This is a genomic window from Escherichia fergusonii ATCC 35469, from assembly GCF_000026225.1.
GTDB classification, from domain to species: Bacteria; Pseudomonadota; Gammaproteobacteria; order Enterobacterales; family Enterobacteriaceae; genus Escherichia; species Escherichia fergusonii.
In genome coordinates, this window is the sequence record NC_011740.1 from 517,991 (window position 1) to 748,676 (window position 230,686).

The following is a 230,686-nucleotide window of genomic DNA, read 5'->3' on the forward strand; positions in this document are numbered from 1 at the left end:
CGCAGCGTAACCGGCATGGTGGCGCGCGATCAGATGGTGGGGCCGTGGCAGGTGCCGGTCGCTAACTGCGCAGTCACTACCGCCAGCCTCGACAGCTACTACGGTGAAGCGATGGCGATTGGCGAACGTGCGCCGGTTGCGCTGCTGGATTTCGCTGCCTCTGCTCGTCTGGCGGTTGGTGAAGCGTTAACTAACATTGCCGCAACGCAGATTGGCGATATCAAACGCATCAAACTTTCCGCCAACTGGATGGCAGCAGCAGGTCATCCAGGTGAAGACGCGGGCCTGTATGAAGCCGTTAAAGCGGTGGGCGAAGAGCTTTGCCCGGCGCTGGGCCTGACTATCCCGGTGGGTAAAGACTCTATGTCGATGAAAACCCGCTGGCAGGAAGGTAGCGAAGAGCGCGAAATGACCTCGCCGCTTTCGCTGGTGATTTCTGCATTTGCCCGCGTGGAAGATGTGCGTCACACCATCACGCCGCAGCTTTCTACCGAAGATAACGCACTGCTGCTGATTGATCTGGGCAAAGGCAATAACGCGCTGGGTGCAACGGCGCTGGCGCAGGTTTATCGTCAGCTTGGCGACAAACCGGCAGATGTACGCGATGTCGCGCAACTGAAAGGCTTCTATGACGCGATTCAGGCGCTGGTTGCACAGCGTAAGCTGCTCGCGTATCACGACCGCTCTGATGGCGGGCTGGTGGTAACGCTGGCGGAAATGGCCTTTGCTGGTCATTGCGGCATTGACGCGGATATCGCCACTCTGGGTGACGATCGCCTGGCGGCGTTGTTTAACGAAGAACTGGGGGCGGTGATTCAGGTGCGCGCTGCTGACCGTGAAGCGGTCGAAGCGGTACTGGCACAGCATGGCCTTGCTGATTGCGTCCATTATGTTGGTCAGGCGGTTTCCGGTGACCGTTTTGTAATTACCGCCAACGGGCAGACTGTATTCAACGAAAGCCGCACCACGTTGCGTGTCTGGTGGGCAGAAACTACCTGGCAGATGCAGCGCCTGCGTGACAACCCGGAGTGTGCCGATCAGGAACATCAGGCGAAATCTAACGACGCCGATCCGGGCCTGAATGTGAAACTGTCGTTCGATATCAACGAAGATGTGGCAGCACCGTATATTGCCACCGGTGCGCGTCCGAAAGTTGCCGTGCTGCGTGAGCAGGGTGTGAACTCGCATGTTGAAATGGCGGCAGCTTTCCACCGTGCAGGCTTCGATGCAATCGATGTGCATATGAGCGACCTGCTGGCTGGACGCACGGGCCTGGAGGATTTCCACGCTCTGGTAGCGTGCGGCGGTTTCTCCTACGGTGATGTGCTGGGTGCTGGTGAAGGTTGGGCGAAGTCTATCCTGTTCAATGACCGTGTACGCGATGAGTTTGCAACCTTCTTCCACCGTCCGCAAACGCTGGCGCTGGGGGTATGTAACGGTTGCCAGATGATGTCTAATCTGCGTGAACTGATCCCGGGTAGCGAGTTGTGGCCACGTTTCGTGCGTAACACCTCCGATCGCTTTGAAGCGCGTTTCAGCCTGGTAGAAGTGACACAAAGCCCGTCGCTGCTGTTGCAAGGGATGGTGGGTTCGCAGATGCCGATTGCTGTCTCTCACGGCGAAGGGCGCGTGGAAGTGCGCGATGCGGCGCATCTGGCGGCACTGGAAAGCAAAGGGCTGGTGGCACTGCGCTATGTCGATAACTTCGGCAAAGTCACTGAAACCTACCCGGCTAACCCGAACGGTTCTCCGAATGGTATTACGGCGGTCACGACTGAAAGTGGTCGAGTCACCATTATGATGCCGCACCCGGAACGTGTTTTCCGTACTGTCAGTAACTCCTGGCATCCGGAAAACTGGGGCGAGGATGGCCCATGGATGCGTATTTTCCGCAATGCGCGTAAGCAGTTGGGGTAAGTCGTCAAACTATTGGTTTTGCTGCCCGGATGTGGCATTCACGCCGCATCCGGCATTAAACGCCGACCACTATCATAAGCTCCCAGCTCCGGGAGCTTTTTTGTGTCTGTAAATCACGACAATGGGTGGTTTACCGTGTCGCTTTTTGGCGACATTTAATTGATTGATTTTATTTGGATCTAATAAATTTATCTTAAGGTGTCTCTTTTTAGCGACACAATGGCTGATTTGCCCCCAAATAGCTGAGAAGCCATAAACCATAAAAACAGCGTATAATCAGTACGTTACCAAACTATTTTATTTGTTGGCACAGTTACTGCATAATAGTCATCAGTGGCTCATTCACCGACTTATGTCAGCCCCTTCGGGACGTGCTACATAAAATTCGAATGACGCACAACAAGGTGCCTGCCGTCCAACTTCTGATATCAGCTTAGCTATATCAACCCTCGGGCGAAACGTCGAGTTAGGCACCGCCTTATTCCATAACAAAGCCGGGTCATTCCCGGCTTTGTTGTATCTGAACTTCCCCTCGGTTAGCATCAGGCTATTCGCGTCTGACGAGAGTAGCACCTTGAAACGCTGGCCCGTTTTTCCCCGCTCATTACGACAACTGGTAATGCTGGCATTTTTGCTGATTCTGCTGCCCCTGTTGGTGCTGGCATGGCAAGCCTGGCAAAGCCTGAATGCGCTTAGCGATCAGGCGGCGCTGGTTAACCGCACTACGCTTATTGATGCCAGACGTAGTGAAGCGATGACCAACGCGGCGCTGGAGATGGAGCGTAGCTACCGTCAGTATTGCGTGCTGGACGACCCAACTCTGGCGAAGGTTTATCAAAGCCAGCGCAAGCGTTACAGCGAAATGCTCGATGCCCACGCAGGCGTACTGCCGAACGATAAACTCTACCAGGCATTACGTCAGGATTTGAACAATCTGGCTCAACTTCAGTGTAACAACAGCGGTCCCGATGCTGCTGCCGCCGCGCGTCTTGAAGCCTTTGCCAGTGCCAATACCGAAATAGTACAGGCCACGCGCACAGTGGTGTTCTCTCGCGGACAGCAGCTTCAGCGTGAAATCGCCGAACGTGGGCAATATTTTGGTTGGCAATCGCTGGTGTTATTTCTGGTAAGTCTGGTGATGGTGCTGCTCTTCACGCGGATGATTATCGGCCCGGTGAAAAATATTGAACGGATGATCAACCGTCTGGGGGAAGGGCGTTCTCTGGGCAATAGCGTTTCGTTCAGTGGGCCGAGTGAGTTACGCTCGGTTGGGCAACGTATTCTTTGGTTAAGTGAGCGCCTGTCATGGTTGGAATCCCAGCGCCATCAATTCTTAAGACATTTATCTCATGAATTAAAAACCCCGCTGGCGAGTATGCGCGAGGGCACTGAATTACTGGCTGACCAGGTTGTCGGGCCGCTTACGCCCGAGCAAAAAGAGGTGGTGAGCATCCTTGATAGCAGCAGCCGCAATTTGCAAAAACTGATCGAACAACTGCTTGATTACAACCGTAAACAGGCGGACGGTGCAGTGGAACTGGAGAATGTTGAGTTAGCGCCACTGGTGGAGACAGTGGTTTCTGCTCATAGCCTGCCCGCACGGGCTAAAATGATGCATACCGACGTCGATCTCAAAGCAACTGCTTGCCTGGCGGAGCCAATGCTGCTGATGAGCGTACTGGATAATCTTTACTCCAATGCGGTGCACTACGGGGCTGAATCCGGTAACATTTGCCTTCGCAGCAGTTTACATGGCGCGCGGGTTTATATTGATGTCATCAATACAGGCACACCCATTCCGCAAGAGGAACGCGCCATGATCTTCGAACCCTTTTTTCAGGGAAGCCACCAGCGAAAAGGGGCGGTGAAGGGCAGCGGTCTGGGATTAAGCATTGCCAGGGATTGTATTCGCCGTATGCAGGGGGAACTGTATCTGGTCGACGAGAGCGGGCAAGAGGTTTGCTTCCGCATTGAATTACCGTCGTCGAAAAACACGAAATAATGTTAAGAGCCTATCCCATCAGGCTATTTTATTTGCCAGTTTGGCCCCGTGCAGTGCTCGAAATCATTACGTACTACGTGTACGCTCTGGTTTCTCCGCGCTGTCCATGTCCAAACTGCCTGCAACAATTACGCCCACTGGGATAGGTTTTAAGTCTGGTGAATATGCGACACATTTTTCAACGATTATTGCCCCGACGGCTATGGCTGGCAGGGCTGCCATGTCTGGCATTGCTGGGTTGCGTGCAGAGTCACAATAAGCCAGCTATTGATGCGCCAGCAGAAGAAAAAATTCCGGTTTATCAACTGGCTGACTATCTTTCTACTGAATGTAGCGACATCTGGGCACTGCAAGGTAAATCAACCGAAACCAATCCGCTTTACTGGCTGCGGGCGATGGATTGTGCTGATCGTTTAATGCCTGCGCAGTCGCGTCAGCAAGCCCGCCAATATGACGACGGCAGCTGGCAAAATACCTTCAAACAAGGGATTTTGCTCGCCGACGCCAAAATTACGCCTTATGAGCGCCGCCAGCTGGTCGCGCGCATTGATGCGTTAAGTATCGAGATCCCGGCACAGGTTCGCCCACTGTATCAACTCTGGCGCGACGGTCAGGCGCTGCAACTGCAACTGGCGGAAGAGCGCCAACGCTACAGCAAACTCCAGCAGTCCAGCGACAGCGAACTGGATACTTTGCGCCAGCAACATCACGTTCTACAGCAGCAACTGGAGCTCACCACCCGCAAGCTGGAAAATCTGACCGATATTGAACGTCAGCTCTCGAACCGCAAACCGGCTGGCAATTTCTCGCCGGATACGCAGCACGAGAGTGAAAAGCCCGCGCCATCTACCCATGAGGTCACTCCTGATGAGCCATAAACCTGCGCATTTATTACTGGTCGATGACGATCCAGGATTGCTGAAACTGCTTGGCCTGCGTCTGACCAGCGAAGGCTACAGCGTGGTCACGGCAGAAAGTGGAGCTGAAGGATTGCGGGTACTGAATCGCGAAAAAGTAGATTTAGTCATCAGCGACCTGCGGATGGATGAAATGGACGGTATGCAGTTGTTTGCCGAAATCCAGAAAGTGCAGCCGGGAATGCCGGTAATTATTCTTACCGCCCATGGTTCCATTCCCGATGCCGTTGCCGCGACACAGCAGGGCGTGTTCAGTTTCCTCACCAAGCCTGTCGATAAAGACGCGCTGTATCAGGCAATTGACGATGCTCTGGAGCAATCAGCTCCCACTACCGACGAACGCTGGCGCGAGGCGATTGTCACTCGTAGTCCGTTAATGTTGCGCTTGTTGGAACAGGCGAGGCTGGTGGCGCAGTCAGATGTTAGCGTTTTGATTAACGGTCAGAGCGGTACCGGGAAAGAGATTTTTGCCCAGGCGATCCACAACGCCAGCCCGCGCAACAGCAAGCCGTTTATTGCTATTAACTGTGGCGCATTACCCGAGCAATTACTGGAGTCCGAGCTGTTTGGTCATGCGCGCGGTGCGTTTACTGGCGCTGTCAGCAATCGCGAAGGTTTATTCCAGGCGGCGGAAGGCGGTACGCTGTTTCTCGATGAGATTGGCGACATGCCCGCACCGTTGCAGGTCAAACTGCTACGCGTGTTGCAGGAGCGCAAAGTGCGCCCGCTGGGCAGCAACCGCGATATTGATATCGACGTGCGGATTATTTCCGCCACTCACCGTGACCTGCCAAAGGCGATGGCGCGCGGGGAATTCCGTGAAGATCTCTACTATCGCCTCAACGTTGTCAGTCTGAAAATTCCGGCATTGGCGGAGCGCACAGAAGACATTCCGCTACTGGCAAATCACCTGTTGCGCCAGGCGGCAGAGCGACATAAACCATTTGTCCGCGCGTTCTCCACCGATGCAATGAAACGCCTGATGACCGCGAGCTGGCCGGGCAACGTGCGCCAGTTGGTCAACGTGATTGAACAGTGCGTGGCGCTGACATCATCTCCGGTAATTAGTGATGCGTTAGTCGAGCAGGCGCTGGAGGGCGAAAATACGGCTCTGCCAACATTTGTCGAAGCGCGTAATCAGTTTGAACTCAACTACTTGCGTAAGCTGCTGCAAATCACCAAAGGTAATGTCACCCACGCGGCGAGAATGGCGGGGCGCAACCGGACAGAATTTTATAAACTGCTTTCCCGACACGAGCTGGATGCAAACGATTTCAAGGAATGAATCGGCGTAATGTGTTACGTTTAGCAGATCAAAAGACAGGCGACCTTTTCAAGGAATAGCATGAAAAAGATTGATGCGATTATTAAACCCTTCAAGCTGGACGATGTCCGCGAAGCACTGGCTGAAGTCGGCATTACCGGCATGACGGTCACCGAGGTGAAAGGTTTTGGCCGTCAGAAAGGCCATACCGAGCTGTATCGCGGCGCGGAGTATATGGTGGATTTTCTGCCGAAGGTAAAAATTGAGATTGTCGTGCCGGACGACATTGTCGATATCTGCGTAGATACGATTATTCGCACGGCGCAAACCGGCAAAATCGGTGACGGTAAAATTTTCGTCTTTGACGTGGCACGGGTCATTCGTATCCGTACTGGTGAAGAGGACGACGCGGCAATTTAAACCGCAATTTTGTGGCGTCATTTCGGTTGTCTCTTGAGCAAATCGTTGTTCAAGAGACATCATTTACTGCCTCTCTCAACCCAACGCAAAAATCTGAGTCGCCTGATAAGACAGCGGCAAATCGTCCTTTCCATAAAAATATCTCACCTTTAACCGTTTCAGCGTCAGGGGCCTTTCTTGAGGCAAACGCCTGATGGTGGTATCGTTTAGCGCTTTTATAAAAAATTCGACACTTAAGGGGATTTTCGCAATGCGTATCATTCTGCTTGGCGCTCCGGGCGCGGGTAAAGGGACTCAGGCTCAGTTCATCATGGAGAAATATGGTATTCCGCAAATCTCCACGGGTGATATGCTGCGTGCTGCGGTCAAATCTGGCTCCGAGCTGGGTAAACAAGCAAAAGACATTATGGATGCGGGGAAACTGGTCACTGACGAACTGGTTATCGCACTGGTTAAAGAGCGTATTGCTCAGGAAGACTGCCGTAACGGTTTCCTGCTTGATGGCTTCCCGCGAACCATTCCGCAGGCTGATGCAATGAAAGAAGCGGGCATCAATGTTGATTACGTTCTGGAATTTGACGTGCCGGACGAACTGATCGTTGACCGTATTGTGGGTCGCCGTGTTCACGCGCCGTCTGGCCGTGTTTATCACGTTAAATTCAATCCGCCGAAAGTAGAAGGCAAAGACGACGTTACCGGTGAAGAACTGACTACCCGTAAAGACGACCAGGAAGAAACCGTACGTAAACGTCTGGTTGAATACCATCAGATGACTGCACCGCTGATTGGCTACTACTCAAAAGAAGCGGAAGCGGGTAACACCAAATACGCGAAAGTTGACGGCACCAAACCGGTTGCTGAAGTTCGCGCTGATCTGGAAAAAATCCTCGGCTAATCAAGCCGCAGCAGATCTGCTTTCGGGCAGGTCTGCTCATTCTCCTCAGGCAATACCTCTTGCAGCAATTAGTTCTTCTTCTTCACTTTTCCGCTACAATTATCAACAAGTTGAATCGATAAGAGGCGGTAATGCGTCAAACTAAAACCGGTATTCTGCTGGCAAACCTGGGTACACCCGATGCCCCCACTCCTGAAGCGGTAAAACGCTACCTGAAACAATTTTTAAGCGACAGACGCGTGGTTGATACCTCACGGCTGTTGTGGTGGCCGTTGCTGCGCGGCGTAATTTTGCCGCTGCGCTCGCCGCGTGTGGCGAAGTTGTATGCCTCTGTCTGGATGGAAGGTGGCTCGCCGCTGATGGTTTACAGCCGTCAGCAACAGCAGGCGCTGGCACAACGCTTACCGGATATGCCCGTGGCGCTGGGAATGAGTTATGGCTCGCCATCACTGGAAAGCGCCGTAGATGAACTACTGGCAGAACATGTAGATCATATCGTGGTGCTGCCGCTTTATCCGCAATACTCCTGTTCAACGGTCGGTGCGGTATGGGATGAGCTGGCACGCATTCTGGCGCGCAAACGTAGCATTCCGGGGATATCGTTTATTCGTGATTACGCCGATAACCACGATTACATTAATGCACTGGCGAACAGCGTACGTGCCTCTTTCGCTAAACATGGCGAACCGGATCTACTGCTGCTCTCTTATCATGGTATTCCCCAGCGTTATGCCGATGAAGGCGATGATTACCCGCAACGTTGTCGCACAACGACTCGCGAACTGGCTTCCGCGCTGGGGATGGCACCGGAAAAAGTGATGATGACCTATCAGTCACGCTTTGGTCGGGAACCCTGGTTGATGCCTTATACCGACGAAACACTGAAAATGCTCGGAGAAAAAGGTGTCGGTCATATCCAGGTGATGTGTCCGGGCTTTGCGGCGGATTGTCTGGAGACGCTGGAAGAGATTGCCGAGCAAAACCGTGAAGTCTTCCTCGGTGCGGGCGGGAAAAAATACGAATATATTCCGGCGCTTAATGCCGCACCGGAACATATCGAAATGATGGCTAGTCTTGTTGCAGCGTATCGCTAAAGAACTGAGCGCCGTCGCGAAGAGCATCGTCGGCGGTTTTCATCATCCGTGAATAATGCAAAAAGGCGTGCAGCGTGCCTGGGTAGAGTTTGAACTTACAAGGCTGCTGATGTGCCGCTAACGTCTGGTAAAGCAGACGGCTGTCATCCAGCAGAGGGTCGAACTCTGCCCCAGCGATAAAGCAGGGCGGTACTTCGCGGGTGAGATCATTATTAAACAGGCAGTAATACGGCGACTCGCGGTCTGTGTCGTGGCTTAAATACGCCTCTTCATACATCTGTAAATCCTCTTGCGTTAAGCCATCCCAAACACCGCCCAACAGACGACGAGTCACGGAATCCCGTAATCCGTAAAGCCCATACCACAGCAAAACGCCCGCAACTTCACCGCAATCTATCTGTTTATCACGCAACCACAACGCACTGGCGAGCGCCAGCATTGCGCCTGCAGAATCACCGGCAAAACCAATGCGTGACATATTGATTTGATAATCCTCTGCCTGCTGGTGGAAGTGGCAACAGGCAGCCACAATTTCCTCTATTGCCTGCGGAAAACGTGCTTCCGGCGAAAGAGTGTAAGCAATACCAATCACTGTACATTGGGTGTAACTTGCCAGCAGTCGCATAATCCGATCGTGGGTATCAAGATTGCCGAGAATAAAACCACCACCATGCAGATAAAATAGTGTCGCCGGGCTGTGACTTTTGGGTGAGTAGAGGCGAGTCTCGACCTGACCATAAGGTGTGGGAACCATGTAAGCGCTGGTTGCCATTTCTGGAGCGCCCGCATTCCAGAGTCGGCGCTCAAGCGTGTAATACTGACGTTGCTCTGCAATCGTTCCCGTTGCGGGCCAGGGCGGCAAATCCGCCTGAAAAGTATTCACAACTGCCTTCATTTCAGCAGAAATGAGCTCCAGAACGGGTAATTTGTTTTCCGGTTTCATAAAAAACTCCTTCCAAATTACGTCATTGTAATAAACCGCCACTAGCAAAATGCGATCCCGCCGTCCGATATTGAAAGCCGAGTGTGTATCGCGCGTTCAGGTGTGAATGTGCTAACATTCGCCGCTCAGTTAACCACCCGTAAAAACAACCATGAAATTTCCCGGCAAACGTAAATCCAAACATTATTTTCCCGTAAACGCACGCGATCCGCTGCTTCAGCAATTCCAGCCAGAAAACGAAACCAGCGCTGCCTGGGTAGTGGGTATCGATCAAACGCTGGTCGATATTGAAGCGAAAGTGGATGATGAGTTCATTGAGCGTTATGGATTAAGCGCCGGGCATTCACTGGTGATTGAGGATGATGTTGCCGAAGCACTTTATCAGGAGCTGAAACAGAAAAACCTGATTACTCATCAGTTTGCGGGTGGCACCATTGGTAACACCATGCACAACTACTCGGTGCTCGCGGACGACCGTTCGGTGCTGCTGGGCGTCATGTGCAGCAATATTGAAATTGGCAGCTATGCCTATCGTTACCTGTGTAACACCTCCAGCCGTACCGATCTTAACTATCTGCAAGGCGTGGACGGCCCGATTGGTCGCTGCTTTACCCTGATTGGCGAGTCTGGGGAACGTACCTTTGCTATCAGCCCTGGACATATGAATCAGCTGCGGGCAGAAAGCATCCCGGAAGATGTGATTGCCGGAGCCTCGGCGCTGGTTCTCACCTCTTATCTGGTGCGCTGCAAGCCGGGTGAACCGATGCCGGAAGCAACCATGAAAGCCATTGAGTACGCGAAGAAATATAACGTACCGGTGGTACTGACACTGGGTACCAAGTTTGTCATTGCCGAGAATCCGCAGTGGTGGCAGCAATTCCTCAAAGATCACGTCTCTATCCTTGCGATGAACGAAGATGAAGCCGAAGCGTTGACCGGAGAAAGCGATCCGTTGTTGGCATCTGACAAGGCGCTGGACTGGGTTGATCTGGTGCTATGCACTGCCGGGCCAATCGGCTTGTATATGGCGGGCTTTACTGAAGACGAAGCGAAACGCAAAACCCAGCATCCGCTGCTGCCGGGCGCTATCGCGGAATTTAACCAGTATGAGTTTAGCCGCGCCATGCGCCACAAGGATTGTCAGAATCCGTTGCGTGTCTATTCGCACATTGCGCCGTACATGGGCGGGCCGGAAAAAATCATGAACACTAACGGAGCGGGGGATGGCGCACTGGCAGCGTTGTTGCATGACATTACTGCTAACAGTTATCACCGTAGCAACGTACCAAACTCCAGCAAACATAAATTCACCTGGTTGACGTATTCGTCATTAGCGCAGGTGTGTAAATATGCTAACCGTGTGAGCTATCAGGTACTGAACCAGCATTCACCTCGTTTAACGCGCGGCTTGCCGGAGCGTGAAGACAGCCTGGAAGAGTCTTACTGGGATCGTTAAGTTATCGGACTGATGACTGTCGGATGCGGTGTAAACGCTTTATCCGACCAGCGGAAGATAGCACGCCCTTGCCGGATGCGTTAGCATCACATCCGGCTATGGTGTCAATGTCTTGACCCGTTACCACTTCAACCGCCGGTGGTGTTTCCAACATAGTGGTTTTTCCAACCAGGACAATCCAGGGAAGCAGCAAGATGAAATACATTTCTGTGCCGCTCACACAACAGGCAATGGAACGTCTTGATTATGATTGCTGCAAGCCAAGCGATCTGTTCATTACCTTGCTCAACGGCACTTTACATATCTGTATCAATGACTTTGAAGATGAGTATGTCACGGATATACGTAAGCTTAAGCACATGGCGCGCTTATTGAGCAAACGCTCATCACCCATCCTGAAAATTCATTCCTAAATATCTTGCTAATACAAACACGCCGGGCACTGGCAGCCAATACCGGCGTCTTTTTTTACTTCTGACATGGATGCATAGAATGCAAACGGTATGGTATCTGCAACATACGCATTTTGGCGAAATGAAAGGTATCGGCATTTATACCCGTTATGAACTGGCCTTGCAGGCCAAAAAGGAGGTGGAAAATAAGCCTGGTTTTGTGGATTACCCGGAAAATTTTCAGTTTATTGAATACATCCTAAACCAGGATCTCTGGGGAGATTTTCCCGTTACACAGGTAGACGATCTTGTCGAGCCGATGGTGTACAGCCTGTGGCATATTCGTGATGATGAGGCCGATGATTATGCTTTCCTCGGCATTTATACCACTGCAAAACTGGCGGAGCAGGCCCGGGAACGAGCCTGCCGCTATTTTCATGAAGATGCTGCAAATATTCAGCCTGATCAAGGGCAGCTTGATCGTACCTGGTGGGAAGAAGGATTCATTTCATGGGACGAAGCCTCAGAATTGATTGTCCCCAATGCCGGGTAATCATCCGGAAATGAAATCAATGTCTTACCCCGTCACCACTTCACCCGCCGGTGGCGTTTCCAGCAGTTCCAGCATAGTGCGGGCGATTTCACGCTCGCCCATTACCACCTGATTCGCGCCACGTTCGGTGATATACGCCACTTCATCGTCATAATGGGCGCGGGCAATAATCTCAATATCCGGATTTTTCGCGCGGGCAGACGCCACAATCTCGCCTGCTTCATAACCGTTGGGAATCGTCAGGATCAGCCATTTTGCACATTCCAGATGCGCCAGTTGCATAATTTCTTCGTTCGCCGCATTGCCCAATACTGCGCGGACCCCGCGCTCGCGCAGTTCATCGACGCGAGTACGTGACGTCTCAATCACCACTAAAGGAATATCAGAGGCGAGCAATTTCTCCCCCAGCAGGCTGCCCACACGACCATAACCTACCAGCAGCGCATGGTTGCAGATATCCACCGGAATCTGCTTCTCCTCTTCGATAGCTTCTTCCAGCGTCTGCTCTTCCAGCGTTTCGGTCTTCGCCAGATATTTCTCCAGCAGCGCGAACAGCACCGGGTTAAGCATAATCGACAGGATTGCCCCTGCCAGCACCAGGTTTTGTCCGGCCTGCGGCAACAGATCCAGCGCCATCCCCAGCCCCGCCAGGATAAAAGCGAACTCACCAATTTGCGCCAGGCTGGCGGCGATAGTTAATGCCGTACGTTGAGAGTGACCAAACAGTCGCACCAGGAAAAACGCGGCTAATGACTTACCAAACAGAATAATCGCCAGCGTCGCTAGCACCGCCAGTGGTTGCTGAATCAGAATTAACGGATCAAACAGCATTCCGACGGAGACAAAAAACAGCACCGCAAACGCGTCGCGTAATGGCAGCGTATCGTGGGCAGCACGGTGACTCAGTTCAGACTCGTTCAGTACCATCCCGGCAAAGAACGCACCGAGTGCAAAGGAGACATCAAACAGCTCCACCGCACCAAAGGCAATCCCTAACGCCAGCGCCAGCACCGACAGGGTAAACAGCTCGCGGGAACCGGTTGCCGCGCTGCGTGCCATAATCCACGGCACCAGACGGCGACCTACCAGCATCATAATGGCGATAAATGCGATCACCTTGCCAATGGTGATTCCCATATCAACGGCCAGCGTCGCAAAGCCCACATCACCCTGTTCCATCATTCCTGCTACTGCGGGCAGCAATACCAGCGTCAGAACCATGACCAGGTCTTCCACAATCAACCAACCGATGGCGATTTGCCCACGCTGGCTGTCTATTAATTGCCGTTCTTCAAGTGCGCGCAGTAACACCACGGTACTGGCGGTGGAAAGACATAAACCGAACACGATACCGGTCATTAACGACCAGCCCAGCACGGCGGAGAGCGCCATACCCAGCAGCGTCGCCACGGCTATCTGGGCGATCGCGCCGGGAATGGCGATGGCCTTTACCGCCATCAAATCCTTCAGCGAAAAGTGCAAACCGACGCCGAACATCAGCAGAATAACGCCCAGCTCCGCCAGTTCCGGCGCGAGCTTGGTATCAGCAACAAAACCTGGGGTAAAAGGGCCAGCCAGCACGCCCGCTAACAAATATCCCACCAGAGGAGAAATACGCAGTTTATTAGCAATCATGCCGAGGATAAAAGCGAGCACAAGGCCGCCAACAATGGTGGTGATAAGCGGGGTGGCGTGATGCATTCCGTCTCCTTTAGTTGTGGTGGTGATCCTTTTTTGGCGTAAAACCAAAAGTACAAGTAATAGTTTATGACAAATCTAATGATTATGTTTATGAATAATTGTTGAATTTTGCAGAAAAATGGAATTAGCCATCAAAAAAGCACGGATGGGGAACGTGTGGAGATAAAAGAAGAGGAAAGGCTTATGACTATTGGAAAGGTGGCGGCCAAAGTTTAACTTTGGCCGCAAGAAAATCACGCTTTATGCTGATTATCAGGTAAGAATATGGTGAGGATGCCCAAAAGAGGCAGGAAAGCACAGATTTTATAGACTAACTCGATACTGGTATGGTCCGCAATGAGCCCCAACACTGCGGCCCCCAGGCCTCCCATGCCGAAAGCAAAACCGAAAAACAGCCCGGAAACCATACCAATACGCCCTGGAAGTAGCTCCTGAGCATAAACGAGGATGGCAGAAAATGCAGACGCAAGGATAAAACCAATGATGACCGTTAAAATACCCGTCCAGTAAAGGGTTACGTAGGGTAAAAGCAGGGTAAAAGGTGCAACACCGAGGATAGAGCCCCAAATTACATATTTTCTTCCTATTCTGTCACCTACTGGCCCGCCAATCATAGTCCCCGCAGCCACGGCAAACAGGAATGCAAACAGATGAATCTGCGCATTTTGTACGGATAAACCAAACTTTTGCATCAAATAAAAGGTGTAATAGCTGCTGATGCTCGCCATATAGAAGTATTTTGAAAAAATCAGGATTAGCAAGATACTTACTGCCAGCACAACTTTATTGCGTGGCAAAGGACTTATCATCGTCGCTTTTGGTTTGCCTTTATTGGCTAAATGCTGCGTAGCATACCAGCGGCTGATTTGCGCCAGCACCACGATAGCTAAAAGAGCAGCCAGTACAAACCACGCAACGTTACCTTTGCCATAAGGCGCGATAATTACCGCCGCCAGCAAGGGCCCAAGTGAACTGCCAAAATTACCGCCGACCTGGAAGATAGATTGCGCCAGACCATGACGGCCACCAGACGCCATTCGGGCCACGCGTGAGGATTCCGGGTGAAAGACCGACGAACCAGTGCCGACCAACGCCGCCGCCAGCAGAACTGCACCAAAACTGCCCGCCAGCGCCAGCAGCACAAGACCGCTTAAGGTAAAGCACATGCCAATCGGCAACGACCATGGCATCGGGTATTTATCCGTCCAGTAGCCGACCACTGGTTGCAGCAGCGAAGAGGCTAGCTGGAAGGTGAGCGTAATCATACCGATCTGCATAAATGTCAGGGAGAATTCAGCTTGTAGCAGAGGGTAAATCGCCAGAATTAGCGACTGGATCATATCGTTTAGCAGGTGAGAAAGGCTGATTGCGCCTAAAATTCGAAACGATGTCCGTCCTTTGCTCGCAGGTGCTACTGGTTGAGCTTGTTCACTGATTGCCATAGAAAAGTCACTTTTGTCAGAGTTGCGATGTGAAGAAAATCTTAATTGTGATTATTACCTGACTAACATACCTGCGCAGTTCGTTTGACGGAAGCCTCAATTCTGAAAACAGATTTGTCTATTATGTGTGGTCACGGTAATTTCAAACGTTAATAACTGGTCAGGGAGAGAATTATGAAGTTTTTGCAACGGGGTGTGGCACTGGCACTGTTAGCCGCCTTTACGCTGGTGAGTGAAACCGCTCAGGCGTATGAGCAGGATAAAACCTACAAAATCACCATCCTGCATACCAATGATCATCATGGTCATTTCTGGCGTAATGAATATGGCGAATATGGTCTGGCGGCGCAAAAAACGCTGGTGGACGGTATTCGCAAAGAGGTTGCGGCTGAAGGTGGTAGCGTGCTGCTACTTTCCGGTGGCGACATTAATACTGGCGTGCCCGAGTCCGACTTACAGGATGCCGAACCTGATTTTCGCGGTATGAATCTGGTGGGCTATGATGCAATGGCGATCGGTAATCATGAATTTGATAACCCGCTCACCGTATTACGCCAGCAGGAAAAGTGGGCTAAGTTCCCGTTGCTTTCCGCCAATATCTACCAGAAAAGTACCGGCGAGCGCCTGTTTAAACCATGGGCGCTGTTTAAGCGTCAGGATCTGAAAATTGCCGTTATTGGGCTGACAACCGATGACACAGCCAAAATTGGTAATCCGGAATATTTCACTGATATCGAATTTCGTAAGCCCGCTGATGAAGCGAAGCTGGTGATTCAGGAGCTGCAACAGACAGAAAAGCCAGACATTATTATCGCGGCGACCCATATGGGGCATTACGACAATGGTGAGCACGGCTCTAATGCACCGGGCGATGTGGAGATGGCACGCGCGCTGCCTGCCGGATCGCTGGCGATGATCGTCGGAGGTCACTCGCAAGATCCAGTCTGTATGGCGGCAGAAAATAAAAAACAGGTCGATTACGTTCCTGGTACGCCATGCAAACCGGATCAACAAAATGGCATCTGGATTGTACAGGCGCATGAGTGGGGCAAGTACGTTGGTCGGGCCGACTTTGAGTTTCGCAACGGCGAAATGAAAATGGTCAACTACCAGTTGATTCCGGTAAACCTGAAGAAGAAAGTGACCTGGGAAGACGGGAAAAGCGAGCGTGTGCTTTACACCCCTGAAATCGCCGAAAACCAGCAAATGATTTCGCTGTTATCACCGTTCCAGAACAAAGGCAAAGCGCAGCTGGAAGTGAAAATAGGCGAAACCAATGGTCGTCTGGAAGGCGACCGCAGCAAAGTGCGTTTTGTACAGACCAATATGGGGCGGTTGATTCTGGCAGCACAAATGGATCGCACTGGTGCCGACTTTGCGGTGATGAGCGGAGGCGGAATTCGTGATTCTATCGAAGCAGGCGATATTAGCTATAAAAATGTGCTGAAAGTGCAGCCATTCGGCAATGTGGTGGTGTATGCCGACATGACCGGTAAAGAGGTGATTGATTACCTGACCGCTGTCGCACAAATGAAGCCTGATTCTGGTGCCTATCCGCAATTTGCTAACGTTAGCTTTGTGGCGAAAGACGGCAAACTGAACGACCTGAAAATCAAAGGCGAACCGGTCGATCCGGTGAAAACTTACCGTATGGCGACATTAAACTTCAATGCCACTGGCGGTGATGGCTATCCGCGTCTGGATAACAAACCGGGCTATGTGAATACTGGTTTTATTGATGCTGAAGTGCTGAAAGCGTATATCCAGAAAAACTCGCCGCTGGATGTGAGTGTTTATGAACCGAAAGGTGAGGTGAGCTGGCAGTAATGAACCCCGTCGCGGCGTCATGATATGACGCCGCCATTTATGAATATTGAAATCTTGCATCGTAATCGCGATGTGTCAAACCAAATGCCATCAGCATATAATTCTGCGGTTCACCAGACTGTTCTTCATCTGCTTCAAACCAAAGTGTCACGCCTGAGCGATTGACGTGGATTAATAGTGTATGGGGCGATTGACGGCGGATTTGCAGATCAGCGCCTTCGTTAACAAGCATGTTAAATACACGCGTAACGTTCAACTCAGCGACGTTATTCAATATTCCTTTATCAAATCGGATCGCTTTGCCCAAATGGATTTGGCTCAAATAATCGCACCAAATCATATATAGCTTGTTGCTTTCGAAATGAAACTCAACATTGCCAAATAGCCAGATATAAAAACCATTTCCCATATCATTTTTAGAGTCCGGCTCAACAAAGTTTTGTTCCAGCCATGCCATTGTTTGCCCCGGTTCGACAAAATCGAATTTTCCGTTAAAGACAAAATTGTGGAAGCTAACATCAACAAGATGGTCAAATTTCATCTTTCGCTCCTTTGTGAATTTTTTACACGCTTCAAAAGCCAGCGTAATTTACATCGGTGCAGGCGACTCTCCAGTGTTGAGCGAAAATTTGCGATGTCGACATTGGACCGATCTACCGCAGCAACCCCCGTGTATTGTGGGATCGGTGAAGGGATTTTTTCTAACTTTCCCAGCGCCAGCAGTTGTTGAATGATCCTGCTGCCGTCGTGGTAATCATCGTAAATAGCCACTGGCAGAGGCTGCCAGTCGGGGGTCGATTTGATAAATCCGGAAAAAAAATACGGGTCCAGATCGCCGAAATCAAAGCCGTAGGCGAGGGGAACTTCAATATTTTGCTCTGTTTTTTTATTCTCAAATGCACAATGAAAACCGTGAAAACAATACTGCCACTTTCCCATTTTGCCTTTTCGCTTACGGTTGCATTTGAAGGGGGCAAAGGTAACTAGCGGGTTATTTTCCGCCATCTCAACATTCAGTTGTTCAGCCAATGCAAATATAAGCTCTGTCGCCAGCTTACGATATTCTTTCGCGCAGTGTTCGAAAAAATCCTGATGGCGGTTAATCTCTTCAAGCGATATTAATCTGGCGATCCTGATAACCGGGTCGGCAGAATGCATGCCAACAACAAATTCATCGAGCTGTGCTTTCAGCACCAGCCCGAATTCCTCACGATACCTCTCTGCTTCGCTGGCAAAATGCAGATGTAATACCTTCTCTCTCGATGTTTGCCGAAGTAAGGCGATATCCGGTATCTCATCTGCACAAGCGATACTTAATGTCTCTGTAATCCTTTCCACATCTCATCTTCCGTGTGCATCACTTAATCGCGACGAGCGATATCAGCAAATTTGGCATCGAGGATCTTCGCCAGGTCGCTTGCCGCCAGTTCGATGTCCAGCCCGCGCTTGCCGCCAGAAACAAAAATAGTGGCAAACTCTTGCGCGGGGGCGTCGATAATCGTCGGCAGGCGTTTTTTCTGCCCCAGTGGGCTAATCCCCCCAACCAGATACCCCGTCGAACGCTGCGCGACCATCGGATCGGCCATCTCAACTTTCTTGGCACCCAGCGCTTTTGCTACTTTTTTAAGATCCAGTTGACCGGCGACCGGCGTAACGGCCACGGCAAGGTGTTTCATATCACCGTTCACTGCCACCAGCAGCGTTTTGTAGACCTGATCCGGATTCAAACCTAATTTTTTGACGACTTCATCGCCAAAATTGGTTTCAGCCGGATCGTGCTCGTAGGTATGGATCTGAAACGAAATCTTGTTTTTTTCGAGTAATTTAACTGCGGGTGTCATGGTAATTTTCCTGCCTTAAACAAAAAAACGAAGCAAGCATACGCCTGATGGCGGTCCAAAAAAAAGAGTCATCTTGCCTAAGAGTATTGGCAGGATGGTGAGATTGAGCGACAATCGAGTTACACCGTCGCTTAAAGTGACGGCATAATAATAAAAAAATGAAATTCCTCTTTGACGGGCCAATAGCGATATTGGCCATTTTTTTAGCGCAACATTTGTGGCAAATTCCCTTCTCCATACAGGTGTAGTGCACCGACCGCGACCACATAGCGCCCCGGCGGCATAGCGCGTAATTTGTCCCGCCAGGCGAGATTTCGCTGATGCATCAACACATCGTACAGCGACTGACTGAACGTATTAGGCAGCGTTATTTCATTATTTTGCGGCGGCGTATTCAGCCACCAGCTCATCATTTGTTGCAGCAACCGTGCATTGGTGTGCCAGTGGGTCAGCGTATCGTCCAGCAGCGCCAGTCCTTTGTCAGGGAGCTGGAGCAACATGGCAATCTGGTTTTCTGCCCCTTCCAGTTCAATCACGGGTTTATGTTGTTGCTTCGCCACCTGCAATAGCTGGTAATCGATACCGTATTCTGCCCGCAGCCCCAGTTTTTGCGCTTGCGTTGCCTGAAGAACCATCGCGATTTGCCACAGTGGTTGGGTGGAAAAGAGCGATGGAGAAATGCCCATCTCCTGGCTTATGTTTTGCAGATTTTGTAATTGCTCCTCGCTAATGCGCTCTTCCAGCGCCTCGCAGGCAGGCAAATTGGCAAAAGGCGTATCGCTGGTGGAAACATCCGCCTCGACGATCAGCGCATCGGCGTTTTTGAGCTTTTTGAGCAAACGGGTGGGCAGGGGAGCCATATCGTGGCTACCCATATGAATACTGCCAATCAGATGAAAATGGCAATTGCCGGGAAGAGAGATATCGATAGCAGGCCAGGTGTAATGATTACCGCGCAGCGCGGCCCAAAGCGTTTTTACCCGGTATAACAGATCCATACGACCTCCCTTTGTGAAATATCATGCTAGCGCGCAGGGAGGGATGGCGCAAATGGAGTTGATTATTGCACTTGCGCACAGTGCTTGTGTGCATTAAAATGATTAAATAATGGACAAAGAGATGACAATGGAATGGCTCAAAAGAATAATATAAGGAGTTTTCGTGATGCCTGGCTGGCTGATTTTTTTGTCCACTCAACGCCACATAGAAAGATTCCTGCTGAAATCCATACCACATTATCAAGAAAATTGGACATCATTAATGCTGCCACTTCTCATCGGGATTTACGCTCCCCTCCGGGGAACCGATACGAAGAGTTATCCGGGAAATTACAGGAATACTCCTCCATTAGAGTGAATAAACAGTACCGACTGATATTTAAATGGGTTAATGGCAAGGCCGAAGAATTGTATTTAGATCCACACAACTACTAAAACATAGCTGTCGTATTGACGAGAAAGGTAAAACCATGAAACAGGCAACAAGAAAACCGACGACACCCGGAGATATTCTTCTCTATGAATATCTGGAGCCGCTCGATTTGAAAATCAATGAGTTAGCAGAGTTGCTGCATGTTCATCGTAATAGCGTCAGTGCACTGATCAATAACAATCGTAAACTCACAACTGAAATGGCGTTTCGTCTGGCTAAAGTTTTTGATACCACAGTCGATTTTTGGCTAAACCTCCAGGCGGCGGTTGATCTTTGGGAAGTTGAAAACAACATGCGTACACAAGAAGAATTGGGACGGATTGAAACAGTGGCTGACTATTTGGCTCGCCGTGAAGAGCGTGCAAAGAATGTTGCGTAAGGCCAAAACATCGCTTCATCTCGTAGGCCGGATAAGGCGTTTACGCCGCATCCGGCAGTCATGCGTCGATGCCAAATGCGCCGCCCTAAAGCAGCGCATCCGCAATGACTTACTTATTCCTTCGGTTTAAATCGTAGCAACCGGTTGGCGTTACTCACTACGGTAATCGACGAGAGTGCCATTGCTGCACCGGCAACCACAGGATTAAGCAGGGTTCCAGTGAACGGCCACAAAATACCGGCGGCAACCGGAATACCAATGCTGTTATAGATAAACGCGCCGAGCAGGTTCTGCTTCATGTTGCGCAGCGTTGCGCGGGAAATAGCGAGCGCATCCGCAACACCCATCAGGCTATGGCGCATCAGGGTAATCGCCGCGGTTTCAATGGCAACATCGCTGCCGCCCCCCATCGCAATACCGACATCCGCCTGGGCCAGTGCTGGCGCGTCGTTAATGCCGTCACCCACCATTGCCACCTGACGTCCTTCACTTTGCAGACGTTTGATCGCTTCGGCTTTACCGTCTGGCAGCACCCCGGCTATCACCTCATCAATCCCTGCTTCTTTGGCGATCGCATTGGCGGTGGTCGGGTTATCCCCGGTTAGCATCACCAGACGATATCCCGCTTTATGCAGACGTTGTAGCGCCGTCACGCTATCACTACGCAACGGATCTCGTACTGCCAACAGGGCCACCGCTTTCCCGTCAATCGCCAGCAGCACAGGCGTTGCCCCTTGCGATGCCTGAGCTGAAATATCTGCTTCAATCGCTTTAGTATCGACTTGCTGGTCATTTAACAGCGCCTGATTACCCAGCAACAACGCATGACCTTCTGCTTCACCGCTCACGCCCAGCCCACGCAATGTACGGAAGCCGTTGACCTGCGGCAGTTGCATATCGCCTGCTTTATCGAGGATCGCCCGTGCCAGCGGATGGCTGGAACCTTTTTCCAGTGCCGCCGCCAGACGCAGCGCCTGCGCTTCGTCAACATCAGCAAATGTTTTCACTGCGACAACCTGCGGCTTCCCTTCCGTCAGTGTCCCAGTTTTATCGAACACTACGGTATCGAGCGTACTGGCGCGTTGCAACGCGTCGGCGTCCCGCACCAGCACACCAAATTCAGCCGCACGCCCGACGCCGGAAATAATCGACATTGGCGTTGCCAGCCCCAGCGCACACGGGCAGGCGATAATCAGTACCGTGGTGGCAATCACCAGGGTATAAACAATTTGCGGTGCCGGACCAAAGAAGTACCAGATTGCCGCACTGACCAGCGCAATCACCACCACCACCGGCACAAATACGGCAGAGATTTTATCCGCCAGCTGGCCGATTTCCGGTTTACTGCTCTGGGCCTGGCGCACCATGCGAATGATCCGTGACAGCGTAGTATGGCTGCCAACCGCACTGGCACGAAATAGCACGCTACCGTCCTGCACCACGGTCCCGGCATGGACGCTATCGCCTTCGCCTTTTTGCTGTGGGATAGGTTCGCCCGTCAGCATCGCTTCATCCAGCCACGCTTCGCCCTGGGTGATTTCACCATCTACCGGCACGCGGTCGCCCGTCGTCAGGCGCAGTAACATACCAGGCTGAACATCTGCCAGCGGCACGCTTTTTTCACCTTCTTCAGTGACCAGGCGTGCCGTCGGCGGGGTTAAATCGAGTAATTTCTCCAGCGCCTTTGAAGAACGCTGACGCGCGCGCGCTTCCAGCATATGGCCGAGATTAATCAGACCGATAATCATCGCGCTGGCTTCGTAATAAAGATGTCGCGCTTCCATGGGGAACCACTGCGGCCACAGGTTGACGCTCATTGAATAGAGCCACGCCACGCCAGTACCCAGCGCCACCAGCGTATCCATCGTCGCCGCGCCGTTCAGCAGGCTTTTCCATGCACTGCGGTAAAAATGCCCGCCGGCGAAAACCATTACCGCCAGCGTTATCAGGCCGATAACTAACCACAGACTGCGGTTGTCGGCGGTGACCATCATGTTATCGCCGATCATCCCCCAGACCATCACCGGGATACCCACCGCCAGTGCGACAATTGCCTGCCAGCGGAAGCGCTTCATGGTAGCGACGGCGGTTTCTTGCTGGCGCTCGCGGCGTTTAGCGTCATCTTCAATCGCTTCCGCGCCGTAGCCCGCTTTCTCCACCGCTTGCACTAAATCTTGTGGGGAGGCACTGCCCATCACCAGCGCAGTACGCTCCGCCAGGTTTACCCGTGCCTGAGTGACGCCCGGTACGCTTTGCAGGGCATTTTGTACGCGGGTGACACAGCTGGCGCAGCTCATGCCGCTCAACAGCAACTGCTGGCTGTCATCGTCATCGGCGGTCGCTGCCGGAAGCGCCTCAGAAACCGCTGTCAGTGCTTCCGACGGGATTGATGACTCCGCCAGCGGTTTAGCCTTTGGGTGGCTTACAGATGCGTCATAACCCGCTTGTTTGATGGTTTCGATCAGCTGTTCTGCACTGGCAGTACCGGTAACGTGTGCTTCAGTGATAGACACATCCGCCTGCTCAACGTCCGGGCGCTGTTCGAGACTTTCTTTCACGCGTTTAACGCAGTGACCGCAGGACAGGCCGTCCAGGGTCAGGTCGATAGTTTGTGACATAACGTACTCCTTTAAGACAGTGTTGACTGACTGTGTTAAAGGTTAAACCTTCCAGCAAGGGGAAGGTCAAGAAATTAATTTGGTAGTGGAAAAATAACGTTTCGGTATATCAATATCAGAGCAAAATATATTGCCATTAGATAATTATCTCATTGTTTTATATTATTTTATTTCATTTTTAATTTTGGTGCTAAGTTAAATCTTAATGCCTGTCACTGGCAGTACAGATAGTCGGATACTCAGGCAATTATTGGTGGCATCGGTCGCTAAACAGCCAGGTGGTAACTTGTTTAAGGACTGAAGACGATGAGCACGGAAAGAAATAACACAGGTAAAACTCTCGGTTTGTGGAATGTCGTTTCCATTGGTATTGGGGCGATGGTGGGGGCGGGGATCTTTGCGTTGTTGGGACAAGCAGCGTTGTTGATGGAAGCCTCAACATGGGTTGCGTTTGCCTTCGGCGGTATCGTGGCAATGTTTTCCGGCTACGCCTATGCCCGGCTTGGGGCGAGCTATCCCAGTAACGGCGGTATTATCGATTTTTTTCGCAGAGGATTAGGCAACGGTGTCTTTTCGCTGGCGCTCTCGTTGCTTTATCTGATGACACTGGCTGTCAGTATCGCCATGGTTGCCAGAGCATTCGGGGCTTACGCTGCGCAACTCCTGCATGAAGGAAGCCAGGATGAGCATCTGATTCTGCTTTATGCACTGGCGATTATCGCGCTGATGACGCTTTTCAACTCTTTAAGCAACCATGCGGTTGGTCGGCTGGAAGTGATCCTCGTTGGTATCAAAATGATGATCCTGCTGCTGTTGATCATTGCGGGCGTCTGGTCGCTGCAACCTGCGCATATTTCCGTTTCCGCGCCTCCCAGTTCCGGCGCGTTCTTTTCCTGTATCGGGATTACCTTCCTCGCCTATGCAGGTTTTGGCATGATGGCGAACGCGGCAGATAAAGTGAAAGATCCGGCGGTCATTATGCCGCGAGCATTTTTACTGGCGATAGGCGTTACCACCTTGCTCTATATTTCCCTGGCACTGGTACTACTTAGCGACGTTTCAGCTCTGGAACTGGAAAAATATGCTGATACTGCCGTAGCGCAAGCAGCTTCACCGCTTCTCGGACACGTGGGTTATGTGATTGTGGTCATTGGCGCCTTGTTAGCAACGGCATCCGCCATTAACGCCAACCTGTTTGCCGTGTTCAATATCATGGATAACATGGGTAGCGAGCGCGAACTGCCAAAAATTTTCAATAAATCGCTGTGGCGGCAGAGTACCTGGGGCAACATCATCGTGGTGGTGTTGATCATGCTGATGACGGCAGCGCTTAACCTGGGTTCACTGGCCAGTGTCGCCAGTGCCACCTTTTTGATCTGCTACCTCGCCGTTTTCGTTGTGGCAATCCGTCTGCGTCATGATATCCACGCCTCGTTGCCAATTCTTCTCGTTGGTATGCTGGTCATGCTGCTGGTGATTATTGGCTTTATCTACAGTTTGTGGTCTCAGGGGAGTAGCGCGCTGATGTGGATTATTGGCGCACTGTTACTGAGTATGATCGTGGCTATGGTAATGAAACGTAATAAAACAGACTGAACCCTTCCTTCGCGCAGTGTAAAATGCACTGCGCTCTACTATTTCCCTGCTTTAATTAAAAATCTCTTTCTTTATAACGTTAATAAATAAGTCACAATTAAATGATATATACCGCTTAAATCTGTGATTTTCATCACCTCCTGCCCTGGATTATTCTTAATGCGAATGATGGCAATCTAAAAGGCGTAGTGTAATCTTAAAAAACAACGTATAAATTTTCACAGCATTTCTTTTCAGGATAACGTGGTGAACAAAAGAAATGTGCAAGTTATTGGCCTTCTTTATTAAAAAGAGGTTGGTTATAAAAACCAACTAAAATAAGGACCTGGAAGGAAGTGACTTAACTATGGCGCTATTACATATTAAAAACCGTAAAAATAAAGGTCTTATTTTTTTAATGGGTTGTATTGTCATGGGGAAAAACACACTTGCTGCGCCATTACCGCAATGGGCGAATGCTCCTGCGGTTACGCCTGTTGCCAGTTTATCCTTACAGGAAAGCATATTGCGCGCCTTTGCGCGCAACCCCGACGTCACCCAACAGGCGGCGCAGATAGGTATTGGCGAAGCGCAAATCGATGAAGCCAAAAGTGCCTGGTATCCACACGTTGGATTAACCGGCAACGCGGGGCCGTCCCGGCAAACGGACTCCAGCGGCAGGCTGGATAACAACGTCTCTTATGGCATAACCCTGACGCAGCTGGTGTATGACTTCGGTAAAACAGATAACGATATCAAACTACAAACCGCCGCACGCGACAGCTACCGTTTTAAACTGATGGCAACCTTAACTGACGTAGCCGAAAAGACGGCGACGACCTATATGGAAGTGAGCCGATATCAGGCGTTGTGTGACGCTGCGCAGCGTAATATCAACTCGCTGGAAAACGTCTACAACATGGCGGCACTGCGCGCCAACGCCGGGCTTAACTCATCATCCGATGAATTACAGGCACAGACGCGTATAGCGGCAATGCGCTCGACGCTGGAGCAATACCAGGCGCAAATGGCAAGCGCCAAAGCGCAACTGGCGGTGCTCACTGGTGTACAGCCGGAGAGGATAGCCGCGCCACCTGCTGAATTAGCCGAGCAGCCAGTGTCGCTAAAAAATATTGATTACCAGTCCATACCGCTGGTGCTGGCTGCTGAAAACTTACGCCAGTCTGCCCAGTACGGCGTGGAGAAAACCAAATCGCAATACTGGCCGACGCTCAGTATTCAGGGCGGCAAAACGCGCTACCAGACCAGCGACCGCTCGTACTGGGATGACCAGTTACAACTGAACGTCAACGCGCCGTTGTATCAGGGCGGCGCGGTTTCAGCCCAGGTGCAACAGGCCGAAGGGCAACAAAAAATCTCTGCCTCGCAGGTTGAGCAGGCGAAATTAGATGTTATGCAACGGGCGTCGGTGGCGTATGCCAACTGGACTGGGGCACGGGGACGTGAAGAGGCCGGTTTAGCGCAATCCGAAAGTGCGCACAGAACGCGGGATGTTTATCAGAATGAATATAAATTGGGTAACCGAAGCCTGAACGATCTATTAACCGTCGAGCAAGATGTTTTTCAGGCGCAATCGGCTGAAATAAATGCCAATTATGATGGCTGGGTCGCCGCAGTGAATTATGCCGCTGCGGTAAATAACCTTATTCCATTAGCGGGAATTAAACAGGGCTTATACAACGACTTACCCGACTTGAAATAATCCTGCCATTATTAATATCAGGTATGCATCGTTGTTAAGTGATTACCTTTGTCTTATTTAGATAAATGGACTCGCTAAGGATTTGCGCCATTTATCAGGGATCTCATTATGAGCCTGATTATTGATGTTATTTCGCGTAAAACGTCCGTCAAACAAACGCTGATTAATCCAGGCGACGTTACGGTTGTCATTTATGAGCCCTCCGTGGTGCAGGTTCATGCTCAGGCATCTGCCGTAGCGCGTTATGTGCGCGATGGAAACGATCTGCTGATTTATATGCAGGACGGCACGGTGATCCGCTGTAATGGTTATTTCCTGCAAGCGGCAAATACCAGCGAGCAATCCGAACTGGTGTTTGCCGATGGGCAACAGCTGACTCATGTCACCTTTGCCGATACCGCGGCGGGTGGATTAGCGCCCGTGGAGCTGACCGCTCAGACTACCGCAATTGAAAGCATTGCGCCGTATCTTGATACCGTCGCTCAGACCAGTGCCTTCCCGTGGGGATGGTTAGCGGGTGCCGCGGTAGGTGGTGGCGCGCTTGGCGCTTTACTGGCAAGCGGTGGTGATGATGACTCAAAAACTGAAGTGGTTAACAACCCTCCGCCAGCCGAACCCGGCAATGCCACGCCATCGTTTTTAGTAACCGATAATCAGGGCGATCAACGCGGTATTCTTTCCGCCAACGATATCACCGATGACACTACGCCAACCTTTAGCGGCAGCGGACAGGCGGGGGCGACCATCCAGATTAAAGACAGCAATGGTGACACCATCGCCAGTACCCAGGTCGGTAGCGATGGACGCTGGAGCGTCGATTTGCCTACGCAAAGTGCGGGCGAACACACCTGGTCGGTGGTGCAAATTGTTGGGAGCACCATTACCAACGCCGGGTCGATAACGTTAACCATCGACAATAGTCAGGCCGCCGTACAGCTCGCCACCACCGCAGGCGATAACATCATTAACGCCAGCGAACAGGCCGCCGGGTTTACTCTTTCTGGCACCAGTAGCCATCTGGCACAGGGAACAGAACTCACCGTCACGCTAAACGGCAAAACCTACACCACCAGCGTAGGCGCTAACGGCGCGTGGAGCGTGCAGGTGCCGACCGCCGACGCGCAAGCGTTAGGCGAAGGGAATCAGGCGGTGCTGGTCAGTGGGAAAGATGCCACGGGCAATACGGTCACTGGCGCGCAGCTGCTAACGGTCGATACCCAACCGCCGACACTTGCCATCAACACCATCGCTCAGGACAACATTGTCAGCGCCTCAGAACATAACGCCTCGCTGGTAGTGAGCGGCACTTCGAACGCAGAAGCCGGGCAAACCGTAACACTGACCGTTAACGGGAAAAGCCACACAGCAACTGTCGGTAGTGACGGAACCTGGCAAGTGACGCTGCCTGCCGCAGAAGTGCAGGCGTTGGCAGATGGTGACTACACCATAAATGCCAGCGTCAGCGACCGGGCAGGAAACACCACCAGCAACAGCGTAAATTTCACAGTAGACACCGGTGCGCCAGTGGTCAGCGTTAACACCGTTGCGGGTGACGATATTCTTAATACCGCCGAACAGATTGTGGCGCAGATTATTTCCGGGCGGGTCAGTGGGGCTTCCCCTGGCGACACGGTCACCGTCAAGTTAGGCGCCACAGTTCTGTCCGGCGTGGTGCAGGCAGACGGTAGCTGGAATGTGGCGCTTGATCCGGCGGTAACTCGCACTTTAGCGCGTGGCCCTAACGATATTATCGTCACGGTGACCGATGCCGCCGGAAATACCGGTACAGCGACTCATAACATCACCCTGGCGGGCGTCGCGCCGCAAGTCGCGATAGATGCTATCAGCGGAGATAACGTACTGAATGCGTTGGAGTCTCAGCAGCCGCTAACGTTAAGCGGCACCAGCAATTTGCCCGATGGCGGTACAGTTAGCGTGACGTTGAATAATGTCACGTATAGCGCTCAGGTCAGCGGCGGCGTCTGGTCGCTGAACGTCCCGGTAAGCGATGTTGTCAATCTGGCGAACACCACTTACACCGTCACTGCCAGCGCCACCGATGTGACCGGCAACACCGGCACCGCGCAGAGCAATTTGCTGGTCGATACGGTGCTGCCGCAGGTGATCATCAACACCTTTGCGGGCGACAACATTGTCAACAACGCCGAAGCGGGAGCAGATCAAACCCTGAGTGGCCTCGTCGTGGGCGCCGCGCAGGGCGATACGGTCACTATTGAACTGGGCGGCAATACTTACACGGCGACGGTGGGCAGCAATCTCACCTGGAGCGTGAACGTTCCGGCGGCAGATTTACAGGCGCTGGACGATGGTGCGTTAACCATTAACGCCTCGGTTACCAACGTGCATGGCAACACAGGCAGCAGTGCGCTTGATATCACCATCAGTGCCGGGCTGCCGGGGCTGCGCATTGACACCATCGCGGGCGATGATGTGATCAATGCCGTTGAGCAGCAGCAAAACCTGATTATCACCGGTAGCAGTACTAATTTGCCCGCCGGAAGAGTGGTCACTGTTTTGCTCGGCGGCAACATCTACCAGGGGGTGACCGACAGCAACGGCAACTGGCAGGTAGGCGTGCCTGCGGCAGATCTACAGGCACTGACGCCGGGTACGATAGTGGTTAATGCCAGCGCAACGGACCCCGCCGGGAACCCGGTTACTATCGATCGCAACGTGGAGGTTAATCCGGGCGCGGTGCTTATTACCATCAATACCGTCTCCGGCGATGACATTATCAATGCCGCAGAAAAAGGCGCGCCATTGACGCTGACCGGTACTACGCAGCTGGTGGAAACCGGGCAAACCGTGGTAGTGAAATTCGCCGGGCAGACCTTTACCACTACCGTTCAGGCAGGTGGCGGCTGGAGCCTGACCGTTCCCGCCAGCGCGGTGAGTAGCCTGGCAGACGGTGCGACGGAAATCACTGCGACCGTCACTAATATCAGCGGTAACACAGGCGACACCTCCCGCACCATTACCGTCGACAGCCAGGCTCCGGCTTTAAGCATCGACTCGCTGACGGCTGATAACATCATTAACGCCGCCGAAAGTGGTCAGGATCTGCAAATCACGGGCACCACTGACGCTCAGCCGGGGCAGACGGTGACCGTCACGCTTAATGGGCAGACCTATCAGGGCGTCGTGCAGTCAGATGGCACCTGGAGCGTGACCGTTCCCGCCGCCAACGTTGACGCATTGGCTGACGGCAACGCCACGGTGACCGCCAGCGTGAACGATATCGCTGGTAACCCGACCAGCGTCTCACGGGTGGCGCTGGTCGATGCCACGCCGCCGGTGGTGACCATTAATCCGGTGGCAACCGATAACGTCATTAACACGCCGGAACATACCCAGGCGCAAATCATCAGCGGCACGGTCACCGGGGCGCAGGCGGGCGATATTGTCACCGTTACGCTGAATAATGTGGATTACACCACGGTGGTGGATGCTTCCGGCAACTGGAGTCTGGGCGTTCCGGCCTCCGTTGTCAGTGGTCTGGTTGACGGCAGTTATCCTGTCAACGTTGCAGTCACTGACCGCGCCGGAAACACGGGGAGCCAGTCACTGACCGTCACGGTTGATACCGCCGCGCCGGTGATTGGTATTAACACCATTGCTGGCGATGATGTGATTAACGCCAGCGAAAAAGGGGCCGATGTTCAAATTACCGGCACCAGCGATCAGCCTGCCAATACTGCCATCACAGTGACGCTTAACGGGCAAAATTACACCACCACGACCGACGCCTCCGGCAACTGGAGCGTCACCGTTCCGGCATCGGCGGTAACCGCACTGGGCCAGGCCAACTATACGGTAACGGCGGCGGTGACCAGCGATATCGGCAACAGCGCCACCGCCAGCCATAACGTGCTGGTCGACAGCGCGCTGCCCGGTGTGACCATTAACCCGGTGGCAACCGACGATATTATTAACGCCGCCGAAGCGGGTGCTGCGCAAACCATCAGCGGGCAGGTTACCGGAGCTGCCGTTGGCGACACGGTAACCGTTACGCTGGGCGGTAATACTTACACCGCCACCGTGCAGGCCAATTTAAGCTGGAGCGTGAGCGTTCCGGCGGCGGATATTCAGGCGCTGGGCAATGGCGATTTAACGGTAAGCGCCTCGGTCACCAATCAAAACGGCAATACCGGCAGCGGCACGCGGGATATCACCATTGACGCCAATCTGCCCGGTCTGCGGGTCGATACGGTGGCGGGTGATGATGTGGTCAATATCATCGAACACGGGCAGGCGCTGGTGGTCAGCGGCAGCAGCTCAGGGCTGGCTGAAGGCACCCCGCTTACAGTTACGATTAATAATGTGGAATACACCACTGCGGTGCAGGCCGATGGTGGCTGGAGCGTGGGCGTCACGGCGGCGCAGGTTAGCGCCTGGCCTGCGGGGACGGTGACGGTTACTGTGTCCGGGGAAAGTAGCGCCGGAAATCCGATAAGCATTACGCATCCGGTAACGGTCGATCTCACGCCAGCGGCGATCACCATCAACACCATCGCTACGGACGACGTGATTAACGCCGCAGAAAAAGGCGCTAATTTAACTCTTTCCGGCACCACCACTAATGTAGAGCCAGGACAAACCGTCACCGTCAACTTTGGCGGGAAAAATTACACCGCCAGCGTGGCGAGCGATGGTAGCTGGACTGCCACCGTTCCTGCCGCCGATCTGGCAGCATTACCTGAGGGCAGCGCCTCCGCGCAGGCCAGCGTCAGCAATATCAATGGCAATAGCGCCTCGGCGGTGCATAACTACAGCGTCGATAGCAGCGCGCCAACCATCATTATCAATACCGTCGCCAGCGACAATATCGTTAACGCCAGCGAAGCCGATACGGGCGTGACGGTGAGCGGCAGCACCACCGCTGAAGCGGGGCAGATTGTCACGGTAACGCTTAACAGCCCAACTGTGCAGACCTATCAGGCAACGGTGCAGGCCGACGGCAGCTGGAGTATTACTATTCCGGCGGCAGATCTTGAGGCATTGACGGATGGCAGCCACACTCTGACGGCAACAGTCAATGACAAAGCGGGCAACCCGGCGAGCACCACGCATAATCTGGCAGTGGATCTCACCGTTCCGGTGCTGACCATCAACACCATTGCGGGCGATGATATTATTAACGCCGCCGAACACGGGCAGGCGCTGGTGATTTCCGGTTCCAGCACCGGCGGAGAAGCGGGCGATGTCGTCACCGTCACGCTAAACAGTAAAACCTACACCACGACGCTGGATGCTTCCGGCAACTGGAGCGTCGGCGTTCCGGCTGCGGATGTCTCTGCGCTGGGCAGCGGCCCGCAAACCGTGACGGCGACCGTTACCGATGTGGCTGGCAACAGCGACAACGAGACGCACACGGTCACCGTTAACCTTACCGCGCCGACCATTGGCATCAACCCCATTGCCAGCGATGACGTGATTAATGCCACGGAAAAAGGCGCGGATCTGCAAATCTCCGGCACCAGCAATCAGCCAGCAGGCACCACAATTACGGTGACGCTGAACGGGCAAAATTACTCCGCCACGACGGACGCCGCAGGCAACTGGAGCACCACGGTGCCAGCCTCTGCCGTCGGTGCGCTGGGCGAAGCCAGTTACACGGTGACGGCGAACGTCACCGACAGCGCGGGCAACAGCAATTCCGCCAGCCATAACGTGCAGGTGAATACCGCGCTGCCGGGTGTCACCATTAATCCGGTGGCGACCGACGATATTATTAACGCGGCGGAATCGGGCGTGGCGCAGACTATCAGCGGCCAGGTGACGGGCGCGGCGGCGGGCGATACGGTTACCGTGACGATTGGCGGGAAAACCTACACCGCTACCGTGCAGGGCAATTTTAGCTGGAGCGTGGACGTTCCGGCGGCGGATATTCAGGCCATCGGTAATGGCGACCTGACAGTTAACGCCTCGGTAACCAACGGCGTGGGTAATACCGGCAGCGGTGCGCGCGATATTGTGATAGATGCCAATCTGCCAGGTCTGCGCGTTGATACCGTGGCGGGCGATGATGTGGTTAACAGCATCGAGCACGGTCAGGCACTGGTGATAACCGGTAGCAGCAGCGGGCTGGCGGCGGGCGCGGCGCTGACGGTGGTGATTAACACGGTCACTTACGCTGCGACAGTATTAGCCGATGGCACATGGAGCCTTGGCGTTCCGGCAGCAGATGTGGGCAACTGGCCTGCGGGGACGGTGGATATCACGGTTTCAGGCGCCAGTAGCGCAGGAAACCCGGTCACCATCACCCATCCGGTCACCGTCGATCTGGCGGCGGTGGCGATCTCCATTAACACCGTTTCCGGCGACGATGTGATTAACGCCGCTGAAAAAGGGGCCGATTTAACCCTTTCCGGCAGCACTTCCGGCGTGGAAGCGGGGCAAACCGTCACCGTCACCTTTGGCGGCAAAACCTATACCGCTACCGTAGCGGGCGATGGCAGCTGGACAACCACTGTACCTGCCGCCGATCTCAGCGCGTTACGTGACGGCGACGCCACGGTACAGGCCAGTGTCAGCAATATTAACGGCAACACGGCTTCGGCAACCCACGCCTACAGCGTCGACGCCACGGCACCGACGCTTGCCATTAACACTATTGCCACAGACGATATTCTTAACGCCGCTGAGGCGGGCAATCCGTTAACCATCAGCGGCACCAGCACCGCCGAAGCGGGGCAAACGGTAACCGTCACGCTTAATGGTGTGGCTTACATCGGCACCGTTCAGGCGGGCGGTAGCTGGAGCGTCAGCGTGCCGACAACAGATCTCAGCAATCTGACCGCCAGCCCGTACACGGTCAGCGCCTCGGTAAGCGACAAAGCGGGTAACCCGGCGACCGCCACTCACGGCCTGGCGGTGGATCTCACCGTGCCAGTTTTAACCATTAACACCGTCTCCGGCGATGACATCATTAATGCCGCCGAACACGGACAGGCGCTGGTGATCTCCGGTTCCAGCACTGGCGGGGAAGCGGGCGATGTCATCACCATCACGTTAAACAGTAAAACCTACACTACCACGCTGGACGCCTCCGGCAACTGGAGCGTCGGCGTTCCGGCAGCAGACGTCACTGCGCTGGGCAGCGGCCCGCAAACCATCACTGCGGCAATTACCGATACGGCAGGCAACAGCGATGATGCCAGCCGCACGGTCACCGTAAATCTCACCGCGCCAACCATTGGCATCAACACTATCGCCAGCGATGACGTGATTAACGCCACAGAAAAAGGCGCGGATCTGCAAATCACCGGCACCAGTAATCAGCCCGCAGGCACCACAATAACGGTGACGCTGAACGGGCAAAATTACACCGCTACCACTGATAGCAGTGGCAACTGGAGCGCCACGGTGCCAGCCTCGGCAGCTAGCACGTTGGGTGAAGCCAACTACACGGTAACGGCGAGCGTTACCGACACGGCAGGCAACAGTAATTCCGCCAGCCATAATGTGCTGGTCAACAGCGCCTTACCTGGCGTTACCATTAACGCAGTGGCAACCGATGACATTATTAACGCCGCCGAAGCGGGCAGTGCGCAAACCATCAGCGGGCAGGTGACGGGCGCGGCGGCGGGCGATACGGTCACCGTCACGCTGGGCGGCAACACCTACACCGCTACGGTGCAGGCTAATTTAAGCTGGAGTGTCAGCGTTCCGGCGGCGGATATTCAGGCGCTTGGTAACGGCGACCTGACAGTTAACGCCTCAGTCACCAATGGCGTTGGCAACACGGGCAGCGGCTCGCGGGATATCACTATCGATGCCAATCTGCCTGGTTTGCGGGTCGATACCGTAGCGGGCGATGATGTTATTAACAGCATTGAGCACAATCAGGCGCTGGTGATAACAGGTAGCAGCACCGGGCTGACGGCAGGAACGGCATTAACGGTCGTGATTAACAACGTCACTTACGCTGCCACGGTGTTAGCTGACGGTACATGGAACCTCGGTGTTCCGGCGGCAGACGTCAGCAACTGGCCTGCGGGTACGGTGGATATCACGGTAAGCGGTACTAACAGCGCCGGAACAACCTCCACCATTACCCATCCGGTTACCGTCGATCTGGCGACGGTCGCCATAACCATTAACACTCTCTCCGGCGATGATGTGATCAATGCCGTCGAAAAAGGCGAAACGCTGGTGGTGAGCGGCAGTACCAGCGGTGTAGAAGCCGGGCAGACGGTGACCGTCACCTTTGGCGGCAAAAATTACACCACCACTGTGGAAGCCAACGGTAGCTGGACGGTGAATGTGCCGCCTGCCGATCTCGCTGCGTTGCCGGACGGCGCGGGCAACGTGCAGGCGAGTGTCAGCAACATTAACGGCAACAGCGCCCAGGCCGATCGCGCGTACAGCGTCGATGCCACCGCGCCGCTTGTGACCATCAACACCATCGCCAGCGACGATATTCTCAACGTGAGTGAAGCGGGCGCGGGGATAACCATCAGCGGCACCACCACGGCGCAGGCCGGGCAGACGCTGACTGTCACGCTCAATAACAACACGTACCAGACTACCGTCCAGGCCGATGGCACCTGGAGTGTGAACGTTCCGGCGACAGATTTAAGCGGATTAACCGCCAGCAGTTATACCGTGACCGCCACGGTGAGCGACAAAGCGGGCAACCCGGCAAGCGCGGATCATGCACTGGCGGTGGACGTTACCGCGCCGGATCTCACCATTAACACCGTCGCGGGCGATGACATTATCAACGCCATCGAACACGGGCAGGCGCTGGTGGTGAGCGGAACCAGTACGGGCGCGGCGGCAGGCGATGTGGTGACCGTCACGCTGAACGGTAAAAACTACACCACCACGCTGGACGCCTCCGGTAACTGGAGTGTGGGTATTCCGGCGGCGGATGTCACGGCACTGGCAATCGGTAGCCAGACCATCACCGCCAGCCTGAGCGATCGCGCGGGCAACAGCGACAGCACGACTCACGATGTGACCGTTGATCTCAGTGGCCCGACGCTGACCATTAACACTGTCTCCGGTGATGACATTATTAATAATGCGGAGAAAACCCAGGATCTGATCATCAGTGGCGTCTCCAGCGGCCTGGCGGCAGGCACTACGGTCACGGTGATGTTGAACGGCCTGGCGTACAGCGCCACTACCGATAGTTCCGGTAACTGGAGCGTTACCGTGCCTGCTTCGGCGGTCGGCGCACTGGGCGAGGCGGTATACCAGATTAGCGCCAGTGCCACCGACAGCGCGGGCAACAACGGCAGCACCACCCATACGGTGAATGTCGAATCGCTCCTGCCAGGGGTAATCATTAATACTGTGGCGGGTGATGACATTATCAACGCCGCTGAAATCGCCGTTAACCAGACCCTCAGCGGACAGGTTACGGGGACGGCAGCAGCAGGAGATACGGTCACTGTCACGCTCGGCGGTAATCAATACATTACCACCGTGCAGCCAGATTTAAGCTGGAGCGTCAGCGTGCCTGCGGCAGATTTGCAGGCGCTGGGTAACGGTGAACTGACCATTAGCGCCTCGGTGACCAATTCCGCAAATAATACTGGCACCGCAACGCACGACATCGTGATAGACGCCAATCTGCCAGGCCTGCGGGTTGATACCGTGGCAGGCGATGATGTGATTAACAGCATTGAGCACACTCAGGCGCTGGTGGTCACCGGTAGCAGTAGCGGACTGGCGGCGGGCGCGGCGTTGACGGTAGTCATCAACAACGTCACCTACGGCGCAACGGTACTCGCCGATGGCACCTGGAGCGTCGGCGTTCCGTCGGCAGATGTCACAAACTGGCCTGCGGGGACGGTCAATATTGCCGTCTCTGGCACCAATACCGCAGGAACCACAACCAGCATTAGCCATCCGGTCACGGTCGATCTCGCTGCCGTGGCGATTACCATCAACACCCTTTCCACTGACGATGTGATAAACGCCGCCGAGAAAGGTACTGATTTGCAGCTTTCCGGCACCACCTCAGATGTGGAAGCGGGGCAGACTATTACCATTATTTTCGGTGGCAAAAGCTACACCACCACGGTTGCCGCGGATAATACCTGGGGGCTGACGATCCCAGCAGCCGATCTCGCAACCTTGCCGGATGGCGCAGCAGACATCCAGGCCAGCGTCAGCAACGTCGCGGGTAACAACGCCCAGGCAACGCATGTTTATAGCGTCGATGCCACCGCGCCCTCTGTTACTATCAACACCATCGCCAGCGACGATATTCTTAATGCCGCCGAAGCGGGATCGGCGCTGACCATCAGCGGCACCAGCACCGCAGAAGCCGGGCAGACAGTGACCGTGACGCTAAACGGCATCAATTACAGCGGCAACGTGCAGGCAGACGGGAGCTGGAGCGTCAGCGTACCAACTGGCGATTTAGCCGAACTTACCGCCAGCCCCTATACGGTGAGCGCGGCGGTCAGCGACAAAGCGGGCAACCCAACCTCGGCAACGCATAACCTGACGGTAGACCTTGCCGCTCCGGTCGTCACCATTAACACGGTAGCGGACGATGACGTGATTAACGCCACGGAACATGCTCAGGCGCAGATTATCAGCGGCTCGGCAACGGGCGCGACGACGGGTAACACGGTTTCCGTGACGATTGGCACGACCACCTACACCACCGTGCTGGACGCCAACGGCAACTGGAGCATCGGTGTGCCTGCCAGCGTGATTTCCGCGCTGGCCCAGGGCGATGTGACCATTACCGCCACGGTTACCGACTCCGCAGGCAACAGCGGCACGGCCTCGCACACTGTCAGCGTGGCGCTCGGTGCACCGATACTCGCCATTAACACCATCGCCGTCGATGACATCATCAACGCCACGGAGAAAGGCGCGGATCTGTCGATTTCCGGCACCAGCAACCAGCCTGCGGGCACGCAGGTAACTGTTACGCTCAACGGGCAAAATTACACCACCACTGCCGATGCTTCCGGGAACTGGAGCGTGACTGTTCCGGCGTCTGCGGTTGGTACGCTCGGTGAAGCGACTTATACGGTGACTGCCGCCGCAACCGATGTTGATGGCAATAGCGGTTCCGCCAGCCATAACGTGCAGGTTAATACCGCGCTACCGGGCGTCACCATTAACGTTGTGGCAACGGACGATATTATTAACGCCGCCGAAGCGGGGGCAACTCAAACTATCAGCGGGCAGGTCACGAGGGCCGCGGCGGGCGACACGGTGACCGTGACGCTAGGCGGGGCGACTTACACCGCTACGGTACAGGCAGACTTAAGCTGGAGTGTCGATGTTCCGGCTTCGGCGTTACAGTCGTTGGGCAACGGAGAGCTGACCATTTCGGCTTCGGTAACGAACAGCGTAGGCAATACCGGTAACGGCACGCGCGAAATCACCATAGACGCGAATCTCCCCGGTCTGCGGGTCGATACCGTGGCGGGCGATGATGTGGTCAATATCATCGAGCATGGTCAGGCGCTGGTGATTACCGGCAGCAGCTCTGGGCTGGCGGTGGGTAGCAATGTCACGCTGACCATTAACGGGCAAACCTATGTTGCGGCATTGCTGGCCGATGGCACCTGGAGCGTCGGCGTTCCGGCGGTGGATGTCAGCGCCTGGCCTGCGGGGGCGCTGACGATTACGGCGAGCGGCAGCACTACCGCCGGAAACCCGGTCAGCGTTACGCATCCGGTGACTGTCGATCTCTCGGCGGTGGCTGTCAGCGTCAACGCCATTACCGCCGATGATGTGATTAACGCCGCCGAAAAAGGCGCGGCATTAACGCTCTCCGGCAGCACCTCTGGCGTGGAGGCCGGGCAAACGGTCACCGTGACCTTTGGCGGTAAAACCTATACTGCAAGTGTCGCGGCGAATGGTTCCTGGAGCACCACGGTTCCGGCGGCGGATATGGCAGCCCTGCGTGATGGTGATGCCAGCGCGCAGGCCAGCGTCAGCAACGTTAACGGCAACAGTGCCACCACTACTCACGCTTACAGCGTCGATGCCACCGCGCCAACGGTGACCATTAACACCATTGCGGGCGACGATATTCTTAACGCCGCCGAAGCGGGTGCGGCGCTGACAATCACCGGCAGCAGCACGGCGGAAGCCGGGCAGACGGTGACCGTCACGCTCAATGGCGCAAATTATACTGGCACGGTACAAACGGACGGCAGTTGGAGTATCAGCGTACCGCCAGCCGACTTAAGCGCTCTGACCGCCAGCAACTACACCGTCAGCGCGGCGGTGAGCGACAAGGCCGGAAACCCGACCTCGGTTAACCACAACCTGACGGTGGATACTTCCGTTCCGGTCGTCACCATCAACACTGTCGCGGGTGATGATGTGATCAACGCGACGGAACACGCCCAGGCGCAGATTATCAGCGGCTCTGCCACTGGTGCGGCAACCGGTAACACCGTGACGGTGACTATCGGCACAAATACCTTCACCACGGTGCTGGATGCCAGCGGCAACTGGAGCGTCGGCGTCCCGGCAAGCGTTGTTTCGGCACTGGCAAACGGCACGGTGACCATTAACGCCAGCGTCACTGACGCCGCCGGAAACAGCGGCAACGCCAGCCATCAGGTGACGGTCAATACCGGGCTGCCGACCATTACCTTTAACGCCATCAGCAGCGATAACGTCCTGAACGCCGATGAAAAAGGCCAGCCGTTGACCATCAGCGGTAGCAGTACGGGGCTGGCGACCGGCGCACAGGTTACCGTCACGCTCAACGGTCATAACTACAGCGCCACCACCGACGCAGCAGGCAACTGGACCTTAACCGTGCCGGTGAGCGATCTGGCGGCCTTAGGTCAGGCTAACTATACCGTCAGCGCCAGCGCCACCAGTGCGGCAGGCAACACCGCCAGCAGCCAGGCGAATTTACTGGTCGACAGCGGCCTGCCAGGCGTCACCATCAATACCGTGGCGGACGACGATATTATCAACGCCGCCGAAGCCGGGGCCGATCAAACCATCAGCGGGGTGGTCACTCGTGCCGCCGCTGGCGATACGGTTACCGTCACGCTGGGCGGCAACACTTACACCACCACGGTACAGGGCAACTTAAGCTGGAGTATCAGCGTTCCGGCAGCCGATCTCCAGGCGCTGGGCAATGGCGATCTGACCATTACCGCCTCAGTCACCAACGCGAATGGCAACACTGGCAGCGGTACGCGGGATATCACCATTGACGCCAACCTGCCAGGTCTGCGCGTGGATACCGTCGCGGGCGATGATATCGTCAACAGCATCGAGCATGGTCAGGCACTGGTGATCACTGGTGGCAGTAGTGGCCTGAATGCAGGTGCTGTGCTGACGGTTACCATCAACAGTGTGGCTTATTCTGCCACGGTACAGGCAGACGGGAGCTGGAGTGTCGGCATTCCGGCGGCAAACGTCAGCGCCTGGCCTGCGGGGCCGTTAACCGTTGACGTGACAGGCCAGAGCAGCGCCGGAAATCCGGTCAGCGTCAGCCATCCGTTCACCGTCGATTTAACGGCGGTGGCAATCAGCATCAACACCGTTGCCAGCGATGACGTAATTAACGCCGCCGAAAAAGGCACCGACCTGACCCTTTCTGGCAGCACCAGCGGAATTGAAAGTGGGCAAACCGTTACCGTCACTTTTGGCGGCAAAACCTACACCGCCAGCGTCGCTGCCAATGGAAGCTGGAGCGTAAACGTTCTGGCGGCGGATTTGGCAAGCCTGCCAGACGGCGCGGCGACCGTGCAGGCCAGTGTCAGCAGTGCGAGCGGCAACAGCGCGTCGGCAACTCATGCGTACAGCATTGACGCCAGCGCGCCGACGCTCACCATAAACACCATCGCCAGCGATGACATCCTTAACGCCACGGAGGCGGGAAACCCGCTCACCATCAGCGGCACCAGCACCGCCGAAACCGGGCAGACGGTCACCGTCACCCTTAACGGCGCAACTTACACCGGTAATGTACAGGAGGACGGTAGCTGGAGCGTCAGCGTTCCCACTTCAGCCCTGGGCGCTCTGACTGCAAGCAATTACACCGTCAGCGCCACGGTCAACGACAAAGCGGGCAATCCCGGCAGCGCCAGCCATAATCTGGCGGTAGACACCACCGCGCCGGTTCTCACTATTAACACCGTGGCAGGCGATGACATCATTAACGACGCCGAACACGCACAGGCGCTGGTGATCTCCGGTACCAGCACGGGCGGGGAAGCGGGCGATGTGGTGAGCGTTGTGCTCAATGGCAAAACGTATACCACGACGCTGGATGCCTCCGGCAACTGGAGCGTTGGCGTTCCAGCAGCGGATGTTGCGGTACTCAGTAGCGGCGCACAGACCATCACCGCCAGCGTCAGCGATCGGGCGGGCAACAGCGACGACGCCAGCCGAACCGTCACCGTTAACCTCACCGCGCCAGCGATTAGCATCAACACCATCGCGGGCGATGACGTGATCAACGCGACGGAAAAAGGATCGAATCTGGCGCTTTCCGGCACCAGCGATCAGCCTGCGGGCACGGCGATCACCGTCACGCTGAATGGACAAAACTACAGCGCCACCACCGATGCCTCCGGCAACTGGAGCGTCACCGTGCCCGCCTCGGCGGTCAGTGCGCTGGGCGAAGCCACCTACAGCGTGACGGCGAGCGTCACCAACGCCCAGGGCAACAGCAGTACTGCCAGCCATAATGTGCAGGTCAATACCGCGCTGCCAGGCGTCACCATTAATCCGGTGGCGACGGACGACATTATCAATGCCGCCGAAGCGGGTAGCGCACAAACCATCAGCGGCCAGGTAACCGGGGCGGCGGCGGGCAGCACCGTCACCGTTACGCTGGGCGGTAAAACTTACACCGCCACTGTGCAGGCTGATTTAAGCTGGAATGTAAGCGTACCAGCCGCTGACTGGCAGGCGTTAGGTAACGGTGAATTAACGGTTAATGCCTCGGTGACCAACGCCGTTGGCAACACCGGCAGCGGCATGCGTGATATCACCATCGATGCCAGTCTGCCCGGTCTGCGGGTGGATACCGTCGCAGGCGATGATGTGGTCAATATCATCGAACACGGTCAGGCACAGGTGATCACCGGGAGCAGCTCCGGCTTTACGGCAGGCACGGCGCTGACCGTGGTGATAAATAACCAAACTTATGCCGCCACGGTGTTGGCGAACGGCAGCTGGAGCGTCGGCGTTCCGGCGGCGGATGTCAGCAACTGGCCTGCGGGAACGCTGAATATTACCGTTAGCGGGGCGAACAGTGCCGGAACACAAACCAGCATTACCCATCCGGTGAGCGTTGATCTCACTACCGTTGCCATCAGCATTAACGCTATTACCCCTGATGATGTGATTAACGCCGCCGAAAAAGGCGCGGCGCTAACGCTTTCCGGCAGCACGTCCGGCGTCGAAGCGGGGCAAACCGTTACTATTACCTTTGGCGGCAAAACCTACACCACCACGGTGGCGGCAAACGGTAGCTGGAGCACCACCGTTCCGACTGCGGATTTGGCGGCTCTGCGTGACGGCGATGCCAGCGCCCAGGTGCGGGTGACTAACGTCAACGGCAACAGCGCCACGACAACGCATGAATACAGCGTCGATAGCGCCGCGCCAACGGTGACCATCAACACCATTGCCAGCGATAACATCATCAACGCCAGCGAAGCGGCGGCGGGCGTAACGGTTTCCGGCACCAGCACGGCGGAAACCGGGCAAACGCTCACCGTCACGCTAAACGGCACTAACTACCAGACCACGGTGCAGGCAGACGGCAGCTGGAGCTTAACGCTGCCTGCCAGTGACTTAACCGCACTTGCCAATAACGGCTACACCCTGACTGCCACGGTCAGCGATCTGGCGGGTAACCCTGGCAGCGCCAGCAAAGGCGTCACCGTCGATACCACCGCGCCCGTCATCAGCTTCAACACCGTGGCGGGTGATGATGTGATTAATAACGTCGAACACTCTCAGGCGCAGATTATCAGCGGCACCGCCACGGGCGCGGTGGCGGGTGACCGCCTGGTGGTGACCATCGCCGGGCAGCAGTATGTCACCAGCACCGATGCCAGCGGCAACTGGAGCGTTGGCGTGCCAGCCAACGTGGTTTCCGGCCTTGCAGACGGCACGGTGACCATCAGCGCCACTATCACCGATAGCGCAGGCAACAGCAGCACCCAGACCCACAACGTGCAGGTGAACACAGCGGCAGTGTCGCTCTCAGTTAGCACCATCAGTGGCGATAATATTATTAACGCCGCCGAAGCAGGCAGTGCGCTGACCCTGAGCGGCACTGGCACTAATTTCGCGACAGGCACGGTGGTGACCGTGTTGCTTAATGGCAAGGGCTACAGCGCCACCATTCAGAACAACGGGAGCTGGAGCGTGAATGTGTCGGCGGCAGACGTCGCGGCACTTGCGGATGGCACCAGCTACACGGTTAGCGCCTCCGCCCAGGACAGCGCAGGAAACAGCGCCACGGCCTCGCGCAGCGTGGCGGTAGATCTCACCGCGCCGGTTATCAGCATCAACACCGTTTCGACGGACGATCGACTCAACGCCGCCGAACAGCAGCAGCCGTTAACTCTTAATGGCTCGACCAGCGCGGAAGTGGGGCAGACGGTCACTGTCACCTTTGGCGGCAAAACTTACACTGCCACGGTTGCCGCCAATGGCACCTGGGCGCTGAACGTGCCTGCGGCAGATCTGGCAGCGCTCGGGCAGGGCGCACAGACTATTACCGCCAGCGTGAACGATCGCGCCGGTAACCCTGGTCAAACCACGCACGCCCTGACCGTCGATACCGTTGCGCCAACGGTCACCATCGCCACCGTTGCGGGTGACGATATTATCAACAACGCCGAACAGCTTGCCGGGCAGACTATCAGCGGCACCACCACCGCCGAAGTAGGTCAGACTGTCACCGTCACCTTTAACGGACAGACCTGGACCGCAACGGTCGGCAGTGGCGGAAGCTGGTCGGTGTTTATTCCGGCGCAGCAGTTTGCCGGATTAAGCGACGGCAGCTACACCATTAGCGCGACGGTCAGCGATCAGGCCGGAAACCCTGGTAGCGCCAGCCGTGGCGTGACGTTGAATGGCGGCGTGCCAACGGTCACCATCAATACCTTTGCGGGCGATGATGTGGTGAACGCGGCGGAACACGGCGCGTCTTTGGTGATCAGCGGCACCACCACCGCCCCAGTCGGGCAGACGCTGACTCTGACCTTAAACGGTAAAACCTACACCACTACGGTGCAGACCGGTGGTAGCTGGAGCTACACCCTCGGCAGCGCCGATGTCACCGCGCTGGCGGACGGCAATGCCTATGTGATTAACGCTTCGGTGAGCAATGCCATTGGCAACATCGGTAGCAGCAATCACACCATTACCGTCGATCTCAGCGCCCCGGCGATGGGCATTAATATTGATTCCCTGCAAGCCGACACTGGCCTTAGCGCCAGCGACTTTATCACCAGCGTCAGCCCGGTGGTGGTCAACGGCTCACTCACCGCCGCGCTTGCCAGTAACGAGACGGCGCAAATCAGTATCGACGGCGGTGTAACCTGGAGCACGCTTACCGTTACTGGCACGACCTGGCGCTATAACGACAGCCGCACGCTGACCGATGGTAACTATCTCTATCAGGTGCGGGTGATTGATGCGGCGGGCAACGTCGGGGCGACTGATAGCCAGAATGTGGTGATCGACACTACTGCGCCAGATCCCGCGGTGAAAACCATCGCCATTAGCGCGATCACCACCGATACAGGTCTGATTACTAATGATTTTGTCACCAGCGACACGACGCTTGCAGTGAGTGGTACGCTCGGCGCGCCGCTCTCTGCTGGTGAGTTCGCGCAAATCAGTATCGATGGCGGCACCACCTGGCAGAATCTGGCGGTAAATGGATTAACCTGGACTTATCTTGACGGGCGCACGCTGACCGACGGTAACTACAACTATCAGGTACGGGTGATCGACACCGCCGGAAATATCGGCGCGACCGCCAGCCAGATAGTCACCGTGGATACCACCGCGCCGCTGGCGAGCAAAACCATCGTCATTGCGGGCATCAGCGATGACACCGGGTTAAGCAGCAGCGATTTTGTGACCCGTGACACTACGCTGACCGTGCGCGGGACGCTCGGCGCGGCGCTGGCGGCAGATGAACGGGCGCAAATCAGCCTTGATGGTGGCGTTACCTGGGCCACCTTAACCGTTATCGGCACCAGCTGGAGCTATGCCGATGGTCGCACGCTCACCGACGGCACATGGAATTACACGGTGCGGGTGGTGGATCTGGCGGGGAATGTCGGGCAGACCGCGACGCAAAACGTGGTGGTTGACACCATCATCCCGGAAGCGGCGAAAAGCATCACTATTACCGGTATCAGCGATGACACCGGAGCCAGCAGCAGCGATTTTATTACCAGCGACACCACGCTTACCGTGCGCGGCGTGCTGGGCGCGGCGCTCGGCGCTAATGAGTTCGCGCAAATCAGTACCGACAACGGCGCAACCTGGGTGAACGTGACCGTTGCCGCAGACGGTCTGAACTGGACATATGTGGACGGGCGTACGCTGACCAACGGCACCACCACCTGGCAGGTGCGGGTGGTTGATTTAGCGGGCAACGTTGGCGCAACCGGCAGCCAGTCGGCGCAGATTGACACCGTTAACCCGGCGCAGGTGCTCACCATCGCCAGCATCAGCACCGATACGGGGAGTTCGGCCACCGACTTTATCACCAGCGATACCACGCTCACGCTGACCGGTTCGCTGGGGGCGGGGCTTGCCAGCGGCGAAGTGGCGCAGATTAGCCTCGATGGCGGCGCGACCTGGACCACGCTCACCACCAACGGTACGCAGTGGACTTACACTGACAGCCGCACGCTGACCGACGGCAGCTACGTTTATCAGGTACGGGTGCTGGATCTGGCGGGAAATACAGGTCCGGTGGTATCGAAAACGGTGGTGGTCGATACGATTAACCCCACCGCCACGCCGACCATTGTGTCGTATACCGATGATGTCGGGCAGCGGCAGGGGACGTTTAGCAATTCGCAGGCCACTGACGACACCACGCCGTTGCTCAACGGCGTGCTCTCTGCGCCGCTTGCCAGCGGTGAAGTCGTTTACCTTTACCGTAACGGTCTGCTGTTAGGTGCGGTAACGATGGTCGGCGCGCTGAACTGGACTTACAGCGACAGTGGTCTGGTCAGCGGTGCCTATACCTACAGCGCACGAGTGGTGGATCTGGCGGGGAATATCACCTCCTCCAGCGATTTTGTTCTGACGGTCGATACCTCAATTCCGACCACGCTTGCGCAAATCACCAATCAAACTACGCGCGATACCACGCCGATTATCAGCGGCGTAATCACGGCGGCACTCGCCAGCGGGCAGTATGTTGAAGTGGTGATCAACGGCAAAACCTACACCTCGCAGCCGGGCGGTGCGGTGGTGGTCGATCCGGCGCACAACACCTGGTATGTGCAACTGCCGGATACCGACGCGCTGGCGGCGTCTGCGACCGCCTATAACGTCACCGCGCAGGTGAAAAGCTCGGCGGGCAACGGCAATACCGCTAACGTCAGCAACGGCACAGTCACTGTTAACGCGGCAATTGATTACACACCAGCCTGGACCACCACCAGCAAATCCACCGCCTGGGGGCTGACCTACGGCCTCGACACACACGGGATGTGGACGGTGCTGGCCAACCAGCAAATTATGCAATCCACCGATCCGCTCACCTGGTCGAAAACCGCCCTGACGCTGGTGCAAAGTGGCAACAACTATGCCACCAGCTCCATCGCCGATTACAACCGTAACGGTACGGGCGATCTGTTTATTACTCGCGATGACTACGGCACGGGGTATATCAACGGCTTTACTAATAACGGCGATGGTACGTTTTCCAGCGCCATCCAGGTGAACGTTGGCACCCTGACGTGGTATGGCTCGATTGTGGCGTTTGATAAAGAGGGCGACGGTTATCTTGATTTCTGGATTGGCGACGCCGGGGGGCCGGACTCCAACACTTTCCTGTGGAACAACGCCGGCACCCTGACAGGCAACTCCACCACTGCTAATAACGGGGGGAGTGCTACGGTCGGTGGGGCGGTGACAGGTTATTTGTCACTCAACGAAGGTTCCGGTGTCGATCTTAATAATGACGGCAGGATTGACCTGGTTCAGCACACTTTCAACCTGAACAACAACTTCACCCTCTCATCGTTGATAAGTCAGGGCAATGGCACCTTCGTCTGGGGACAAAACACCGTCAATACTTTCCTCAGTAGTCCCGGCTCGGGGGGGAACTCGACATCCGTTTCCATGACATGGGCCGATTTCGATGGTGACGGCGATATGGATCTCTTCCTGCCCGCCAGCCAGGGAAGAGCTAACTACGGCTCCCTGTTATTCAACACCAACGGCGTGCTGGGTAGCCCGGTGGCGGTCGGCGCGACGGCAACCACCTATGCCAGTCAATTCAGTCTGGCCGTCGACTGGGATCATGACGGGTTAATGGATATCGCCCGTATCGCCCAGACCGGGCAGTCGTATCTTTATACCAACGTCAGCAACGCCAGCAACTGGACGCAGTCGGCACTCGGCGGCAGCCAGAGCGGCACCACCAGCGGCGTGGCGGCAATGGACTACGACTGGGACGGCGCGGTGGATGTGCTGGTAACCAAACAGTCAGGCAGCGTGTTCCTGATCCGCAACACCAACACGGTGAGCTACGGCACCTCGCTGCACCTGCGTATCACCGATCCTAACGGTATTAACGTCTATTACGGCAATACCGTGAAGCTGTACAACTCGGCGGGTGTGCTGGTGGCGACACAAATCATCAACCCGCAGTCGGGAATGGGCGTTAACGACACCTCGGCGCTGGTCAACTTCTACGGACTTAACGCTGGAGAAACCTACAACGCGGTGCTGATCAAATCCACCGGCACTACCGCCAGCAATATCGACCAGACGGTGAATACCAGCTGGGGCGGCTTACAGGCCACCGATGCTACTCACGCTTACGATCTCAGCGCCGAAGTAGGCACCGCGAGCAACAACGGCAAGTTTGTCGGCACTGGCTATAACGACACCTTCTTCGCCACCGCAGGCACCGACACCTACGACGGCTCCGGCGGCTGGGTGTACAGCTCCGGCACAGGAACCTGGCTAGCGAACGGCGGCATGGACGTGGTCGATTTCCGTCTCTCAACGGTGGGCGTGACCGCTAACTTAAGCGTCACCACCGCCCAGGCCACAGGTTTTAATACCTCGACATTTACCAATATCGAGGGGATTTCCGGCTCGAATTTTAATGATACTCTGACCGGCAGCAGCGGCGATAACCAACTGGAAGGGCGCGGCGGTAACGACACCATTAATATCGGTAACGGCGGTCACGACACCTTGCTCTATAAACTGCTCAGCGCCAGTGACGCTACCGGCGGCAACGGATCGGACGTGGTGAATGGCTTTACGGTAGGCACCTGGGAAGGCACCGTCGACACCGATCGCATTGATATTCGTGAACTGTTACAGGGCAGTGGCTACACCGGAAACGGCAAAGCCAGCTATGTCAACGGCGTGGCAACGCTGGATGCCCAGGCCGGAAACATCGGTGATTTTGTCAAAGTCACCCAGAGCGGCAGCGACACCATCGTGCAGATCGACCGCGATGGCTCGGGCGGCAATTTTGCGACAGCTAACGTGGTCACGCTGACGGGCGTGCACACCGACCTCGCCACCTTACTGGCGAATCATCAGTTGATGGTGGTGTAGAGAATGAAAAAAAATGCCCAGTCCGTGGAAGCCTGGCTGGAGGCGATGATCGCCGTGGCGCGCTATTACCGCCTCGATTTTTCCCAGGAGAATGTGCGCGCGACCGTCAACTGGGAGCGCGACAGCAAACGGGAAGAGTTACTCACTGATATGGCGCGGCAGTTAGGGATGGGGCTGCGGCTGGTGGAATTTTCCGCCGACTCGCTTAACCCGTGGCGGCTGCCGCTGATCGCGGTGTTTGATAATCAACAGATTGGCGTGATCACCCGCCGCGACAATCACGACAATATCAGCGTTCAGTTCAGCGGTGACGAAGGGCTGGAAACCACATTAAACGTCACGGATATAGAAGACAAAATCGTTGAACTGGCACTACTGCGCCCGCTCAGCGCAATTCCCGATGCGCGGGTGGATGACTACATTCGCCCGTATCAGGCGAACTGGTTCTGGAATCTTTCGCTAAAAGACTGGCGGCGTTACGGCGATATTATGCTGGCCTCACTGGTGGCGAACGTGCTGGCGCTGGCGGCGATGATTTTCTCGATGCAGGTTTACGACCGCGTTGTTCCGGCGCAGTCCTACCCGACGCTATGGGTGCTGTTCGCCGGGGTGATGATGGCGATCCTGTTTGAGTTCTGTATGCGAATGGTGCGCACGCACCTTTCCGATGTGATTGGTAAGCGGGCAGATCTGCGTATTTCGGATCGCGTGTTTGGTCACGCATTACGGCTGAAAAATAACGTGCGATCGAAATCCACCGGATCGTTTATCTCACAGATCCGCGAACTGGAATCGGTGCGGGAGCTGATCACCTCCACCACCATTGGCGCGGTAGCGGATCTGCCATTCTTCCTGCTGTTTGTTTTTATTCTGTGGATGATCGGCGGCTGGCTGGTGCTGGTTGTTTTGCTGGCGCTGCCGTTGCTGGTGATCCCCGGCCTGCTGGTGCAACGCCCGCTGGCGCGGCTGGCGAACGAAGGGATGCGCGAATCGGCAGTGCGCAACGCTACGCTTGTCGAGGCCGTGCAGTCGATTGAAGATATTAAACTGCTGCGTGCTGAACAGCGTTTCCAGAATCAGTGGAATCACACCAACGACGTGGCCTCGTCCATCAGTATGAAGCAACGTTTTCTCACCGGGCTGCTGCTCACCTGGACGCAGGAAGTGCAATCCATCGTCTATGTGGTGGTGCTGTTGGTGGGCTGCTTTATGGTGATGAGCGGCGACATGACCACCGGCGCGCTGGTCGGAACGACGATTCTGGCTTCGCGCACCATCGCGCCGCTGTCGCAGATATCCGGCGTGCTCTCGCGCTGGCAGCAGGCGAAGGTGGCGCGTAATGGCCTCGATGAACTGATGAAGCGCCCAGTGGATCAGCCGGAGCACGGCAAACTGGTGCATAAAGCAGTGCTGCACGGCAATTATCAGTTCAGCAACGCGGTGTTTTATTACGACGAAGAAGAGAAGATTGCCGATGTGGCGATCGGCAAACTCAACATTCAGGCCGGAGAGAAAATCGCCATTCTCGGGCGCAACGGCGCGGGTAAATCAACGCTACTGCAAATGCTCGCCGGAATGCGTATCGCCCAGCAGGGGCAGGTGCTGCTGGATAACATCAGCATCGGGCAGCTTGATCCGGCAGATTTGCGCCGCGACATGGGGCTGCTCAGCCAGACCGGGCGACTGTTCTTCGGTTCGCTGCGGGAAAACCTCACCATGGGGATGCCGGAAGCCAGCGATGAAGATATCGAACGCGCGTTAACCCTCAGCGGGGCGCTGCCCTTTGTGCAGAAGCAGAAAAACGGCCTTAACTACATGATTCAGGAAGGGGGATTTGGTCTTTCTGGCGGCCAGCGGCAAACGCTGCTGCTGGCGCGGCTACTCATCTCTCAACCCAATATCGTGCTGCTCGATGAACCCAGCGCCTCGCTGGACGAAATGGCGGAAGCGTATTTAATTGAACAACTGAAACAGTGGATTGGGCATCGCACGCTGGTCATCGCCACTCACCGCATGGCAATGCTGCAACTGGTGGACCGCATTATCGTAATGGATCAGGGGCGGATTGTGATGGATGGCGCGAAAGAGGCCATTTTGCGTGAACAGGGCGAACCCACGGCGCGACGGGTGGTGTTGCAGGAGAAGAATAAGGGGTCTGCCGCATGAACGGACAACTGCAATACAATCGTGGCCTGACCGAACCCCGCCTGCCGCGTTCGGCGCTGGCGGTACGCGTTACCGCTGTGATGCTGCTCTGTTTTCTCGGCTGGGCGTGGTATTTCCAGCTTGATGAAGTCACTACCGGCAGCGGCACGGTAGAACCTTCCGGGCGCGAACAGGTGGTGCAGTCGCTGGAAGGCGGAATTCTGTATCATCTCGACGTCAAGGTTGGCGATATTGTTGAACAGGGCCAGCCGCTGGCGCAGCTTAACCGCACCAAAACGGAATCCGACGTCCAGGAAGCAATGTCGCGGCTGTATGCGGCGCTGGCAACCTCGGCGCGGCTGCGGGCGGAAGTGAGTAATAAACCGCTGGTCTTCCCTGATGAACTGAATAAATTCCCCGAACTTATCGAGTCGGAAACGGCGTTATATAACACTCGCCGCGATGGGCTGAACAAAGCCACCACCGGGCTGACGCAGGGGATTAGCCTGGTCAACCGCGAACTGGCGATGACCCAGCCGCTGGTGAAACAGGGGGCGGCGAGCAGCGTTGAAGTGCTGCGCCTGCAACGCCAGGCCAATGAACTGGAAAACAAACTTAGCGACGTGCGTACGCAATACTACGTACAGGCGCGCGAAGAGTTAGCGAAAGCCAATGCGGAAGTGGAAACCCAGCGTTCGGTGATCCGCGGGCGGGAAGATTCTCTCACCCGGCTCAACTTTACCGCGCCGGTGCGAGGCATTGTTCAGGACATTGACGTCACCACGGTTGGCGGCGTCATCGCCCCTGGTGGTAAACTTATGACTATCGTGCCGCTGGATGAGCAACTGTTGATCGAGGCAAAAATCTCCCCCCGCGATGTGGCGTTTATCCATCCGGGGCAAAAATCGCTGGTGAAAATAACCGCTTACGACTACTCCATCTACGGCGGCCTGCCGGGGGAAGTGGCGGTGATATCACCAGACACCGTGCAGGATGAAGTGCGACGCGATGTTTATTACTATCGGGTGTACATTCGCACTTTCAGCAACCATCTGGAAAATAAACATAAACAGCAGTTTCCGATATTTCCCGGCATGGTGGCGACGGTCGATATCCGCACCGGCAAAAAAAGCGTGCTGGATTATCTGTTGAAACCCTTTAACAAAGCACAGGAGGCGTTGCGCGAACGATGAACATTAGCGATGTGGCAAAAATTACCGGCCTGACCAGCAAAGCCATTCGCTTCTATGAAGAGAAGGGACTGGTGACACCGCCGATGCGTAGCGAAAACGGTTATCGCACATACACGCAGCAGCATCTCAACGAACTGACCTTACTGCGCCAGGCACGCCAGGTGGGCTTTAACCTGGAAGAGAGCGGCGAACTGGTGAATCTGTTTAACGATCCGCAGCGTCACAGCGCCGACGTTAAACGGCGCACGCTGGAAAAGGTGGCGGAGATCGAACGGCATATTGAGGAGCTGCAATCTATGCGCGACCAGCTGCTGGCACTGGCGAATGCCTGCCCTGGCGATGACAGCGCCGATTGCCCGATTATCGAAAATCTCTCTGGCTGCTGTCATCATCGGGCAGGGTGATTAAGACGAGACGGCTCGAATATGTAGGGTTATCCCTTCTATCGCAATCACCTCAACATGCGTACCTGCGGCTAAATCCTCGCTGGCGCTGACGGGCCAGGAACTGTCGCCGACGCGCATATGACCGCGCCCATTGACCAGCGGTGATTCCAGCACAAAACGTCGGCCAATCAGCTGCTGCCCGCGCTGGTTAAGATGACTGTCGCTGTGCTTTTGTTCGCGAACCCGTCGCGACAACCATTTCCACCACAGCCAGGCGGCGAGCAGCGTCAGGATGGCAAACATCACCCCTTGCCATTCCCAGCCCAGCGGCAGCAACCAGACCACCAGGCCAGTAATCACTGCCGCGACACCGCTCCACAACAGATAACCATTGCCGCCCAGCATCTCGGCAGCCAGCAACAAACCGCCGAGACTTAGCCAAAAAATATGCGGATGGATAGCTATCATCTCGATCATGATTTATTTCGCTCGTTCGCGCTGTCTTTCACCAGTTCAGCAATCCCGGCAATCGACCCCATCAGGCTGCTGGCCTCTAATGGCATCATTACTACTTTGCTGTTACTGGAAGAACCGATCTGCTGCAACGCTTCGGTATATTTCTGTGCTACGAAGTAGTTCACTGCCTGAATATCACCAGAGGCGATGGCTTCCGACACCATTTGGGTAGCACGGGCTTCTGCTTCAGCGGAACGTTCACGCGCTTCAGCTTGCAAAAATGCCGACTGACGTTCGCCTTCCGCTTTCAGGATTTGTGACTGTTTCTCACCTTCCGCTTTGAGAATTTCCGCCTGACGGATCCCTTCAGCTTCAAGGATGTAAGCGCGTTTAGTACGTTCCGCTTTCATCTGCGCGTTCATTGAAGAGATAAGCTCTGCGGGCGGGCGTACGTCGCGAATTTCAATACGGGTGACTTTAATCCCCCACGGGTTGGTGGCCTCATCGACAATACGTAGCAGACGTGAGTTGATGCTGTCGCGCTGGGAGAGCATTTCATCGAGTTCCATTGAACCCAGCACGGTACGGATGTTAGTCATGGTCAGGTTGATGATCGCCAGCTCCAGATTGCTGACCTCATAAGCCGCGCGCGGCGCGTCAATCACCTGAATAAAGCACACGGCGTCGATAGTAACGTTGGCGTTATCTTTCGAGATAACTTCCTGAGAAGGGATATCGAGCACTTGCTCCATCATATTGATCTTACGACCAATGCGATCCATAAACGGCACCACCAGACTGAGCCCCGGCTGTAACGTTTTGGTATAGCGACCAAAACGTTCTACTGTCCACTGATATCCCTGCGGTACGATTTTGACACCCGCGCCAACAATGACCAGCGCGACAAAAATGAGAATGGGAATAAAGATAAACATCGAAAAAACCTCCTGTTGTACCGTCCATAATAAAAGCGATTGTTGTCTGCTCAGCTAAATTATACCTGATTAATAAATGATAGTTCCCCCACAATCCTTCGGGGGATACACTATTTGTGTTAAAAATGAGAAAAAGGGAAATGTCATGCAGGAAAATAGTCCTTTGCTTCAACTGCAAAATGTTGGATATCTGGCAGGTGGGGCAAAAATTCTCAATAACATCAGTTTTTCATTGCGTGCTGGTGAATTTAAGTTAATAACCGGTCCTTCCGGTTGCGGTAAAAGTACGCTATTAAAAATTGTTGCTTCATTAATCAGTCCGACCAGTGGAACGTTGCTGTTTGCAGGCGAAGATATCTCCCTTCTGAAACCAGAAGAGTATCGCCAGCAAGTATCCTACTGTGCTCAGACCCCCGCGCTGTTTGGCGATACGGTATACGATAACCTGATTTTTCCCTGGCAGATCCGTAACCAGCAGCCTGACCCGGCCATTTTTCTCGATTTCCTCGAATGCTTCGCCTTGCCGGACACCATTTTGACAAAGAATATCGCCGAGCTATCTGGTGGTGAAAAACAACGCATCTCATTGATTCGTAACCTGCAATTTATGCCAAAGGTTTTATTGCTGGATGAAATCACCAGTGCGCTTGATGAAAGTAATAAACATAATGTTAATGAGATGATCCACCGTTATGTGCGCGAGCAAAATATTGCCGTGCTGTGGGTGACACACGATAAAGACGAAATTAATCATGCGGATAAAGTGATTACACTGCAACCGCATGCCGGAGAAATGCAGGAAGCACGCTATGAACTCGCATAATATTACTAACGAATCATTGGCACTGGCATTAATGCTGGTGGTGGTAGCAATCTTAATTAGCCATAAAGAAAAACTGGCGCTGGAGAAAGATATTCTCTGGAGCGTCGGGCGGGCGATAATTCAGCTGATTATTGTCGGCTATGTGCTGAAGTATATTTTCAGCGTGGATGATGCCAGCCTGACATTATTGATGGTGTTATTTATCTGCTTTAATGCGGCGTGGAATGCGCAAAAACGCAGTAAATATATTGCTAAAGCTTTTATCTCATCGTTTATTGCCATTACGGTCGGGGCGGGAATTACCCTGGCGGTGCTGATTCTCTCAGGGTCGATTGAGTTTATCCCGATGCAGGTGATTCCTATTGCCGGGATGATTGCTGGTAACGCGATGGTGGCGGTAGGGCTGTGTTACAACAATTTAGGGCAACGGGTCATTAGCGAACAACAACAGATTCAGGAGAAACTGAGTCTTGGCGCGACGCCGAAACAGGCTTCAGCGATATTGATTCGCGACAGTATTCGCGCGGCTTTAATTCCGACGGTCGATTCAGCAAAAACGGTTGGCTTAGTGAGTTTACCGGGAATGATGTCCGGGCTGATATTTGCCGGGATTGATCCGGTGAAGGCGATTAAATATCAGATTATGGTGACCTTTATGCTGCTCTCAACCGCCAGCTTGTCGACCATTATTGCCTGCTATTTAACCTATCGTAAGTTTTATAATTCGCGCCACCAGTTGGTGGTGACGCAATTGAAGAAGAAATAATGCGATGCCGGATGCGTCTTATCAGACCTACATGGCACCTGCAATGTATTGAATTAGCACGGTTTGGTAGGCCGGATAAGGCGTTCACGCCGCATCCGGCGGCTATGCGCGGATGCCTGATGCGACGCTGGCGCGTCTTATCAGGCCTACAAACCAGCACATCGCATTTCAACGGAAAATCAATACAACAACGCATACAGCTGGCGGCGATACTTCGACGCAAGTGCATCACCTGTACCCAGCGCAGCAAGGATCTCCTGGAACGTTTTACGTGTCTGACCGTCTGCGGCGGTGAGATCTTTACGCAGATGCCCAAACAGCAACTCCAGCGCCTCTTCATTGCGCCCAACCTGATGCAGTTGCAGTGCCAGTTGCGTCGCCAGTGCGGCATCTTCTGGATTCTCCGCTACCTGCTGTTGTAGCTGTTGAATTTCCGGTGTATCTGCCGCCTGCTTCAGCAGTTCAATTTGCGCCACCAGCCCCTGGTAGCGGGTGTCCTGATCCTGCAAAGGAATGGTTTTCAGCACGGCTTCTGCATCTTCAGAACGGTTCAGCGCAATCAGCGTTTCTGCCAGCAGCAGGCCGATCTCCCCGTTCTGATTCGACAGCTGCCAGGCGTCTTTCAGCAATGGCAGGGCGTCGGTGTAATTGCCTTCCTGCATCAGCTGCATCGCCTGCTGCGCTTTCAGTTCTTCTTCGCGCGGCAGCACTTTATCCAGCAGGGCGCGGATCGCCTCTTCCGGTTGCGGCCCCTGGAAGCCGTCTACCGGTTGCCCGTTCTGGAACAGATACACGGTCGGAATCGCGCGCAGACCAAACTGGGCGGCAATCATCTGCTCCGCGTCGCAGTCCAGCTTCGCCAGAATAAATTGCCCGTTGTACTGAGCCGCGAGGCTTTCCAGAATTGGGGTTAACTGCAAACAGTGCTGGCTACGTTCAGACCAAAAATAGAACAGCACCGGTGTGGTCATCGACTGTTCAAGAACCTGTTGCAGATTAGATTCGTTAATGTTGACAATATTTTCTACGGACATGGAGTCGCTCTCTGTTGTCGATATTTTCTTTGACATGGGGGCTTAAGCGCGCGCTTCAACTCACCCTTGCAATATTTTGTCCATCACGCGCCCCGGCAGCAGGCGCTTAAGCACCATTACTGCCCAGGTCACCAGCGTTACCGGATAGCGCATCTTCGGCTTCTCGCTAATAAAAGCATGGCGTACTTTGTCGACCACTGCTTCCGGCCCCAACGTAAAGCGAGCGGCGATGCCGGGATTTTCGACTGGTTTATCACTTTGCGTCTGGTTGACGTTGTCGGTGAAGCGAGTACGAATGGGACCGGGTTCAATCAGGCTGACTTTAATTCCGCTGTGGCGCAGCTCCATGCGCAGCGCGTCTGACCACGCCTCCAGCGCATATTTACTGGCCGCGTAAGCGCCGCGACCCGGCGTGGAGATTAATCCCATCACCGATGAGGTCATTACAATACGCCCTTCACCATGCGGCAACATAGCCGGTAACAGGCGCATGGTGAGCTGGTGTGCGCCGAAAAAGTTGGCGGAAAACTGCTGTTCCATCTGCGCACGGCTGATGGTGGAAAGGGGGCCATACATGCCGAATCCGGCATTGTTAAAGATCCCATACAGACAATTATCGGTCAGGGCGATCACTTCGTCGGCTGCGCGATCAACACTTTCTGGTGAATCCAGATCGATCAACACGCCGGTAAATCCCATGCTGTTCATGCGCTCAACATCATCCGGTTTCCGGCAACCTGCCAGCACATGAAAACCCTGGCGTTTTAATTCGAGCGCGCTTTCCAGGCCAATTCCACTGGAACATCCGGTAATTAAGACCGATTTTTGCATAACTTTACCTGTCAGGATCTCCGTTGCTTTATGAGTCATGATTTACTAAAGGCTGCAACTGCTTCGCCATCCAGTCGGCAATAAACGGCTGGGCGTCGCGGTTGGGATGAATACCGTCATCCTGCATCCATTGTGGCTTGAGGTAGACCTCTTCCATAAAAAAGGGCAGCAGCGGAACATCAAACTCTTTGGCGAGTTTGGGGTAAATGGCGCTAAAGGCTTCATTATAACGGCGACCATAGTTTGCAGGCAGACGTATTTGCATTAACAATGGTTCAGCGTTGGCGGCTTTGACATCCTGCAAAATCTGGCGCAGCGTTTGCTCGGTTTGCTGTGGCTGAAAACCACGCAAACCGTCATTGCCGCCCAGTTCTACCAGCACCCAGCGCGGCTGATGCTGTTTCAGCAGAGCCGGAAGGCGCGCCAGTCCTTGTTGCGAGGTGTCGCCGCTGATGCTGGCATTAACTACCGACGTTTTACTCTGCCACTTATCATTCAACAAGGCAGGCCAGGCCGCGCTGGCAGACATTCGATACCCGGCGCTCAGGCTATCACCCAGAATCAATAACGTGTCTGCTGCGGCGGCACGGAAGGTTAACAGGACCAGGAACAGGAAGGGCAAATGCCAGCGGAAAACATTGTTGAAGTTCATCATCTTAAGAAGTCCGTCGGTCAGGGGGAGCATGAACTCTCCATCCTCACCGGAGTTGAGCTGGTTGTCAAACGTGGCGAGACCATCGCGCTGGTGGGCGAGTCGGGATCGGGTAAGTCAACGTTGCTGGCGATCCTCGCTGGGCTGGATGACGGCAGCAGTGGCGAAGTAAATCTGGTGGGACAACCGCTACATAATATGGACGAAGAAGCGCGGGCAAAGTTGCGCGCGAAGCACGTAGGCTTTGTTTTTCAGTCATTTATGTTAATTCCTACCCTTAACGCGCTGGAAAACGTCGAGCTTCCGGCGCTGCTGCGCGGTGAAAGTAGCGTGGAAAGTCGTAACGGGGCGAAAGCCTTGCTCGAACAGTTAGGGCTGGGCAAACGTCTTGATCATCTCCCGGCACAGCTTTCCGGTGGCGAACAGCAACGGGTGGCGCTGGCGCGTGCCTTTAATGGTCGGCCAGATGTGCTGTTTGCCGACGAACCCACCGGTAACCTTGACCGCCAGACAGGCGATAAAATTGCCGACCTGCTGTTTTCCCTCAACCGTGAGCATGGCACCACGTTGATTATGGTGACTCACGACCTGCAACTGGCGGCACGTTGCGACCGCTGCTTACGACTGGTTAACGGGCAGTTGCAGGAGGAAGCATGATTGCACGTTGGTTCTGGCGCGAATGGCGCTCGCCGTCGCTGTTAATTGTCTGGCTGGCGCTAAGCCTGGCGGTGGCCTGCGTGCTGGCGCTGGGCAATATCAGCGATCGCATGGAGAAGGGCTTAAGCCAGCAAAGCCGTGAGTTTATGGCGGGCGATCGGGCGTTGCGCAGTTCGCGCGAAGTGCCGCAAGCATGGCTGGAGGAAGCGCAAAAGCGCGGCCTGAAAGTCGGCAAGCAGCTGACTTTCGCCACCATGACCTTTGCAGGCGACACGCCGCAACTGGCGAACGTCAAAGCGGTGGATGATATCTACCCGATGTATGGCGATCTGCAAACTAATCCCCCTGGCCTGAAACCGCAGGCGGGCAGCGTATTGCTGGCCCCACGCCTGATGGCACTGCTTAACCTGAAAACGGGCGACACCATTGACGTGGGCGATGCCACCTTGCGGATTGCCGGAGAAGTGATTCAGGAACCGGATTCCGGTTTTAACCCCTTCCAGATGGCCCCGCGTCTGATGATGAATCTGACGGATGTCGATAAAACCGGAGCCGTGCAACCGGGAAGTCGGGTCACCTGGCGCTATAAATTCGGCGGCAGCGAGAACCAGCTCGACGGCTATGAGAAATGGTTGTTACCCCAGCTTAAACCCGAACAACGCTGGTACGGTCTGGAACAGGACGAAGGCGCGCTGGGGCGCTCAATGGAACGCTCGCAACAGTTCCTGCTGCTTTCGGCGCTTCTGACCTTGCTGCTGGCGGTGGCGGCGGTCGCGGTGGCGATGAATCATTACTGTCGCAGTCGCTACGACTTGGTGGCGATCCTCAAAACGCTGGGAGCAGGGCGAGCGCAATTGCGTAAGTTAATTGTCGGTCAGTGGTTGATGGTGCTGGTACTTTCAGCCGTTACCGGCGGGGCTATAGGTCTGTTGTTCGAAAACGTGTTGATGGTGCTGCTCAAGCCAGTGCTACCTGCCGCTTTACCTCCTGCCAGCCTCTGGCCGTGGTTGTGGGCGTTCGGCACCATGACGGTCATCTCGCTGCTGGTGGGGCTACGACCGTACCGCTTGTTGCTGGCAACGCAGCCTTTACGCGTATTACGAAATGATGTGGTAGCGAACGTCTGGCCGCTGAAGTTTTATCTGCCGATTGTCAGTGTGGTGGTTGTGCTGCTGCTCGCCGGATTAATGGGCGGCAGTATGCTGCTCTGGGCGGTGCTGGCGGGCGCGGTAGTACTGGCTTTGCTGTGCGGTGTGCTGGGCTGGATGCTGCTGAATGTACTTCGCCGCATGACGCTGAAATCGCTACCTCTGCGCCTGGCGGTTAGCCGCCTGTTACGTCAGCCGTGGTCAACGTTAAGCCAGCTTTCGGCATTTTCGCTCTCCTTTATGCTGCTGGCACTGTTGCTGGTGTTGCGTGGCGATCTGCTCGACCGCTGGCAACAGCAGCTACCGCCAGAAAGCCCGAACTACTTTTTAATCAACATCGCCACAGAACAGGTTACGCCGCTAAAAGCGTTCCTCGCGGAACATCAAATAGTCCCGGAATCGTTTTATCCGGTGGTGCGGGCGCGGCTGACGGCGATTAACGACAAGCCGACAGAAGGCAATGAAGATGAGGCGCTTAACCGCGAACTCAATCTTACCTGGCAAAATACGCGGCCCGATCATAATCCGATTGTCGCCGGTAACTGGCCGCCAAAAGCCGATGAAGTGTCGATGGAAGAGGGGCTGGCGAAACGCTTAAACGTTGCCCTCGGCGATACTGTGACTTTTATGGGCGATACCCAGGAGTTCCGCGCTAAAGTGACCAGCCTGCGCAAAGTTGACTGGGAAAGTCTGCGGCCTAATTTCTATTTTATTTTCCCGGAAGGGGCATTAGACGGGCAGCCGCAGAGCTGGCTAACCAGTTTCCGCTGGGAGAATGGCAACGGTATGTTGACGCAACTCAACCGCCAGTTCCCGACCATTAGCCTGTTAGACATTGGTGCGATTTTAAAACAGGTCGGTCAGGTGCTGGAGCAGGTAAGTCGGGCGCTGGAAGTGATGGTGGTGCTGGTCACCGCCTGCGGCATGTTGCTGTTGCTGGCGCAGGTGCAGGTGGGAATGCGTCAGCGTCATCAGGAGCTGGTGGTGTGGCGCACACTCGGTGCGGGGAAAAAGCTGCTGCGCACGACATTGTGGTGTGAGTTCGCCATGCTCGGGTTTGTATCCGGCCTGGTGGCCGCAATCGGTGCGGAAACGGCGCTGGCGGTACTGCAATCAAAAGTGTTTGATTTCCCGTGGGAGCCAGACTGGCGATTGTGGATTGTGTTGCCGTGTAGCGGTGCGCTGCTGCTGTCGCTTTGTGGCGGCTGGCTGGGCGCGCGACTGGTTAAGGGTAAGGCGCTGTTCAGGCAGTTTGCGGGGTGATGACAGGTGTTAGATTGCCTGATGCGCTAAGTCTTATCTGGCCTACGAAGATCGTGCAATATATTGATTTTGCAAGATTGTGTAGGCCAGATAAGCGTTCAAGCCGCATCCGGCAAAAACTATCAAGAATTGAGAAATAACATTCAATGAGGCCAGGTCCTGTCTTTTATCATACTTTTATTTCAGAGTTAGAAACGATACTCTCCTTTTCTTGCGAGTATAAAAAGGAGGATTAAATGAGTGTTAATTTTAAAGAGTGGGAGTTTTTTATAGATGGTACTGATCCAGGTTGGGTTATTTCAAATGCTGGTACAGATGAGGAACCTGAGTATTTATTCATCAATGAACTTACCGGACATGTTCTAATAGTAGATATAGGGGATAAAGAGTATTATCAATTAATTAATGGTATGATTGAAAGAGGAATGAAAGTCGTTAAGGTAGAATATTAACCGCTATGCGCTGTGATGTTTGCTTTGTAGTTAAAATATATTTATTTTTTTGATGAGCATGAAATGCAAAATTTCAAATCAACTTTAGAAACGTATTATGATTGCTAATAAATCTCTGGGCGGTTTTCATTTACATTTTGAGAAAGATGATGCTCATGAGATGGTTTGTGCTCTTTATAGTTTATTGGAGACGGGAGCAAGCAAACCTATCAGACTGGAAAACATATCACCTGTAGCGTATAAAAATTTGCTACTTTTACAATCGTCCAATGAAGATGATGTCCTGATACAGGACTCACAGTAATAAAATTATACTTGTCGCTTGATTCAATAGATTTCGCCCTAAGCAAACTATCTTTATTTTTGACTGATGGTCATTTTTCTTCCCCTGAGTTTTGTGAATGTATGTTTAACAGTACAATCATCTCTTTGTATTTTATGGGAAGGGAGGTTTAGTAGAGGTTTACAAGGGGGAGATCTTGATGTGAAATAAATTAAGGTAATATAATGTCGAATTATGATTTATTGAAAGCATGGTGCGTTTGCCCTCGATGTGGAACGTCAGGACAGTGTGAAATTGAGATGTTTGTGCCATCTGGAAATTTAATACATTACAATCCTGGCGATAAACTTATTAATATAACCAGAAATAAACTTAAGGACGATTTTATCTCTGAAGGATATTGTGAATGTCTTTATTGTGGTAAGGACTTTTTTGTTGATATCTGGATAAAGGATAAGGTTATAACGTCTGTAACTGTTAACTCAAAAGGTGGATATATCTCGTGATTTATATCTCATCACATTTTTAGTAGTAGACTATTTTTGTGAGATGCATCTCGATTTTTTTTTGCAATATAGTGTCTTGGAAATGGGATTCCTGTTCGCGAAACAGATTCTGACTCAGAAGTGTATGTTGGGCATGTTATAAATTATATTGCCTTGATATTTTTTATAAGTGTATGGACTATTCAAAAGAAAAATATTCTATTGAGTCAAAGGATTTCAGACAAATATGGGAGGCTAATGATTCCTGCGACTAAAATTTTTGCTATTTGACAATATACATATGATGAGACCTGATAACAGAAGAATAGATGAAACGTGATTTATCTGAATTAACTGGGATTTATATATAAATACCATCTGCCTTATAAAGTAAACCGAGGAAAATCAGAATATGTTAAGTGACTCATTTACACAATTTAGAAATATACATAATAAATTATGATATGACATAAGAAGTTATAACGTAAAGCAAAATGCATTTAACCAGGGTTTATCTCCTGAAAATATTTCAATACTGGAGTTTTTAGTAAAGAGTAAAATATTTCATTTAAAAGCATTCGAAATTCTTTTGCATGTTGCCCCAGACAATGCAATCGATTTATTAAAAACACGCTACCTTTCCCTTGATCTTTCTAATAACGCAAAAGACCATGTGGCAGATCTTGAAATTATGCTATCTGATCCCTCGGTAAACACAAGCTTAAAGAGATATTAAACTGTGCAGAATTTTTATTAATCAATAAAAATAATCAGCGAGTAATAGATGCTATAGATTTTTCTCAGAGCAACGATTGAAATTAAACAAGAGCAGCAATTGTTTGATTTAAGAGAAAGAAAATCTTAAACCGGATGGTGACATCACACATCCGGCTAAACAACCTTTATAAAGCAGGAATTATTCCGCTCATCACTGCGCCTTAACCCACTCCGCCACTTCTGCCCACTCACCGCGAAAGACAACTTTTTCCGCTTTTTTCTCAAGCTGATAGCGATACATCGGGTCGTAATATTCTTCAAGTAACGGCACCAGCCAGGCCAGATGACCGTCGGTGCTACCGGTTGCGAGTTGCGTTGTCAGCGCCGCATCCAGCCTTGTAGCCAGTTCGTTATAGCGTTGTAGCCCCAGCCGACGCTTAATCGCCGAAAGTCCGTGATGCAGGTATTCGCAATACTCCTGCCAGCCCTGTTCGTCGCCGTACGCATGGATAAAATCATGATGCATACGCAAGAAATACTCTTCGTTCAGGCGTTCAAGACGGATCTCAAACGGATCTTCTACCACCGCAATCGCCGCCTGAGTCATTCGCTCGCGCAGGCATTCCGGCAGGTGATTCGAACCGATCATCCGGCTTTCATCTTCCAGCACCCACAGCCGTAGCTCCTGACGGGCGTCGGTTTTTAGCATTTCGGCAGCCAGCAGATTTTCAAAACTCGCCTGGCTAAGTTGCGGTTGCAACGTGCGACCAAACGCCGAACCGCGATGACGCGCCAGCCCTTCCAGATCAACACCGTTCGGCTGTTGTTGCACTAACAGCGTTTTACCGCAGCCGGTACAACCGCCAATCAGCACTATCGGTTTTTGTGCCAGTTCAATGGTCGCCTGAATCGCTGTCTGGCGCAGTGCCTTATAACCGCCTTCCACTAGCGGATAATCAATCCCCGCTTCATGCAGCCAGCGTTGCACAATATGCGAACGTTGGCCGCCACGGGCGCAGCAGAGAATACCTTGCGGATTTTGCAGGCACGCTGCCCGCCAGGCATCCATGCGCTGCTGACGAATTTCACCCGCCACCAGTTTATGCCCCAGCGCCAGCGCTGCATCTGAGCCTTGCTGTTTATAGCAGGTGCCAACTGCGGCGCGTTCATCATTATTCATTAACGGCAGATTAATAGCGGCGGGCATTGCGCCTTGCTCAAACTCGACAGGGGCGCGAACATCAATAATGGGCGTATCAGCAATCAGCAGGGCACGATAGTCCTGCTCCGTGTGTCTCTCTTGCATAGTAAAAAGTGAACCTCAAATCAGCTTGCGCGCTATTTTACGCCCCAATACGCAAGGTGACTTGATTTTTAACTGTGTGAGTTGCCGAAAATATCTAAAAATCCGCTGATCTCCGGGCAGCGCTCATCCATCCTCTGCTTGCCAGCCGTAGTGCACCAGACTATCGCCAGTCCTGGCGGTTAGCGGGCATCTGGCGGCGAGCGATTAATCTGCTGACGGAAAGTGGCGAACTGTTAACGCTACATCGTCAGGGAAGTGGTTTCGGCCCCGGAGGATGGGTGCTTCGCCGCGCGCAATTCGATGCGTTATGCGGTGGATTATGCGGCAATGAACGACCACAGGTTGTAGCTCAAGGGATTCGCCTCGGGCGTTTCACGGTTAAACAGCCACAGCGTTATTGTTTGCTACGTATTACGCCGCCTGCGCATCCTCAACCGCTTGCAGCTACATGGATGCAACGCGCGGAGGAAACCGGGCTTTTTGGGCCACTGGCGTTGGCGGCAAGCGATCCGCTGCCTGCTGAATTACGCCAGTTTCGTCACTGTTTTCAGGCCGCGCTCAATGGCATTAAGACCGACTGGCGGCACTGGCTGGGTAAAGGCCCCGGATTAACGCCGAGTCATGATGATACGCTGACCGGAATGCTGCTGGCGGCCTGGTATTATGGCGCTTTAGATGCGTGCTCCGGTCGCCCGTTTTTTGCCTGTTCCAACAATCTTCAACTCGTTACCACAGCGGTGAGCGTTAGTTATTTGCGTTACGCCGCGCACGGCTATTTCGCCTCGCCACTCCTGCACTTTATTCATGCTCTGAGTTGCCCGAAACGTACTGCTGTGGCGATTGATTCGCTGCTGGCGCTGGGGCATACGTCAGGGGCCGATACGCTGCTGGGGTTCTGGCTTGGTCAACAATTATTACAAGGAACACCATGAAAACACTGGTTGTAGCTCTTGGGGGCAATGCCTTACTCCAGCGCGGTGAGGCGCTGACGGCAGAGAATCAATATCGCAATATTGCCAGTGCTGTTCCCGCGCTGGCGCGCCTGGCGCGTGCTTATCGACTGGCGATTGTTCACGGCAACGGGCCACAGGTGGGGCTGCTGGCGTTACAGAATCTGGCGTGGAAAGAGGTAGAACCGTATCCGCTGGATGTGCTGGTGGCGGAAAGCCAGGGGATGATTGGCTATATGCTGGCGCAGAGCTTGAGCGCACAGCCGCAGATGCCGCCTGTCACGACGGTGCTGACGCGCATTGAAGTTTCGCCTGATGATCCGGCGTTTTTGCAGCCAGAGAAGTTTATCGGCCCGGTTTATCAGCCAGAAGAACAAGAGGCACTGGAAACGGCTTACGGCTGGCAAATGAAGCGTGATGGCAAATATTTACGCCGGGTGGTGGCATCTCCCCAGCCTCGTAAAATTCTCGACAGCGAAGCCATCGAGTTGTTGCTCAAAGAGGGGCATGTGGTGATTTGCAGTGGCGGCGGCGGTGTTCCGGTGACGGATGACGGAGCAGGGAGTGAAGCGGTGATTGATAAAGATCTCGCCGCGGCGTTGCTTGCCGAGCAGATTAATGCCGATGGACTGGTGATCCTCACCGATGCTGACGCGGTATATGAAAACTGGGGAACGCCGCAGCAACGTGCCATTCGCCATGCCACACCGGATGAGTTAGCGCCATTTGCCAAAGCCGATGGGGCGATGGGACCGAAGGTAACGGCGGTAAGTGGCTATGTCAGAAGCCGTGGTAAACCTGCGTGGATTGGGGCGTTATCGCGGATTGAAGAGACGCTGGCGGGCGAAGCGGGGACCTGTATTTCGCTTTAGTCGTAGGCATTCGGTATTTGTGCCTGATGCGATGCTGATTATCCGACCAGGAAATATCACTGTTTCCACAGGCCGGATAAGGCGTTCACGCCGCATCCGGCAGGAATATGAGTACCAGGTTAACTGAACTTACTCTGCGCCCACATCACGCCGCTGGCATACTCCGGTGGCAGCAGCGGGATTAATGCTTCCAGCGTTGCGGTCAGACGCGATGTGTCACTGTCGGTCAAATTCAGATGCCCCACCTTACGGCCCGGACGCACTTCTTTGTCGTACCAGTGCAGATGCACCAGCGGCAGTTTCAGCCAGTCATAATTCACATCGCTACCAATCAGGTTGATCATCACCGACGGACTATTCACTACCGGTTGCGGTAACGGCAGATCGGTAATCGCCCGCAGATGCAGCTCAAACTGGCTGATGCTGGCACCGTTTTGTGTCCAGTGACCGCTGTTATGCACACGCGGAGCCAGTTCGTTGATCAGCAGACCTTGCGGCGTGACAAAACACTCCATCGCCATCACGCCCACATAGCCCAGCTCCTGCATAATCGCCGACAGCATCTCTTCGGCCTGCGCCTGCTGCTGTGCGTTGGCCTGCGCCTGCTGCTGTGCGTTGGCCTGCGGGAAAGCGACGCTGGTGCGCAAAATACCGTCCTGATGCAGGTTATGCGTCAGCGGATAAAACACAGTGCTGCCATCAAAGCCGCGCGCGCCAACCAGCGATACTTCGCCAGAGAAGTTAATGCCCTGCTCGACAATACATTCGCCGTAGCATTCAGTCGGTAACTGTGCGGTTTCATCGGCGCGTAAACGCCATTGACCGCGACCGTCATAGCCACCAATACGACGCTTAACAATCGCCAGTTCACCTAAACGATCAAACACTGCAGGCCACTCGCTGCGATCGGCAAGTAACTGCCACGGCGCGGTCGGCAGGTGAAGCTTGTCGAAAAGCTGCTTCTGAGTCAGACGGTCGGCAATAATCGGGAACACATCGCGGTTCACAAAGGCCGGATGGCGTGCCAGCTCGCGCGTTAATGCGGTTTCCGGCCAGCGTTCGATCTCAGCGGTAATCACGCTTTGTTGAAAGGGCACCGCTGCCGGTTCAGCGTCCAGCCCGACCGGCTAGACAGCAATGCCTAACGGTTCGCCTGCCTGGCGCAACATACGGCCTAACTGCCCGTTACCGAGGACGCAAACCTGTTTCATGCCGCACCTCGCGGGTCCGGGTTTTCCAGCACTTCATCAGTTTGTGCTTTGCGCCAGTCATTCAGACGCTGGTGCAGTTCTTTATCATGAGTCGCAAGAATTTGTGCTGCCAGTAACGCCGCGTTTGCCGCGCCAGCTTTACCAATCGCCAGCGTACCCACCGGAATGCCGCGCGGCATTTGTACGATGGAGTAGAGGCTATCGACACCGCTCAGTGCGGCGCTCTGTACTGGCACACCCAGCACTGGCACCAGCGTTTTGGCGGCAATCATGCCCGGCAGGTGCGCTGCGCCGCCTGCGCCCGCAATAATCACCTGATAACCGTTCGCTTCGGCACTTTCGGCGAAGCTGAACAGTTTATCGGGGGTGCGGTGAGCAGAAACCACTTCAACGTGGTGCGGGACATTCAGGATTTCGAAGATTTCGGCGGCGAACTGCATGGTAGCCCAGTCGCTTTTGGACCCCATCACGATGGCGACACGCGCCGGATTATTGCGGGAAGACATGCGTCTTAAAACTCCTGTGGTGCACAACTCTCGGCTTTAGAGGGCACAGAGAATAGCACGGAAAGAGAGCAAGGAAAACGGTTGCGTGGGCGGAATTAACCGTCAGTAGTTGAGTTTTTAGTCTGCTCTGCTTGGTGATTATGCGCTCTGGTGGCACTGGCAAAAAAAGCCCATATCAGCACAATGCTCCACGGTAAAAAGCATATACCGACAATCAATATAAATCTTTCTACAAAGCGTTGGTTGTGAGGACGGGTGAGTACTAAATAAATGAGCCAGAAATAGACTATCCACGAAATAACAGCCGCAACGACCAGTGACAGTGCGCCAAAATAGAAACCAACAAGCCCAAACCAGCTAATACACAAAGGTGCTCCGGCCGTAAGCGCGATGCCAGAAATCAAAAATCCGTTACAGCGTTGCATAATAAATTCCTCGTCAATGCGTATGTAAGGAATTTATTACCCTACCAGGTTATTAAAAGATATACAGATAGCGTTAGCCTGGTACTTTTTCAGAATCTATAAATACGCGTTTAGAAGGGAAAATGGATTAATTCAACGTCATCCGCCGTGACTTTCACCATTGAACCTTCCGTATGCCAGGCACCCAGCACGACGCGGAAAGCAGGTTGCTGATTGGCGATAAGTTCATGCACCGCCGGGCGATGGGTATGCCCGTGAATCAACCATTGCACCTGATGTTTTTCCATCGCACTAACCACCGCGTTTTGGTTAACGTCCATGATCGCCAGCGATTTACTGCTGTTGGCTTCTTTGCTGTTCGCTCGCATTCGCGCGGCAATGCGTTTGCGCACAAACAACGGCAGGGCGAGGAATAGCGTTTGCAGCCACGGCTTGTGGACTTTGGCGCGAAATGCCTGATAACCGATGTCATCGGTGCACAGCGTGTCGCCATGCATAATCAACACCCGGCGACCATAAAGTTCGAGCACTTTTTCTTCCGGCAATAACGTCATGCCACTCTCACGGGCAAAGCGTTTGCCAAGCAGAAAATCACGGTTGCCATGAATGAAATAACAGGGAACGCCGGAATCGGATACCGCTTTGATCGCTGCGGCCATCTGGCGATGGAGTGGGTTGGGATCGTCATCGCCAATCCATGCTTCAAACAGATCGCCAAGAATATACAGCGCGTCGGCCTTGCGGGCTTCCCCCGCTAAAAAACGCAGAAAACCGGCGGTGATCGCCGGTTCTTCCACGCAGAGATGAAGATCTGCAATAAAGAGTGTCGCCACGATTACTCGCTAACGGTCACGCTTTCAATGATAACGTCTTCTTTTGGCACGTCCTGGTGCATACCGCTACGACCGGTTGCTACACCTTTGATTTTGTCAACCACGTCCATGCCTTCAACCACTTCAGCAAACACGCAGTAACCCCAACCTTGCAGGCTTTCGCCAGAGAAGTTCAGGAAGTCGTTATCAACCACGTTGATGAAGAACTGTGCAGTTGCAGAGTGCGGTGCCTGAGTACGGGCCATTGCCAGCGTACCGCGGGTGTTTTTCAGACCGTTGTTGGCTTCGTTTTTGATCGGTTCTTTGGTGGCTTTTTGCTTCATGCCTGGCTCAAAACCGCCGCCCTGAATCATAAAGCCGTTGATAACACGGTGGAAAATGGTGTTGTTGTAAAAACCTTCGCGGCAGTAGTCCAGGAAGTTTTTAACTGTTTCAGGTGCTTTATCGTCAAAAGTTTTGATGACAATATCGCCGTGATTGGTGTGGAAAGTAACCATTTTTGCATCCTGTTCCGTTTGATTGGTGCTTCAACCCGATTCGGGTCATATATAGGGTGGTGTTATAGCATAACCGCACGATCGGATCATCACGCAATGTATGCTGATTCGCGCGAGAAATATGGGTATTATACGCAACTCAATTACCCACACATGTCTAAACGGAATCTTCGATGCTAAAAATCTTCAATACTCTGACACGCCAAAAAGAGGAATTTAAGCCTATTCACGCCGGGGAAGTCGGCATGTACGTGTGTGGAATCACCGTTTACGATCTCTGTCATATCGGTCACGGGCGTACCTTTGTTGCCTTTGACGTGGTTGCACGCTATTTGCGTTTCCTCGGCTATAAGCTGAAGTATGTGCGCAACATTACCGATATCGACGACAAAATCATCAAACGCGCCAATGAAAATGGCGAAAGCTTTGTAGCGCTGGTGGATCGCATGATCGCCGAAATGCACAAAGATTTTGATGCTTTGAACATTCTGCGCCCGGATATGGAGCCGCGCGCGACGCACCATATCGCAGAAATCATTGAGCTCACTGAACAACTGATCGCCAAAGGTCACGCTTATGTGGCGGACAACGGCGACGTGATGTTCGACGTACCGACCGATCCGACCTATGGCGTGCTGTCGCGTCAGGATCTCGACCAGCTGCAGGCAGGCGCGCGCGTTGACGTGGTCGACGACAAACGCAACCCGATGGACTTCGTTCTGTGGAAGATGTCGAAAGAGGGCGAACCGAGCTGGCCGTCTCCGTGGGGCGCGGGCCGTCCTGGCTGGCACATTGAATGTTCGGCAATGAACTGCAAGCAGTTGGGTAACCACTTTGATATCCACGGCGGTGGTTCAGACCTGATGTTCCCACACCACGAAAACGAAATCGCCCAGTCCACCTGTGCCCATGATGGTCAGTATGTGAACTACTGGATGCACTCGGGGATGGTAATGGTTGACCGAGAGAAGATGTCCAAATCGCTGGGTAACTTCTTTACTGTGCGTGATGTGCTGAAATACTACGACGCGGAAACCGTGCGTTACTTCCTGATGTCGGGCCACTATCGCAGCCAGTTGAACTACAGCGAAGAGAACCTTAAGCAGGCGCGTGCGGCGCTGGAGCGCCTCTACACTGCGCTGCGCGGCACAGATAAAACCGTTGCGCCTGCCGGTGGCGAAGCGTTTGAAGCGCGCTTTATTGAAGCGATGGACGACGATTTCAACACCCCGGAAGCCTATTCCGTGCTGTTTGATATGGCGCGTGAAGTGAACCGTCTGAAAGCAGAAGATATGGTAGCAGCGAACGCAATGGCGTCTCATCTGCGTAAACTTTCTGCCGTGCTGGGCCTGCTGGAGCAAGAACCAGAAGCGTTCCTGCAAAGCGGCGCGCAGGCAGACGACAGCGAAGTGGCTGAGATTGAAGCGTTAATTCAACAGCGTCTGGATGCCCGTAAAGCCAAAGACTGGGCGGCGGCGGATGCGGCGCGTGACCGTCTTAACGAGATGGGGATCGTGCTGGAAGATGGCCCGCAAGGGACCACCTGGCGTCGTAAGTAATTGCGCTATTGCCGGATGCGAGTTTTCGCATCCGGTTATCGTCTGCGCCACCACAACATTCCCATCAGTAGCATCCCCGGCAACCACACCCACATCAATTCAGAAATAATCACCTGATGCCCGTACGGCGTGGTGTAACGAGACAATGCAAACGGCGCGACTTTAATCACCTGCCAGGGAGCGAAAAAGCGTTCATCTGACCACGGCCACAGCCAGCCAACGCCTTTACCGCCAGTGGTTACCGAATCCAGCAAGCTGTGCGATAACAAGGAGACGGTTAAAAACAGCCAGCAGCGAATCAGCCCAGCCCTGAACCATCGACGTCCAATCAGCACACATAACAGCGGGACAACAAACGCAAACACCAGCGAATGGGTAAACCCGCGATGACCAAAAACATTGCCGTAAGAAACGCCAAATTTAAACGACAATACGTCGGCATCGGGCAGCATCGCCAGGATGACTCCGGCAAATAACAGGCGCGGAGGGATGACTTTCGTACCCAACCCTAAAGCAATGCAAAGGGGAACGGCGGCGTGCGTAATAACGGTTGGCATGATGATCGCTTCGGCAAAATGTCGATGCTATCAGCATGGATGAACGGGGCGTAGAGGGCAAAAGTCTGAAAAGAGAACCGGCCTGTTGATACAGGCCGGGAAAGGGATCAGGCAACAACCTGTACGCTGTGACCTGCAAAACTCACTGTCTGACCGGCGACGATTTTGCAGCGTTTGCGCGTTTCAACCGCACCGTCGACTTTCACCTGGCCTTCGGCAATCGCGATTTTCGCCTGCGCGCCGCTTTCGCTCCAGCCTTCCAGTTTCAGCAAGTCGCACAGCTCAACGTGCGGATGTTTACCTAAAGAAAATGTCGCCATGTTACTCATCCTGTGGATCATGATATTCAACGCACGCCTGTAGCGTGTTTTCAATCAGCGTGGCAACCGTCATCGGGCCAACGCCGCCGGGAACAGGCGTAATGTATGAGGCGCGTTTAGCCGCGTCTTCAAACACGACGTCGCCCACAACTTTGCCATTTTCCAGACGGTTGATGCCGACATCAATCACAATTGCGCCTTCTTTGATCCAGTCACCGGGAATAAAGCCTGGCTTACCAACGGCAACGATCAACAGATCGGCATTTTCTACGTGATGACGCAGATTTTTAGTGAAGCGGTGAGTCACGGTGGTGGTGCAACCTGCGAGCAACAGTTCCATGCTCATTGGACGGCCGACGATATTCGATGCGCCAATCACCACGGCGTTGAGACCGAAGGTATCGATGTTGTATCGCTCAAGCAGTGTGACGATACCACGCGGGGTGCAGGGGCGCAGACGTGGCGCGCGCTGGCACAGACGACCGACGTTATAAGGATGGAAACCGTCTACGTCTTTGTCCGGGTGAATACGTTCCAGCACTTTGACGTTATCAATACCCGCCGGTAACGGCAGTTGAACCAGAATGCCATCAATGGTGTTGTCGGCATTCAGTACATCGATAAGTTCCAACAGCTCCGCTTCGCTGGTGGTTTCCGGGAGGTCATAAGAGCGGGAGACGAACCCGACTTCTTCACAAGCCTTGCGTTTGCTTGCGACATAAATTTGCGATGCTGGGTTACTACCCACCAGCACAACGGCCAGTCCGGGTGCCCGCAGTCCGGCCGCAACACGCGCCTGAACTTTTTGAGCAACTTCAGAGCGCACCTGCTGCGCAATCGTTTTACCGTCAATAATCTTTGCTGCCATCAGAGAGAGGATTCCATCTGTTACGTAGGTCGAAGGGGATGCGCCTATTTTGTCAGAAGCGGGGCGTGCTGTCAGTTTTCGTTTAAAATTTCCGAAATGTTGCTCAGCAACACCGGTTTAGTACGTGATAAAAAAATAGAAAATAAGAAAAATGAACGATTCGTACACTTAGCCAGCAAACAAATCAAAAGCCATTGACTAAGCAGGTGCTGACCGTATAATTCACGCGTTTCACCCGCACAGAAGATCATATCTTTCTATGCTCCCTTAGCTCAGCTGGATAGAGCAACGGCCTTCTAAGCCGTCGGTCGCAGGTTCGAATCCTGCAGGGGGCGCCATTTAGAATCAATCACTTAAATGCTTCCTCCCGCTTCTGCTTTTCCTTTGTGGGACAAATTTGGGACATCATCGTTAAAAATAGCGTCAATTTGCTTTGCGTGCTCGGTCAGGTGATTAGGTGCCAGGTGAGCATACCTGCGTACCATTTCGATTGATTCCCATCCTCCCATTTCCTGAAGCACAGATAACGGCACGCCAGCCTGAATAAGCCAGCTCGCCCATGTGTGTCTCAGGTCATGAAAACGGAAATCCTCAATACCTGCTCGTCTGCACGCTGCCTTCCAGGCTCTGCCGTCATCGACTCGCATCTTTCTGACTGCAGGAGTGAGAGAGCCATCAGGCCGTCTTGCTGGCTTTGTGTGTACGAACACAAATTTATGATGGTTGCCTATCTGGTCTCGCAGAACCTTACATGCAGTATCATTCAGCGCTACGCCAATAGCTCTGTTTGATTTACTGTCTTCCGGGTTGATCCACGCAACACGGCGCTGCATGTCTATCTGTTGCCACTCCAAATTGATAATGTTCGAACGCCGTAAACCTGTCGCCAGTGCAAACTTGACGACAGACTTTAATGGCTCCGGGCATTCATCAATCAGCCTTTTTGCTTCCTCCTTTTCCAGCCACCGCACACGCTTGTTGCGTACTGTCGGTATCTTGATGACCGGTGCTTTCTCCAGCCATTTCCAGTCACGTTCTGCTGCTCTCAGAATGGCTTTCATCAGTGCAAGATGCTTTGCCTTGGTGGCAGTGGTGACTGGTTTAGCGACATATTCAGGCACAGGTTTTCCTTTCTTCCTTGCCGCCTCTGCCTTTGCTTTCCATATCTCAAGGTGATTACGGTTATGCATCCTGCTGACGGCTGAGTAAATCCTTGCCTCAGTAATATCCTTTAGCCGCACACCTTCAAAATGCTCAAGCCAGAATCCCATCCGGCCTTTATCTGTATCGAGCGATTTCTTATCTGATTTCTCTTCAATCCAGCGCAAGCATGCTTCTTCAAACGTCACATCTGGAAAATCACCAAGCCTGTCTACTCGCCAGAGCTCAGCTTTTCGTTTGTCGTGCAGCTCCTGCGCTTGCCGCTTGTCCTTTGTGCCAAGAGATTCCTTAATTCGCTTCCCGCCCGGGAGCGAGTACGAGGCGTACCATATTTCACCTCTGCGGAAGAGTGACATTTTCTTTCCTCTGTTATGCCATCACCCGCGCTCACCTGGACAGTATGCAGCGGAGACTGAAGCGCCGCAATGCAGGCTTGTCGTGTTGTGAGGTAAGGGGATTTATTCTTAGTGGGATCTTTGCGTGTTGCCTGCAAACGCCCTGTGCGTATCCAGTTAATGGCAGTCGGTCTGGATATCTTGAGAAAATGACAGGCCTCATCGAGTGTGAGGCTGTATGGCTCCATTATTTCACCTCTTGTTGTGACATTGTTGAAAAATGGATACCAGCTCGTTGCTGCCAGACGATCCAACCGAGAGTCATATCCCATGCCATGTATTCTTTATCGCCGTTTTTTGCTCTCCGACGATCTACTAAGTCACCGAAACGCTTTTCCATGAATAATTCATAAGCTTCGCGTTCATCTGGTTCTACTTCCAGAGATAGGAGTGCGATTTCATAAGCACGGCGCTCAATATCGTCTCGCACGTCAAGGCTGCTGATACGCTCTTTAATTTCTTTAATCAGTTCTTTGTCGGTAAAAGTGGTCATTATGCTCCAGCCTCCGGTGCTTTTGGCATTACTGCCCAGTGAGTGATATTGACGTTTTCAAGGTCCCCGACCTGAAATGTCCACTGCCATTCTCCGGTTTCTTTTTGTCCCCAGGTGTACCAGAGAGAACGCCAGCCAATTAGCCAGCCTTCTCCGTTAGCATCGAATAACAAAACACTTTCATTTGCTGGTGGCAGTTCAGTTGACACTGGTATTACTTTGTTTTCCTGTGCTGCACATTTAGCTTCAAGCGCATCGAATTTACGCACTAGGTATTCAGCATCTGTTTCATTTACTTTCAGATCTCGCGGTACACATCTCCCACGAAGAAACCCTTCCATTTCGAAAACATTCATGCGCATTTGCGTAACTCCGATAACTCGTTAAAGCGTTCCATAAACATCCCGTAGGCATGGCCCGGAGCCAGTGGAATCACGTTGAACATCTCTGTTGCCGGGATACCTTCCAGTACAGGCCAGAAAGAGCCATCATCAAGCCCGAGATCGCGGCGTTCGGTTGCCAGCATGATGAGATCGGCATATTTCACGGGCGTACTCATAACTGGGGGTAACCCGTATTTCTCACGGATTACGGCGTCTATTTTTTCTTCCATTTGTTTATAGTCAGGAAGAAGGCGTTTCAGTGGTGCGGGAATGTCCTGGCAATACGCTTCTGTTGCATCATGCATTAACGCTTCAAAAGCAAATTCCTGCGGCACCAGCTGGCTGCAAAGAACCGCATGTTGGGCGACGCTGTAGAAGTGCGAAAGATGACCGGCAAAGCGACAGATATTTGAAAGGGAAACCGCGATATCGTTAATATCGATGTCGTCTTTATTTATCCTGTCATAATAAAAATGCTTCCCGGAAAAAGTTTTAATAAATGACATTTTGCTCTCCACGTATATGCGCTGCACCGCGCTGAATTCTGGTAAAAAGAATCCCTCACCATCCGGCGATTATTGAGTAAATTACGTTTCCATAAATGCCCCCGCAGGGGCATTTGCAGTAATGAAATCAGGCGGTGAAAGTACCAATAAAGGTTTCTACTTTGCTGTCCTTGAATTTCTCAACAAGCAGATCACGAAATTCGTTAGCCATTTCTTCCTGCACCGCCTCCAGCTGAATAATGCGCAGAACCAGTACAGGACGATCGCCAGTGATAATACTGAGGCGTAATTTAAACGGACGTTCTTTCAGACCTTCAAACGGAACGCATTTAAATTCAAATGTCACTGGCATAATGTCTTTGGTCTTCGCTTCGACAGACTCCATCAGGGAGCGTTTGCCGCTGAAGTCATTATCTTCAAAATCAGCGGTCTGGTTTGCTTCAATCGTGATTTTACGGACAGCCGCAGCCGCTTTTGTTGCCTGAATAGCGTCACCATTAGCATCAAAGCCCACAAGATAGTCGGCCCAGTCTTCAATCCATTCTGCCAGTGACTTCTGGGAGTTACGCTCGCCGTTAACAGACAACAGAGCAGAGAACGGTGCTGTCTTTTTCAGTTTGAGTGTGGCGGTGTTATCTGCGTGACCTGGTTCATCAATAGTACCCAGGTTAAGCACACTGACGGCACGCATATTATCAGCATCGATAAAGCAGCGGGTGCCTTCATCTGCAAGATCTTTAGAATAACGGGTAAAGTCATCGATGCTGGCAGTGGAAAGCGCACCACGGAAACGGAAGCGATTTAAATTAAATTTTTCCAGATCATGAATGCGGAAATTCTCAGGCAATGCCACAGCATCGGCACCAATCTTACTGATAATTTCATTAACACCCTGAGCAGAAATAAGGGCATGGATTTGATTAATTGCGGTTGCGTCTAAGTTCTGAGACATAATAAGTCCTCACTATATAAAGATATTCAGTGATGAGATAAATAATCAGTTAATTAAAAACGATATTAACGACCTGCTGCGCGGAGTTTTCCGTCAGGTTCACCGGCAAGAGTCAGTAACTGTCCCTGGTCTTCCTGCAGAATAGTCAGGCGACCACCGCGATTGACATACATCGGCGTTTCGGTGGTGTCTTCTTCGGAAATTTTCCCGCGGTTAGTCGGGCGAACATATGAGAGTTTGTGTTTGATTTTCACTCGGTTCTCATCAAACGGTTCGATTTCCAGGTTGAGCGAGACCTTACCTTTGGTTTTCGTGTTCATCACACCGGAAGCGACTTCACTGAGAACTGCGCCGATTTTGGTTTCAAATACGCCGCCGTCCAGCTCCCCGATAAATGCCTGCACATCAGTACTGCGTTCGCTAGCCATTTTGCTGCTCCTCATCATATCGACCCTGCAAGGTCGGTTAGTTTCTCCACAAAACAGAGAAGAACACCTGCGGTGACTGCCGCCCGGATGGATTGGGTTATGAGCCCGTCGTCCGGTGATGCTCTTCTCTGTTTTGTAAAAAGGACGGTACCAGCCGGAAGCAAGGGTACAAACTGGTACCGCCAGGACTACACACAGCATAAAGTTGTGGTGCCGGGTGCCTCCCGGTGCCTGGCGAAGGTTGCACACCAGACGGGTGGGTATCCACAGAAGGTCGACTGTCAGCCTCAACCTTAACCCGCGTGCGCTGAGCCGCATTCACCACAACGCTAAGAATTCTCTCTGGTTGAAAATACTTAGCTGTTATGTGCCTGCTTTTAGCCACATCAGGCGAGGTGGACCTGGTTATTCCCCAACAACAAGGATTCGGTTAATCTGGTTATCCCCAACAACGCAAAAGGAAAAGAAATGTCCGGTAATATCTATACGCTGTACAAATCCCACTGTGAAAATGTTGGAAAGTATCGGGGCATTGAAATCAGTGGGGTAGTGTCATCAGTCGAAATAAGCAAAGTTGAATCAAGGGCAACATTACTTACTCTTCTGGACCTTGTCTTACATGAGCACCGGAAGAAATTCGGCACTCCCTATAATCAGTTGAATGGGAAAAAGGCTCTGGTTCACCTTATTCTGATGAAGCATCACTGGATGCCAAAACAGATTAATGAGATGAAATTTGATGAACTTCTTCTTTCAATTCAGGATGAACTCACACTTGATAAAATAAGCGTAACCGCCCAGAAATTTTTAGATTATCGAGACTGGAGATCACAAATTCATCACTTTGATGATTTTGACGAAAATGAATGGGATCCTAATTTGTCTGCACAATATCTAAAGTAACATCCTGTGATAAAACCGTGATTTCCTGATCCAGTTTTTTTAAGGAGTCTATTGTTTCCTGTCGATAAGACAGCACTTCACGAAGCTGGTTTATAGCTGCCAGCTTCTTTGCCATCCACTCGTAAATTTCCTCATTTGTGTATCCGGGCGCGACGATTTTTGGTTCTGTTTTGTGCATTTCACACCTCCTCAAGTTATCAGTTACTTGTTGATGGGGACCAGATTGTTAAAGAGCTAAGCGTCCTGTAGGGCGCTTTTTTGTTGCTAACGAATCATCCTGGACTTCATATGCCCCAGGCGGCTACTTCGTGGGCGTCCTGCCTGTTCGTTGTTTTAACATCTTTAAGTTGTAATTCAGTTGTGGTTTTGAATGTTGTCAACAACTTTATGTGGTTTGAACGAGTAGCCAAGGAGTGCAAGGATTATCAAAAAAAGGAGGTTGTATGGAAGACGCGCTTTACGCTTTTAATTACACACAGAACCGGGACAAGTTATTTGCTAACTTGATTAGCATCATTGATGGAATCATTGCAGATGGAGTTGTCCGTGAAGAGGAGGTTCTTTACTTAGATACATGGTTACTTGAAGCAAAGCAGATTATCAATAATGGAGTTATAAAAAGTCTATCAGCACGGGTGTCGGATATTCTTGCGGATGGAATAATCACATCAGAAGAACGTGATGACCTTAAAAATAGCCTTCTCCAAATACAGAGGGAAATTCTTGATATCCCTGAAATTGATTTTTACTCCAAGGATGTAGATGTCCATTTACTTAATGGACTATGTAAAGGATTAATTGCTGATCGGAACTTAACTCAAGAAGAAATAAGATATCTTAATTGGTGGCTTGAGCAAAATGGAGCTTTGAAGAACAACTACCCAGGAAAAAAACTTTATGCACTTGTAAAGGAAATTCTTAAAGATGGGGTTATTACTGAAGATGAGAGTTTAACTCTACATAAGGCATTAGTAGACTTCACAGGATGTGACTTGGAAAGTGGGGTGGTGGATGGTTTGGCGACCAGGCTGCCTATTGATGTAGGGGCTTCGATAGAGTTAGAGGGTAAAACCTATTGTCTTACAGGCACTTTTGTTGCAGGAAAGAGAGCCGTAGTTGAAAATTTGATTAAAAATGCTGGTGGGAACATCAGTAGTGGAATTACTCAAAAGTTGGATTTTTTAGTAATTGGGACGCTTTCCTCCCGTGATTGGAAATTCTCAAGTCACGGAAGGAAGATCGAAAAAGCTATATCTTATAGGGATGATAATGGTGCAAAACTTAAAATTATTTCTGAAGAAATGCTTTTCGATGCATTACCAAGTTCGCGATGACCAGAATACCCTACCTATAACATGAATTCTGGCTCGTCTATCTTCAAAGGTGAGTATTTCATCTGGGTACTCATCTTTGTTGAAGCTTCTAAGAATCAAGCCACCGTCAGGTAAGTTGATAAGTATTTTAACCCTTAGCAATACACCATCTCGTACGGCATAAAGATCGCCATCACGAATAGGAACGGTTTGAGAAATATCAACGGCAACAAGATCTCCATTATTGAGAACCGGTAATAAACTGTTCCCCCATATTTTTACGATCTTGGCATTAGATGCACATACGCCAGATTTTCTCAAATCTGCTCTTCTTAACGGAAACCAGTCAATAGCTGATTCAACTATTTCAGCCAGACATCCGTTACCTGCCGATAACTCGACATCTAAAACAGGAATGTTTACGAAAATATCGGGGTCTAATGCGGTGCTTTCTGCTTCTTTTACAACAAGATCAGGTATGGATGCGTTGTCTTCAATACCAAGTTGTAACCACTTTTGTGATACACCTAAAACTTTTGCAATTTCTTTAATTTTGCGCGGTTGTAGAGTTTCGCCATTCTCTATTTTGGCTACAGATTGTTGTGAAAGTCCAATTTTTTCAGCTAGTTGAGCTTGGCTCATGCCAGCTATCTCTCTACCTATCTTTAATCGTTCTGCCAGTGTTTTCACAACATATCCCTCTCTTTTTTGATGAGGTTACAACTTTATGTTTTAGCTTTCCAACACCTAAAAGTTGTGATAAAAGTTGTTAATGTTGTATTCTTGCAACTCGTAACAACTTAACTACCTAAAAAGGAGAAAGCTATGACACCTGAGCAATTAGCCTTATCGGAGGCAATCGCTCTGGCTGGTGGTCAATCAGAATTGGCTCGGAAGCTCACAGCCAGCAGCGGTCATTTAGTAAAGCAACAACATGTCTGGAACTGGTTGAACAGAGAAAAGCGTCCCCCTGCAAAGCTCTCGATATTCATTGAAAAGACCACTGGCATATCAAAAGAAAAATTACGTCCAGATATTTTTCAAAAGATTAAAGATTCATCAGATGAAAAGTAACCACAGTTTTAAGGAGATAGCCGTGGGTAAGCATCACTGGAAAGTAGAAAAACAGCCTAAGTGGTACGTGAAAGCTGTCAGAAAAACTATCGCAGCGTTGCCGGGGGGTTACGCTGAAGCAGCTGACTGGCTGGATGTAACAGAGAACGCATTATTTAACCGCCTTCGTGCCGATGGCGATCAAATTTTCCCGCTGGGATGGGCAATGATTTTACAACGTGCTGGTGGCACTCACTTCATTGCTGACGCTGTGGCGCAGTCTGCAAATGGCGTCTTTGTGTCTCTTCCTGACGTCGAGGATGTGGATAACGCCGATATTAACCAGCGCCTGCTGGAAGTCATTGAACAGATTGGCAATTATTCCAAACAGATTCGTTCGGCAATCGAAGACGGTGTGGTGGAACCGCATGAGAAGACAGCAATTAACGACGAGCTGTATCTCTCAATTTCGAAACTGCAGGAGCATGCAGCACTTGTCTACAAAATTTTTTGCATTTCAGAAAGTAATGACGCCCGCGAGTGTGCAGCTCCGGGCGCCGTGGCGTGTCGTGACTGTGGAGAAACTAACGCATGAACAGTTTAACAACACACTACCGTCGCTCGCAACTGATTGCGCTTCCTGTACCGGGTGGAAAAGCGAAGGTGGAGTATTGCTATGCAGTAAATGTACCAGGTGACAGGGAAATTGTAACCCACAGCTTTGCAGAGTGGGCTGTGGGTGATTTCAACCGGCAGAAGGAGACAGTCCTTTGCGACAAGTTAACCGCTGGTTCAAAGATCACTACGGAGTGCCCGTCAGAGTCATTCGTTGGGAACCGGAAACACAACGGGTTATCTACCTCCGCGAAGGCTATGAGCATGAGTGCTTCAGTCCGCTCGAACAGTTTCGTCGTAAATTCAGGGAAATAGAGGTCGGTCATGAGCACTAAATTAACCGGCTATGTATGGGATGGTTGCGCAGCGTCAGGCATGAAATTATCCAGCGTGGCAATTATGGCCCGCCTGGCTGATTTCAGTAATGACGAAGGTGTGTGCTGGCCATCAATTGAAACCATTGCCCGTCAGATTGGCGCGGGGATGAGTACCGTCAGAACGGCTATCGCACGGCTGGAAGCAGAAGGCTGGTTAACGCGTAAGGCGCGTCGCCAGGGTAACCGCAATGCGTCGAATGTTTATCAGCTTAACGTTGCGAAGCTTCAGGCAGCGGCATTTTCTCAACTGTCAGATTCTGACCCGTCAAAATCTGACGCATCAAAATCTGACCCGTCAAAATTTGATGCGTCGAAATCTGGCAAAAAAGCGGGTTTTCACCCGTCAGAATCTGGCGGGGATCCGTCAGTAAAATCAAAACATGATCCGTCAGATAAAAAACCTTCTCGTCCGGACGCTTCGCAACCGGACACGCAGACGGCTGAACAGGATTTTTTAACTCGCCATCCTGATGCGGTTGTATTCAGCCCTAAAAAGCGCCAGTGGGGAACGCAGGATGATTTGACCTGTGCACAGTGGCTCTGGAAAAAAATCATTGCCCTGTACGAGCAGGCTGCCGAATGTGACGGCGAGGTGGTTCGTCCCAAAGAACCGAACTGGACAGCCTGGGCAAACGAAATTCGCCTGATGTGTGTGCAGGATGGTCGTACTCACAAACAAATCTGCGAGATGTACAGCCGCGTCAGCCGCGATCCGTTCTGGTGCCGTAACGTGCTCAGCCCGTCGAAGCTGCGGGAAAAATGGGATGAGCTTTCCCTGCGCTTATCGCCGTCCGTAAGCACGTACACCGAAAAACGCGAAGACCCGTACTTCAAATCCAGTTACGACAACGTGGACTACAGCCAGATCCCGGCAGGATTCAGGGGGTGATCATGAGTCTGTTAAATGACGTTCAGAAATTCATTGAAGCCCATCCGGGGTGTACTTCCGGAGACATTGCGGATGCTTTTGCTGGTTACTCACGGCAGCGCGTTCTGCAGTCAGCAAGCAAGTTACGTCAGAGTGGGCGTGTGGCTCACCGTTGTGAAGGAGATACACGCAGACATTTCCCGCGCCTGACTGAGAGAGCGCAGGAGCCGAAACCACAACCAGTTCGTGAAACCAGACCTGTGCGTAATTTCTATGTCGGCACTAACGACCCCCGGGTGATTTTGTGCCTGACCCGCCAGGCTGAAGAACTGGAGTCCAGGGGCTTATTCCGTCGAGCCGCAACGGTGTGGATGGCGGCATTCCGTGAAAGCCACTCCCAGCCAGAACGAAACAATTTTCTGGCGCATCGTGAGCGGTGCTTACGGCAAAGCAGCAAGCGCTCTGCATCGGGTGAAGAGTGGTATCTGTCAGGGAATTACGTGGGGGCTTAATGAGTAATAAATATTGCCAGGCGCTGGTGGAGCTGCGGAACAAACCAGGCCATGAACTGAAGGAAGTGGGCGATCAGTGGCGCACGCCGGACAACATTTTCTGGGGAATTAACACCCTGTTTGGCCCGTTTGTTCTGGATCTGTTCACTGATGGTGATAACGCCAAATGTGCCGCTTATTACACTGCGGAAGACAACGCGCTGGCGCATGACTGGTCAGAACGTCTTGCGGAGCTTAAAGGTGCTGCCTTTGGTAATCCCCCATACAGCCGCGCCAGTCAGCATGAGGGGCAATACATCACCGGCATGCGTTACATCATGAAACATGCCAGTGCCATGCGTGATAAGGGCGGGCGCTATGTTTTCCTGATCAAAGCTGCCACCAGCGAAGTGTGGTGGCCGGAAGGTGCGGACCATATTGCTTTTATTCGCGGGCGTATTGGTTTTGAACTGCCTGCCTGGTTTATCCCGAAGGACGAGAAGCAGGTGCCGACAGGAGCGTTCTTCGCTGGTGCTATTGCTGTTTTCGATAAGACCTGGAAGGGGCCGGCAATCAGCTACATCGGGCGCGATGAACTTGAGGCATGTGGTGAGGCGTTTCTGGCGCAGGTTCGCCAGCAGGCAGAAAAACTGGTCAGGGAGATGGCGGCATGACGACGTTAACTCAATGCCAGCAGCAGGTGCTGGATATGCTGATTTCTTACCAGAAAGAACGTGGCTTCCCGCCAACCAATCAGGAGGTGGCAACCATGCTGGGATACCGTTCGGTGAATGCAGCGGTGGAGCATCTTCGCGCACTGGAGAAAAAAGGCGTCATCACAATAAAGCGTGGCGTGGCCCGGGGGATAACGCTTCATACCGCAGTGAAGGACGACGACAGCGAGGCGGTCGGGATTATCCGCGCACTGCTTGCCGGTGAGGAATACGCCAGGCTGCGTGCAACTCACTGGTTACATGAAAGGGGCTTGAAAGTATGAAGCTTATCCTGCCTTTCCCGCCCAGCGTGAACACGTACTGGCGACACCCTAACAAAGGGGCGTTTGCAGGTAAGAGCCTGATAAGCGCGGCGGGGCGAAAATTCCAGAGCGCGGCGTGCGCTGCAATAGTTGAGCAGTTACGTCGTCTGCCGAAACCAACGTCGGCACCTGCTTCAGTGGAGATCGTGTTGTTTCCTCCTGATAACCGGATCCGCGATCTGGACAACTATAACAAGGCGCTGTTTGACGCCCTGACCCACGCGGGTGTGTGGGAAGACGACAGTCAGGTGAAAAGAATGCTGGTGGAGTGGGGACCGGTTATCCCGGAAGGGAAGGTCGAGATCACTATCAGTAAGTACGAGAAAACGGCGGGTGCAGCCGCCTGATTAAGAGGAGAAACGAAGTATGAATAATCTGATGGTTATTGATGGTATTGAAGTTCGTCGTGATGCTTATGGGCGTTACAGCCTGAACGATCTGCACAGGGCTGCTGGTTCTCTGGATAAGCATAAGCCTGCATTCTGGCTCCGCAATGAGCAAACTGAGCGTTTAATAAGCGAGTTGCAGATTTGCAACTCGGTCAATATAGAGCCAGTTAACGTTATTCGTGGCGGAAATAACCAGGGGACGTATGTCTGCAAAGAACTGGTGTATGCCTATGCAATGTGGATCAGCCCGTCATTCCATCTGAAGGTGATCCGTACTTTCGACATGGTAACCAGCGCACCGGAAAAATTATCCGGACAGGCTGCTGACAAGATGCAGGCTGGTGTGATTCTGCTGGACTTTATGCGCCGGGAATTAAACCTGTCTAACTCTTCAGTGCTTGGTGCCTGCCAGAAACTCCAGGAGGCTGTTGGCTTACCGAATCTGGCACCGCGCTATGCCATTGATGCTCCTGCTGATGCACACGATGGCTCAAGTCGCCCCACGCTGTCGCTGAGTGCACTGCTGAGGCAGTATGGTATCCGCCTGACGGCTAATCAGGCATATCACCAGATGGTGAAGCTGGGGATCGTTGAACAACGCGAACGATACAGCCGTACCGCGATTAACAACATCAAAAAATTCTGGTCGCTGACGGCGAAAGGCTGCATGTTCGGCAAGAACATCACCAGTCCTGCAAATCCGCGCGAGACGCAGCCGCATTTCTTCGAATCCCGATTCCCTGAGCTGTTAAAGCTGCTCGATACCGTTCATTGAGGTGACCGTGAGAGCACTACTGACCCCTGAAATTGCCCCGCGTATGGGGATCGTATTGTTCAGGCCAGGTTCAGAGCTGATGCCCCTGTTTATGCAGGGGCGTGTCCTGCTGGAGCCTGAGCCGGAACGTTATTCATCTTTCGCCAGTGGTGCCGTTCCGGCGGCATCACAACCGCTGGCGGATGATCCTGCCGTTCGGGCCGTGTTCCGCAATGAGGCAGTGATCCGTCGTGCTGGTGGTGTGGAATGTCTTGAAAGCTGGTTACTTCGTGAAAAGGGCTGTCAGTGGCCTCATTCCGACTGGCACAGCGAGAACATGACCACAATGCGGCACGCTCCGGGAGCAATTCGTCTGTGCTGGCACTGCGATAACCAGCTGCGTGACCAGTTCACGGAACGGCTGGAATCAATGGCAACGGATAACTGTGCCCGCTGGGTGTTGTCTGTCGTGCGTCGGGATCTCGGTTTTGATGACAGTCACGTTGTGACAATGCCGGAACTGTGCTGGTGGCTGGTTCGTAATGATTTGGCGGATGCCTTACCGGAAAGTGCAGCCCGTAAGGCACTGAGATTACCGAAGCCTGTTGTGCCATCTGTCACCCGGGAAAGTGACCTTGTGCCTTCGGTTCCTGCCACCAGCATCATCCAGGATAAAGCGAAAAAGGTGCTGGCGCTGAAAGTGGATCCGGAGTCGCCGGAGTCTTTTATGTTACGCCCCAAACGTCGCCGCTGGGTTAATGAAAAGTACACGCGCTGGGTTAAGACGCAGCCGTGCGCATGTTGTGGAAAGCCAGCTGATGATCCCCACCACCTGATAGGCCACGGTCAGGGTGGAATGGGTACAAAAGCGCATGATCTCTTTGTGTTGCCTTTGTGCAGAAAGCATCACGACGAGCTGCATGCAGATACCGTGGCATTTGAAGAGAAGTATGGCTCCCAACTGGAGCTGATATTTCGTTTTATCGATCGTGCGCTGGCAACTGGCGTGCTGGCCTGATTTTGTGGAGAAAGTTGATGCGTGATATTCAGATGGTTCTGGATCGTTGGGGAGCATGGGCGGCGAGTGATAGTTCTGGAGTAGACTATTCTCCTATAGCTGCTGGGTTTAAAGGGCTTCTTCCCTATACAAGCAAAACACGTCAGGCTTGTTCAGATAGTGATGCATTAATTATTGAAGGTTGTCTTGCTCTTCTTAAGAAGAGAAAACCGTATGAGCACTCTCTGATTGTGGCTCATTACCTGTATGGCATCTCGAAAAGGAAGATAGCAAAAGCATACAAAAAAGATGAGAAATTGATACGTATAGAGATACAGTTGGCTGAAGGGTTTATAGATGGTTGTCTCTCGATGCTGGATATTCGTTTAGAAATGGAGTAATAAAATTAAGGCAGCAACATAGAGTTTAACTTTGTTGCTGCGTAACAGATTTAATCTGGCATTATGGTAGATAATTGTGGGCTAGGTTTAACCCCGTAGGTTTCTGATATTCTTTTAACGTTGATACCTACGATTTTTCTGACAGCTCCCAACGAAAATTCTAACTCTTTAATCCCTGCGTCTTTAGAAGTGTTGTTCATATAATAACGGCATGCTTCTCGAATTGACTTGCAAACGATAAATAGAGGTGATTCATCTGGGATTTGAGAAAGCAAAGAGGTCAAACATGTTCTTAACTCTTTGAGTGATTCGGCAACAAAACAGGGGTTTTCAAGATGATATTCTACGAACAAAGCCCCTTTATCATCCAATTCATTTATAATCTTTTTTGCCAGATTTCTTTCATCATGCTGTTGAATATATTTCAAAGCATCGAAGGTAATATTAATCGAACCTTCAAGACAGGAGCTTATAAGGCTTTCATGATCTTTTTTCCATTTTCTTAATACAGGTGCCGGATAGTCTAGCCCCTGATTCTTATCTATTAATACAGAACAAGTAGCACACAGCCATATGCCATTGTTAATTGACTTCCTTTCTGTTTCTGATTGTGACATGTCATAGCGTGGGCCATCAGGAGATGCTGCACATATGTGAGCAGCAACTCCTGTCTTGATTGATTTATTGCCATCAATTGATGGGCCAATGGTCAATCTGGGGCATGAAGGGTTTGAACAAATGAATGCTGCCCGCTCTGCTAATTTTTTTATAGTGTCTTTAGAAAAATTATGTCGCATGTAGTGAACCCAATATATGAGAAAAATATTACTAACGCGGTCCGCATTTTATCATGTAATGTGTTAAGAGTGGTTACTTCGCCACACAGCTTAAACCCGCCGTCGAGCGGGTTTTGTCGTTTCTGGGGCTGGGGATTCGTTGGTCCTTGCCTATTCCGCAGTTATCCATTGGTTCGGCTTCTTTGACGTTTCCGCTTCTGATTTGCGGTACATGATGTTCCCTCAATTTGCACCTGCTGTATCAGCGAGGTGAGAGATAACTACAAATGCCTCATAACCCAAATACCTGGTTGGAGTTGGTCCAGAGCTGGTGGCGTGGAGACACACCGCTGGGCGCAGTGATTATGTCGATTGTTATGGCTGGCTTGCGCATTGCATATTTTGGCGGTGGTGGGGGCTGGAAACGAAAAACGCTCGAGATTTTGCTCTGTGGTGCTCTGACGCTGACTTTTGCATCCGCTCTTGAGTATGTCGGATGGCCTAAATCTCTTTCTGTTGCCATTGGTGGTGGCGTTGGGTTGATCGGTGTCGATGCTATTCGTGGGGCTGCAATGAGAGTAATCGGTAATAAGTTTGGTGGTTCTAAGGAGTAATTTATGCAGGTGCTAAATCCCCAGCGTAAAGCTTTCCTTGATATGGTGGCTTGGTCAGAAGGAACGGATAACGGGCGACAAGCGACACGTAATCACGGTTATGATGTTATTGTTGGCGGCGAACTGTTTACTGATTACTCTGATCACCCTCGCAAACTTGTCACGTTAAACCCCAAACTCAAATCAACAGCCGCCGGACGTTATCAGCTTCTTTCACGCTGGTGGGATGCTTACCGTAAACAGCTTGGTTTGAAAGACTTCTCCCCCAAAAGCCAGGACGCAGTGGCATTGCAGCAGATTAAAGAGCGTGGCGCTTTACCGATGATTGATCGCGGTGATATCCGTCAGGCTATCGATCGTTGCAGCAATATCTGGGCGTCGTTACCTGGTGCAGGTTACGGTCAGTATGAACATAAAATCGGTGACCTGATTTCCCGGTTTAAAGAGGCTGGTGGGGTGGTAAATGAAGTTGAGCTATAAGCTGGTTATCGCTGCATTCTTCTTTACTGTCATCGGTTCTTTCATCTGGTCTGCCAACCACTACTACAGCAAATATCAGCACGAAAAGAAACGTGCTGATGAGGCTGTACAAAATGTTGAATCTGCAACAGCCATTACCCGTAACGTCCTGCAATCACTGCAAATCGTCAATACAGTTATAGAGGTTAACCAGCATGCAAAACAGCAGATCGCACTGGAGTCACAGAGAACCCAGGAAGATATCAAAGTGGCTGTTGCGGATGATGATTGTGCTTCACGTCCTGTGCCTGCTGCCGCTGCTGACCGGTTGCGGAAATTCGCGAACGGTTTACGTGAGCGCTCCGGTGGCACCACTGCCAGCCAGCCTGACTTCTGATACTCCTGTACCGTTTATACCCAATCCGCTGACGTATGGTACCAGTCTGGAGTTGAATGTTGCTCTATTGTCAGCCTTGGGACAATGTAATTTTGATAAAACTGGAATCAGAAAGATTGAATCACGGCGCGCTATTTTGCATTCGAAAGACAAATAGCTCGAGTTATATTTTTCATTATCAGTGCGAATGCGCCTAATAAAGCTGTGTATTATGATAATTTTATAAAACTTATGGGCTTAAATTCAGACGCCAGCGTTTTTATAGTGTAATGTAGCAGCTTACATAAAATATGCATCGTGATTAACTATTAGTCCAACCTTTTGGACCAATATGAAAGTGGAAGTTTGTACAAATCGTTTGTAGATGATTAAACATGTGTCTAGTAGAGCTAGTCATGAACAGGTTTATTACGTATCATTTTGTTTAGATTATCGAGAGTACAACTAGTAGAGCAGCTAATCTTTAGATAGTGCCAGTGATGTTCACTTACGATAAACTAACCTTTTCATTCAGTGGAGGTTATGATGTGGCATACATTACTTAACTGGCCTTGGGGAACTGTGTGGTCAGCTGTATCGGCTTTAGGTTCAATTGTAACTGTTACATTAGGTTTTTGGGCAATGAATGTTTGGCGGCGACAGGAGGCTCTGAAGGCCAAAATGGCTCTGAAAATGGCAGTGGCTGATTATTCAAATGCATTATCACAGCTACCTTTATCTCTTAGTCGTAATGTTCGTATTGAAAAAAGGGCCGAGCTACGAGAGTTAAGCCATAAATTAAATGCTATTAATAATGCTTTTTTGATATGCGAACATATGTTGGAAAAATACCCACGTGTAAACAGCGGTTGTCGTTCTTTATCTGTTGCCCACAAAGAATATATTAGAATGAGAGATAATAGTATTCAGGCGAAATATATTTGTCAGAATATTCTTTCAGAACAGTTTGTATTCAAATGAAAATGAACGATTGGCATTTACTTGCCGTTTATTCATTGGATTGAAAAGTCTATTTAGCAAACCGTGTTAAAGCGGTTTCTGATTGCAGTTATGGTTAGATATTTAACGAAAACTACAGGGATAATAGATGCCTCCACGAACCCCAAAAGCCTGCCGCGTTCGCGGCTGCCGCCATACCACGACTGACCCATCAGGCTACTGCGAAAGCCACAAAAGCGAAGGCTGGAAGCAATACAAGTCTGGCCAGTCCCGTCATCAGCGCGGTTATGGTTCGAAGTGGGACGTTATCCGCGCGCGTGTGCTGAAGCGTGACAAAGGCCTGTGCCAGTTGTGCCTGCGTGCCGGTGTGGTGCGCGAGGCGAAAACCGTTGACCACATCATCCCTAAAGCGCATGGCGGCACCGATGCAGACAGTAACCTACAGAGTCTGTGCTGGCCGTGTCATAAGGCGAAGACGGCCCGTGAACGGATTAAGTAAGAACCAGTTCCCTCTGCCAGAGGGGAGGGGCGGGTCAAATCCCTGTGACCTGACGTCTTCCGGACTGCCCGCCCCATCGTTTTTTTATACCCGCGAAAAATGAAATTTAACCAGGAGTGCCGCATATGGCTGGAACGGCGGGGCGTTCCGGGCGTCGCCCCAAGCCAACGGCGCGCAAGGTGCTGGCCGGAAACCCCGGCAAGCGAGCCCTGAACAAAGATGAACCTGTTTTTACGCCCATCAAAGGTGTTGAGCCACCGGAGTGGTTCGCTGAAGAAGATCTCCCTCTCGCCACGATCATGTGGCAACTGACAACCAAAGAACTCTGCGGTCAGGGCCTGCTGTGCGTGACTGACCTCGCGGTGCTTGAGCGGTGGTGCGTGGCCTACGAGTTCTGGCGACGTGCCGTGAAAAATATTGCCAGACAGGGCAACACCATCACCGGTGCAATGGGCGGTATGGTCAAAAATCCGGAGCTGACCGCCAAAAAAGAACAGGAGTCCGAGATGAGCAGTACGGGGGCAATGCTCGGACTCGACCCCAGCAGCCGCCAGCGTCTGATTGGCCTGGCGGGGAAGAAGAAAGCCACTAACCCGTTTCTGAAAATCATCGAATCATGAGCCGGAAATCTTACCCCAACGTAAATGCTGCCAATCAGTATGCCCGGGATGTCGTGCGCGGAAAGATTGTGGCCTGCCAGTTTGTGATTCAGGCCTGCCAGCGCCATCTTGATGACCTGATGGCGGAAAAAAGTAAGTCGTTTCGTTACCGCTTCGACAAGGACTTGGCTGAACGGGCCGCCAAATTTATTCAGCTGTTGCCGCACACCAAGGGTGAGTGGGCATTCAAGAGGATGCCCATCACGCTGGAGCCGTGGCAGCTCTTTGTGATCTGCTGCGCGTTTGGCTGGGTCAATAAAGGCTCCCGGCTGCGCCGCTTCCGGGAGGTGTATACCGAAATCCCCCGTAAGAACGGCAAATCAGCAATCTCTGCCGGTGTCGCCCTGTATTGTTTTGCCTGTGATAACGAGTTCGGCGCGGAAGTGTATTCCGGTGCCACGACGGAGAAACAGGCATGGGAAGTCTTTCGTCCGGCAAGACTGATGTGTAAACGCACACCCATGCTGACGGAAGCGTTCGGGATTGAGGTTAACGCCTCAAACATGAATCGTCCGGAGGATGGCGCGCGGTTTGAACCGCTGATCGGTAACCCCGGTGATGGTTCATCACCCCACTGTGCGGTGGTGGATGAATATCACGAGCACGCCACCGATGCGCTTTACACCACGATGCTTACCGGGATGGGGGCGCGACGTCAGCCACTGATGTGGGCCATTACTACTGCCGGGTACAACATTGAGGGGCCGTGCTACGACAAGCGACGGGAAGTTATCGAGATGCTCAACGGGTCGGTACCCAACGATGAACTGTTCGGGATCATCTATACCGTTGACGAAGGCGATGACTGGACCGACCCGCAGGTGCTGGAAAAAGCTAACCCGAATATTGGCGTGTCGGTTTATCGCGAATTTTTGTTAAGTCAGCAGCAGCGTGCGAAAAATAACGCCCGTCTGGCAAACGTCTTTAAAACAAAACACCTCAATATCTGGGTGTCGGCGCGTTCGGCGTATTTCAACCTGGTGAGCTGGCAGAGCTGCGAGGATAAATCACTGACCCTTGAGCAGTTCGAGGGGCAGCCGTGCATTCTGGCCTTTGACCTGGCGCGTAAGCTGGATATGAACAGCATGGCGCGACTTTATACCCGCGAGATTGACGGTAAAACGCATTACTACAGTGTGGCCCCGCGTTTCTGGGTACCGTATGACACGGTGTACAGCGTCGAGAAAAATGAAGATCGACGGACAGCCGAACGCTTTCAGAAATGGGTGGAAATGGGCGTTCTGACCGTTACCGATGGTGCGGAGGTGGATTATCGCTACATCCTCGAGGAGGCCAAAGCGGCGAACAAAATCAGCCCGGTCAGTGAGTCACCCATCGACCCCTTCGGGGCGACCGGGTTGTCACATGACCTTGCTGATGAAGACCTGAACCCCATCACTATCATTCAGAACTACACCAACATGTCCGACCCGATGAAAGAGCTGGAAGCGGCAATTGAATCGGGGCGCTTTCATCATGATGGCAATCCCATCATGACCTGGTGTATCGGCAACGTGGTCGGCAAAACCATTCCGGGTAACGATGATGTGGTGAAGCCCGTCAAAGAGCAGGCGGAAAACAAAATCGATGGTGCAGTTGCGCTGATTATGGCGGTTGGCAGAGCCATGCTGTACGAGAAAGAAGACACGCTGTCTGACCACATTGAGTCCTATGGGATCCGCTCGCTTTAACTGAGGTAATTATGATCATGCTGATTCTCGCGCCTCTGGTGGGCGTGCTGGGGGCGCTTTTGCTGGCGTATGGTGCCTGGCTGATTTATCCCCCGGCGGGGTTTGTTGTTGCCGGGGCGTTGTGCCTGTTCTGGTCGTGGCTGGTGGCGCGATATCTCGACCGTACACAGTCGTCTGTCGGCGGAGGTAAATAGTGTTCTTTTCGGGATTATTTCAACGAAAAAGTGACGCACCGGTGACCACGCCAGCAGAGCTGGCGGATGCTATCGGGTTGTCCTACGACACCTATACCGGAAAGCAGATCAGCAGCCAGCGGGCCATGCGACTGACGGCGGTTTTTTCCTGTGTCAGGGTGCTGGCGGAGTCGGTCGGGATGTTGCCCTGCAACCTGTATCACCTGAACGGCAGCCTGAAGCAGAGAGCCACTGGCGAACGTCTGCATAAGCTGATCTCCACGCATCCCAATGGCTATATGACGCCGCAGGAGTTCTGGGAGCTGGTGGTCACCTGTCTGTGCCTGCGGGGAAACTTTTACGCCTACAAAGTGAAAGCATTTGGCGAAGTGGCTGAACTGCTGCCCGTCGATCCCGGCTGTGTGGTACCGAAGCTTAACAGTAGCTGGGAGCCGGTCTATCAGGTCACATTCCCGGATGGCTCCACGGATGTACTGAGCCAGGAGGATATCTGGCATGTGCGCACGCTGACGCTGGACGGACTGGTGGGGCTGAATCCCATCGCCTATGCCCGCGAGGCAATATCGCTGGCGGCAGCGACCGAAGAGCACGGGGCCAGACTGTTCAGCAATGGCGCGGTGACGTCGGGTGTGTTGCGTACAGAGCAGACGCTGTCAGATCAGGCTTACGAGCGCCTGAAGAAAGATTTTGAGGAGCGTCACACCGGGCTTGGTAATGCTCACCGCCCGATGATCCTTGAGATGGGGCTGGACTGGAAGTCGATGGCGCTGAACGCCGAGGACAGCCAGTTCCTGGAAACCCGCAAGTTTCAGCTTGAAGAAATCTGTCGTCTGTTCCGGGTGCCGTTGCACATGGTGCAGAACACCGATCGCGCCACCTTCAACAATATTGAAGAGCTGGGGCTGGGATTTATCAACTATTCACTGGTGCCGTATCTGACCCGCATCGAGCAGCGGATCAACACCGGACTGGTTCGAAAAAGTAAGCAGGGCGTTTATTACGCCAAATTTAACGCCGGGGCGTTACTGCGCGGGGATATGAAGTCCCGTTTTGAAGCCTACGCCACCGGGATTAACTGGGGAATTTACTCTCCCAATGACTGCCGCGACCTGGAAGATATGAATCCGCGTCCCGGTGGGGATGTCTATCTCACACCGATGAACATGACCACGAAACCCTCCGATGGCAGTAAAGCCGGTAAGCAGAAGGATAACGCCAATGCAGACGAAACAACGTCTTGATGTACCGCTGAGTCTGAAATCTGTCAGTGACTCCGGTGAGTTTGAAGGGTATGGCTCCGTCTTTGGTGTAAAGGACAGCCACGATGATGTGGTGATGTCCGGGGCATTTGCTGCTTCCCTACGGGCGTGGAGTGACAGAAAAGCGTTACCAGCGCTGCTCTGGCAGCACCGCATGGATGAGCCCATCGGTGTTTATACCGAAATGAAGGAAGACGATGTCGGGCTTTACGTCAGGGGGCGGTTGCTCATTGATGATGATCCCCTGGCAAAACGCGCACATGCACACATGAAGGCCGGTTCGTTAACCGGCCTTTCTATTGGGTACGTCCTGAAAGACTGGGAATACGACCGGAGCAAAGAAGCCTTTCTGCTGAAAGAAATTGACCTCTGGGAAGTCAGCCTGGTGACGTTCCCGTCTAACGACGAGGCGCGGATCAGCGACGTCAAGAACGCACTGGCCCGCGGGGAAATCCCCGAACAGAAAAAAATCGAAAGAGTCCTGCGTGATGTCGGACTCTCCCGTACCCAGGCCAAAGCATTCATGGCCGGGGGCTATGGCGCACTGTCCCTGCGCGACGCTGAGGATGTGGGCTCTGCACTGAATGCACTGAAAAATCTGAACTTCTAATCAGGAGAAATACGATGGCGGTTGATATTAAAGATGTCGAACAGGTCGCGCAGGAGCTGCAGCAGAAGTTTGACGACTTCAAAGCAAAGAACGACAAGCGCGTGGATGCGATTGAGCAGGAAAAAGGCAAACTTGCCGGGCAGGTGGAAACCCTGAACGGGAAACTCAGCGAGCTGGAAAACCTCAAAAGCGATCTTGAAAAAGAGCTGCTTGAGCTGAAACGTCCGGCAGGTGGTGCGCAAAATAAACTGGCCACCGAGCATAAAGAGGCGTTTGTGGGCTTCCTGCGTAAAGGCCGTGAAGACGGTCTGCGCGATCTGGAGCGTAAGGCATTGCAGGTGGGCACCGATGAAGACGGTGGCTACGCCGTGCCGGAAGCACTGGATCGCAACATTCTTAACCTGCTGAAAGATGAAGTGGTGATGCGTCAGGAAGCCACGGTGATCACCGTTGGCGGTTCCGACTACAAAAAACTGGTGAATCTAGGCGGTACGGCTTCCGGATGGGTGGGGGAAACGGATACGCGATCCCAGACTGCCACCTCCAGACTGGAGCTGATTGAACCTCTCATGGGGGAAATCTACGGCAACCCGCAGGCTACCCAGAAAATGCTGGACGATGTCTTCTTCAACGTGGAGGCCTGGATCAACAGCGAGCTGGCAACCGAATTTGCCGAACAGGAAGAAATTGCCTTTACCTCAGGCGATGGCACCAAGAAGCCGAAAGGGTTCCTGGCGTATGAATCCACTGATGAAACCGATAAGGTCCGGGCGTTCGGCAAACTTCAGCATATTGTATCCGGCGAAGCAACCGCGGTGACCGCAGACGCCATTATCAAACTGATTTACACGCTGCGTAAGGCACACCGCACTGGCGCGAAGTTCATGATGAACAACAACAGCCTGTTTGCCATCCGTCTGCTGAAAGACACCGAGGGTAACTATCTGTGGCGTCCGGGGCTGGAACTGGGGCAGCCGTCCTCTCTGGCGGGTTACGGTATCGCTGAAAACGAACAGATGCCGGATATCGCCGCTGATGCGAAAGCCATTGCATTTGGTAACTTCAAACGGGGTTACACCATCGTTGACCGTATCGGCACCCGCATTCTGCGTGACCCGTACACCAATAAACCGTTTGTCGGTTTTTATACCACCAAGCGCACCGGCGGGATGCTGGTCGATTCGCAGGCCATCAAACTGCTGAAGATTGCAGCGGCGTAATCACTCAGGGGCGCGGAACCGCGCCCCCTGTTCTGACGGGTGAAGAATCATGATCCTGAAACAAGATCTGAAATGGTCACCGGACGGTATGCGTGTTGAGGTCATTCGGGCCGGTGAGTATGGCGACGGGGCGCTTCCTGCCCGGGTGCAGGAGATTGCACTTCAGGCCGGGTTAGCAGAGCGCGGAACCCGTGCAAAAAGCAGTAAAGCGACAAAAGAGAAAAAAGCCACGACCAGTAAAGAGGGCTGAGTATGCTTCTGACAATGGAAGAGATTAAAGCCCAACTCCGGCTGGATGAGGATTTCGATGCTGATGACCGCCATCTGCAACTGCTGGCCTGTGCGGCGCAAAAGCGGACGGAAACGTATCTGAACCGGAAGCTCTATGCACCGGATGAAACCATTCCGGACAGCGATCTGGACGGGCTGCACCTGCCGGATGATATTCGTCTGGGGATGCTGATGCTTATCAGCCATTTTTACGAAAACCGCTCGTCGGTTACGGAAGTGGAGAAACTCGACATGCCGCAGAGTTTTGGCTGGCTTGTCGGCCCGTACAGGTACTTTCCGCAATGAAAATTCGTCAGGCGCAGACCAGCGCAACCTACATTCTGCCGGACCCCGGTGAACTGAATAAACTCGTCCTGATCCGCCAGCGGGTGGATATGCCCGCGGATAACTTTGGCGTGGAGCCTCAATACCCGGTTACGTTCCGGACATGGGCGAAGGTTATCCAGACCAGTGCCACCACCTGGCAGGAAACCGCGCAGACCGGAGACGCCATCACCCATTACATCACCATTCGCTACCGCCGGGGGATCACCGCTGATTATGAGGTGGTCTGCGGTGACAGTGTGTACCGGGTAAAACGTCAGCGCGATCTGAACGGGGCGCGGCGCTTTCTGCTGCTGGAGTGTACGGAGCTGGGCGAATTTACGCAGAGTCACGGAGGCAACAATGGCGACTTCCTTTTTGCACGTTGATTTTCAGCAGCCCGCGGAGATGCGCTTTAACCGCGCCCGTGTCCGGCGGGCGTTTGTCACCATTGGTCAGCGTCATATGCGTGATGCCCGTCGGCTGGTGATGCGCCGTGCGCGGTCGGCACCGGGTGAAAACCCCGGTTATCAGACCGGACGCCTGGCACGTTCGATTGGGTATATGGTACCCAGAGCCAGTAAACATCGCCCCGGTTTTATGGCACGTATAGCCCCTAACCAGCGTAATGGTGAGGGAAATCGCCGCATCACCGGTGATTTTTATCCGGCTTTTTTGTTCTATGGCGTGAGGCGAGGGGCAAAGCGTCGTCGCAGCCATCATCGTGGTGCATCCGGTGGCAGCGGCTGGCGACTGGCTCCACGTAATAACTTCATGGTGGAAACGCTTGAAAAGAACCGCAGCTGGACACGCTATTTTCTGGCGCGGGAATTACGTAAATCACTGAAGCCGGAGCGACGACGCAGATGAAACTGACTCCTGTTATTGCTGCGCTGCGTACCCGCTGCCCGTATTTTGAAAACCGGGTGGCAGGCGCGGCACAGTTCAAAAATCTGCCGGAGGTCGGAAAGCTGAGACTCCCGGCAGCGTATGTGGTACCGGGTGATGATTCTCCTGGAGAAAACAAAAGCCAGACCGACTACTGGCAGGAGCTGAAAGAGGGCTTCTCCGTGGTTGTCATACTGAGTAACGGGCGTGATGAGCGCGGTCAGTTTGCCTCGTATGATGTGGTGGACGATGTCCGGCAGATGCTCTTTAAGGCCCTGCTGGGCTGGAACCCGGAAGCGTGCGGTAACCCGATTACCTATGACGGCGGCACGCTGCTGGATCTGAATCGTCATGAGCTGATTTATCAGTTCGATTTTTCGGTCATCAGCGAGCTGACCGAAGACGATACCCGCCAGCAGGATGACCTGAACAGTCTGGATGAACTGCGAACGCTGGCGATTGATGTTGATTATCTCGATCCCGGTAACGGGCCTGACGGCGATATCGAACATCACACCGAAATAACCCTTCCTTCCTGAGAATCTTCATGTTTGTGAAACCTGTTAAAGGGCGGTCAGTGCCTGACCCTGCCCGCGGTGACCTTTTGCCCGCCGAAGGGCGAAATGTTGACGAGAACAACTACTGGCTGCGCCGTGAAGCAGCGGGTGATATCCGGCGCGTGAATAAAAAGGTGAACACCGATGACGATGAGCTTTAACACCATTCCGTCGAATACGCTGGTTCCGCTGTTTTATGCGGAAATGGATAACCAGGCGGCGAATACTGCACAGGACAGCGGGGCATCATTGCTGATTGGTCACGCCAATAACGGTGCAGAGATTGTTGCCAACAGTCTGGTGCTGATGCCGTCGGCAGACTATGCACGCCAGATTTGTGGTGCGGGAAGTCAGCTGGCGCGTATGGTCGAGGCTTATCGCCAGACCGACCCGTTTGGCGAGCTGTATGTGATTGCCGTTCCGGAAGCCACAGGCGCGGCGGCAACGGTTACGCTGACGGTGACCGGGGCGGCAACCGAAACAGGCACGGTGAATGTTTATGTGGGACGTACCCGCGTGCAGGCACCGGTGACCAACGGCGATAACGTCGCGATGATTGCCGGCAGTATCCAGGATGCCATCAATGCCGTTCCGGCCCTGCCGTTTACGGCCTCATCTTCGGCTGGCGTGGTTACACTGACCGCGCGTCATAAGGGGCTTTGCGGGAATGAAATTCCTGTCAGCCTCAATTACTACGGCTTTGGTGGGGGCGAAGTGCTGCCAGCGGGCGTACAGATTGCCGTGGCGACGGGTACCGCCGGAACGGGCGCTCCTGTTCTCACCGGTGCGGTGGCTGCAATGGCGGATGAGCCGTTTGATTATATCGGCCTGCCGTTCAACGACACGGCCTCCGTTAACACGCTGGTGACCGAGATGAACGATACCAGCGGTCGCTGGAGCTATGCGCGTCAGCTGTATGGTCATGTGTATTCGGCAAAGATCGGCACGCTGTCAGAACTGGTGACCGCAGGTGGCCAGTTTAACCAGCAGCACATTACCCTGGCGGGGTACGAAAAAGACACCCAGACGCCTGCCGACGAGCTGGCGGCAAGCCGTACCGCCCGCGCAGCGGTGTTTATCCGCAACGATCCGGCACGTCCCACGCAGACCGGTGAGCTGGTGGGTATGCTGCCTGCACCGAAGGGGAAACGGTTCACGATGACCGAACAACAGACCCTGCTGTCTCATGGCGTGGCAACGGCGTATGTCGAAAGCGGGGTACTGCGCATTCAGCGTGATGTTACCACGTACAGGAAAAACGCTTACGGGGTTGCGGATAACAGCTACCTCGACAGTGAGACACTGCATACCAGCGCGTATGTACTGCGCAAACTGAAATCCGTCATTACCAGTAAGTACGGGCGTCACAAGCTTGCCAGTGACGGTACCCGCTTTGGTCCCGGTCAGGCGATTGTCACCCCGGCGGTGATCAAAGGGGAACTGCTGGCAACCTACCGTCAGCTTGAGCGTGCGGGGATCGTGGAAAACTACGAACTGTTTAAGCAGTACCTGGTTGTGGAGCGTGATGCCAGCGATCCGAACCGCCTGAACACGCTGTTCCCGCCTGACTATGTTAACCAGTTGCGTGTCTTTGCCGTGGTTAACCAGTTCCGTCTTCAGTATTCAGAGGAGTCTGCATAATGGCCCGTATCGGGGGAACCTGTTATTTCAAAATTGACGGTCAGCAGCTATCGCTGACCGGCGGCATTGAGGTGCCCATGAACAGGACGGTCAATGATGACATCATCGGCCTGGACGGTTCAGTGGACCGCAAGGAAACTCACCGTGCGCCTTATGTTAAAGGGACCTTCAAGGTGCCGAAGAATTTTCCGGTGAGCAAAATCACCTCGTCTGATGAGATGACCATCACTGCCGAGCTGGCGAACGGTCAGGTCTATGTACTGTCGTCTGCCTGGCTGCACGGCGAAGCGAACCATAATGCCGAAGAAGGCACGGTCGATCTTGAGTTCCACGGTGAAGAAGGGGATTACCAGTAATGAAAGAGCTTGAGTTAAAGAAACCGATTACCGCTCATGGCGAGACACTCTCCGTACTGGAGTTTGATGAGCCCACCGGGAAAGATGTCCGCGAGCTGGGGTATCCCTACCAGATGAATCAGGATGAGTCCGTCAGACTTCTGGCGCATGTGGTATCGAAATATATTGTGCGGCTGGCGAAAGTGCCGCAAAACTCTGTCGACCAGATGTCTCCGGCAGACCTGAATGCAGCGGCGTGGCTTGTGGCCGGTTTTTTCCTCCAGGCCTGACGGCTGAATACCTCACTGATCGCTTCTTTGACTGCGCCAGTTACTGGCGCATTAATCCCTTCGAATTGCTGAATATGCCGATCAGTGAAATTCCCTTGCTGGTCAGTCAGGCAAACAGGATAGAGCAGGAGAAACGCACACATGGCTGAATTTGAGCTTAAGGCGTTGATCACCGGTGTCGACAGGCTTTCTCCCGCGCTGTCGAAAATGCAAAAGAAAATCCGGGGATTTAAACGCCAGGCGGAAGAAGCGTCACAGGGTGGGCTGGCGCTTGGTGGCGGACTGGCAGCGGGTCTGACGCTTTCCCTGAAATCTTATGCCGATCAGGAAAACGCCGCCACCGGGCTGAAAGTTGCCATGATGGATGCGAACGGCGAGGTCGGAAAGCGCTTTCAGGACATCAATAAACTGGCTATTGGCCTGGGTAACCAGCTACCCGGTACAACGGCTGATTTCCAGAACATGATGCAGATGCTGGTGCGTCAGGGGATCCCGGCAGAAAACATTCTTGGCGGTGTGGGTAAAGCGACAGCTTATCTTGCGGTACAACTGAAAAAAACACCGGAAGCGGCTGCCGAGTTTGCTGCAAAGATGCAGGATGCTACCGGAACGGCGTCAGAAGACATGATGGGGCTGTTCGACACTATCCAGAAGGCGTTTTATCTGGGCGTTGACGATACCAACATGTTGTCCTTCTTCACTAAAACCAGCTCTGTTCTGAAGATGGTGAACAAGGACGGTCTTCAGGCTGCACAGAGCCTTGCCCCCATCAGCGTCATGATGGATCAGATGGGGATGAACGGGGAGTCGGCAGGTAATGCCCTGCGAAAAGTTATCCAGTCCGGATTAAGTGTTAAGAAAATCAGGGACGTCAATAAAGTCATGGCCCGCCAGAAACTCGGGGTACAGCTCGATTTTACTGACGGCAAAGGAAGTTTTGGCGGTCTTGATAACATGTTTAAGCAACTGGCAAAGTTGCGAAAACTGACTGACGTTAAGCGAACTAATGTACTTAAGGCAATATTTGGTGATGATGCCGAAACCATTCAGGTGGTCAATGCGCTGATCGATAAAGGAAAGGATGGTTACGATCAGATCCAGCAGAAGATGAATAAACAGGCCAGCCTGAATAAACGTGTTCAGGCACAGCTTGGTACGCTGTCCAACCTGTGGGAGGCAATGACGGGGACCGCAACTAACGGCCTTGCAGCTATTGGCGGCGCATTTTCTGGTGACGCTAAAAATATCACGCAATGGCTGGGGGAGTTGGGGGAGAAATTCACGAAGTTTGCGGATGAAAATCCCCGGGTTATTCGCGGCGTCGTCGGGCTTGCTGCCGGTCTTGCGATTCTGAAACTGGGATTGATGGGCGTTGGCGGTGCCATCAGTATTGTCAGCAGGATCATGTCGATGACGCCGATTGGCATGATTGCGACGGCGATAGCCCTGGCTGCGGGATTAATTATCACTAACTGGGATGTTGTCGGACCTTATTTTAAGAAACTCTGGGAAACCATTGGTCCTTATTTTGAGGCTGGCTGGGAACTTCTGAAGAAAGTTTTTGCCTGGTCGCCGCTGGGGATGGTGATCAATAACTGGGGACCGGTTGTTAAGTGGTTTCAGGATATGTGGGACAAGCTGAAGCCAATTATTGAGTGGTTTACCGACAGTTCCGGTGACACGGTCGATGCCATTAACTCTGCGCAGTGGGGCGCGGGTGCTTATGATGCTTATGGGACGGGAATACCGGCGCGGGGATACACACCTTATCCGGCGGTAGATCCGGCTCAGTCAAACAACGCCTCCGATGCCACAGGCCCGAATCCCTTCATGATTAACAAAGCTTCTGCGCCAAAAGTTGATGGTGAGATCAAGGTCTCTTTTGTGAATTCGCCTCCGGGTATGCGGGTTATGGAAACGCGATCCAGCGGTATTGATGTCAGCCATGATGTTGGCTATACGCGGTTCAGGTAGTGTACAAAATGATTAATGTGTTTTTGTCTGGCATAATTTGGGTTTTCAACTTTAAGTAGTTAATATAATCACTCCTTACAAATGATTGAAGGGATGATTAAGCGTATCTTTGTGTTTTTTATATCTGCACTTTTATCTTTTAACTTGGCAGCGGAAGAGTGTAAGTTCAGCTTTAATGAGTCAGAATTAATTTCTTCTATAGGTATTGCACCAGTTAAGCAAGAGATAGTAAAGGATGAAGGAATAACTAAGCGTCAATATGAATTCAGGAGAGAATTGTCTTTTGAAGAAATGCTTGGCGATGATGCTGATGAAAAATATGAGCCGCAGTTTTATATATCTGTTTATAATCCATCATGTCCACAAAAGGTTATTATTTGGTTTTTCAAAGACAATAAAAATACACAAACTTTAAGTAATGAGGTCCTTGCTGGTAGAGCATTCAAGTATTTAACTGGTGTTAATGAAAGTATTTTTGAAAATAAAATGAAAAAGTTTTCAAAGGTACAGTCATTTGAATCCTTTGATGAAAGGACGGACTCTAAATTTATAAAGAGTGGTAATGTTTATTCCATTGATGTTCAACTCAGATAGTAATTGAAAATATTAGAACCCCGCCACATCTTCTGCGATGTAAATAACTGACAAAGCAGATTTGGCGGGTTTTTTGTATCCGGAGTTTATATGACGTGGAAAGGCAGGCTTCAGGATGCGTCATTTCGCGGCGTACCGTTTAAGGTTGAAGAAGAAAGTGCGGGAACCGGTCGCCGTGTGGAAACACATGAATACCCGAACCGCGACAAGCCCTATACCGAAGATCTGGGAAAAGTCACTTTCCGCCCGTCCATCACAGCTTATGTGGTGGGAGATGACTGCTTTGACCAGCGCGATCGCCTGATTGACGCGCTGAATAAACCCGGTCCCGGCACGCTTGTCCATCCGACATACGGTGAGATGAAAGTCTGTGTTGACGGGGAAGTTCGGGTCAGCACATCGAAAAGTGAAGGGCGTATTGTCCGCTTTGACCTGAAGTTTGTCGAAGCAGGAGAACTTTCTTACCCCACATCAGGTGCGGCGACGGCGCAGACGCTGATGTCATCCTGTTCTGCACTGGATGACTGCATCAGTGACAGCTTCAGTGGTTTCAGTATCGATGGCGTGGCGGATTTTGTGCAGAACGACGTCGTTGGTAATGCCAGCACAATGCTTGGGTATGTTTCTGATGCGATGAAAGTGGTGGATTCTGCCGTATCGGATGCTGCCAGGCTGTTGCAGGGGGATATCTCGGTACTTCTGCCGCCACCATCGTCAGGCAAAAATTTCGTTGAGCAGGTGCAGAAAATGTGGCGTACCGGGAAACGCCTTTATGGTAACGCCAGCGACCTGGTCACCATGATCAAAACGCTTTCCGGTGTCAGCCTCGGCAGCGATCTGCAACCGCGCGGCGTCTGGAAAACGGACAGTAAAACCACCGCCACGGCGACGCAGCAGCGTAACGTGGTTGCCAGCATCCTTCGTACGACCGCAATCAGCGAAGCGGCGTATGCCGTCACCCGATTGCCTGCGCCAACAACTTCCGCGGTGATGCAGAATTCCGCAGTGGGGCAGGCAACAACACCTGCGCAGAGCACTGGCTGGCCTTCCGTCACGCATCCGGCACTGAACAATGCACCGGCGGTGAAAAACACGGTTGACCTGCCGACGTGGGAAGAACTGACTGACATTCGCGACACACTGAATACGGCAATTGATAAGGAGTTGTCCCGTACAACCAGTGATGCGCTGTTTCTGGCGCTGCGCCGGGTGAAAGCAGATCTGAATGCGGATATCAACACGCGCCTTGAACAGTCTGCACGGATCATTCAGCGCACACCGGATGAGGTTTTACCCGCACTGGTGCTGGCGGCTACCTGGTTTGATAACGCGGCGCGTGATGCGGACATTATCCGGCGTAATGCCATTACGCATCCCGGCTTTGTGCCGGTGATCCCTCTGAAGGTACCAGTGCAATGAACGACAATGTCACGCTACGGGTAAATGGCCGGGAGTGGAATGGCTGGACATCGGTGCGCATCGGTGCCGGTATTGAACGGCTGGCGCGGGATTTCAGTGTGGAGATCACCCGCCAGTGGCCGGGAGATGAGGGTATCACCACGCTTCATCCGCGCATTAAAAACGGTTCAAAAGTGGAGGTGCTGATTGGTGATGAGCTGGTGATCACTGGCTGGGTGGAGGCGACGCCCGTTCGTTACGATGCCCGTTCGGTCAGCACCGGTATTGCCGGACGCAGTCTGACCGCTGACCTGATTGACTGTGCAGCCGAACCGACACAGTTTAACGGACGATCGCTGGTACAGATTGCGCAGGCGCTTGCTGCGCCTTTCGGCATTGAGGTGGTGAACAACGGTGCGCCGTCGGGTGTTATTCCTGACGTCCAGCCTGATCACGGCGAAACGGTGATTGAGGTGATCAACAAAATACTCGGTCAGCAGCAGGCACTGGCTTACGACGACCCGCACGGCAGGCTGGTGATTGGCGGTATTGGCTCAACGCGGGCACATACCGCGCTGGTACTCGGGGAAAACATCCTTTCCTGCGATACGGAGAAGAGTATCCGGGAGCGGTTTTCAGTTTACCAGGTGGCGGGGCAGCGTGCCGGAAACGACGATGATTTCGGTGAGGCCACCACCACCGCGCTGCGGGCCCGCACAGAGGACGCATTTATTGCCCGTTACCGTCCGATGTATATCAGGCAGACAGGGCAGGCTACGGGGGCAGGCTGTATTGCCCGTGCTGACTTTGAAGCCCGACAACGGGCGGCGCGGACGGACGAAACCACCTATGTGGTGCAGGGCTGGCGACAGGGTAACGGTACGCTGTGGCAGCCCAACCAGCGGGTGATTGTCTTCGATCCGGTCTGTGGTTTCGACAATACCGAACTGCTTGTCTCGGAAGTCACGTTTACTCAGGACCAGAACGGCACCCTGACGGAAATCCGTGTCGGCCCGCCTGATGCTTATCTGCCTGAACCCGAAGACCCCGGCGCGCGGAAAAAGAAAAAAGCCAGAGTACAGGAGGACCCGTTCTGATGAGGACGATTGAAGCCATGCAGCGACAACTCCTCGGTCTGATTGGGCGGGCAGTGGTGAAAAGCATCAGTGCCGCCACGAAATGTCAGACCGTGGATGTGTCCCTGATTGCTGGTGAACCCAAAGCAGGGGTTGAACATCTTGAACCCTACGGTTTTACCGCAAGGGCAAACAGCGGTGCGGAAGCGGTGGTGTTGTTTCCGGATGGCGACCGTTCTCATGCGGTGGTTGTTACGGTGTCGGACCGGCGCTACCGCCTGAAAGGGCTGCAGACGGGGGAGGTGGCTGTCTATGATGATCAAGGGCAGTCCGTGACGCTGACCCGGGCGGGGATCGTGGTGGACGGTGCAGGTAAAACGATCACGTTTCGCAATGCGCCTAAGGCTCGTTTTGAAATGGACCTGGAAGTGACCGGACAGGTGAAAGACCTGTGCGACTCCACCGGCACCACCATGTCAGCGATGCGGCTTGCCTATAACGGGCATCGTCACAGAGAGAACGGTCAGGGCAGTAACACCGACAAACCTGATAAAGCGATGGAGGCATGATGGAACTGTGGCTGACGGTGAACGGTAAACGCACCTGCGCCAGCGCACCGCTGGATCCGCTGACCCGTGCCGTGGTGATTTCCCTGTTCACCTGGCGGCGGGCTGAACCTGATGATAATGCCGACGTCCCGATGGGATGGTGGGGGGATACCTGGCCTGCGGTACAGAATGACCGTTACGGCTCCCGACTGTGGCTGCTTCAGCGCAGCAAACTGACCAATCAGCTGGTGCAGACGGTAAGGGGATATATCCGCGAATGCCTGCAATGGATGATTGATGACGGTGTGGTGTCCCGTATTGATCTGGATATCCGCCGCACCGGGATTAATGAGCTGGGTAACAGTATCACCCTCTGGCGTCGTGATGGACCGGTAATGATTTCTTTTGATGATCTGTGGAGTGCGATAACGCATGGCGGACAGTGAATTTCAGCGCCCGACGCTGGCAGAAAATATCAGTATGCTCCGTAACGATTTATTCGCCAGGCTGGACGTCAGCGACACGCTCCGGCGTATGGATGAAGACGTGCGGGCAAAGGTGTATGCGGCGGCGCTGCATACGGTTTACGGTTACATTGATTATCTGGCAATGAACATGCTGCCTGACCTGTGCGATGAGTCCTGGCTGGCACGACATGCTGCGATGAAACGGTGTCCGCGTAAGGATGCCACGGCTGCCAGCGGGTATATGCGCTGGGAAGGTGTCAGCGATGGCCTGAAGGTAACTGCCGGGAGTGTTATTCAGCGCGATGACCTGGTTCAGTACACGGCAACTGCCGATGCAACCAGCGCCGGTGGTGTCCTGCGCGTGCCGATCGCCTGCTCAAGTGCAGGTGCGGTCGGTAACGCTGACGACGGTACGTCATTAATCCTGGTCACGCCGGTGAATGGTCTGCCGTCTTCCGGTGTGGCAGATACCCTGACAGGCGGATTTGATACTGAAGAGCTGGAAACGTGGCGCGCCCGCGTCATTGAGCGGTATTACTGGACGCCGCAGGGTGGGGCGGACGGGGACTATGTCGTCTGGGCTAAAGAAGTGCCAGGCATTACCCGCGCATGGACATACCGTCACTGGATGGGAACGGGAACTGTCGGCGTGATGATTGCCGGCAGTGACCTGATTAATCCCATTCCGGAAGAATCAGCTGAAACGGCGGCAAGAGAACATATTGAACCGCTGGCTCCGGTGGCAGGTTCTGATTTGTATGTGTTCAGACCGGCGGCGCATAAAGTGGATTTTCATATCCGCGTGACGCCGGACACACCGGAAATACGGGCTGCCATCACCGCCGAGTTGCGTTCGTTCCTGCTGCGTGATGGTTATCCGCAGGGAGTACTGAAGGTATCGCGTATCAGTGAGGCGATTTCCGGTGCGAACGGGGAATACAGCCATCAGTTGCTTGCACCGGCGGACAATATCTCCATTGCAAAAAATGAACTGGCGGTACTGGGGACGATTTCATGGACGTGACAAACGATGATTACATCCGTCTGTTGTCGGCACTGCTGCCCCCCGGTCCGGCATGGTCAGCCAGCGATCCGGCGATTGTCGGTGCGGCACCTTCATTAACCCGTGTTCATCAGCGTGCGGATGCCCTGATGCGGGAGCTGGATCCGCGCACCACCACCGAACTGATAAATCGCTGGGAGCGTCTGTGCGGCCTGCCGGATGAATGTATTCCGGCGGGAACGCAGACCCTTCGCCAGCGTCAGCAACGGCTGGATGCGAAGGTTAACCTGGCGGGCGGTATCAATGAGGATTTTTACCTTGCTCAGCTTGCTGCTCTGGGCAGACCAGACGCCACCATCACGCGATACGACAAAAGCACTTTCACCTGCTCATCGGCCTGTACTGACGCGGTGAATGCGCCGGAATGGCGGTATTACTGGCAGGTCAATATGCCTGCTGCCACCAACACCACCTGGATGACATGTGGTGATCCCTGTGATTCCGCGCTGCGTATCTGGGGCGATACTGTAATCGAGTGTGTGCTTAACAAACTCTGCCCTTCACATACCTACGTAATTTTTAAATATCCGGAGTAATCCATGCATCGTATAGACACGAAAACCGCGCAGAAGGATAAGTTCGGCGCGGGTAAAAACGGTTTTACCCGTGGTAATCCCCAGACCGGCACGCCTGCCACCGATCTGGATGATGACTACTTTGACATGTTGCAGGAAGAGCTTTGTGGCGTGGTGGAGGCATCCGGTGCCAGTCTGGAGAAGGGGCGGCATGACCAGCTGCTTACTGCGCTTCGGGCGTTGCTGTTAAGCCGCAAAAATCCGTTTGGCGATATTAAATCGGATGGTGCGACTGATGTGGCACGAAAAAACCTGGATCTGGGTACTGCGGCATTAAAATCCGCTCAGACTTCAGTCAGTGACAGGACTAATGGTGCACTGATGCTTGTTGGTGCATTTGGTTTTGGTGGAGAGGGGGGAGATTCAGTAATCCGGGATATTACCAACGTTTTCACACTACCGATTGGTAATGAAGGTAATCCGGAACCCTATCAGAACTATGTACATCTGAATCTTGCCGGAAATTATTTTTATTCCGCTCGCCTGGCGATAAGTCTGAATGGTACTGATAATCCAAGATTTTTCCTTAAAAATCGTGCCGGAGATGCCGAAAGTGACTGGATGGAAATTTATACAGCAAGGAATCCTCAACGAACGGTTGCACAACTTACAACAGCGAGAAAGATTTCCCTCTCTGGTGACGCCAGAGGTTATGCCATGTTCAATGGTGGGGCTGATGCAAATATTGCAGTCACTGTCGCAGACTCAGCAAAAGGTGTTATTAAGCTACGGGAGGGGGCCGTCTCGACACTTTATGCGTCGAATAATTTTATTTCAATTGATACCGGATTAATGGTTCGTGGTATCACTTTTAGCGCTAACGCACAGAGCGTAAATGTACGTCCGCTTCAGATGCTTATTGGCACACAATGGGTAACGGTAGGTTTATCATGATGGAAATGAGAAATTTTGTTATTTCTGAGCCTGTTTCAGATGAAGAAAAGCTACTGGCAGAACTCGGTGCCATTATTCTGCGTGATGAAGAAGGCCGGGAGTGGTACACCTCTCAGCAGTTATTTAAGGACGATACATTCAAGATAATGTATGACAGTGAAGGTATTGTGAAATCAATAACCAGAGATGTTTCCACGCTGTTTCCTGTATCGTGCAGTGTGGCAGAGGTTGCCAGTATTCCTGAAGGTATTGATATTTATGGCGGGTGGGTTTATTCGGACGGTAAGGTATCTGCAAGACAGTATACCCGGAGTGAGCTTATTACCCTGGCTGAGATGGAAAAACAAACAAAAATCAGTCAGGCAAATGAATTCATGAACAGCCATCAGTGGGCAGGAAAGGCTGCCATTGGGCGGCTGAAAGGTGATGAGCTTGCGCAATATAACTTGTGGCTGGATTATCTGGATGCACTGGAAAAAGTAGATACATCCGGGGTTCCGGATATTCAGTGGCCGACAAAACCAGACACAATGTAAGCGAAAAATAAAAACCGCAGACACGCCGTATGCAGGACGTACTGCGGATTGGCTGGTGAACTTTTGATAGTGCGAGTATTGAATGATTTCCAGCCGTTACTGATTTTACGTGCTAATTAGTGAACAAACCACTCGTCAGCAGTCTCCTTGGTATCTTTCTAAGTGTCCAGAACAAAAGTTTAGCTGAATCTTTATCGGCGGCGCGCGTAACAGAAAGGCCATCGATGCTACTGGTGCCGACAAATCCGGATTGAATACGTCTAATAAGCTCTGGTTCGGCGAGAATCAGACATACAATTCGACGTTGACATGTAACTATCCTTCAATAAACAAGGCAAACACAGATGTTACACAGACTTTAAGTGTATAGTAAAAAGGCGGCATTGCCGCCTTTGTTTTATTTTATCTTGTATCTTTTTTCAATTGTATTATACAGGATAGCGGAAAGTATAATTGCTAATGTTATCGCCCCAAACTGCATCAATATAAAATATCTAGCTGATGTTTGCTCTAGGTTGATAAATTTGCTGTAAGAATTGAATGTAATGTTAAGCGATAACTGATGTACTAAATACAAACTGTAACTTATGATACCAATATTCGATATGCTTCTTTTAGAGAATATAGACGGCCTGGATGCGATAAACGCTATGAAAAATATTGATGTCGCGCAGAACATTTCGAATTCATATACTTTAAAATCACCAAAAATCGAATATAAAAAGAGTAATAGCATTACGATCCACAAAGCATATTTCAAATAATTGTTTGCAGGTTTCTTTATGTACGAAGCAATAAACCCTGTCAGGAAGTATGTCCACATTATTTGTTCGTTCTGATATCCAAGATATATAATTATCAGAGCTAAAGGTATTAAAGATATTCTTAACGGTTTAATAGCAAATGCACAAGCAAGAAATGGAACTGCTGCATAATATTTCCATTCGTAAGGTAACGTCCATGTAACAATATTAAGGCTCCAGTCCCATATTGCACCAACCCTAATCCCACCGCCCCAGAAACCAAATCCATAAACACTACGAATGACTGTCATTATATCATCAATAGTTTTTATTTCCCCGTATCTCTGGAACATGAAAATTGCAAAAACTATTGTAGAAACAACAATGTATGCAGGAAGTAATCTATAAATCCTTTTTTGGAAAAAAGAAATATCGAAAATTCCCTTTTTTATAGTGGCTGAAAATAAAAAACCTGTTAAGCAAAAGAATATGGATACTCCAAACGCGCCCATTTTTTCAAATGCGTACGCTGGCTGAATATTCATATATGGTGATTTTAATCCTATAGCAGCAATTACAGTGTATGAGTGGTTAACGAAAACTAATAGACACGCAACCCCCCTTAAGCCCTCTAAACATAAGTCATTGTGGCTTCCAATAGGGGATATATCAACTATCTTATTAATAAGAAAACAAATAAATGTTGCGAATAAAATAAAAGATGATGCATATATGGTATTGTGAACACTAAGATATGGTAATAAAGTAGCAAATGTATCCATTAAATATGCCCTGCTTACAACATTATAGTTATCAAAGAGTTTTAGGATCGCCGGATTATATCATTAACCTGCTTCATGATCGATATGATCGCACGTAGCATGTGTAGTTATTTGTGAAAGCTTAGCCACACTATGCTTTGTAATGGATGGCGAGGTGGGCTTCGAAGGCAAAAGATATGTATTTATGTTAAAAATTAGCGCAAGAAGACAGAAACATCTTGCGCCAATGTTCTGTTGCAGTTCACTGACACCACTAAGTGATTGATTCAAGTAACTGCCTATGTAGTACTTTACAGTGTGTTATTTATACAAACATTACCAAAACACATTGATGTGTTTGCTTTTTATTCGGTTTTTAATTAAGGCTGTATTTCTTAAAGTAGGCCATGACATTATCATTTGTTAATTTAGCCCTATCACTAGATATGTCATGGTCGCTGATTATAGTACTATAACCTTTTGATTTAAAAAGATTGTAGTCAAAGTTATTTGTCAACCCATATTTTGAATCAGAATGAAGACAAGTTGCAATGTATCCCATTTTCCATGGTGATTTTGCTATTATGACACTATTCTCAGGAATAATAGAGCAATCTTTTTCTCTATTTTTATTGATATAATCAACTTTTGAACCATTAAAATATAAATACGAAGAAGATATCAATATCACTATTGATGCAATAATTGGTATTATTTTTATTGACTTGTAATTGTTATATATACTGAATGCTATGTATCCGTAAAACAAGCCAAATAAAGGTAGGGATGGATATATATATCTAGCAAGGTTCTTATATGGAGATAATAATTGCACAATTATTATCCACAACATAACTGTTGAGGTAAGAATTAAAATAAAGTAATTTGTTTCATTCATTATACTTTTATTCTTAATAATAAAAATCAATGACATTGCTATAACAGATAGTGCGATTAATACCCCAGCAGGAAAGAAACCATTGATCATCGACAATGATTGTACTGAATTAATTAGGTTTTCACTAAAGCTACCAAGTTTATCTAATGCCTCACCTTGTCTGTTACCATCAACGAAAAAGTATTTCGGGTATATAATGTATGAAATAAAAGATGTTAATGTAATGTATTTTACTGCAAAGGTGATGGCGTTTTTTAAATCGTCTTTATGCTTTACAATCAAAAACGGGAATAAGAAAACAGAGATCATCGCGACATAAAATAGAGCAAAATATCCACTTAACATTGCAAGTGATGTTGAAACTGAATGGATAACCAGTAAACGTAATGATAATTTCTTTCTTATTAAAATCAGACTGGTAAGAGTGTATATTGCTACAAGCGCTTCTTGCATCTGATATGGTCTAAGGAAAATACTGTTAGATATCGATGCTGTATTTATAAAAGAAACAAAAACAGCTAATGTTGCGATTTGTTTGTTGTTAAATAACTTATTCGCAATGCTGTATATGGCAAAAAAAGAAATAACGAAAAATAACTGGTTAAGCTTAAATGCCCAGTTTGTTATAAATGAAGTATTGCCTTCAGGATTTATCCCAGTGAACCATATTCTTAATAATGAATAATACAGATTGCTATGCGGAGTGTCTCTGTTATCTTGCCACAAATGATATACATCGCGAAGCATTCCTTTTATAGAATCATCACTGAACCATATCAACTGCCTTACTTGGCTACCAGTTAATTCAGTTAAAGATCCAAAAACCTTTGTCCATCCATAATCTTTATATGCAGATAAGATAAAAGACAGAGATTCATCAATATGCAAACCCTGTCGGTTAGCGAACCAAAATTCCCTAATCAGTAAAAAAAGAATAAGTACTGATAGTAAAATATATGTTGAATAGCGTTTTTGGTTATTTAGCATCATAATCACTACCTTTCTTTAATAAATATCTCGGTCTTCCTTTGCTTTCGATGTAAATTCTTCCGATATACTCACCAAGAACGCCAATCCCAATTAGTTGCACGCCACCTAGGAAAAGTATTGAAACTAGTAGTGATGGATAACCTGGAACGTTATTACCAAATAGTAATTTATCGGCGATCATCCATGCGCCGTAAATAAAAGAAAGTCCAGCAACAAGTAGTCCAATATATGTCCACATTCGTAGAGGGAATGTTGAAAAGCTCGTAATACCTTCTAAAGCCAGGTTCCAAAGCTTCCAGCCATTAAATTTAGTGCTACCAGCAACTCTCTCTGCTCGTGCATACTCAACAACATCAGTTTTACCACCAACCCAGCTAAGCACGCCTTTCATAAATAGGTTACGTTCAGGCATAAGCTTAATATTTTCTACAACATTACGGGACATCAAGCGAAAATCACCGACGTTCTCTTCAATTTTGGGGTTACTGATTTTGTTGTGTAATTTGTAGAACCACTCAGCAGATTTGCGCTTTAATCGACTGTCAGTGGAGCGGTCAGATCGTTTTGCCAGCACCATATCAGCACCTGCCTGCCACTTTTCAATAAGATGAGGGATAACCTCAATCGGGTCTTGCAGGTCAACATCAATAGGTATCACGGCATCACCAGTTGCATGGTCTAACCCTGCAAACAATGCTGGTTCTTTACCAAAGTTGCGTGTAAATGACAGTGGAACAACTAGCGGGTCTGAAATAGCCAGATCGTTAATAATTGACTCCGTGGCATCTTTGCTTCCGTCATTTATGAAAACAATTTCCACCTCATATGGCTTCAATTCTTCGAATTCACGTACCGTTTTATAAAAAATTGGTATCGCTTCTTCTTCATTGAAGACAGGAACTACAAGAGATATCTTCATTTCGCATCCCTAAAGACAATGAACTTTGAATAGACGAAACCGCACACCAGGCTGATGGCGGAGAAGGTGATAAGAGTGATAATTGGAGGAAATGAGCACTTATCAGCAGCCCATCCAACAGTAGCACTCAGTGTTCCCATGAACCCGACATATAACATGTAGCGCATCGTTGTAGTCGATGCTTTGAATGTGAATCTTGCATTCGCGAAGAAACTAAAACTCACAGCCACAACGAAACCTGCGAAGTTTGCCAGAGCCTGATTGGTATGCGCGGCATAGATACATACACCAAAAACCACCCAGTGTATAAGTGTGTTCAGCACACCAATCGAAGTGTACTTTGCAAATAGCTTTAACATTTATGTAATCAATGAGTTCTGAAAGGCATGAAGTCTATCATCCAAGTCTCAATCGATCGATACTTGCTGTGGTTGATGAGACAAAACTGAGACACACAAAGCCTTGTAGGCCGATGCAAGGCTTTATATGTTTTGTAATGGTGGGACGTGTGAGCGCAGTGGTGATGGGGTAAGTTACTGTTATCTCAGAGAGTTCGAGGAACTTCTAAGCCGTCGGTCGCAGGTTCGAATCCTGCAGGGGGCGCCATTTAAAATCAACGCGCTACGCCTGCCAGAATTTCTCCCTGTGTCGTATTCGTGTCCTTAATAAAAAAATGGTGACCAACCTTACAAGAAAGTCGGTCACCATGAGAGGGCGCTTTAAACAGAAATTACAGCACTTTGTGTGGGCCAAAGCATTCGTAATGAATATTTTCCTGCTTCACGCCCAGATCCACTAACTGTTTCGCGGCAAACTGCATGAAACCTACCGGGCCGCAGAGGTAGAACTGCATTGCTGGATTGCTGAACGCCCCTTCCAGTTTGCTCAAATCCATCAGACCTTCGCTATCAAACTGACCTTTAGCGCGATCGGCTTCGCTCGGCTGACGATACCAGGTGTGCGCAGTAAAGCGCGGCAGTGCTTGCCCCAGTTCCTTAACTTCATCAGCAAAGGCATGAACATCACCATTATCTGCCGCATGGAACCAGTTCACTTGTGCTGTGTGACCTGCTTTTGCCAGCGTGTCGAGCATTGCCAGCATTGGCGTTTGCCCTACACCCGCAGAGATCAGTGTTACCGGCGTGTCATCCGTCACATCCATAAAGAAATCACCCGCCGGAGCGACCAGTTTCACGACATCGCCAACATTGGCGTGATTGTGCAACCAGTTGGATACCTGCCCGCCATCTTCTCGTTTCACCGCAATACGATAGCCTTTGCCATCAGGTTTACGGGTCAAAGAGTACTGACGAATTTCCTGATGCGGGAAACCTTCCGGCTTCAGCCAGACGCCAAGATATTGCCCCGGACGGTATTCCGCCACTGCGCCACCGTCGACCGGCTCCAGTTCGAAGCTGGTGATAAGTGCGCTGCGTGGTGTTTTAGCCACAATGCGGAAATCGCGAGTACCTTCCCAGCCACCGGCTTTGCTGGCGTTTTCGTTATAGATTTCCGCCTCACGATTGATAAATACATTTGCCAGTACGCCATAGGCTTTACCCCACGCGTCCAGCACTTCCTGGCCCGGGCTGAACATTTCGTCCAGCGTCGCCAACAGGTGTTCACCGACGATGTTGTACTGTTCCGGTTTGATCTGGAAGCTGGTGTGTTTCTGCGCGATTTTTTCTACCGCTGGTAACAGCGCAGGCAGGTTTTCAATATTGCTGGCGTAGGCGGCAATGGCGTTAAACAGGGCTTCACGTTGATCGCCATTACGCTGGTTACTCATGTTAAAAATTTCTTTGAGTTCTGGGTTATGAGTAAACATACGGTCGTAGAAATGGGCGGTTAACTTTGGCCCCGTTTCCACCAGTAAAGGGATGGTGGCTTTTACTGTAGCGATGGTTTGAGCGTCAAGCATAGAGTCTTCCTTTTTTTGCATCTCAATTGATGTATTTCAAATACATCTTATAAAAAATAGCCCTGCAATGTAAATGGTTCTGTGGTGTTTAATGTTGAGAATGTGACAAAGTGAATAATTTGCATCACAAACATGAAAAGAAATCCATTACCAGGCATAAGCGCTTCATTCGTCAAAGCCTTGTACTGCTTGAAGGTAATCGTTTGCGTAAATTCCTTTGTCAAGACCTGTTATCACACAATGATTCGGTTATACTGTTCGCCGTTGTCCATCAGGACCGCCTATTAAGGCCAAAAATTTTATTGTTAGCTGAGTCAGGAGATGCGGATGTTAAAGCGTGAAATGAACATTGCCGATTATGATGCCGAACTGTGGCAGGCTATGGAGCAGGAAAAAGTACGTCAGGAAGAGCACATCGAACTGATCGCCTCCGAAAACTACACCAGCCCACGTGTAATGCAGGCGCAGGGTTCTCAGCTGACCAACAAATATGCTGAAGGTTATCCGGGCAAACGCTACTACGGCGGTTGCGAGTATGTTGATATCGTTGAACAACTGGCGATCGATCGCGCAAAAGAACTGTTCGGCGCAGACTACGCTAACGTTCAGCCGCACTCCGGTTCCCAGGCTAACTTTGCGGTCTATACCGCGCTGCTGGAACCCGGTGATACCGTTCTGGGTATGAACCTGGCGCACGGCGGTCACCTGACTCACGGCTCTCCAGTTAACTTCTCCGGTAAACTGTACAACATCGTTCCTTACGGTATCGATGCTACCGGCCATATCGACTACGCTGATCTGGAAAAACAAGCCAAAGAACACAAACCGAAAATGATTATCGGTGGCTTCTCTGCATACTCCGGCGTGGTTGACTGGGCGAAAATGCGTGAAATCGCTGACAGCATCGGTGCTTACCTGTTCGTTGATATGGCGCACGTTGCGGGACTGGTTGCTGCTGGCGTCTACCCGAACCCGGTTCCTCATGCTCACGTAGTAACTACCACCACTCACAAAACCCTGGCGGGTCCGCGCGGCGGCCTGATCCTGGCGAAAGGCGGTAGCGAAGATTTGTACAAAAAACTGAACTCTGCTGTCTTCCCTGGTGGTCAGGGTGGTCCGCTGATGCACGTAATCGCTGGTAAAGCGGTTGCTCTGAAAGAAGCAATGGAGCCTGAGTTCAAAACTTACCAACAGCAGGTCGCGAAAAACGCTAAAGCGATGGTAGAAGTGTTCCTCGAGCGCGGCTACAAAGTGGTTTCCGGCGGTACTGATAACCACCTGTTCCTGGTGGATCTGGTTGATAAAAACCTGACCGGTAAAGAAGCTGACGCCGCTCTGGGCCGTGCTAACATCACCGTCAACAAAAACAGCGTACCAAACGATCCGAAGAGCCCGTTTGTGACCTCCGGTATTCGTGTAGGTACTCCGGCGATTACCCGTCGCGGCTTTAAAGAAGCAGAAGCGAAAGAACTGGCTGGCTGGATGTGTGACGTGCTGGACAGCATCAATGATGAAGCGGTTATTGAGCGCATCAAAGGTAAAGTTCTCGACATCTGCGCACGTTACCCGGTTTACGCGTAATCTCGCAGAAAGATATATTAAAGGCCGCAATTGCGGCCTTTAATGTTTCTAGCGGCGGTCGAGGGAAATTGCCCCTGGCCCGGTAATCGCCAGCAATAAAAATGCTCCGGCGATACTGATATTCTTCCAGAAGTTAATCATATTTGGCCCGACTGCATCCCCGGTCATATCCCAATAATGGTGACCAATAACTGCTGTACCCAGGGTGTAGAAGATAAAGAGCACCGCGAGGGGGCGAGTGTAAAACCCGAGAACAATTAAAATAGCAGCAGGTACCTCCATGATGACGGCAATAATGGCTGCCAGCATTGGCATGGGCGCGCCCAACGAGGCCATGTATTGCACCGTACCTTCAAACCCCATCATTTTGGGGAACCCAAAAATGATGAATATCAATATGATAGCTATACGAGCAATCAACAACAGAACGGGGCGCGAAGCTCCGAATTCAAAATAGCGCAATGTGTTCATAAAACAGTCCATTTGCATAAATGTGTGATTTAACCGTAATACACGGTTTTGCTGCTCGCCATCTCTGGGCAAAAGAGTTAATTGGCAATATTCCTGGACAGCTGATGGATACCAGCAACCACGGCGGATGGATGTTTAATCGCTCAAAATTCATTTAACATTCTGTTAATACTTCCTTGCGCCAGAGACGGTTTATCGCCAGACTATCGCCTCCATTGGGAGGGACACATGGTTTTGCAATCAACACGCTGGTTGGCACTCGGTTATTTCACTTACTTTTTTAGCTACGGTATTTTTCTGCCTTTCTGGAGCGTATGGCTTGAAGGTCTTGGGCTGACACCAGAAACTATAGGTTTATTGCTCGGTACGGGGTTAGTGGCGCGCTTTCTTGGTAGCTTACTGATTGCGCCTCGCGTCAGTGATCCCTCTCGCCTGATCCCGGCATTGCGTGTTTTGGCCCTGCTGACATTGGTCTTCGCGCTGGCATTCTGGGCGGGTACTCACGTAGCCTGGTTGATGGTGGTCATGATCGGCTTTAACCTCTTTTTCTCACCGTTGGTTCCGCTTACTGATGCACTGGCGAATACCTGGCAAAAACAGATCCCCCTGGATTACGGGAGAGTGCGGTTGTGGGGGTCAATCGCTTTTGTCATTGGCTCTGCGCTGACGGGTAAACTGGTCAGCTTGTATGATTATCGGGTGATACTGGCACTGCTAACTCTTGGCGTCGCCTCTATGCTGCTGGGAATGATGTTGCGCCCGGCGATACAGCCACAAGGCGTCAGTCGCCACCAGGAAAGTACGGGTTGGTCGTCGTGGCTTGCTCTGATTAGCCAGAACTGGCGTTTTCTGGTTTGTGTATGCCTGTTACAGGGCGCACATGCAGCGTATTACGGTTTTAGTGCAATTTACTGGCAGTCGGCAGGATATTCAGCTTCAGCGGTGGGGTATTTATGGTCGCTGGGTGTGGTAGCTGAAGTGATAATTTTTGCGCTCAGCAACAAACTATTCCGCCGCTTTAGCGCCCGTGACTTGCTGCTCCTTTCTGCTGTATGCGGCCTGATTCGTTGGGGAATGATGGGCTGGACCACGGCACTACCGTGGCTTATTGTGGCGCAGATTCTTCATTGTGGCACATTTACCGTGTGCCACCTTGCGGGGATGCGCTACATTGCCGCACGTCATGGCAGAGAAGTCATTCGCCTGCAGGCCGTTTATTCTGCTGTGGCGATGGGGGGCAGTATCGCCATCATGACCATTTTCGCGGGCTATCTCTATCAACATCTCGCGGGGGGCGTATTCTGGGTCATGGCGCTGTTGGCACTGCCTGCAATGGTGTTGCGGCCAAAAATTACACCTTCAACCTGATTCGACTATTTTGCGGATCTGCTGTTGTTGATGAGGCGTCAAGGTCTGGTCTGCATAAATTAGTGGGGGTGAAAATAGCGGTAACGTGGTGGTGTAAGGTGTAACAATCAACGCCACGTTACGTGGGGCACCTTGTACTAAAAAATTCTTTACGGGCATATGCCGGATATTGAGCGGCAGTAGTGTGAGTTCTCGCAGCTGCTGCTCAATACACGCCTCGCGCTCAGTATCGTTGTCTGTCAGCATCAGGATCTGTTTTTCGTGTAGATCATTTTCCTGCATCAACCACGCTCCAAAAATAACCGCCACCAGTCCTGTTTCTTCTTCAGAAAATTGAAGGTCGTATTCATTGGCAAATTCGGTCAACGCTTCCTGAGTCGTACGCATTAAACGGGGATAAAGATGACAAAAACCGTCAGGTAAGGTGTTATCAATACCAATAGAAAACAAGCTACGATGCAACGCCTGCGCCAGATGCACGTAAAGTTGATCGTGTAGTCCTTGCTCATCGCGAAACTGGACATTACCTTTCTGGCGAAAAATAAGCACCAGGCGAGAAATAGCATTGCGCATCTGCCAGTCCCATGGATGGTTGTCTCGTCGGGGATCGGGAACACGTAGCAGGGTAAATAGCAGGGCGATAAATAACGACTCTTCCCGTGGAACATTGCGCATCGCACGGCGGTGTAAAAAACGGCTTAATTCCAGCGCAAAGGGCCAGGCTGCACATGACTGCATCCACTGTTGCTGAAGTGGCGTGAAATCAGGAGTTTGTCCTGCATGATGATTCAACAGACAGTATTGCCAGAACAGCTGTAGAAACTGCATATCCCGATCACCAAACTGCATGTTCAGGCGACGGGCGCAGAGGTTAATCAGTGCGCGTAAATTTGTATCGTCATACAAAGTTCGTTCAATACCGCATTGTTTAAGCGCATTTTTTAATGCCGGGGTAAATTGCTCATTAATAAATGCGGGGCACAGGCGCAGCCCTCGGCGTAACCAATGTAACAGGCATAAACGCTGATTGAGCTCTGTACCTTCAATCCGAAAACCGCCGTTTTGGGCCGTTTTGATCGTCAGCTGGTGGTAACCAGCAATCTCCCGACTCGTCTCATTAAGATCTTTACTGACAATCTCTACATCGACACCATTTAACTTACTTAATGTTTCCGTGGTCGTCACCAGACCTGGTTGAAACAGCGTCAACAATATATGACAACGGCGTTGGGGAGCAGAAAGTACAGATAGTGGTGCGATGGTTGGCATCATCTGTCAGATCTCCCGTTCGTGGTTTGATAAGAATAGCTAAAGTTTATTTATAAAAATGATGATTGAAACGCTTTGCACCAGAATACGGGGGAAGGTCACAGAATTTTTAACTGGAGAGTTGGCTTTGTTAAGACGAAGCGAGCACCTTAAGGTGATTTTGTGCTGTCTTCTTTCACCTCAGAGAGAGTTGCGATGTCATCGGGTGTTTAATGCATTGAGGATAAAATTCACCATCTGGTCGCGATATACCCCGCCATGGCGTTCTGAAAAGGCGTCGATATGTTCACCATCAGGAAGGATAATTTTTTGTTTCGGTTCGCGGGTGAGATCATAAAGCCTTTCACTTTGCTCCCAGGGAATGACGCGATCAGCTTTACCATGAATGATCAGTACAGGAATGGGGCTGACTTCAGCGATGAAGCGTTCCGCATTATAACTGTCGTCCATAAAGAAACCGCTACCGGGGATCATCTGGTTAGCGATTGAGGAATAAGAAGCAAAGGTTGAGTCGAGAATTACCGCGCGAATACCTTCGCGATCACCATTCCCAAGAGCACTAACCATATTCGCGCCACCAATACTTTGGCCAAACAAGACCAGACGTTGCGGGTTAACATCACTGCGGTGGCGCACAACATTAATCGCACTTTGCGTATCATCTAATAACCCTGCCTGAGAAGGTCTTCCCTTTGATTTACCGAATCCACGATAATCAAACATAAAGACATTGAAATTCCGTTCCGGTAACCAACTGACCAATGGCCAGTGTGCGGACATATTGCCTGCATTGCCGTGAGCGTGAATGACAGTCGCAATGGCGTTTTCGGCGGGGCCAGTCGCAGAAGGAATAAACCAGCCGTGCAGGCGTGTGCCGTCTTTGGCAGTGAATTCTACTGATTCGGCAGACCAGGGATCGGGGCCATAAATTTTATCGTCCGGGTAATAGAAAAAATTGATAGCGATACGCGGTATTAAATAAACGCAGAACAGAATGACGAACAAAATAAAGACAATTTTTAGAACGCGCTTATTAACCGCAACAATCATCTCTCTTTCCCTGAAATAGACTAAAAACGGAAAGATGGTGTGAGAGCAGTGAAGGAATGTAAAGTGAAGGTGTGCAGTTTCAGAAAAGCGCCTGAAGAGTTGGCGGGTGAGTGGATATCACCCGCCTGAGTCATTAACGCTTCAGGGCGTCGCTTAACTCGTCACGCATGTTCGCCAGCATGGCTTTAACAACGCGCGGGTTACCGGCAACGATGTTACCGGTCAGCATGTAGTTATGACCACCGGTGAAGTCGCTGACGATGCCGCCCGCTTCACGAACCAGTAGCTCGCCTGCGGCGAAATCCCACGGACGCAGACCGATTTCAAAGAAACCGTCAACACGACCTGCGGCAACGTAAGCCAGATCCAGCGCCGCAGAACCAGTACGACGGAAGTCTGCACATTCGTTGAACAGTTTGCCGACGATGTTGATGTAAGTGGTGGCGTACTGTTTTGCTTTGAACGGGAAGCCGGTCGCAAGAATAGTACCGTCGAGATCGCGAGCGGTGCTGCCGCGCAGACGGTAGCCGTTCAGCTGTGCGCCCTGACCGCGAGTGGCGGTGAACAGTTCGTTACGCATAGGATCATAAACCACAGCAACTTCGGTGCGGCCTTTGATACGAACGGCGATAGATACCGCGAAGTGCGGCAGGCGTTTGATAAAGTTGGTAGTGCCATCCAGTGGATCGATAACCCATTGAACATCCTGATCGGTACCTTCAAGTTCACCGCTTTCTTCGGTAATGATGGTGTGCTGTGGGTAAGATTTACGAATCGTGTCGATAATCACCGCTTCGGCAGCTTTATCTACGTTGGTCACGAAATCGTTACTGCCTTTCTGGCTCGCTTCTACAGCGTCCGGGGTTTCATAGTTTTTGGCAATTAAATTACCCGCCTTGCGCGCTGCGCGCACGGCGATGTTCAGCATCGGATGCATCGGTCTCTCTCACTGGATGTTAAAGAACGGGAAAACGGCGCAGAGTATAGCAGCGAGATCGGCATCTGTCTTCGTTTTATGATAAGATGCGTGAATAATCTTTAGATGAAGAAAGACAATGCTGCAAAATATTCGAATTGTGCTGGTGGAGACGTCACACACCGGCAATATGGGTTCTGTTGCCCGTGCCATGAAAACAATGGGCTTAACCAATCTGTGGCTGGTTAATCCACTAGTGAAACCTGACTCCCAGGCGATTGCTCTGGCAGCAGGGGCCAGCGATGTGATTGGTAATGCTCACATTGTCGATACACTCGACGAAGCGTTAGCCGGTTGTAGCTTGGTGGTTGGCACCAGTGCACGCTCGCGCACGCTGCCGTGGCCGATGCTCGACCCGCGCGAATGCGGTTTGAAAAGCGTCGCTGAAGCGGCAAATACGCCGGTGGCACTGGTTTTTGGTCGTGAGCGTGTCGGCTTGACCAATGAAGAGTTGCAAAAGTGCCATTATCATGTCGCCATTACCGCTAACCCGGAATACAGTTCGCTTAACCTGGCGATGGCTGTTCAGGTTATTGCCTATGAAGTGCGCATGGCCTGGCTGGCGACTCAGGAGAACAGCGAGCAGGTTGAACATGACGAGACGCCGTATCCGCTGGTCGATGATCTGGAACGTTTTTACGGTCATCTTGAACAAACGCTGCTGGCAACCGGCTTTATCCGTGAAAACCATCCGGGGCAGGTGATGAATAAGCTGCGTCGTCTGTTTACCCGTGCGCGCCCGGAAAGCCAGGAGTTGAATATCCTGCGCGGGATTCTGGCTTCTATTGAGCAGCAGAATAAAGGTAACAAGGCCGAATAACCGAGGTTGCCTGATACGGCGCTTAACGCGTCTTGTCAGGCCTACATTGTACTGAACCCCTGGTCGGATAAAGTGTTTACGCCGCACCCGACAACAGGTACAAACGCCACGATAAAAAAATGGCACTGAAGGTTAAATACCCGACTAAATCAGTCAAGTAAATAGTTGACCAATTTACTCGGGAATGTCAGACTTGACCCTGCTATGCAATACCCCCACTTTTACAATAAAAAACCCCGGGCAGGGGCGAGTTTGAGGTGAAGTAAGACATGAGACTGACATCTAAAGGGCGCTATGCCGTGACCGCAATGCTTGACGTTGCGCTCAACTCTGAAGCGGGCCCGGTACCGTTGGCTGATATTTCCGAACGTCAGGGAATTTCCCTTTCTTATCTGGAACAACTGTTTTCCCGTCTGCGTAAAAATGGTCTGGTTTCCAGCGTACGCGGACCAGGCGGTGGTTATCTGTTAGGCAAAGATGCCAGCAGCATCGCCGTTGGCGAAGTGATTAGCGCCGTTGACGAATCTGTAGATGCCACCCGTTGTCAGGGTAAAGGCGGCTGCCAGGGTGGCGATAAATGCCTGACCCACGCGCTGTGGCGTGATTTGAGCGACCGTCTCACCGGTTTTCTCAACAACATTACTTTAGGCGAACTGGTTAATAACCAGGAAGTGCTGGATGTATCTGGTCGTCAGCATACTCACGACGCGCCACGCACCCGCACACAAGACGCGATCGACGTTAAGTTACGCGCTTAATTTAACCGTCCTGTTTCGTGTTGCATCTGCGTTGACTGCACATACTCACTCCGGTCACTTACTTATGTAAGCTCCCGGAGATTCGTAAGTTTGTCAACTTGCTGAAACTCGAAACAGTTAGGTTAAAGATAACAAGATATTAGAATCAGGCCGGGGCGTATCGCGCTCCGTAAACACGGTCGTACATCCAGCCGGTAGCCTGGTTCCTTGCATTGAGTGATGTACGGAGTTTATAGAGCAATGAAATTACCGATTTATCTCGACTACTCCGCAACCACGCCGGTGGACCCGCGTGTTGCCGAGAAAATAATGCAGTTTATGACGATGGACGGAACCTTTGGTAACCCGGCCTCCCGTTCTCACCGTTTCGGCTGGCAGGCTGAAGAAGCGGTAGATATCGCTCGTAATCAGATTGCCGATCTGGTTGGCGCTGATCCGCGAGAAATCGTCTTTACCTCTGGTGCTACCGAATCTGACAACCTGGCGATCAAAGGTGCTGCTAACTTTTATCAGAAAAAAGGCAAGCACATCATCACCAGCAAAACCGAACACAAAGCGGTACTGGATACCTGCCGTCAGCTGGAGCGTGAAGGTTTTGAAGTCACCTACCTGGCACCGCAGCGTAACGGTATTATCGACCTGAAAGAACTCGAAGCAGCGATGCGTGACGACACCATCCTTGTTTCCATCATGCACGTAAATAACGAAATTGGCGTGGTGCAGGATATCGCGGCTATCGGCGAAATGTGCCGTGCTCGTGGCATTATCTATCACGTTGATGCAACCCAGAGCGTGGGCAAACTGCCTATCGACCTGAGCCAGTTGAAAGTTGACCTGATGTCTTTCTCCGGTCACAAAATCTACGGCCCGAAAGGTATCGGTGCGCTGTATGTGCGTCGTAAACCGCGCGTACGTATCGAAGCACAAATGCACGGCGGCGGTCACGAGCGCGGTATGCGTTCCGGTACTCTGCCTGTTCACCAGATCGTCGGTATGGGCGAAGCCTATCGCATCGCAAAAGAAGAGATGGCGACCGAGATGGAACGTCTGCGCGGCCTGCGTAACCGTCTGTGGAACGGCATCAAAGATATCGAAGAAGTTTACCTGAACGGTGACCTGGAACACGGTGCGCCGAACATTCTCAACGTCAGCTTTAACTACGTTGAAGGTGAGTCGCTGATTATGGCGCTGAAAGACCTTGCGGTTTCTTCCGGTTCTGCCTGTACGTCAGCAAGCCTCGAACCGTCCTACGTGCTGCGCGCGCTGGGGCTGAACGACGAGCTGGCACATAGCTCTATCCGTTTCTCTTTAGGTCGTTTTACTACTGAAGAAGAGATCGACTACACCATCGAGTTAGTTCGTAAATCCATCGGTCGTCTGCGTGACCTTTCTCCGCTGTGGGAAATGTACAAGCAGGGCGTGGATCTGAACAGCATCGAATGGGCACATCATTAATCGGTATCGGAATCAGGAGAATTTATAATGGCTTACAGCGAAAAAGTTATCGATCATTACGAGAATCCGCGTAACGTGGGTTCCTTCGACAACAACGACGAGAACGTGGGCAGCGGCATGGTGGGTGCACCGGCCTGTGGCGACGTGATGAAGTTGCAGATTAAAGTCAACGATGAAGGTATCATTGAAGACGCGCGTTTTAAAACTTACGGCTGCGGTTCCGCTATCGCTTCCAGCTCCCTGGTCACCGAATGGGTGAAAGGGAAGTCTCTCGACGAAGCACAGGCGATCAAAAACACCGATATTGCTGAAGAACTTGAACTGCCGCCGGTGAAAATTCACTGTTCTATTCTGGCAGAAGACGCGATCAAAGCCGCCATTGCGGACTATAAAAGCAAACGTGAAGCAAAATAAGAGTTGAGGTTTGGTTATGTCGATTACACTGAGCGACAGTGCAGCAGCGCGAGTAAATACCTTTCTGGCTAACCGCGGCAAAGGGTTTGGCCTGCGTCTGGGCGTGAGAACCTCCGGATGTTCAGGTATGGCTTATGTACTGGAATTTGTTGACGAACCGACGCCGGAAGACATCGTGTTTGAAGACAAAGGCGTGAAAGTCGTGGTCGATGGCAAAAGCCTGCAATTTCTGGACGGTACGCAACTGGATTTCGTAAAAGAAGGCCTGAACGAAGGGTTTAAATTTACCAACCCGAACGTCAAAGATGAGTGTGGTTGCGGCGAAAGCTTCCACGTTTGATGCGCATACCGATAACCCCACCGTGGTCAGCTGCGCGTGGGGTTTGTTTTACCTGATTCGTCGTTATTGCGGCGGATCGCAGCCCTGAGAATGTTATGGATTACTTCACCCTCTTTGGCTTGCCTGCCCGTTATCAACTCGATACCCAGGCACTGAGCCTGCGTTTTCAGGATCTACAACGTCAGTATCATCCTGATAAATTCGCCAGCGGAAGCCAGGCGGAACAACTCGCCGCCGTACAGCAATCTGCAACCATTAACCAGGCCTGGCAAACGCTGCGTCATCCGTTAATGCGCGCGGAATATTTACTTTCTTTGCACGGTTTTGATCTCGCCAGCGAGCAGCATACTGTGCGCGACACCGCGTTCCTGATGGAACAGCTGGAGCTGCGCGAAGAACTGGACGAGATCGAACAGGCGAAAGATGAAGCACGGCTGGAAAGCTTTATCAAACGTGTGAAAAAGATGTTTGATACCCGCCATCAGTTGATGGTTGAACAGTTAGACAACGAGACGTGGGACGCGGCGGCGGATACCGTGCGTAAGCTGCGTTTTCTCGATAAACTGCGAAGTAGTGCCGAACAACTCGAAGAAAAACTGCTCGATTTTTAATTTCTGGAAGCTAAACATGGCCTTATTACAAATTAGTGAACCTGGTTTGAGTGCTGCGCCGCATCAGCGTCGTCTGGCGGCCGGTATTGACCTGGGCACAACCAACTCGCTGGTGGCGACAGTACGCAGCGGTCAGGCCGAAACGTTAGCCGACCATGAAGGCCGTCACCTGCTGCCCTCTGTTGTTCACTATCAACAGCAGGGGCATTCGGTGGGTTATGACGCGCGCGCTAACGCAGCGCTTGACACCGCCAACACCATTAGTTCTGTTAAACGCCTGATGGGGCGCTCGCTGGCTGATATCCAGCAACGCTACCCGCATTTGCCTTATCAATTCCAGGCCAGCGAAAACGGCTTGCCGATGATTGAAACAGCAGCGGGATTGCTGAATCCGGTGCGCGTTTCTGCGGACATCCTCAAAGCACTGGCGGCGCGGGCAACTGAAGCCCTGGCTGGCGACTTGGATGGTGTCGTTATCACCGTTCCGGCGTACTTTGACGATGCCCAGCGTCAGGGCACCAAAGACGCGGCGCGTCTGGCTGGGCTGCATGTTCTGCGCTTGCTTAACGAACCGACCGCTGCGGCTATCGCCTACGGGCTGGATTCCGGTCAGGAAGGCGTGATCGCTGTTTATGACCTCGGTGGCGGGACGTTTGATATTTCCATTCTTCGCTTAAGTCGCGGCGTGTTCGAAGTGCTGGCGACCGGCGGTGATTCTGCGCTCGGCGGCGATGACTTTGACCATCTGTTAGCAGATTACATTCGCGAACAGGCGGGCATTCCTGACCGTAGCGATAACCGCGTTCAGCGTGAACTGCTGGATGCCGCCATTGCGGCCAAAATCGCGCTGAGCGATGCGGACTCTGTGACCGTGAATGTTGCGGGCTGGCAGGGTGAAATCAGCCGTGAACAATTCAATGAATTGATCGCGCCATTGGTAAAACGAACCTTACTGGCTTGTCGTCGTGCGCTGAAAGACGCGGGCGTAGAAGCTGATGAAGTGCTGGAAGTGGTTATGGTTGGTGGTTCTACCCGCGTGCCGCTGGTGCGTGAACGAGTGGGCGAATTTTTCGGTCGTCCACCGCTGACTTCCATCAACCCGGATAAAGTCGTCGCTATTGGCGCGGCGATTCAGGCGGATATTCTGGTGGGTAACAAGCCGGACAGCGAAATGCTGTTGCTTGATGTGATCCCGCTGTCGCTGGGCCTCGAAACCATGGGTGGCCTGGTGGAGAAAGTGATCCCGCGTAACACCACAATTCCGGTGGCCCGCGCCCAGGATTTCACCACCTTTAAAGATGGTCAGACGGCGATGTCTATCCATGTAATGCAGGGTGAGCGTGAGCTGGTGCAGGACTGCCGCTCGCTGGCACGTTTTGCGCTGCGTGGTATTCCGGCGCTACCGGCTGGCGGCGCGCATATTCGCGTAACGTTTCAGGTCGATGCTGATGGTCTTTTGAGCGTGACGGCGATGGAGAAATCCACCGGCGTTGAGGCGTCTATTCAGGTTAAACCGTCTTATGGTCTGACCGACAGTGAAATCGCTTCGATGATCAAAGACTCAATGAGCTATGCCGAGCAGGACGTAAAAGCCCGTATGCTGGCTGAACAAAAAGTAGAAGCGGCGCGTGTGCTGGAAAGTTTGCACGGCGCGCTGGCTGCTGATGCCGCGCTGTTAAGCGCCGCAGAGCGTCAGGTCATTGACGATGCTGCCGCTCACCTGAGTGAAGTGGCGCAGGGCGATGATGTTGACGCCATCGAACAAGCGATTAAAAACGTAGACAAACAAACCCAGGATTTCGCCGCTCGCCGCATGGACCAGTCGGTTCGTCGTGCGCTGAAGGGCCATTCCGTGGACGAGGTTTAATATGCCAAAGATTGTTATTTTGCCTCATCAGGATCTCTGTCCTGATGGCGCTGTTCTGGAAGCGAATAGCGGTGAAACCATTCTCGACGTTGCGCTGCGTAACGGCATCGAGATTGAACACGCCTGTGAAAAATCCTGTGCTTGCACCACCTGCCACTGCATCGTTCGTGAAGGTTTTGATTCGCTGCCGGAAAGCTCAGAGCAGGAAGACGATATGCTGGACAAAGCCTGGGGGCTGGAGCCGGAAAGCCGTTTAAGCTGCCAGGCGCGCGTTACCGACGAAGATTTAGTGGTCGAAATTCCGCGTTACACTATCAACCATGCGCGTGAGCATTAACAGAGGTTAGTATGGGACTTAAGTGGACCGATAGCCGCGAAATTGGCGAAGCACTGTACGATGCATATCCCGATCTTGATCCGAAAACGGTTCGATTCACCGATATGCATCAGTGGATTTGCGATCTGGAAGATTTCGACGACGACCCGCAGGCGTCCAACGAGAAAATCCTCGAAGCGATTTTATTAGTCTGGCTGGACGAAGCCGAGTGATTTCCGCGTCATGCTTCACGCCGCAGATGCGTTGGCTGCGCTCGTTCACCCCAGTCACATAGTTATCTATGCTCCTGGGGCTTCACTCACTTGCCGCCTTCCTGCAACGCGAATCATTTAGCGGAAAAATCCTGGGGCTGCCAACTGGAGGCCCTTTTACAAATAAGGATAACTAAAATGACAGAAGCGATGAAGATTACCCTCTCGACCCAACCTGCCGACGCGCGCTGGGGAGAAAAAGCGACTTACAGCATTAATAATGATGGTATTACCCTGCATTTGAACGGGGCAGACGATCTGGGGCTGATCCAGCGTGCGGCGCGCAAGATTGACGGTCTGGGCATCAAGCATGTTCAGCTAAGCGGTGAAGGCTGGGATGCGGATCGTTGCTGGGCATTCTGGCAAGGTTACAAAGCCCCGAAAGGCACGCGTAAAGTGGAGTGGCCGGATCTGGACGATGCCCAGCGTCAGGAACTGGATAACCGCCTGATGATCATCGACTGGGTGCGTGACACCATCAACGCACCAGCAGAAGAACTGGGGCCATCGCAACTGGCACAGCGTGCTGTTGATCTGATCAGCAACGTCGCAGGCGATCGTGTGACTTACCGGATCACCAAAGGTGAAGATCTTCGTGATCAAGGTTATATGGGGCTGCACACTGTCGGGCGTGGTTCAGAACGTTCCCCGGTATTGCTGGCGCTGGATTACAACCCAACTGGCGATAAAGAAGCGCCGGTGTACGCGTGCCTGGTAGGTAAAGGCATCACCTTTGATTCCGGCGGCTACAGCATCAAACAGACCGCGTTTATGGACTCAATGAAGTCTGACATGGGCGGTGCGGCAACGGTTACCGGGGCGCTGGCATTTGCCATTACGCGCGGTCTGAACAAGCGTGTGAAGCTGTTCCTCTGCTGTGCGGATAACCTGATTAGCGGCAACGCGTTCAAACTGGGGGATATCATTACCTATCGCAACGGTAAAAAAGTCGAAGTCATGAACACCGATGCGGAAGGGCGTCTGGTTCTGGCAGATGGCCTGATTGACGCCAGTGCGCAGAAACCGGAACTGATTATCGATGCCGCGACACTCACCGGTGCGGCGAAAACCGCGCTGGGTAATGATTATCACGCGCTGTTCAGTTTTGACGATGCGTTGGCCGGTCGCCTACTGGAGAGTGCCGCCCAGGAGAACGAACCGTTCTGGCGTCTGCCGCTGGCGGAGTTCCACCGTAGCCAGCTGCCATCTAACTTTGCGGAACTGAACAACACCGGAAGCGCGGCGTATCCGGCAGGTGCAAGTACGGCGGCGGGCTTCCTGTCGCACTTTGTTGAGAACTATAAACAAGGTTGGCTGCATATCGATTGTTCGGCGACTTACCGTAAAGCACCAGTTGAACAGTGGTCTGCGGGTGCGACCGGGCTGGGTGTGCGCACGATTGCTAATCTGTTAACGGCGTAAACGTCTTATTTGGCCTACAAAATTGCGAACATCCAATAGATTGCGATTCCCTTGTAGGCCTGATAAGCGTAGCGCATCAGGCACTTGTGCCCCGAACGTTGAATGAATTGTGGTTCTTATGTCCGAAACAAAAAACGAACTTGAAGAGCTGCTGGAAAAAGCAGCAACTGAACCGGCGCACCGCCCGGCCTTTTTCCGTACTCTACTGGAATCCACTGTCTGGGTACCAGGTATGGCAGCGCAGGGCGAGGCTGTGGTTGAAGATAGCGCGCTTGATTTACAGCACTGGGAAAAAGAAGACGGTACCAGCGTCATTCCTTTTTTCACCTCGTTAGAAGCACTTCAACAGGCGGTCGACGGCAAACAGGCATTTGTCGTAATGCCCGTTCGCACATTGTTTGAGATGACCCTTGGCGAAACGCTCTTCCTTAATGCCAAACTGCCAACCGGTAAAGAATTTATGCCGCGTGAAATCAGTTTGCTGATCGGTGAAGAAGGAAATCCGCTGAGCAGTCAGGAAGTACTGGAAGGCGGTGAATCGCTGATATTATCGGAAGTCGCAGAGCCGCCAGCACAAATGATTGATTCACTTACCACCTTATTTAAAACCATTAAGCCGGTGAAGCGTGCTTTTATTTGTTCAATTAAAGAGAACGAAGAGGCACAGCCTAATTTACTTATTGGCATTGAAGCCGATGGCGATATCGAAGAAATTATTCAGGCGGCGGGAAGTGTAGCGACCGATACATTACCTGGTGATGAACCAATAGATATTTGCCAGGTGAAAAAAGGGGAAAAAGGAATTAGCCACTTTATTACCGAACATATTGCGCCATTCTATGAACGTCGCTGGGGGGGATTCCTGCGTGATTTTAAACAGAATCGAATAATTTAAAATATGCCGCCCCAAAGGGCGGCATTCGGGCTTACTTGCTGTTCTGAAGGTTGTTAACCATCAGTAAATTGTTGCCGGAGGGACTCCGGTTATTATTTACTTCGGAAAACAGCGCACCAGAAACAATAAGTACGATACAGAAGTACCGTATCTTCATTGTGCGGTCCATGCGAAGACCGCATCACGACAGCACCACTGGCGATATTGCCGCGATAGCAAGCGACGAGATACACTTGCATTTACGGTCATGGAACATCCTTTCCTAAAGCCAGTGCCCGTTTGCGAGACGGCGGAAAGGGCCGTTGTCGATAATACGCTAACCGAAAAATAATTACTCGTTTTTTACTTGACACAAAATTTCTTAACAACGATTATTATTTTGCTGTGAGGCACCTGCGTTGTTCATGCAACACAAGTGAACCTGCTGGAAAGGCCGCGAACCAGACCGGCAACAAATAACCGTCTGATTTTGGCGGTTTTTTGTTGTTTTAAGAAAAGTGAATTTACACGTTTAAGTAATATCTTTTACCGGTTAGTATTTTAAATATTGAGCGGGATTTGTTTATATTTGTCTGAATTCGGACTGATAAGCCAAATGAATTCAAAATCTATCCTTTTTTATCTACTTGACATCGTTGATGCATAAAGCGAGTATTGAGTAGACGAGATACACTTGCAGTAATACAACCTGCTGGAAAGGCCGCGAACCAGACCAGCAATAAAAAACCGCCAAATTTGGCGGTTTTTTATTGCCTGTATAAAGCTTATTTCACTGGCTCAACCGGTAAATCTGCTCGTGCGCCCCATTCACTCCATGCGCCGTCGTACAGTTTCACGTTTGGCACATCGAGTGTCGCGAGTGCCAACAAAACCACGGCCGCCGTTACACCAGAGCCGCAGCTGACGATAATTGGTTTGTCGTAGCTGACGCCGCGACCAAAAAATATCGCATCCAGTTCATCGGTCGTTTTCAGTTCGCCTTCGCGCACCAGTTCCGTCCACGGAACATTCAGTGCACCGGGAATATGTCCGCGACGTAAACCTGCGCGAGGTTCATCAACTTCTGCATTAAAACGTGCAGCCGGGCGGGCATCAATAATTTGCGCCGTTTTTTCATGGCTTGCCAACAGAACGTCCGTGACATTTACTACCGCATCCGGGGTGAATTTTGCTGTAAACTCGCCTTCAGGTAGTTCCACATCTCCTTTTTCCAGAAGTAACTCATCGCGTTGCCATCCTGTTAATCCGCCAGCGAGAATCGATACTCTTTCGACACCAAAAGTGCGCAGCATCCACCATGCGCGTGGCGCAGAAAAGAGATTACCTTCATCGTATACAATCAGATGCTTATCCTGATTAACGCCCAGTTCACGCATAGCGACGGCAAACGCTTCCGGGCGCGGCATCATATGTGGAAAGGAGGACGTGTGATCAGAAAGGGCTTCAATATCGAAAAAAACGGCACCAGGAATATGTCCTTCGCGGTACTCCTGTAAAACATGACGCTCCTTCTCTCCAGGTGGAGCCATACGGGCATCAATAATTTGAATTTCTGGATCGTTAATATGCTCGGCGAGCCAGTCGGCTGCAACAAACCAGGTTGTGGTCATAGACATCTCCATTGTTGCCGGGTTACTGATAAATTGTCGGTGGTTTAGCGTAAAGCGACAAGCAAAAGGGATTAATTTGGCTGCTTAAGCCACATTTCGCACTAAAATTCAGACTCTGCGGACGTGATACTCAATTACATAACGATAATTCTCACGCATAATAATTACTCGACGTGGCTATGGGCCATCAGGGCAGGGATGAAAGATGAGAAAGTTAAATGTAGTAGCCTGTATGTTGCTGCTGGCCCTTTCGGGGTGCGACAACAACGATAAAACATCAGCGACGGGTAAAACTAACCCGCCAGCAGAGCAGGCAGCATCTGAAAAAAATAATACCTCAACAGAGGCTACCAGTCCGGCGAAGCCTTCTTCACAATCGCTTGAAAAACGGAAAAAACTTGCTCAGCAAAGTGCTGGAAAGTCGCTGGCTTTGCTCGACCTCTCGGAAGTACAGTTAGAGGGTGCGGCAACATTACTGCTGACATTCTCTATTCCTTTAGATCCGGAGCAAGATTTCTCTCGTCTTGTCACTGTAGTCGACACCAGGAGCGGCACAGTTGATGGTGCATGGGAGCTCTCTGACAATCTCAAGGAATTGCGTTTACGGCATCTGGAACCTCAGCGTGAGTTGGTGGTAGCAGTAAGACGTGAACTAAAAGGGTTAAATAACGCTGCGTTCGGCATTGATTACCAGAAAACCATTACTACCCGTAATATTCAGCCCAGTGTCGGATTTGCCAGTCGCGGCTCGTTACTTCCAGGAAAAGTCGCTGAAGGTCTACCGGTACTGGCACTAAATGTTAATAGCGTTGACGTTAACTTTTTTCGCATCAAACCAGAGACATTACCTTCATTTGTTAGCCAGTGGAACTACCGTAACTCGATGGAAAACTGGCAGTCAGATAAATTGCTGAAGATGGCGGACCTGGTCTATACCGGACGTTTTGATCTGAATCCGACGCGTAATACCCGCGAGAAATTACAACTTCCTTTGAGTGATATTAAGCCGCTGCAGCAGGCGGGAGTTTACCTTGCAGTGATGAACCAGGCGGGTCGTTATGACTATAGCTATCCGGCGACGTTGTTTACTCTCAGTGATATCGGTGTTTCTGTTCACAGTTACCAGAATCGTCTGGATGTATTTACCCAGAGTCTGGAAAACGGTGCTGCTCAGCAGGGAATTGAAGTCACACTGTTGAATGATAAAGGTCAAACCTTGTCACAAGCAGCCAGTGACGCAGAAGGCCATGTACAACTTGAAAACGACAAAAATGCAGCGTTGCTATTAGCGCGTAAAGACGGGCAAACAACACTGCTTGATTTAAAACTTCCTGCGCTCGATTTAGCTGAGTTTGATATTGCTGGTGAACCTGGTTTCAGCAAACAATTCTTTATGTTTGGCCCCCGCGATCTCTATCGCCCCGGTGAAACGGTTATTCTCAACGGTTTACTGCGCGATGCCGATGGTAAAGTACTGCCAGATCAGCCAATTAAGCTTGAAGTCATTAAGCCAGATGGTCAGGTGCTACGTAGCGTCGTGAGTAAGCCGGAGAATGGTCTTTACCACTTTACGTATCCGTTAGATAGTGGCGCAGCTACAGGAATGTGGCATATCCGTGCTAACACTGGCGATAATCAGTATCGAATGTGGGATTTCCATGTTGAAGATTTTATGCCAGAGCGCATGGCGCTGAATCTGACGGGTAAGAAAAAACCGTTGTCGCCAAAAGAGAGCGTGAAATTCTCCGTGGTGGGTTACTACTTGTATGGCGCACCTGCCAGCGGCAATGCATTGCAAGGGCAACTTTACCTGCGTCCACTACGGGAGGCAGTTGCTGCACTGCCTGGCTTCGAATTTGGTGACATTGCCGCTGAAAATCTTTCGCGCACTTTGGATGAAACTCAGTTGTCGCTGGATAACAGTGGGCGTGCTGAAGTCTATGTTTCAAGTGAGTGGCAAGAAACACACTCCCCATTACAGGTTATTTTCCAGGGCAGCTTGCTGGAATCTGGCGGTCGTCCGGTAACGCGTCGGGTAGAGCAGGCGATCTGGCCTGCCGATACACTACCGGGTATTCGCCCACAATTTGCAACTCAACCTGTCTACGACTACAGCTCCAATACGACTGTTAAAAAACCGATGGTTGATGAAAACAGTATTGCCAGTTTTGACATCGTTTATGCCGATGCGCAGGGCGTGAAAAAACCGGTTTCGGGCTTGCAGGTTCGTCTAATTCGGGAACGTCGCGATTATTACTGGAACTGGTCTGAATCCGAAGGCTGGCAATCGCAGTTTGATCAAAAAGAGTTGGTAGAAAACGAGCAGTCGCTGGATTTGCAAGCCGACGAAACCGGGAAAGTCAGTTTCCCTGTTGAGTGGGGTGCATATCGTCTGGAAGTCAAAGCACCCAATGAGGCAGTCAGTAGTGTTCGCTTTTGGGCGGGATACAGTTGGCAGGATAACAGTGCTGGCGGTAGCACGGTGCGTCCTGATCGCGTGACGTTAAAACTCGACAAAGCTAATTACCGCCCTGGCGACATCATCAAACTGCATATTGCTGCGCCAGCAGCAGGTAAAGGTTATGCAATGGTCGAATCCAGCGAAGGACCGTTGTGGTGGAAAGAAATTGATGTTCCTGCACAAGGGTTGGATTTGAGTATCCCGGTGGATAAAAACTGGAATCGTCATGATCTCTATTTGAGTACGCTGGTGGTGCGTCCGGGGGATAAATCCCGCTCAGCGACACCGAAACGGGCAGTTGGGGTGTTGCATTTGCCGCTTGGCGATGAAAACCGTCGTCTCGATCTGGCGCTGGAAACTCCAGCTAAAATGCGCCCGAATAAACCTCTCACGGTGAAGATTAAAGCCAGCAACAAAAATGGTGAAACACCGAAACAAGTCAATGTCCTGGTGTCTGCTGTTGATAGTGGCGTACTAAACATTACGGATTATGTCACTCCCGATCCGTGGCAGGCATTCTTTGGTCAGAAACGCTATGGCGTGGATATCTATGATATTTACGGTCAGGTTATTGAAAGTCAGGGGCGTCTTGCGGCATTGCGTTTTGGTGGCGATGGTGACGAGCTGAAACGTGGCGGTAAACCGCCAGTTAATCACGTTAATATTGTGGCGCAGCAAGCACAACCTGTCACCCTTAACGAGCAAGGTGAAGGTACGGTTACGCTGCCGATTGGCGATTTTAATGGTGAACTGCGGGTGATGGCGCAGGCATGGACAGCAGATGACTTTGGTAGCAGCGAAAGTAAGGTGGTTGTTGCAGCGCCAGTGATTGCCGAGCTTAATACACCTCGCTTTATGGCGAGTGGTGATACTTCTCGTTTAACCCTTGATATCACCAACCTGACTGATAAACCGCAAAAGCTGAATGTCACTGTTTCAGCCAGTGGTTTGCTGGAGTTGGTAGGTGAATCTCCTGCACCAGTAGAATTAGCCCCTGGTGTGCGTACCACGTTATTTATCCCGGTTCGCGCCTTGACGGGGTTCGGTGATGGCGAAATACAGGCCAATATTAGTGGTCTGGATTTGCCTGGTGAAACCTTTGGCGATCAGCATAAGCACTGGAAAATAGGCGTGCGTCCGGCATTCCCGGCACAAACCGTTAATTATGGTTTTGCGCTGCAGCCTGGTGAAACCTGGGCGCTCCCGGCAGAGAGTCTGAGCAATTTCTCACCAGCCACACTTGAAGGTCAGTTGGTGTTGAGTGGGAAACCACCCTTTAACCTTGCTCGTTATATCAAAGAGTTAAAGGCCTATCCTTACGGTTGTCTGGAACAAACTACCAGTGGCTTATTCCCATCCCTTTATACTAATTCCTCGCAGCTTTGGGCTCTCGGGATTAAAGGTGACAGTGATGAGAAACGCCGTGCTGCGGTGGATATCGGCATTTCACGCTTGTTGCAAATGCAGCGTAATAACGGTGGCTTCGCGCTGTGGGATAAAGACAGCCAGGAAGAGTACTGGTTGACTGCTTATGTTATGGATTTCTTAATTCGTGCAGGAGAGCAGGGGTATAGCGTACCAGCGACGGCCATAAACCATGGGAACGAGCGTCTGCTGCGCTATTTACAGGACCCAGGAATGATGTCTATTCCTTACGCGGACAACCTCAAAGCCAGTAAGTTTGCCGTGCAGGCTTATGCAGCGTTGGTGCTTGCTCGCCAGCAGAAAGCGCCGCTTGGTGTTCTGCGAGAAATCTGGGGGCGTCATGAGGATGCAGCTTCTGGTTTACCATTGCTGCAATTAGGTATTGCGTTGAAAAACATGGGCGATGCCACTCGTGGTGAAGAAGCTATTGCTCTGGCACTAAAAACGCCACGCCGTGACCAACGTAGTTGGTGGGGAGATTATGGCAGCCCATTGCGCGACAATGCTCTGATGCTGGCGCTGCTGGAGGAAAATAAACTACTTCCTGCCGAGCAAAATAGTTTGCTTTTTACTCTGTCAGAACAGGCGTTTGGAAAACGTTGGCTGTCAACGCAAGAAACGAATGCATTGTACCTGGCCGCGCGTACGTTTGAAAATCTACCAGGTAAATGGCAGGCACAAACGTCACTTTCTGCCGAATCGCTGACAGGGGAGAAATCACAAACCCGCAATCTGGATAGTGATCAGCTCTCCACATTGCAGGTGACTAACAATGGCGATCAACCGTTATGGCTGCGTCTGGATACCAGTGGTTATCCGCAATCCGCACCGGAACCTTTCAGTAATGTACTGCAAATTGAACGTCATATCCTCGATACGAACGGCAATAGCAAATCTCTGGAGTCATTACGCAGTGGCGAACTGGTGTTGGTTTGGTTGGAGGTGAAAGCCAACAAGAGCGTGCCGGATGCTCTGGTCGTTGATCTGCTGCCAGCCGGACTGGAACTGGAAAACCAGAATCTGGCAAATGGTAGTGCCAGTCTGGAGCAAAGTAGTAGCAAAGTGCAAAATCTGCTTATCCAGATGCAACAGGCGAATATCAATCACGTAGAGTTTCGTGATGATCGCTATGTCGCGGCGGTAGCTGTTGATAAATACCAGCCAGTAACGCTGATATATCTGGCACGTGCAGTAACACCGGGAACCTATCTGGTACCGCAACCAATGGTTGAATCAATGTACGCGCCTCAGTGGCGGGCAAGTGGCGCGTCAGAGGGATTCATGGTTGTCAGACCGTAAATGCGTCGCCTGATAAGTAAACGCGGCTGCTGGATTTCGTTAGCAGCCGCGCCCATTCTCCTGATTCTTGTTGCGTGGGGGGCTGATAAACTCTGGCCTCTTCCGCTACAGGAAGTTGCTCCTGCACGTGTTGTTGTTGCTCATGATGGTACGCCACTGTGGCGTTTTGCCGATGCTGATGGAATCTGGCGTTATCCGGTCACCATTGACGATGTTTCGCCGCGTTACCTTGAAGCGTTGATCAACTATGAAGATCGTTGGTTCTGGAAACATCCCGGCGTTAACCCCTTCTCGGTGGTGCGTGCGGCCTGGCAAGATCTTACGTCTGGCAGGGTGATCTCCGGTGGTAGCACACTTACCATGCAGGTTGCTCGTTTGCTTGATCCACACCCGAAAACTTTTGGCGGGAAAATTCGCCAGCTCTGGCGTGCGTTTCAGCTGGAGTGGCACTTATCCAAACGTGAAATTCTGACGCTGTACCTTAACCGTGCTCCATTTGGCGGTACGTTACAGGGGATTGGTGCGGCAAGCTGGGCTTACCTGGGTAAGTCTCCGGCTAATTTAAGTTACTCTGAAGCTGCAATGCTGGCCGTTTTGCCACAGGCCCCCAGCCGCCTGCGTCCGGATCGTTGGCCAGAGCGTGCTGAAGCTGCACGCAATAAAGTGCTTGAACGTATGGCAACACAAGGCGTGTGGTCTGTTAAGCAGGTGAACGAGTCGCGCGAAGAGCCAGTCTGGTTGGCGCCGAGACAAATGCCACAACTGGCACCGCTGTTTTCGCGGATGATGTTGGGTAAAAGCAAAAGCGACAAAATCGTAACCACGCTGGACGCAGGGTTACAACGACAGTTGGAAGAGTTGGCACAAAACTGGAAAAGTCGCTTACCACCACGCAGTTCGTTGGCACTGATCGTTGTTGATCATACTGATATGAGTGTGCGTGGTTGGGTAGGATCTGTTGATCTTAATGATGATTCCCGTTTTGGGCATGTCGATATGGTTAACGCGATCCGATCACCAGGATCGGTGCTTAAACCGTTTGTTTATGCTTTGGCATTGGATGAAGGATTAATCCATCCGTCATCGTTGTTGCAGGATGTTCCCCGGCGTACAGGTGATTATCGCCCTGGCAATTTTGACAGTGGTTTTCATGGCCCGATCAGCATGAGCGAAGCCCTGGTTCGCTCACTGAACTTACCTGCAGTGCAAGTTCTGGAGGCCTACGGCCCAAAAAGATTTGCGGCGAAATTGCGTAATGTTGGCTTGCCTCTGTATTTACCTGCGGGAGCGGCGCCAAATCTTTCGTTAATTCTCGGCGGAGCTGGCGCTCGTCTGGATGAGATGGCGGCAGCCTATAGCGCTTTTGCCCGCCACGGCAAAGCAGGTAAATTACGTTTACAGCCTGACGCTCCCTTAATTGAGCGACCATTAATGTCACCAGGTGCGGCGTGGATAATCCGCCGCATCATGGCTGATGAAGCACAACCATTGCCGGACAGTTCCCTGCCGCGTATTGCGCCTCTGGCATGGAAGACGGGCACCAGCTACGGTTACCGCGATGCATGGGCTATTGGCGTTAACGCTCGTTACGTAATCGGTATCTGGACAGGCAGACCGGACGGCACGCCCGTTGTCGGTCAGTTTGGCTTTGCCAGCGCAGTTCCTCTACTTAATCAGGTCAATAACATCCTGATGTCGCGTAGTATAAATCTACCAGAAGATCCACGGCCGAAGTCTGTCAGTCGCGGTGTCATCTGCTGGCCTGGTGGGCAATCATTGCCAGAAGGTGACAGTAATTGCCGCCGTCGTCTTGCCACCTGGTTGCTCGAAGGTAGCCAGCCACCAACATTACTTTTACCGGAGCAGGAAGGAATAAGTGGGATTCGTTTCCCCATCTGGCTTGATGAGCAAGGTAAACGTGTTGCTGCTGATTGTCCTCAGGCTCGACAAGAAATGATTAATGTCTGGCCGTTACCGCTGGAACCCTGGCTACCTGCTGCTGAACGACGAGTTGCACGCTTACCTGGAGCATCAACAAATTGCCCGCCCTATGGTCGCGATGCTCAGTTACCTTTGCAGTTGATTGGTGTGCGTGATGGGGTAATTATCAAACGTTTGCCAGGAGCCAACGATGCATCATTACCAGTACAATCAAGCGGAGGAACAGGCGAACGCTGGTGGTTTCTTAATGGTGAACCGTTAGCTGAACGTGGTCATAGCTTAACGTTGCGACTTCGCGAGAAGGGTGAATATCAATTACTGGTAATGGACGAAATGGGGCAGGTGGCGACAGTGAGATTTGTCATGCAGTAGTCTGTTTTGCTCATATTTGTTGCTTAAACTCGTTTTATTTTAAAAAAATGTTACCTCTATCAATAGTCAACAGCGCAGATGCTCTTTATAATCCGCGCCATCTCGTACGCAGGTACAGACAACAACGAATACTTTACAGAGGTAAACATGGCTATTGAACGTACTTTTTCCATCATCAAACCGAACGCGGTAGCAAAAAACGTCATTGGTAATATCTTTGCGCGCTTTGAAGCTGCAGGGTTCAAAATTGTCGGCACCAAAATGCTGCACCTGACCGTTGAACAGGCTCGTGGCTTTTATGCTGAACACGATGGAAAACCGTTCTTTGATGGTCTGGTTGAATTCATGACCTCTGGTCCGATCGTGGTTTCCGTGCTGGAAGGTGAAAACGCCGTTCAGCGTCACCGCGATCTGCTGGGCGCGACCAATCCGGCAAACGCACTTGCCGGTACTCTGCGTGCTGATTACGCTGACAGCCTGACCGAAAATGGTACTCACGGTTCTGATTCCGTCGAATCTGCCGCTCGCGAAATCGCTTATTTCTTCGGCGAAGGCGAAGTGTGCCCGCGCACGCGTTAATAATTTCATAAATGCCGCGTGCAAACGTGGCATCCGTGCGCCAGAATTTGTACAATGCAGCGCCCCCGGACGAGCAGCCGCTCACCGGGGCGTTTCTTTTTTCAACCCTCCAGGGGCCATAACGTGTAATAACGAGGCCGGAATAGCATATGTCTGAACAATTAGTCACACCTGAAAACGTCACCACAAAAGATGGAAAAATCAACCTGCTGGATCTCAACCGTCAGCAGATGCGGGAGTTTTTTAAAGATTTAGGTGAAAAACCCTTCCGCGCCGATCAGGTGATGAAGTGGATGTATCACTATTGCTGCGACAACTTTGATGAGATGACCGACATCAACAAAGTGTTGCGCGGCAAGCTGAAAGAGGTGGCGGAAATTCGCGCACCGGAAGTGGTTGAAGAACAGCGTTCATCTGACGGCACCATTAAATGGGCGATTGCCGTTGGCGATCAGCGCGTCGAAACGGTGTATATCCCCGAAGACGACCGTGCCACGCTTTGCGTTTCCTCGCAGGTGGGGTGTGCGCTGGAGTGTAAATTCTGTTCCACCGCCCAGCAGGGCTTTAACCGCAATCTGCGGGTGTCGGAAATTATCGGCCAGGTGTGGCGAGCGGCGAAAATCGTTGGCGCAGCAAAAGTCACCGGTCAGCGCCCAATCACTAACGTAGTGATGATGGGTATGGGCGAGCCGCTGCTCAACCTGAACAACGTCGTTCCGGCGATGGAAATCATGCTCGATGATTTCGGTTTTGGTCTGTCTAAACGTCGCGTTACGCTTTCCACTTCCGGTGTAGTTCCGGCGCTGGATAAACTGGGCGATATGATCGACGTAGCGCTGGCAATTTCCCTGCACGCGCCGAACGACGAAATTCGTGACGAAATTGTGCCGATCAACAAAAAGTACAATATCGAAACGTTCCTTGCTGCGGTGCGCCGCTATCTGGAGAAATCTAACGCCAATCAGGGCCGAGTTACTATTGAATACGTGATGCTTGATCACGTTAACGACGGCACTGAACACGCGCACCAACTGGCGGAGCTGCTGAAAGATACGCCGTGTAAGATCAACCTGATCCCGTGGAACCCGTTCCCTGGCGCGCCGTATGGACGCAGTTCGAACAGCCGTATCGACCGTTTCTCAAAAGTGCTGATGAGCTACGGTTTCACCACTATTGTGCGTAAAACTCGTGGTGATGATATCGATGCTGCCTGTGGTCAGTTGGCGGGCGATGTTATCGACCGTACGAAACGTACTCTGCGTAAACGGATGCAGGGTGAGGCTATCGACGTTCGTTCTGTCTGATAAATGTTACGCCACGGTTGTTTTATATACCGTGGCGTATTGTTTTATGAATGTAGCAGTCTGTTTCAATTGCCTGGTCAATAATTACGGTGCGTTTTTGTTGACTTTAAGGCAGTATGTAACGATGCAACAATAAGTTAGCTTTTGCTACCAGGCTGTTTTGTCATGAGCACAAAGACCGCCTTATACTGTATGATTAAAGCTAACTGATCTGATGTTTCGCGGTGTGGGTGAGCTTACCGCTCGCCGGCATCTGAATTCTCATTTACACGTACCAGCAGCTGTCGCGAATGAATACTGAAGCCACGCACGACCAAAATGAAGCACTTACCACTGGCGTTCGTCTACGTAACGCCCGTGAACAACTCGGACTCAGCCAGCAAGCGGTTGCTGAGCGACTTTGCCTGAAGGTTTCCACGGTACGCGATATTGAAGAAGATAAGGCACCTGCCGATCTTGCTTCAACATTCCTGCGCGGATATATCCGCTCTTATGCGCGTCTGGTGCATATTCCAGAAGAAGAACTGCTGCCGGGACTGGAAAAACAGGCTCCGTTACGGGCTGCAAAAGTTGCGCCAATGCAGAGTTTTTCCCTCGGAAAGCGCCGCAAAAAACGTGACGGCTGGTTGATGACGTTCACCTGGCTGGTGCTGTTTGTTGTCATTGGCCTGAGCGGTGCCTGGTGGTGGCAGGATCACAAAGCCCAGCAGGAAGAAATCACTACCATGGCTGATCAATCTTCTGCTGAGTTAAATGCTAACGGCACGAATTCACAAAGTATTCCACTGGAAAACAGCACGACAACTGTCCCGGAAGCTACACCGGCTCCTGCTGCTCCGGTGGATACCACTGCAAATGAACAAACGCCTGCTGCTTCTACCCCTGCGCCAGTCACTGAACCGCAGCAGAATGCCGTCGTTCCTCCTTCGCAGGCTAATGTTGACACCGCTACAACTGCGCCAGCAGCACCTGCTACAACCACGACTCCAGATACTGCTACTCCGCTGCCAACCGATCAGGCAGGCGTGACCACGCCGGCGGCTGACCCGAATGCGTTGGTGATGAACTTTACTGCCGATTGCTGGCTGGAAGTCACTGATGCTACCGGTAAAAAACTGTTTAGCGGTATGCAGCGTAAAGACGGTAATTTGAATTTAACCGGCCAGGCTCCGTACAAACTGAAAATTGGTGCGCCAGCCGCAGTACAGATCCAGTATCAAGGGAAACCTGTCGATCTGAGTCGTTTTATCAGAACTAACCAGGTTGCGCGTCTGACCCTAAATGCCGAACAATCACCGGCGCAGTAACAGACGGGTAACGCGGGAGATTTTTCATGCATAACCAGGCTCCAATTCAACGTAGAAAATCAACACGGATTTACGTTGGGAATGTGCCGATTGGCGATGGTGCCCCCATCGCCGTACAGTCCATGACCAATACGCGTACGACAGACGTCGAAGCGACGGTCAATCAAATTAAGGCGCTGGAACGTGTTGGCGCTGATATCGTCCGTGTCTCCGTACCGACGATGGACGCGGCAGAAGCGTTCAAACTCATCAAACAGCAGGTTAACGTACCGCTGGTGGCTGATATCCACTTTGACTATCGCATTGCGCTGAAAGTAGCGGAATACGGGGTTGATTGTTTGCGTATTAACCCTGGCAATATCGGTAATGAAGAGCGTATTCGCATGGTGGTTGACTGCGCGCGCGATAAAAACATTCCGATCCGTATTGGCGTTAACGCTGGATCGCTGGAAAAAGATCTGCAAGAAAAGTATGGCGAACCGACGCCGCAGGCATTGCTGGAATCTGCCATGCGCCATGTTGATCATCTTGATCGTCTGAACTTCGATCAGTTCAAAGTCAGCGTCAAAGCGTCTGATGTCTTCCTCGCTGTTGAGTCTTATCGTCTGCTGGCAAAACAGATCGATCAACCGCTGCATCTTGGGATCACCGAAGCGGGTGGCGCACGCAGTGGGGCAGTAAAATCTGCCATTGGTTTAGGCCTGCTGCTGTCTGAAGGCATCGGCGACACGCTGCGCGTATCGCTGGCGGCCGATCCGGTCGAAGAGATCAAAGTCGGTTTCGATATTTTGAAATCGCTGCGTATCCGTTCGCGTGGGATCAACTTCATCGCCTGCCCGACCTGTTCGCGTCAGGAGTTTGACGTTATCGGTACGGTTAACGCCCTGGAGCAACGCCTGGAAGATATCATCACTCCGATGGACGTTTCGATCATTGGTTGCGTGGTGAATGGCCCTGGCGAGGCACTGGTTTCTACACTTGGCGTCACGGGCGGCAACAAGAAAAGCGGCCTTTATGAAGACGGCGTGCGCAAAGACCGTCTGGACAACAATGACATGATCGACCAGCTGGAAGCGCGCATTCGCGCGAAAGCCAGTCAACTGGACGAAGCGCGTCGAATTGACGTTCAGCAGGTTGAAAAATAATAACGTGATGGGAAGCACCTCGCTTCCCGTGTATGATTGAACCCGCATGGCTCCCGAAATATTGAGGGGCGCGTTGAGGGTTCATTTTTATATTCAGAAAGAGAATAAACGTGTCGAAGAAAATTCAGTCTGTACGCGGTATGAATGATTATTTGCCAGTGGAAACCGCTGTATGGCAACGCGTTGAGCGCATAATTAAAAGCGTTGTTGAGTCTTACGGATACAGTGAGATTCGCACACCTATTCTTGAGCAAACGCCACTGTTTAAGCGCGCTATCGGTGAAGTTACCGATGTTGTTGAAAAGGAGATGTACACCTTCAACGATCGTGAGCGTGATGCAAAAGAGGTTGTCTCGTTAACTCTTCGCCCTGAAGGTACAGCAGGATGTGTACGCGCCGGTATAGAGCATGGCCTTCTGTACAATCAGGAACAGCGTTTGTGGTATATGGGGCCGATGTTCCGTCACGAACGCCCGCAAAAAGGTCGTTATCGACAGTTCCACCAAATCGGTCTCGAAGTTTTTGGCCTACAGGGTCCAGATATCGACGCCGAACTCATTATGCTTACTGCTCGTTGGTGGCGTGAACTGGGTATCTCCGAACACGTAACTCTTGAGCTGAACTCTATCGGTTCGCTGGAAGCACGCGCCAATTATCGCGATGCGCTGGTTGCATTCCTTGAGCAGCATAAAGAAAAGCTGGACGAAGACTGCAAACGCCGCATGTACACTAACCCGTTGCGCGTGCTGGATTCCAAAAATCCGGAAGTGCAGGCGCTTCTCAACGACGCTCCGGCATTAGGCGATTATCTGGACGAGGAATCTCGTGAGCACTTTGCTGGTCTGTGCAAACTGCTGGAGAGCGCGGGTATCGCTTACACCGTAAACCAGCGTCTGGTGCGTGGTCTGGATTACTATAACCGTACTGTTTTCGAGTGGGTGACTAACAGCCTCGGTTCCCAGGGTACTGTGTGTGCAGGCGGTCGTTATGATGGTCTGGTGGAACAACTGGGTGGTCGTGCAACATCGGCAGTCGGTTTCGCGATGGGCCTCGAACGTCTTGTATTGTTAGTTCAGGCCGTTAATCCGGAATTTAAAGCCGATCCTGTTGTCGATATATATCTGGTGGCTTCAGGTGCTGACACACAGCCTGCGGCAATGGCATTAGCCGAGCGCCTGCGTGATGAATTACCGGGCGTGAAACTGATGACCAACCACGGCGGTGGCAACTTTAAAAAACAATTTGGCCGCGCTGATAAGTGGGGCGCACGTATTGCTGTAGTACTGGGTGAGTCAGAAGTGGCTAACGGTACGGCGGTAGTGAAAGATTTGCGCTCTGGTGAGCAAACGGCAGTCGCGCAGGATAGCGTAGCCGCGCATTTGCGCACGTTACTGGGTTAAGGAAGGAGAAGGACAGCGTGGAAATTTACGAGAACGAAAACGACCAGGTTGACGCGGTAAAACGCTTTTTTGCCGAAAATGGCAAAGCCCTGGCTGTTGGGGTGATTTTAGGAGTAGGCGCACTGATTGGCTGGCGCTACTGGAACAGTCATCAAGTTGAGACTGCACGCTCTGCTTCTCTGGCTTATCAAAATGCAGTTACCGAAGCGAGTGCTGGTAAACCTGAAGGTATTGTTGTTGCAGAGAAATTTGTGACAGAGAACAAAAATACCTACGGTGCGTTGGCTTCTCTGGAACTTGCGCAGCAGTTTGTTGACAAAAATGAATTGCAGAAAGCTGAGGCTCAGTTACAACAAGGGCTGACAGCTACCAGCGATGAAAATCTCAAAGCGGTGATTAATCTGCGTCTTGCCCGCGTTCAGGTGCAACTCAAACAAGCAGATGCTGCGCTAAAAACCCTCGACACAATCAAAGGTGAAGGATGGGCAGCAATAGTTGCCGACCTGCGTGGCGAAGCGTTGTTGAGTAAAGGCGATAAACAAGGTGCGCGTAGCGCATGGGAAGCGGGTGTGAAAAGCGATGCCTCTCCTGCGTTGAGTGAAATGATGCGGATGAAAATCAATAATTTGTCCATCTGAGAGGGACCCGATGCAATTGCGTAAATTACTTCTGCCAGGACTGCTTTCCGTTACCTTATTGAGCGGTTGTTCACTATTTAGCGGCGAAGAAGATGTCGTTAAGATGTCCCCATTACCGACGGTTGAAAACCAATTTGAACCGTCAACGGCGTGGAGCACCTCGGTCGGTAACGGTATTGGTGATTACTACTCTAATCTTCATCCTGCTTTGGCAGATAACGTTGTCTACGCAGCCGATCGCGCAGGTGTCGTTAAAGCCGTTAATGCTGACGATGGCAAAGAAATCTGGTCTATCAGTCTTGCTGAGAAAGATGGCTGGTTATCGAAAACCCCAGCACTGCTCTCTGGCGGTGTAACGGTTGCGGGTGGCAAGGTTTATGTGGGTAGCGAAAAAGCGCAGGTTTATGCGCTGAATGCTGGCGACGGAACTGTTGCATGGCAGACCAAAGTTGCTGGTGAGGCGCTTTCTCGCCCGGTGGTTAGCGATGGTCTGGTATTAATTCACACCAGCAATGGTCAGTTGCAGGCTTTGAACGAAGCTGACGGCGCTATCAAATGGACGGTTAACCTTGATATGCCTTCGCTTTCACTGCGTGGTGAGTCTGCTCCAGCAACCGCCTTTGGTGCAGCGATTGTCGGTGGTGATAATGGTCGCGTCAGTGCCGTGTTGATGCAGCAAGGCCAGATGATTTGGCAGCAGCGTATCTCTCAGGCGACCGGTTCCACAGAGATTGACCGTTTGAGCGATGTTGATACTACGCCAGTGGTCGTAAATGGCGTCGTTTATGCACTGGCTTATAATGGTAATCTGACTGCGCTCGATCTGCGTAGCGGTCAGATTATGTGGAAACGCGAACTGGGTTCGGTGAACGATTTTATCGTTGACGGTAACCGTATTTATCTGGTCGATCAGAATGACCGCTTGCTGGCGCTGACCACTGATGGTGGCGTGACCTTATGGACGCAAAGCGATCTGCTGCATCGTCTGTTAACTGCTCCGGTGCTGTATAACGGCAACCTGGTGGTGGGTGACAGCGAAGGTTATCTGCACTGGATCAACACCGAAGATGGTCGTTTTGTTGCTCAACAGAAAGTTGATAGCTCTGGTTTTGTTACTGAGCCAGTAGCTGCTGATGGCAAACTGCTAATCCAGGCGAAAGACGGTACGCTGTATTCCATTACGCGTTAATCGTCTTGGCTGTTAGTTTTAAAAAACGGCTCCTGGACAAGGGGCCGTTTTCCTGTTTTTAACAACGGCGCAAATTTGTGAGCGTTGTTTGATGATTTATAAAAATGAGGCTTTAAACATGGTACCTGTGGTCGCGCTTGTCGGGCGCCCTAACGTCGGAAAATCCACGTTATTTAACCGTCTAACTCGCACACGAGATGCGCTGGTTGCGGATTTCCCAGGTCTGACTCGTGACCGTAAATACGGTCGTGCAGAAATTGAAGGCCGCGAGTTTATTTGTATTGATACTGGCGGGATTGATGGCACCGAAGACGGTGTAGAGACTCGTATGGCAGAACAATCGCTGCTTGCGATCGAAGAAGCAGATGTTGTGCTGTTTATGGTCGATGCGCGCGCTGGCCTGATGCCTGCGGATGAAGCGATTGCCAAACATCTGCGCTCCCGCGAAAAGCCAACCTTCCTGGTGGCAAACAAAACTGACGGGTTGGATCCTGATCAGGCGGTGGTTGATTTCTACTCGCTTGGTTTAGGTGAAATCTACCCGATCGCCGCATCTCACGGTCGTGGCGTATTAAGTCTGCTGGAGCACGTGCTGCTGCCGTGGATGGAAGATCTCGCACCACAAGAAGAAGTGGATGAAGACGCTGAATACTGGGCGCAATTTGAAGCAGAAGAAAACGGCGAAGAAGAAGAGGAAGATGACTTCGACCCGCAAAGCCTGCCAATCAAACTGGCGATAGTGGGTCGTCCAAACGTTGGTAAGTCTACACTCACTAACCGTATCCTTGGCGAAGAGCGCGTTGTGGTTTATGACATGCCAGGCACCACGCGTGACAGTATTTACATTCCAATGGAACGCGATGGACGTGAGTATGTGCTCATCGATACTGCCGGCGTACGTAAACGCGGCAAAATCACCGATGCGGTAGAGAAATTCTCCGTAATCAAAACATTGCAGGCGATTGAGGATGCCAACGTGGTGATGTTGGTGATTGATGCTCGCGAAGGTATTTCCGATCAGGATCTCTCCCTGCTGGGCTTTATTCTCAATAGTGGGCGCTCACTTGTGATTGTAGTGAACAAGTGGGACGGCCTGAGCCAGGAAGTGAAAGAGCAAGTAAAAGAGACGCTGGACTTCCGTCTGGGCTTTATCGACTTTGCTCGCGTGCATTTTATTTCTGCATTACACGGCAGCGGCGTTGGTAACCTATTTGAGTCAGTACGTGAAGCGTATGACAGTTCCACTCGTCGTGTGGGGACATCTATGTTGACGCGTATCATGACCATGGCGGTTGAAGATCACCAGCCGCCGCTGGTTCGCGGGCGTCGTGTGAAGCTGAAATATGCCCACGCCGGTGGTTACAATCCGCCGATTGTGGTGATTCACGGCAACCAGGTGAAAGACCTGCCTGATTCGTACAAACGCTACTTGATGAATTACTTCCGCAAGTCTCTGGACGTGATGGGTACGCCGATTCGTATTCAGTTCAAAGAAGGGGAAAACCCATATGCGAACAAGCGTAACACCCTGACGCCGACCCAGATGCGCAAGCGTAAGCGTTTGATGAAGCATATTAAGAAAAGTAAGTAATCACTTATCTGGTTTCCCTTTCCAAACGGAGAGGGAAACTGAACAACAGGCGAGGAGTATTTATGGAACTCAACTGCCCAATCTGCCATAACCCTCTCGAACGCAACGGTGAAACTGCCCACTGTGCAACTTGTGCCAAAGATTTCACCATTCAGGCGCTTTGTCCTGACTGTCATCAGCCATTACAAGTGTTAAAAGCTTGTGGTGCAGTAGATTATTTCTGCCAGCATGGGCACGGTTTAATATCTAAAAAACGCGTTGAATTTATTGTTGCTTAATATTATTTAAATATATGATGAAATCATTTGTATTCATAATATAAATGATTTCATCCTATTTTATTTGTTGAAGCGCAAATACAAGTGAATGAAATCACTGTGTTATAAATTTAAGATTATATTTAGTTTTCCTGGCGTGCCTTTCTGAACAATCTGGAATAGAATATTAAAGCTTATTTTAAGCATTATTAATGTCACAGGGGATGTGCATGCTGCGATGGAAACGCTGTATTATGCTAACATTTATCTCTGGAGCTGCTTTTGCGGCTCCAGAGATAAATGTTGAGCATAAAGAATCGTTACCTGATTTAGGTAGTCAGGCCGCACAACAGGAAGAACAAACTAACAAGGGTAAATCGCTAAAAGAGCGTGGTGCCGATTACGTCATTAACTCCGCCACGCAAGGGTTTGAAAACCTGACACCCGAGGCGCTGGAGTCCCAGGCCAGAAGCTATCTGCAAAGTCAAATTACCTCTACGACACAATCTTATATTGAGGATACACTCTCCCCCTACGGTAAGGTCCGAACGAATCTTTCTCTTGGTCAGGGCGGCGATCTGGATGGCAGTTCCATCGACTATTTTGTTCCCTGGTATGATAATCAAACTACTGTTTATTTCAGCCAATTTTCCGCACAACGAAAAGAAGATCGTACGATCGGGAATATTGGGCTTGGTGTAAGACATAATTTTGAAAAATGGTTGTTGGGTGGAAATATATTTTATGATTATGATTTTACCCGAGGACATCGCCGTTTAGGTTTAGGCGCCGAAGCGTGGACTGATTATTTAAAATTCTCTGGCAACTATTATCACCCGCTTTCTGATTGGAAAGACTCCGAAGATTTTGATTTTTATGAGGAGCGTCCTGCGCGCGGCTGGGATATTCGCGCCGACGCCTGGCTACCCGCTTACCCGCAGCTTGGCGGTAAAATCGTTTTCGAACAGTATTACGGTGATGAAGTCGCGCTTTTTGGAACTGATAATCTGGAGAAAGATCCCTTCGCCGTCACGCTGGGTGTGAAATACCAGCCCGTACCGCTCATTGCCGTCGGTACAGATTTCAAAGCTGGCACTGGCGATAATACCGATCTTTCTGTTAACGCAACGCTGAACTACCAGTTTGGCGTCCCGCTCAAAGACCAGCTTGATCCTGACAAAGTGAGCGCGGCTCACTCGCTCATGGGCAGCCGTCACGACTTTGTTGAACGTAACAACTTTATTGTTCTGGAATACAAAGAGAAAGATCCCCTCGATGTCACTTTGTGGCTGAAAGCTGATGCGACGAATGAACATCCCGAGTGCGTGATTAAAGATACGCCAGAAGCAGCCATCGGGCTGGAAAAATGTAAGTGGACCATTAACGCGCTCATTAATCATCACTACAAAATCGTTGCTGCCTCCTGGCAGGCGAAAAACAATGCTGCACGTACGCTGGTGATGCCGGTTATCAAAGAAAATACGCTTACTGAAGGGACCAACAACCACTGGAATCTGGTGCTGCCTGCCTGGCAGTACAGCTCTGATAAAGCCGACCAGGAAAAACTCAATACCTGGCGGGTACGTCTGGCGCTGGAAGATGAAAAGGGCAATCGGCAGAACTCCGGCGTGGTGGAAATTACCGTTCAGCAGGACCGTAAAATTGAGCTCATTGTTAACAACATCGCCAATGTACCGGATGAGAACAATCACAGCCACGAAGCCAGCGCGCAAGCGGATGGTGTAGATGGTGTCGTCATGGATCTCGACGTTACCGATAGCTTTGGCGACAACACTGACCGTAACGGTAATGTCTTGCCGCAGGATAATCTCAGCCCGCAGCTGTTTGATGCCAACGATAAAAAAGTGACGCTGACGAATAAACCCTGCACCACCGAGGTGCCGTGCGTTTTTATCGCCAAACAAGATAAAGAAAAGGGGACCGTTACGCTCTCCAGTACGTTGCCCGGCACTTTCCGCTGGAAGGCGAAAGCCGCACCTTACGATGACAGTAACTATGTTGACGTAACGTTCCTGGGTTCTGACATCGGCGGGCTGAATGCTTTTATCTACCGCGTTGGTGCGGCTAAGCCCGTCAATCTTATCGGTAACAAAGAACCGTTGCCCCTCAATAGCCGCTATCGCTTTGTGCTGTGGCGCGACGCTAACAAAGACGGCGTGTTTCAGCTTTCTGAGAAGCTCACTGACGACGAGATGAAACAGTATGACTACCAGTGGGAATTCACGGGGAATAGCGTAAATGGCAATACCGGCGCGCAAACCAATACCGCTAATGTCGATATAGCGATCCCGGTAACCAACAAGGAAGCGGCAGCAAAGTTTAATGCTCAGGTAACCGATGGTGTGCAGGGATACGGTTTGCAGGTCAATTACAGCAAGAAATAGGGTCGGCGCCATGGCTGATCGGGCCACCGCTGAATATTAATCAAGGAGAGTGTTTATGAAACCTCATATGAAACGTGGCCTGACAAAAGTCGCGCTGGCACTGATGCTGGCTGGATACTGTGCCGTACCAGCCGCTATGGCGGAAGATGCCGCCTGGGTTGCCAGTGGAACGACCGCTGAATTCGAAGGGACTATTCCCTGGCTCTATCGCGAGGGTGGGAATGCCACGATTAACTCGGACGATGCGGATCACATCAAAGTAACGTCAGATGGTAAAGGTACCCGTCCTTCAGGTAGCGAGACGGATAAACGCCTTTACTCAGGAGATACCATCACGTTGGGGTGGGATATCGGCGATACCGAAGGGGATATCGACGATGGTCCAGACGGTATTGATGCGAAAACGACGGCGACTATCAAATGGTACAGTTACAGCGATAATGCGGGTGGCGGTAAAACGGAGCTGACCGCAGCGGCAGGCAAGACGAGTTATAAACTCACCAATGACGAACGTGGGCGTTATATCGGTGTTGAAATCCAGCCCATCACCCAGACCGGTAATCCTTTCGAGGGAACTTCGCTGACTCTGCTGGATATTTCAACGGCCAGCGGTGGCGGCAGCGATACGGATAATGTCGATCCCGGCCCGGTTGTGAACCAGAACCTGAAAGTTGCCATCTTCGAGAAAGGCACCACTACCAACCTTATCGGTGGTAATACGGCCATTGCACTTAACAAAACGTATGTGGCCAAACTGTACTCGGATGAAAACCAGAACGGTAAGTACGATGCGGGTACGGATGTGGACGTTACCGCTAACTACGACTTTGCGTGGGTCTTCAACGGTAACAGTAAACAACTTGCTGCGGCGGGCGGTATTGCTAATGCCAGCTTCGATAACAAAGACATTGTTATCCCGCAAACTAACGAACAAGCAAGAACCAGCCTTAACGGTAGTGACCGTAATGGTAAGAGTGGTCTTGCGATTCCGGCAAACGGCGACGGCGTTCAGGGCTATACGCTGTCTATCATTTACAAACACCACTAATGCGCACAACAGCATTCCCATACGGGAATGCTGTTTTCCGCCTGTTTTGCTTAGCGACGCGTTAAGCAAAACAGGTTGATGTTTTGTTTATCATGCTGGAGTTTTCTACATGTCGGTATGTCTGAAACCAGGAAAAATCATTATGCTTCTGGGCATGTTGGCAGCTTTTATGCTGTCTGACTTTGCACGGGCAGGGGTGGAATGGCAGACATATCCTGATTCTACAGGCGAGTTTAACGGAACCGTTCCTTTTGCCGATAGTGCCAGCGTTCCCGTCTATCAGGGCAGTGTTCAGCTTAATCCTGCTGAATCTCATGATGTCGGGTTTTCTGCTAAACCGAATGAATTTAGCGTTGACGATGACGCCGCTAACCTGATTGTTGCTAATCCTCAGGACAATGAAGGCGACCAGTTTTCCACACCACCTGCGCTGCGCTGGGAAAATCAAACACCCCCTACCGTCAGCCTGGTGTGGGCCGATGCCGTCACGCCCGATGTGCCCCTTAACCCACAACCTATTGCCAACCGTAGCTTTTGTGCTCAGGGGCTGGCCGGACGCTCGCTGGTGGCCTGGCCACAGATTGATGCGCAGCAAACCCTCCCACTGCTCTACCTGCTGACCTCGACCGGGTATCCCTATGCGGGGACGGTGGCGCTGGTGGACCAGAAAGTGACCCTGAACATCGCGCCCGCGCAGGGCGATTTAATCTCGGTGAGCGCCAGTGGTTTTAACGAAACGATCGCGGCGGCAAAAACCACCGTTGGCGACACCATCACGCTCACCGTCACCACTAAAGATTGTCAGGGCAACGTCGCGGGTAATATTCCGTTTATTATCAAACGTAAAGATGCTGAAAATCGCCAGGGGGCAGTGAATAATAGTGCGCCAGTGGTACTGGATAGCACCGAGTTAACGACGACGGCTACCGAATACCATGGCACTTCTGATGCCAACGGCACGGCAACCATCACGGTGAGCCAACCGTACGGCCCTGGCGTCAAAACGCCACTGGTGGTCAGCATTTCCGGCATTGCGCAAACCAGCGAAACCGCGGTGATTTTTACGGTGCTCACCAGCCCGGACGTGGCGCAGGCTACAATGTGGGGCCATATGGCGGAGACGGTAGAGGCGCACGGTTACACCTTCAGTCGACCAAAGCTGGCGGCAGAAGTCAGCAACGAAAGCGCCACGGTTGTCGATCATAACGAAACCTGGTCCACTTTCACCTGGAGCGGCGCAGATAGCCATTGCACCGTGCTGCCCGGCATGCGCCACTTCGGCGCGCTGGCGACCGTTATCCCCACATCGGTGCAGACAGTCCTTGGCTGGCCGATGCAGGGGGATTATTACTGGTCATCGCTGGCGGGCACCACCGGGCAGCACCATGCGGCGGATGTCTCTAACCGTGGTGAAACGCAAAAGCCGGATAGCACCCCGTTTCTTGTGAGCTGCGTGGATAAACCCGCGCCTGATGTCGAACCGAAAATCGTCCTTACGCCCGAAAACTATGATGATGCGGCACAGGCGATGAAAGCGAAGGTGGGCGAAGACGCCTCGATGCGTCTGATGATCACCGACAATAAAAATAACGATCAACCACTGGCGTACTACTACTTCTCGCTGCACCTGGATGACGGTGTTAACCGCAAGAATCAAACCGATTCCGCCTGGGAAGCCCATCCGGTGCAGATTACTGGTGGTTCGAATTTGCAACAGGTTGATGCGCACACCTATGAAGGTATAACCGATGTCAACGGTCAGGCTTCACTAACCCTGAGCCAACCCGACGGCGCAGGCGTGAAAACCCATATCACGGCGAAAATGCGCAGCAATTTTACGGCTACAGATGCCAAAGACGTGATTTTTACTGTGATCACCAGCCCGGACAGCGACAAAGCGCGGATGTGGGGCCATATGCGCGGCATTGTTGAATCTGGCAGCCTGTTCAAACGCCCATTACTGGCGGATGAAACTGAGCATGAACTGGGAACGGTGCGGGAAAATAACGAAGACTGGGCGCTGTTCGATCAAGACACCAGTATGCAGGCAGAATGCGGTGTGGGCCATATACCCCGGCAGAGTTCGCTGGAAGGCTTATTTACCGCCCATCCAGGCAACGCCATCGGCACGGAATATGGCTGGCCCACCGCCCAACAGAGCTACTTAAGCGCGGCGGAGCAAGCCACGCATTCATCGGTGAATCTGGCGAACGGGAGCGTCGACAGCTACTCCGGCTTTAAGCGAAATTATCTCTCCTGTTCGGGCAATGAGATGGTCGCGAACGTTGAAGTCAGTACCGATCACGATATCACCCCTGGCAGCAAAGCACAGGCCAAAGTGGGAGACACCATCGTGATGACCGTGCGTACGATTAACGCGCTCAATAATACTCCGGTTCCCTTTACAGCCTTCACCATCACTAAAGGCATGGGGTATAACCGAGCGGGGCAGGTGAGCGGGTTTGATGACCCGAGTAGCGGCGCAATCACGATGAATGGCACGCAATACGGCACATCACAGCCGTCGATGGTCTACACAGGTACGACAGATGCACAAGGCGTGGCAACGGTCGAAATAGAGCAACCCCAGGGGGTGGGGTTAAGAACCGTGCTGAGCATTACGCCGGTCAATTCCCATCTACCAAATGCCATTAATTACAATGTTATTTTTACCACCCCAACCAGCCCGGATGTTAGTGGGGCGCAGATGTGGGGCCATATGGATGAAACGATTACCGTTGATTCATTAACCTTTACCCGGCCTAAGCTGGCAGCAGAAATCACCAGTCCGGATGGCACATTAACGGAAAAAAACGAAGTCTGGGCGCGCGTTAGCCAGGCCAGTACGGCCATTACCAGTAAAGGCGGTTGCGGAGCCAATATGCTGCCGCGTCGCTCACAGCTCAGTGCGCTCTATGACGCTAATAACGGCAATGCGGTGCAAACCACACACGGCTGGCCGACGCAGCGTCAGCCCTACTGGAGCAGTTCCCCCGCGGATGTAACGCCGCACTATTACACCATTGCCCTGGATAACGGCGCACAGGCTATCGGCGGCGATACGCCGGTTTACGTCAGTTGCCTGACGACGGCGAACAAACCTGCCAGCAGCATTACGCTGGATGTGGTTGATAACGCACAGTGGGCTGCCGGAAATAACGCGGCGAAGCTGAAAAAAGGCGAAACGCTACGGGTTAAGGTAACGGTAAAAGATGCGCAGGGTAATCCGCTCACGGATATGCCATTTAAACTCAGTCGCGGAGACGGTTATACCCGCACGGGCGAAAAACATATTGCCGGTAGTGGCGATGCGCTGGTGGCACCGGTGGTGATTAACAGCGGGCTGGCGGATGAAACGACGTTGAACGACACCGCGGGATTTTATACTGCCATGACCGGCAGCGACGGCAGCAAAATCCTCAATATTACCCGCCCGGATACTCACGGCACCAAAACGGCGCTGACGGCGACGTTGTATTCCGATGCAACAAAAAAAGACAGCCTGGATACGATCTTTACTGTGGTCACCAGCCCGGATAGTAGCAAAGCGAAAATGTGGGGCCATATGCCGGAAACCTTAATGGCGGCAGATGGTACCGTTTTTAAACGCCCATTGCTGATAAAGGAACTGTCAAGTCAGACCGGGCGAACAGCAATATTCGAAGACAATGAAAACTGGGCGCTGTTTACCCAAACCCAGGCGAACTCAACCAGTAACGGCTGCGGCACTAGCTATGTTCCCACTCAGGCAGGGTTGTTGTCGTTGTTTGATAATCACGCTGGCAATACCATCAAAACCGTCCAGGGCTGGCCGGTAGTCACGCGTTATTTATCCAGCACGCCCGACAACACTGGCATGGAACAGCGTAACTACAAAGCGGTGGATCTCGGTAATGGCACCAGTGCCATGGTGTCAACGTCGACACTGGATCTACTGACCTGTCAAACCACGCCGGTCACCACGGTGAGCCAGATTCTACTGGAAGCGGCAGATCCTGCGGCCCTGGTTTATGTTGACGATACACTGAGTGTGGTTAAAGCCAAAAAAGGCGAAGAGTCGGTAGTGCGCGTCACCACGAAAGATGCGCAAGGTAACCCGGTTGGCAATGCGGCGTTTATTCTGAAACGTGCCACCAGCATAAACCGGAGGTATACATCAGCGACAGCGAGTGTAGGTGCGCTGACCGTAACCGATGCCTGGGGAAACACGCGGAGTAATTTTCAGGCAACAACCGAAATGATCTATGGCGTGACGGGGGCTGACGGGTCGACAACCTTTACGCTGAAACAGGATAACAGTACCGGGTTAAGAACAGATCTCACGGCATCACTGGATGGCGTCAGCAGCGTTCAGGCGACCCTCCCGGTGGTCTTTACCGTGGTAACCAGTCCAGATTCTCCTAAAGCGAATTTTTGGGGGCACATGCCTGAAACGGTAACGGCCTCTGATGGCATGACGTATAAGCGACCATTACTGTTTAAAGAACTTACCAATAACTATGCACGCTATAGCACTTTTGAGAATGGCGAAGATTGGGCAAGATTCAGTGTGGTTCAGTCAAATAACACCGATATGGATGGATGTGGTGCAGAGTATATGCCGACACTGGATGGCCTGAGGTCCTTGTACAGTGCCAATAGTGGTAATGCGATGGGGACAGTGCAGGGATGGCCGGTAGCAACCAGTTATCTCACCAATACACCGAGTGATACGCAATTAAGTAACCGTTATTACAATGTGGTGCAACTGAATTCCGGCGCGGTTTCTCAAATCGTGACCACCGTGCTGGCATTACAAACCTGTCGCACAACGCCTGCGGTTGTTGCCAGCCAGGTTTCTCTGGAGCCTGCGGACGCCACGCAATTTGTTAAGGTTGACGATACCCTGAGCGCCATTAAGGTGAAAAAAGGCGATGAGGTTGTTATCCGCGTCACGACCAAAGATGCGCAAGGAAACCCGGTGGGTAATACGCCGTTTACACTGAAGCGCAGCAGTTCTTTCAATCGCCAGAATGCATTAGTGACGATGCAGACTGTTTCGGTGACACCCGCAGCGGCCAGTACAGTTGATACCAATGCATCGGCCACCGTGTATGGCGTGACCGGGCCAGACGGAACCACCACGATAACACTCCGACAGGATGCGTCCACCGGACTCAAAACCGACTTTTATACCCTGTTGAACGATACCGGCGTGTCGTCGAACACCTTGCCTGTAATCTTCACCGTCGTCACCAGCCCGGATACACCACTGGCGGCCTACTGGGGGCATATGGCGGAAACCTTTACCAGCAGCGAAGGCGTCACCTTCAAACGGCCTTTCCTCAAAGCTGAACTTTCTGGTGGTACGGCGGTAACGACCAATAATGAAGTCTGGTCGCGTCTGACAGCAACGGAGAAAATGGATGCCAGCAAGGCTGGATGTGATGAGAGTTATCAACCGCTGACGACTGATATGCAGGGGTTGTATGCGGATTACCCTAACAACCAGTTGGGCACGGTGCTCGGCTTGCCGACTTCCGCCGGGTATATGTGGGCCTACGACATGATGACGGTTTCTGGCAGTAGCTGGAGCAACCAGGCGTTTTCACTCGTTAATGGTCAGACAGTTCAGGCACCGTCCAGTTATACGGCGGTAGTGATGTGCCTGGTGGAACCGCATACCGTTCCGGCGATGATAGAGATCACTTCAACAGCACAGGATGCGGCAAAAACGGCCAGCAATGGTGGTCGACCGAGCGCCGTAGCGAAGAAAGGGGAGACGATTCCGCTGACGGTGACCGTACGTGATAGCGCCGGGAATCCGGTACCCTACGCCGACTTTACCCTCACGCGTGGAACGACGCTGGATCGCTCGAAAGCAACCGTTAACTCGAGTGCGGACGATCTTACCGTGAAGTCATTGATACCCGCGAACAGTGACGCTGGGCTGACGGCAAATGGGGCAAAAGTGCTCAGAACAACGGGCAGTGATGGCACAGCCACCTTTGAAGTGAGCCAGAATGCCACGACCGGTCTGGCGACACCGATAACCGTCACGCTGGCGCGCGATACAACCAAAACCGCCACGCTGGATGTTATCTACACGGTGATAACCAGCCCGGACTCACCGAGTGCGAAATTCTGGGGGCACATGCCGGACACCTTTACCAGTTCGGCAGGTGTCACCTTCAGACGACCGCTGCTGAAAGCCGAAGCGACTTCAGGGTCATCGATTAGCACTAACGGCAATGGTGAAGTGTGGTCGTATATGAGCAACGTTCAAAATTTAACATCGACAGATTGTCCGCTGGAGAATCAACCGCGCAGTAATGAATTGTTGGATTTGTATAATGATCATCCCAACGGCGCGATAAAGACTGACCTGGGGCTGCCGATATATGCAGGCAAGTGGTGGGCTTATGATATGGTCATGCCGGATTTATATACGTGGCAGTATCAGACGGTCAGTCTGAGCGCAGGAGATATCGCGAAGAGCTCAGCAAACAACGCGCTGATGCTTTGCCTGACGAAGCCGCATCCTGCAGGCGTCAGCGTAATGTTGACGTCATCCGCAATGGATAACGCCAGAACCCTCAGTAATGGCGGGCGACCCAGCGCATCAGTGAAAAAAGGTAACCCACTGCCAATTGTGGTGACGGTCAAAGATCGTGATGGCAACCCGCTGGCGGGAGAGGCCGTGACGCTCAGGCGTGGTTCAGCGATGAGTCGTTCAGGAACAGGAGTGAACACGGCGGCAAATGGAATGACGTTGACAGAATTGACACCTGTGTCGGCGGAGTTTTCTCTGGCCGCACACGATACGCAATGGCAAGGTTTCACCGGCAGTGATGGTACGGCCACTTTCAATGTTGAACAGCCTGAGACCATCGGCCTGGCCATCTCCTTCACCGCTATACTGGCGCGAGATGTCGCAACTACCAGCGTCCTTGATGCGATCTTTACCGTGGTCACCAGCCCGGATTCCGCAATGGCGACCTACTGGGGCCATATGCCGGATACAGTAACGGCGGAAAACGGCGTGGTCTTTGAACGGCCTAAATTGTTGAAAGAGCTGCCGTCGAGCGCCGGAGTCAGTCAGGTGACGGATAACAATGAAGTGTGGCCGTTGTTTAAGGCAACGCAAAGGGAAGATAGCAGCCTCAGTCCTTGTGAAGCGGCACGTCGGCCATTGAGCGATGATTTATTATCGCTCTACGCGCGCTATCCGGGGAACACGCTGACGACTCAAATCGGCTGGTCTACGAAGTATGCATGGTGGGCACTGGATAACAAGCAGGGGAATGCCCTGGTTGTCAGTCTGAATAATGGTTTTGAGTCGTCGACGGCGAGTACGGGGTATCAGGGATGTCTGGTCAATCCCCGCGCGACCGTCTCCAGCGTCACGCTGACATCGACGGCGATGGATGTCAGTACGCAGGCGGCGAAGGTAAAAAAAGGTGAAGCCGTGCCCCTCGTTGTTACCGTAAAAGACAGCGCCGGGAAGCCGGTACCGAATGTCGCTTTCACCTTAAAACGTGGTGATGCCATGCCGCGTAACAGCGGAGCGACGTTGTATGGTGATGTTGCGGCGATGGATGATATGACGGTACAACCTGTCAGCGGGACGGTGGTAACGCTGACTGACAGTGGGAATACGGTTGACGGTGTGACAGGGGCAGACGGTACGGCAAGTTTTACCGTTCGTCAGGATAATACACCTGGATATAAAACGCCGTTGACGGTGACGCTGACCAATAACGCCGCGATAACCGCTATGCTGGATACCATTTTCACCGTGCCGACCAGTCCGAATGTTGCCACGGCTTATTTCTGGGGACATATGGCGGATACCGCCACTGTAAGTGGCAAGACGTTACATCGCCCACTATTGAAATCAGAGTTGCCGTCAGGGGCTACAGCGGCAGGTACACCAAATGTGAATAATGAAACCTGGGCGCTGGCACATGTTATAGATGCTAATAAATGGGATATTGCACAGCAGTGCGACAGTATGAATAACGCGCCAACCACCGCAGAATTACAGACATTGCATTCTGGCTTTAGCTCGCTGGGGTGGCCTTCCTCGATAAGCTTCCCATATTTATCTACTGATAAGGCCGGGTCGTTTTACTGTGGTATTGAAGAAGGGGCTGGCACGCTAAACTGTGGTATTCAGCCTGCGAAAACATCCGGGTTTGCTACATGCTTCAGGTAAGGTTATCCAGCTTTAAATATCGCCGTGCCCGAAAGACAGATACGTATAGAGTAATTAGTTTTTTTTGCGCGGCTTGCGGCTTTTCGTCACAGCACTCACTTCACTGATCACTACGCCATCGCCCAGGCGAGTGGTCAGTGTCTCACCCACTTTCACCTGCTTAACCTGTTTCAGCACCGCGCCATCAGCAGCGCTGGTAACGCTATAACCGCGTGCCAGTGTGGACAGTGGACTCACCGCTTCGAGGTGCGTCACTGTGTTACCAAAGCGTTCGCGCATAGCGCTAAGCTGCGCGCGCAAGTTTTCCGCTAAACGATATTCCAGTTGCTGAACCCGCGTTTGTGCGCGATGAATCTTCGGTTGCGGGTTTTGCTGATTCAGCCGCAGTGTTAATCGCTGCTGTTGCTGACCGGCGCGTTTAAGCTGATTCTCCAACGCAAAGCTCATCCGCTTTTGCAGACGCTCAAGGGTGGTTTGCTGACGCGCCAGCCGGAGCTGTGGATGCTGCTGCTGCAAGCGGTGATGGATCTGCGTAAAACGTCGCGTGCGGTTGGCGAGGTAGTAATCCATCGCCATTTCCAGCCGTTGCTGCGCAGACTGCACCTGACGCAGTAACTCTTGCTGATTGCGGCTCACCACTTCGGCGGCGGCTGACGGTGTTGGTGCGCGTAAATCGGCAACAAAATCGGCAATGGTCACATCGGTTTCATGCCCGACAGCGCTGACTACCGGAATGCGGCTGGCAAAAATCCCCCGCGCCACGCGTTCGTCGTTAAAACTCCATAAATCTTCCAGCGAACCACCGCCACGCCCGACGATCAATACGTCACATTCGTTGCGAAGATTCGCCAGCTCAATGGCACGAACGATTTGCCCTGGTGCGTCATCGCCCTGAACGGCTGTGGGGTAAATAATCACTGGCAGGGAAGGATCGCGACGCTTTAACACGTGCAAAATATCGTGCAGTGCGGCGCCCGTTTTTGAGGTGATGACACCCACGCAGTGCGCAGGGGAGGGGAGTGTTTTTTTAAGTTGCTGATCGAACAAACCTTCAGCCTGCAACTTCGCTTTAAGCTGTTCGTACTTCTGTTGCAGCAAACCTTCACCAGCGGGCTGCATACTTTCGACGATAATCTGATAATCGCCGCGCGGTTCATACAGTGTAATGTTGGCACGAACTAAAACCTGTTGCCCATGCTGCGGGCGAAAGGTCACCCGGCGATTGCTGTTGCGGAACATCGCGCAGCGCACCTGGGCGTTATCGTCTTTAAGCGTAAAGTACCAGTGACCGGAAGCCGGTTGTGTGAAATTAGAGATTTCGCCACTGATCCACACCTGCCCCATCTCATGCTCAAGCAGCAGACGAACCGTTTGATTCAGGCGGCTAACGGTAAAAATTGCAGGGGATTGAGAAGGTAACATGTGAGCGAGATCAAATTCTAAATCAGCAGGTTATTCAGTCGATAGTAACCCGCCCTCCGGGGATAGCAAGCATTTTTTGCAAAAAGGGGTAGATGCAATCGGTTACGCTCTGTATAATGCCGCGGCAATATTTATTAACCACTCTGGTCGAGATATTGCCCATGCTACGTATCGCTAAAGAAGCTCTGACGTTTGACGACGTTCTCCTCGTTCCTGCTCATTCTACCGTTCTGCCGAATACTGCTGACCTCAGCACCCAGCTGACGAAAACTATTCGTCTGAATATCCCTATGCTCTCCGCAGCAATGGATACCGTAACGGAAGCGCGCCTGGCTATCGCCCTGGCTCAGGAAGGCGGTATCGGTTTTATCCACAAAAACATGTCCATTGAACGCCAGGCTGAAGAAGTTCGCCGCGTGAAAAAACACGAATCTGGCGTGGTAACCGATCCGCAGACTGTTCTACCAACCACGACGCTGCGCGAAGTGAAAGAACTGACCGAGCGTAACGGTTTTGCAGGCTATCCGGTAGTTACCGAAGAAAACGAACTGGTCGGCATCATCACCGGTCGTGACGTGCGTTTTGTTACCGATTTGAACCAGCCGGTTAGCGTTTACATGACGCCGAAAGAGCGTCTGGTAACAGTGCGTGAAGGCGAAGCCCGTGAAGTGGTGCTGGCAAAAATGCACGAAAAACGCGTTGAAAAAGCGCTGGTGGTTGATGATGAATTCCACCTGATCGGCATGATCACTGTGAAGGACTTCCAGAAAGCGGAACGTAAACCGAACGCGTGTAAAGACGAACAAGGCCGTCTGCGTGTAGGTGCAGCGGTTGGCGCGGGCGCTGGTAACGAAGAGCGTGTTGATGCGCTGGTTGCCGCAGGCGTTGACGTTCTGCTGATCGACTCCTCTCACGGTCACTCTGAAGGTGTTCTGCAGCGTATCCGTGAAACTCGCGCTAAATATCCTGACCTGCAAATCATCGGCGGCAACGTGGCAACAGCTGCAGGTGCCCGCGCGCTGGCAGAAGCCGGTTGCAGTGCCGTTAAAGTGGGTATCGGCCCTGGTTCTATTTGTACTACCCGCATTGTTACTGGCGTCGGTGTTCCGCAGATCACCGCCGTTGCTGACGCAGTAGAAGCCCTGGAAGGCACCGGGATTCCGGTTATCGCTGACGGTGGTATTCGTTTCTCTGGCGATATCGCCAAAGCTATCGCTGCTGGTGCAAGCGCGGTGATGGTAGGTTCCATGCTGGCGGGTACTGAAGAATCCCCAGGTGAAATCGAGCTCTACCAGGGCCGTTCTTACAAGTCTTACCGTGGGATGGGCTCTCTGGGCGCGATGTCCAAAGGTTCTTCTGACCGTTACTTCCAGAGCGACAACGCTGCCGACAAACTGGTGCCGGAAGGTATCGAAGGTCGCGTAGCCTATAAAGGTCGCCTGAAAGAGATCATTCACCAGCAGATGGGCGGCCTGCGCTCCTGTATGGGCCTGACCGGCTGTGGTACTATCGACGAACTGCGTACTAAAGCGGAGTTTGTACGTATCAGCGGTGCGGGCATTCAGGAAAGCCACGTTCACGACGTGACCATTACTAAAGAGTCCCCGAACTACCGTCTGGGCTCCTGATTCTCTTCGCCCGACTTCATGTCGGGCGATTTATATTATCTGTTTCACTTGCCTCGGAATAAGCGTCAATGACGGAAAACATTCATAAGCATCGCATCCTCATTCTGGACTTCGGTTCTCAGTACACCCAACTGGTTGCGCGCCGCGTGCGTGAACTGGGTGTTTACTGCGAACTGTGGGCGTGGGATGTGACAGAAGCACAAATTCGTGACTTCAATCCAAGCGGCATTATTCTTTCCGGCGGCCCGGAAAGCACCACCGAAGAAAACAGCCCGCGTGCGCCGCAGTATGTCTTTGAAGCAGGCGTACCGGTATTCGGCATTTGCTATGGCATGCAGACCATGGCAATGCAGTTGGGCGGTCATGTTGAAGCCTCTAACGAACGTGAATTTGGCTATGCGCAGGTTGAAGTCGTAAACGACAGCGCACTGGTTCGCGGTATCGAAGATGCTCTGACAGCAGACGGGAAACCTCTGCTCGATGTCTGGATGAGCCACGGCGATAAAGTTACCGCTATCCCGTCCGACTTCATCACCGTAGCCAGCACCGAAAGCTGCCCGTTCGCCATCATGGCTAACGAAGAAAAACGCTTCTATGGCGTACAGTTCCACCCGGAAGTGACTCACACTCGCCAGGGTATGCGCATGCTGGAGCGTTTTGTGCGTGATATCTGCCAGTGTGAAGCCCTGTGGACGCCAGCGAAAATTATCGACGATGCTGTAGCCCGTATCCGCGAGCAGGTAGGCGACGATAAAGTGATCCTTGGCCTCTCTGGTGGCGTGGATTCCTCCGTAACCGCAATGCTGCTGCACCGCGCAATCGGCAAAAACCTGACTTGCGTATTCGTCGACAACGGCCTGCTGCGTCTCAATGAAGCAGAGCAGGTTCTGGATATGTTTGGCGATCACTTTGGTCTGAACATTGTTCACGTTCCGGCAGAAGATCGCTTCTTGTCAGCGCTGGCTGGTGAAAACGATCCGGAAGCAAAACGTAAAATCATCGGTCGCGTTTTCGTTGAAGTATTCGATGAAGAAGCGCTGAAACTGGAAGATGTGAAGTGGCTGGCGCAGGGTACTATCTACCCTGATGTTATCGAATCTGCCGCATCTGCAACCGGTAAAGCGCACGTCATCAAATCTCACCACAACGTGGGCGGCCTGCCGAAAGAGATGAAGATGGGCCTGGTTGAACCGCTGAAAGAGCTGTTCAAAGACGAAGTGCGTAAGATTGGTCTGGAGCTGGGCCTGCCGTACGACATGCTGTACCGTCACCCGTTCCCGGGACCAGGCCTCGGCGTTCGTGTTCTGGGTGAAGTGAAGAAAGAGTACTGTGATCTGCTGCGCCGTGCTGACGCCATCTTTATTGAAGAACTGCGTAAAGCGGACCTGTACGACAAAGTCAGCCAGGCGTTCACCGTCTTCCTGCCAGTACGTTCCGTTGGTGTAATGGGCGATGGCCGTAAGTATGACTGGGTTGTCTCTCTGCGTGCTGTCGAAACCATCGACTTTATGACCGCACATTGGGCGCATCTGCCGTACGATTTCCTCGGTCGCGTTTCCAACCGCATTATCAATGAAGTGAACGGTATTTCCCGCGTGGTGTATGACATCAGCGGCAAGCCGCCAGCAACTATTGAGTGGGAATGATTTCCCGATAATTGATTAATGATCATGGCACAAGGATAAGTGCCATCATTAAATATTCTTCACATCTAATTAAGATACTACTCTGACTTAATACATCCATTTTTCCACCAACGCTTCACCTAATTTCTCGCGTAACATTTCTTCGTTATCTTCCTCACCATGCACTGTGAGCAGACATTTAAACATGACCAGGTCGAGATACTGACCAACATCACTAAACATTTGTGTCAGCATCGGTGGACAGTCGTGATCAAAGTACCAGACTTCGCCTGTTACCCGGTGAAAACACCACAAATTGCCATTCCCTAAATAGTCACCAAAAGCGATAAGTTGGTCGACAAGATTCCTCTGTTCATCACTATCAGAAAGATCTTCCAGAAGATCTGTAATCCCTGGGTACGCGTCGATTAATGGTTCAATTGCCGCGTAAGGTGCCGGTTGCACACTGCAAAGCGTTTCCACCAGATCAAGAGCGCCAATGTGTTCATGATATGTGCGAAGTAATAGGGGAATGGTACACCCCAACCTTTGTTCGAGCGCATCAATTTCACTGGCGAGAACAGGGGTAATGGGTGAGAGTCGGTTCCACTCTACACTCCAGGCAAGGGCACAGGCGCGCCACCAGTTAATACGTGCAAAAATATCCGTAAATTCTGGCCATACCAATGGTGGAATGTCACTTTCAGTTATTATGGCGTCAGATTTTGAGCTCATATCAAGATTGACCTTATTTAAATCGAGTACAGGAATCTGTTTTTTTAATGAAAAAGCCCAAACTGCAGGCAGTTTGGGCTTGACTTAATCATACATCGCAAAAGTTTAATTAAACCAGCTATCTGACTTCTCGGCTTTGTTCTCTTCTGCTTTGCCTACGCTTTTGAGTAAATCGCGACCGCCCTCGGACATGTTTCGATTTGCATCAGCTTCCGACTGCACAACGTCGGTATGCGCAGCTGAACGTTTGAGCTCTTGATCGATGAATTCGTTCTCGCGTTTAACTCGCGCTTCTTCCCTTGCCAGAGCCAGTTTTTGTTTCTGGATCTCTAAGCTTCGAAGTTCATCTTCATAGCCTTGATCACGTTTTTTATCTTTGCTTGCTTCAGCATCCAGTTTGTCCTGACGAGCCTGGCGTTCTGCTGCCGCAGCAGCAGCTTTTTTATTCGCTGCTGCCTGGGCGTTAGCACGCCGTTGCTTCTCTTGCTGGATCTCCCTGTTGCGTTGCGCTACCCATTCGTCATGCTCTTTTTTCGCTTCATTTTTACCTTGCTGTTCAGCTTCTGCGACAGCAGAAAGTTGATCCTGTAATGAAGCGGCAAAAACAGTGCTACTAAGCGTAGATAGAATGGCGCATAGCAAAATTTTCTTCATGACACCCCCCTGATATTATTTCTTCTCAGGGCATTGCGCGTTTGGCTGAATGCGGGTTTCATTGTAAGCGGTAGAGATGACCACCGCCAAACCAGTGGTGAACTGGCACTGTTTCCCTACCTGAGTTGAGGTATATACTTTTTTGCCTTCTTTATAGGTTAAGGAAACACCTTCAACTAACACTTTGTCATCAACCATGGAACCTGCCGCCGCACCAGCTGCACCGCCAGCAACAGCGCCTGTGGTGGTGTTCAGTGTGCTACGAGAACCGACGTTGTGGCCAGCTACGCCGCCAGCGACAGCACCCAATACCGCACCGAACGTCTGTGCAGCTTGTTTATTTTTCGTATTATCCACCGCAACTTTTGCTGGCAGAACGGAAATAATATTAACCGTCTTAGTCTCTTGTTTAGAGTTTAACTGATCGGTCTGATAGACATCGGCCGCATGTTCATCGGCATTTGACTGACACCCGGTAAGAGCAATAGAAGCCATAATTGCTACAGGTAATAAACATTTTTTAAAATTCATCACTATTCCTTGTTGTGTGTATTGAGAAAACAGCCTATTTAAGATCATCGCAATTAAAAAGTAAATCGAGTGCGTAGAAACAAGAAAAGAAAATTAATAATTATATTTTTGGTGAATGTAATGATGAATAATATATGATTTATTATATACATTTAATGTATAAATTTTTCCTAATTAACTAATCTTTATATGATTCAGTGTATATTACATATATACCCACATCATCTAAGGTTAACTGCAAATACAGACAGGAAAATATCAGCATCAGACGTTATGCTGTTTAGAAGTTATCGCAAGGTAATAAACACGTTAGCGTTGAGTATGGGAACTGCTGGAGAGAGTGGATTGTTGTGCTTCCTTTTTGTCCTGATGATGATGCCAGGCGCCGACGGAAGAGTAGATGAAGCGACCAAAGAAGAAGATAAAGCTGATAAGCAGTACGATACGGGTCATGCGACTGTTAAATCGATGTCGTTTTCGTAAACTGGTGGGCTGGCTCACAACGGGTTCCTTCGGTTAAACCCCAAAAAATGGGCGATACTTACATTAAGGCATACTGCTCAGAAATGGTCAATTCTTACGATTGTAAAAATATGTCAGCGCTTTCATTCGTAAATGTTATGAGAAATAGAATATTATTTGCATTAATAATGAGTTATTGATAACAGCAAAAAATAAACGTAATAAATGATTAATGGTGACCAAATAATTTGATATATATCAATTGATGCTTCAGAGTGAGCACTAAAATTGTCACCTCATTTGTGATGTTTATCATTACTATAATCTTAAGTCAGGTGGGATGCCTGTCTGTAAACACCCTCAGGGGAGAGGGGTTTCTACTGAGCATCTATGAAACTGAATGCCAAATATATAAAATTCCGAGATAAATGGTGGGCACTTCCGCTTATTCTTCCGTGTTTTTTACTTCCTTTATTAGCTAGCGCAAATAGTTACACTCATATTAGTTCTGGTAACGTAACACTCTTTTACTTGCCTTTGGCATTAATGATTAGCCTGATGTTATTTTTTGGTTGGGGTGCATTGCCAGGCATCATATTATCGATATTTTTGCGTAAATATCATGATGTTGGCTTATATGAAACACTGACTATATCAGCCAATTTTGTGCTCATTATTGTGCTAAGTTGGGGCGGATATCGGGTGTTTGTTCCCCGCCGGAGTCACATTTCACATGGCAATGCGCAACTTCTCTTTCAGCGGCTTTTCTGGCAGGTTTTTTGCCCGGCAGTCTTGTTTTTGTTGCTTTTCCAGTTTGCTTCTTTTGTCGGATTGTATGGCAGTCGCTCCAGCCAGATTGGCATAATGCCTTTTAATATTAGTACATTAATAAATTTTCAGTCACTGCTGGTGGGCAATCTGGTCGGTGTTCCACTTTGCTACGTTATTATTCGTATTTTACGTAACCCATTGCATATATTTGGCTATTATTCTCAGCTAAAACAACAGGTTGACAGAAAGGTCAGCAAAAAGGAATTTGTCTTGTGGTTAATGGTATTGACTGCATTGATGACTTTGCTCTGTATGCCATTGAATACCCGCAGTTCAATTTTCAGCACCAATTACACCTTATCGCTGCTTCTACCGGTGATGTTGTGGGGAGCGATGCGTTATGGCTACCGATTGATCTCACTGATATGGGCGGCGGTTCTGATTATCGGTATTCATAATCACAAAAGTTATATGCCGTGGTATGCAGGATACGATGTTCAGTTGGCGATTACTTCTTCGAGCTATCTGGTATTTTCTTTTATTATTAATTACATGGCAGTACTTGCTACCCGGCAGCGGGCGGTGGTAAACCGCATTCGCCGCCTGGCTTATTTCGATCCTGTAGTCCATTTGCCCAATATTCGTTCCCTTAATCGCACTTTGGCGAGTGCTCCCTGGTCGGTTATTTGTTACTTGCGCGTACCTGGCATGGAAATGTTAGTAAAAAACTACGGCATCATGTTGCGTATTCAGTACAAGCAGAATATTTCCCACTGGCTCGCACCGATGCTGGAGAAAGATGAATATGTTTACCAGTTGTCGGGTAATGATCTCGCATTACGTCTGAATACAGAAGGCCACCAGGAGCGTATTGAAGCGATAGATAAGCACCTGAAAAATTTCCGCTTTATGTGGGACGGAATGCCACTCCAGCCACAAATCGGTATCAGTTATTGTTATGTACGTTCGCCAGTTAACCATATCTATTTATTACTTGGTGAATTAAGTACTGTCGCAGAGCTCTCTATCGCGACAAATGCGCCAGAAAGTATGCAACGTCGCGGCGCGATGCATGTACAAAGAGACCTGAAAGATAAAGTAGCGATGATGAACCGTCTGCAACAGGCGCTTGAGCATGACCGTTTTTGCCTGATGGCGCAGCCGATTGTTGGTGTGCGGGGGGATGTTTATCACGAAATTTTGCTGCGTATGGAAGATGACGCTAACGGCAGGATCAATCCGGATATTTTCCTTCCAGTTGCCCACGAGTTCGGTTTGTCTTCCGCAATTGATCTATGGGTGATTGAACATACTCTGCAGTTTATGGCCGTAAACCGGGAGAAGATCCCGGCGCAGCGCTATGCGATTAACTTATCTCCAACATCTGTGTGTCGCCAGCGTTTACCGGAAGAGGTCAGGCATTTGTTGACCAAATACCAAATCGAAGCATGGCAGCTTATTTTCGAGGTTACCGAAAGTAATGCACTGACAAATATGGAACAGGCGCAAAACACCTTATTACAGTTGCAGGAACTAGGCTGTCGAATAGCCATTGATGATTTCGGTACAGGTTATGCCAGTTACGCACGGCTGAAAAACGTGAATGCCGATATTATGAAAATTGATGGTAGTTTTATCCGTAATATTGTCTCTAACAGCCTCGATTACCAGATTGTGGCATCGATCTGCCATCTTGCACGAATGAAAAAAATGCAGGTGGTTGCTGAATATGTAGAAAATGAAGAGATCCATCAGGCGGCATTGTCGCTGGGAATCGATTATTTTCAGGGTAATTTCTTTGGTGAGGCGAAACCGCTAAACGAAATTGTTGCGCAGAATGAGCAGCTAAAGAAATGCGTCAATCAATGAATCAAAACGCGTAATAAGGCTGGCCCGATGTGAAATCGGGCCACTTGTATCTCTTATGCTGTAACGCACATTATTTAGATATACCTTCTTCTTCAATCTTAAGTCGCCAGCCAGTGACTGAACTCCAGTACTCTTGCTCTTTTTCCAGATCCAACAATACCAGCGCATTCTGACTAAACCAGTCGTGGGGAAAGCGTAATGTCCAGTGGTTGTCATCTGTAATTAGTGTCAGTGTAGGCGGAGTGGTCGTCGCCTGACGCTGATTATTCAGCAACACACCAAGGCGCAGTAGCTGAATTAGCGGTAAATACTGTTTCTTCTTAAATAAGGTAAACCGGGGAAGATCGTCGAGCTTAATCGCTTTTCGATGATAGCGCACAAGGGTTGCCATCATCATTTGTTGTTCCTGATTAAACCCAGGTAAATCGCTGTTTTGCAAGATATAAGCTGAATGGCGATGCAAACCGCTGTGGTTAATATTCAGGCCAACTTCATGGAGCATAGCTGCCCAGCGTAACAACGCTTCAAGTTGCGGATGTGCAAGCTTAGGTTGCTGTGATTGCCACTGCTCATACATATGCATAGTGGTATCAAGAACACGGCGGGCTTGATCGCTGTCGATATGGTACTGATTCGCCAGGCTACTGGCGGTGCGGCTGCGCACATCCTGATGACGAAATCGGCCTTCCATTTCGTACAACACACCTTCGCGCAGGGCTCCGTCAGAAAGTCGCAATTCGCGAATGGCTAACGCATCAAACACCCCACAAAGTATCGCCAGGCCAGGTACAAATACCGCCTTACGCTCTTCAGATAATCCAGGCAAACTCAAGGCGGCAAAGTTGCGGTGCTTCAGGACTTCTTTCACCAATTTGTCGAGCCGTTCCTGGGTGATGATCCCATCGTCCTCGCCCATTTCGATAAGCACTTCATGGGCAGCTTTAATCGTTCCCGAGGCACCAAGCGCTACATTCCAGCCTTGAATGCGGAATTGCCAGGTGAGATTCTCCAGCTTTTGCACTGCAGCCATTCGCGCCCGCTGAAAATTCTCTTTATTAATGACGCCGCCAGGAAAATAGAGTTGTGCAAAACTCACACAGCCCATACGACGGCTTTCAACCAGAATCGGTTCGAAGTCTTCGCCGATGACCAGTTCTGTCGACCCACCTCCGATATCAATCACCAGCTTGCGGCCTTTTTCTGGTTGTGTGTGTTCCACACCCATAAAAATCAGACGCGCCTCTTCGTTGCCGGAGATGATCTCAATTGGGTAGGGGATGACTTTCTCCGCTCGCTTCAAAAAAATGGTCGCATTCTGCGCCTGACGTAATGTATGTGTTCCCACAATACAAACGCTGGAGGGAGAAAAACCTTGCAAACGTTCAGCAAACAGTGACAAGCAATTTAAACCACGCTCCATCGCTTCTTCGCTGAGCATGTTATCTTCACCAAGACCATCAGCCAGGTGGACGCGCTGTTTCAGGCGACCAATAATTTGCATTGCGCCATCGACCACACGGGCAATGACCATATGAAAACTGTTTGATCCCAGGTCGACAGCGGCAAATTCCTGCGGTCGTGGTGATTTATCATGTATTGGCATAGGGTTAGTCGGGTTGTTCAAGTGATTTGATATAATCGTAAATCGCCAGTTGTGCCTGAACTTTGCGGCGATTGCCGCGTGGCACATAGCGGTTACTCAGCTCTTTATCGATAAAACGTGCTTTTACTGTGTCGCTAAACAAAATATCAATGATATCCAGAACACGCTGCTTCAGGCGTGGGTCCAGAATCGGAGTTGCCACCTCAATACGATAATCAATATTGCGCGTCATCCAGTCCGCAGAGGAGAGCCAGACCTGCTTGTCGCCGCCGTTTTCAAAAATATAGACCCGGTCATGTTCCAGATATCGGTCAACAATGCTGATAGCCCGAATGTTATCGCTGATGCCCTCAAGGTGAGGGATCAGTGAACACATACCACGTACTAACAAATTGACCTGCACACCGGAACCGGATGCCGCATAAAGTCTGTCTACCAGTCCTTTGTCTACCAGGTTGTTCAGTTTCAGGGTAATACCAGAGGGTAAGCCCTGTTGAGCATTGGCAATTTCCCGGTCGATCATGTCATACAGTAACCGACGTGAGTTTTGCGGTGAAACCATCAGATAATCGAAGGTTACCGGACGATAGGGATTCTCAATAAAGTTAAACACCCGGCGTACTTCATTGGTGATACGAGCGTCGGCGGTCAGTAACGAGTAATCGGTATACAGGCGCGCGGTTTTTTCGTTGAAGTTACCCGTACCGATATGGGCGTAACGCACAACTTCATCGCCTTCTTTACGCGAAATCAGGAACAGCTTGGCGTGTATTTTTAGCCCAGGTGCAGAGAAAATCACATGTACGCCAGCTTCTGTCAGGCGCTTTGCCCAGTGAATATTGGCTTCTTCATCAAAACGGGCCTGTAATTCAACCACCACGGTGACTTTTTTACCGTTGTGAGCGGCATGGATCATTGAATCAATGATGCGAGAGTCTTTCGCTACGCGATAAATATTGATTTTGATTGCCAGTACACTGGGATCGAAAGAGGCCTGACGCAGCAATTCCAGCACATGTTCAAAGGTGTGATAAGGATAATAGAGCAGCACGTCACGTTCGCGGATAGCATCGAAACCGTTACGGAATTTATCTTTATCAAACCAGATATGGCGCAACCGCGGCAGCGGCTTATTTACCAGATTCGCTTTGCCAACATTGGGGAAATTAATAAAGTCTTTAAAGTTATGATAACGTCCGCCAGGAACAATAGAGTCATAACGAGAAATGGTTAATTTCTCGCGCAGCACTTCGACTAATGCGTCGGGCATATCACGTTGATAAACAAACCGCACAGGTTCAGCCGTCAGGCGCTGTTTCAGGCTGGACGACATCAACTCCATCAGACTGGATTCCATTTCGTGCACCAGGTCGTACTCGGCATCACGAGTCATCTTCATGGAATAGGCATTTAAGGCGTCATAATCAAAAAAGCCTTTGAAGATATCATCCAGGCAGTAACGGAGAATATTGTCCAGCAAAATCATTGGCTTGCGACGACGCGGAGCTTCCGGGGGCAGATTCACAAAGCGTGGCACTTTATCTGAAGGTATTTCCAGGAGTGCATAACGAATGGAATCTCCACGGATAATTTCCACCGCCAGATAGGTGTAGTCATCTTTCAGGAACTGCACCAGGTCCGTTTCACGGTTAATTAAAATCGGGGTAATGTGTTGGCGAAGGTACTGCTTAAAGTAATGACGCAGCCAAATTTGTTGATTAACCGACAGTTGCCGTTCATTAATCAGGAAAATTTGATTACGTGCCATCTCAAGTAGTAGCTCGTTGTACAGGCCGTCAAATTCCTGATCGGCCTTCAAAACGCGGGACTGGATTTTACCTAACAGATGGCGAGAATGTGAGTTCGAACCTTGTTCTTCGCTAATAATGATACGGCGCTTCAGTTCGGCGAAGCGGACTTTATAGAACTCATCAAGGTTATTGGAATAGATCCCCAGGAAACGCATCCTTTCAATCAGCGGATTGGATTTATCCGCTGCTTCCTGGAGCACGCGTTCATTAAACGCTAACCAACTGAGCTCTTTCTCGATGTATAGCTTTTCCTGACCCATTACCTCTTTTACTCCGTTTTATTCACGGGAAACTGCCGGGTTATTATGACGAGCATATTGACCAGATGTCCAACAGTGTCAGACAAGTATGGTTAAAGTCGGTGGAGAACCGATTTTAAATGCTGTTAAATGACGTAGAGAACACGGCGGGGAAGAGCGTTCCTCACGCAAGCAGAACCGTGAGGAACAGAAAAAAATAGTTATTCGTCAGCCGCATAGCCTTGAGGAGGCAGACGTTTACCATCCAGCCAGGCGGCGTTATCGCGCATTTTCAACCGACCATCAACAAACCAACTAATGACCAGAGGATAAATGGCATGTTCCTGCGTTTGCACACGAGCCGTCACATCATCTTCAGTATCACCTGCAAACACCGGCACTCTGGCCTGTAATATTACCGGGCCACCGTCCAGTTCATCTGTGACAAAATGCACGGATGTTCCATGCTCTTTATCACCATTTTCCAGAGCCTGGCGATGGGTATGAAGCCCTGGATATTTAGGTAGCAAAGAGGGATGAATATTCAGCAACTTTTCTGCGTAATGCTCCACAAATGTCGGGCTTAAAATACGCATAAAACCCGCCAGCACCACAACATCGGGCGTGTAGTTGTCAATCTCAGCAATAAGTTGCTTGTCAAAAGCGTCGCGGTTAGCAAAATCATTCGCTGACAATACATGCGTTGGGATACCCGCTTCCCTGGCACGTTCAAGGCCGAACGCGTCGGCCTTATTGCTGAAGACTGCCCGTACGGTGCCTTTGATTTTATTGACTTTGCAGGCATCGATGATTGCCTGCAAATTGCTTCCGTTGCCGGAAATAAGCACCACAATATTCATCAAGCAATAACCACACGTTGTTCGGCATCAGAGGCTTTAATCACCCCAATTTTCCAGGCCTTTTCACCGTTGGCATTGAGCAGGGCGAGGGCGTTTTCGACTTCCGCTTCTGGCAGAGCGATGATCATGCCGACGCCACAGTTAAAGGTGCGATACATTTCGTGGCGGCTGACGTTACCCGCAGTTTGCAGCCAGTTAAACACTTCCGGCCACTGCCAGGAGGATTCATCAATTACTGCCTGAGTATTTTCTGGCAGTACGCGAGGAATATTTTCCCAGAAGCCACCCCCCGTCAGGTGAGCAATAGCATGAACATCAACCTTGTCGATCAATTCCAGTACCGATTTCACATAGATGCGAGTCGGTGCCAGCAGGTGGTCTGCTAATGGTTTACCAGCGAGCTGCGTGGTTTGTGGATCGCAACCACTGACTTCGAGTATTTTGCGCACCAACGAATAACCATTGGAGTGCGGACCGCTGGAACCAAGAGCAATCAGTACATCGCCATCGGTTACTTTCGTACCGTCGATAATTTCTGATTTTTCCACCACTCCAACGCAGAAACCGGCAACGTCATAATCTTCGCCGTGGTACATACCTGGCATTTCTGCGGTTTCACCACCAACCAGAGCACAACCAGATTGCAGGCAGCCTTCCGCGATACCGCTAATAACGGAAGATGCGGTATCAACATCCAGTTTGCCGGTCGCGTAGTAATCAAGGAAAAACAGAGGTTCAGCACCCTGTACCACCAGATCGTTGACGCACATCGCTACCAGGTCGATACCAATAGTGTCATGACGCTGTAAATCCATCGCCAGACGCAGCTTGGTGCCAACGCCATCAGTGCCGGAAACCAAAACCGGTTCACGATATTTTTGCGGCAAAGCGCACAGCGCACCGAAACCGCCCAGACCACCCATGACTTCCGGGCGGCGCGTTTTCTTTACTACGCCTTTGATTCGATCAACCAGAGCATTACCTGCGTCGATATCAACACCGGCATCTTTATAGCTAAGAGAGGTTTTTTCGGTCACTGCTTAGGTCCCCACGCATTTACTAGCGTTAACAGAATAATTTCGGCGCAATTCTATCAGGCTAAGCAAACGTTTGCGAGCCTGTGTTGAACATGCTTTATCTGCTATTTTTTAACCAGCAGATGAATGATTGATCGATATCATGTCTTCAATGTATTGCGGCGAGGATGAAAAGCGGTATAATCCGTCGATTTTTTTTTAGGTTGCCACTCGTCTGAGGATAGGAGAAGAGTATGAAGATCGTGGAAGTGAAACACCCACTCGTCAAACACAAGCTTGGGCTGATGCGTGAGACCGATATTAGCACTAAACGCTTTCGTGAACTCGCCTCGGAAGTTGGCAGCCTGTTAACATATGAAGCGACCGCCGACCTGGAAACCGAGAAGGTTACGATTGAAGGGTGGAACGGTCCGGTTGAAGTCGATCAAATCAAAGGCAAAAAAATTACCGTTGTACCGATCCTGCGTGCTGGTCTTGGCATGATGGAAGGCGTACTGGAAAACGTACCGAGCGCACGTATCAGTGTGGTCGGGATGTACCGTAACGAAGAAACCCTTGAGCCAGTACCGTATTTCCAGAAACTGGTTTCCAATATCGATGAGCGTATGGCGCTGATCGTTGATCCAATGCTGGCAACCGGTGGTTCTGTCATTGCCACCATCGACCTGCTGAAAAAAGCGGGCTGCAGCAGCATTAAAGTGCTGGTGCTGGTTGCCGCGCCGGAAGGTATCGCGGCGCTGGAAAAAGCCCACCCGGACGTGGAACTCTATACAGCATCTATCGATCAGGGGTTGAACGAGCACGGATACATCATTCCGGGTCTTGGCGACGCCGGTGACAAAATTTTTGGTACGAAATAAATAATAAATTCTTTCTTAGCCGACTTTAAGAGTCGGCTTTTTTTTGACTAAAACGCTAATAAACTTAATCGTAGAGGAAAACACTATGACGCGCCGTGCTATCGGGGTGAGTGAAAGACCGCCGCTTTTACAGACAATCCCGCTTAGTTTGCAACACCTGTTCGCCATGTTTGGTGCAACTGTACTGGTGCCCGTTCTGTTTAATATTAATCCGGCAACCGTTCTGTTATTCAACGGCATCGGAACCTTGCTGTATCTCTTTATCTGTAAAGGAAAAATCCCCGCCTATCTCGGGTCCAGTTTCGCTTTTATCTCCCCGGTTTTGCTGTTGCTGCCGTTAGGTTATGAAGTGGCACTGGGTGGTTTTATCATGTGTGGTGTACTGTTTTGCCTGGTGTCTTTTATTGTGAAGAAAGCAGGGACTGGTTGGCTGGATGTTATGTTCCCACCAGCTGCCATGGGCGCAATCGTTGCCGTCATTGGTCTTGAACTGGCGGGCGTTGCAGCGAACATGGCCGGGTTACTGCCAGCAGAAGGTCAGGCACCTGATGGTAAAACGATTTTTGTTTCCCTGGTGACGCTGTCAGTCACGGTACTGGGGTCCGTATTGTTTCGTGGTTTCCTGGCGATAATCCCGATTCTTATCGGTGTGCTGGTGGGTTATGCCCTTTCGTTTGTGATGGGAATGGTTGATACCACACCAATTGTGAACGCCCACTGGTTTGCATTACCGACTATCTATACGCCGCGTTTTGAGTGGTTTGCTATTCTTACGATTCTGCCAGCAGCGTTGGTGGTGATTGCGGAACATGTCGGTCATCTGGTGGTAACGGCGAATATCGTGAAAAAAGATCTGATCCGTGATCCGGGTCTGCACCGTTCGATGTTTGCTAATGGCCTGTCGACCGTGATTTCTGGTTTCTTTGGTTCTACGCCGAATACCACCTACGGTGAAAACATTGGTGTCATGGCCATTACTCGCGTCTACAGTACCTGGGTCATCGGCGGTGCGGCGATTATCGCTATTCTGCTTTCTTGTGTCGGGAAACTGGCCGCTGCCATTCAGATGATCCCACTGCCAGTTATGGGCGGTGTATCGCTGCTGTTATACGGAGTCATTGGGGCGTCGGGTATTCGTGTCCTGATTGAATCAAAAGTGGATTACAACAAAGCACAGAACCTGATCCTGACTTCGGTTATTTTGATTATCGGTGTCAGTGGCGCGAAGGTGCATATCGGTGCCGCAGAGCTGAAAGGTATGGCCCTGGCTACGATCGTAGGGATCGGCCTGAGTCTGATCTTTAAACTGATTGGTGTCATGCGCCCGGAAGAGGTTATTCTGGAAGCAGAAGACGCAGATACACCGCAGAAGTAAAGTAGCAACCGGGCAGTTCCGCTGCCCGGTTCTAACATCATGTAATTCTGTGGTAAACTTCTCACGATTTTGTGAAATCCCTGGTTGAGGTATCTCTGAACACACCGGCACAGCTCTCTTTGCCACTTTATCTTCCTGACGATGAAACCTTCGCAAGTTTCTGGCCGGGGGATAACTCCTCTTTACTGGCCGCGCTGCAAAACGTGCTGCGTCAGGAACATAGCGGTTACATCTATCTCTGGGCGCGCGAAGGTGCGGGGCGCAGCCATTTGCTGCATGCAGCCTGCGCGGAACTTTCTCAACGTGGTGATGCCGTTGGCTATGTACCGCTGGATAAGCGTACCTGGTTCGTACCGGAAGTTCTGGACGGAATGGAACAACTTTCGCTGGTCTGTATCGATAACATTGAATGTATTGCAGGCGACGAATTGTGGGAAATGGCGATTTTTGATCTCTATAACCGCATTCTGGAGTCAGGCAAAACGCGTCTGTTGATCACCGGTGATCGCCCTCCACGCCAGTTAAACCTGGGGTTGCCGGATCTTGCATCACGGCTTGACTGGGGGCAGATTTATAAACTGCAGCCGTTATCTGATGAGGATAAATTGCAAGCATTACAGTTACGCGCCCGTTTACGCGGCTTTGAGTTACCTGAAGATGTGGGACGCTTCCTGCTGAAACGACTTGATCGTGAAATGCGCACACTGTTTATGACACTTGATCAACTTGATCGGGCATCGATTACCGCTCAGCGCAAACTCACCATTCCATTTGTAAAAGAGATCCTGAAACTGTAAACGCCGTAGGGTTAGCCACGGCGTTACGTTTTATTAGCTGACAATTTCCAGAACTTGCTCAGGTGGACGACCTATCCGCGCTTTACCATTCGCCACCACAATCGGGCGTTCCATCAGCTTCGGATGGTCCACCATTGCCTGAATCAAAGCATCTTCACTGAGACTGCTGTCTGCCAGATTTAATTCTTTATACAGATCCTCTTTCTGGCGCATCAGTTCGCGGGCGCTGCTCATCCCAAGCATTTGCAGCAACTCACGCAGCGTTTTGCCATCAGCAGGTGTCTCAAGATAGAGCACAACTTCTGCGTCCACGCCATTTTCCTTCAGCAAGGAAAGTGTTTCACGGCTCTTGGAGCAACGAGGGTTATGGTAAATTTTTACCGTTTTGTTCATTGTTCTTCCTTTAATACGAATTACATCTTGGTATAAGGTTTAAAGCGTTCTTGCAGCTGGCGCAGCTGATCGATGCGAGCATCATAACGGGCCTGTTGCAGACTGCCTAATTTGACCTGTGAACTGGCACTGCTCAATAGGGAGATGGCCTGATCGAGACGCCCCGCCAGGGCATAACCTTCTGCCCGTGCTGCCAGTTCCTGATCGCGATTATTCAACGCGGCTTCAGCCTGTGCCAGTAGATCCCAACCATTGCCGTCATCTTTATTGTTAAAGGTGTAGCGATTCAGGATTGTTGCCGCCTGCTGTGGCTGCCCACTTTGCAGGTAAGCATTTGCGAGGTTGAGCTGCAATACCGGGTTAGTACGCAAATCACGGGCATTTTTCAGGCGATTAATCGCATCACTGGCTTTTTTCTCACCAAGATCAATATCCGTTGCCAGATCAAGATACCAGGCATTATTCGGTTCTGCCGTCAGCAGTGGCTGGAGGATTATACGTGCTTCGCCATATTTACTGCCTTCCATTGCCTGTAACGCCCGACCATACTGCGCGGCCCGCTGTTGGCGAATGTTACCTTTGGCCCATTCATCAAGAAGATCGTTGGTTAACTGGTTGCGTCCGGAATTGTACATTCCCAGCGTACGTGCTTTGGCCAGATAAAAATCCTCTGACGATTGCGTCACCATTGGGCGCATCTGATTAGCGCGGTTGCGGGCATCTGCCAGACGGCTTTCCGGCAATGGGTGAGTTAACAAAATTTCTGGTGGCCGGGAAGAGTAACGTGCCTGGTCGAGCAGTTTTTCAAGGAACGTTGGCATTGCCTGCGGATCAAACCCCGAGCGTTGCAGTACCTGAATACCGATGCGGTCAGCTTCTTGTTCGTTTTGTTGCGTAAAGCTGATCATCCCCTGACGCGTTCCCGCCAGTGTACCGGTTAATGCTGCCATCCCTGCCTGCGGACTGGCCATTGCCAGTAAAATAGAGCCTAACGCACCGGCCCATGTCAGTGGAGCGTTACGCTTTTGATCTTCCATTGCGCGGGCCAAATGGCGCTGGGTAACGTGAGAAATTTCGTGGGCCATGACCGACGCTAACTGGCTTTCGTTATCGGCATAGCGAAAGAGTGCCGAATGCAGCACCACATTGCCGCCAAAAAAAGCAAAGGCGTTAATTTCGTCGTTATTGATCAGATAGAAATGGAAGGGCGTTTTTACGGAGTCGGCGTGTGAAACCAGCCGCATACCCAGTGAATTGATGTATTGATCAAGAAGTGGATCGTTTATCAGTGGGGCGCTGCCTCGCAGCTGGCGGACGTAATAATCGCCCATCTGCATTTCCTGACCGATAGAGAGTGTGCTTCCTGCTGAGGTTCCCATATCCGGCAGGGTATCAGCCGAATCGGCAAATGCCGGTGCCACCTGACCAATAGTCATTGCTGCGATGAGCGTTGCAACCAGGTTTTTTTTCAACTGCCTGAACATAACCTCTGTCCTGTATTTTTTGAGATAACCATTTGACCCATGCTGTGGAGTATTGTTCCCGTTGCGCCAGGGTTTGCGGGTAAACCTGAAAACACATGACGGGAATAACGTTTCAGTTTCCTGAATCAGCCATAAAAAGCGAAGTCTTTTTTGTGACATTTCGATACAATTCGGGATCGCAATCCCGCTATCAAGATTCAGGGACAGGTTTTTATGCTTGAAATGTTAATGCAATGGTATCGCCGTCGTTTTAGCGACCCCGAGGCGATCGCCTTGCTGGTTATCCTGGTTGCCGGATTCGGTATTATTTTCTTTTTCAGTGGCCTGTTGGCGCCATTGTTGGTAGCCATTGTACTGGCTTATCTGCTTGAGTGGCCTACTGCTCGCCTGGAGTCGATCGGTTGCTCCCGAAGCCTGGCAACGTCGCTGGTGTTGATCGTCTTTGTGGGTATCCTCCTGTTGATGGCGTTTGTCGTCCTGCCAATTGTCTGGCAGCAGGGCATCTATTTAATCCGCGATATGCCCGGAATGTTGAACAAGCTGTCTGATTTTGCTGCCACGTTACCACGGCGTTATCCGGCACTGATGGACGCAGGCATCATCGATGCCATGGCCGAGAATATGCGTACCCGCATGTTGTCGATAAGCGATTCGGTCGTAAAATTTTCGTTAGCGTCGCTGGTGGGCTTGCTGACTCTTGCTGTTTATCTGGTGTTAGTACCGTTGATGGTCTTTTTCCTGATCAAAGATAAGCAACAGATGCTGAACGCTGTACGTCGGGTGTTACCGCGTAACCGTGGTCTGGCCGGGCAAGTCTGGCAGGAGATGAACCAACAAATCACTAATTATATTCGCGGTAAAGTGTTGGAGATGGTCGTCGTTGGTGTGGCGACCTGGCTGGGCTTTTTGCTGTTTGGTCTGAATTACTCGTTGCTGTTGGCTGTACTGGTGGGATTCTCTGTTCTGATCCCTTACATTGGCGCTTTTGTGGTGACCATTCCGGTAGTGTGTGTGGCCCTGTTTCAGTTTGGGCTTGGAACGGAGTTCTGGAGCTGCTTCGCAGTCTATCTCATTATCCAGGCACTGGACGGCAACCTGTTGGTTCCTGTGCTGTTTTCCGAAGCGGTGAATCTCCATCCCTTAGTGATAATTCTGTCAGTGGTGATCTTTGGCGGTTTATGGGGATTCTGGGGCGTTTTCTTTGCCATTCCGCTGGCAACGTTAATCAAAGCTGTCATTCATGCCTGGCCTGACGGGCAGGTTAGCGACAGTTAATCTCAGGGCCCGGTGAATGTTTCATCGGGCCAATTTTCTAAAGCACTTCACGTACTGCGATCCCAAGGCGCTGCATTCGGGACAACAACGTGGTGCGTTTCATCCCCAGACGCGTTGCCGCGCCACGAGGCCCTGCCACAATACCGTTTGTCTCGCGCAATACCTGAATAATCCGTAGCCGTTCTTCTTCATCATTTTCAGGCGTAGCAGGATTAAACATTTGCGCCATTTGTCCTTGAGTAAAACTGTTTTCACTCATCGCAGGTAGCAAGCGCGTTTGTCGTGGATGAAGATGAAGATTGAGACTACCACCGCGGGTAAGCAAAACAGCACGTTCAATCACATTCTCCAGCTCCCGCACATTACCCGGCCATTCCCATGACATCAGCTGGCGCAGGGTGTCGGTTGAGATGGCATCAATTTTGCGTTTCATACTACGCGCCATTTTTTGCGTGAAATATTTCGCCAGAAGGGGAATATCTTCCGGTCGATCACGCAGTGGTGGCAATTCCAGAGGAAATACGTTCAACCGATAAAACAGATCACTACGGAACTGACGATCTTCCACCATCTGCCATAAATCGCGGTTAGTGGCGGCAATGACTCGCACGTTTACCGGAATGGTGCGGTTTCCTCCTAGTCGTTCAATTTCTTTTTCCTGTAATACTCGTAATAGCTTTGGTTGTAACTCCAGCGGTAGATCGCCAATCTCATCAAGAAATAGCGTCCCGCCATCAGCAATTTCAAAGCGACCGCGATGAGTATTAATAGCCCCGGTAAACGCCCCTTTGTCATGACCAAACAACTCGCTTTCCAGCAGTGCAGCAGGAATGGCTGCGCAGTTAATTTTCACCAGCGGTTTGTCATGGCGCAGACTGAGCTGGTGGATGGTACGCGCAATCACCTCTTTTCCGGTACCTGTTTCACCGCAAAGCAGGACGGTACTGTCACTTTGCGCCACAATTCCCACTTGCTGGAGTAACTCTTCCATCACCTGGCTTTGATAAATGATATCGCCGACGTGTTGAGAGCAGTGTAACTGTTCGTTAAGTTGGTTATTTTCTTGCTTTAACTGCTCTTTCAGATCGTTCATGTTATGCCACGCATCGGCATTATCGACCGCAATGGCAATCCGGTTAGCGATATGTTGCAAAAGCGTGCAATTTTCATCGCTAAACAAACACGATGAACTGTGAGCCAAAAGCAACAACCCGGAAGTATGACGACCAAAGGTAAGGGGTAACAGTAATGCGCAGGAAAGCCCGGAGGAATGCAAATCCTGTAATAAAGGATCGTGCTGCCACAAAAGGGGATCTTCTGCCTGGTGAAGTAATGCGTGTTGATTACTCCCGGATATACGCTGCATTAATGCGCTTTCCACCGCCAGCGGACGTTGCAAACGCTCTGCAGGTGTAGGGGAGAAATGGGTAATATCGAGGACAAAGCCTGCGGAAGGGCGATTATCGTGCAGCACCATACCTACTGAGGTGATGCCGAAGAAATGATGGATCTCGCGTGTGACATCAGCAATTAATTCATCCCGGTCGCGGTGTGTGAGCACTGCATTGGTGATATCCACCAGCACCCGATGATGATCACGTTCTTTAATCAGTGTGTGCAGTGTTGCCTGCTGTTCCGCCTGCCCCAGTAGAGACTCCAGCACTGGTGTCATAATGCGCACTAACCAGTTGAAAAGTGAGCTATCCTGCACCGAGAACTTACTTCCTTTGGTGCGAATAAAACGAATCTCAACCATTAACATGTCGCTCAGTAATACAGCATGGAGCGAACAATCGACAACGGTTCCCTGATAACCTCCGGCAGCGGTTTCGCTTATGCCCTCTTCGAAACAGCGATACCAGACGCGGCTTCCAGGAAAATGCAGTTCAATGAGCTGCACCGCGCTAAAAGGCGGTAAAAGTGGCATAAAGGCTTGTAATAATGATTCTTTGCCACTTTGCGGCGTCAGACGCTGTAACAAGCCACTGATCGTTTCTGCCATCATGTTATCTTCCGGCGGGGCGAGCATCGCCTCGTCAAATTTTGTCATCGTATCCCTGATCCTGTTATTTTCCTTGCCAGCAAATAGATCGCTGGCTCATGGGCGATATCGTCCAGAAGCTTCATCATCTGGTCACTCAGTCGCTTCCACGGTGATTCTGCATTCTTTGTAAGTGGCGTAAACGCCTTTGCCAAAAGGCTAATGTGAGTGCTATCAATGATAATTTCACCAAAGGTTACGACCCCCTGCATTTTGCGCTGGGCCTGTTCATCTTCAAGTGATGCAATCCACTGATGGTACTCAGCCAGCGGGCAGCGCAGTGCCACCCGCAGACAGTCAATCACACCAACGTGATGCCCAATTGCCAGTGAGTAGTACATCACTTGTGAACTCTTCTCTGGCATTGCTGTACCGCTGTCGACAAACTTCTGTCGCAGTGTCCAGAAGACGATCTCGTCGCTGATATCAGCCATTAGTCCCCCGAAGTATCACCAACAGACGATCAACAATCTGATTAAGACGTGGATCGCTCTCTTGTTCTAACCAGTGCGCCAGTTGTTGCCCACTGGGATCATCACTTAACAGTCGTAATACGCGATCACTGGTTTCCCGCCCCTGGCGATAACCAGCCAGTCTCCGCGCTTCCCGCTCTATGGCAATTCGCTGAGACGGAAGAATTTGCGGCCACAGAAGTTGCGGAGCTTCAGCCGCACTCTCAACGTAATCTTCCGCGTGAATTTTTTGTTGCAACAACCCCAGTGCTACAGCAAAGCCATGAATGGTGGCGGCAGGTGTCGGAGGGCAACCGGGGATCCAAACGTCAACAGGCACGATGGTGTCGCTGCCGCCCCACACACAGTAGAGATCGTGAAAAATTCCGCCACCCACACCGCAAGCGCCGTAAGAGACACAAATTTTATGATCGGGGGCTGATTCGTAAGCCCGCAATGCAGGCATACGCATCGCTCGCGTTACTGCGCCAGTAAAAAGCAAAATGTCGGCGTGGCGTGGTGAGGAGACGACTTTGATACCAAAGCGCTCAGCATCAAATACAGGCGTAATGGCCGCGAATATTTCAATTTCACAGGCGTTGCAACCGCCACAATCCACACGATAGACATAAGCTGAACGACGAATATCTTTGAGCAGTAGCTGTTTCATTTGTTGCGTTTGCTCATCCTGGACCATCGGCTGGCTAACATGTTGACGATGGGTTTTTAGCATCGAACTCATTGTGCCTCCCGATTTCCCGAAGAGAGATTTTTCACACAACCATTAACCAGCGCAGCGTGCTGTTTGCAGCCAGGGCAAATGCTGGCTTGCTGGCGCAAAAATTGTTCATTTTGTTCAGCGTTAAGTTGCTGAGTGAGTAATTTCACCGCCACATCGACTGATTTCTGCGCGGCAAAAGGTTTACCGCATTGCTTGCAATGTTGCAGGTGGAAGGTTGCACGGGTGTAAAGATCGGCTTTGTTCGTTACGGTCAGCTCAAAATTTTCTGACAACGTGATTGCCCTTGTTGGGCAGACCTCTTCACAGCGCCCGCAGTAAATGCAGCGACCAAGAAAAAGTTGCCAGGTGCGGGTATCTTGTTGTTCATCCGTCAGGATGGTCAGCGCATTGGCCGGGCAGGCGGAAGCACAGGCAGCACAGGCAATACACTGCGCGGCATCCAGTTCCGGCTTGCCCCGAAAACCAGGGCTAACTTCCAGCGGCGCGAAAGGATATTTCACCGTTGCTTCACCGGCGCGCATAATGGTTTTGAGTAATTTCAGCATTTTCTGTCCTTACTTCAGCGGTGAGCGGTTACGATCAATGCCATAGCGCTCGATCTCTTTATACGGCACGGTTTTTGACTGATGCTTACGCACATCAACCAGCGTCACGCGGTCAGTACAGGAATAGCAGGGATCAAGGCTGCCGATAATCAGGGGGGCATCAGAAACGGTATTACCGCGTAGCATATAGCGCAGGACTGGCCAGTTAGCGTAGGTAGCAGCACGACAGCGCCAGCGGAATAATTTCTGGTTATCACCCAGCATGCTCCAGTGCACATCTTCGCCGCGTGGTGCTTCCACAAAGCCCAGCGCGAATGCGTGTGGTTTATAGCTAAAACCTTCAGTAAGCAACGGCGTATTCGGCATGTTGTCGAGGGCATATTCCAGCATCGCCAGCGAATCGAACGTTTCTTTGACGCGCACCATCACGCGGGAGAACACATCGCCGCCAGAGAAGGTAAACAGTGTTTTGGGAATGTTGCCATAGTCGGCGTAGGGGTGATCAAAGCGCAAGTCACGGGCAAAACCACTGCCACGAATCAACGGCCCAACGGGGCTGTAATCGCGGGCGATTTGTCGGTCGAGAATACCAATTCCCTGGGTACGCTGTTCCATATTCGGCGTGGCAAGCAGCATCTCCACCAACTCTGACACATCGGCACGCATCTCACGGACCAGTTTCAGCGTTTGCAGTCGCTGCTCTTTAAGAATATCGCGTCGCACGCCACCAATCAGATTCAGCCCATAGGTTTTACGTGACCCGGTCAGCAACTCAGCCATTGTCATCGACTTTTCCCGCACACGGAAAAATTGCATAAAGCCGGTATCAAAACCGACGAAATGACAGGAGAGGCCAAGGTTAAGCAGATGGCTATGCAGGCGTTCTACTTCCAGAAGAATCGAACGGATAGTGTGTGCCCGTTGCGGCACCACAATGCCCAGCGCATTTTCCACCGAGGTGGTATAGGCTACGCTGTGCGCAAAGCCACAGATACCGCATACGCGGTCAGATAAGAAGGTCACTTCATTATAGCCCATGCGCGTTTCCGCCAGTTTTTCCATGCCACGATGGACATAAAACAGGCGGTAATCGGCATCAACAATCTGTTCGCCATCAACGAACAGGCGGAAGTGACCGGGTTCATCGGAAGTGATATGCAGCGGGCCAATAGGGATCACTCGCGCGTCACTATCACCTTCATTAATAAACGGATATGTTTTGACATCAGTTGTCGGCTCCGGGCGCAGGCGATAATCCATCGCGTCTTTTCGCAACGGATGCATATCTTCCGGCCAGTCATCCGGCAACACCAGGCGTCGCTGATCTGGCAGACCCACAGGAATGAGGCCGTACATATCACGAATTTCACGCTCCCCCCAAACGGCAGCGGGTACGCGTGGTGTAACAGAGGGAAATTCCCGACTTTCGGCATCAACCAGCGCTTTCACCACAATCCAACACTTTTCTGTCCCTTCCATCGAAAGGGCATAGTAAACGGCGTAGTGACCATTTAAAGTTCGTTCATCATTGCCAAAAAGTACCGGTAACCAACCATCGTGTTGATAATAAAGATAATGAACAACATCAGGCAGCAGGTTAATTTTTACCGTAATAGTGACCTGCTCGGAGGTTTGTCGTTCTTCGTCCAGCACCGCGCCGGGAAATTGTATTTTCAGGGCGGCCAGACACGCTTCGCCGCGATTATTTGTGGTATTAACGTTCACTTTTACTCTCCGGTAATGAAGCCGTGTCTGTTGTGATGAAGTCTTGCCAGCTCATAATTTGTGCCGGAGATTCATCCGTCCCTGCGAGGACAATAACTGATGCGTTTTGGAGAATCCTGATGATCGGCTGAGGAATATCTGTCCCCATCATCAGCATCATGACCACCAGCAAAGCCATTGGCGTGGTGGTGAGCCAGCTTATTTCTCCACGAATCACCGCTTCTGGTGGCCTGGCAAACAACACCCGTGCGGCCATCCGCACCAGCCCTGCCAACACCAGAGTCAGTAACAACAGCAGTACAATGGTGAGCACCAAATGTTGACGCGCCAGCCCGGCGGTAATGGTCATAAACTCACTGAGGAAGATATTGAAAGGTGGCATCCCGGCAAGCGCCAGTGCGCCTGCTCCCAGCAACACGGCACTGAATGGCATGATCTTTAACATGCCGCGAATAACATTCAGATCCCGCGTGCCGTATTTCAGCAACACATTGCCAGAACCACAGAACAACAGCGTTTTAGCCAGACTATGATTTAAGGTATGGAGTAGTGCAGCCAGAATTCCTAATGGCCCACCAATGCCCAACGCCACGGCAACCAGCCCCATATTTTCCACACTGGAATAGGCCAGCAGGCGTTTCATATCACGTTGCACAAGGATGAAAAACGCGGCTACAGCAACGGACAACATGCCAAATATCAACAACAGTTTGTTCGGGAAGTCGTTGCCGATGCTCTGGCAAATGATGACGTAGTAGCGGATGAGTACCAGTAACGCGCAATTCAGTAAAACGGCAGAGAGCAGGGCACTCACCGGGCTTGGGGCTTCACTGTGAGCGTCAGGTAGCCAGGCGTGCATCGGGAACAGACCGATTTTGGTGCCAAAACCGATCAACACAAATACAAACGCCAGCAGCATTAACATCGGATCAAGCAACGGAGCTTGTTGCAACACCGCTGTCCAGAAAATAGCCAGTTCTGGATCAGGCATAATGCTGGCTGCATTGGCATAGACCAGTACCGTGCCAAATAAACCGAAAGCGACACCTACAGTACAGATGATGATGTACTTCCAGGCTGCTTCCAGAGATGAACGTTGACCGTAGATCCCTACCAGAAACGCGGAACTTAATGTTGTGGCTTCTATCGCTGCCCACATCACAATCAGGTTATTACTGGTGACCACCAACAACATGGTGAATAAAAAGAGATGGAAAAAACCGTAGTAATCACACAGCGTGTTCTGCGAAATCTCTCCGTGGTCCACCTCATGACCCATATAGCCAATAGAATAAATACCGGTAAGGAATCCAATCACCCCAAGCAAACCGAGAAATAAGCCACTCAGGCTATCAAGGTGTAACCACAGATTTGCGGCAAAAATCCCTCCTTCGTTGAGAGTGATATTCACCAACCAAAGTGCGAGGATTAATAACAACGTAATCCCTGTTGTATGCAGGAACGTAACGACATGGCGTTGTGCTTTGACCAGCAACCGACAGGCAAAACAGAGCAGCGAGAAGAACAACGGCGTTATCAGGAGTAAGGCAAACAAGGCAGAATAACTCATGTCATTATCCTTTCAGCGCAGTAAGAGTGTTCACATCCAGCGTGCCATGCGTACGCCAAATCTTTCTTGCCAGCAGCACCATCACAATCACGGCAAAGATGGCGTCAGTAGCGATACCAATTTCCACCAGTTCCGGTGCACGCCAGGCAAGGAGAGCAAGGACCAGATGTGAGCCGTTTTCCATCAGGCAGTAACCAAATACCTGACGCAGAATATTGCGCTGACTAATGATGCACAGCAGGCCCAGTAAGAAGTGACCCAGTGCTACAGCCAGTGCAGGCTTAAGGCCAATAGCCATGGGTAATGTCACCGGGCGGATGACAAAGGCACACAGCAGAACTATCAGCGCAGCCAGTAGCGCCATAATGACCGGGCTGAACAACGCCTTCCCGCTCCTGTTGACCGTTATTTTGCGTACAGCCCAGATCATGATTAACGGCACGAGGAGTACTTTGGTGATAAATGCACTGCCAGACCACATCAGCAGTTCCTCTGCCTGAAATAATTGGGCAAGAGTCAGGAAAATTGAAACCAACACCAGTGACTGAAAAGCGTAAAAGACACAGGCAAGGCGAAAGCCTTTCACGCTGATCACGAACAGTGAAGTCAGCATCATGAGTCCTGCCAGGTTATTAACAATTGATATACCCGTCATATTTCAACTCCTTACTGAAGCCATACAGCAGCGATTACGCTGGAGATAAGCGACATCACAATGAGCACAATCAGCACCAGACGCATAGAAAACGGCAACGGAGAAGCGTGCGCAACTTCGTCACTGGGCTTCCCTGGTACGACGCGTCCAAACCAGTAAATGAACCAGCCAAAACTGGCGACTGATTCGATTAACAGCAGAATCATGGCGATGAGTAGCGCGGGATAAATACTGGAAAGCGCAAAGCCGGCGGCAAACAGCGGATACTTACTAAAGAAACCGTTAAATGGCGGAACACCTGTAATCGCTAGCGCAGCGACACAGAATCCAATACCAGCAAGGGGAAGTATCCGCAAAACACCACGCAGTTTGGGAAGCATGCGAGTACCACAGCTAAAACTGAGCGACCCTGCGATTAAGAAAAAGAGACTCTTAGCGAAAGCGTGGTTAACGAGGTAGGCAATACTGCCGATAAACGCCAGTGGGGAGCCAAAAATAGACAGCGAAAGCCCGAAGAACATCCAGCCTAATTGGGTAATTGTCGACCATGCCAGCAGACGTTTCATATCCTGTTGCGGCAGATACATCATGAACCCGTAAATGATGGTGGCAAGTGCCATCACCAGACCAATCATGCCAATTTCAATGGGAATATTGCCGCCATCAAGGATCGCACGGGCATAGATATAAACCCCAACTTTCACCATTGAAGCAGCATGTAGATAAGCACTGATCGGTGTGGGGGCTTCCATGGCATCTGGCAGCCAGGCCTGAAGGGGTAACTGTGCTGATTTACCCCATGCGGCAAAGAGAATGCCGCCATAGACCAGGTAACGAGCATCACCATGAATATCACTGAGTGCAGCGAGTGCAAATGTACCGGTGTGCAGGAAAAGTGTCGCAGCGGCGATATAAAGCCCCAGTGATCCGACGTGAGTCATTAGCAGGGCTTTGATTGCAGAACGCTGTGCTTTGTCACTCTGGTAATAACCAATTAACGCCCAGGAACATCCGCCTGTAATTTCGAAGAATAGCAACTGACCGAGAATTGTTGATGAGAGTACCAGACCTGACATCGCGCCGATAAACACCAGCAAAAAAGCGTAATAGCGGTTGCTACCCTGGTGTGGATGTTCACGGTTTTTATCGGTCAGATAACCGGTTGAGTAAATGGTGACCAGCAGGCCGAGAAAGACCACCACAAACAACACCAGGCTACTTACTTTGTCAATGACCAGCCCAAACAGTGCCACATCACCAACCTGTGCCAGTGGCAGCGTGACCGCACTTTTTCCGCTCTGATAAAAAGCGGCTTCCAGCGAAATCAAACAAATCGTTGTGAGCGAGGCAAACAGCGTACCGAGTTTAGCGGCATGACGTTGCGGGCTTAGCGAAACAACCAGGGCGCCAATAAAGGGTAGCAAGAGCGTGGTTAAAGCAAGATTTTCCATTGGCTGCAAGCCTCCCTACAGTCCGGTTAACCAAAAGACATACGACAGCGCGGCGAGACTAAAACCGAGCCAGGTCAAATGGTGTGTGAGCAAAAAGCGTCCACGTGCCAGTGAGTTCTCCACAATGGAAGCCAGAATAAAAACCAGCAGAATCTTGCCCAGAGAGAGAATCAAAGAGAGCAACAGGTCAGCCGGGGCGCTATCCGGGGCGTTGCCAAAAGGTACAAACAGCGAGACAACGAGCGCCGCCATCACCACCTGTTTAAGCCCTAACCCCCATTTCACCAGTGCCAGCCCGGCACCGGAATACTCTGTTAGCGGCCCCTCCTGTAACTCCTGCTCAGCTTCGGCAACATCAAACGGAATTTTGCCCATTTCAATGAAGCAGGCGAAAACACACGCCAGAAGTGCCAGCAACGTTGCCAGTGGTGAAATCCAACCGCCTGCCAGCGTATGACTGATCACGGCGATGTGCGTGGAACCGGCAATGAGTGCCAGCACCAACAGGGCGAGGATCAGAATCGGTTCCACCAAAATGCCCAGTGCTAACTCCCTTGAGGCACCAACACCCGCGAAGGGACTTCCGGTATCCAACCCGGAAAGGGCAAAAAAGAAACGATAAAGGGCGAGCAGATAAATCAACGTGATCATGTCGCCGCCCCCAGCGAAAGGTGATTCTCGTAAAAACAACGGCAAGGTCATGGCAACGACCATCATGCTACTGAGTAATACCCAGGGCATCAGGCGAAACATTAAACCTGAGGAGGACGGAGCAACTTCCTGGCGTTTTAGTAACTTGTTGATATCACGATAATCTTGCCAAATGTCTGGCCCACGACGAGAATGCATCCAGGCACGGATCTGGCGGGAAATACCAGTAAACAACGGCGTCAGCGCCAGCATAATTAACGCCTGGAGTAGCGCAAAAACGATCAGACACCCGTCGTTATAAAAGTTAGCCATGATGATCTCCTCAGAGGGCTATAGCGATGAGCAGTACGACCAACGCAACTACCACGTACAGACAATAGAGGCGGAAATCGCCGCTTTGCAGCTGCTGAACGCGAAGTGCAATACGTTGAATCACGTTTACTACGGGGCGAATCAGATAATCGTCCCAGAACGGCTCTGTACGCCGTGCTCCCTCTGTCACGTGCTGTAAACCACAGGCAAGTGACGCGCTGGGATCAAGCTGATTACGCAATCTGTACAGTGAAGAGAAAAACACACGCATCGGTTGCATAACACCGCTGGCTGATGGCGCCATTGCGCTTTCCCAGCCATAACCACAGGCCCATGCATCACCACTACGACGAAATGCCGCACGATGAGAACGGGTCAGCCACCAGTAGAGCGCCGGAATAAGCGGTACAGTAATCAGCAACAGGAAGAGGGCGGAAGGCGTGAGTAATGTTGCATCACTGGTACCTGGAAGGAGCGCAAAACTTTCTGCAACGGGAAGCGATGTGAGGTGCGTAAATGAGAACACCACCTGCAAGATGTGCGGTGCAACCCAACGAGCACCAACCCCGAGCAAAATGCAAAGTGCCGCGAGGATCAATAACGAAACGGTCATCTGCCAGGGGGCTTCGTGGGCTTCTTCTGCCGCGCTACTGCGTGGCGCACCGCAAAAACTAATGCCATACAATTTGACAAAACACATCGCTGCCAGTGCACCCGTAACAGCCAGCATCACAATGGCAACAGGTCCAAGCAAACGCAGGGTGACCGCATCAAAATGCGTCATGGCGAACAGTGACTGGTAGGTATACCACTCACTGATAAATCCATTTAATGGCGGCAGGGCGGAAATCGCCACACATCCAATCAAAAAAGCAGCTGCGGTACGTGGCATCCGTTTTGCCAGAGCGCCCATTTTTTCCATATCGCGGGTGTGTAGACGCCCGATAACAGCCCCCGCACCGAGAAACAGCAAGCCTTTAAACATGGCGTGGTTAAGCAGATGAAACAGTGCAGCCAGTAACCCAACCGTGGCGATGACAGGCAATTGTAATGACAGCCCGACCATACTCACCCCCACACCGAGGAGGATTATCCCGACATTTTCCACGGTACTCCATGCCAGCAGACGCTTGATATCATTTTCCGCCAGGGCATACAGGACACCTAATAATGCCGAAACTGCGCCAAAAATGATCACCACCACGCCCCACCACAATTGCAAACCGCTATTACCCAGCAAGTCGATGGAGACTTTCAAAATGCCGAAAATCCCAATTTTTACCATTACTCCCGACATTAATGCCGAAGCATGTGACGGAGCTGCAGGGTGAGCGAGGGGAAGCCAACTATGCAAAGGGAGCATCCCGGCTTTGGCGCCAAACCCGAAGAAACCCAACAGAAATACCGCTGAGGCCAGACCAGGTGAAAGCGGTAGCGTTCGGAAACTGGCGAAGTCGAGACTATGACACTCACGCCACATCAGGAAGAAGGCGATCATGATCAATACCGAACCCGCATGGGCAATAAAAAAGTAAAGCATCCCGGCGCGGATAGACTCTTTATCCTGAGCGGCGATAACCAGAAACCAGGAGGCAAGAGACATCATCTCGAAGAACACGATGAACCAGAAGGCGTTATCCATCACCAGCAAACTCACCATAGAGGCGATAAACATATTCATAAAGAAGCCGATTGCTGCCGCTCCTTTACCAAGATATTCACGCATATAGGCCAGAGAATAGAGAGCACACACCGCGACCAGTACGGAAATCACCAGCAGCATAAAAGCTGAAAGGCTATCCATACGAATAGTGAGTGTGGCGAAGGGGAATGGCGTGATAAATTCTGTAACCAGCGGAATAGCAGAGTGCAGCTGCGTCAGAGCGCTGACAATACCGACCAGTCCACCGGCCAGGGATGCGATGCCGGAAATTTTTATGGCAATGCGATCCAGGTCGTAAAGGAACAGCGACGCGATTCCGGCAAAGAAATATAGCATCAGTGAACACAACAATAATTGCAGAGCGTCCATCAGCCTTGCTCCGAAGTAGAAGAAAATGAATCCAACCCTGTGTCTGCCAGACACGTGGCGGCAAGATGCTGTTTTTGCTTCATTTGCTGATGCAAAACTTTATCTGTGACGAGTTGCAGGGCGTTAGTGGCACAAGCTCGAATACAGGCGGGGCCTTCTGGCAGGAAATAACAGAGATCACATTTCACAGCGACTGCCTGGACGCCAACCTGCCAGCGTAATAAGGGATGCAATGTCGGTGAGCTTTCCGGGATATCGTTAAGTGGCTCCTCAGCCTGGTGCTGATATAACGCTGGCGCGTCCACTGGTCCACTTCCTGCAGCCGTTATCGCGCCAAACGGACATACCAATGCACAGAGTTTGCAGCCAATGCAGAGCGTTTCATTGAGCTGGATTGCGTCGTCATGCCGGGAAATTGCGTTAACCGGGCAGACCTGCTGACAGGGCGCATCCTCACAGTGATGGCACTGAACAGGCGCAGTTTGCTCAGGTGTGCAAACCAGGGCGAGTCGAGGATGTTGCTGTAAGCCTTGCTTTTTATGTACGTCCGAACACGCAGCGAGACAGGTTTTACATCCTGTACACCACTGAGGATCGGCCATTACAAAGCGGTTCATGTCGGCTCCTTAAATAAAAACAAAACGTTACGCCTTGCTATGCATAAAGGATGCCATCATTAAAAGTGCTTTTATTTCAGTTTGTTATATGATTTTCAACGTGAGGAGAATACAAAAGTGATGGACATAAACGTTCGGGGATACGCAATTCGGCACTAGTGTCGTAGGGACTTATAAGCTGTGAGCTAAATCACATTAAGGCAGGATGAGCGCTGACGGCACGGCATCAGCGCTGGAGAAAGGAATCAGGCGTTTTCTTTTATCCAGTTGAGCACAACGTCGTGGTGATCGCTGGTTTTAAAATTATCAAACACGTGTTCAATTTTGCCGTCAGCGTCGATCAGGAAACTGATACGATGGATGCCATCATAAGTTTTACCCATGAATGACTTCTCGCCCCAGACGCCAAACTGCTCACAAACGCTGTGATCTTCATCAGACAAAAGCGTGAAGTTAAGCAACTCTTTTTCAGCAAAACGGGAAAGTTTTTCTGGCTTATCGGTGCTGATACCCAGCACATCGACGCCAACTTTTTTCAACTCGTCCATGTTATCTCGCAGGCCACAGGCCTGTACGGTACAGCCTGGCGTCATGGCTTTCGGGTAGAAATAGACCAGAACACGCTGTCCCTGGAAGTCGGTTAAATTTACTTGTTCCCCGTCTTGATCCGGCAAGCTAAATTTCGGTGCGATGTCACCGGCTTTCAGTGGATTCATTACTTAACTCCATTCTGTTCATCAGTATGTGAATAATTGACGACACTAATACTGCCTTGTGCATTCAATTCTGTACATAGCGCTTTGAAGTCTTGCTCAATATTTACCGAATCATGTGATGCCGGACTGTGCGCGGTGATCTGAATATGAAGTTGTGCAACATTATCGTTTTCAGCTGGTTGCGTGCGTGAAACCAGTTCCGCAATGTTCATCTTGTGGTTGTCAAAAAGCGCCGTAAAACGCTCAATTAAATGCGGCGAGTCTGGCACATCAACCTGTACCCATACCGTAGCGGGCATCGGCGGACGAGGTCTGGCGGAGGTTCGCTTCATCACAATGAGGAGATCCAGCTCTGCGCCTTTCAACGGCAGGGTTGATTCAATAAGGGTAATGGCATTCCATGAGCCAGAAAGCAGCATAATAAAGGTGAACTCGTCCCCCAGCATCGCCAGTCGACTGTCTTCAATATTACAGCCACAACTACTGACGTGACGTGTGATCGTATTCACGATCCCGGGGCGATCGGCCCCCAGTGCTGTGATAACGAGGTAGTGTTGTGATGACGGTGTCAAACCTGTTATTCCTTTGAGAGGTGAGGTAATCATAAGGAAAGCATAAAAAAAACTGGCATACAACAAGCAACAGGTCTCTCGTCACTTGCTTTTATTGCCAGACCAAACGTACCATTGAGAAACTTGTTTGCACAGAGGATGGCCCCATGTTCACGGGAAGTATTGTTGCGCTTGTTACACCGATGGATGATAAAGGTAACGTCTGCCGGTCGAGCCTGAAAAAACTGATTGATTATCATGTCGCCAGCGGTACTTCGGCGATCGTTTCTGTTGGCACTACTGGTGAATCCGCTACTTTGAGTCATGATGAACATGGCGATGTAGTGATGATGACATTGGAGCTGGCGGACGGGCGTATTCCGGTGATTGCCGGAACTGGCGCCAATGCGACGGCTGAAGCCATCAGTCTGACGCAGCGTTTCAACGACAGCGGTGTTGTCGGTTGTCTGACGGTAACCCCTTACTATAACCGTCCCACTCAGGAAGGTTTGTATCAGCATTTCAAAGCCATCGCTGAACATACTGACCTGCCGCAGATTCTGTATAATGTACCGTCCCGTACTGGCTGCGATATGCTGCCTGAAACCGTTGGTCGCCTGGCGAAAGTAAAAAATATTGTCGCAATTAAAGAGGCAACGGGGAACTTAAGCCGTGTTCACCAGATCAAAGAGCTGGTTTCAGACGATTTTCTGCTGCTCAGCGGTGATGACGCCACCGGCCTGGACTTTATGCAGTTAGGTGGTCACGGGGTGATCTCTGTAACAGCTAACGTTGCCGCGCGTGACATGGCTGAAATGTGCAGACTGGCAGCAGAAGGGCAATTTGCCGAGGCGCGAGTTATTAACCAGCGTCTGATGCCGTTGCATAACAAACTATTTGTCGAACCCAATCCAATCCCGGTGAAATGGGCATGTAAGGAGTTGGGGCTTGTAGCGACCGACACGTTGCGCCTGCCGATGACGCCGATTACCGACAACGGTAAAGAGATCGTCAGAGCGGCGCTTAAACATGCCGGTTTGCTGTAAAGTTTAGGGAGATTTGATGGCTTACTCAGTACAAAAGTCGCGCCTGGCGAAGGTTGCGGGTGTATCGCTAGTTTTGCTACTCGCAGCCTGTAACTCGGATTCGCGTTACAAGCGCCAGGTAAGCGGTGATGAATCCTATCTGGATGCCGCACCGCTGGCTGAACTTCACGCTCCGGCGGGAATGATCTTGCCGGTTACATCGGGCGATTACACCATCCCGGTGACTAATGGCAGCGGTGCCGTTGGTAAAGCGTTGGATATTCGTCCACCGGCACAGCCGCTTGCGCTGGCCAGTGGTACGCGTACCCAGTTCAGTGGCGATACCGCAACCTTGCTGGTCGAAAATGGTCGCGGCACCACTCTGTGGCCGCAAGTTGTTAGTGTGATTCAGGCGAAAAACTACACCATCACCAAACGTGATGATGCCAGCCAGACCCTGACCACCGACTGGGTTGACTGGAACCGTCTGGATGAAGACGAGCAGTATCGTGGCCGTTATCAAATCTCGGTACAGCCGCAAGGTTATCAGCAAGCGGTACAGGTCAAACTGCTCAATCTTGAGCAAGGTGGCAAACCGGTTGCTGATCCGGCTTCCATGCAGCGTTACAGCACGGAGATGATGAACGTGATCTCCGCCGGGCTGGATAAATCTGCCTCTGACGCCGCGAACGCTGCACAGAATCGCTCTGCTGCCACGATGGATGTGCAAAGCGCCGCCGATGAAACAGGTTTACCGATGTTAGTGGTGCGTGCACCGTTCAATGTGGTCTGGCAGCGTCTCCCGGCAGCGCTGGAGAAAGTAGGTATGAAAGTGACCGACAGCACCCGTTCTCAGGGAAGCCTGGCCGTGACTTACAAGCCACTGTCTGACAGCGACTGGCAGGAACTGGGCGCACGCGATCCTGAACTGGCATCTGGCGACTACAAACTGCAGGTCGGTGATTTAGATAACCGCAGTAGCCTACAGTTCATCGATCCGAAAGGTCATACTCTGACTCAGAGTCAGAACGACGCACTGGTAGCTGTCTTCCAGGCTGCGTTTAGCAAGTAAAAATACAGGGCTGGAGTCATCCGGCCCTTTTTTCTGATATGATACGCAAACGTGTGCGTCGGCAGAAAAACGCGATTTTAGCGGTAATTCGCACGAAATTTGTTTGTCGGACGCAGGTCAGACAAGGCGTTCACGCCGCATTCGACAAACATCTGGCACATCAGACAGCAAAAGATTTTAAAACGTTAATTCACACCCAGGAGTGATAAAGATGCAAAAGCAAGCTGAGTTGTATCGTGGTAAAGCGAAAACCGTATACAGCACGGAAAACCCGGACCTGTTGGTGCTCGAATTCCGCAATGATACGTCAGCAGGGGATGGCGCGCGCATTGAGCAGTTTGATCGCAAAGGTATGGTGAACAACAAGTTCAACTACTTCATTATGAGCAAACTGGCTGAAGCGGGTATCCCGACTCAAATGGAGCGTCTGCTCTCCGATACCGAATGTCTGGTGAAAAAGCTGGATATGGTGCCGGTTGAGTGTGTCGTGCGTAACCGTGCTGCTGGCTCTCTGGTGAAACGTCTTGGAATCGAAGAAGGTATTGAGCTGAACCCGCCGCTGTTCGATCTGTTCCTGAAAAACGATGCCATGCACGATCCGATGGTCAACGAATCTTACTGCGAAACCTTTGGCTGGGTAAGTAAAGAGAACCTGGCACGTATGAAAGAGCTGACCTACAAAGCGAATGACGTGCTGAAAAAACTGTTCGATGATGCTGGTCTGATTCTGGTCGACTTCAAGCTGGAGTTTGGTCTGTACAAAGGTGAAGTGGTACTGGGCGATGAGTTCTCCCCGGACGGCAGCCGCCTGTGGGACAAAGAAACGCTGGAGAAAATGGACAAAGACCGTTTCCGCCAGAGCCTCGGTGGCCTGATCGAGGCCTATGAAGCCGTCGCCCGCCGCCTGGGTGTACAGCTGGACTGATTTTTCTATTCATCATCTTGCCGTGCTGCTGGCACGGCAAGACAACCGCTCTCATAAGATGTGCATTGAACGCTCATTCCTCCGCCATTTCATCCCGCTTTCCTGTGGTAATCTTCCTCTGAACCACCTACGATCATTTCTATAATGAATATATTGTTGAGGTATCTATGCGTTGGCAAGGGCGACGTGAAAGTGACAATGTTGAAGACAGGCGCAATAGCTCCGGTGGTCCGTCAATGGGCGGTCCCGGTTTCCGTCTGCCAAGCGGTAAAGGCGGGCTGATTTTACTGATAGTCGTGCTGGTTGCAGGCTACTATGGCGTTGATTTAACCGGGTTGATGACCGGACAGCCGGTTTCCCAGCAGCAATCAACGCGGTCAATTAGCCCAAATGAAGACGAAGCCGCAAAATTCACCTCGGTGATTCTGGCAACCACCGAAGACACCTGGGGACAGCAGTTCGAGAAGATGGGTAAGACCTATCAGCAACCGAAGCTGGTCATGTATCGTGGAATGACGCGCACCGGCTGCGGGGCGGGCCAGTCCATAATGGGGCCGTTCTATTGCCCGGCGGATGGCACGGTTTATATCGATCTCTCCTTCTATGATGACATGAAAGACAAACTTGGCGCGGATGGCGATTTTGCCCAGGGGTACGTTATCGCCCATGAAGTCGGTCATCATGTGCAGAAACTGTTAGGCATCGAGCCGAAAGTCCGTCAACTGCAACAAAACGCGACGCAGGCGGAAGTGAACCGCTTATCTGTACGTATGGAACTCCAGGCCGACTGTTTTGCCGGTGTCTGGGGGCATAGCATGCAGCAGCAAGGCGTTCTGGAAACCGGCGATCTGGAAGAAGCGCTGAACGCGGCGCAGGCCATCGGCGATGACCGTTTACAGCAGCAAAGTCAGGGGCGAGTCGTACCAGACAGTTTCACTCATGGCACTTCTCAGCAACGCTACAGCTGGTTTAAACGTGGTTTCGACAGCGGCGATCCGGCACAATGCAATACTTTTGGTAAAAGCATTTAACTTTCGGGGCAGGGATGGCTGAACTGACTGCGCTTCACACATTAACAGCGCAAATGAAACGTGAAGGGATCCGCCGCTTGCTGGTGTTGAGCGGGGAAGAGGGTTGGTGTTTTGAGCATGCGCTTAAGTTGCGTGATGCCTTACCTGGTGACTGGCTGTGGATTTCGCCGCAGCCAGTCGCTGAAAACTACTGTTCTCCCTCGACGCTACAAACTTTACTTGGGCGCGAGTTCCGGCATGCGGTATTCGACGCCCGCCATGGCTTTGATGCCGCTGCCTTTGCAGCACTTAGCGGAACGTTGAAAGCGGGAAGCTGGCTGGTGTTGTTACTCCCTGCATGGGAAGAGTGGGAGAACCAACCTGATGCCGACTCGCTGCGCTGGAGTGATTGCCCTGACCCTATTGCGACGCCGCATTTTGTCCGGCACCTCAAACGCGTACTTACGGCGGATCACGACGCTATCCTCTGGCGGCAAAACCAGCCGTTCACGTTGACGCATTTTATTCCCCGTACTGACTGGCACCCCGCGACCGGCGCACCACAACCAGAACAACAGCAACTCTTACAGCAACTACTGACCATGCCGCCGGGCGTGGCAGCGGTAACTGCTGCGCGTGGGCGCGGTAAGTCGGCGCTGGCAGGGCAACTCATTTCTCGTATTGCGGGCAGTGCGATTGTCACCGCGCCTGCAAAAGCGGCAACGGATGTACTGGCACAATTTGCGGGCGAGAAGTTTCGCTTTATTGCGCCGGATGCTTTGTTAGCCAGCGATGAACAAGCCGACTGGCTGGTGGTTGACGAAGCCGCGGCCATACCTGCGCCGTTGTTGCATCAACTGGTATCGCGTTTTCCTCGAACGTTGTTAACCACTACGGTGCAGGGCTACGAAGGCACTGGACGTGGTTTTTTGCTGAAATTTTGCGCTCGCTTTCCGCATTTACACCGTTTCGAATTGCAACAGCCGATCCGCTGGGCGCAGGGATGCCCGCTGGAAAAAATGGTCAGCGAGGCACTGGTTTTTGACGATGAAAACTTCACCCATACACCACAAGGCAATATCGTCATTTCCGCATTTGAACAGACGTTATGGAGAAGTGAGTCAGAAACACCGTTAAAGGTTTATCAGTTATTGTCTGGTGCGCACTACCGGACTTCGCCGCTGGATTTACGCCGTATGATGGATGCACCTGGGCAACATTTTTTCCAGGCGGCTTGTGAAAACGAGAGCGCCGGGGCGCTGTGGCTGGTGGATGAGGGCGGATTATCTCAAGAACTCAGCCAGGCGGTATGGGCAGGTTTTCGTCGCCCGCGGGGTAATCTGGTAGCCCAGTCGCTGGCGGCGCACGGCAGCAATCCACTGGCAGCGACATTGCGCGGACGGCGGGTCAGCAGGATAGCAGTTCATCCAGCTCGTCAGCGTGAAGGCGTTGGGCAACAGCTTATTGCCCGTGCTTTAAACTATACGCATGACCTCGACTATCTTTCGGTGAGTTTTGGCTACACCGCGGAGTTATGGCGTTTCTGGCAACGCTGCGGTTTTGTGCTGGTGCGAATGGGTAATCATCGTGAAGCCAGCAGCGGTTGCTATACGGCGATGGCACTGTTACCGATGAGTGATGCGGGTAAACAGCTGGCTGAACGTGAGCATTACCGTTTACGTCGCGATGCGCATGCTCTCACGCAGTGGAATGGCGAAACGCTCCCCGTCGATCCACGAAATGATGCCGTCCTTTCTGAGGACGACTGGCTTGAACTTGCCGGTTTTGCTTTCGCTCATCGTCCGCTATTAACGTCGTTAGGTTGCTTAACGCGTCTGCTACAAACCAGTGAACTGGCATTACCGGCGCTGCGTGGTCGTTTACAGAAAAACGCCAGTGACGCGCAGTTATGTACCACACTTAAACTTTCAGGCCGCAAGATGTTACTGGCCCGTCAGCGAGAAGAGGCCGCGCAGGCGCTGTTCGCACTTGATAATGTTTGCACTGAGCGTCTGCGCGATCGCATAACGCAATGGCAATTTTTTCACTGACTCCTTCAATTTTCTCCCATGGTCATTGTGAGTCAGCGGCGTAAAATTAATGACATCAGTTAAGGAGTTCGCCATGAAACATGACCATTTTGTTGTTCAAAGCCCGGATAAACCTGCACAACAGTTGTTACTGCTTTTCCACGGTGTCGGGGATAACCCGGTAGCGATGGGTGAGATCGGCAGCTGGTTTGCGCCGCTGTTTCCTGATGCACTGGTGGTGAGCATCGGTGGTGCGGAGCCGAGCGGTAATCCGGCGGGGCGCCAGTGGTTTTCGGTGCAGGGCATAACGGAAGATAATCGCCAGGCGCGTGTGGATGCCATCATGCCGACGTTTATTGAGACGGTGCGCTACTGGCAGAAACAGAGCGGAGTAGGGGCTAACGCCACGGCGCTAATCGGTTTCTCACAAGGCGCAATTATGGCGCTGGAGAGCATTAAAGCCGAACCGGGTCTTGCCTCGCGCGTCATTGCCTTTAACGGACGTTACGCCAGCCTGCCGGAAACCGCGTCTACAGCCACGACAATTCACTTGATCCATGGCGGTGAAGATCCGGTTATCGATCTGGCGCATGCGGTTGCGGCGCAGGAAGCGTTAATCAGTGTCGGTGGTGATGTGACGCTGGATATCGTGGAGGATTTGGGCCATGCGATCGACAATCGCAGTATGCAATTTGCCCTGGATCACTTGCGTTATACCATTCCGAAACATTATTTCGACGAAGCGCTAAGCGGTGGCAAGCCTGGCGATGATGATGTGATTGAAATGATGTAAAAGACAGATTACCAGGCCTGATAAGACGTATGATGCGTCGCATCAGGCATCATGGCCGGATGCGGCGTTAACGCCTGATCCGGCCACTTAGCTTACTTCTTCGGTTGATCCTTTTTCGGCCAGTCATCGTCATCGTCCCACTTATCGTTGAAATCACGATGCGGGGGAAGCTCCGGCTTGTTGGCGAGAAATTTCTTATGGTCGACGCGCTTGAGATCTTTAATCACGTTCAGCAGGACGCCTACCAAAAAGACAATCACCAGAATCCACCAATATTTAGCCAGCCAGTCCATGCTTATTTCCTCTTGCAGAACCACTCATCAGGCGACGAGCTGTTCCATGATACGTTGATACATACGGGCAAGTAGCTGCAGGTCGGCAGCGTTCACACATTCATTAATTTTATGAATAGTGGCATTGACCGGCCCGAGTTCCACCACCTGCGCCCCCATGCGGGCAATAAAGCGCCCGTCGGACGTTCCGCCTGTGGTCAGTAGCTGCGGTTTAATTTCATTATAGTGCTCAACCGCGTTAACGACCGCATCCACCAGTTTACCGCGCGCGGTCAAAAATGGCTGCCCGGAAAGCCACCAATCCACCGTATAACGCAGTTGATGTTTTTCAAGCAGGGCAAGCACCTGCGCTTTGATCATCTCATCCGTCAGTTCGGTGCTAAAGCGGAAGTTAAACTGCACAAACAGTTCACCCGGAATAACGTTGTTACTGCCCGTTCCCGCCTGAATATTGGCAATCTGCATACTGGTCGCCGGGAAGAATTCATTACCCTGATCCCACTCAATAGCCACTAATTCATTAAGGAAAGGTGCTGCGCGATGTACCGGATTGTCAGCCAGATGTGGGTAGGCCACATGCCCCTGAACGCCATGAATGGTGAGGTTGCAGGTTAACGATCCGCGACGACCATTTTTCACCACATCACCAACCACTTCGATGCTCGACGGTTCGCCGACCAGGCAGTAATCGAGACGCTCATTACGTGCCATTAACGCGTCGACGACTTTTACCGTACCGTTATGGGCACTGGCTTCTTCATCAGAGGTGATCAGAAATGCCAGTCGACCTGTATGGTTGGGATGTTGTGCGACAAAACGTTCTGCTGCTACCACCATCGCCGCCAGTGAGCCTTTCATATCTGCCGCACCACGCCCGAACAACATGCCGTCACGAATGGTTGGTTCAAACGGCGGATTAATCCAACGGTCGGCGTCGCCAGGCGGTACCACGTCGGTATGCCCGGCAAAGGCTAACGTTTCACCTTGCCCACGCCATGCCCAAAAATTCTGCGTATCGGCAAAGTCCATGCGTTCAACGGTAAAACCGATCGCCTGCAAACGTTTAATCAACAAAGCCTGACATCCTGCGTCATCAGGACTCAGGGAAGGGCGGCGAATAAGCTGTTGTGTCAGCTCAATAACCGGGCACGACATAGACTACACCTCATGGAAAAATTGCTGATAACTGGAATCACTGAAACCCAGCAGAATAGGCTTCCCGGGCGCGCAGAGCAATGGGCGTTTGATAATTGCAGGCATTTCAGTCATTAATGCCGCCGCAGAGGCCGCATCGGTAATTTTATTGCGGGTGGTTTCATCCAGTTTACGCCAGGTTGTACCACGGGTGTTGAGTAACGCCTCCCAGCCTAATTCGTTGATAAAACCGTTCAATAATTCGCTATCCAGCCCATCAACGCGATAATCATGAAAACAATAGTCGATGTTATTGGCTTCCAGCCAGCGGCGTGCTTTTTTAATGGTGTCGCAATTTTTAATGCCGTAAAGAGTAACCATAGTGAATCCTTTTTCGCTAAAACCGAATAATTACGCAATGAGATTGTTATATGTGCAATGTCACGTTGTGTAATATTAGTTATCGGAAAATATAACATTGTTTGGAGTCTGTTAATAATATTCCCGAGCTGTTTCAGAACCAGGCGCTCAACAAAAATCAGAATTTACCTGGTTGCATCTGTATGTTTTTACATCAAAATTACAATAGAAGTAAAAAGAGTATGAATATTTCAGATTATTGTAGTTCGTCACAAAAAAATTATGGCTACAACGTCATAGTAATTACTGAAAGCTCCCAACCCCGGAGGCATTAATCACAGCAATCGGTGTAAATAGCTTCAGTAAGAGAAAGTGAGTTTGTAGAATACCCATAATTATAAGAGAGGTTGTTATGATTGAACGTGAACTGGGGAACTGGAAAGACTTTATCGAAGTAATGCTTCGTAAATAAGCTTCTGGACGAAATGCGTAACATCAGGCCCTGAGTCCAGGGCTATAAATCATAAAGATGGAAAAGGCGACTCATTGGCAAGTCGCCTTTTTGTTTGATTATTCCGGGCGCGGCTTCAGTGGGAAGCGGCGACGCACCAGGACAAAGAATAGCGGCACGAAGTATATGGCGAGAATAGTCGCCGAAATCATCCCGCCCATTACACCTGTACCTACTGCATGTTGGCTGGCAGAGCCCGCACCATTGCTGATCGCCATTGGCAATACGCCGAAAATAAATGCCAGCGATGTCATCAAAATTGGACGTAAACGCTGGCGACAGGCATGGAGCGTCGCTTCCAGCAAATCATGTCCTTTCTGATTCATATCATTGGCGAATTCAACAATCAGAATGGCGTTCTTCGCTGCAAGGCCAATTACTGTTAACAACCCCACTTTGAAATAGACATCGTTTTCCAGTCCGCGCATCCAGGTTGCCAGTAGCGCCCCCACCACACCCAGTGGCACAACTAACATGACGGAGAAGGGGACGGACCAACTTTCATACAATGCAGCAAGGCACAGGAAGATAACCAGCAACGAAATCGCATACAGTGCCGGGGCCTGGGCACCGGAAAGCCGCTCCTGATACGACATTGCTGTCCACTCCAGTCCGAATCCACCGGGCAGCTGATGCACCAGATTTTCCATAATCTCCATCGCCGTTCCCGTGCTCACGCCTCTGGCAGCTTCACCGACAATTTCAACTGCCGAATAGCCATTATAGCGCTCCAGGCGTGGCGAGCCGGTCTCCCAACGAGAGGTCGCAAAAGCGGAAAAAGGCACCATGCCGCCATCTTTATTGCGTACATACCACAGATTAATATCGTCTGGCAGCATGCGATACGGCGCAGCGGCCTGCACATAAACCTTCTTCACACGGCCACGATCCATAAAGTCGTTAACGTAACTAGAGCCCCAGGCCGTTTGCAGGGTATCGTTAATATCATCAATGGAGAGCCCCAGTGCCTGTGCTTTACGCTGGTCGATATCAATTTGTAACTGTGGACTGTCGTCGAGACCATTATGCCGAACACGTGTCAGGGAAGGATCTTTGCCCGCCAGTTCCAGCAGTTTGTCTCTGGCGGCCATCAACGCGTCGTGTCCCGCTCCGGCGTGATCCTGTAATTCCATATCGAAACCAGCAGAACTACCAAGACCGCTGATCGACGGTGGATTACTGGCAGTCACTTTCGCTTCGTTGATCTTCTTAAAAGCTTGTGTGGCGCGATCAATAATGGCAAAAGCACTGCCGGTTTTCGGATCGCGATCATCCCAGTCTTTCAGGCGAACAAACATGCGGGCTACGTTCTGACCGTTACCCCCAGGCCCGGAACCGACGGTGGCAAACACCGACATAATGTTATCTTTCTCGTGAGTGAAGAAATACTTCTCCACTTGCTCGACAACTTTCAGGGTTTGTTGTTGAGTGGAGCCGCTGGGTAACTGTACTGACGTGGTAAACATTCCACGGTCTTCCTGCGGCAAAAACGAAGAGGGCAGGCGCATAAATAAAACCACCATGCCGCTAATCAGTAACAGGTAAATAAGCAGCCAGCGCAGGCTGCGATGAAGAATTTTTGCCACGCCTCTTTCATAGCGATCAGCGTTGCGGTTAAACACGCGGTTGAACCAGCCAAAAAAACCTTTCTGCCCGTGCTGCTCGCCTTTATGCAATGGTTTGAGGATTGTGGCGCACAATGCAGGAGTAAGTATTAATGCCACCAACACGGAAAGCACCATTGCAGAGACAATGGTGATAGAGAACTGGCGATAAATGGCCCCGGTTGTGCCACCAAAAAATGCCATTGGAATAAACACAGCGGAGAGCACCATGGCAATGCCGACCAGTGCGCCCTGGATCTGCCCCATTGATTTACGTGTGGCTGCGCGAGGCGACAATCCTTCTTCACTCATGATGCGTTCGACGTTTTCCACCACCACGATAGCGTCATCCACCAGTAGACCGATCGCCAGCACCATCGCAAACATCGTTAGGGTGTTGATACTGTAATCAAAGGCGTAAAGCACCGCAAAAGTGCCAAGCAGCACCACAGGAACAGCAATGGTCGGGATAAGTGTCGCGCGGATGTTCTGCAAAAACAGATACATCACAAGAAATACCAGTGCTACTGCTTCCAGTAGCGTCTTTACCACATCTTCAATAGAGGCTTTAACAAACGAAGTGGTTTCATAGGCTACCTTGTACTCCAGCCCATGAGGGAAGTATTGCGCCAGTTCGTCCAGCCGCTCAATGACTCGTTTGGCTGTCGCCATTTCGTTGGCGCCAGAAGCCAGTTTTACCCCCAGCCCGGATGCCGGATTGCCATTAAAGCGGCTAAGATAGTCATACTTCTCCGCACCCATTTCAACAGTGGCTACGTCACCTAATTTAACTTCGGAACCATCCTGATTAACGCGTAACGTGATTGCGCGAAACTGTTCAGGTGTTTGTAAAAGCGACTGAGCATTGATGGTGGCATTCAGTGCCTGTTGAGGAATTGACGGCGTACCGCCTAGTTGCCCGACCGCAATCTGAGCATTCTGTGACTCAATGGCATCAGTGACATCTTTAGCCGTCATCTGGAAACTATTGAGTTTCGCCGGATCCAGCCAGATACGCATGGAATATTGTGAACCATAGGCATCGATATCCCCGACGCCATTCACGCGACTTAACGGGTCCTGAATATTACTGGCAACGTAATCGGCAATATCTTGTTTATCCATCGAACCATCAGTAGAAACGAAGGCGATGGTGAGAATGTTGGTATCACCGGTTTTCCGTACTGTCACGCCCTGATTTTGTACTGCTTGCGGTAGCTTACGCAGTGCCGATTGCAGCTGGTTTTGTACCTGTTGAACGGCTTCGTCAGGATCAGTACCCGCTTCGAAAGTCAGCGTTACTGATGCCTGGCCTGTACCGCTGCTTTGCGACGACATATACATCAGGTTATCCAGTCCGGTCATATTTTGCTCGATAACCTGGGTAACTGTATTTTCCAGTGTTTGTGCCGAAGCGCCCGGATAGTTTGCCGAGATACGCACATTAGGCGGCGAAAGTTCCGGGTACTGTTCAACGGGAAGAGAAAAAATCGCCAGGGTACCTGTCAGGCAGATCAGGATTGCCAGCACCCAGGCAAAAATGGGGCGATCAATAAAGAAATTCGCCATTAAAAGAGAACCTCGTGTTTCTGCGTATCGTTATGGGCATACCTTGTTTCACTGTAGCGGCAAGGTACGGGCCAATCGTGGAGAAAAAAAGGAGATAATGTAAATTATCGTGCCTGTTTCACGCGCCTGAAGGATGGTTCTGTTCATCTTCTACGGATCGAAAACTGATACTCACCAAAGTACCGCCACCAGACGGTTGGGAAAAACTTAGCGTACCACCCAGCCGTTCCGCGCGTTCGCGCATGATATTCAATCCGTAGTGCCCCTCAGGTTCAGTGGGGTCGCCAATGCCAATTCCGTTATCACGAATAAACACGGTGTGGTTACCGTCAGGAGCAGTTACGCAACTGACGGCGATCTCACTGGCGTTAGCATGTTTGATCGCATTAACAACCGCTTCACGAATAATCTGTAACAAATGCACCTGCATTTGCGCATCCAGCGCCAGTGTTGGCAGGCGACAGTCGAGGCTGAGCTTAGCGGAAGTTTGGTTTTGCAGGGTATCCAGCATTTCGCGTAGTGCAGAAGGCAGATCAGCCTGTTGCAATGTCAGGCGGAACGTTGTGAGCAGTTCACGCAGCTGCTGGTACGCATCATTTAAGGCGCGTGAAAAATCCGCCATGATACTTTGCGCTGTGTCGTTATCTTGCGGAATTGATCGTTTCAGAAGCGTGAGCTGAATACGCAGATAAGAGAGCACCTGCGCCAGCGAATCATGTAATTCCCGTGCGATGGTGGCGCGTTCTTCCATCAGTAGCAGTTGCTGGAAATGCTTCTGTGCCTGATTAAAGTACAAACCACGACCTAACATGGTCGATACGCTATTCATTAACGGTGCGAAAGCAGAAGCATTCTCGCTTTGCCATTGCAACTCGCCATAAACAGTATCCTGCATTGTCACCGGTATAATCTGTAAGGGTAATTCGCCATTTTTGTGCCCTTCACTAATACGCCAGTTATCGCCAACAGTAAGTTCCAGCCAGCAGGCTGCATCATGTTCCCGGACTATCTGCAATATGAGGCGGAAACAGTGAACATCAATCTGGCTGGTATTTAGCGCCTGAGAGCATTGATACAGTACCTCCAGACGGCGCTTGGCCTCATGCAAATCACGCGTTTTTTCTGCAACCGAAGCTTCCAGCGACAGATACAGCTTTTGTAATTCACTCGACATTTGAGTGAAGGTCTTGGCCAATAAACCTAATTCATTGGGGAGACTGGTATCTAAGGGCAACGAATCAAACTGACCTTGCTCCATTCGCTGGCTGGCCATCACCAAATGATTCAATGGCTGCACCACCTGATGGCGAATCCGCCGTAGGGTAAAAAAGACGAGGGTAAAAATACCTATTCCCCCGGCCAGCGATATCGCCACAACCAACATCATTTTACGTTCAGCATAGTGTTGCAAAGCCAGAACGAAGAGATCTATCTGGTTGACATAGTTATTAATATTTTCCTGATACCAGTCAATATCGCCTTCGTTCAGCCGTTTATTCATCTCCAGCCAATTGGCGTGAAGATGGGCATAGCGAGTTTTCACCGCTTGTGGCACATACCATGCGTTGAGATTGTTTAATACCGGTGAATGCAGCGCTTGTTGGAAAAGCTGACGATGATCATGCAGTTGCGGGCTTTGCCGCTGTAAATCGTAGCCTAGCCGATAGCTTTGCATTCGCAGTGAACCGGCAATATTGATGGCCTCTGCGTCACGCAAACTGCTCGCCAGTGTCAATAGCGCGATACCGGTGGAGAGAATGGACAACAGGACAATATAAAAAAAGGCCCTGGCCAGACTGGCCGAGACGGGACGTTTAACGATCACTCGCATTTTCTCCGCGAAACAGGGTCAATATGAAATTAAACAAAGCGTTTCAGATAATTACATCCAAAATAATATCAGCTGTGTAATAAATTGATCTGCCACATGTTCAGTCGAAATAGTTGGGCTTTATGGGCAGATGAACATTGCCGACGCGCATTTTTGTCGGTAATAACAGGCGTGCAAAGAATAAGGTTTTTACAACCAAAAAAGAAGGTCGCCATGAATCGATTTATTACGGCCAATAGCCAGCAGTGCCTGGGCTGTCATGCCTGCGAAGTGGCCTGCGTAATGGCTCACAATGATGAGCAACATGTGTTGAGTCAGCAACATTTTCACCCAAGGATTACGGTTATTAAACATCAGCATTTGAACAGTGCGGTCACTTGCCATCACTGTGAAGATGCGCCTTGCGCCCGCAGCTGTCCGAACGGAGCTATCAGCCACGTCAATGACAGTGTTCAGGTTAATCAGCAAAAATGTATTGGCTGCAAATCCTGTGTTATTGCCTGCCCGTTCGGCACGATGCAAATTGTATTGTCACCTGTTTCAGCAGAGCGGGTAAAAGCTACGGCGCATAAATGCGATCTGTGTGAAGGGCGTGAAAACGGTCCCGCCTGTGTGGAAAACTGCCCGGCAGATGCACTGCAACTGGTTACTGAAGCCGCGTTAACCGGGTTGGCGAAAAATCGCAGGCTGCGAACGGCACGGCAAGAAAATCAATCCTGGCACGACGGCTTAGAGCAGGAACGCCCGCTCACCTTTAGTAAAGTTGAGCAGATGCGTGCCACTCCACCACGTGGTGAACCGGACAAACTGCCCATTGCCGCGCGTAAAACCGGGTTTGATGAAATCTATCTGCCGTTTCGTGCTCAACAGGCACACCAGGAAGCTTCCCGTTGCCTTAAGTGCGGCGAACACAGCGTGTGTGAGTGGACTTGCCCACTGCATAACCATATTCCCCAGTGGATCGAACTGGTTAAAGCCGGAAATATAGATGCCGCCGTCGAGCTGTCTCACCAGACTAATACGCTGCCAGAAATTACCGGGCGCGTTTGTCCGCAAGACCGGCTATGTGAAGGGGCTTGTACTATTCGTGATGAACATGGTGCAGTCACTATCGGAAACATTGAACGTTACATTTCAGACCAGGCACTGGCAAAAGGATGGCGCCCCGATCTCAGTGGTGTCAGCAAAGTCGGTAAACGTGTGGCGATTATTGGTGCAGGACCGGCAGGGCTTGCCTGTGCCGATGTGCTGACACGCAACGGTATTGATACCACGGTGTTTGATCGTCACCCGGAAATTGGTGGCTTACTTACTTTTGGTATTCCCTCCTTTAAGCTGGATAAATCGCTGCTTGCGCGGCGTCGTGAAATCTTCAGTGCAATGGGAATCGACTTTAGGCTCAATTGTGAAATTGGCAAAGATGTGATGCTGGAAACGTTGCTGGAGGAGTACGACGCAGTATTTGTTGGCGTTGGCACTTACCGCTCGATGAAGGCGAACTTACCGAATGAAGACGCGCCGGGGGTATACGATGCGTTACCGTTCCTGATAGCCAATACCAAACAAGTGATGGGGCTACCAGAATTGCCAGAAGAGCCGTTTATCAATACTGCCGGGCTGAATGTTGTGGTGCTTGGTGGTGGCGATACAGCGATGGACTGCGTCCGTACGGCGCTACGTCATGGTGCGAGTAATGTCACCTGTGCGTATCGTCGTGATGAAGCTAACATGCCGGGATCGAAGAAAGAGGTGAAAAACGCCCGCGACGAAGGGGCTAATTTCGAATTTAACGTCCAGCCGATTGAGATTGAACTTAATTCACAAGGGCATGTATGTGGGATTCGTTTTTTACGCACTCGTCTTGGTGAACCTGACGCAAATGGTCGTCGTCGCCCGGTGCCTGTCGAAGGTAGTGAGTTCGTTATGCCTGCAGATGCGGTTATTATGGCGTTTGGCTTTAATCCTCATACAATGCCGTGGCTGGAAGCGCATTCAGTGAAAGTGGATGACTGGGGGCGGATTGCTGCAAATGTGAACAGTAAATACCGTTACCAGACCAGTAACCCGAAAATCTTTGCTGGTGGCGATGCTGTACGCGGTGCTGATCTGGTGGTAACAGCAATGGCGGAAGGACGCCATGCTGCACAGGGCATTGTCGACTGGCTGGGCGTAAAATCAGTCAAATCTCACTAACGCACTACGCAGACAAACCCAACTTCGCGGCGTAAGATGATGAGTCTTCTTATGCCGTGGAGCTGGTATGTCACAACAAATTACCCTCATCAAAGATAAAATTCTCTCCGAAAACTATTTCACCCTGCACAACATTACCTACGACCTGACCCGCAACAATGGCGAAGTGATCCGCCATAAGCGCGAGGTGTACGATCGTGGTAACGGCGCGACAATATTGTTGTATAACCTGGAGAAGAAAACAGTAGTGCTGATTCGTCAGTTCCGTGTTGCGACCTGGATAAATGGCAATGAAAGTGGTCAGTTAATTGAAACCTGCGCCGGGCTGCTGGATAACGATGAGCCGGAAGCCTGTATTCGTAAAGAAGCTATTGAAGAGACAGGTTACGAAGTGGGTGAAGTACGTAAATTGTTTGAGCTGTATATGTCGCCGGGCGGTGTGACTGAGCTTATCCACTTTTTTATCGCAGAATATAGCGAAAGCCAACGCACTAATATGGGCGGTGGTGTAGAAGATGAAGATATTGAGGTGCTGGAGCTGCCCTTTACTCAGGCACTGGAAATGATTAAAAGCGGTGAGATACGTGACGGTAAGACTGTGTTATTGCTCAACTATTTACAATCTTCACATTTAATGGATTGAAAAATAAGAATAATATATTTGGTTAATTTTGGCGCAATCCGATAAATCTTATTGAGTGAGACATCAGGCGCAACGAAGATACCCCTTGAGTTGTAAGTTTGGCTTCTGGGGTTGTATCGTCCATGCGCTATCGCGTTATTCTACTTTTCCTGCTCGGTCTGATACCAACGTCGCTGACGTGGGCTGCACCTGCCCAACGCATGTTCTCAGACTGGCAAGTCACCTGTAATAATCAAAATTTCTGCGTAGCGCGTAACACTGGCGAACATGGTGGGCTGGTCATGACCTTGAGCCGTAGTGCAGGTGCGCATACCGACGCGGTTTTACGTATTGATCTTGGTAGCCTCAGTACTCCAGATATTGCCGAAGAGGCAATAGCTCCGCGTTTACTTCTTGATAGCAAACCGCTGTTATTTACAGGCGAAACGTGGAAGATCACCCCATGGCATTTAATGACCGACGATCCGGCGACAATTACCGCTTTTTTACAGCAAGTACAGGATGCGCAAGCTATTACGCTGGATGGTGGTAACCAATCCATTTCACTGTTGGGATTAAAAGCCGCGTTACTGTTTATTGACGCGCAGCAAAAGCGCGTTGGTAGTGAAACGGCGTGGATTGAAAAGGGCAATGATCCGCCTCTTAGCGTTCCTCCCGCGCCGCCGCTGAAAGGTGTTGCGATTGTTAACCCGACACCGACACCATTAAGTCAGGAGGAGCGTAACGACCTGCTGGATTACGGGAACTGGCGGATGAACGGTTTACGCTGTTCACTGGACCCGTTGCGTCGTGAGGTGAGTGTGACGGCGCTTACCGATGACAAAGCATTGCTTATGATTGGTTGTGAGGCTGGCGCTTATAACACCGTTGACCTGGCGTGGATTGTTTCACGGAAAAAGCCGCTCGCCTCCCGCGCGGTACGCCTGCGTTTACCCTTCAATAACGGTCAGCAAAACAATGAACTGGAATTAATGAATGCGACGTTTGATGAAAAGTCGCGTGAGCTGGTGACATTAGCGAAAGGGCGAGGATTAACCGACTGTGGTATTCAGACGCGCTGGCGTTTTGACGGCCAGCGTTTTCGTCTGGTGCGTTACGCCGCAGAGCCTACCTGTGATAACTGGCATGGGCCAGATGCCTGGCCCACATTGTGGATCACCCGTTAAAGATATTGTGTGCACGTATCAGGCGCTTTTAACCCCCAGAACCTTATGCGCTTTTGCCACAATATTCTCGGGGGTAAAGCCAAAGAATGGGAACAGTTTATCCGCCGGGGCAGATTCCCCGTAGCTGGTCATCCCGACAATTGCCCCTTTCAGACCAACATATTTGTACCAGTAATCGGCAATACCCGCTTCCACCGCCACGCGGGCTGAAACATTAGAAGGCAGTACCGACTCGCGATATTCCTCATCCTGAGCGTCGAAAATATCCGTCGAGGGCAGGGAAACAACGCGAACATTGCGACCTTCTCCCGCTAATTTCTCCGCTGCTTGCAGGGTAATTTCCATCTCTGAACCGGTAGCAATAAGAATAATATCTGGCTTACCGCCGCTATCTTTCAGCACATAACCGCCACGGGCAATCTCTTTTACCTGATCCGGCGTTCGTTCTACCTGTGCCAGATTCTGCCTTGAGAGGATCAGTGCTGTTGGTCCATTGTGGCGCTCAACCGCCAGCTTCCAGCCCACCGCTGCTTCCACCTGATCGCACGGTCGCCAGGTGCTGAAATTCGGCGTCAGGCGCAGACTGGCCAGTTGCTCAACGGCCTGGTGCGTCGGACCATCTTCCCCTAAGCCAATAGAGTCGTGGGTATAAACCATTATCTGCCGCGCTTTCATCAGTGCTGCCATCCGCGCGGCGTTACGGGCGTATTCAACAAACATCAGGAACGTCGCGGTATACGGCACGAAGCCGCCGTGGTGCGCAATGCCATTGGCGATAGCGGTCATGCCAAATTCACGCACCCCGTAGTGAATGTAGTTACCCGCCGGATCTTCCTTCAGCGACACAGAACCTTTCCAGATGGTGAGATTGCTGGGGGCCAGATCCGCCGAACCGCCAAGCAGTTCAGGCAGCATTGGCCCGTAAGCGTTAAGCGTATTTTGCGAAGCCTTACGGGTAGCGATTTTCGCCGGATTCGCCTGCAACTCATTGATATATTTCTGTGTCGTTTTTTCCCAGTCTTTCGGTAAACCACCGCTCATCCGACGGGTAAACTCTTCTGCCAGTTGCGGATGAGCCTTTTTATAGGCGGCAAACTTCTCATTCCAGCTCTGCTGCGCTTTTTCGCCTTTTTCGCGGGCATCCCAGGCGTGATAAATCTCTTTAGGGATCTCAAATGGCGGATGGTGCCAGCCCAGTTTTTGCCGTGCCAGCGCCACTTCTTCTTCCCCAAGCGGTGCGCCGTGCGCCTCTTCCTTACCTGCTTTATTCGGTGAACCAAAGCCAATCACCGTACGGCAGATAATCAGCGATGGCTTATCTTTTACGCTTTGCGCTTCAAGAATCGCTTCCTTCACCGCCTGCGGATCGTGGCCGTCGATTTCATGGATCACATGCCAGTGATAGGCTTCAAAACGCTTTGCCGTATCGTCGGTAAACCAGCCTTCGGTTTCTCCATCAATCGAAATACCGTTGTGATCGTAAAAACCAATCAGTTTGCCCAGCCCCAGTGTGCCCGCCAGCGAACAGACTTCGTGAGAGATACCTTCCATCAGACAGCCGTCGCCCATAAACACATAGGTGAAGTGATCGACGATCTCATGATCCGGCTGGTTAAACTGCGCCGCCAGTGTACGCTCTGCTATCGCCAGCCCGACGGCGTTAGCCAAACCTTGTCCAAGTGGACCGGTGGTGGTTTCAACACCTGGTGTATAGCCAATCTCCGGGTGGCCTGGGGTTTTCGAATGCAACTGACGGAAGTTCTTCAGCTCTTCCAGCGGCAGGTCGTAACCGGTCAGATGAAGCAAACTGTAGAGCAGCATCGACGCGTGACCGTTGGAGAGAATAAAGCGGTCGCGATCATACCAGGTTGGATCGCTGGGGTTATGTTTAAGAAAATCGTTCCACAGCACTTCGGCAATATCTGCCATGCCCATCGGCGCGCCGGGATGACCGGAATTGGCTTTTTGCACCGCATCCATACTGAGTGCGCGAATCGCATTGGCAAGGTCTTTTCGGGACATAAAACACTCCGTGGCTGGTTTTTTAGAATTTAGCGGCAAGCAGGTCTTCCAGTTTTCGTTGGTCAACGGCAAACAGACGGATACCCTCAGAAAGTTTTTCTACTGCCATGGCATCCTGATTGTGTTCCCAGCGGAATTCCGCTTCTGTCATTGGCACTGGACGGGGGAGAGCTTGTGATGCCGGGATCAGCTTGCGTACCACTGGCGACACCTTTTCCTGCAACTCTTTTAGCAGATTCGGGGCGATGGTCAGGCGATCACATCCTGTCAGAGCAAGGATTTGCTCAGTACGACGGAAGCTGGCACCCATTACTATCGTGTCGTAGCGATGCTGCTTGTAGTAGTCGTAGATATTGCGCACCGATTTAACACCCGGATCTTCTTCCACGACATACGGGGCCATCGGATTGCGTGCCTGATACCAGTCATAGATTCGCCCGACAAAAGGTGAAATCAAAAATACGCCAGCTTCGGCACAGGCGCGGGCTTGCGCGAAGGAGAACAGCAGTGTCAGGTTGCAGTTAATCCCTTCTTTTTCCAGTTCTTCTGCGGCCCGAATTCCTTCCCATGTGGCGGCAAGTTTGATCAGAATCCGCGATTTATCCACGCCCTGCTGCTGATAGAGTTCCACCAGATGACGGGCTTTTTGCATACTTTTTTCTTTATCGAAAGAAAGTCGGGCGTCAACTTCAGTTGATACACGTCCGGGGACAATTTTCAGAATCTCTGTACCAAAATTAACCGCCAGTTTGTCGCAGGCAGCAACGACCTGCTGTTCCTGGGTTTTACCGTTTTTCTTACCCCATGCGATGGCATCAGCAATTAAGTGACCATATTGCTCTAATGCGGCAGCTTTCAGTAATAGTGATGGATTTGTGGTGGCATCCTGGGGTTGATAATGACGAATAGATTCGATGTCGCCACTGTCTGCCACAACGGTGGTGAACTGTTTGATGCCGTCTAACTCGTTCATGGAAATACTCCTTGAAAAGTAAAGTCTTAGATGAGTGCTTTAGCTCACACTTCTGAGAAAATCAGGTAAACACATCAAAAAAGCATAGCAGACAGGCATGATCTTGCGGATTTATACACGTAACAGCAGTGTTATAGGATTATTGCCAATACTTTATTTGAATGATGATATTTTGGACTTGCTCAAAGTCTGTGACCTGTAGGAAGGTAATAATGTGCGGCGCGTTAGCGGTAGCTGTACAACTTAATCGAACGATACGTGAAAGGAATACCCAATGGATGACCAATTAAAACAAAGCGCTCTTGATTTTCATGAATTTCCAGTACCAGGGAAAATCCAGGTTTCTCCTACCAAACCTCTTGCAACGCAGCGCGATCTGGCGCTGGCTTACTCACCTGGCGTTGCCGCTCCTTGCCTGGAAATCGAAAAAGATCCACTGGCCTCTTACAAATACACCGCCCGTGGCAATCTGGTCGCAGTAATTTCTAACGGTACGGCAGTACTGGGACTGGGCAATATTGGTGCGCTGGCAGGCAAACCAGTGATGGAAGGTAAGGGCGTTCTGTTTAAGAAATTCGCAGGTATTGATGTCTTTGATATTGAAGTTGATGAGCTAAACCCGGACAAATTTATTGATGTTGTGGCAGCTCTGGAGCCAACCTTCGGTGGTATCAACCTTGAGGATATCAAGGCGCCTGAGTGCTTCTATATTGAGCAGAAGCTGCGTGAGCGCATGAATATTCCGGTGTTCCACGATGACCAGCATGGTACGGCCATTATCAGCACAGCGGCAATTATCAACGGATTGCGCGTAGTCGAGAAAAACATCTCTGATGTGCGAATGGTAGTTTCCGGTGCGGGCGCAGCAGCTATCGCCTGTATGAACCTGATGGTGGCACTGGGGATGCAGAAACACAATATTGTGGTCTGTGACTCGAAAGGCGTTATTTATCAGGGACGTGAACCCAACATGGCAGAAACCAAAGCGGCTTACGCGGTGGTTGATGATGGAAAACGCACTCTCGATGATGTGATTGAAGGGGCTGATATTTTCCTCGGTTGCTCTGGCCCGAAAGTGCTGACGCAAGAAATGGTCAAAAAAATGGCCCGTGCGCCAATGATCCTTGCTTTGGCAAACCCGGAACCAGAAATCCTGCCACCACTGGCAAAAGAAGTTCGCCCGGATGCCATTATCTGTACTGGTCGTTCTGACTATCCGAACCAGGTTAACAATGTGCTCTGCTTCCCGTTCATCTTCCGTGGAGCGCTGGATGTAGGCGCAACAGCGATTAATGAAGAGATGAAACTGGCGGCGGTACGCGCGATTGCCGAACTTGCTCACGCTGAACAGAGCGAAGTCGTTGCTTCTGCTTATGGTGATCAGGATCTGAGCTTTGGTCCGGAATATATTATTCCGAAACCGTTCGATCCACGTCTGATCGTCAAGATCGCACCTGCGGTGGCAAAAGCTGCAATGGATTCTGGAGTAGCGACGCGGCCGATTGCGGATTTCGACGTTTATGTCGATAAGCTGACCGAGTTTGTCTACAAAACCAACTTATTCATGAAGCCTATTTTCTCCCAGGCCCGTAAAGCGCCGAAACGTGTTGTATTACCGGAAGGGGAAGAAGTTCGTATCCTGCACGCCACTCAGGAACTGATCACATTGGGTCTGGCAAAACCGATCCTGATTGGTCGCCCAAATGTGATCGAAATGCGGATCAAGAAACTGGGGCTTCATATTCAGGCGGGCGTCGATTTTGAGATCGTCAATAACGAATCCGATCCGCGCTTTAAAGAGTACTGGAGTGAGTACTACAAGATCATGCAGCGTCGTGGCGTTTCGCAGGAACAGGCACAGCGAGCGGTGATCAGTAACCCAACAGTAATTGGCGCAATCATGGTGCATCGTGGTGAAGCAGATGCAATGATTTGCGGCACCATTGGTGACTATAACGAGCATTATGCAATCCTGAAAAATGTCTTTGGTTACCGTGAAGGAGCGCATACCGCCGGGGCGATGAATGCACTTTTACTGCCCAGTGGTAACACCTTTATTGCAGATACTTATGTCAACGATGAACCTGATTCCGAAGAATTGGCAGAAATCACCCTGATGGCGGCTGAAACGGTACGCCGTTTTGGTATTGAGCCACGAGTGGCGCTGCTGTCACATTCCAACTTTGGTTCCTCTAATTGCCCGTCATCCAGCAAAATGCGTAAAGCGCTGGAACTTATTAAAGCGCGAGCTCCTGAACTGATGATTGATGGCGAAATGCACGGTGATGCGGCGCTGGTAGAGGCTATTCGTAGCGACCGGATGCCGGACAGTCCACTGAAAGGTGCTGCCAATATTTTGGTTATGCCGAACATGGAAGCGGCGCGTATTAGTTACAACTTGCTACGCGTTTCCAGTTCGGAAGGTGTCACCGTTGGCCCGGTATTAATGGGAATAGCGAAACCTGTTCATGTATTAACGCCGATCGCTTCCGTACGTCGTATCGTGAACATGGTGGCCCTGGCGGTGGTTGAAGCGCAGACTCAGCCGCTGTAATTCTTGTTTAATTATCACGCTTACCCTGAATATTCAGGGTAAGCGATGTTACTGCAATATATTAGTAAAGATTATTACCTGTTTTTAGAATAATAAAAAATTGTGGTATACAAAAATATCTCGATATTATTTCTTTTATATTCATACGTTGCATATGAAAGTTTATGCATAACAGTAAATATCTCTCCATTCTTAGTGATCTACCTCACCTTTTAAACTCGCTTGCCGAATTTTGTTATTTACTCTGACGAAAAATTGTCACGATACATGCAAGTTTTTCACAGGCGGCGACTCATGGATAAAGAACGCATCATTCAGGAATTTGTGCCCGGCAAACAGGTCACACTGGCGCATCTCATTGCGCATCCCGGCGAAGAACTGGCGAAGAAAATCGGCGTTCCGGATGCGGGCGCAATCGGCATTATGACGCTAACTCCCGGCGAAACGGCGATGATCGCCGGTGATTTAGCACTGAAAGCTGCCGATGTGCATATCGGTTTCCTCGACCGTTTTAGCGGCGCACTAGTGATTTATGGCTCGGTGGGCGCAGTCGAAGAAGCTTTATCACAAACCGTCAGCGGTTTAGGGCGTTTATTAAATTATACGCTGTGTGAAATGACCAAAAGTTAATACGAGGCATTCATGAAGCGAATTGCGTTTGTGGGTAGCGTCGGGGCAGGAAAAACAACGTTATTTAATGCGTTGCAGGGAGATTATACCCTCGCCAGAAAAACACAGGCCGTGGAATTTAATGATAATGGCGATATTGATACTCCGGGTGAATATTTTAGCCATCCCCGCTGGTATCACGCCTTAATAACCACGCTACAGGATGTGGACATGCTGATATATGTCCACGGCGCGAATGATCCGGAAAGCCGATTACCTGCCGGGCTGCTGGATATTGGCGCCAGTAAACGGCAAATCGCCGTCATCAGTAAAACGGACATGCCGGATGCTGACGTCACCGCAACGCGACAGTTATTGCTTGAGACTGGCTTTGAAGAGCCAATTTTCGCGCTAAACAACCATGACCCGCAAAGCGTGCAGCAACTGGTGGATTATCTGGCATCTCTCACCGAACAGGAGGAAGCAGGTGAAAAAACTCATCACAGCGAATGATATTCGTGAAGCACATGCGCGCGGCGAACAGGCAATGTCTGTGGTTCTGCGCGCCAGCATTATTACCCCGGAAGCCCGCGAAGTGGCGGACTTGTTGGGGTTTACCATCACCGAATGCACTGAATCGACGCCAGTAGCGGCATCTGTTCCCGTCAGCGTGCCTGCCGATAAAACTGAAAGCCAGCGTATCCGCGAAACCATCATCGCCCAGCTGCCGGAAGGCCAGTTTACCGAAAGCCTGGTCGCGCAGCTGATGGAAAAAGTGATGAAGGAAAAACAGTCGCTGGAGCAGGGGGCAATGCAGCCGAGTTTTAAATCGGTGACCGGCAAAGGCGGCATCAAAGTTATTGATGGCAGCAGCGTGAAGTTTGGTCGTTTCGATGGCGCGGAACCGCACTGCGTAGGCTTGACTGATCTCGTGACCGGAGACGACGGCAGCAGCATGGCCGCCGGTTTTATGCAGTGGGAGAACGCCTTCTTCCCGTGGACCCTGAACTACGACGAAATCGACATGGTACTGGAAGGGGAGCTGCATGTTCGCCATGAAGGCGAAACCATGATCGCTAAAGCAGGCGACGTGATGTTTATCCCGAAAGGTTCCAGCATCGAATTTGGTACGACATCCAGCGTGAAATTCCTGTATGTCGCCTGGCCGGCTAACTGGCAATCCCTATGAAAGATTTCATCACCGAAGCATGGCTAAGAGCGAACCATACGCTCAGCGAAGGCGCAGAGATCCATCTCCCTGCGGACAGTCGCCTGACGCCCTCTGCCCGGGAGTTACTGGAAAGTCGCCATCTCCGCATCAAGTTTATTGACGAGCAGGGCCGTCTGTTTGTTGACGATGAACAGCAGCAGCTACAGCCCGTTCATGGGCTGACCAGTAGCGATGAACATCCGCAGGCGTGCTGCGAACTGTGTCACCAGCCAGTGGCGAAAAAGCCGGACACGCTGACTCACCTGTCGGCGGAAAAAATGGTCGCCAAAAGCGATCCGCGCCTGGGTTTTCGCGCTGTTCTCGACAGCACCATTGCGCTGGTAGTGTGGCTGCAAATTGAACTGACAGAACCGTGGCAGCCGTGGCTGGCGGATATCCGTTCGCGTCTTGGCAACATTATGCGTGCCGATGTGTTGGGCGAACCGCTGGGCTGCCAGGCGATTGTCGGGTTTTCTGACGAAGATCTGCATCGGCTTTCTCACCAGCCACTGCGTTATCTCGACCACGATCATCTGGTGCCGGAAGCCAGCCACGGACGCGATGCGGCGTTGCTGAATCTGCTACGCACCAAAGTGCGGGAAACCGAAACCGTCGCGGCGCAGGTGTTTATTACCCGTAGTTTTGAAGTATTACGCCCGGACATCTTGCAGGCGCTGAACCGCCTTTCCAGCACGGTTTACGTGATGATGATTTTGAGCGTAACGAAGCAGCCGCTAACGGTGAAGCAGATCCAACAACGACTGGGGGAAACGCAATGATTATTGAACGTTGTCGTGAACTGGCGTTGCGAGCGCCCGCCAGAGTGGTATTTCCGGATGCGTTAGATCAACGTGTGCTGAAAGCTGCGCAATATTTACATCAACAAGGTCTGGCAACGCCCATTCTGGTCGCCAATCCGTTTGAACTTCGTCAGTTTGCGCTCAGTCACGGCATGGCGATGGACGGGCTACAGGTGATTGATCCTCATAGCAACCTCGCAATGCGGGAAGAATTTGCTCTCCGCTGGCTGGCCCGTGCGGGCGAAAAAACGCCGCCGGATGCGCTGGAAAAACTCACCGATCCGCTGATGTTCGCTGCCGCAATGGTCAGCGCCGGGACAGCGGATGTCTGTATCGCGGGCAATCTCTCTTCCACGGCGAATGTGCTGCGTGCCGGATTACGCGTTATCGGCTTGCAGCCAGGCTGTAAAACGCTCTCCTCCATTTTCCTGATGCTGCCACAGTACAGTGGCCCCGCATTGGGCTTTGCCGATTGCAGCGTAGTGCCACAGCCGACGGCGGCGCAGCTGGCAGATATCGCGCTTGCCAGCGCCGAAACCTGGCGCGCCATCACCGGAGAAGAGCCGCGCGTGGCGATGTTGTCGTTTTCCAGTAACGGCAGCGCCCGTCACCCCTGCGTTGCCAACGTCCAGCAGGCGACAGAAATCGTCCGTGAGCGCGCGCCGCAGCTGGTAGTCGATGGCGAGTTGCAGTTTGACGCCGCCTTTGTGCCGGAAGTGGCGTCGCAAAAAGCGCCAGCCAGCCCGCTACAAGGCAAAGCCAATGTGATGGTTTTTCCGTCGCTGGAGGCGGGAAATATTGGCTACAAAATCGCACAACGACTTGGCGGATATCGTGCCGTCGGGCCATTGATACAAGGACTTGCCGCGCCGATGCACGATCTCTCTCGTGGTTGTAGCGTGCAGGAAATTATCGAGCTGGCGCTGGTGGCAGCTGTGCCGCGTCAGACAGAAGTGAACCGCGAAAGCAGTTTACAAACACTGGTTGAATGAACGGTCCCGTTCTGGACCCTGATAAAGAGGAAAGCACAATGGAAGCATTAGGAATGATCGAAACCCGGGGCCTGGTTGCACTGATTGAGGCTTCTGACGCGATGGTGAAAGCTGCGCGCGTCAAGCTGGTTGGTGTTAAGCAGATTGGCGGCGGCCTGTGTACTGCCATGGTTCGTGGTGATGTTGCAGCCTGTAAAGCGGCGACCGATGCCGGTGCCGCAGCGGCGCAGCGTATCGGCGAGCTGGTATCTGTACACGTTATCCCGCGTCCGCACGGCGACCTGGAAGAGGTCTTCCCGATCGGCCTGAAAGGCGATAGCAGCAACCTGTAATCACCCTGTGTGACGTCGATCCGGGCGTCACGCTCTCTCCTGTTTCATTTTACCTTCCGCGGAAGGTAGGGGGAGCTTTTACCTGAAATACGCCACGGAGGCGGGTATGAAACTGGCAGTCGTCACAGGACAAATTGTTTGTACCGTACGCCATCACGGACTGGCGCATGACAAATTGCTGATGGTGGAAATGATTGATCCACAAGGTAATCCTGACGGGCAATGTGCTGTCGCCATCGACAATATTGGCGCGGGAACCGGGGAGTGGGTGTTGCTGGTGAGTGGCAGTTCCGCCCGCCAGGCGCATAAAAGCGAAACGTCACCGGTCGATCTGTGCGTAATTGGCATTGTCGATGAGGTGGTCTCTGGCGGTCAGGTAATTTTCCACAAATAAGGCAGAACATCATGAATCAACAGGATATTGAACAGGTGGTGAAAGCGGTACTGCTGAAAATGCAAAGCAGTGACACGCCGCCCGCCTCCGTTCATGAGATGGGCGTTTTTGCTTCCCTGGATGACGCCGTTGCGGCAGCCAAAATTGCCCAGCAAGGGTTAAAGAGCGTGGCAATGCGCCAGTTAGCCATTGCCGCTATTCGTGAAGCAGGCGAAAAACACGCCAGAGATTTAGCGGAACTTGCCGTCAGTGAAACGGGTATGGGCCGCGTAGAAGATAAATTTGCCAAAAACGTCGCTCAGGCGCGCGGTACGCCAGGCGTTGAGTGCCTCTCTCCACAGGTGCTGACTGGTGACAACGGCCTGACCCTAATTGAAAACGCGCCCTGGGGCGTGGTGGCTTCGGTGACGCCTTCCACTAACCCGGCGGCAACCGTAATTAATAACGCCATCAGCCTGATTGCCGCGGGCAACAGCGTCATTTTTGCCCCGCATCCGGCGGCGAAAAAAGTCTCTCAACGGGCTATTACGTTGCTCAACCAGGCGATTGTTGCCGCAGGCGGGCCGGAAAACTTACTGGTTACTGTGGCAAATCCAGATATCGAAACCGCGCAACGCTTATTCAAGTTTCCGGGCATCGGTCTGTTGGTGGTGACCGGCGGCGAAGCGGTGGTGGAAGCGGCGCGCAAACACACCAATAAACGTCTGATTGCCGCAGGTGCTGGCAACCCGCCGGTGGTGGTGGATGAAACCGCCGACCTCGCCCGTGCCGCTCAGTCTATCGTCAAAGGCGCTTCTTTCGATAACAACATTATTTGTGCCGATGAAAAGGTGCTGATTGTTGTTGATAGCGTAGCCGATGAACTGATGCGTCTGATGGAAGGCCAGCATGCGGTGAAACTGACCGCAGAACAGGCACAGCAGTTACAACCGGTGTTGCTGAAAAATATCGATGAGCGCGGAAAAGGCACCGTCAGCCGTGACTGGGTGGGTCGCGATGCGGCGAAAATCGCGGCGGCAATCGGCCTGAACGTGCCGCAAGAAACGCGCTTGCTGTTTGTAGAAACCCCCGCAGAACATCCGTTTGCCATGACCGAACTGATGATGCCAGTGCTGCCGGTCGTGCGCGTCGCCAACGTGGCGGATGCCATTGCGCTGGCGGTGAAACTGGAAGGCGGTTGCCACCACACGGCGGCAATGCACTCGCGCAATATCGAGAACATGAACCAAATGGCGAACGCCATTGATACCAGTATTTTCGTTAAGAACGGACCGTGCATTGCCGGGCTGGGGTTGGGCGGGGAAGGCTGGACCACGATGACCATCACTACGCCAACCGGTGAAGGGGTAACCAGCGCGCGTACGTTTGTCCGTCTGCGTCGCTGTGTATTAGTCGATGCGTTTCGCATTGTTTAAGGAGTAACCGATGGCGCACGACGAACAATGGCTTACCCCGCGGCTGCAAACGGCGGCAACGCTGTGTAACCAGACGCCCGCCACCACGGAGTCTCCGTTGTGGTTAGGGGTGGATCTGGGCACCTGCGATGTGGTGTCGATGGTTGTCGACCGCAACGGTCAGCCGGTAGCGGTATGCCTCGACTGGGCTGATGTGGTCCGCGACGGCATCGTCTGGGATTTCTTCGGTGCGGTCACCATTGTTCGTCGCCATCTCGACACGCTCGAGCAGCAATTCGGTCGCCGTTTTAGCCATGCGGCGACCTCTTTTCCTCCAGGTACGGACCCGCGTATTTCCATCAACGTGCTGGAATCTGCCGGGCTGGAAGTGAGCCATGTGCTGGATGAGCCAACCGCAGTCGCGGATCTACTGCAACTGGACAACGCAGGTGTAGTGGATATTGGCGGCGGCACTACCGGCATTGCCATCGTGAAAAAGGGCAAAGTGACGTACTCGGCGGATGAAGCCACTGGCGGACATCACATCTCTCTGACTCTCGCCGGAAATCGCCTTATTTCGCTGGAAGAGGCAGAGCAGTACAAGCGCGGTCATGGTGAAGAGATTTGGCCCGTGGTGAAACCGGTGTACGAAAAAATGGCGGACATTGTTGCCCGGCATATTGAAGGGCAGGGCATCACTGATTTATGGCTGGCGGGCGGTTCCTGTATGCAACCGGGCGTGGCGGAACTGTTTCGCAAACAATTCCCGGCGTTACAGGTGCATCTACCGCAGCACAGTTTGTTTATGACCCCGCTGGCGATCGCCAGTAGCGGGCGAGAGAAAGCGGAGGGGATCTATGCAAAATGAATTGCAGACCGCGCTCTTTCAGGCGTTCGATACCCTGAATCTGCAACGGGTAAAAACATTTAGCGTTCCACCGGTGACGCTTTGCGGTCCGGGCGCGGTGAGCAGTTGCGGACAGCAAGCGCAAACGCGTGGGCTGAAACATCTGTTCGTGATGGCAGACAGCTTTTTGCATCAGGCAGGGATGACCGCCGGGCTGACGCGTAGCCTGGCCGTTAAAGGTATCGCCATGACGCTCTGGCCATGTCCGGTGGGCGAACCGTGCATCACTGACGTGTGTGCAGCCGTGGCGCAGTTGCGTGAATCAGGCTGTGATGGGGTGATCGCGTTTGGCGGTGGCTCGGTGCTGGATGCGGCAAAAGCCGTGGCGTTGCTGGTAACGAATCCCGATAGCACGCTGGCAGAAATGTCAGAAACCAGCGTTCTGCAACCGCGCCTGCCGTTGATTGCCATTCCAACTACCGCCGGAACCGGCTCTGAAACCACCAACGTAACGGTGATTATCGACGCGGTGAGCGGGCGCAAGCAGGTGTTAGCCCATGCCTCGCTGATGCCGGATGTGGCGATTCTCGACGCCGCGCTGACCGAAGGCGTGCCGTCGCATGTCACGGCAATGACCGGTATCGACGCGTTAACTCATGCCATTGAAGCGTACAGCGCGCTGAACGCCACACCGTTTACCGACAGCCTGGCGATTGGCGCCATTGCGATGATTGGTAAATCACTGCCGAAAGCAGTGGGCTACGGTCACGACCTTGCCGCGCGCGAGAGTATGTTGCTCGCATCATGCATGGCGGGAATGGCGTTTTCCAGTGCCGGACTTGGGTTATGTCACGCGATGGCGCATCAGCCGGGGGCGGCGCTGCATATTCCGCACGGACTGGCGAACGCCATGCTGCTGCCCACGGTGATGGAGTTTAACCGGATGGTCTGTCGCGAACGGTTTAGTCAGATTGGTCGGGCGCTGCGAACTAAAAAATCAGACGATCGTGACGCTATTAACGCGGTAAGTGAGCTGATTGCGGAAGTCGGGATTGGTAAACGGCTGGGCGATGTTGGCGCGACATCTGCGCATTACGGTGCATGGGCGCAGGCTGCGCAGGACGATATTTGTCTGCGCAGTAACCCGCGTACAGCCAGCCTGGAACAGATTGTCGGACTGTACGCAGCGGCGCAATAAATGCCGGATGCGACGCTTGTCGCGTCTTATCCGGCCTGGGGGATTGCACATGTAGGGCGGATAAGGTGTTCACGCCGCATCCGCTAATAAATAACAATTAACAGGGAGTAAAGGCGATGGGAATTAACGAAATCATCATGTACATCATGATGTTCTTTATGCTGATAGCTACCGTAGACAGGATCCTGTCGCAGTTCGGCGGTTCTGCTCGTTTCCTCGGTAAGTTCGGTAAAAGTATCGAAGGATCCGGCGGGCAGTTTGAAGAAGGCTTTATGGCAATGGGCGCACTGGGCCTGGCGATGGTCGGAATGACCGCGCTGGCGCCTGTTCTGGCCCACGTACTCGGGCCGGTGATCATCCCGATCTACAAAATGCTCGGCGCTAACCCATCAATGTTCGCCGGAACGCTGCTGGCGTGCGACATGGGCGGCTTCTTCCTCGCGAAAGAGCTGGCGGGCGGCGATGTGGCAGCGTGGCTATACTCTGGGTTAATTCTCGGATCGATGATGGGGCCAACGATTGTGTTTTCCATTCCGGTGGCGCTCGGCATTATCGAACCTTCTGACCGCCGTTATCTGGCGCTCGGCGTGCTGGCGGGCATAGTGACCATTCCGATTGGTTGTATCGCTGGAGGTCTGGTAGCTATGTATTCCGGTGTGCAGATCAACGGGCAGCCGGTGGAATTCACCTTTGCGCTTATCCTGATGAATATGATCCCGGTACTTATCGTTGCGGTGCTGGTGGCGCTAGGGCTGAAATTCATCCCGGAAAAAATGATCAACGGCTTCCAGATCTTCGCCAAATTCCTCGTTGCATTGATCACCCTCGGTCTTGCCGCTGCGGTAGTGAAATTCCTCCTTGGCTGGGAACTGATCCCCGGTCTGGATCCGATCTTCATGGCCCCTGGTGACAAACCCGGCGAAGTGATGCGCGCCATTGAAGTTATCGGTTCTATCTCCTGCGTTCTTTTAGGGGCGTACCCGATGGTACTGCTGCTGACTCGCTGGTTTGAAAAACCGCTGATGCGCGTCGGTAAAATGCTGAATATGAACAACATCGCGGCAGCAGGTATGGTAGCAACGCTTGCCAACAACATCCCGATGTTCGTCATGATGAAGCAGATGGACATTCGCGGCAAAGTGATCAACTGCGCCTTCGCCGTTTCTGCAGCCTTCGCGTTGGGCGACCACTTAGGCTTCGCCGCTGCCAACATGAACGCCATGATCTTCCCGATGATTGTCGGCAAGTTGATCGGCGGCGTAACGGCGATTGGCGTGGCGATGATGCTGGTGCCAAAAGAAGACGCGACCGCGGCTAAAACCGAAGCGGAGGCACAATCGTGAACACTCGCCAGCTACTGAGCGTCGGTATCGATATCGGCACTACCACCACCCAGGTGATCTTCTCCCACCTGGAGCTGGTTAACCGTGCGGCGGTGTCGCAGGTGCCGCGCTACGAATTCATCAAACGCGAAATTAGCTGGCAAAGCCCGGTGTTCTTTACCCCTGTCGATAAACAGGGTGGTTTAAAAGAAGCGGAACTGAAAACCTTAATCCTGGAGCAATATCAGGCTGCGGGCATTGCGCCGGAAAGTGTTGATTCTGGTGCCATCATCATCACCGGTGAAAGCGCGAAAACCCGCAACGCTCGCCCGGCGGTGATGACGCTCTCCCAGTCGCTTGGCGATTTTGTCGTCGCCAGCGCCGGGCCGCATCTCGAATCCGTGATCGCCGGTCACGGTGCCGGGGCGCAAACCCTTTCTGAACAACGGCTGTGTCGGGTACTGAATATCGATATTGGCGGTGGCACCGCGAACTACGCCCTGTTCGATGCCGGAAAAATCAGCGGCACCGCTTGCCTCAACGTCGGCGGTCGCCTGCTGGAAACCGACAGCCAGGGGCGCGTGGTTTACGCTCATAAACCGGGGCAGATGATAGTGGATGAGTGCTTCGGTGCAGGCACTGACGCCCGTTCGCTGACCGGCGCGCAGCTGGTGCAGGTTACCCGGCGGATGGCGGAACTGATTGTCGACGTGATTGACGGAACGCTCTCACCGCTCGCGCAGGCATTGATGCAAACCGGTTTGCTGCCCGCAGGTGTTACGCCCGAAATCATTACGCTTTCTGGCGGCGTGGGCGAATGTTATCGCCACCAGCCCGCCGACCCGTTCTGTTTTGCCGATATCGGCCCGCTTCTGGCAACGGCGCTGCATGACCATCCGCGCCTGCGTGAGATGAACGTGCAGTTTCCGGCGCAAACCGTGCGCGCCACGGTGATTGGCGCGGGCGCGCATACGCTATCGCTTTCTGGCAGCACAATTTGGCTGGAGGGCGTACAACTGCCGCTGCGCAATTTGCCGGTGGCGATCCCAATTGATGAAACGGATCTGGTGAGTGCCTGGCAACAGGCGCTGATTCAGCTGGATCTTTGCCCCAAAACTGACGCGTACGTGCTGGCGCTTCCCGCCTCGCTGCCTGTGCGTTACGCCGCGGTACTGACGGTCATCAACGCGCTGGTCGATTTCGTCGCGCGTTTTCCGAATCCGCATCCCCTGCTGGTGGTGGCCGGGCAGGACTTTGGTAAAGCTCTGGGCATGTTGTTGCGCCCACAGCTACAACAACTCCCGTTGGCAGTCATTGACGAAGTGATTGTCCGCGCGGGGGACTATATCGACATTGGTACGCCTCTTTTTGGCGGATCGGTTGTGCCGGTGACGGTGAAATCACTCGCATTTCCTTCCTGAGGGAACGACTTATGAAACTAAAGACCACATTGTTCGGCAATGTATATCAGTTTAAGGATGTAAAAGAGGTGCTGGCTAAAGCCAACGAACTGCGTTCGGGGGATGTGCTGGCGGGCGTTGCAGC

The 230,686-nt window shown here is 51.6% G+C and carries 200 protein-coding genes, 1 tRNA gene and 4 pseudogenes (2 of these 205 cut by a window edge); 130 read left to right on the top strand and 75 right to left on the bottom strand.

The features are described from left to right. The 7 genes from purL to hemH all read left to right on the top strand — a co-directional run. A protein-coding gene (gene purL / locus EFER_RS02735; RefSeq protein ID WP_000970071.1) for a phosphoribosylformylglycinamidine synthase crosses the window boundary here: on the top strand, positions 1–1,917 show its final stretch. Its footprint begins 1,971 nt before the window's first position; only the last 1,917 of its 3,888 coding nucleotides appear in the window; its start codon lies off the left edge, out of view; its stop codon occupies positions 1,915–1,917. Between the two features lie 574 nt (positions 1,918–2,491). Beyond that, entirely contained in the window at positions 2,492–3,919 is a 1,428-nt protein-coding gene (gene qseE / locus EFER_RS02740; RefSeq protein ID WP_012599920.1) for a two component system sensor histidine kinase QseE/GlrK, read from the top strand. Positions 3,920–4,083: 164 nt separating this feature from the next. Next, positions 4,084–4,797 carry a two-component system QseEF-associated lipoprotein QseG gene (gene qseG / locus EFER_RS02745; RefSeq protein WP_001215868.1) on the top strand — a complete coding sequence of 238 codons (714 nt, stop codon included), beginning with the start codon at positions 4,084–4,086 and terminating at the stop codon, positions 4,795–4,797. Next, complete coding sequence (glrR, locus tag EFER_RS02750) at positions 4,787–6,121, top strand: two-component system response regulator GlrR (RefSeq protein ID WP_012599921.1); 1,335 nt, start codon at positions 4,787–4,789, stop codon at positions 6,119–6,121. Before qseG ends, glrR begins: the two co-directional genes overlap by 11 nt. 60 nt (positions 6,122–6,181) lie before the next feature. Beyond that, positions 6,182–6,520 (top strand): nitrogen regulatory protein P-II, encoded by a 339-nt coding sequence (glnB, locus tag EFER_RS02755; protein WP_000717691.1) that lies wholly within the window; start codon positions 6,182–6,184, stop codon positions 6,518–6,520. A gap of 250 nt (positions 6,521–6,770) precedes the next feature. Continuing rightward, the gene (gene adk, locus EFER_RS02765; RefSeq protein WP_001220233.1) at positions 6,771–7,415 is read left to right on the top strand and encodes an adenylate kinase; all 645 of its coding nucleotides are present in this window, start codon (positions 6,771–6,773) and stop codon (positions 7,413–7,415) included. Between the two features lie 131 nt (positions 7,416–7,546). Then, entirely contained in the window at positions 7,547–8,509 is a 963-nt protein-coding gene (gene hemH, locus EFER_RS02770) for a ferrochelatase (RefSeq protein WP_001250100.1), read from the top strand. Here the strand turns inward: hemH and aes are convergent. Further along, entirely contained in the window at positions 8,484–9,452 is a 969-nt protein-coding gene (gene aes / locus EFER_RS02775) for an acetyl esterase (protein WP_000801855.1), read from the bottom strand. The two genes, hemH and aes, sit on opposite strands and share 26 nt — an antisense overlap. A 151-nt stretch (positions 9,453–9,603) precedes the next feature. Between aes and gsk the strand changes: the two genes are divergently transcribed. From gsk to EFER_RS02790, 3 genes are all read left to right on the top strand, one after another. After that, positions 9,604–10,908: an inosine/guanosine kinase gene (gene gsk, locus EFER_RS02780; RefSeq protein WP_000671574.1), complete on the top strand. Its 1,305-nt coding sequence runs from the start codon at positions 9,604–9,606 to the stop codon at positions 10,906–10,908. Positions 10,909–11,102: 194 nt separating this feature from the next. After that, complete coding sequence (locus EFER_RS02785) at positions 11,103–11,321, top strand: hypothetical protein (RefSeq protein WP_000875259.1); 219 nt, start codon at positions 11,103–11,105, stop codon at positions 11,319–11,321. A 79-nt stretch (positions 11,322–11,400) separates the two neighbouring features. Next, positions 11,401–11,853, top strand: coding sequence for a hypothetical protein (locus EFER_RS02790; protein ID WP_001195402.1), 453 nt, complete (start codon positions 11,401–11,403; stop codon positions 11,851–11,853). Positions 11,854–11,877: 24 nt separating this feature from the next. On the opposite strand, the gene ybaL is transcribed toward EFER_RS02790, so the two are convergent. Continuing rightward, the gene (gene ybaL / locus EFER_RS02795) at positions 11,878–13,554 is read right to left on the bottom strand and encodes a YbaL family putative K(+) efflux transporter (protein WP_000546193.1); all 1,677 of its coding nucleotides are present in this window, start codon (positions 13,552–13,554) and stop codon (positions 11,878–11,880) included. A gap of 233 nt (positions 13,555–13,787) precedes the next feature. Beyond that, positions 13,788–14,996 (bottom strand): MFS transporter, encoded by a 1,209-nt coding sequence (locus EFER_RS02800; protein ID WP_001007961.1) that lies wholly within the window; start codon positions 14,994–14,996, stop codon positions 13,788–13,790. 174 nt (positions 14,997–15,170) lie between these two features. Between EFER_RS02800 and ushA the strand changes: the two genes are divergently transcribed. Beyond that, positions 15,171–16,823, top strand: coding sequence for a bifunctional UDP-sugar hydrolase/5'-nucleotidase (gene ushA, locus EFER_RS02805; RefSeq protein ID WP_000670595.1), 1,653 nt, complete (start codon positions 15,171–15,173; stop codon positions 16,821–16,823). A 37-nt stretch (positions 16,824–16,860) separates the two neighbouring features. Here ushA and EFER_RS02810 read toward each other — a convergent pair whose 3' ends face one another. The 4 genes from EFER_RS02810 to EFER_RS02825 all read right to left on the bottom strand — a co-directional run bounded on the left by EFER_RS02810 (position 16,861) and on the right by EFER_RS02825 (position 19,662). Next, positions 16,861–17,364, bottom strand: a complete 504-nt coding sequence (locus tag EFER_RS02810) for a hypothetical protein (RefSeq protein ID WP_000667001.1) — start codon at positions 17,362–17,364, stop codon at positions 16,861–16,863. Then, positions 17,361–18,161 (bottom strand): DUF6896 domain-containing protein, encoded by an 801-nt coding sequence (locus EFER_RS02815; protein ID WP_000439795.1) that lies wholly within the window; start codon positions 18,159–18,161, stop codon positions 17,361–17,363. Before EFER_RS02815 ends, EFER_RS02810 begins: the two co-directional genes overlap by 4 nt. A 23-nt stretch (positions 18,162–18,184) precedes the next feature. Then, on the bottom strand, positions 18,185–18,664 hold the full coding sequence (gene ybaK / locus EFER_RS02820; RefSeq protein WP_000186628.1) for a Cys-tRNA(Pro)/Cys-tRNA(Cys) deacylase YbaK: 480 nt from the start codon (positions 18,662–18,664) through the stop codon (positions 18,185–18,187). Positions 18,665–18,867: 203 nt separating this feature from the next. Further along, positions 18,868–19,662 (bottom strand): TraB/GumN family protein, encoded by a 795-nt coding sequence (locus EFER_RS02825; RefSeq protein WP_000365145.1) that lies wholly within the window; start codon positions 19,660–19,662, stop codon positions 18,868–18,870. 132 nt (positions 19,663–19,794) lie between these two features. On the opposite strand from EFER_RS02825, the gene EFER_RS22700 reads away from it, so the two are divergent. Both EFER_RS22700 and EFER_RS02830 read left to right on the top strand, forming a co-directional pair. Beyond that, on the top strand, positions 19,795–20,097 hold the full coding sequence (locus EFER_RS22700; RefSeq protein WP_002431667.1) for a type II toxin-antitoxin system RelE/ParE family toxin: 303 nt from the start codon (positions 19,795–19,797) through the stop codon (positions 20,095–20,097). A 35-nt stretch (positions 20,098–20,132) separates the two neighbouring features. Continuing rightward, positions 20,133–20,474 (top strand): HigA family addiction module antitoxin, encoded by a 342-nt coding sequence (locus EFER_RS02830; RefSeq protein ID WP_000806441.1) that lies wholly within the window; start codon positions 20,133–20,135, stop codon positions 20,472–20,474. 113 nt (positions 20,475–20,587) lie between these two features. On the opposite strand, the gene copA is transcribed toward EFER_RS02830, so the two are convergent. Then, on the bottom strand, positions 20,588–23,092 hold the full coding sequence (gene copA / locus EFER_RS02835) for a copper-exporting P-type ATPase CopA (protein WP_000083966.1): 2,505 nt from the start codon (positions 23,090–23,092) through the stop codon (positions 20,588–20,590). Between the two features lie 306 nt (positions 23,093–23,398). Here copA and EFER_RS02840 point away from each other — a divergent pair, with 306 nt between their 5' ends. The 6 genes from EFER_RS02840 to cueR all read left to right on the top strand — a co-directional run bounded on the left by EFER_RS02840 (position 23,399) and on the right by cueR (position 51,909). Beyond that, a complete protein-coding gene (locus EFER_RS02840; RefSeq protein WP_000102764.1) occupies positions 23,399–24,688 on the top strand; it encodes an APC family permease in 1,290 nt (429 codons plus the stop codon). A gap of 346 nt (positions 24,689–25,034) precedes the next feature. After that, positions 25,035–26,390, top strand: a complete 1,356-nt coding sequence (locus tag EFER_RS02845) for a TolC family outer membrane protein (protein ID WP_001196206.1) — start codon at positions 25,035–25,037, stop codon at positions 26,388–26,390. Positions 26,391–26,498: 108 nt separating this feature from the next. After that, positions 26,499–48,167 (top strand): Ig-like domain-containing protein, encoded by a 21,669-nt coding sequence (locus EFER_RS02850; RefSeq protein WP_000052456.1) that lies wholly within the window; start codon positions 26,499–26,501, stop codon positions 48,165–48,167. Between the two features lie 3 nt (positions 48,168–48,170). Then, positions 48,171–50,333 (top strand): type I secretion system permease/ATPase, encoded by a 2,163-nt coding sequence (locus EFER_RS02855; RefSeq protein WP_000739062.1) that lies wholly within the window; start codon positions 48,171–48,173, stop codon positions 50,331–50,333. Further along, a complete protein-coding gene (locus EFER_RS02860; RefSeq protein WP_001014326.1) occupies positions 50,330–51,505 on the top strand; it encodes an HlyD family type I secretion periplasmic adaptor subunit in 1,176 nt (391 codons plus the stop codon). Before EFER_RS02855 ends, EFER_RS02860 begins: the two co-directional genes overlap by 4 nt. Then, positions 51,502–51,909 carry a Cu(I)-responsive transcriptional regulator gene (gene cueR / locus EFER_RS02865; RefSeq protein ID WP_001026747.1) on the top strand — a complete coding sequence of 136 codons (408 nt, stop codon included), beginning with the start codon at positions 51,502–51,504 and terminating at the stop codon, positions 51,907–51,909. Before EFER_RS02860 ends, cueR begins: the two co-directional genes overlap by 4 nt. Here the strand turns inward: cueR and EFER_RS02870 are convergent, their stop codons facing one another. Together EFER_RS02870 and EFER_RS02875 are read right to left on the bottom strand one after the other, a co-directional pair. After that, entirely contained in the window at positions 51,910–52,368 is a 459-nt protein-coding gene (locus EFER_RS02870; protein WP_000571816.1) for an NfeD family protein, read from the bottom strand. Beyond that, complete coding sequence (locus tag EFER_RS02875; protein WP_000469524.1) at positions 52,365–53,282, bottom strand: SPFH domain-containing protein; 918 nt, start codon at positions 53,280–53,282, stop codon at positions 52,365–52,367. The genes EFER_RS02870 and EFER_RS02875 overlap by 4 nt, the downstream gene beginning before the upstream one ends. Before the next feature lie 145 nt (positions 53,283–53,427). Here EFER_RS02875 and fetA point away from each other — a divergent pair, with 145 nt between their 5' ends. Both fetA and fetB read left to right on the top strand, forming a co-directional pair. Next, positions 53,428–54,105, top strand: a complete 678-nt coding sequence (fetA, locus tag EFER_RS02880) for an iron efflux ABC transporter ATP-binding subunit FetA (protein ID WP_012599925.1) — start codon at positions 53,428–53,430, stop codon at positions 54,103–54,105. Next, the gene (gene fetB / locus EFER_RS02885; RefSeq protein WP_001295323.1) at positions 54,092–54,871 is read left to right on the top strand and encodes an iron efflux ABC transporter permease subunit FetB; all 780 of its coding nucleotides are present in this window, start codon (positions 54,092–54,094) and stop codon (positions 54,869–54,871) included. The genes fetA and fetB overlap by 14 nt, the downstream gene beginning before the upstream one ends. Before the next feature lie 179 nt (positions 54,872–55,050). On the opposite strand, the gene cnoX is transcribed toward fetB, so the two are convergent. From cnoX to tesA, 3 genes are read right to left on the bottom strand one after another with little or no spacing between them, the layout of a single operon-like run. Further along, entirely contained in the window at positions 55,051–55,905 is an 855-nt protein-coding gene (gene cnoX, locus EFER_RS02890; protein WP_001295322.1) for a chaperedoxin, read from the bottom strand. A gap of 60 nt (positions 55,906–55,965) precedes the next feature. Then, positions 55,966–56,775, bottom strand: a complete 810-nt coding sequence (gene ybbO, locus EFER_RS02895; RefSeq protein WP_000148959.1) for an NADP(+)-dependent aldehyde reductase — start codon at positions 56,773–56,775, stop codon at positions 55,966–55,968. Beyond that, entirely contained in the window at positions 56,765–57,388 is a 624-nt protein-coding gene (tesA, locus tag EFER_RS02900; protein ID WP_001295836.1) for a multifunctional acyl-CoA thioesterase I/protease I/lysophospholipase L1, read from the bottom strand. Before tesA ends, ybbO begins: the two co-directional genes overlap by 11 nt. Here tesA and ybbA point away from each other — a divergent pair. The 3 genes from ybbA to EFER_RS02915 all read left to right on the top strand — a co-directional run bounded on the left by ybbA (position 57,359) and on the right by EFER_RS02915 (position 60,908). Next, the gene (gene ybbA, locus EFER_RS02905) at positions 57,359–58,045 is read left to right on the top strand and encodes a putative ABC transporter ATP-binding protein YbbA (protein ID WP_001110563.1); all 687 of its coding nucleotides are present in this window, start codon (positions 57,359–57,361) and stop codon (positions 58,043–58,045) included. The genes tesA and ybbA overlap by 30 nt on opposite strands. Then, the gene (gene ybbP / locus EFER_RS02910) at positions 58,042–60,456 is read left to right on the top strand and encodes a putative ABC transporter permease subunit YbbP (protein WP_000561906.1); all 2,415 of its coding nucleotides are present in this window, start codon (positions 58,042–58,044) and stop codon (positions 60,454–60,456) included. Before ybbA ends, ybbP begins: the two co-directional genes overlap by 4 nt. Positions 60,457–60,692: 236 nt before the next feature. Further along, entirely contained in the window at positions 60,693–60,908 is a 216-nt protein-coding gene (locus tag EFER_RS02915; protein ID WP_000115620.1) for a hypothetical protein, read from the top strand. A gap of 1,696 nt (positions 60,909–62,604) precedes the next feature. Here EFER_RS02915 and mnmH read toward each other — a convergent pair. Beyond that, on the bottom strand, positions 62,605–63,699 hold the full coding sequence (gene mnmH / locus EFER_RS02920) for a tRNA 2-selenouridine(34) synthase MnmH (RefSeq protein ID WP_001158011.1): 1,095 nt from the start codon (positions 63,697–63,699) through the stop codon (positions 62,605–62,607). A 125-nt stretch (positions 63,700–63,824) separates the two neighbouring features. On the opposite strand from mnmH, the gene EFER_RS02925 reads away from it, so the two are divergent. Further along, entirely contained in the window at positions 63,825–64,631 is an 807-nt protein-coding gene (locus tag EFER_RS02925; RefSeq protein WP_048814526.1) for an oxamate carbamoyltransferase subunit AllH family protein, read from the top strand. Next, a complete protein-coding gene (locus EFER_RS02930) occupies positions 64,628–65,521 on the top strand; it encodes a carbamate kinase (protein WP_000855349.1) in 894 nt (297 codons plus the stop codon). The genes EFER_RS02925 and EFER_RS02930 overlap by 4 nt, the downstream gene beginning before the upstream one ends. A 119-nt stretch (positions 65,522–65,640) precedes the next feature. Here EFER_RS02930 and purK read toward each other — a convergent pair. From purK to ppiB, 5 genes and pseudogenes are all read right to left on the bottom strand, one after another. Further along, positions 65,641–66,732, bottom strand: a pseudogene (gene purK, locus EFER_RS02935) (5-(carboxyamino)imidazole ribonucleotide synthase). Next, positions 66,729–67,238, bottom strand: a complete 510-nt coding sequence (gene purE, locus EFER_RS02940; RefSeq protein ID WP_012599929.1) for a 5-(carboxyamino)imidazole ribonucleotide mutase — start codon at positions 67,236–67,238, stop codon at positions 66,729–66,731. Before purE ends, purK begins: the two are co-directional and overlap by 4 nt. Before the next feature lie 95 nt (positions 67,239–67,333). After that, a complete protein-coding gene (locus EFER_RS02945; RefSeq protein WP_001188444.1) occupies positions 67,334–67,663 on the bottom strand; it encodes a hypothetical protein in 330 nt (109 codons plus the stop codon). Positions 67,664–67,773: 110 nt separating this feature from the next. Beyond that, the gene (lpxH, locus tag EFER_RS02950) at positions 67,774–68,496 is read right to left on the bottom strand and encodes a UDP-2,3-diacylglucosamine diphosphatase (RefSeq protein ID WP_000212257.1); all 723 of its coding nucleotides are present in this window, start codon (positions 68,494–68,496) and stop codon (positions 67,774–67,776) included. Positions 68,497–68,498: 2 nt separating this feature from the next. Then, the gene (ppiB, locus tag EFER_RS02955; RefSeq protein ID WP_000256002.1) at positions 68,499–68,993 is read right to left on the bottom strand and encodes a peptidylprolyl isomerase B; all 495 of its coding nucleotides are present in this window, start codon (positions 68,991–68,993) and stop codon (positions 68,499–68,501) included. Positions 68,994–69,166: 173 nt separating this feature from the next. On the opposite strand from ppiB, the gene cysS reads away from it, so the two are divergent. Beyond that, on the top strand, positions 69,167–70,552 hold the full coding sequence (cysS, locus tag EFER_RS02960; protein WP_000912350.1) for a cysteine--tRNA ligase: 1,386 nt from the start codon (positions 69,167–69,169) through the stop codon (positions 70,550–70,552). 35 nt (positions 70,553–70,587) lie between these two features. On the opposite strand, the gene EFER_RS02965 is transcribed toward cysS, so the two are convergent. The 3 genes from EFER_RS02965 to folD form a co-directional block, all read right to left on the bottom strand. Beyond that, complete coding sequence (locus EFER_RS02965) at positions 70,588–71,109, bottom strand: metal-dependent hydrolase (RefSeq protein ID WP_001143514.1); 522 nt, start codon at positions 71,107–71,109, stop codon at positions 70,588–70,590. A gap of 107 nt (positions 71,110–71,216) precedes the next feature. Continuing rightward, positions 71,217–71,429: a ribosome-associated protein YbcJ gene (ybcJ, locus tag EFER_RS02970; RefSeq protein ID WP_000190288.1), complete on the bottom strand. Its 213-nt coding sequence runs from the start codon at positions 71,427–71,429 to the stop codon at positions 71,217–71,219. Between the two features lies 1 nt (position 71,430). After that, the gene (gene folD, locus EFER_RS02975) at positions 71,431–72,297 is read right to left on the bottom strand and encodes a bifunctional methylenetetrahydrofolate dehydrogenase/methenyltetrahydrofolate cyclohydrolase FolD (protein WP_000729174.1); all 867 of its coding nucleotides are present in this window, start codon (positions 72,295–72,297) and stop codon (positions 71,431–71,433) included. 261 nt (positions 72,298–72,558) lie between these two features. On the opposite strand from folD, the gene EFER_RS02985 reads away from it, so the two are divergent. After that, positions 72,559–72,635 (top strand) — tRNA-Arg (locus tag EFER_RS02985). Positions 72,636–72,650: 15 nt separating this feature from the next. On the opposite strand, the gene EFER_RS24760 is transcribed toward EFER_RS02985, so the two are convergent. The 8 genes and pseudogenes from EFER_RS24760 to EFER_RS24005 all read right to left on the bottom strand — a co-directional run bounded on the left by EFER_RS24760 (position 72,651) and on the right by EFER_RS24005 (position 76,940). Next, complete coding sequence (locus tag EFER_RS24760) at positions 72,651–73,814, bottom strand: site-specific integrase (protein ID WP_012599930.1); 1,164 nt, start codon at positions 73,812–73,814, stop codon at positions 72,651–72,653. Between the two features lie 131 nt (positions 73,815–73,945). Continuing rightward, a pseudogene (locus tag EFER_RS24765) lies at positions 73,946–74,125 on the bottom strand (helix-turn-helix domain-containing protein); the annotation flags it as partial. After that, positions 74,041–74,346 carry a protein YfdT gene (gene yfdT / locus EFER_RS02995; RefSeq protein WP_000206731.1) on the bottom strand — a complete coding sequence of 102 codons (306 nt, stop codon included), beginning with the start codon at positions 74,344–74,346 and terminating at the stop codon, positions 74,041–74,043. The pseudogene EFER_RS24765 and the gene yfdT, both read right to left, overlap by 85 nt. Next, positions 74,346–74,708 carry a phage protein gene (locus EFER_RS03000; RefSeq protein WP_001242749.1) on the bottom strand — a complete coding sequence of 121 codons (363 nt, stop codon included), beginning with the start codon at positions 74,706–74,708 and terminating at the stop codon, positions 74,346–74,348. The genes yfdT and EFER_RS03000 overlap by 1 nt, the downstream gene beginning before the upstream one ends. Beyond that, positions 74,699–75,235 carry a 5'-deoxynucleotidase gene (yfdR, locus tag EFER_RS03005; RefSeq protein ID WP_000008200.1) on the bottom strand — a complete coding sequence of 179 codons (537 nt, stop codon included), beginning with the start codon at positions 75,233–75,235 and terminating at the stop codon, positions 74,699–74,701. Before yfdR ends, EFER_RS03000 begins: the two co-directional genes overlap by 10 nt. A gap of 127 nt (positions 75,236–75,362) precedes the next feature. Continuing rightward, entirely contained in the window at positions 75,363–76,187 is an 825-nt protein-coding gene (locus tag EFER_RS03010; protein ID WP_000081291.1) for a YfdQ family protein, read from the bottom strand. Between the two features lie 65 nt (positions 76,188–76,252). Continuing rightward, positions 76,253–76,615 carry a protein YfdP gene (yfdP, locus tag EFER_RS03015; RefSeq protein WP_000135682.1) on the bottom strand — a complete coding sequence of 121 codons (363 nt, stop codon included), beginning with the start codon at positions 76,613–76,615 and terminating at the stop codon, positions 76,253–76,255. Between the two features lie 14 nt (positions 76,616–76,629). Next, a pseudogene (locus EFER_RS24005) lies at positions 76,630–76,940 on the bottom strand (hypothetical protein). Positions 76,941–77,083: 143 nt separating this feature from the next. Between EFER_RS24005 and EFER_RS03025 the strand changes: the two are divergent. Further along, a complete protein-coding gene (locus EFER_RS03025) occupies positions 77,084–77,518 on the top strand; it encodes an ECs1072 family phage-associated protein (protein ID WP_000016389.1) in 435 nt (144 codons plus the stop codon). Here EFER_RS03025 and EFER_RS03030 read toward each other — a convergent pair. After that, positions 77,490–77,696, bottom strand: coding sequence for a hypothetical protein (locus tag EFER_RS03030; RefSeq protein WP_000549626.1), 207 nt, complete (start codon positions 77,694–77,696; stop codon positions 77,490–77,492). The genes EFER_RS03025 and EFER_RS03030 overlap by 29 nt on opposite strands. A 265-nt stretch (positions 77,697–77,961) precedes the next feature. On the opposite strand from EFER_RS03030, the gene EFER_RS03035 reads away from it, so the two are divergent. Next, positions 77,962–78,852: a BRCT domain-containing protein gene (locus EFER_RS03035; protein ID WP_000389078.1), complete on the top strand. Its 891-nt coding sequence runs from the start codon at positions 77,962–77,964 to the stop codon at positions 78,850–78,852. On the opposite strand, the gene EFER_RS03040 is transcribed toward EFER_RS03035, so the two are convergent. Further along, the gene (locus EFER_RS03040; RefSeq protein ID WP_000853318.1) at positions 78,835–79,521 is read right to left on the bottom strand and encodes an XRE family transcriptional regulator; all 687 of its coding nucleotides are present in this window, start codon (positions 79,519–79,521) and stop codon (positions 78,835–78,837) included. The two genes, EFER_RS03035 and EFER_RS03040, sit on opposite strands and share 18 nt — an antisense overlap. Positions 79,522–79,656: 135 nt before the next feature. Here EFER_RS03040 and EFER_RS03045 point away from each other — a divergent pair, with 135 nt between their 5' ends. The 11 genes from EFER_RS03045 to EFER_RS03095 all read left to right on the top strand — a co-directional run bounded on the left by EFER_RS03045 (position 79,657) and on the right by EFER_RS03095 (position 85,812). Further along, the gene (locus EFER_RS03045; RefSeq protein ID WP_000187185.1) at positions 79,657–79,905 is read left to right on the top strand and encodes a transcriptional regulator; all 249 of its coding nucleotides are present in this window, start codon (positions 79,657–79,659) and stop codon (positions 79,903–79,905) included. Between the two features lie 22 nt (positions 79,906–79,927). Then, positions 79,928–80,479 (top strand): protein YmfL, encoded by a 552-nt coding sequence (gene ymfL, locus EFER_RS03050; protein WP_000515874.1) that lies wholly within the window; start codon positions 79,928–79,930, stop codon positions 80,477–80,479. 175 nt (positions 80,480–80,654) lie between these two features. Further along, a complete protein-coding gene (locus tag EFER_RS22735; protein WP_001250269.1) occupies positions 80,655–80,834 on the top strand; it encodes a DUF4222 domain-containing protein in 180 nt (59 codons plus the stop codon). Continuing rightward, a complete protein-coding gene (locus EFER_RS03060; RefSeq protein WP_000104943.1) occupies positions 80,824–81,765 on the top strand; it encodes a helix-turn-helix domain-containing protein in 942 nt (313 codons plus the stop codon). Before EFER_RS22735 ends, EFER_RS03060 begins: the two co-directional genes overlap by 11 nt. Beyond that, a complete protein-coding gene (locus tag EFER_RS03065; protein WP_012599936.1) occupies positions 81,762–82,256 on the top strand; it encodes a PerC family transcriptional regulator in 495 nt (164 codons plus the stop codon). The genes EFER_RS03060 and EFER_RS03065 overlap by 4 nt, the downstream gene beginning before the upstream one ends. Next, a complete protein-coding gene (locus tag EFER_RS03070; protein WP_024256389.1) occupies positions 82,256–82,909 on the top strand; it encodes a phage N-6-adenine-methyltransferase in 654 nt (217 codons plus the stop codon). The genes EFER_RS03065 and EFER_RS03070 overlap by 1 nt, the downstream gene beginning before the upstream one ends. Further along, positions 82,906–83,232 carry a LexA family protein gene (locus EFER_RS03075; protein WP_000210160.1) on the top strand — a complete coding sequence of 109 codons (327 nt, stop codon included), beginning with the start codon at positions 82,906–82,908 and terminating at the stop codon, positions 83,230–83,232. The genes EFER_RS03070 and EFER_RS03075 overlap by 4 nt, the downstream gene beginning before the upstream one ends. After that, positions 83,229–83,618, top strand: a complete 390-nt coding sequence (locus EFER_RS03080) for a RusA family crossover junction endodeoxyribonuclease (protein ID WP_000767113.1) — start codon at positions 83,229–83,231, stop codon at positions 83,616–83,618. The genes EFER_RS03075 and EFER_RS03080 overlap by 4 nt, the downstream gene beginning before the upstream one ends. Before the next feature lie 19 nt (positions 83,619–83,637). Continuing rightward, positions 83,638–84,435: a KilA-N domain-containing protein gene (locus EFER_RS03085; protein WP_001061398.1), complete on the top strand. Its 798-nt coding sequence runs from the start codon at positions 83,638–83,640 to the stop codon at positions 84,433–84,435. A gap of 7 nt (positions 84,436–84,442) precedes the next feature. Continuing rightward, the gene (locus tag EFER_RS03090; protein ID WP_021535407.1) at positions 84,443–85,432 is read left to right on the top strand and encodes a DUF968 domain-containing protein; all 990 of its coding nucleotides are present in this window, start codon (positions 84,443–84,445) and stop codon (positions 85,430–85,432) included. A 14-nt stretch (positions 85,433–85,446) separates the two neighbouring features. Next, positions 85,447–85,812: an antiterminator Q family protein gene (locus tag EFER_RS03095; protein WP_195222883.1), complete on the top strand. Its 366-nt coding sequence runs from the start codon at positions 85,447–85,449 to the stop codon at positions 85,810–85,812. Positions 85,813–85,862: 50 nt separating this feature from the next. Here EFER_RS03095 and EFER_RS22740 read toward each other — a convergent pair whose 3' ends face one another. Next, positions 85,863–86,609 carry a hypothetical protein gene (locus tag EFER_RS22740; RefSeq protein ID WP_001406331.1) on the bottom strand — a complete coding sequence of 249 codons (747 nt, stop codon included), beginning with the start codon at positions 86,607–86,609 and terminating at the stop codon, positions 85,863–85,865. A gap of 266 nt (positions 86,610–86,875) precedes the next feature. On the opposite strand from EFER_RS22740, the gene EFER_RS03100 reads away from it, so the two are divergent. The 31 genes and pseudogenes from EFER_RS03100 (at position 86,876) to EFER_RS22750 (ending at position 108,559) form a co-directional block, all read left to right on the top strand. Further along, positions 86,876–87,202, top strand: a complete 327-nt coding sequence (locus EFER_RS03100; protein ID WP_001120496.1) for a phage holin, lambda family — start codon at positions 86,876–86,878, stop codon at positions 87,200–87,202. A gap of 3 nt (positions 87,203–87,205) precedes the next feature. Further along, positions 87,206–87,682 (top strand): glycoside hydrolase family 24 protein, encoded by a 477-nt coding sequence (locus EFER_RS03105; RefSeq protein WP_001197743.1) that lies wholly within the window; start codon positions 87,206–87,208, stop codon positions 87,680–87,682. Continuing rightward, on the top strand, positions 87,666–88,058 hold the full coding sequence (locus EFER_RS03110) for a DUF2570 domain-containing protein (protein ID WP_012599940.1): 393 nt from the start codon (positions 87,666–87,668) through the stop codon (positions 88,056–88,058). The genes EFER_RS03105 and EFER_RS03110 overlap by 17 nt, the downstream gene beginning before the upstream one ends. Beyond that, positions 87,946–88,215, top strand: a complete 270-nt coding sequence (gene lysC, locus EFER_RS24540) for an Rz1-like lysis system protein LysC (protein ID WP_419195763.1) — start codon at positions 87,946–87,948, stop codon at positions 88,213–88,215. The genes EFER_RS03110 and lysC overlap by 113 nt, the downstream gene beginning before the upstream one ends. Positions 88,216–88,580: 365 nt before the next feature. Next, complete coding sequence (locus tag EFER_RS03115) at positions 88,581–89,018, top strand: hypothetical protein (protein ID WP_224219349.1); 438 nt, start codon at positions 88,581–88,583, stop codon at positions 89,016–89,018. Between the two features lie 127 nt (positions 89,019–89,145). Continuing rightward, positions 89,146–89,496, top strand: a complete 351-nt coding sequence (locus EFER_RS03120) for an HNH endonuclease (RefSeq protein WP_001135210.1) — start codon at positions 89,146–89,148, stop codon at positions 89,494–89,496. 125 nt (positions 89,497–89,621) lie between these two features. Then, the gene (locus EFER_RS03125; RefSeq protein ID WP_000929192.1) at positions 89,622–90,116 is read left to right on the top strand and encodes a phage terminase small subunit P27 family; all 495 of its coding nucleotides are present in this window, start codon (positions 89,622–89,624) and stop codon (positions 90,114–90,116) included. Continuing rightward, positions 90,113–91,846 (top strand): terminase large subunit, encoded by a 1,734-nt coding sequence (locus tag EFER_RS03130; protein ID WP_000088150.1) that lies wholly within the window; start codon positions 90,113–90,115, stop codon positions 91,844–91,846. The genes EFER_RS03125 and EFER_RS03130 overlap by 4 nt, the downstream gene beginning before the upstream one ends. A gap of 11 nt (positions 91,847–91,857) precedes the next feature. Further along, entirely contained in the window at positions 91,858–92,040 is a 183-nt protein-coding gene (ymfR, locus tag EFER_RS03135; RefSeq protein WP_000605606.1) for a protein YmfR, read from the top strand. After that, the gene (locus tag EFER_RS03140) at positions 92,040–93,281 is read left to right on the top strand and encodes a phage portal protein (protein WP_000466255.1); all 1,242 of its coding nucleotides are present in this window, start codon (positions 92,040–92,042) and stop codon (positions 93,279–93,281) included. Before ymfR ends, EFER_RS03140 begins: the two co-directional genes overlap by 1 nt. After that, positions 93,259–93,909, top strand: coding sequence for an HK97 family phage prohead protease (locus EFER_RS03145; protein ID WP_001193631.1), 651 nt, complete (start codon positions 93,259–93,261; stop codon positions 93,907–93,909). The genes EFER_RS03140 and EFER_RS03145 overlap by 23 nt, the downstream gene beginning before the upstream one ends. Positions 93,910–93,923: 14 nt before the next feature. Then, positions 93,924–95,129, top strand: coding sequence for a phage major capsid protein (locus tag EFER_RS03150; protein ID WP_000257486.1), 1,206 nt, complete (start codon positions 93,924–93,926; stop codon positions 95,127–95,129). A gap of 49 nt (positions 95,130–95,178) precedes the next feature. Further along, positions 95,179–95,379: a hypothetical protein gene (locus EFER_RS03155; protein ID WP_000601368.1), complete on the top strand. Its 201-nt coding sequence runs from the start codon at positions 95,179–95,181 to the stop codon at positions 95,377–95,379. Between the two features lie 2 nt (positions 95,380–95,381). Next, positions 95,382–95,705, top strand: a complete 324-nt coding sequence (locus tag EFER_RS03160) for a head-tail connector protein (RefSeq protein WP_000927709.1) — start codon at positions 95,382–95,384, stop codon at positions 95,703–95,705. Then, on the top strand, positions 95,702–96,112 hold the full coding sequence (locus EFER_RS03165) for a phage head closure protein (protein ID WP_000702383.1): 411 nt from the start codon (positions 95,702–95,704) through the stop codon (positions 96,110–96,112). Before EFER_RS03160 ends, EFER_RS03165 begins: the two co-directional genes overlap by 4 nt. Next, positions 96,087–96,593, top strand: a complete 507-nt coding sequence (locus tag EFER_RS03170; protein WP_000235782.1) for a hypothetical protein — start codon at positions 96,087–96,089, stop codon at positions 96,591–96,593. Before EFER_RS03165 ends, EFER_RS03170 begins: the two co-directional genes overlap by 26 nt. Beyond that, positions 96,590–97,150 (top strand): phage tail terminator protein, encoded by a 561-nt coding sequence (locus tag EFER_RS03175; RefSeq protein WP_000779303.1) that lies wholly within the window; start codon positions 96,590–96,592, stop codon positions 97,148–97,150. Before EFER_RS03170 ends, EFER_RS03175 begins: the two co-directional genes overlap by 4 nt. Positions 97,151–97,158: 8 nt before the next feature. Next, the gene (locus tag EFER_RS03180) at positions 97,159–97,329 is read left to right on the top strand and encodes a DUF2635 domain-containing protein (protein ID WP_000497750.1); all 171 of its coding nucleotides are present in this window, start codon (positions 97,159–97,161) and stop codon (positions 97,327–97,329) included. Next, entirely contained in the window at positions 97,313–98,809 is a 1,497-nt protein-coding gene (locus tag EFER_RS03185) for a phage tail sheath subtilisin-like domain-containing protein (protein WP_000178797.1), read from the top strand. The genes EFER_RS03180 and EFER_RS03185 overlap by 17 nt, the downstream gene beginning before the upstream one ends. Beyond that, a complete protein-coding gene (locus EFER_RS03190; protein ID WP_000090998.1) occupies positions 98,809–99,165 on the top strand; it encodes a phage tail tube protein in 357 nt (118 codons plus the stop codon). Before EFER_RS03185 ends, EFER_RS03190 begins: the two co-directional genes overlap by 1 nt. Next, positions 99,165–99,434 carry a phage tail assembly protein gene (locus EFER_RS03195; protein WP_000661051.1) on the top strand — a complete coding sequence of 90 codons (270 nt, stop codon included), beginning with the start codon at positions 99,165–99,167 and terminating at the stop codon, positions 99,432–99,434. The genes EFER_RS03190 and EFER_RS03195 overlap by 1 nt, the downstream gene beginning before the upstream one ends. A gap of 141 nt (positions 99,435–99,575) precedes the next feature. Beyond that, the gene (locus EFER_RS03200) at positions 99,576–101,408 is read left to right on the top strand and encodes a phage tail tape measure protein (protein ID WP_000807180.1); all 1,833 of its coding nucleotides are present in this window, start codon (positions 99,576–99,578) and stop codon (positions 101,406–101,408) included. Between the two features lie 93 nt (positions 101,409–101,501). Continuing rightward, positions 101,502–102,002: a hypothetical protein gene (locus EFER_RS03205; protein WP_000595801.1), complete on the top strand. Its 501-nt coding sequence runs from the start codon at positions 101,502–101,504 to the stop codon at positions 102,000–102,002. Positions 102,003–102,092: 90 nt separating this feature from the next. Continuing rightward, positions 102,093–103,421, top strand: a complete 1,329-nt coding sequence (locus EFER_RS03210) for a DNA circularization protein (RefSeq protein ID WP_000219918.1) — start codon at positions 102,093–102,095, stop codon at positions 103,419–103,421. Continuing rightward, positions 103,418–104,497: a phage baseplate assembly protein gene (locus tag EFER_RS03215; protein ID WP_000999492.1), complete on the top strand. Its 1,080-nt coding sequence runs from the start codon at positions 103,418–103,420 to the stop codon at positions 104,495–104,497. Before EFER_RS03210 ends, EFER_RS03215 begins: the two co-directional genes overlap by 4 nt. Then, the gene (locus EFER_RS03220) at positions 104,497–105,045 is read left to right on the top strand and encodes a phage baseplate assembly protein V (RefSeq protein ID WP_001259077.1); all 549 of its coding nucleotides are present in this window, start codon (positions 104,497–104,499) and stop codon (positions 105,043–105,045) included. Before EFER_RS03215 ends, EFER_RS03220 begins: the two co-directional genes overlap by 1 nt. Continuing rightward, positions 105,045–105,470, top strand: coding sequence for a phage GP46 family protein (locus EFER_RS03225; protein WP_000424732.1), 426 nt, complete (start codon positions 105,045–105,047; stop codon positions 105,468–105,470). Before EFER_RS03220 ends, EFER_RS03225 begins: the two co-directional genes overlap by 1 nt. Beyond that, a complete protein-coding gene (locus EFER_RS03230) occupies positions 105,457–106,515 on the top strand; it encodes a baseplate J/gp47 family protein (RefSeq protein ID WP_000785293.1) in 1,059 nt (352 codons plus the stop codon). The genes EFER_RS03225 and EFER_RS03230 overlap by 14 nt, the downstream gene beginning before the upstream one ends. Further along, the gene (locus tag EFER_RS03235; protein WP_000383568.1) at positions 106,506–107,090 is read left to right on the top strand and encodes a YmfQ family protein; all 585 of its coding nucleotides are present in this window, start codon (positions 106,506–106,508) and stop codon (positions 107,088–107,090) included. The genes EFER_RS03230 and EFER_RS03235 overlap by 10 nt, the downstream gene beginning before the upstream one ends. A gap of 3 nt (positions 107,091–107,093) precedes the next feature. Beyond that, positions 107,094–107,438: pseudogene (locus EFER_RS03240) on the top strand (hypothetical protein); the annotation flags it as partial. A 731-nt stretch (positions 107,439–108,169) separates the two neighbouring features. Next, positions 108,170–108,559, top strand: coding sequence for a tail fiber assembly protein (locus tag EFER_RS22750; RefSeq protein WP_048814555.1), 390 nt, complete (start codon positions 108,170–108,172; stop codon positions 108,557–108,559). A gap of 397 nt (positions 108,560–108,956) precedes the next feature. Here EFER_RS22750 and EFER_RS03250 read toward each other — a convergent pair whose 3' ends face one another. The 5 genes from EFER_RS03250 to hmpA all read right to left on the bottom strand — a co-directional run bounded on the left by EFER_RS03250 (position 108,957) and on the right by hmpA (position 114,791). Beyond that, a complete protein-coding gene (locus EFER_RS03250) occupies positions 108,957–110,084 on the bottom strand; it encodes an acyltransferase family protein (RefSeq protein WP_000379299.1) in 1,128 nt (375 codons plus the stop codon). A gap of 355 nt (positions 110,085–110,439) precedes the next feature. Beyond that, positions 110,440–111,951: a hypothetical protein gene (locus tag EFER_RS03255; protein ID WP_000979449.1), complete on the bottom strand. Its 1,512-nt coding sequence runs from the start codon at positions 111,949–111,951 to the stop codon at positions 110,440–110,442. Next, positions 111,938–112,870 (bottom strand): glycosyltransferase family 2 protein, encoded by a 933-nt coding sequence (locus EFER_RS03260; RefSeq protein WP_000703650.1) that lies wholly within the window; start codon positions 112,868–112,870, stop codon positions 111,938–111,940. The genes EFER_RS03255 and EFER_RS03260 overlap by 14 nt, the downstream gene beginning before the upstream one ends. Next, positions 112,867–113,229 carry a bactoprenol glucosyl transferase gene (locus EFER_RS03265; RefSeq protein ID WP_000915537.1) on the bottom strand — a complete coding sequence of 121 codons (363 nt, stop codon included), beginning with the start codon at positions 113,227–113,229 and terminating at the stop codon, positions 112,867–112,869. Before EFER_RS03265 ends, EFER_RS03260 begins: the two co-directional genes overlap by 4 nt. A gap of 371 nt (positions 113,230–113,600) precedes the next feature. Further along, entirely contained in the window at positions 113,601–114,791 is a 1,191-nt protein-coding gene (gene hmpA / locus EFER_RS03270) for an NO-inducible flavohemoprotein (protein ID WP_000883105.1), read from the bottom strand. Positions 114,792–115,118: 327 nt separating this feature from the next. Here hmpA and glyA point away from each other — a divergent pair, with 327 nt between their 5' ends. After that, a complete protein-coding gene (gene glyA / locus EFER_RS03280) occupies positions 115,119–116,372 on the top strand; it encodes a serine hydroxymethyltransferase (RefSeq protein ID WP_000919150.1) in 1,254 nt (417 codons plus the stop codon). 48 nt (positions 116,373–116,420) lie between these two features. Here the strand turns inward: glyA and EFER_RS03285 are convergent, their stop codons facing one another. Next, positions 116,421–116,843 (bottom strand): DoxX family protein, encoded by a 423-nt coding sequence (locus EFER_RS03285; RefSeq protein ID WP_001094737.1) that lies wholly within the window; start codon positions 116,841–116,843, stop codon positions 116,421–116,423. A gap of 228 nt (positions 116,844–117,071) precedes the next feature. Here EFER_RS03285 and EFER_RS03290 point away from each other — a divergent pair, with 228 nt between their 5' ends. Beyond that, complete coding sequence (locus EFER_RS03290) at positions 117,072–118,211, top strand: 3-phenylpropionate MFS transporter (protein WP_000244165.1); 1,140 nt, start codon at positions 117,072–117,074, stop codon at positions 118,209–118,211. Here EFER_RS03290 and csiE read toward each other — a convergent pair. From csiE to suhB, 3 genes are all read right to left on the bottom strand, one after another. Beyond that, positions 118,203–119,483: a stationary phase inducible protein CsiE gene (csiE, locus tag EFER_RS03295; RefSeq protein ID WP_000982949.1), complete on the bottom strand. Its 1,281-nt coding sequence runs from the start codon at positions 119,481–119,483 to the stop codon at positions 118,203–118,205. The two genes, EFER_RS03290 and csiE, sit on opposite strands and share 9 nt — an antisense overlap. Positions 119,484–119,678: 195 nt before the next feature. Next, positions 119,679–120,530 (bottom strand): alpha/beta hydrolase, encoded by an 852-nt coding sequence (locus EFER_RS03300; RefSeq protein ID WP_000634373.1) that lies wholly within the window; start codon positions 120,528–120,530, stop codon positions 119,679–119,681. A gap of 133 nt (positions 120,531–120,663) precedes the next feature. After that, positions 120,664–121,467 (bottom strand): inositol-1-monophosphatase, encoded by an 804-nt coding sequence (suhB, locus tag EFER_RS03305; RefSeq protein WP_000553451.1) that lies wholly within the window; start codon positions 121,465–121,467, stop codon positions 120,664–120,666. 118 nt (positions 121,468–121,585) lie between these two features. Between suhB and trmJ the strand changes: the two genes are divergently transcribed. The 11 genes from trmJ to sseB all read left to right on the top strand — a co-directional run bounded on the left by trmJ (position 121,586) and on the right by sseB (position 130,676). Continuing rightward, on the top strand, positions 121,586–122,326 hold the full coding sequence (gene trmJ, locus EFER_RS03310; protein WP_000940026.1) for a tRNA (cytosine(32)/uridine(32)-2'-O)-methyltransferase TrmJ: 741 nt from the start codon (positions 121,586–121,588) through the stop codon (positions 122,324–122,326). Positions 122,327–122,595: 269 nt separating this feature from the next. Continuing rightward, positions 122,596–123,084, top strand: coding sequence for a Fe-S cluster assembly transcriptional regulator IscR (iscR, locus tag EFER_RS03315; protein ID WP_001241357.1), 489 nt, complete (start codon positions 122,596–122,598; stop codon positions 123,082–123,084). A gap of 240 nt (positions 123,085–123,324) precedes the next feature. Beyond that, complete coding sequence (gene iscS, locus EFER_RS03320; protein WP_012599947.1) at positions 123,325–124,539, top strand: cysteine desulfurase; 1,215 nt, start codon at positions 123,325–123,327, stop codon at positions 124,537–124,539. Between the two features lie 27 nt (positions 124,540–124,566). Then, on the top strand, positions 124,567–124,953 hold the full coding sequence (gene iscU / locus EFER_RS03325) for a Fe-S cluster assembly scaffold IscU (protein WP_000331707.1): 387 nt from the start codon (positions 124,567–124,569) through the stop codon (positions 124,951–124,953). A 16-nt stretch (positions 124,954–124,969) separates the two neighbouring features. Further along, positions 124,970–125,293, top strand: a complete 324-nt coding sequence (gene iscA / locus EFER_RS03330) for an iron-sulfur cluster assembly protein IscA (RefSeq protein WP_000028953.1) — start codon at positions 124,970–124,972, stop codon at positions 125,291–125,293. A gap of 95 nt (positions 125,294–125,388) precedes the next feature. After that, positions 125,389–125,904: a co-chaperone HscB gene (gene hscB / locus EFER_RS03335; RefSeq protein ID WP_000384413.1), complete on the top strand. Its 516-nt coding sequence runs from the start codon at positions 125,389–125,391 to the stop codon at positions 125,902–125,904. A gap of 16 nt (positions 125,905–125,920) precedes the next feature. After that, a complete protein-coding gene (hscA, locus tag EFER_RS03340) occupies positions 125,921–127,771 on the top strand; it encodes a Fe-S protein assembly chaperone HscA (RefSeq protein WP_001196583.1) in 1,851 nt (616 codons plus the stop codon). 1 nt (position 127,772) lies between these two features. Then, complete coding sequence (gene fdx, locus EFER_RS03345; RefSeq protein WP_001124471.1) at positions 127,773–128,108, top strand: ISC system 2Fe-2S type ferredoxin; 336 nt, start codon at positions 127,773–127,775, stop codon at positions 128,106–128,108. Between the two features lie 11 nt (positions 128,109–128,119). Further along, positions 128,120–128,320 carry a Fe-S cluster assembly protein IscX gene (iscX, locus tag EFER_RS03350; protein ID WP_000523616.1) on the top strand — a complete coding sequence of 67 codons (201 nt, stop codon included), beginning with the start codon at positions 128,120–128,122 and terminating at the stop codon, positions 128,318–128,320. A 177-nt stretch (positions 128,321–128,497) separates the two neighbouring features. Continuing rightward, positions 128,498–129,781 (top strand): aminopeptidase PepB, encoded by a 1,284-nt coding sequence (pepB, locus tag EFER_RS03355; protein ID WP_000133572.1) that lies wholly within the window; start codon positions 128,498–128,500, stop codon positions 129,779–129,781. A gap of 118 nt (positions 129,782–129,899) precedes the next feature. Next, complete coding sequence (gene sseB / locus EFER_RS03360; protein WP_012599948.1) at positions 129,900–130,676, top strand: enhanced serine sensitivity protein SseB; 777 nt, start codon at positions 129,900–129,902, stop codon at positions 130,674–130,676. A 31-nt stretch (positions 130,677–130,707) separates the two neighbouring features. On the opposite strand, the gene timP is transcribed toward sseB, so the two are convergent. Then, positions 130,708–130,833: a small toxic inner membrane protein TimP gene (timP, locus tag EFER_RS24715; protein WP_243204021.1), complete on the bottom strand. Its 126-nt coding sequence runs from the start codon at positions 130,831–130,833 to the stop codon at positions 130,708–130,710. 607 nt (positions 130,834–131,440) lie between these two features. Then, positions 131,441–132,286: a 3-mercaptopyruvate sulfurtransferase gene (gene sseA, locus EFER_RS03365; protein ID WP_000214208.1), complete on the bottom strand. Its 846-nt coding sequence runs from the start codon at positions 132,284–132,286 to the stop codon at positions 131,441–131,443. 205 nt (positions 132,287–132,491) lie between these two features. On the opposite strand from sseA, the gene EFER_RS03370 reads away from it, so the two are divergent. From EFER_RS03370 to EFER_RS03435, 14 genes are all read left to right on the top strand, one after another. After that, positions 132,492–137,471 carry an alpha-2-macroglobulin family protein gene (locus tag EFER_RS03370; RefSeq protein ID WP_001228873.1) on the top strand — a complete coding sequence of 1,660 codons (4,980 nt, stop codon included), beginning with the start codon at positions 132,492–132,494 and terminating at the stop codon, positions 137,469–137,471. Continuing rightward, entirely contained in the window at positions 137,472–139,784 is a 2,313-nt protein-coding gene (gene pbpC, locus EFER_RS03375) for a peptidoglycan glycosyltransferase PbpC (RefSeq protein ID WP_001253400.1), read from the top strand. 147 nt (positions 139,785–139,931) lie between these two features. Beyond that, a complete protein-coding gene (gene ndk / locus EFER_RS03380) occupies positions 139,932–140,363 on the top strand; it encodes a nucleoside-diphosphate kinase (protein WP_000963837.1) in 432 nt (143 codons plus the stop codon). Between the two features lie 149 nt (positions 140,364–140,512). Beyond that, entirely contained in the window at positions 140,513–141,667 is a 1,155-nt protein-coding gene (gene rlmN / locus EFER_RS03385; protein ID WP_000003319.1) for a dual-specificity RNA methyltransferase RlmN, read from the top strand. Between the two features lie 290 nt (positions 141,668–141,957). Next, the gene (gene rodZ, locus EFER_RS03390) at positions 141,958–142,974 is read left to right on the top strand and encodes a cytoskeleton protein RodZ (protein ID WP_001090875.1); all 1,017 of its coding nucleotides are present in this window, start codon (positions 141,958–141,960) and stop codon (positions 142,972–142,974) included. Positions 142,975–143,000: 26 nt separating this feature from the next. Next, positions 143,001–144,119 (top strand): flavodoxin-dependent (E)-4-hydroxy-3-methylbut-2-enyl-diphosphate synthase, encoded by a 1,119-nt coding sequence (gene ispG / locus EFER_RS03395; protein ID WP_000551807.1) that lies wholly within the window; start codon positions 143,001–143,003, stop codon positions 144,117–144,119. A gap of 110 nt (positions 144,120–144,229) precedes the next feature. Beyond that, complete coding sequence (gene hisS, locus EFER_RS03400) at positions 144,230–145,519, top strand: histidine--tRNA ligase (protein WP_000037895.1); 1,290 nt, start codon at positions 144,230–144,232, stop codon at positions 145,517–145,519. Positions 145,520–145,536: 17 nt separating this feature from the next. Beyond that, positions 145,537–146,157 (top strand): YfgM family protein, encoded by a 621-nt coding sequence (locus tag EFER_RS03405; RefSeq protein WP_000409194.1) that lies wholly within the window; start codon positions 145,537–145,539, stop codon positions 146,155–146,157. 10 nt (positions 146,158–146,167) lie between these two features. Further along, complete coding sequence (gene bamB, locus EFER_RS03410; RefSeq protein WP_001177077.1) at positions 146,168–147,346, top strand: outer membrane protein assembly factor BamB; 1,179 nt, start codon at positions 146,168–146,170, stop codon at positions 147,344–147,346. 118 nt (positions 147,347–147,464) lie between these two features. Beyond that, positions 147,465–148,937: a ribosome biogenesis GTPase Der gene (der, locus tag EFER_RS03415; RefSeq protein ID WP_001317982.1), complete on the top strand. Its 1,473-nt coding sequence runs from the start codon at positions 147,465–147,467 to the stop codon at positions 148,935–148,937. Between the two features lie 62 nt (positions 148,938–148,999). After that, a complete protein-coding gene (locus EFER_RS03420; RefSeq protein WP_000422353.1) occupies positions 149,000–149,215 on the top strand; it encodes a zinc ribbon domain-containing protein in 216 nt (71 codons plus the stop codon). Positions 149,216–149,424: 209 nt separating this feature from the next. Beyond that, positions 149,425–151,599 carry an intimin-like inverse autotransporter SinH gene (gene sinH, locus EFER_RS03425; RefSeq protein WP_024256392.1) on the top strand — a complete coding sequence of 725 codons (2,175 nt, stop codon included), beginning with the start codon at positions 149,425–149,427 and terminating at the stop codon, positions 151,597–151,599. Positions 151,600–151,654: 55 nt separating this feature from the next. Continuing rightward, a complete protein-coding gene (locus tag EFER_RS03430) occupies positions 151,655–152,647 on the top strand; it encodes a SinI family autotransporter-associated protein (protein WP_000802326.1) in 993 nt (330 codons plus the stop codon). A gap of 109 nt (positions 152,648–152,756) precedes the next feature. Beyond that, positions 152,757–160,844: an adhesion domain-containing protein gene (locus EFER_RS03435; RefSeq protein ID WP_000109685.1), complete on the top strand. Its 8,088-nt coding sequence runs from the start codon at positions 152,757–152,759 to the stop codon at positions 160,842–160,844. A gap of 54 nt (positions 160,845–160,898) precedes the next feature. Here EFER_RS03435 and xseA read toward each other — a convergent pair whose 3' ends face one another. Then, positions 160,899–162,266: an exodeoxyribonuclease VII large subunit gene (gene xseA / locus EFER_RS03440; RefSeq protein ID WP_000937872.1), complete on the bottom strand. Its 1,368-nt coding sequence runs from the start codon at positions 162,264–162,266 to the stop codon at positions 160,899–160,901. Positions 162,267–162,427: 161 nt separating this feature from the next. Between xseA and guaB the strand changes: the two genes are divergently transcribed. After that, positions 162,428–163,894: an IMP dehydrogenase gene (gene guaB, locus EFER_RS03445; protein WP_001299507.1), complete on the top strand. Its 1,467-nt coding sequence runs from the start codon at positions 162,428–162,430 to the stop codon at positions 163,892–163,894. Between the two features lie 68 nt (positions 163,895–163,962). Then, on the top strand, positions 163,963–165,540 hold the full coding sequence (gene guaA / locus EFER_RS03450) for a glutamine-hydrolyzing GMP synthase (protein WP_000138262.1): 1,578 nt from the start codon (positions 163,963–163,965) through the stop codon (positions 165,538–165,540). 87 nt (positions 165,541–165,627) lie between these two features. On the opposite strand, the gene EFER_RS03455 is transcribed toward guaA, so the two are convergent. The 4 genes from EFER_RS03455 to EFER_RS03470 all read right to left on the bottom strand — a co-directional run bounded on the left by EFER_RS03455 (position 165,628) and on the right by EFER_RS03470 (position 167,940). Then, positions 165,628–166,254: an SMI1/KNR4 family protein gene (locus tag EFER_RS03455; RefSeq protein WP_000095793.1), complete on the bottom strand. Its 627-nt coding sequence runs from the start codon at positions 166,252–166,254 to the stop codon at positions 165,628–165,630. 105 nt (positions 166,255–166,359) lie between these two features. Next, positions 166,360–166,908 carry a DUF5384 family protein gene (locus EFER_RS03460; RefSeq protein ID WP_000722175.1) on the bottom strand — a complete coding sequence of 183 codons (549 nt, stop codon included), beginning with the start codon at positions 166,906–166,908 and terminating at the stop codon, positions 166,360–166,362. A 15-nt stretch (positions 166,909–166,923) separates the two neighbouring features. Next, the gene (locus EFER_RS03465) at positions 166,924–167,442 is read right to left on the bottom strand and encodes an outer membrane lipoprotein (RefSeq protein ID WP_072271629.1); all 519 of its coding nucleotides are present in this window, start codon (positions 167,440–167,442) and stop codon (positions 166,924–166,926) included. Between the two features lie 306 nt (positions 167,443–167,748). Continuing rightward, positions 167,749–167,940 (bottom strand): YfgG family protein, encoded by a 192-nt coding sequence (locus EFER_RS03470; RefSeq protein ID WP_000082274.1) that lies wholly within the window; start codon positions 167,938–167,940, stop codon positions 167,749–167,751. Positions 167,941–168,291: 351 nt separating this feature from the next. On the opposite strand from EFER_RS03470, the gene EFER_RS03475 reads away from it, so the two are divergent. Beyond that, positions 168,292–170,541, top strand: a complete 2,250-nt coding sequence (locus EFER_RS03475; RefSeq protein ID WP_000772602.1) for a bifunctional diguanylate cyclase/phosphodiesterase — start codon at positions 168,292–168,294, stop codon at positions 170,539–170,541. A gap of 70 nt (positions 170,542–170,611) precedes the next feature. Here EFER_RS03475 and ppx read toward each other — a convergent pair whose 3' ends face one another. From ppx to purM, 4 genes are all read right to left on the bottom strand, one after another. Then, positions 170,612–172,144 (bottom strand): exopolyphosphatase, encoded by a 1,533-nt coding sequence (ppx, locus tag EFER_RS03480; protein WP_001121343.1) that lies wholly within the window; start codon positions 172,142–172,144, stop codon positions 170,612–170,614. A gap of 4 nt (positions 172,145–172,148) precedes the next feature. After that, positions 172,149–174,215, bottom strand: coding sequence for a polyphosphate kinase 1 (gene ppk1, locus EFER_RS03485; RefSeq protein ID WP_000529550.1), 2,067 nt, complete (start codon positions 174,213–174,215; stop codon positions 172,149–172,151). A 200-nt stretch (positions 174,216–174,415) separates the two neighbouring features. Continuing rightward, a complete protein-coding gene (gene purN, locus EFER_RS03490) occupies positions 174,416–175,054 on the bottom strand; it encodes a phosphoribosylglycinamide formyltransferase (protein ID WP_001028631.1) in 639 nt (212 codons plus the stop codon). After that, positions 175,054–176,091, bottom strand: a complete 1,038-nt coding sequence (gene purM / locus EFER_RS03495) for a phosphoribosylformylglycinamidine cyclo-ligase (protein WP_000137079.1) — start codon at positions 176,089–176,091, stop codon at positions 175,054–175,056. The genes purN and purM overlap by 1 nt, the downstream gene beginning before the upstream one ends. 233 nt (positions 176,092–176,324) lie before the next feature. Between purM and upp the strand changes: the two genes are divergently transcribed. From upp to EFER_RS03510, 3 genes are all read left to right on the top strand, one after another. After that, positions 176,325–176,951: a uracil phosphoribosyltransferase gene (upp, locus tag EFER_RS03500; RefSeq protein ID WP_002431660.1), complete on the top strand. Its 627-nt coding sequence runs from the start codon at positions 176,325–176,327 to the stop codon at positions 176,949–176,951. Between the two features lie 85 nt (positions 176,952–177,036). Further along, on the top strand, positions 177,037–178,326 hold the full coding sequence (gene uraA, locus EFER_RS03505) for a uracil permease (protein WP_002431659.1): 1,290 nt from the start codon (positions 177,037–177,039) through the stop codon (positions 178,324–178,326). Between the two features lie 95 nt (positions 178,327–178,421). Next, positions 178,422–179,123: a DnaA inactivator Hda gene (locus EFER_RS03510; RefSeq protein ID WP_072271641.1), complete on the top strand. Its 702-nt coding sequence runs from the start codon at positions 178,422–178,424 to the stop codon at positions 179,121–179,123. Positions 179,124–179,156: 33 nt separating this feature from the next. On the opposite strand, the gene arsC is transcribed toward EFER_RS03510, so the two are convergent. Continuing rightward, positions 179,157–179,516 carry an arsenate reductase (glutaredoxin) gene (gene arsC / locus EFER_RS03515; RefSeq protein ID WP_001044672.1) on the bottom strand — a complete coding sequence of 120 codons (360 nt, stop codon included), beginning with the start codon at positions 179,514–179,516 and terminating at the stop codon, positions 179,157–179,159. 20 nt (positions 179,517–179,536) lie between these two features. Beyond that, complete coding sequence (gene bepA / locus EFER_RS03520) at positions 179,537–181,000, bottom strand: beta-barrel assembly-enhancing protease (protein WP_000489643.1); 1,464 nt, start codon at positions 180,998–181,000, stop codon at positions 179,537–179,539. 213 nt (positions 181,001–181,213) lie between these two features. On the opposite strand from bepA, the gene EFER_RS03525 reads away from it, so the two are divergent. Further along, the gene (locus EFER_RS03525; RefSeq protein WP_000892028.1) at positions 181,214–182,275 is read left to right on the top strand and encodes an AI-2E family transporter; all 1,062 of its coding nucleotides are present in this window, start codon (positions 181,214–181,216) and stop codon (positions 182,273–182,275) included. Positions 182,276–182,312: 37 nt separating this feature from the next. On the opposite strand, the gene EFER_RS03530 is transcribed toward EFER_RS03525, so the two are convergent. The 13 genes from EFER_RS03530 to EFER_RS03590 form a co-directional block, all read right to left on the bottom strand. Further along, positions 182,313–184,325: a sigma-54-dependent Fis family transcriptional regulator gene (locus EFER_RS03530; protein ID WP_000159927.1), complete on the bottom strand. Its 2,013-nt coding sequence runs from the start codon at positions 184,323–184,325 to the stop codon at positions 182,313–182,315. Continuing rightward, a complete protein-coding gene (locus tag EFER_RS03535) occupies positions 184,322–184,750 on the bottom strand; it encodes a formate hydrogenlyase maturation HycH family protein (protein WP_000763686.1) in 429 nt (142 codons plus the stop codon). The genes EFER_RS03530 and EFER_RS03535 overlap by 4 nt, the downstream gene beginning before the upstream one ends. Beyond that, entirely contained in the window at positions 184,743–185,501 is a 759-nt protein-coding gene (locus EFER_RS03540) for an NADH-quinone oxidoreductase subunit B family protein (RefSeq protein WP_373690612.1), read from the bottom strand. The genes EFER_RS03535 and EFER_RS03540 overlap by 8 nt, the downstream gene beginning before the upstream one ends. Before the next feature lie 5 nt (positions 185,502–185,506). Next, on the bottom strand, positions 185,507–186,055 hold the full coding sequence (hyfH, locus tag EFER_RS03545; RefSeq protein WP_000916048.1) for a hydrogenase 4 subunit H: 549 nt from the start codon (positions 186,053–186,055) through the stop codon (positions 185,507–185,509). A 9-nt stretch (positions 186,056–186,064) separates the two neighbouring features. Continuing rightward, positions 186,065–187,780, bottom strand: a complete 1,716-nt coding sequence (locus EFER_RS03550) for a hydrogenase large subunit (RefSeq protein ID WP_001102338.1) — start codon at positions 187,778–187,780, stop codon at positions 186,065–186,067. Continuing rightward, positions 187,770–189,350: a hydrogenase 4 subunit F gene (hyfF, locus tag EFER_RS03555; protein ID WP_000122200.1), complete on the bottom strand. Its 1,581-nt coding sequence runs from the start codon at positions 189,348–189,350 to the stop codon at positions 187,770–187,772. Before hyfF ends, EFER_RS03550 begins: the two co-directional genes overlap by 11 nt. A gap of 4 nt (positions 189,351–189,354) precedes the next feature. Then, positions 189,355–190,005 carry a hydrogenase 4 membrane subunit gene (gene hyfE / locus EFER_RS03560; RefSeq protein ID WP_000145804.1) on the bottom strand — a complete coding sequence of 217 codons (651 nt, stop codon included), beginning with the start codon at positions 190,003–190,005 and terminating at the stop codon, positions 189,355–189,357. Positions 190,006–190,016: 11 nt separating this feature from the next. Beyond that, positions 190,017–191,456, bottom strand: coding sequence for a hydrogenase 4 subunit D (locus EFER_RS03565; protein WP_000429113.1), 1,440 nt, complete (start codon positions 191,454–191,456; stop codon positions 190,017–190,019). Positions 191,457–191,471: 15 nt separating this feature from the next. Then, positions 191,472–192,419: a respiratory chain complex I subunit 1 family protein gene (locus tag EFER_RS03570; protein WP_001273428.1), complete on the bottom strand. Its 948-nt coding sequence runs from the start codon at positions 192,417–192,419 to the stop codon at positions 191,472–191,474. A 10-nt stretch (positions 192,420–192,429) separates the two neighbouring features. Then, the gene (hyfB, locus tag EFER_RS03575; protein ID WP_000339437.1) at positions 192,430–194,451 is read right to left on the bottom strand and encodes a hydrogenase 4 subunit B; all 2,022 of its coding nucleotides are present in this window, start codon (positions 194,449–194,451) and stop codon (positions 192,430–192,432) included. Beyond that, on the bottom strand, positions 194,451–195,068 hold the full coding sequence (locus EFER_RS03580; RefSeq protein ID WP_001079200.1) for a 4Fe-4S dicluster domain-containing protein: 618 nt from the start codon (positions 195,066–195,068) through the stop codon (positions 194,451–194,453). Before EFER_RS03580 ends, hyfB begins: the two co-directional genes overlap by 1 nt. Positions 195,069–195,313: 245 nt before the next feature. Then, entirely contained in the window at positions 195,314–195,784 is a 471-nt protein-coding gene (bcp, locus tag EFER_RS03585; protein ID WP_001068688.1) for a thioredoxin-dependent thiol peroxidase, read from the bottom strand. After that, a complete protein-coding gene (locus tag EFER_RS03590) occupies positions 195,784–196,356 on the bottom strand; it encodes a glycine cleavage system transcriptional repressor (protein WP_000189057.1) in 573 nt (190 codons plus the stop codon). The genes bcp and EFER_RS03590 overlap by 1 nt, the downstream gene beginning before the upstream one ends. A 146-nt stretch (positions 196,357–196,502) precedes the next feature. Here EFER_RS03590 and dapA point away from each other — a divergent pair, with 146 nt between their 5' ends. The 6 genes from dapA (at position 196,503) to ypfH (ending at position 203,190) form a co-directional block, all read left to right on the top strand. After that, entirely contained in the window at positions 196,503–197,381 is an 879-nt protein-coding gene (gene dapA / locus EFER_RS03595; protein ID WP_000494011.1) for a 4-hydroxy-tetrahydrodipicolinate synthase, read from the top strand. A 16-nt stretch (positions 197,382–197,397) separates the two neighbouring features. Next, positions 197,398–198,432, top strand: coding sequence for an outer membrane protein assembly factor BamC (gene bamC, locus EFER_RS03600; RefSeq protein WP_002431657.1), 1,035 nt, complete (start codon positions 197,398–197,400; stop codon positions 198,430–198,432). Positions 198,433–198,643: 211 nt separating this feature from the next. Further along, complete coding sequence (gene purC, locus EFER_RS03610) at positions 198,644–199,357, top strand: phosphoribosylaminoimidazolesuccinocarboxamide synthase (protein ID WP_001295467.1); 714 nt, start codon at positions 198,644–198,646, stop codon at positions 199,355–199,357. 167 nt (positions 199,358–199,524) lie between these two features. Further along, positions 199,525–200,388, top strand: a complete 864-nt coding sequence (gene ypfJ / locus EFER_RS03615; RefSeq protein ID WP_001267498.1) for a KPN_02809 family neutral zinc metallopeptidase — start codon at positions 199,525–199,527, stop codon at positions 200,386–200,388. Between the two features lie 14 nt (positions 200,389–200,402). Beyond that, positions 200,403–202,418, top strand: a complete 2,016-nt coding sequence (gene tmcA, locus EFER_RS03620) for a tRNA cytosine(34) acetyltransferase TmcA (protein ID WP_000829356.1) — start codon at positions 200,403–200,405, stop codon at positions 202,416–202,418. 73 nt (positions 202,419–202,491) lie between these two features. Continuing rightward, a complete protein-coding gene (ypfH, locus tag EFER_RS03625; protein ID WP_000679802.1) occupies positions 202,492–203,190 on the top strand; it encodes an esterase in 699 nt (232 codons plus the stop codon). Between the two features lie 92 nt (positions 203,191–203,282). On the opposite strand, the gene EFER_RS03630 is transcribed toward ypfH, so the two are convergent. From EFER_RS03630 to EFER_RS03640, 3 genes are read right to left on the bottom strand one after another with little or no spacing between them, the layout of a single operon-like run. Next, positions 203,283–203,483: a YpfN family protein gene (locus EFER_RS03630; RefSeq protein ID WP_000383836.1), complete on the bottom strand. Its 201-nt coding sequence runs from the start codon at positions 203,481–203,483 to the stop codon at positions 203,283–203,285. A gap of 27 nt (positions 203,484–203,510) precedes the next feature. Then, positions 203,511–204,638: a succinyl-diaminopimelate desuccinylase gene (gene dapE / locus EFER_RS03635; RefSeq protein ID WP_001277817.1), complete on the bottom strand. Its 1,128-nt coding sequence runs from the start codon at positions 204,636–204,638 to the stop codon at positions 203,511–203,513. A 3-nt stretch (positions 204,639–204,641) separates the two neighbouring features. Continuing rightward, complete coding sequence (locus EFER_RS03640; RefSeq protein WP_000258230.1) at positions 204,642–204,998, bottom strand: ArsC family reductase; 357 nt, start codon at positions 204,996–204,998, stop codon at positions 204,642–204,644. 391 nt (positions 204,999–205,389) lie between these two features. Between EFER_RS03640 and ypfM the strand changes: the two genes are divergently transcribed. After that, positions 205,390–205,449: a protein YpfM gene (ypfM, locus tag EFER_RS23665; protein ID WP_001386977.1), complete on the top strand. Its 60-nt coding sequence runs from the start codon at positions 205,390–205,392 to the stop codon at positions 205,447–205,449. 98 nt (positions 205,450–205,547) lie between these two features. On the opposite strand, the gene acrD is transcribed toward ypfM, so the two are convergent. Together acrD and narQ are read right to left on the bottom strand one after the other, a co-directional pair. Continuing rightward, positions 205,548–208,661, bottom strand: coding sequence for a multidrug efflux RND transporter permease AcrD (gene acrD / locus EFER_RS03650; protein WP_001263048.1), 3,114 nt, complete (start codon positions 208,659–208,661; stop codon positions 205,548–205,550). A 118-nt stretch (positions 208,662–208,779) separates the two neighbouring features. After that, positions 208,780–210,486, bottom strand: coding sequence for a nitrate/nitrite two-component system sensor histidine kinase NarQ (gene narQ, locus EFER_RS03655; RefSeq protein ID WP_000636125.1), 1,707 nt, complete (start codon positions 210,484–210,486; stop codon positions 208,780–208,782). A 219-nt stretch (positions 210,487–210,705) separates the two neighbouring features. On the opposite strand from narQ, the gene aegA reads away from it, so the two are divergent. The 3 genes from aegA (at position 210,706) to EFER_RS03670 (ending at position 214,494) form a co-directional block, all read left to right on the top strand. After that, positions 210,706–212,685, top strand: coding sequence for a formate-dependent uric acid utilization protein AegA (aegA, locus tag EFER_RS03660; RefSeq protein ID WP_001078957.1), 1,980 nt, complete (start codon positions 210,706–210,708; stop codon positions 212,683–212,685). A gap of 67 nt (positions 212,686–212,752) precedes the next feature. Then, positions 212,753–213,328 carry a GDP-mannose pyrophosphatase NudK gene (gene nudK, locus EFER_RS03665; protein ID WP_000082698.1) on the top strand — a complete coding sequence of 192 codons (576 nt, stop codon included), beginning with the start codon at positions 212,753–212,755 and terminating at the stop codon, positions 213,326–213,328. Positions 213,329–213,450: 122 nt separating this feature from the next. Continuing rightward, positions 213,451–214,494 carry a DUF1176 domain-containing protein gene (locus tag EFER_RS03670; protein WP_001270685.1) on the top strand — a complete coding sequence of 348 codons (1,044 nt, stop codon included), beginning with the start codon at positions 213,451–213,453 and terminating at the stop codon, positions 214,492–214,494. An 18-nt stretch (positions 214,495–214,512) separates the two neighbouring features. Here EFER_RS03670 and tkt read toward each other — a convergent pair whose 3' ends face one another. After that, positions 214,513–216,516 carry a transketolase gene (tkt, locus tag EFER_RS03675; protein WP_000087248.1) on the bottom strand — a complete coding sequence of 668 codons (2,004 nt, stop codon included), beginning with the start codon at positions 216,514–216,516 and terminating at the stop codon, positions 214,513–214,515. A gap of 22 nt (positions 216,517–216,538) precedes the next feature. Then, a complete protein-coding gene (gene tal / locus EFER_RS03680; protein WP_001003739.1) occupies positions 216,539–217,489 on the bottom strand; it encodes a transaldolase in 951 nt (316 codons plus the stop codon). Positions 217,490–217,763: 274 nt separating this feature from the next. Between tal and maeB the strand changes: the two genes are divergently transcribed. The 14 genes from maeB to eutB all read left to right on the top strand — a co-directional run. After that, a complete protein-coding gene (gene maeB / locus EFER_RS03685; protein ID WP_000342616.1) occupies positions 217,764–220,043 on the top strand; it encodes an NADP-dependent oxaloacetate-decarboxylating malate dehydrogenase in 2,280 nt (759 codons plus the stop codon). A 294-nt stretch (positions 220,044–220,337) separates the two neighbouring features. Next, complete coding sequence (gene eutS / locus EFER_RS03690) at positions 220,338–220,673, top strand: ethanolamine utilization microcompartment protein EutS (protein WP_000356956.1); 336 nt, start codon at positions 220,338–220,340, stop codon at positions 220,671–220,673. A gap of 12 nt (positions 220,674–220,685) precedes the next feature. Continuing rightward, positions 220,686–221,165 carry an ethanolamine utilization acetate kinase EutP gene (eutP, locus tag EFER_RS03695; protein ID WP_000820758.1) on the top strand — a complete coding sequence of 160 codons (480 nt, stop codon included), beginning with the start codon at positions 220,686–220,688 and terminating at the stop codon, positions 221,163–221,165. Beyond that, positions 221,140–221,841, top strand: coding sequence for an ethanolamine utilization acetate kinase EutQ (gene eutQ, locus EFER_RS03700; RefSeq protein ID WP_000733930.1), 702 nt, complete (start codon positions 221,140–221,142; stop codon positions 221,839–221,841). Before eutP ends, eutQ begins: the two co-directional genes overlap by 26 nt. Next, complete coding sequence (gene eutT / locus EFER_RS03705) at positions 221,838–222,641, top strand: ethanolamine utilization cob(I)yrinic acid a,c-diamide adenosyltransferase EutT (RefSeq protein WP_000651274.1); 804 nt, start codon at positions 221,838–221,840, stop codon at positions 222,639–222,641. Before eutQ ends, eutT begins: the two co-directional genes overlap by 4 nt. Next, positions 222,638–223,654 carry a phosphate acetyltransferase gene (gene pta / locus EFER_RS03710; protein WP_000582955.1) on the top strand — a complete coding sequence of 339 codons (1,017 nt, stop codon included), beginning with the start codon at positions 222,638–222,640 and terminating at the stop codon, positions 223,652–223,654. Before eutT ends, pta begins: the two co-directional genes overlap by 4 nt. A 38-nt stretch (positions 223,655–223,692) precedes the next feature. After that, the gene (gene eutM / locus EFER_RS03715; protein ID WP_000387713.1) at positions 223,693–223,986 is read left to right on the top strand and encodes an ethanolamine utilization microcompartment protein EutM; all 294 of its coding nucleotides are present in this window, start codon (positions 223,693–223,695) and stop codon (positions 223,984–223,986) included. Positions 223,987–224,092: 106 nt separating this feature from the next. After that, the gene (eutN, locus tag EFER_RS03720; RefSeq protein ID WP_000762196.1) at positions 224,093–224,380 is read left to right on the top strand and encodes an ethanolamine utilization microcompartment protein EutN; all 288 of its coding nucleotides are present in this window, start codon (positions 224,093–224,095) and stop codon (positions 224,378–224,380) included. An 11-nt stretch (positions 224,381–224,391) separates the two neighbouring features. Continuing rightward, positions 224,392–225,795, top strand: a complete 1,404-nt coding sequence (locus EFER_RS03725; protein ID WP_001075705.1) for an aldehyde dehydrogenase family protein — start codon at positions 224,392–224,394, stop codon at positions 225,793–225,795. A gap of 10 nt (positions 225,796–225,805) precedes the next feature. Next, positions 225,806–226,642, top strand: coding sequence for an ethanolamine utilization protein EutJ (gene eutJ / locus EFER_RS03730; protein WP_000929745.1), 837 nt, complete (start codon positions 225,806–225,808; stop codon positions 226,640–226,642). Continuing rightward, positions 226,632–227,819, top strand: coding sequence for an ethanolamine utilization ethanol dehydrogenase EutG (eutG, locus tag EFER_RS03735; RefSeq protein ID WP_001178775.1), 1,188 nt, complete (start codon positions 226,632–226,634; stop codon positions 227,817–227,819). Before eutJ ends, eutG begins: the two co-directional genes overlap by 11 nt. 116 nt (positions 227,820–227,935) lie before the next feature. Beyond that, positions 227,936–229,162 carry an ethanolamine utilization protein EutH gene (gene eutH, locus EFER_RS03740; RefSeq protein ID WP_000512412.1) on the top strand — a complete coding sequence of 409 codons (1,227 nt, stop codon included), beginning with the start codon at positions 227,936–227,938 and terminating at the stop codon, positions 229,160–229,162. Continuing rightward, a complete protein-coding gene (gene eutA / locus EFER_RS03745) occupies positions 229,159–230,562 on the top strand; it encodes an ethanolamine ammonia-lyase reactivating factor EutA (RefSeq protein WP_001097494.1) in 1,404 nt (467 codons plus the stop codon). The genes eutH and eutA overlap by 4 nt, the downstream gene beginning before the upstream one ends. Before the next feature lie 11 nt (positions 230,563–230,573). Then, positions 230,574–230,686, top strand: the start of a protein-coding gene (gene eutB / locus EFER_RS03750; protein ID WP_000769961.1) for an ethanolamine ammonia-lyase subunit alpha. The gene runs 1,249 nt beyond the window's last position; 113 of the gene's 1,362 nt are visible here — the first part of the coding sequence; it begins with the start codon at positions 230,574–230,576; the stop codon falls past the right edge of the window.

Coding starts and splice junctions, on each gene's coding strand:
- qseG (WP_001215868.1), top strand. CDS start 4,084: ATGCGACACATTTTTCAACGATTATTGCCCCGACGGCTATGGCTGGCA.
- glrR (WP_012599921.1), top strand. CDS start 4,787: ATGAGCCATAAACCTGCGCATTTATTACTGGTCGATGACGATCCAGGA.
- glnB (WP_000717691.1), top strand. CDS start 6,182: ATGAAAAAGATTGATGCGATTATTAAACCCTTCAAGCTGGACGATGTC.
- adk (WP_001220233.1), top strand. CDS start 6,771: ATGCGTATCATTCTGCTTGGCGCTCCGGGCGCGGGTAAAGGGACTCAG.
- hemH (WP_001250100.1), top strand. CDS start 7,547: ATGCGTCAAACTAAAACCGGTATTCTGCTGGCAAACCTGGGTACACCC.
- aes (WP_000801855.1), bottom strand. CDS start 9,452: ATGAAACCGGAAAACAAATTACCCGTTCTGGAGCTCATTTCTGCTGAA.
- gsk (WP_000671574.1), top strand. CDS start 9,604: ATGAAATTTCCCGGCAAACGTAAATCCAAACATTATTTTCCCGTAAAC.
- EFER_RS02785 (WP_000875259.1), top strand. CDS start 11,103: ATGAAATACATTTCTGTGCCGCTCACACAACAGGCAATGGAACGTCTT.
- EFER_RS02790 (WP_001195402.1), top strand. CDS start 11,401: ATGCAAACGGTATGGTATCTGCAACATACGCATTTTGGCGAAATGAAA.
- ybaL (WP_000546193.1), bottom strand. CDS start 13,554: ATGCATCACGCCACCCCGCTTATCACCACCATTGTTGGCGGCCTTGTG.
- EFER_RS02800 (WP_001007961.1), bottom strand. CDS start 14,996: ATGGCAATCAGTGAACAAGCTCAACCAGTAGCACCTGCGAGCAAAGGA.
- ushA (WP_000670595.1), top strand. CDS start 15,171: ATGAAGTTTTTGCAACGGGGTGTGGCACTGGCACTGTTAGCCGCCTTT.
- EFER_RS02810 (WP_000667001.1), bottom strand. CDS start 17,364: ATGAAATTTGACCATCTTGTTGATGTTAGCTTCCACAATTTTGTCTTT.
- ybaK (WP_000186628.1), bottom strand. CDS start 18,664: ATGACACCCGCAGTTAAATTACTCGAAAAAAACAAGATTTCGTTTCAG.
- EFER_RS02825 (WP_000365145.1), bottom strand. CDS start 19,662: ATGGATCTGTTATACCGGGTAAAAACGCTTTGGGCCGCGCTGCGCGGT.
- EFER_RS22700 (WP_002431667.1), top strand. CDS start 19,795: ATGGCTCAAAAGAATAATATAAGGAGTTTTCGTGATGCCTGGCTGGCT.
- EFER_RS02830 (WP_000806441.1), top strand. CDS start 20,133: ATGAAACAGGCAACAAGAAAACCGACGACACCCGGAGATATTCTTCTC.
- copA (WP_000083966.1), bottom strand. CDS start 23,092: ATGTCACAAACTATCGACCTGACCCTGGACGGCCTGTCCTGCGGTCAC.
- EFER_RS02840 (WP_000102764.1), top strand. CDS start 23,399: ATGAGCACGGAAAGAAATAACACAGGTAAAACTCTCGGTTTGTGGAAT.
- EFER_RS02845 (WP_001196206.1), top strand. CDS start 25,035: ATGGCGCTATTACATATTAAAAACCGTAAAAATAAAGGTCTTATTTTT.
- EFER_RS02850 (WP_000052456.1), top strand. CDS start 26,499: ATGAGCCTGATTATTGATGTTATTTCGCGTAAAACGTCCGTCAAACAA.
- EFER_RS02855 (WP_000739062.1), top strand. CDS start 48,171: ATGAAAAAAAATGCCCAGTCCGTGGAAGCCTGGCTGGAGGCGATGATC.
- EFER_RS02860 (WP_001014326.1), top strand. CDS start 50,330: ATGAACGGACAACTGCAATACAATCGTGGCCTGACCGAACCCCGCCTG.
- cueR (WP_001026747.1), top strand. CDS start 51,502: ATGAACATTAGCGATGTGGCAAAAATTACCGGCCTGACCAGCAAAGCC.
- EFER_RS02870 (WP_000571816.1), bottom strand. CDS start 52,368: ATGATCGAGATGATAGCTATCCATCCGCATATTTTTTGGCTAAGTCTC.
- EFER_RS02875 (WP_000469524.1), bottom strand. CDS start 53,282: ATGTTTATCTTTATTCCCATTCTCATTTTTGTCGCGCTGGTCATTGTT.
- fetA (WP_012599925.1), top strand. CDS start 53,428: ATGCAGGAAAATAGTCCTTTGCTTCAACTGCAAAATGTTGGATATCTG.
- fetB (WP_001295323.1), top strand. CDS start 54,092: ATGAACTCGCATAATATTACTAACGAATCATTGGCACTGGCATTAATG.
- cnoX (WP_001295322.1), bottom strand. CDS start 55,905: ATGTCCGTAGAAAATATTGTCAACATTAACGAATCTAATCTGCAACAG.
- ybbO (WP_000148959.1), bottom strand. CDS start 56,775: ATGACTCATAAAGCAACGGAGATCCTGACAGGTAAAGTTATGCAAAAA.
- ybbA (WP_001110563.1), top strand. CDS start 57,359: ATGCCAGCGGAAAACATTGTTGAAGTTCATCATCTTAAGAAGTCCGTC.
- tesA (WP_001295836.1), bottom strand. CDS start 57,388: ATGAACTTCAACAATGTTTTCCGCTGGCATTTGCCCTTCCTGTTCCTG.
- ybbP (WP_000561906.1), top strand. CDS start 58,042: ATGATTGCACGTTGGTTCTGGCGCGAATGGCGCTCGCCGTCGCTGTTA.
- EFER_RS02915 (WP_000115620.1), top strand. CDS start 60,693: ATGAGTGTTAATTTTAAAGAGTGGGAGTTTTTTATAGATGGTACTGAT.
- mnmH (WP_001158011.1), bottom strand. CDS start 63,699: ATGCAAGAGAGACACACGGAGCAGGACTATCGTGCCCTGCTGATTGCT.
- EFER_RS02930 (WP_000855349.1), top strand. CDS start 64,628: ATGAAAACACTGGTTGTAGCTCTTGGGGGCAATGCCTTACTCCAGCGC.
- purE (WP_012599929.1), bottom strand. CDS start 67,238: ATGTCTTCCCGCAATAATCCGGCGCGTGTCGCCATCGTGATGGGGTCC.
- EFER_RS02945 (WP_001188444.1), bottom strand. CDS start 67,663: ATGCAACGCTGTAACGGATTTTTGATTTCTGGCATCGCGCTTACGGCC.
- ppiB (WP_000256002.1), bottom strand. CDS start 68,993: ATGGTTACTTTCCACACCAATCACGGCGATATTGTCATCAAAACTTTT.
- cysS (WP_000912350.1), top strand. CDS start 69,167: ATGCTAAAAATCTTCAATACTCTGACACGCCAAAAAGAGGAATTTAAG.
- EFER_RS02965 (WP_001143514.1), bottom strand. CDS start 71,109: ATGCCAACCGTTATTACGCACGCCGCCGTTCCCCTTTGCATTGCTTTA.
- ybcJ (WP_000190288.1), bottom strand. CDS start 71,429: ATGGCGACATTTTCTTTAGGTAAACATCCGCACGTTGAGCTGTGCGAC.
- folD (WP_000729174.1), bottom strand. CDS start 72,297: ATGGCAGCAAAGATTATTGACGGTAAAACGATTGCGCAGCAGGTGCGC.
- EFER_RS24760 (WP_012599930.1), bottom strand. CDS start 73,814: ATGTCACTCTTCCGCAGAGGTGAAATATGGTACGCCTCGTACTCGCTC.
- yfdT (WP_000206731.1), bottom strand. CDS start 74,346: ATGACCACTTTTACCGACAAAGAACTGATTAAAGAAATTAAAGAGCGT.
- EFER_RS03000 (WP_001242749.1), bottom strand. CDS start 74,708: ATGCGCATGAATGTTTTCGAAATGGAAGGGTTTCTTCGTGGGAGATGT.
- yfdR (WP_000008200.1), bottom strand. CDS start 75,235: ATGTCATTTATTAAAACTTTTTCCGGGAAGCATTTTTATTATGACAGG.
- EFER_RS03010 (WP_000081291.1), bottom strand. CDS start 76,187: ATGTCTCAGAACTTAGACGCAACCGCAATTAATCAAATCCATGCCCTT.
- yfdP (WP_000135682.1), bottom strand. CDS start 76,615: ATGGCTAGCGAACGCAGTACTGATGTGCAGGCATTTATCGGGGAGCTG.
- EFER_RS03025 (WP_000016389.1), top strand. CDS start 77,084: ATGTCCGGTAATATCTATACGCTGTACAAATCCCACTGTGAAAATGTT.
- EFER_RS03030 (WP_000549626.1), bottom strand. CDS start 77,696: ATGCACAAAACAGAACCAAAAATCGTCGCGCCCGGATACACAAATGAG.
- EFER_RS03035 (WP_000389078.1), top strand. CDS start 77,962: ATGGAAGACGCGCTTTACGCTTTTAATTACACACAGAACCGGGACAAG.
- EFER_RS03045 (WP_000187185.1), top strand. CDS start 79,657: ATGACACCTGAGCAATTAGCCTTATCGGAGGCAATCGCTCTGGCTGGT.
- EFER_RS03060 (WP_000104943.1), top strand. CDS start 80,824: ATGAGCACTAAATTAACCGGCTATGTATGGGATGGTTGCGCAGCGTCA.
- EFER_RS03070 (WP_024256389.1), top strand. CDS start 82,256: ATGAGTAATAAATATTGCCAGGCGCTGGTGGAGCTGCGGAACAAACCA.
- EFER_RS03075 (WP_000210160.1), top strand. CDS start 82,906: ATGACGACGTTAACTCAATGCCAGCAGCAGGTGCTGGATATGCTGATT.
- EFER_RS03080 (WP_000767113.1), top strand. CDS start 83,229: ATGAAGCTTATCCTGCCTTTCCCGCCCAGCGTGAACACGTACTGGCGA.
- EFER_RS03085 (WP_001061398.1), top strand. CDS start 83,638: ATGAATAATCTGATGGTTATTGATGGTATTGAAGTTCGTCGTGATGCT.
- EFER_RS22740 (WP_001406331.1), bottom strand. CDS start 86,609: ATGCGACATAATTTTTCTAAAGACACTATAAAAAAATTAGCAGAGCGG.
- EFER_RS03100 (WP_001120496.1), top strand. CDS start 86,876: ATGCCTCATAACCCAAATACCTGGTTGGAGTTGGTCCAGAGCTGGTGG.
- EFER_RS03105 (WP_001197743.1), top strand. CDS start 87,206: ATGCAGGTGCTAAATCCCCAGCGTAAAGCTTTCCTTGATATGGTGGCT.
- EFER_RS03110 (WP_012599940.1), top strand. CDS start 87,666: ATGAAGTTGAGCTATAAGCTGGTTATCGCTGCATTCTTCTTTACTGTC.
- lysC (WP_419195763.1), top strand. CDS start 87,946: ATGATTGTGCTTCACGTCCTGTGCCTGCTGCCGCTGCTGACCGGTTGC.
- EFER_RS03115 (WP_224219349.1), top strand. CDS start 88,581: ATGATGTGGCATACATTACTTAACTGGCCTTGGGGAACTGTGTGGTCA.
- EFER_RS03120 (WP_001135210.1), top strand. CDS start 89,146: ATGCCTCCACGAACCCCAAAAGCCTGCCGCGTTCGCGGCTGCCGCCAT.
- EFER_RS03125 (WP_000929192.1), top strand. CDS start 89,622: ATGGCTGGAACGGCGGGGCGTTCCGGGCGTCGCCCCAAGCCAACGGCG.
- EFER_RS03130 (WP_000088150.1), top strand. CDS start 90,113: ATGAGCCGGAAATCTTACCCCAACGTAAATGCTGCCAATCAGTATGCC.
- ymfR (WP_000605606.1), top strand. CDS start 91,858: ATGATCATGCTGATTCTCGCGCCTCTGGTGGGCGTGCTGGGGGCGCTT.
- EFER_RS03145 (WP_001193631.1), top strand. CDS start 93,259: ATGCAGACGAAACAACGTCTTGATGTACCGCTGAGTCTGAAATCTGTC.
- EFER_RS03150 (WP_000257486.1), top strand. CDS start 93,924: ATGGCGGTTGATATTAAAGATGTCGAACAGGTCGCGCAGGAGCTGCAG.
- EFER_RS03155 (WP_000601368.1), top strand. CDS start 95,179: ATGATCCTGAAACAAGATCTGAAATGGTCACCGGACGGTATGCGTGTT.
- EFER_RS03160 (WP_000927709.1), top strand. CDS start 95,382: ATGCTTCTGACAATGGAAGAGATTAAAGCCCAACTCCGGCTGGATGAG.
- EFER_RS03165 (WP_000702383.1), top strand. CDS start 95,702: ATGAAAATTCGTCAGGCGCAGACCAGCGCAACCTACATTCTGCCGGAC.
- EFER_RS03170 (WP_000235782.1), top strand. CDS start 96,087: ATGGCGACTTCCTTTTTGCACGTTGATTTTCAGCAGCCCGCGGAGATG.
- EFER_RS03175 (WP_000779303.1), top strand. CDS start 96,590: ATGAAACTGACTCCTGTTATTGCTGCGCTGCGTACCCGCTGCCCGTAT.
- EFER_RS03180 (WP_000497750.1), top strand. CDS start 97,159: ATGTTTGTGAAACCTGTTAAAGGGCGGTCAGTGCCTGACCCTGCCCGC.
- EFER_RS03185 (WP_000178797.1), top strand. CDS start 97,313: ATGACGATGAGCTTTAACACCATTCCGTCGAATACGCTGGTTCCGCTG.
- EFER_RS03190 (WP_000090998.1), top strand. CDS start 98,809: ATGGCCCGTATCGGGGGAACCTGTTATTTCAAAATTGACGGTCAGCAG.
- EFER_RS03195 (WP_000661051.1), top strand. CDS start 99,165: ATGAAAGAGCTTGAGTTAAAGAAACCGATTACCGCTCATGGCGAGACA.
- EFER_RS03200 (WP_000807180.1), top strand. CDS start 99,576: ATGGCTGAATTTGAGCTTAAGGCGTTGATCACCGGTGTCGACAGGCTT.
- EFER_RS03205 (WP_000595801.1), top strand. CDS start 101,502: ATGATTAAGCGTATCTTTGTGTTTTTTATATCTGCACTTTTATCTTTT.
- EFER_RS03210 (WP_000219918.1), top strand. CDS start 102,093: ATGACGTGGAAAGGCAGGCTTCAGGATGCGTCATTTCGCGGCGTACCG.
- EFER_RS03215 (WP_000999492.1), top strand. CDS start 103,418: ATGAACGACAATGTCACGCTACGGGTAAATGGCCGGGAGTGGAATGGC.
- EFER_RS03220 (WP_001259077.1), top strand. CDS start 104,497: ATGAGGACGATTGAAGCCATGCAGCGACAACTCCTCGGTCTGATTGGG.
- EFER_RS03225 (WP_000424732.1), top strand. CDS start 105,045: ATGGAACTGTGGCTGACGGTGAACGGTAAACGCACCTGCGCCAGCGCA.
- EFER_RS03230 (WP_000785293.1), top strand. CDS start 105,457: ATGGCGGACAGTGAATTTCAGCGCCCGACGCTGGCAGAAAATATCAGT.
- EFER_RS03235 (WP_000383568.1), top strand. CDS start 106,506: ATGGACGTGACAAACGATGATTACATCCGTCTGTTGTCGGCACTGCTG.
- EFER_RS22750 (WP_048814555.1), top strand. CDS start 108,170: ATGTATGACAGTGAAGGTATTGTGAAATCAATAACCAGAGATGTTTCC.
- EFER_RS03250 (WP_000379299.1), bottom strand. CDS start 110,084: ATGGATACATTTGCTACTTTATTACCATATCTTAGTGTTCACAATACC.
- EFER_RS03255 (WP_000979449.1), bottom strand. CDS start 111,951: ATGATGCTAAATAACCAAAAACGCTATTCAACATATATTTTACTATCA.
- EFER_RS03260 (WP_000703650.1), bottom strand. CDS start 112,870: ATGAAGATATCTCTTGTAGTTCCTGTCTTCAATGAAGAAGAAGCGATA.
- EFER_RS03265 (WP_000915537.1), bottom strand. CDS start 113,229: ATGTTAAAGCTATTTGCAAAGTACACTTCGATTGGTGTGCTGAACACA.
- hmpA (WP_000883105.1), bottom strand. CDS start 114,791: ATGCTTGACGCTCAAACCATCGCTACAGTAAAAGCCACCATCCCTTTA.
- glyA (WP_000919150.1), top strand. CDS start 115,119: ATGTTAAAGCGTGAAATGAACATTGCCGATTATGATGCCGAACTGTGG.
- EFER_RS03285 (WP_001094737.1), bottom strand. CDS start 116,843: ATGAACACATTGCGCTATTTTGAATTCGGAGCTTCGCGCCCCGTTCTG.
- EFER_RS03290 (WP_000244165.1), top strand. CDS start 117,072: ATGGTTTTGCAATCAACACGCTGGTTGGCACTCGGTTATTTCACTTAC.
- csiE (WP_000982949.1), bottom strand. CDS start 119,483: ATGATGCCAACCATCGCACCACTATCTGTACTTTCTGCTCCCCAACGC.
- EFER_RS03300 (WP_000634373.1), bottom strand. CDS start 120,530: ATGATTGTTGCGGTTAATAAGCGCGTTCTAAAAATTGTCTTTATTTTG.
- suhB (WP_000553451.1), bottom strand. CDS start 121,467: ATGCATCCGATGCTGAACATCGCCGTGCGCGCAGCGCGCAAGGCGGGT.
- trmJ (WP_000940026.1), top strand. CDS start 121,586: ATGCTGCAAAATATTCGAATTGTGCTGGTGGAGACGTCACACACCGGC.
- iscR (WP_001241357.1), top strand. CDS start 122,596: ATGAGACTGACATCTAAAGGGCGCTATGCCGTGACCGCAATGCTTGAC.
- iscS (WP_012599947.1), top strand. CDS start 123,325: ATGAAATTACCGATTTATCTCGACTACTCCGCAACCACGCCGGTGGAC.
- iscU (WP_000331707.1), top strand. CDS start 124,567: ATGGCTTACAGCGAAAAAGTTATCGATCATTACGAGAATCCGCGTAAC.
- iscA (WP_000028953.1), top strand. CDS start 124,970: ATGTCGATTACACTGAGCGACAGTGCAGCAGCGCGAGTAAATACCTTT.
- hscB (WP_000384413.1), top strand. CDS start 125,389: ATGGATTACTTCACCCTCTTTGGCTTGCCTGCCCGTTATCAACTCGAT.
- hscA (WP_001196583.1), top strand. CDS start 125,921: ATGGCCTTATTACAAATTAGTGAACCTGGTTTGAGTGCTGCGCCGCAT.
- fdx (WP_001124471.1), top strand. CDS start 127,773: ATGCCAAAGATTGTTATTTTGCCTCATCAGGATCTCTGTCCTGATGGC.
- iscX (WP_000523616.1), top strand. CDS start 128,120: ATGGGACTTAAGTGGACCGATAGCCGCGAAATTGGCGAAGCACTGTAC.
- pepB (WP_000133572.1), top strand. CDS start 128,498: ATGACAGAAGCGATGAAGATTACCCTCTCGACCCAACCTGCCGACGCG.
- sseB (WP_012599948.1), top strand. CDS start 129,900: ATGTCCGAAACAAAAAACGAACTTGAAGAGCTGCTGGAAAAAGCAGCA.
- timP (WP_243204021.1), bottom strand. CDS start 130,833: ATGAAGATACGGTACTTCTGTATCGTACTTATTGTTTCTGGTGCGCTG.
- sseA (WP_000214208.1), bottom strand. CDS start 132,286: ATGACCACAACCTGGTTTGTTGCAGCCGACTGGCTCGCCGAGCATATT.
- EFER_RS03370 (WP_001228873.1), top strand. CDS start 132,492: ATGAGAAAGTTAAATGTAGTAGCCTGTATGTTGCTGCTGGCCCTTTCG.
- pbpC (WP_001253400.1), top strand. CDS start 137,472: ATGCGTCGCCTGATAAGTAAACGCGGCTGCTGGATTTCGTTAGCAGCC.
- ndk (WP_000963837.1), top strand. CDS start 139,932: ATGGCTATTGAACGTACTTTTTCCATCATCAAACCGAACGCGGTAGCA.
- rlmN (WP_000003319.1), top strand. CDS start 140,513: ATGTCTGAACAATTAGTCACACCTGAAAACGTCACCACAAAAGATGGA.
- rodZ (WP_001090875.1), top strand. CDS start 141,958: ATGAATACTGAAGCCACGCACGACCAAAATGAAGCACTTACCACTGGC.
- ispG (WP_000551807.1), top strand. CDS start 143,001: ATGCATAACCAGGCTCCAATTCAACGTAGAAAATCAACACGGATTTAC.
- bamB (WP_001177077.1), top strand. CDS start 146,168: ATGCAATTGCGTAAATTACTTCTGCCAGGACTGCTTTCCGTTACCTTA.
- der (WP_001317982.1), top strand. CDS start 147,465: ATGGTACCTGTGGTCGCGCTTGTCGGGCGCCCTAACGTCGGAAAATCC.
- EFER_RS03420 (WP_000422353.1), top strand. CDS start 149,000: ATGGAACTCAACTGCCCAATCTGCCATAACCCTCTCGAACGCAACGGT.
- sinH (WP_024256392.1), top strand. CDS start 149,425: ATGCTGCGATGGAAACGCTGTATTATGCTAACATTTATCTCTGGAGCT.
- EFER_RS03430 (WP_000802326.1), top strand. CDS start 151,655: ATGAAACCTCATATGAAACGTGGCCTGACAAAAGTCGCGCTGGCACTG.
- EFER_RS03435 (WP_000109685.1), top strand. CDS start 152,757: ATGTCGGTATGTCTGAAACCAGGAAAAATCATTATGCTTCTGGGCATG.
- xseA (WP_000937872.1), bottom strand. CDS start 162,266: ATGTTACCTTCTCAATCCCCTGCAATTTTTACCGTTAGCCGCCTGAAT.
- guaB (WP_001299507.1), top strand. CDS start 162,428: ATGCTACGTATCGCTAAAGAAGCTCTGACGTTTGACGACGTTCTCCTC.
- guaA (WP_000138262.1), top strand. CDS start 163,963: ATGACGGAAAACATTCATAAGCATCGCATCCTCATTCTGGACTTCGGT.
- EFER_RS03455 (WP_000095793.1), bottom strand. CDS start 166,254: ATGAGCTCAAAATCTGACGCCATAATAACTGAAAGTGACATTCCACCA.
- EFER_RS03460 (WP_000722175.1), bottom strand. CDS start 166,908: ATGAAGAAAATTTTGCTATGCGCCATTCTATCTACGCTTAGTAGCACT.
- EFER_RS03475 (WP_000772602.1), top strand. CDS start 168,292: ATGAAACTGAATGCCAAATATATAAAATTCCGAGATAAATGGTGGGCA.
- ppx (WP_001121343.1), bottom strand. CDS start 172,144: ATGCCAATACATGATAAATCACCACGACCGCAGGAATTTGCCGCTGTC.
- ppk1 (WP_000529550.1), bottom strand. CDS start 174,215: ATGGGTCAGGAAAAGCTATACATCGAGAAAGAGCTCAGTTGGTTAGCG.
- purN (WP_001028631.1), bottom strand. CDS start 175,054: ATGAATATTGTGGTGCTTATTTCCGGCAACGGAAGCAATTTGCAGGCA.
- upp (WP_002431660.1), top strand. CDS start 176,325: ATGAAGATCGTGGAAGTGAAACACCCACTCGTCAAACACAAGCTTGGG.
- uraA (WP_002431659.1), top strand. CDS start 177,037: ATGACGCGCCGTGCTATCGGGGTGAGTGAAAGACCGCCGCTTTTACAG.
- arsC (WP_001044672.1), bottom strand. CDS start 179,516: ATGAACAAAACGGTAAAAATTTACCATAACCCTCGTTGCTCCAAGAGC.
- bepA (WP_000489643.1), bottom strand. CDS start 181,000: ATGTTCAGGCAGTTGAAAAAAAACCTGGTTGCAACGCTCATCGCAGCA.
- EFER_RS03525 (WP_000892028.1), top strand. CDS start 181,214: ATGCTTGAAATGTTAATGCAATGGTATCGCCGTCGTTTTAGCGACCCC.
- EFER_RS03530 (WP_000159927.1), bottom strand. CDS start 184,325: ATGACAAAATTTGACGAGGCGATGCTCGCCCCGCCGGAAGATAACATG.
- EFER_RS03535 (WP_000763686.1), bottom strand. CDS start 184,750: ATGGCTGATATCAGCGACGAGATCGTCTTCTGGACACTGCGACAGAAG.
- EFER_RS03540 (WP_373690612.1), bottom strand. CDS start 185,501: ATGCTAAAAACCCATCGTCAACATGTTAGCCAGCCGATGGTCCAGGAT.
- hyfH (WP_000916048.1), bottom strand. CDS start 186,055: ATGCTGAAATTACTCAAAACCATTATGCGCGCCGGTGAAGCAACGGTG.
- hyfF (WP_000122200.1), bottom strand. CDS start 189,350: ATGAGTTATTCTGCCTTGTTTGCCTTACTCCTGATAACGCCGTTGTTC.
- hyfE (WP_000145804.1), bottom strand. CDS start 190,005: ATGACGGGTATATCAATTGTTAATAACCTGGCAGGACTCATGATGCTG.
- EFER_RS03565 (WP_000429113.1), bottom strand. CDS start 191,456: ATGGAAAATCTTGCTTTAACCACGCTCTTGCTACCCTTTATTGGCGCC.
- EFER_RS03570 (WP_001273428.1), bottom strand. CDS start 192,419: ATGGCTAACTTTTATAACGACGGGTGTCTGATCGTTTTTGCGCTACTC.
- hyfB (WP_000339437.1), bottom strand. CDS start 194,451: ATGGACGCTCTGCAATTATTGTTGTGTTCACTGATGCTATATTTCTTT.
- EFER_RS03580 (WP_001079200.1), bottom strand. CDS start 195,068: ATGAACCGCTTTGTAATGGCCGATCCTCAGTGGTGTACAGGATGTAAA.
- bcp (WP_001068688.1), bottom strand. CDS start 195,784: ATGAATCCACTGAAAGCCGGTGACATCGCACCGAAATTTAGCTTGCCG.
- dapA (WP_000494011.1), top strand. CDS start 196,503: ATGTTCACGGGAAGTATTGTTGCGCTTGTTACACCGATGGATGATAAA.
- bamC (WP_002431657.1), top strand. CDS start 197,398: ATGGCTTACTCAGTACAAAAGTCGCGCCTGGCGAAGGTTGCGGGTGTA.
- purC (WP_001295467.1), top strand. CDS start 198,644: ATGCAAAAGCAAGCTGAGTTGTATCGTGGTAAAGCGAAAACCGTATAC.
- ypfJ (WP_001267498.1), top strand. CDS start 199,525: ATGCGTTGGCAAGGGCGACGTGAAAGTGACAATGTTGAAGACAGGCGC.
- tmcA (WP_000829356.1), top strand. CDS start 200,403: ATGGCTGAACTGACTGCGCTTCACACATTAACAGCGCAAATGAAACGT.
- ypfH (WP_000679802.1), top strand. CDS start 202,492: ATGAAACATGACCATTTTGTTGTTCAAAGCCCGGATAAACCTGCACAA.
- EFER_RS03630 (WP_000383836.1), bottom strand. CDS start 203,483: ATGGACTGGCTGGCTAAATATTGGTGGATTCTGGTGATTGTCTTTTTG.
- dapE (WP_001277817.1), bottom strand. CDS start 204,638: ATGTCGTGCCCGGTTATTGAGCTGACACAACAGCTTATTCGCCGCCCT.
- EFER_RS03640 (WP_000258230.1), bottom strand. CDS start 204,998: ATGGTTACTCTTTACGGCATTAAAAATTGCGACACCATTAAAAAAGCA.
- acrD (WP_001263048.1), bottom strand. CDS start 208,661: ATGGCGAATTTCTTTATTGATCGCCCCATTTTTGCCTGGGTGCTGGCA.
- aegA (WP_001078957.1), top strand. CDS start 210,706: ATGAATCGATTTATTACGGCCAATAGCCAGCAGTGCCTGGGCTGTCAT.
- nudK (WP_000082698.1), top strand. CDS start 212,753: ATGTCACAACAAATTACCCTCATCAAAGATAAAATTCTCTCCGAAAAC.
- EFER_RS03670 (WP_001270685.1), top strand. CDS start 213,451: ATGCGCTATCGCGTTATTCTACTTTTCCTGCTCGGTCTGATACCAACG.
- tkt (WP_000087248.1), bottom strand. CDS start 216,516: ATGTCCCGAAAAGACCTTGCCAATGCGATTCGCGCACTCAGTATGGAT.
- tal (WP_001003739.1), bottom strand. CDS start 217,489: ATGAACGAGTTAGACGGCATCAAACAGTTCACCACCGTTGTGGCAGAC.
- maeB (WP_000342616.1), top strand. CDS start 217,764: ATGGATGACCAATTAAAACAAAGCGCTCTTGATTTTCATGAATTTCCA.
- eutS (WP_000356956.1), top strand. CDS start 220,338: ATGGATAAAGAACGCATCATTCAGGAATTTGTGCCCGGCAAACAGGTC.
- eutP (WP_000820758.1), top strand. CDS start 220,686: ATGAAGCGAATTGCGTTTGTGGGTAGCGTCGGGGCAGGAAAAACAACG.
- eutT (WP_000651274.1), top strand. CDS start 221,838: ATGAAAGATTTCATCACCGAAGCATGGCTAAGAGCGAACCATACGCTC.
- pta (WP_000582955.1), top strand. CDS start 222,638: ATGATTATTGAACGTTGTCGTGAACTGGCGTTGCGAGCGCCCGCCAGA.
- eutM (WP_000387713.1), top strand. CDS start 223,693: ATGGAAGCATTAGGAATGATCGAAACCCGGGGCCTGGTTGCACTGATT.
- eutN (WP_000762196.1), top strand. CDS start 224,093: ATGAAACTGGCAGTCGTCACAGGACAAATTGTTTGTACCGTACGCCAT.
- EFER_RS03725 (WP_001075705.1), top strand. CDS start 224,392: ATGAATCAACAGGATATTGAACAGGTGGTGAAAGCGGTACTGCTGAAA.
- eutJ (WP_000929745.1), top strand. CDS start 225,806: ATGGCGCACGACGAACAATGGCTTACCCCGCGGCTGCAAACGGCGGCA.
- eutG (WP_001178775.1), top strand. CDS start 226,632: ATGCAAAATGAATTGCAGACCGCGCTCTTTCAGGCGTTCGATACCCTG.
- eutH (WP_000512412.1), top strand. CDS start 227,936: ATGGGAATTAACGAAATCATCATGTACATCATGATGTTCTTTATGCTG.